This window comes from Streptomyces sp. NPDC046887, from assembly GCF_040644755.1.
Classification (GTDB): domain Bacteria; phylum Actinomycetota; class Actinomycetes; order Streptomycetales; family Streptomycetaceae; genus Streptomyces; species Streptomyces lichenis.
On the sequence record NZ_JBEYXH010000007.1, the window covers coordinates 1 to 230,686 of the forward strand.

The following is a 230,686-nucleotide window of genomic DNA, read 5'->3' on the forward strand; positions in this document are numbered from 1 at the left end:
CTCTTCCTCACCCCGCCCCCCCCCCCGGCACCCCCGCGGCCCGGCGCCCCCCGTGCGCCGGGCCGAGCCGCGTCCGGCCCCGGACGCCCGCGAACGCCCCGCCCCCGGACACACGGAAGCCCCCGGATCCGCGTCCGGCCCCAGGACGCCGGAAATCCCCCGTCCCCCCACGACCCATGGACCCCGGGCCGCGCGCCACCGCCGCGCCACGGCCCCCGAAGCCGCTGGAGTCACCATGCACACCACCGAAGCCACCCACGCTCCCGAGGACACCGTCGCCACTCCCGCCTCACGCGTCACCCCCACCCCGACCCTGCCCGCCCTCCCCTCCCTCCCCGCCGCCTTCGAGGCCGCCGCCGCGCAGGCCGGTGACCGGACCGCCGTGGAGTTCGGCGCCTCCTCGCTGACCTACCGCGAGCTGGACGCCGCCGCCAACCGGCTGGCCCGCCGGCTGCGCCAGGAGGGCGTGGCCACCGGCGACCGGGTGGGTGTGCAGCTGTCCCGCTCGCTGGAGCTGTACACCGTCCTGCTGGCCGTGCTGAAGGCCGGCGCGGTGCTGGTGCCGCTCAACCCGGCCCACCCGGTCGGCATCCGCCGGGAGATCGTCCGCGCGGCCGGGCTGCCGCTGACCCTGCGGGACGTGGCCGCCGGGCTGGGCTCGCTCACCGTGGAGCGGGACGTGCACGAGCTGATCGCCGACAGCGCCGAGCTGGACGACGGCCCGCTGGAGCCGGTGGACCCGGAGTCCACCGCGTACATCCTGTTCACCTCGGGCTCCACCGGGCAGCCCAAGGGGGTGCGCATCCCGCACCGGGCGATCTCCCGGGTGGCCGAGCACAACGGCGAGGCCGAGGTGCGCGCCGACGACGCCTTCCTCCAGCTCGCCCCGTACTCCTTCGCCGCCTCCACCACCGAGGTCTGGCTGAGCCTGCTGCACGGGGCGCGGGTGGTGGCCGCTCCCCCGCAGCTGCCCTCGCTGCCCGAGCTGGCCCGGATCATCACCGAACGCGAGGTCACCTTCCTCAATCTGCCGTGCGGGCTGTTCAACCTGCTGGTGGACGGCCACCCGGAGGCGCTGGCCGGGGTCCGCACGGTGATCGTCAGCGGTGACTTCCCCTCCCCGCCGCATCTGGCCAAGGCGCTGGAGGCGGTCGGCGGGACCGTCTTCAACGCCTACGGCTGCACCGAGAACTCGGCGCTCACCGCCGTCCACCCGCTGACCCAGGACGACATCCGCCGCCAGGTCTTCCCGGTCGGCCGGCCGCTGCCCGGGGTGGGGCTGCACGTCCTGGACGAGGAGCTGGCCCCGAGCGCCCCGGGCGAGATCGGCGAGCTGTGCATCGCCGGCGCCGGCGTGGCCCTCGGCTACCTCGACCAGCCGGAGCTGACCGCCGAGAAGTTCCCCGAGGTGGACGGGGTGCGGCTGCTGCGCACCGGGGACATGGCCCGCCGGACCGCCGACGGCGAGGTGGTGCTCGCCGGGCGGGCCGACCAGATGGTGAAGATCCGGGGCTACCGGGTGGAGCTGCGCGAGGTCGAACTCGCGGCCGAGAAGACCGGGTTGGTGGAGCGGGCGGTGGTCCGCGCGGTGAACGCCCAGGACCAGCTGAGGGAGCTGGTGCTGTTCTGCACCACCGCCGACGGACGGCCGCCCGGCACCGAGGAGCTGCTGTCCGAGCTGCGCGGGGTGCTGCCCGACTACATGCTGCCGGCCCGGGTGCACCACCTCTCCGAACTGCCGCTCAACCACAACGGCAAGCTGGACCGGATGGCGCTGGAGGAGCCGCGCGCCACCCTGGTCGAGCCGGCCGCGGGTGCGGCCCGCGCCGAGGCGGAGGACCCGGTGGCCTCCACCATCACCACCCTGCTGGCCGGGGCGACCGGCCGGGAACGGCTCGGCGCCGCCGACTCCTTCGTGCTCTCCGGCGCCAACTCGCTCCAGCTGATCCAGCTGGCCGCGAGCCTCCAGGAGGTGATGGGCGTGGATGTGCGCGCCGAGGACGTCTTCCGGCACGGCACCGCCCAGGCCCTGGCCGACCACATCCGCTCCCTCCGGGAGAACGGCACGGCCACGGGCCCCAAGACGGGCACGGAGACAGCCGCGACAGACGCGATACGCGAGAAGGGCACGGAGGTGACCGCTCATGACTGACCCCCTGCTGACCGTCGTCCTGGACCGCTGGCGGACCACCGCCGGCGACCCCGGGGCGGGCCCCGACGCACCCCTCACCGCCGCCCACGGCGAGGCCCTGGCCGCCGATCTGAGCGCCCTGCTGGGCCTGCCGGTCGCCGCCGAGGACATCGCCGGGTGCGGTACGCCGAGGGAGCTGGCGGAGCTGCTGCGCGAGCGCCGCTCGGGGACGCGTACGCCTGCCCCCGCGCAGGACCCCGTGAGCGACGAGGCCACCGCGGGCCAGGCCGGTATCTGGTACGCCTGCGAGTACGGCGACCCCACCGCGTACAACTCCCCGGTGCTGCTGCGGCTGCCCGGGGCGGTGGACCCGGAGGCGCTGCGGCGGGCGCTCACCGGGGTGGTGGCCCGGCACGAGAGCCTGCGCACCACCTTCGCCATGGAAGAGGCAGCGGAGGGCGCACGGCTGGTCCAGCACATCGCGGACAACCCCCGCTTCGGCTTCGCCACCGCCAAGGCCGCCGACGAGGACGAACTGACCAAGCTGGCGGCCGAGTTCGCCACCACCCGGTTCGATCTGCGGGCGGGCCCGCTGCTGGATGTGCTCGTCGTGTCCACCGGCTCCGGTCCGGACTCCGGCACCGCGCTGCTGGTCAACGTCCACCACGCGGTCTTCGACGGCTTCTCCTGGTCGGTGCTGCTGACCGAGTGGCTGGCCGCCTACCGGCTGCTGGCGGAGGGCCGGGAGGTTCCGGAGTCCCCCGCACCCACCCAGTTCCGCGAGGCGGTGGCCGCCCGGTCCCGCAGCGAGGAGCAGGAGCGGGCCTCGCTGGCCTACTGGACGGAGCATCTGGCCGACGCCCCGCCGCCGTTGGAGCTGACGCCCGACCGGCCGCGCAGCACCGGACCGGCCCGCACCGCCCGTACCGTACGCACGGTGCTGGACGGGTCCGAGGCCGACCGGCTGCGGGAGGCGGCGGCCGCCGGAGGGGTGACCCCGCTGGTGGTGCTGCTCACCGCGTACGCCCTGCTGCTGCACCGGCAGACCGGGCGGCGGGACCTGACCGTGGGCCTGCCGGTGTCGCTGCGCGACCGCGCGGCCGACCAGGCGGCGATCGGCCATCTGGTCAACACCGTGGTGCTGCGGCACCGGATCGGGCCCGAGGCCACCGGCCGGGAGCTGCTGGCGGCCACCCGGGACGAGGTGCTGGGCGCGATGCGCCACAAGGACACCGCGTTCGAGGACGTGGTGCGGGCGCTGGGCGCGGGCCGGGACGCGGGGCGCTCCCCGCTGTTCCAGACCATGGTGACGCTGATGCCCAAGGAGCGCCGGCTGCTCGGGTCCGAGGGCGCGGAGGCGTGGCACCACGTCAGCGGCGCGCCCAAGTACGACCTGGCGCTGATCGTCGAGGAGGGCGAACGGGAGCTGGGGCTGACCTTCGAGTACGACCCGGCCGTCTTCCGCCCGGGGACGGTGGAGCGGGTGGCCGCCCGGTTCCGCACCCTGCTGGCGGAGCTCACCGCCCGGCCGGACGCACCCGTCGCCGAGCTGGCCTGGGTGCCGGAGGAGGAGCTGTCCGAGCTGGCCGGGGTGTGGCACGGGGCGCCCGACGAGCGGGCGGCCCGGACCACGGTCACCGCGCTGTTCGAGGAACGGGCCGCGCGGGACCCGGAGGCCCCCGCCGTCGAGACCGTGGACGGCACGGTGCTGTCGTACGGGGAGCTGAACGCCGCCGCCAACCGGCTGGCCCGGGCGCTGGCCGCGCGGGGCGCGGGCCCGGGCACCCGGGTCGCGGTGCGGCTGGAGCGCGGCCCGGAAGCGGTCACCGCGCTGCTGGCGGTGCTCAAGGCGGGCGCCTCGGTCGTCCCGCTGGACCCGTCCTATCCGGCCGAGCGGACCGCCCTGGTGCTGGCCGACGCCCGCCCCGGGCTGCTGCTGGTCCCCGGCGACCAGGAGCTCGACGTACCGTCCGGCATCGAGCGCTTCGACCCGGCCGCCGAGAAGCGGGCGGTGGCCGGGCTGCCGGACGGCGATCTGCCGCACCGCCGCTCCCCCGGTGACGAGATGTACGTGGTGTACACCTCGGGCTCCACCGGCCGCCCCAAGGGCGTGGTGATCAACGATCTGACCCTCACCAACGTGGCCTACCAGCAAGCCGAGTTGTCCGGCCCGCACGCGGGCGCCTCGATGCTCCAGTACATGTCACTCGCCTTCGACGTCTCCTTCGAGGAGATCTTCGGCGCGCTGTGCGCCGGGGCGCCGCTGGTGCTGACCGACGAGGAGACGCGGACCGATCTGCACCGGCTGGCGCACCAGCTGCGCGAGCGCCGGGTGGCGCGGGTCTTCCTGCCGTACGCGGCCCTCCAGGAGCTGGCCTCGGTGGCGGTCCACGGCGGTATCGAGCTGCCGGACCTCAAGGAGGTGTACACCACCGGTGAGCAGCTGGTGGTCACCCCGCAGCTGCGCGAGTTCTTCGGCCGGCTGACGGACGCGGCGCTGGTCAACGCCTACGGCCCCTCGGAGGCCCATCTCTGCACCGCCTACCGGCTCCCGCCGGACCCGGCCGGCTGGCCGGAGCGCCCGCCCATCGGGCACACCGTGGGCGGAGTGCGGGCCTATGTGCTGGACGGCGACGGGCGGCCGGTGCCCTTCGGGGTGCCGGGCGAGCTGTATGTGGGCGGCCCGGTGCTCTCGCCGGGCTATCTCCATCTGCCCGAGCAGACCGAAGCCCGCTTCCTGCCCGATCCGTACACCGAAGAACCGGAGGGCCGCTTCTACCGCACCGGCGATCTGGTGCGCTGCGACCCGGACGAGGGCTTCACCCACCTCGGCCGGGCCGACGAGCAGATCAAGATCCGGGGCTACCGGATCGAGCCGGCCGAGGTGGAGGCCGCCCTGAACACCCTGCCGGGGGTGAGCGCCTCCGCGGTGGTGGCGGCCGAGTACGGACCCGGCGACCGCCGCCTGGTCGCCTTCCTCCGTACCGAAGAGACGGTCGACGAGCCGGAGTTGCGCCGGGCGCTGGCGCGGTCGCTCCCCGGCTATCTCGTTCCGTCCCGGTTCGCGGCCGTGCGGCGGCTGCCGCTCGGGCCGACCGGCAAGGTGGACCGGGCCGCACTGGCCGCCCGGGCCGCCGAGCTGCCTCCGCCCGTCCAGGACACCACCGAGTCACGGGAGTTGACCGAGACCGAGCAGAGCGTGGCAGCCATCTGGACCGAACTGCTGGACGGCTCGGCGGTCGGCCCGGACGACGACTTCTTCGCCCTGGGCGGCCACTCGCTGCTGGCGGTGCGGCTGCGCCAGCGGCTCCAGGAGGCGTACGGGACCGAGCTGCCGCTCAGCGCCCTGCTGGCCACCCCCACGGTCGCCGGTATGGCGGCCCGGGTGGAGGCGGCACTCAGCGGCGAGACCGTGGCCGACACCGGCCCCGACCTCTGGGCCGACACCCGGCTGCCGGACACCGTGGACCCGTCCCGGGCCGAGCGGCACGCCGACCCCGCCACCGCCGCCTCCGTGCTGCTCACCGGGGTCACCGGTTTCCTCGGCGTCTATCTGCTCCGCTCGTTGCTGGCGGACGGCCGCACCGTGCACTGCCTGGTGCGGGCTTCCTCCGCCGAGGAGGGCATGCAGCGGCTGCGGGAGAACGCCCGCCGCTACCGGGCCGACGACGGGCTCGACCTCAGCCGGGTAAGGGTGGTGGCAGGCGACCTGGCCGAGGAGCGGTTCGGGCTCGCCCCGGACGCGTACCGGGAGCTGGCCGGCTCGGTCGAGGCGGTGTACCACGCGGCGGCGCACATCAACTTCGCCGCCCCGTACGCCTCGGTGAAGCCGACCAATGTGGACGGCTTCGTCCGGGTCGCCGAGTTCTGCGCCGACACCGTGGTCAAGCCGCTCCATCTGATGTCCACGCTCGCGGTCTTCTCGCCCGAGGGCCCCTCCGACATCGACGAGGAGACGGTGCCGGAGACGCCCGAGCGGCTGGGCATCGGCTACGCGCAGAGCAAGTGGGTCGCCGAGCGGCTGGCGCTGGCGGCCCGGGAGCGCGGACTGCCGGTCACCGTGCACCGGATCGGGCGGATCGGCCCGGCCACCGGCACGGGGGCGATCCGCACCGATGACTTCTTCTGGCTCCAGGTGAAGAGCTTCCTGAAGCTGGGGATCGCCCCGGAGCGGCCGGGCCCGCCGGTGGATCTGCTGCCGGCGGACCTGGTGGCCGACGCGGTGGTGCTGCTGTCCCGCGCCGAGGCGGCGGCCAACGGCACCACCCATGTCTTCCATCCGGTCGGCATGGACTGGGAGACGGTCTTCGGGGCGCTGGCCTCCCTGGGCGCCCGGCCCCGTCCGGTGTCCGCCGAGGAGTGGCTGACGGCCCTGGAGTCAGGTCCGGCCGACTCCACCGACGCGGCCGGGAGCGGTGACCGCTCGCTGGCGAGCCTGGTGCCGCTGTTCCGGGAGGGCGTCATGGAGCTGGGCGACCACCGCTACGGCAACGAGTCCACCGTACGGCTGCTCAAGGAGCTGGGGCTGGAACTGCCGCCCGCCGACCCGTCCTGGATCACCGCGATGGTCCGCTACTTCGAGGAGACCGGACAGCTCGCCGCGGCGACGCACACCACGTGAGGAACCCGTCAGGAACGTCAGAAAGATCCGGACCGATCAGGACCGATCAGGCCGTCAGGACCCGTCAGGCAATCCGAGGAAGGACTCATCGTGTCAGAAGCCAGGCACCGCGTCAGGGCGGTCATCGTGGGAGCGGGCCCGGTGGGCTGCCTTCTCGCCATCGAGCTGCGCCGCCGGAACTTCGATGTCGAGATGCACGAGAAGCAGTCCGCCGAGGGGGCGGCCACCATCGGCACCGGCCGCTCCTTCAACCTGACCCTCACCCACCGGGGCACCAGCGCGCTCGACCCCGGACTGCGCCGCCGGATCTACGAGGTGGGGCAGATCCTGCGCAGCCGGGTGGTGCACCACCGGGACGGCTCGCTCACCCGGCAGCCGTACGGGGTCAACGGCGACCATCATCTGCTGTCGGTGCCGCGCGCCTCGCTCCAGGAGATCCTGCTGGAGAAGGCGCTGGAGGCCGGGGCGACCGTGCACTTCGGCCACGCCTGTGTGGCGGCCGACGCGCACCGTGCCGAGGCGGTGTTCGTCACCACCGACGGCGAGGTGTGCCGGGCGAGCGGGGACATCCTGATCGGCTGCGACGGCGCCAACAGCGCCCTGCGCCACGAACTGTCCAAGTCCGGGGCGCGGATGCAGATCCACCAGGAGTACATCCCGCACGGGCACGTGGAGTTGACCATGCGGGAGGAGACCTCCCGGCGGCTCAGCCCGGACGGGATGCATCTGTGGCCGCGCGGCGACCACTTCCTCCAGGCCCAGCCGAACCGGGACGGCTCCGCCACCACCACCCTGTTCATGCCGGTGGACAACCGGGGCAGCGAGCTGCGGTTCCGGTCCTTCGCCTGCCGCGGCGCGGTGCGGCAGCACTTCAGCCGGGAGTACCCGGACGTCGCGACTGCCCTGCCCCGGGCCACCGAGGAGGGCTGGGACGCGCGCCCCGCGCTGCTGAAGGTGGTGCGCTGCGCCCCGTACCACTACGGCCGGGCGGTGCTGGTCGGCGATGCCGCGCACACCATCGTCCCGTTCTACGGGCAGGGCATCAACTGCTCCTTCGAGGACGCCGAGGTGCTGTGCGGGCTGCTCGACCGGCATCTGGGCTTCCAGGGCGACCGGCACGCGGCGATCCAGGACGCGGTGGCGGACTTCAGCCGGCTGCGGGTGGGGCCGGGGCAGGCCATCGCGGACCTTTCCATGGCCAACCTGGAGGAGCTGAGCGCCCATATCGACGACGAGCTGTTCCATCTGCGCAAGGGGCTGGAGCGCCGGCTGCACCAGCGCTATCCGCGCGACTTCACCCAGCAGTACCAGCTGGTCGCCTTCACCCGTACCCCCTATGACGAGATCGTCCGGCGCGCCAAGCGGGACCGGCGGGTGCTGGACCTGCTGTGCGAGCGGTTCGACCCGAGGACGCAGGGGGACGAGATCATCGCCTCCTACCCGGAGTTCGCCCGCCGGCTGGGGATGCCGGTCCGTCAGGAGCCGGCGATGTCCTCCGGCCGCTCCGGCTCGCCGTCGCGACGAGGGGAGCTGTGATGACCGACCCGGCCCAGGCCCCCGGCCTTCTTCCGGACGACCATGCCTTCGGGGCCGTGGCCCCCGCCCCCGAGGGTGAACTCGACCCCCGCTACAGCGATCCGGCCGCCCGGGCCGCCCCCTGGGAGGAGACCCGGCGGCTGCTGGCCGAGGCCGAGCTGTACTGGATCGCCAGCATCCGCCCGGGCGCGGCGGAATCCGCACCGGGATCACCGGGGCCGCATGTGACGCCGGTGGCGGGCGCCTGGCACGAGGGGGCGCTCTGGTTCGTCTCGCTGCCGAGCGAACGCAAGGTGCTCAATCTGGTGGACAACCCCCGGTGCGCGCTGCTGACCGGGACCAACCGGATCTTCGACGGTACGGATGTGGTCCTGGAGGGGCGCGCGGTACGGGTGGTGGAGAAGGACCGGCTCGACGCGGCCGCCGAGGTGTTCCGGCACAAGTACGGGCCGCCCTGGGACTACGTGGTCGAGGACGGCACGCTCAGCGGCTCGGTCGGCCGGGCCTGGGCCTTCTCGGTGGCGCCGGAGAGGGTGTTCGCCTTCAGTAAGAACCCGATGGCCCAGACTCGTTGGCGTTTCGCACCCTGACCAGCCGGGGACGCCGTAAGGCCAGCGGATCGCCGCCGGCCCCCGCCGGGCGGGTCGGGCCGAGGGTCCCGGTGTCGGAGACGGCGGTGTCCTCCTCCGGCACCGGGACGCCGAACCGGAAGCCGACCCCGCGGATGGTGATGATCCACTCGCTGTTGCCGAGCTTGCCGCGCAGGCTGCTCACATGGGTGTCGATGGTCCGGCTGGCCTGGGCACTGATCCGGTGGCTGGCCGGGTAGTCCCAGACGTCGGACATCAACTCCTGCCGCTGGAATATCCGTTCGGGCTCCTGCGCCAGCTTGTGCAGCAGGTCGAACTCCTTGCGGGTGAGGGAGATGGCACGCCCGCCCAGACGCGCCTCCCGCCGCGGGGTGTCGATGACCAGCGGGCCGAACTCCAGGGCGGCGTCGTCCTCCTGCCCGGTCGGCTCGGCGCGGCGGCCCGGCCCGGTGCGCCGCATCACCGCCTTGATCCGGGCCACCAGCTCACGGGCCCGGTAGGGGATCTCCACGCAGTCGTCGCAGCCGGCCTCCAGCAGCAGCACCCGGTCCACCTCGGCGTCGGCGGCGGTGAAGCCGATGATCGGCAGATCGCTCTCCCGCCGTATCGCCTGGCAGAGGGAGACCCCGTCGAGGTCGGGCAGGTTGGTGTCCAGAAGCAGCAGGTCGCACTCCTGGTAGGACTCCAGTACGTCCCTGCCGCGCGGGGCGCTCCAGGCGTCGAAGCCATGGCGCCGCATGTCCTGTTTCAGTGCCTCGGTCGAGGGGCAGTCGGAGGCCACCAGGATGCGTGGTCTGGAGTGGCCGAAGCCACCCCGCTGCACCGGAGTGACCAGCGTGGGCTCGGTTTCTGCGGTGAGTCTGCGGATATTCCCGTCCTCGACAGACACAACAAGTCTCCCTGTCCGTGAAGTCCTGCTGTCATGCGGATGTGGCCGAATCGTGCTGCGCAACCGCCTTCCCCGATTCCACCGCGCCATGCGCCGCTGAATTACGGATCATCCCTGCCGAATACACATGTAAGCGGCACCGTTTCCGGTCACGGCCCGGAGATCATATTCCGCTTACCGTCCGGGGCGGTTCGCCCTCTCAGACCCATGGAGAAAGGAGTGTGCCGTGCCCACCCGCATCCTTGTCACCGGAGGCGCCGGCTTCATCGGATCGCACTACGTCAGGACGGTGCTGGCTGCCGACAGTGAGGCGGCCGTCACCGTGCTCGACCGCCTCACCTACGCGGCCAACCCGGCCAACCTCGCCTCGGTGCGCGACCATCCGGGATTCCGCTTCATCGAGGCGGACATCTGCGACCCGCACGCGGTGGACCGCGCGGTCGCCGAGGCGGACGAGATCGTGCACTTCGCGGCGGAGACCCATGTGGACCGGTCGATCGCCGGCGGGGCGGAGTTCGTCCGCACCAACGTCCTCGGCACCCAGGTGCTGCTGGAGGCCGCCGTACGGCACGGGGTGGAGCGCTTCGTCCACGTTTCGACCGACGAGGTCTACGGCTCCATCGCCCAGGGCTCCTGGTCCGAGTCCTTCCCGCTGCGGCCCAGCTCGCCCTACTCGGCGTCGAAGGCCTCCAGCGATCTGCTGGCGCTCAGTTACCACACCACCCATGGACTGGATGTCAGCATCACCCGCTGCTGCAACAATTACGGACCCTGCCAATTCCCCGAGAAAATCATCCCGCTATTCACCACCCGTTTGTTGAACGGGGAATCAGTTCCGCTTTACGGGACGGGGGAGAACACCCGGGAGTGGATTCATGTGGACGACCATGTGGCCGCGCTGGAGCGGGTGCGGCTGTCCGGCCGCCCGGGGCGCGCGTACAACATCGGCAGCGGGGTCGAGCTGACCAACCGGGAGCTGGTCGGGCTGCTGCTGGAGCAGTGCGGCCGGGGCTGGGACGCGGTGGAGGAGGTCACCGACCGCCTGGGCCACGATCTGCGCTACTCGGTCGAGACCACCCGTATCCGGAAGGAGTTGGGCTGGGAGCCGGTCCGCGACTTCCGTACCGCTCTGGCCGAGACCGTCGACTGGTACCGGGTACACGAGGACTGGTGGCCCTGGGAGCCGGCCCCGACGCCGCTCTCCCGGACCCCGGCCGCCTGACCCGGGTCGTACCCCAACCCACGGAGCGCTGATGACATCCGCATCCACCCCCGAGCCGGACGCCACCGGCCCCGACGACGCCACCGAGTCCGGTGGACCGCGCGCCGGAGCCAGGGAGTGGCTGGGACTCGCCGTCCTGGCCTTACCCGCCATGCTGATCGTGATGGACATGACGGTGCTGCACCTGGCCGTCCCCCATCTCAGCGCGGACCTCGGCCCCACCGGCAACGAACTGCTCTGGATCACCGACATCTACGGCTTCCTGGTGGCCGGCTTCCTGATCACCATGGGCAATCTGGGTGACCGGATCGGCCGGCGGAAGCTGCTGCTGGCCGGCGCCGGCGCCTTCGCCGCGGCCTCCGTACTGGCCGCCTACTCCAGCAGCCCCGAGACCCTGATCACCGCCCGTGCCCTGCTGGGCCTGGCCGGGGCGACCCTGATGCCGTCCACCCTGTCGCTGCTCCGGGTGATGTTCCTGGACGAACGGCAGCGGACCATCGCCATCTCCGCCTGGATGATGTGCTTCACCGTGGGCGCCTCGATCGGCCCGCTGGTCGGCGGGGTGGTCCTGGAGCACTACTGGTGGGGCTCGGTCTTCCTCATCGGGGTGCCGGTGATGGTGCTGCTGCTGGTCCTCGGACCGGTGCTGCTGCCCGAGTACAAGTCCCCGTCGGCCGGGAAACTGGACCTGGCCAGCTCGGTGCTCTCGCTGGCCGCGGTGCTGCCGGTGGTGTACGGGATCAAGCAGCTCACCCGGGACGGTCTGGGCGTGCTCCCGGTGCTGGCCCTGCTGGTCGGCATCGCCGCGGGCGCGGTCTTCCTGCGCCGCCAGCGCACCCTGGAGGACCCGTTCATCGACCTGGAGCTGTTCCACGAGACGCGCTTCCGGGTCTCGCTCGGCGCCCTGGCCACCCTGTCGTTCGTGATGTTCGGCATCAACCTGTTCATCGTGCAGTCCCTCCAGCTGGTGCACGGGCTCTCCCCACTGGAGGCGGGCCTGTGGAGCCTGCCCGGCAGCCTGGGCGGCGTGGTCGGCGCGACCGCCGCCATCGCTGCGCTGCGCTGGGTGCGCCCGGCGTATGTGATGGCCGCCGTGCTGGCCGTCGCCGCGCTCGGCGCCCTGCTGGTCGCCCTGGCCGGACGGGACTTCGCGCTGCTGGTGACGGGGCTGGCCGTGATGTCCACCGGCATCGCCCCGGCGCTCAACCTGGGCACCGACATGGTGGTCGGCTCCGCTCCCCCGGAGCGGGCGGGCGCCGCCTCCGCGGTCTCCGAGACCAGCAACGAGTTCGGCGGCGCGCTGGGCCTGGCCGTACTGGGCAGCATCGGCACCGCCGTGTACCGGTCCGGAGTCGAGGAGAACGCCCCCGCCGACCTGCCCGCCTCGGCCGCCGAACCGGCCCAGGACACCCTGGCCAAGGCGCTCTCCGCGGCCGAGGAGCTGCGCGGGGCCATGGCCGACCGCCTGGTGGACACCGCCCGGGAGGCCTTCACCAGCGGACTGACCGTCATCGCCCTGGTCGCCGCCCTGCTGGTCGCGGTCTCCGCGGTGCTGGTCGGCACCATGCTGCGACACGTCCGCCCCAACGAGGACCAGGACGGCACGGAGGACGAGCGCAAGGAAGCCCCCGAGCGCACCGACGCCGCCACCCGAGCCGGCTGACCGCGCCCTTCCCGTACCGACAACGATCGCGGCCGCCCCCGGTCCCTCGCCGGGCCCGGAGGCGGCCGCCCCCGCACCCGCCCGACCCTCCCCCGTACCGCCCCCGAAAGGAGACCTGGAGACCATGCCACGCCGCCTGTTCACCTCGGAGTCCGTGACCGAGGGCCACCCCGACAAGATCGCTGACCAGATCAGCGACACCATCCTGGACGCCCTGCTGAGGGAGGACCCCACCTCGCGGGTCGCCGTGGAGACCCTGATCACCACCGGCCTGGTGCACGTCGCCGGCGAGGTGACGACCAAGGCCTACGCCGACATCGCCACCCTGGTGCGGGGCAAGATCCTGGAGATCGGCTACGACACCTCCAAGAAGGGCTTCGACGGCGCCTCCTGCGGCGTTTCGGTCTCCATCGGCGCCCAGTCCCCCGACATCGCCCAGGGCGTGGACACCGCCTACGAGAAGCGCGTCGAGGGCGACCAGGACGAGCTGGACAAGCAGGGCGCCGGCGACCAGGGGCTGATGTTCGGCTACGCCTCGGACGAGACCCCCGCGCTGATACCGCTCCCCATCCACCTCGCCCACCGGCTCTCCCACCGGCTCACCGAGGTCCGCAAGAACGGCACCGTCCCCTACCTCCGCCCGGACGGCAAGACCCAGGTCACCATCGAGTACGACGGCGACAAGGCCGTCCGCCTGGACACCGTCGTCGTCTCCTCCCAGCACGCCTCCGACATCGACCTGGACTCCCTACTGGCCCCCGACATCCGCGAGTTCGTCGTGGAGCACGTCCTCGGCCAGCTGCTGGAGGACGGCATCAAGCTGGAGACCGAGGGCTACCGGCTGCTGGTCAATCCCACCGGGCGGTTCGAGATCGGCGGCCCGATGGGCGACGCCGGGCTGACCGGCCGGAAGATCATCATCGACACCTACGGCGGGATGGCCCGCCACGGCGGTGGCGCCTTCTCCGGCAAGGACCCGTCCAAGGTGGACCGCTCGGCCGCCTACGCCATGCGCTGGGTCGCCAAGAACGTGGTGGCCGCCGGTCTCGCCTCGCGCTGCGAGGTCCAGGTCGCCTACGCCATCGGCAAGGCCGAGCCGGTCGGCCTCTTCGTGGAGACCTTCGGCACCGAGAAGACCGACGTCTCCCGGATCGAGCAGGCCATCACCGAGGTCTTCGACCTGCGCCCGGCCGCGATCATCCGCGACCTGGACCTGCTGCGGCCCATCTACGCCCACACCGCCGCGTACGGCCACTTCGGCCGCGAGCACCCCGACTTCACCTGGGAGCGCACCGACCGCGTAGCCGCCTTGCGCACCGCCGCCGGCCTGTAGACCCGCCAGCCGGGAACAACCCACACACCCACCCACACCGACCGAGAAGAGGTACCCCATTGAACGCGGGCAGGCCGCAACTGGCCGGAACCTTCGGCGCCGTCTCCTCCACCCACTGGCTTCCCTCCGCCGCCGCCATGTCGGTCCTGGAGCAGGGCGGCAACGCCTTCGACGCGGTCGCCGCCGCCGGCTTCGTACTCCAGGTGGTGGAACCGCACTACAACGGCCTCGGCGGGGACGTGCCGATCGTCTCCTACCAGGCCTCCACCGGCCGGGTGCAGGTGGTGTGCGGTCAGGGTCCCACGCCCCGGGGCGCCACCATCGAGGCCATCACCGGACTGGGTCTGGACCAGGTCCCGGGCTCCGGGCTGCTGCCGGCCGTGGTGCCCGGGGCGTTCGGTGCCTGGATGCGGCTGCTCGCCGAGCACGGCACGCTCCCGCTCGACCGGATCCTCGAACACGCCATCGGCTACGCGGAGCACGGCTTCCCGCTGCTGACCAGCACCGCCGACGCCATCGAGGTGCTCGCCCCGCTCTTCGCCTCCGAGTGGACCGAGTCCGCCCGGGTGTATCTGCCGAACGGGCGTCCGCCCGCCGCCGGTTCGCGGTTCCGCAACCCGGCCCTGGCCGGCACCTACCAGCGGCTGCTACGGGAGGCCCAGGCCGCCGGCGGTGACCGCGAGGCCCAGATCGCCGCCGCCGAGCGGGCGTTCTACCAGGGCTTCGTCGCCGAGGCGGTGGACGCCTTCGTGCCCCGCACCGAGGTCCTGGACTCCACCGGCCGCCGCCACAAGGGCCTGCTGACCGGGCAGGACATGGCCGACTGGCGGGCCACCGTGGAGGACTCCGTCTCCCTCACCTACCGGGGTTACGAGGTCCACAAGCCCGGCATCTGGTCCCAGAGCCCGGTCTTCCTCCAGCAACTCGCCCTGCTGGAGGGCTTCGACCTGCGGCGGATGGGCCTGGACAGCGCCGAGTACGTGCACACCGTGGCCGAGTGCGCCAAGCTCGCCTTCGCCGACCGCGAGGCCTGGTACGGCGACCCCGACCACGCCGACATCCCGCTGACCACCCTGCTCAGCCCCGCGTACACCGCCGAACGCCGCGCCCTCCTCGAAGCGAAGGCGGCCGGCACCCTGCGCCCCGGCTCCCCGGACGGCCGCACCCCGCACATCCCCGCCCAGGTGGCTCAGGAGCCGACCGAGGCGCTGGAGCACTGGGAGCGGCAGATCCGCAACGGACTGCCCACCGTGGTCAAGGCCACCGCCGCACGGAACGACACCTGCACCGTGGTGGTCGCCGACCGGTTCGGCAACATGGTGGCGGCGGTGCCCAGCGGCGGCTGGCTCAAGTCCAGCCCCGTCGTCCCCGGCACCGGCATCTCCCTGGGCACCCGGGCCCAGACCATGACCCTGGAGCCGGGCCACCCCAACTCCTTCGGCCCCGGCCGCCGTCCGCGCACCACGCTCAGCCCGAGCCTGGTCCTCAAGGACGGCCGCCCGGTGCTGGCCTTCGGCACCCCCGGCGGTGACCGCCAGGACCAGTGGACCCTGGGCTTCTTCCTCGCGGCGACCGACTTCGGCCATGACCTCCAGACCGCGACGGAGACCCTGGCCTTCCACACCGACCACTTCGCCTCCTCGTTCACCCCGCACGAGTCCCGCCCGAGGACCCTGGTGGTGGAGGAGACCGTGGACCCGGAGGTGGTGGAGGAGCTGCGCACCCGCGGCCACGAGGTCGAGCTGGCCCCCGCGAACACCCTCGGCAAGGTGTGCGCCGTCGGCCACGACCCCGACCAGGACCTGCTGCTGGCCGCCGCCAGCCCCCGAGGCCGCCAGACCTACGCCATAGCCCGCTGACCCGCCCCGCCCCCGTCCGCCCAAGGCGGAGGAACGACGGAGGGAGGACCCGGACCGTCACGTCCGGACCCTCCCTCCGTTCCCCTCCATCCCGGCCGGGGGCCGCCCGGGCCGGGGCCGCCAGGACTTTGCGGTCCCAGCCCAGGACCCCTCAGTCCCCAGCCCAGGACCCCTCAGTCCCGGTGGCCGAAGACCCCCTGCCCCGGGGTCAGCACCCCGTCCGGGTCGTAACGGCGCTTGGCCGCGCGCAGCTTCGGCCAGGCGTCGCCGAAGTGGGCGCGCCAGTCCCGGGCGGTCATCGGCACCGAGCCGATCGGGTACAGCGTCCCGCCGTACTCGTCCCGGGTGCGGGCGTACAGCCGCTCGTTGCGGGCCAGCATCTCCGCCACGTACCCGGGGTCCACATCCGGGCCCTCGGCGACCGTGTTGATGTCGATGACGAACATCCATGGCGAGGCGCCGGCCTCCGGGACCCGGGGCAGCGGGCGGCCCTTCTCGGAGCGCCGCTGCGGATAGAGCAGCCCGGCGCCCAACGGCCCGATGTCCTTCGGGGTGAGCGTCTTCAGCACGTCCCCGAGGTAGCGCTCCACGGTCTCACCGGGCAGCCAGACGTCGAACCAGGGCTTGACCAGCCGGTCCCAGCCCTGAGTGGCGCGCACCTCGTCGATCAGGGTGTCGATCGAGAAGACGTATTCCAGGTACCCGGTGTCCTGGATCTCCGGGGTGGCCGACACCCCGGCGAGCAGCGGGCCGTCCTTCGGTGGGGCGGCGGGCTCATGGAAGACGGTGGCGTGGATGGTGTACGTCGGTGAGGTGCCGGAGCTGGTGAACTCCGCGTATACATGGTCGATGCCGGAACGCTCGATAAGGGTGCGCAGATCGCGGAAGAAGCGCGCGTTGTCGTCGTAGCCGAGCAGATAGGTGCGGGCGCGTTCCTTGGCCGGAATGAGGTCGAGGACCGCCTTGGTGATGATCCCGCACTGGCCGAGCCCGCCCAGTACCGCGTCGAACAGGTCGCTCCTGCGGCGGCGGGAGCAGCGCACCACCTCTCCCGTGCCGGTGACGACCTCCAGTTCGCGGACATGGTCCACCTGGAGCCCGGAGTCCAGGCCGCCGACGATGCCGCCGATGCCCCCGACGGAGAGGGTGCCGCCCACGGTGAGCTGGGTGTAGCCGGTGAGCACCGGCGGGGTGCGCCGCGGGGTGCGCGCGAAGGCGGCCTTGGCCAGCTCCATCCAGTGGATGCCGGCGTCCACCTCGGCGCGGTCGGCGGTGAGTGAGTGGATGCGCCGCAGTGAGCGCATCTCGATGACCAGCCCGTCGGCGAGGCCCTGCCCGTAGGTGGTGTGGGCCTGTCCGCGCGGGGCGACCGGGACGCGGTGCTCGCGGCAGAAGCGCACCATCCGGGACACATCCCGCACCGAGCCCGGGCGGAGCACCGCGCGCGGCCGCTGGTGGACGATGTTGCCCAGGTCGGTGGTGACCGCGTCGCGGGAGGCCGCGTCGAGCGCCAACTCGCCGTCCAGCTCGGGCACTCGGGTGAACGACGACCGTCCGGGGCGGGCCGCCGCCTCGGCCCGGGTGACCCAGCCGCCGCCGAGCGGGTCGAAGCCCACCACGACCGCGGCGGCCCCGGCTCCGGCGCCGGTGAGAAAGGCACGGCGCCCGATCATCCCGCCACCCCCCTGGTACCCGTCGTCCCTGCGTACGTGCTGGGCATTGGCCGGCTCCTCTCCCCGCGTCAACGGTGGCGCGATCCCGTCGCTCTCACGCGTCCGCGCTCTGGACGTGCTCTCGTCGTAATCCCGACCGTAATGAGCCCCCAACGCCCATACAATGCAGCCAGTTTCAGATCCCCGTAAGCCCTGTCAGGGTTTCTTCAACCCCACCGGTCACCCGGGACCTCAGCGCAGGCTGAGCCAGTGCGGGTCGGGCACCACGGTGAGCACCGCCGAGACGACCACGACCGCCGCCAGCGCCACCAGTTCGGTGCGGGCCGGGGCGGCGGCGCCGTCCGGGTCGCGGTGGCGGCGCAGCCGGCGGTGGGCGGCCAGGGCGTAGGCGCTGACCACGGCCATCAGCAGCAGCTTGGCCATCAGCACCCGGCCGTAGGCGGTGGAGAACACCACATCGGCGGGGAGCCTGCGCAGGGTGGAGCAGAGGCCGGTGGCGGCCAGCGCCGCGTACAGCCAGCCGGCGAGCCGGGCGTACCGGGCGAACATCCGCCGTCCGCCGCCGTCCGGGCGCAGCCGCAGGGTGCGCACTACGTGGAGCAGTCCGCCCACCCAGAGCGAGGCGGCGGTCAGATGGACGACGGTGAGCGCGGCCCCGTACTCGGGGGTGTACGCCTCGGGGTGGGCGCGCCAGGCCTCGGTGACGACCACCAAGGCCAGCGGCGCCACCGCCCAGGCGGGTCGACGCGGTCCGGCAGCGGCGGCGGCCAGGGCGAAGCCGTTGGCGGTGGCGAGCAGCAGCCCGCCCTCCCGTGTGCTGTACGCGGCGGTGAGGTCGAGGCGGCTGACCTGGGCCAGTACCGCGATCTGGCCGAAGCAGGCGGCGGCGCCGAGGAGCGCGGCCCATCGCCCCCAGGGGCGCGGCAGTGGCCCGGGACCGGCGATCCTGGCCCCCGCGAGTTCGCCGAGGTGGACGGCTAGCGCGACGAAGACGGCGGCCCGCAGCAGGGTGGTGGCGCCGCCACCGGGGATGCTCAGCTCACCGGTGCCGTACCCGGCGAGGGCCGCCCCACCGTAGGCGAGGGCGGCCGCCGCGAGCAGGGCGCCGAGGGCCGGCGCCATCCGGGCGCCCCGCCTGCGCTCCGGCCGCCGCCGGGTGTGGGCGGCGTGCCGGGGCCGGGCGGGCGCTGACAAAGCGGTCAGGCCTGGCCGGACTTGTTGAGGTGCGCCCAGAACTCGTCAAAGCTGAGCTGGCCGTCCTTGTTGCCGTCCCGGGTGTTGATGACGGCCTGGGCGACCGTCTCGGTGACGTTGAAGTCGCCGAGCTGGGCCATGACGCTCTTGTACTCGGCGGCCGTGATGTAGCCGTCGCCGTCCACGTCGTACCGCTCGAACGCCCTGCGGGCCGCCTCGATGTCCGCCACTGGGTCCACCCCTTCTTGGTGCCTGACTGATGACGGTCAGATTATCGGCCCTCCCCCACGCCCCACGCCGGGCCCCACCCACCGCCTCTGCCATCGAGGATTCAAACCCTCACCCCCATACTTATTCACACATTACAAGGTCAGTGACTGACCTCACCTGCGATCCACTTACCATTCGTCCCATTTAACCCTCTATTAACCCCTACGCCGCTTGGCAACCAGGGCGCCCCTCTGCCATAGTCGGAGCCACGACCCCCTCTGACCCGGGCCAGGTCGATGACGTACGTGGAAACACCCCTCATGTCCACGACGTACCACGCAGAAGCCCCCGCGGCGCCGCACTCCGGCGCGACGGGGGCTTCTGGGGTTTCTTCTCATGCCGGTACGGGCGAACGGCTCAGCGGTCGAGGCCGCCGCCCCCTGACCGCCCCTGGTCGCCCACCCGCATCTCGAACCAGGTGGTCTTGCCGCGCGGCAGCAGGTCCACGCCCCAGCGGTCGGAGAGCTTGTCCACCAGGAACAGCCCCCGGCCACTGATGTCCATCTCCCGCACCGGGAGCAGGCAGGGCAGCCCGCGCGAAGGGTCGCGGACCTCCACCCTGATCGAGCCCCGGCGGCGGTGCATCCGCAGCCCGAAGACCCGGGCGCCGGTGTGGCGCACCGCGTTGCCGACAAGTTCGGAGACGAGCAGCACCGCGTGCTCGGTGGTCTGCGCGCCCAGCGACCACTCGCAGAACACCGCGTGCTGGGCCAGCAGCCGGGCGGTGCGCGCCGACTCGGGCAGGGACGGCAGCTCCACCTCGGCGTCCGCCGGGCTGCCGAAGGCCTCGACCGCCGCGAGCGCCGCCTCATCGTCGGCGGCCGGCACCCACTGGGCGGCGGTCACCCCGCCACTCCGCCGTGGTTGCCGCTCCGCGCCCTCCAGCCCCGCCATGCCCCCCATCATGGCCGCCCGCCCGGCACCACGGGGCCGTTCCACCGGATTGGGCGGCCGCCGCCACCGGCCCCCCAGCACCCCCGCCCCGGCCGACCACCCCACCTCCCCCCCTCCCCGCCACCCCCTGACCTGCGACAACTCCCAGCAGCCCGGCGCGACTCGCCTGTACGGGCGGGCGGCCGACCCCCGGCAGCCTTAAGCCCCCGTTAAGGCGCCAAACCACCCGCACGGATGACGCCCACCATCCACCGACTCCGGCAACAACCGCTACATCACACGAACTTGGCCTTACCCGGCCCCTCCTCCACAAAGCTCCGCATCCCGATCTCGCGGTCCTCGGTGGCGAACAGCCCGGCGAACCAGTTGCGTTCGATGGTGAGCCCGGTGTCGATGTCCGTCTCCAGCCCGGCGTCCACGGCCTCCTTGGCCGCGCGGAGCGCGATCGCCGGCCCCTTGGCCAGCTTCGCCGCCCAGGCGTGCGCCTGCTCGTACACCTCGCCCGCCGGCACCACCCGGTCCACCAGCCCGATCGACAGGGCCTCCTCGGCCCTCACCTGGCGGCCGGTGAAGATCAGGTCCTTGGCGCGGGAGGGGCCGACGAGCCGGGCGAGGCGCTGGGTGCCGCCCGCGCCGGGGATGAGCCCGAGCAGGATCTCCGGCTGCCCCAGCTTGGCGTTGTCGGCGGCGATCCGAATGTCCGCGCAGAGGGCCAGCTCGCAGCCGCCGCCGAGCGCGTAGCCGGTGACGGCCGCCACGACGGGCTTGGGGATACGGGCGACGGCGGTGAAGGAGTCCTGGAGCGCCTTGGCCCGCAGCACCATGGCCGCGTGGTCCATGTTCTGCATCTCCTTGATGTCCGCCCCGGCCGCGAACACCTTCTCCCCGCCGTAGATCACCACGGCCCGCACATCGTCCCGCCGACCCGCCTCCTCGGCGAGCTCCTTCAGCCGGTCCTGGGTCGCCACATCGAGCGCGTTCATCGGCGGACGGTCCAGTCGGAGGGTGCCGACACCTTCGGAGACTTCAAGCGTTGCGGTCATACCCGGCAGATTAGCCCCCGGGTTAGCCGGCGTTAACAGCGCCACCAGACCACACGGAGGTGCCAGTCATGGCAGCGACGACCCTGACGCCCTACGAGATCATCGAGGAGCTTCCGACCGACCGGGAGTTCCGGACCTTCACGGACGGTCTGCGTGAGCGGCTGCTCCAAGCGGCCGAGGACCTGAACCTGGCGCCCGTCCAGGAGTTCGTCCAGCGGTACAGCGACCTGGTCACCGCGCGGCCGGACACCGGAAAGGCCCACTGAGGCGCCCCCGCCCCCTCCGCACACGCCACGGGCCCGGTGCCGTCTCACACGGCACCGGGCCCGCCCGTACAACTCCCCACAGCCGTACGACTCCGTACAGCCGGCGGCTGCTACGCCTTCCACTCCGCCCAGGGCATGTTCCAGCCGTTCAGGCCGTTGTCCGGGGCGATCTCCTTGTCCTTGGAGTTCTTCACGATGATCACGTCACCGATCAGCGAGTTGTCGTAGAACCACGCGGACGGCATCCCCGAGTCCCCGCCGCCCCGGACGTCCCGCAGCCCGACGCAGCCGTGGCTGACGTTGGAGGAGCCGAAGGTGTCGGCCGACGCCCAGTAGTTGCCGTGCACGAAGGTGCCCGACTGGGACAGCCGCATGGCGTGCGGCACGTCCTTGATGTCGTACTCGCCCCCGAAGCCCACGGTGGCGCCGTTCATCCGGGTCACCTTGTACTTCTCGCTGATCACCATCTGGCCGTTGTAGGTAGTGGTGGAGGGCGCGCCCGCGGTGATCGGGACGTTCTTCAGCAGCTTGCCGTCCCGGACCACCTTCATGGTGTGGGCGCCGGCGTCCACGGTGGAGACCTGGCTGCGGCCGATGGTGAAGCGGATGGTCTTGGCCTGCTCGCCGTAGACCCCGGGGCGTCCCTCGACGCCGTCCAGGTCCAGCCGGACCGTCACCTTGGTGCCGGCGGCCCAGTACTTCTCCGGCCGGAAGTCGAGCCGGTCGTTGTCGAACCAGTGGCCCTCGATCGGCACCGACGGCTCGGCGGTCACCTTGATCGCCTTCTCGACCGCGGCCGGGTCGGTGATCCCCCGGTTGAACTTGATCGACACCGGCATGCCGACGCCGACCGTGGAGCCGTCCTCGGGCGTGTAGGTCCCGATGAAGGTGTTCTGCGGCACCAGCGTGGTGAAGACGGTGTCCTTGGCGGACTCCCGCCCGGACTCGTCCTTGGCGACCGCGTGCACCTTGTACTTGGTGGACGCCGCCAGATGCCGTACGGGGGTCCAGCTGGCGCCGTCCCCGGCGAGCTTCCCCTCGACCTTGTTGCCCTTGGAGTCGGCGACCTCGACCTCGGTCAGCTTCCCCTGCTCGGCGGTGACCTTCAGTGCCCCGCTGGTGGCGACGGACTCGGCACCGTCCTTCGGCGCCACGGTGACCACGGCCTCGGAGGGACCGTCGGCCACCTGCCCCGCCTGGCCCTTCCCCTTACCGCCCTCCCCGCCGGTCCCGGCGCCGGAGTCCGAACCCCCGCACGCCGTCACCAGCAGCAGCAACGCCCCCAGCAGCACCGCGAGCAGACCTCTGCCCGCACGCCCCGCACCCGCCCCGGCCGACACACCGGATATCGGCGACCCGTTCACTTCGGTGTTCTCCCCTCGCACGGCCCGATTTCCCAGGGCCCGCACTCCCCCCGCGCTCAGAATTGCGCGCTCGGCGATAGATAATCACACCGGGAGCGACGCGAAGAGTGCACGCATGTCACCGTTCAGTCCCAAATGTGTCCGCGCCGAGCGGAGATCATGCGCAGAGGCCGTGCAGGCGCGCCGAAACGGCCGTCACCGCAGGCCGACACGGGGGCGCGAGGGCCGCCCCAGGGACCCCGCCACCGGGGGCGACCCCCAAGGGCACCCACGCCCCCGCACCCCCGTCACAACGCGCCCAACGCACTCACACCACCGAGCACCCGACACATCCCCACGCACCCCCACCACGCCACCCAGCGCACCCCACCACGCCACCGGGCGCCTCCACCGCCCCCCTCACTCCTCACCCCACCGCCGACCCCGCCCTCCACTTCCCCCAGTCCAGATTCCAGCCGTTCAACCCGTTCCCCGGATCGACCGTCCGATCCGCCGAGTTGACCACCTCCACCACATCCCCGACCAGCGTGCGGTCGAAGAACCAGCCGCCCGGGGCCTCGGCGCTGCCGCCCTTCACATCCCGCAGCCCCACACAGCCGTGGCTCACGTTCGAGGAGCCGAACACATCCGGCTGCGCCCAGTAGTTGCCGTGCAGAAAGGTGCCCGAGTCGGTGAGCCGCATCGCGTGCGGCACATCCGGGATGTCGTACTCGCCCTTGCCGTCCGCTTTGGTGAAACCGACCGTCGCCCCGTTCATCCGGGTCACCTCGTACATCTCGGTGACCACCATCTTCCCGTTGTACGTGGTGCTCTTCGCCGCCCCCGCGGTGATCGGCACGGTGGCGAGCAGTTCGCCGTCCCGCCGCACCTCCATGGTGTGCGCCCTGGCGTCCACCCGGGAGACCTGGTGGCGGCCCACCGTGAACGCGATCCGCTTGTCCTGGATGCCGTACACCCCCGGCGCCCCCTCGACGTCCCGCAGCCGGACGTCCACCGAGACCTTCGTCCCGGGCCGCCAGTACTCCCGGGGCCGGATGTCCAGCCGGTCGTTGCCGAACCAGTGCCCGGCCGTCTCCACCGCCGGGTCGGCGCTCACCCGGATGGCCCGCTCCACGGCCGCCCGGTCGCGGACCGGATGGCTGAAGGAGAAGGACACGATCATGCCGGTGCCGACGGTCGAGCGGTGCTCGGGCTTCCCGTAGCCGATGAAGCGGTGCTCGGGCACGGCGGTGGTGAACGAGGTGTGCCGGGCCGAGCGGCGCCCGTGCCCGTCCAGGGCCACCGCCTCCACCCGGTACGTGGCCGAGGTGGCCAGCCGGGTGCCGCGCGCCGGCAGCCAGCGCAGCCCGTCCTCGCTGACCGAGCCGGCCACCGGCTCCACCCGGGCGTCGGCCACCTTCACCACCCGCACCCGCTCCAGGCGCCCGCTGGGCACCCGTACCTCCAGCCGGTCGTCCGGGGCGACACCGGTGGCCCGGTCGGCGGGAACCACCCGGATGGCGTCATCCGGCGCCCGCCCCTTGGCCCCGCCGGCCCCCAGGTCCCAGCCGCCGCCGGTGGTGCAACCGGCCAGTGCCACGGCGGCGACCAGCAGCCACGCCCTCGTCACCCTCGTCCACAGTCGTCTCATGCCCGCCCAACGACGACCATCGGGCACGGGAAACGTGACCCGAGGGGATGTTGAGCCGCCCCGCCGCCCGGGAATGAACAGAGAGCAAACCCCGACCGGCGGGGTCGTACGTGGAGCACACCGCACGAACAACAACCGGAACACCGGAACAGGCGGGTGCGGGAGGCGCGGCAGGGACGCCGCGCCTCTCGCGCACGCCCGGCCCGGACGAGCCGCGGGAGGCCGGCAGGTGTCGAGCGCAGCCGAACAGCAGGCAGTGCAGCGTGCGGGAGCAGGGCCCGCCCCCGCGGCGGCGCGGCTCCTGGGACCGGACGCGACCGCGGTGGACGTGACCGCGGCCCGGACCGGCGCCCCGCCGACCCCGGTGTGGCCCGGGGCCCCCACCCCCCTCGGCGCCCGCTTCCGGGCCGGCCCGCGCGGCACCGAGGGCACCAACTTCGCCCTCTGGGCCGGGGGCGCGGAGGCCGTCGAACTGTGCCTGTTCGCCCCGGACGGCACCGAGACCCGGCTGCCGCTGACCGAGCTGACCCACCAGATCTGGCACGGCTTCGTGCCCGGGGTGCGGCCCGGACAGCGGTACGGCTACCGGGTGCACGGCCGCTGGGACCCATGGACCGGGGCCCGCTGGAACCCGGCGAAGCTGCTGCTCGACCCGTACGCGCGAGCGGTGGACGGCGACTTCCGACTGCCGCCGGAGGTGTACGGACACGTCCGCGACTGGCCCGACCAGCCGGTGGCGGACACCGTACGCGACACCCGGGACTCCGCCCCGTACGTCCCCAAGGGCGTCGTCGTCCACGATGACGACGACTGGTCCGACGACCGGCGGCCGAAGACCCCTTGGGCCGACTCGGTCATCTACGAGCTGCACGTCCGCGGCTTCACCATGCGCCACCCCGGCATCCCCGAGCACCTCCGCGGCACCTACGCGGGCCTGGCCCACCCCGCCGCCATCGACCACCTCACCGCCCTCGGCGTGACCGCCGTCGAACTGCTCCCGGTGCACCAGTTCGCCCACGAGGACCACCTCCTTCGCCGAGGCCTGCGCAACCACTGGGGCTACAACTCCATCGGCTACTTCGCCCCGCACGCCGCCTACAGCGCCTCCGGGACCACCGGCGGGCAGGTCGGCGAGTTCAAGCGGATGGTGAAGGCCCTGCACGCGGCCGGGATCGAGGTCATCCTCGACGTGGTCTACAACCACACCGCCGAGGCTGGTGAGCTGGGCCCGATGCTCTCACTGCGCGGCATCGACAACCGCGGCTACTACCGTCTCCAGGGCGACGCCCGGCGCTACGCCGACTACACCGGCTGCGGCAACACCCTGCACGTTGTCCAGCCGCACGTGCTGCGCCTGATCACCGACTCGCTCCGCTACTGGGTGACCGAGATGGGCGTGGACGGCTTCCGCTTCGACCTCGCCGCGGCCCTCGCCCGCTCCATGCACGACGTCGACATGCTCTCCCCCTTCCTCGCCGTCATCGCCCAGGACCCGGTACTCCGCCGTGTGAAACTCATTGCCGAACCCTGGGACGTCGGCAGCGGCGGTTACCAGGTCGGCGCCTTCCCTCCGCTCTGGGCCGAGTGGAACGACCGCTACCGGGACGCGGTACGGGACTTCTGGCGCGGTGCGCTGCCCGACGTACGCGACCTGGGCTACCGGCTCTCCGGCTCCAGCGACCTGTACGCCTGGGGCGGCCGACGCCCGTACGCCTCGGTCAACTTCGTCACCGCGCACGACGGTTTCACCCTGCGCGACCTGGTCTCCTACGAGCAGAAGCACAACGAGGCCAACGGCGAGGGCAACCGGGACGGCACCGACGACAACCGCTCCTGGAACTGCGGCACCGAGGGCGAGACCGACGACCCCGCCATCAACACCCTCCGCAACCGCCAGATCCGCAACCACCTCACCACCCTCCTGCTCTCCACCGGCGTCCCGATGCTCGTCGCCGGCGACGAGATGGGCCGCACCCAGAACGGCAACAACAACGCCTACTGCCAGGACAACGAGATCGGCTGGCTGGACTGGTCCCTCCCCGACGACCCCGGCCGCCGCGCCCTCCTCGACCTCACCACCCGCCTCCTGGCCCTCCGCCACGCCCACCCCGTACTCCGCCGCCGCGTCCACTTCTCCGGCCGCCCGCAGGCGGTCGACGGCCTACGGGACCTGGCCTGGTTCACCCCGCACGGCACCGAGATGACCGACGCCGACTGGTGGGCACCCACCGCCACCCTTGCCATGTACCTCTCCGGCCGCGACATCCCCGGCCGCGACGCCACCGGCGAACCCATCACCGACGACAGCTTCCTCGCCATCCTCCACGCCGGCGCCGACCCCGCCCCTTTCCACCTCCCCGGCACCCCCTGGGCCCGCTCCTACGAGCTGGTCGTCGACACCTCCGCCGAAGACCAGTCCACCGCCCCCGCCACCCTCCACCCCGCCGACCACTCCCTCACCGCCCCACCCCGCTCGGTCCTCCTATTGAGGGTGCGCGGCTGACCTGCCAGCCGCTGGTGATCTCCCTCGTCACGGTCTGCCGCCGACGAAGCCCTTGGTGCCGGGCCAGGTGTCCGGCTCGGGGCCGGCACCAAGGGGAGCCGGCGCTGCTGGCTGAGGCGCTGGGTGGCGGCGTCGATGGCGAGCAGGGCGGTGCCGTGGTGGTCGGCGGTGGTAAAGGACACCTTGCCGTCGTCGGACCGGACAGCCTGGCCGCCGCCGCCCGGTCGGCCACCTCCAACCGACCGAGCGCGCCCCCGGTAGCGGCACAAACGTCAGGCGGCGGCCCAGTCCACCTTCACATAGCGAAAACCTTTGACACCGGCCTCGTCCAAGGCCTCTTTGACAGCGCCGCCCACAAAAACCATCGTGATACCGCCGGGAACGCGGAACACTCGAGAAGCGAGCGCTTCATGCATATCGCGACGGAAGGCGGGAAAACGCAACGCATCGTATGTTTCATAGATGTCGATGACAGAGGCCTCCCGGACTACGACATCCAATACGCTCGACGCCTGCACGACATAGACGGGCTCACCGTCGAGCACACCTGTGGAAATCACGTTGAGGTCAGAGGCGGAACAGCCGGCAAGCGCCCGATATGCTCGTTCGTTGCACACCCAGTCCAGCATCTGCGGGTACCAGAAGACGTCCGGCCTTACTGCACCCTCACCTGACTCCCACGTAAAAGGAACAGTCTGACCCGTCGATGGGTACGGCGTGTTCCAGTCGTGGTCACTGGCGGCTTTGGGGAAGAGTGACTCATCGCCGTCCAGGCAGCCGAATTCGTCGACGTCGAGTTCAACCAGGTAGGCGTTCACTGCTTTCCGTACCTTTCCCACCTTGCGTACTGGTCAACGGCTGAAAGCTCCGTCTTGAGCTGGGACATGAAGTCGACTACGGCCTGCTTTCCACCTCGCGCATCCGCAGCCAGAATTTCGGAGTTGATGTAGGCGTAATACGAATGCACGAACGTACCCCGATGCCCCTGGTGACTCATCCATACACCATTCTCGGCTGAGTCTATATCGATCCCGTGCTTCTTGAGGACATTCCACGCCTGCGTAACCTTCTTGCAGCCGCAAGGGACGATGTGGTGCGCCTGGGCATCAACACCGGCAGGCTTCGCCTCGCCGCCGTTTGTCAGGTTCTTTCCGAGCTTGGTGCTGTTGCAGTTATGGACAAGGACTGGGGCCGAATCCGCCAGCACATAGTACGTGTGCAGGTCCGCGACGGTCAGGTTGTGGACGGTGGCCGGCCGCTTCTCGCGGTCGATTCTCGCGATCCGCACCTCCTTGCCGTCGGGGGTGCGCAGCTCCTCGCCCACGACGAGGTCCTCGGCTTCAACCCACGCGCTGGTGTCGGGCAACCAGAAACGGTGCTTGTCCGTCGCGGTGAGCTTGGCCGTCTTACCGCCGGGGAGGGCGAGGGTGAGAGTGACCAGCACCTTCAGCCCCTCGCTGGTGATCTCCCTCGTCACGGTCTTGACCGACGTCTCACCGGTCACCGGGTCGGTGGCGACCACCTGGTCGCCGATGCGGACGTCCTCGATGGGCTTGGTGGTGCCGTCCGCCATCAGGACTTCGGTGCCGGGGACGAAGCTGCTGCACGCCTTGATGACCTTGGCGCCCTTGAGCACACGGGCCCATGGCAGGTCGAGGGCCGCAGTACCGCACGCACTGGCGCTCTCACCGGTCAGGCAGTTCTTCCACGCGTCGAAGTCCGGGACGACGAGCGAGATGGCGATCCCGGTCACCATGCGGTCGAACGCGCTCGGCGCGTAGTCGATGATGCCCAGCGCCTTGGCGGCATCGCAGAATGACTTGGTCTTCCCGCCGGAGTCGAGCTCGCATACTCCCTCTGCCCAGAATTCGAGCCGCCTCTCCTCCGCCACCTGCACGTACTGGTAGTTCAGGACGTCGGCGGACGGCACGGGAATGCCCTCGATCTCGATCACACCGTTCTTCTGTGTGACGTTGATCGTCTTCGCAGGCGAGGCCGGCGACTTCTTGATGGTCCCGCCGCCGCTGCTCCCCCCGCCGCTCGTGCTGTAGATGGGCTTCGGGCCGCCCTTGCCGCCGCCCGTGCTGTAGCAGTGGGAGGTGGTGCAGCCGGGACCGTGCTCCGGTGTCCAGACCGAGTCGGGGTTGCCCACGCTGCACCCGTCGCAGAACAGACCCGACGGGTCGGCGAAGGTGAGCGGGTTGTTGTTGGCGTAGGCGTAGCCGTTGATCTGCTGCGGGTCGGTCACGTCCATGATCGGGTCGACCGACAGGAAGCGGCCCGTCGCCGAGTCGTAGGAGCGGGCGCCCAGTTGGGTCAGGCCCGTGGAGGCGTCCTCGGTGCCGCCGACGAAGCCCTTGGTGCCGGGCCAGGTGTCCGGCTCGGGACCGCGGGTGCCGCCGAAGGGGAGCCGGCGCTGCTGGCTGAGGCGCTGGGTGGCGGCGTCGATGGCGAGCAGGGCGGTGCCGTGGTGGTCGGCGGTGGTGAAGGACACCTTGCCGTCGTCGGACTGAACGGCCTGGTGGCCGCCGCCGAGAGGGATGTACCGGGTCGCCTTGGGGGTGGTGGTCCCCTTGGCGACCGTGATCTCGGTCGAGCCGAGGTAGAGCGTGGTGTCGGTCGGGGTGCGGGCGATCAGCCGGTTGCCGTCCGCGTCGTAGAGGTAGGCGGTGATCTTGGGTGATCCGCCCTCGACCGGCTCGGTGACCTTGGTGAGACGGCCTTCGGCGTCCCAGTCGAGGTCCTGCGAGACGCCGTCGCCCAGAGTGCGGGTGTCGGTGTTGCCGATGGCGTCGTAGGTGAAGGTGTCGCCGGCGACGGCGCCGGGGCCGGTGCGGGTGACCGACTTCAGGGCGTGCGGACGGACCGCGGTCGCGCCCGGCGCCGGGTAGGCGTAGGTGCTGGTGATGTTCTTGGTGGTGTCACCGGTGACATCGTGCTGGATCTCGGAGGTGCGGTTGCCGGTCTTGTCGTAGCCGTAGGACGTCCAGTAGGGGGCCGGACCGCCGAGGACCGAGGCGCTGGGGGTGCCGGCGCAAGTGGTGGTGGGCTGGGCCCACGCCTTCGTCAGCCGGCGCAGGTGGTCATAGGTGAAGCACTGGGTGTCCGTACCGGAGCGTGAGGTGTCCGAGACGGACAGGACGTTGCCCGCCTCGTCGTAGCGGAAGGTGGAGGCCTGGTCGACGCCCGGGACGTCCTGGCGGTCGATCCGGGAGTGTGCCAGGCGCTGGGTGCCGCCCTCGTACTCGTTGGTTACCCAGGCCTTCTTGCCGCCCGCGTTGGAGAGTTCGTGCTGGAGCGGCTTTCCGGTCAGGCTGTACGTCGTCGTGGCCCTGATGCCCTCGCGGCCGTCCACCGTGATGGGCCTGAGCGTGGCGTCCTCGTAGCCGAAGGCCACCGAGGAGCCCGGCAGCGCGCCGGCCTTGGGCAGGCCGATGCTGCCGATCAGGCCGGATTCCTTGTAGTCGGCGGTCGACAGGTACGTCCCGGCGAGGCCTTCGTTGCCGGGGGCCGCCGGAATGGTGACGGAGGTGCGCAGCGGACGGTAGAGCCGGTCGTAGGCCACCACCTTGGAGACGTAGGCCTTGCCGTCGTCCGTGTAGCGGGCGGACTCGGCCAGTTGGCCCTTGGCGCCGCTGATCGTGTCGTAGGTCCACTTGGCCCGCAGAGCGCCCGTCGCCGTCCCGGAGCGGAGCTCCGTCCTGCGGCCGAGGCCGTCGTAGACGTAGGCGAGCGTGGTGTTGCGTGCGTCGGTGGTGGAGGTGAGCCGGGCGCGGTCGTCGTAGGTGTACGTGACGGTGCCCTTGTCCGGGTCCTTGGACTGCTTGGGCTGGCCGAGCAGGTCGTACTCGTAGCTCCACTCGTTGCCCGCGGGATCGGTGACCTTGGACACCGCGCCGGCCTGGGTGAAGGAGTACCGGGTGGTGTCGTACGGGGAGTCGGCGGTGCGCTGGTGGTGCTGGCGCAGTTCGGTGGTCTGGCCGCGGGCGTCGGTGAGGGTGGTGGTGGCGATGCCGCCCTGCGGCGGGATGGTCGTGGTGCGGTCGCCGCCGTAGAGGGTGCGGGTGGTGTTGAGGACCTGCCCGCCGTCGCCGTTGCCGAAGATCTGCCGGTGCTCGGTCTGCCGGCCGAGGCCGTCGTAGGCGTAGCGGTTCTGGGTCTCGACGCCGAGTGCGTCCTCCGGCTTGAGGAGGGTGGTGGAGGGCTTGACGGCGGCGTAGTAGGGGAGGAACTCCTTCGCCGTCAGGCCGCGCTCGTCGTAGAAGGTGTCGGTCAGCAGGCTTCCGCCGTTGGGGCCGGGGCTCTGGGTCTGCCGGGGACGGAGGAAGCCGTCGTAGAGGGTGTACGAGGCGACCTGGGCGCCGTTGTTGCCCAGGGTCCGGGTACCGACGACGATCGGCCGGCCCTCGGTGATGTGGTAGCTGAACTCGTAGGTGGGGACGTCGCCGGTGAGACGGTCGGCGAGCCACACCTTGGTGGAGCGGCCGAGGGCGTCGTAGGCGCGGTTGACGGTCTTGCCGTTGGTGTCGGTCTCGCTCAGCGGGACGCCGCGCAGCGGGTCCCTCGTCGTGGTCACGCTCTGGACGGTGGTGCTGTCCCCGGCCTTCACCGGAGGTGTGGTCACCTTGGCCGAGGCGGGGAAGCCGGTGGCGGGCGTGAACGCCGTGGTGGTGACGCGGCCGTCGGCGCGCGCCGTCCGGGTCACCGTCCCGGACTTGACGGTGACGGTGCCGCTGAGGTCGGTGGAGGTGAGCTTGCGGCCGTAGCCGTCGTAGGTGGCGGAGCCCTCGGTGTAGGTGGCCGTGGTGCCGTCATGCGCCTTCAGCGCCGCGGTCGCGGTGGCGTCGCCCTTCGTCGGCGCGGCGTCGTACGCCCGGCCGTCGTAGGCGGTGCGGACATCGGAGATGACGTCCTTGGGGCGTTCGACGGTGGCCGCGCAGGCCTTGGCGACGGCCTCCACCCTGGCGGGCAGGACGAGGAGGGCGCTGGACGCCGGGTAGGACGTACGGGTGCACTTGTCGTCGGTCGTGGTGGCGTCGTCGCCGCGGTCGTCGATCTGGGTGATGCGCCCCGCGAGAGTGTCGAAAGTGCTGGACGTGGTGGTCGTCCGCCACTTCTGGCCGACGCCGTCGTCCAGCGAGGTCCAGCCGCGGGTCTGGGCGATACCGCTGAGGTTGGCGGTCACGGTGCCCCAGGTGCGGACCTTCTTCGCGGTCTCGTGGTGCCAGGGGCGGCTCACGGTCTTGGACAGCACCCGGCCGCCGGGACCGGAGTACTGCACGCTCTTGTAGGTGAACCCGGCGGCCGAGTCGTGGTCGGTGATCGGGTCGCCCTCACCGGATCCGAGCGTGACGCTGACGGACTTGGTGCCGCCGGAGGGCTCCTTGCGGTCGCCGTCCATGCCGCGCAGGAAGTAGGTGTCGGCCTGGGACCGCATGGCGGAGTCTCCGCCCTGACCGCCCGTCCTGACCCGGACGTGGCCGTAACCGCGCCACTGCGACCAGGTCTTGGACTTCTCCTCCGTCAGCCCGTCATCGTCGTCGTAGTGCCAGGCCGCGCCGTCCAGGTAGTCGTACGCGGTGACCTGGTCGGGGGCTCGTCCGGTGCGGTCGGTCTGGGTGACGGAGGAGGTGACGTACTTGTTGAACCAGTGCAGGTCGGGGTCGTCGCTGGAGCTGCCGCCGATGTACTGCGGGAAGCAGCGGGTGGTGTTGGTCTGCGGGGTCGGCAGGGCGGCGGAGTCGCACACCGGTGAGGAGTAGCCGACGTCGATCTGCCCACCCGCCTCGTCGACGACGCCGGCGAGGCGCTCCTTGTTGAAGGGCGCGTAGCCGTCACCGATGCGGTCGAGCCGGTTGGCGCGCTGGACGTAGCCGAAGGTGGTCTTCGGCAGGGTGATCGCCGGTGTGCCGGTGTGCCCCGTGCGCTCCACGGACGTCAGCAGCAACTGGTAGTCGGTGTCGGACGTGCCCCATCTGTGGTTCAGCTTCCATGAGTCGACGTTGGTGTAGGCGTCGTCCTTCAGCACCTGGGTGGCCACCGAGGTCAGGCGCTGCCGGGTGAAGAAGACCGGGGCCAGTCGGCCCTGGTCGCAGGTGGCGCCGGCGTCGCAGTTCAGGTCCCAGGGGGTGTCGTACCAGTTGCGGGCGTTCTTGGTGATGTCGGTGCAGTTGGTGCCGGCGTCCGGCAGGCACCGCTCACTGCCGGTGAAGTCGACCTTGGCAAGGGCCTTCGCGGAGTACACGCTGGTGGAGCGCAGCCCGTACTCGATGCGGTCGAGGAAACCGCCGCGTACGTAGCGGGTGTTGGCCTTCTCGTCGAGGTTGCGGCCGTAGGAGTTCATCTCCTTGTCGTAGTAGTAGGCGATCGCGTTGCCGTGCGGGTCGAGGACGTAGTCCAGGTTCCAGCGCCAGCCCTGCTGGCACCAGGAGGCGGCGAACGTGGAGGCGTGGCACGGCTCGCCCGAGTCGTCGCCGAAGACGGGGGCGGTCCAGGTGGAGTCGGTGGTCTCCTTGCCCTCCGTCCAGCCCGGCAGCCGGTGGTAGCCGAAGTGGTACTGGAACCCGTCGGGGGTGGTGACCTTCCAGTACTCGTCGTTGCGGGCACCGTTGGCGCGCACGTCAGAGGTGGAGCCCTCCACGCGCTGGACCTTGGTGCCGTCGTCCTCACGCAGCCGGAAGGTGTCGGCTCCGGTCGGGACCAGTTCGCCGCCCTTGCCGTTGAAGGAGATGAACGCGTTGTCGTAGGCCCAGCACAGGTCACCCGGCTTGCCCCCGTCGGGGCGCTCGACCCCGTCGTCGGTGCACGACTTGTAGCGTCGCTCGATGAATCCGGGCGACAGGTCGAAGCCGTCACCCACCCATGAGCCCTGGTTGTTGCTGTTGCCGGTGCGTCCGTCCAGCGAACCGGACGAGTACGACAGGCCGACGCTCGGGGTCAGCCCGCCCGGGACGTCGGGCACGCCCATCGCGTACGACCAGGAGAAGTCGCCCGTGTTCAGGCTGGTGCTCCATTGGGCCGACGGCGAGAGCGGGGTCGCCTTGTAGTCCCCGCCCATGCTCGCGTCGTCGGCGACGGCGGCGAGGACGGTGGGACGGGAGGCCTGCAGCGCGACGCGAGGTGCGGTGAGGGTGCGCCCTTCCGTGTCGTTGACCGTCTCGACCGGCTTCGCCGAGCGGCAGGCCGCCTTCTCGGGTGTCGAGAGGGCACAGGACGGCAGCTCGACCAGCCTCAGGCGCTTGGCGTAGTCGCCACCGAAGGCCCCGGCGAAGGCGGAGTAGTCGAGAGACGTGCGGACAGAGCTCTTCGGCTTGTCCGACCGGACGGACTCCAGGGTGAACAGCGGGCCGTCCGCGCCCGCCCGACGGGCCGCCTCCCGGTCGAGCAGCCGGGCCCGGACCGAGTCCGGGGCTTCGGCTCCGCCGACGGCGATGGGCAGCTTCCCGGCCCGCATCACGGACCGGGCACCGTCCGGCGGGGTGACGGTCGCCGTGCCGGCCGCCGGCCAGGCGGCCCGCGGGGCCTCCAGCGGGACCCGGGGTCCGTGCACGGACGTACGTGCAGCCGCCGCGACGGGTACGACGGCAACCGGCTTCTCCGACGCGGGCAGTCCGGGGCGGCCGGTGCCGCGGTCGACCGCCATCGAGGCGGGCTGGGCCACGGCTTGCAGCAGGGTGCCGACCATCACCGCAGCCGAAGCCAGCGCTGTCCGGCGGCGCAGGGCACGGACTCGCGTCCGCCTTCCAGCGTTCATCCTCATCCTTTGTCGTGCGAGTCCGTCAGGGGTGTGCCGTCGACCGGCGACGGTTGCCCTGGGCCGTCGGACCGGCCCTGGACATCGGCGCCAGGGCCGGCGCGAAGGTGATCAGTCGTTGCCGGGGACAGTGGTCGGGGCATCCGGGACGCCGGCCGCGAGATGCGCGATGCCGTTCTCGCCGAGCGCGCCCTGGAAGGCCCAGACGTCCGATACGGAGCCCGACCAGTGCTCGCTCCCGATGGCCGAGCCGGCCTTGTTGCGGCCGATCTGGAGGCTGTGGACGGCCTTGAAGGTGATGACGTTCTCGGCTCGGGAGGCACGCTCCTCGCAGGCGGCGGCGTCCGCCTTGCCGTCGCCGTCGGCGTCGACGCAGGCCACTTCCTCCAACTCGCCGTTGACGTAGAGCCGCAGGTCGCGGGCGAAGCCGTCGTACACCAGGGCGAGGTGGGTCCACTCCTCGGGACCGTGGAACTGCCCGTTGTCGATCTGTGCGCCGGTGGAGGACGCCAGGTCCCCCTGAAGGGTGTTGATACGCCAACGGCCGCCGTCGGTCTCCGGGGTGGCGCTGGGCAGGTACCTCACCTCGAAGGCGTTCCTGTTGGTGCCCGGCGCGCTGATCAGGACGGCCGGCCGGGTCGGCACCGCCGCGGCCTGCGCGAAGGCCGCGACCGTGAAGCTGCCGGAGGTGTCGACGGGAACGGTGCCGGTAGCGGTGGCGGCGTAGTCGTCGACGCCGTCGAGGTCCAGGCCGCCGTCCACCCAGCCGGAGCCGAGCTTGGCCCCGTTGTGCAGCCCCAGACTCGCACCGGTGGCGGAGGCGTCCGGGGTGGTCGACGGGGAGCCCGAGGCCGTCGTGAACATCCAGCGCGCCTTGACGAGGGGGCGCTGCCGGAACAGCTGCTGCACCTCCTCCGTGGACACCGGCCGGTCGTACAGGCGTACGTCGTCGATCTGGCCGGGGAAGTACTGGATGAGGCGGCCGCCGTCGATGCTCAGCGCACCCACCTGGACCCGGCCGCCGGCGTACCAGGGAGCGGTCTGGGCGACGGTGCCCGCCTTGGCGCCGTTGACGTAGAGGGTGAGGGTCTCCTCCACCGCGTCATGGACGCCGACCAGATGCACCCACTCCCCCACCCGTGCGCTGGTGCCCTCGGGTTGCAGCGCCCGGATCTGGGTGGCGTTGGCGACATCGCCCGAGTACTGGGTGAAGCCCCAGCGGTTGGAGGTCTTGGAGTAGTAGAGCTCGAAGCCGGGCCGGTTGGCGCCGAGTTGCGCCACGACCGTGGCCGCCTGGGTCGGGACGCGGTCGAGCCGGGCCCAGGCCGAGGTGGTGAAGGAGCGCTGGGTGTCGGCGTGCGGGGCCGTGGTGTGGGCGTAGTCGCCGTCACCGTCGAGCTTCAGTGCCTTGCCCGCGGCGCCGGGAGTGCCGAGCTGTGCGTCGCCGGCGAGCTTCAGTGGCTGGGCGTCGGCACGGCCGACCACTTCGGCGGCACCGGCCGGCTCGTCCATCGGGAAGACCGCGCGGGCGGTCCGCCCGTTGCCCATCGGCTCCAGGCGGTGCAGCTGGCCGACCTCGGTGGCGCTCACGGGCTTGTCGAAGATCCGCAGTTCGTCGATGGTGCCGGGGAAGTGGTTGGTCACCTGGCCGTTGAGGTTGGCCGCACCGATCTGGAGGCCGCGGCGGGCGTCCCAGGCAGTGGTGTACGGCGTGGATCCGGCCAGCGCCCCGTTGACGTACAGCAGCAGCTGCTTGTCACCGCCGCTGTAGACGCCCACCAGATGCGTCCAGGTGTTCGCGCCCACGCCGCCTGCCTGAGGTGCCATCGCCCGGACGATGGGGGCGTTGGGGGTGTCGGCGGCGTACTGGTTGAAGACCCACCGGTTGTAGCCGAGGGAGTAGTACAGCTCGAATCCCGGGGAGTGGTTGCCCGGCTGCGCGGCGACCACCGCGGCGTCGGTGGGCATCTTGTCGAGCTTGACCCAGGCGGAGACGCTGAAGCCGTTGGCGGTGTTGACGGTCGGGATGTCGGTGGCGGCGTATCCGTTGATGCCGTTCACATGGAGCGCTGCCCCCTGCTTGCCCGCCGCTCCGGTGGTGGCGCCGCCGTACAGCGTGGCGGGACGCGATCCGGACGAGCCTTCGGCCTGTACGGCGCCGGCGCCCTCGTTCAGCTCCCAGACGGCGCGCTCCGGTTGCCCCGCCTTCACGCGGAAGCGGTAGGTGCGGATCTCACCGGCGTTCCCGGCCTGGTCGAAGGCCCGGGCGGTGACGAAGCTCAGTCCGGGCTTGGCCGGCAGCAGCCGGAGGGTCTTCGCGGCGCCCGCGGACGTCGTGAGCGAGTTCTGGGATGTCGGATCGCCGTTGATCCCGTACCAGTACCTGGTGACGTCGCCGTCGGCGGCCTTGAGGGTGAAGGTGCCGTACTTGCCGACCCCGTCGTGCCAGGGGTCGTCCGGGTTCTCGGGGTCGGAGGCCGGATAGTCCCCGGAGGAGATGGCGGGTGCTCTCGGCACCGTCGAGTCGTAGCTGAAGTAGCAGCCGGTCGAACTGCCCGAGGACGACCAGGGCGAATGCTGGGCCCCGTCGTAGCTGCGGACGAACCAGCTGACCTGCTTGCTCTGCGGCACGGAGGACGGCAGGTTGATGGCGAAGTCGGAACCCGACTTCTTGTAGGAGGTCCGGGCCGGCTTCCAGCGGGTGATCATTCCCTTGCCGTCACCGGTGTCCCACTGGGCTTCGAACTCCACCGCGACGGTGTCGCCGTCGGGATCGGTGACGTCATTGGCGTAGATCTTCCCCAGGGTGCGCACACGCGCCGCGTCCGCCGGCTTCTTGCAGGTCCCGCCGTACTCCATCGTGAGCTGGGACATCTTGATCTGCCTCGGGGCCTGGTTGTACTTCACCCGCAGATACGCCTTGTCCGAGAACCGCTTCCAGGCGTAGCCGTCCGACTCGCTGGCCGCCCGCAGCCCGAACGTCATCGTCGACAGCTTGCTGTTGGCGGCCGACTGCACGGCCGCCTTGATGTCGAATTCGGCGTCCCTGGCGGCGCAACCCGTGAAGCCGTAGGCGAACGGTACGGACGCCAGCTCCTTCACCCAGAAGCCGGAGGCGTTCTGGCTGTTCCAGGTGGTGGACGAGGAGATGCCCTTGGTCTGCCACAGCTCCACCGAGCGGGCGGAGCACGAGGCGGACCAGGTGTTACGCACCACGAACTCCGCCGACAGGATCGACTTGCCCGCGAAGGCCGAGACCGGGATCTGGTAGAAGAGGCGCTTGGTGTCGTGCGGGGCGCAGTAGGACCAGTCGCAGTACCCCAGCCCGGCGTCCGGGTCGCCGTTGAACTTCCACTGCGGCGAGGACGCCCAGTACTTGGACGCCATGGTCCAGGCGGTGTTGCGCGGAGCGGACACCTGAGGGTCGATGTAGACCGGGTAGGTGGTGTCGCTCCCTCGCAGGATGTCGGCGTCCGGCCTGAGCACCAGCTCCTTCTGCCCGGCCGGCACTTCCACACCGACCGGGGCGAGCTTGCCCGACTCCCCCGCTCCCGGCTCGCCGTCGAGGTCCGACGCCGCCGCAGGCGCCTTGGCCGCCGCGCCCTTGCCGGCCTGCTTCGGTCCTGTGGCGGCGCCACCCGAACCGGGGCTGGAGTCCCACATCAGCGGCTTCGGAGCCTCGAACACCGTTCCCTGCGCGCCGATGTCGACCGCTCGCAGGCCGCCCTGCTCCGTCACCTGGACGTCCAGTTTCTCCGCGGACAGCTTCAGCCGGAGTTCGGCCAGCTCGGGGCTCGCCGCGGCCTGGGCCGTCTTCACCACCAGGAGTTGGGTGTAGCCGTCCTCCTGAGCGGTCATCCGCAGGTCCACGTCCGGGAGTACGGAGGCGTACGTGGCCACGGGACCGTCAAGCCGCGGCTTGGGGAGCGGCGCGGGCCAGGACAGGCTCAGCACCCGGCCGGCGCGTTCCATGCGCACCAGCGGCGCATCCGCTCCGCCACCGGAGAACTCCAGCTCCACCGTTGACGCCACCGGAGAGACGGTTCCCTCCGGCAAGGTGGTCAGATCGGTGTCGACACGCCTCCAGGCGCCGTCGACACGCGTCCACACGGGGCGAAGGTGCTCACGAGCCTCCAGCTCACCGTCCGGTGTCGCGAAGACCTCACGGGTTTGGCCGCGCAGGGCCGTGATCTCGACCGGCTTGCCCGTGCGCACCGCCTCGGCCCGCGCCGCCGCCTCGGAAGGATCCGCGGGAGTGGTCGCCGATCGGAGGCCGGAGGCCGAGGTCGTCGTGGTCGCAGGCGTCGCGTGACCGGTGGCAGCCGGTGCGGCCCCGAGGAGCAGGGACACACCCAGCAGCACTCCGGCAGCTCGGTTTCGACTCCGGCACCGAGTCCGCATCTCCGCCACACCCCGTTCACGAACGATCCACAGTCGCCTCACAGGAACAACAACCAACACGCTGAGGGAGGGAAGTTCAACGGAGAGCAAACGGACATGTGCGCATCAATGACAGAAGCCTCCTGTGATGATCACCACACCCCACAGGCCTTTGCCGACTCGTCAGATGCCCGGCTTCCCCCGCTCCGGGGGACCTTCCGATGACTTCGGGCCCGGCCCCCCGCCCCGGCCGAAAACCACATGAGGCCTGTCAGTCGCAAACCGTAGGCTCGGTGCTGATGGCCACCTCACACTCCCCCACCGCGCCCAAGACCGCCAAGCGGTCCGCCGTCCGTTCACTGCTGCGGCTGTGGCCGTATCTCCGCCCGGTGCGGGCGCGGATCGGCATCGCGGCGGTGGTCGCGGTGGCGGCCTCGCTGCTCAGCCTGGTCATTCCGCTGGTGCTCAAGTGGCTGGTGGACGGGCCGGTGGCGGACGGGGATCCGGGCGGGGTCTGGCTGGGCGCGCTGGCGGTGCTGGTGCTGGGCATCGCCGAGGCGCTGCTGTTCGGGTTGCGCCGATGGCTGGTGGCCCGGCCGCTGGCGGCGGTCGAGGCGTCGATGCGGGGTGCGCTGTACGCGCGGTTGCAGCGGCTGCCGATCGCGTTCCACGACCGCTGGGCGTCGGGGCAGTTGCTGTCCCGGGCGACCACCGATCTCGCGCTGATCCGGCTGTTCTTCGCCTTCCCCATGACGTTCCTGTTCGTCAACGGGGTGACGATCCTGATCGGTTGCGTCCTGCTGCTGGCGCAGGACTGGGTGCTGGGTGTGGTGGTGCTGCTGCCGGCGGTGCCGCTGGTCATCGCCTCGTCGATGTTCGAGACCCGGTACTCGACGGTGGCGCGCCGGGCGCAGGACCAGGTGGGCGATCTGACCACGCTGGTGGAGGAGAGCGTCCTCGGCATCCGGGTGATCAAGGGCTTCGGCCGCCACCGCAGCCAGGCCGAGACGTTCCGGGCGCTGGCCGGGCGGCTGCGGGGGACGGAGCTGCGCAAGGCCAGGCTGCTGGCCTGGATCTGGACGATCATCACTTTGATCCCCGAGCTGGCGATCGGCGCGGCCCTGGTGCTGGGCTCGCTGCGGGTGGCCGACGGCGGGCTGTCGGCCGGCACCCTGGTGGCGTTCCTGTCCCTCGCCCTGGCACTGCGCTGGCCGGTGGAGTCGATGGGCTTCCTGCTGGCGATCAGTCAGGACACGGCGACCGCGGCGGACCGCTTCTTCGAGGTGATGGACGAGCCGGAGGAGGACGCCGGGGACGCGGCGGCCAAGGCCCGGGCGGCCGAGGGAGGAAGGACGGACGGCGGCGGGCTGCGGTTCGACAACGTCGTCTTCCGCTATCCGGACGCCCCGGCGGACGCCCCACCGGTGCTGGCCGGAGTCGATCTGCACATCCGGCCGGGCGAGACCATGGCGCTGGTCGGGGCGACCGGCTCGGGCAAGACCACGCTGACCGCGCTGGTGCCCCGGCTGCACGAGGTGTCCGGCGGGCGGGTGCTGCTGGACGGCGAGGACATCACCGCGATGGACCGGGAGCGGCTGCGCTCCCTGGTGGCGGTGGCCTTCGAGGAGCCCACGCTCTTCTCGGCGACCGTCGCGGAGAACGTGCTGATGGGCGCGGGCGAGGACGCGGGCGAGGTGGAGTTGCGGCGGGCGCTGGAGGTGGCGCAGGCCGGTTTCGTCCACGATCTGCCGCAGGGTGCCGCGACCGAGGTCGGTGAGCAGGGGCTGAGCCTGTCGGGCGGTCAGCGGCAGCGCCTCGCGCTGGCCCGGGCGGTGGTGGGCAAGCCGTCCTTCCTGGTGCTGGACGATCCGCTGTCGGCGCTGGACGTGCACACCGAGGCGCTGGTGGAGGCCGCGCTGCGGGAGGTGCTGCGGGACACCACCGCGCTGGTGGTGGCGCACCGCCCGTCCACCGTGCTGCTGGCCGACCGCGTGGCGCTGCTCTCCGGCGGCCGGATCACGGCGGTCGGCACCCACCAGGAGCTGCTGCGGGAGAGCGTGGAGTACGCCTGGCTGATGTCGGGCGCGGAGTCGGCGGACGCGGCCGAGGCCGCCGGCGGGGTGCGGACGGAGGGCGTGCGATGACGGATACGACGACGGGGCCGGGGCCGGGTACGGATACGGGTGCGGGCGCCGGGGTGGTGGACGAGCAAGTGGTCCGGCCGGCCGACCCCGCCCAGGCCCAGACCCCCGGTGACGACTTCGACCGAGACGAGCTGCCCGTGGCCAAGGGGGCGACCGGCCGGCTGCTGCGGTCGCTGCTGGCCCCGCGCCGCCGCTGGGTGGCGCTGTCCGCGCTGCTCCTGCTGATTCAGCAGGGCGCGGTGCAGGCGGGGCCACTGCTGGTGGCGTACGCCATCGACCGGGCCGTACCGGCGCTGCGGGCCGACGACAGCGGGCCGCTGGTGCTGGTGGCGGTCGGCTTCGCGCTCTGCGCGGTGGCGGGCGCCGGGTTCCACTACGCCTTCATCCGGGCCGCCGCCCGGGTCAGCCAGGATGTACTGCTGGACCTGCGCGGGCGGATCTTCCGGCACGCCCAGGCGCTGAGCGTGGACTTCCACGAGCGCTACACCTCCGGGCGGCTGATCTCCCGCTCGACCGCGGACGTGGAGTCGCTGCGCGAGCTGCTGGCCGAAGGACTCCAGGAACTCCTGGGCGTGGTCCTGTCGTTCGCCTATATCTCGGCCATGCTGCTCTGGCTGGACCTGGGGATCGGCGCGGTCGCGGTGGCCTCCTTCATCCCGCTGTATCTGCTGGTGCAGCTGTACCGGCGGCGGGCCGAGGTGGCGTTCAGCGCCCGCTCGACGGCGATCGCCTCGGTCATCGTGCGGCTGGCGGAGACGGTCAACGGGATCCGGCCGGTGAAGGCGTTCCGCCGGGAGCGCGCCGACCAGGAGCGCTTCGGACGGCTGAACCAGGGCCATGAGCGGCGCAACGGGGACGCCATCCTGGAGATGGCCCGCTATGTGGTCGGTTCCCGGCTGACCGCCAACACCGCGGTGGCCGGGATGGTGCTGTGGGGCGCCTGGCGGGTCGCGGACGGCACCCTGGCGCTCGGGGTGCTGGCGGCGGCGGTGCTCTACATCCGCCGGCTGTACGACCCGATCGACCGGCTGGGGATGTTCCTCAACTCCTGGGAGTCGGCGGCGGCCTCGCTGGCCAAGATCGCCGGCCTGCTGGCCCAGACGCCCTCCGTGCCGGAGCCTGCCTCGCCGCGCGAGTTGCCGCCCCTCCCGGCCGAGGCCCCCGGCCGCGAGATCGTCTTCGAGGCCGCCAGCTTCGCGTACCGCACCGGCGGGGAGGTGCTGCCCCGCTTCGGTCTGACCGTCCCGGCCGGCCAGACGGTGGCCGTGGTCGGCTCCACCGGTGCCGGCAAGTCCACGCTGGCGAAGCTGCTGGCCCGCTTCTACGACCCGTCCGGCGGGCGGGTGCTGCTGGACGGCGTGGACCTGCGGGACCTGTCGGTGCCCGAACTGCGGCGCGGGGTGGTGATGGTGACCCAGGAGGCGTTCCTGTTCTCCGGCACGGTCGCCGAGAACATCGCCATCGGCCGGCCCGACGCCACCCGCGAGGAGATCGAACGGGCCGCCAAGGCCATCGGCGCGCACGACTTCATCGTCTCCCTCCCGGACGGCTACGACACCGACGTACGCAAACGGGGCGGCCGCATCTCCGCAGGCCAGCGCCAACTGGTCGCCTTCGCCCGGGCCCTGCTCGCCGACCCCGGGGTGCTGATCCTGGACGAGGCGACCAGCTCCCTGGACATCCCCGGCGAGCGGGCGGTGCAGCGGGCCATGAACACCGTGCTGCACGGCCGCACCGCCCTGGTGATCGCCCACCGCCTCTCCACCGTGGAGATCGCCGACCGGGTGCTGGTGATGGAGCACGGCCGCATCGTCGAGGACGGCTCCCCCGCCGACCTCATTGCCGCCGCCGACGGCCGCTTCGCCGGGCTGCACCGCGCCTGGCGGGAGAGCGTGGTGGGCTGACGCGGTGCCGTGAGGGCTCAGGCGGCGTCGGTGTAGGCGGGGAGCTGCCAGTCGCCGCCGCGGTCCTCCCTCGACATGCGCGCGAACAGGTCGGGGATGCGCAGGAAGCAGGCCAGCGCGGTGACGTCCTGGAACGCGGCGATGGCGTGCTTGTTCATCGGCATGCCCATCCGCAGGACGCGCGGGTTCACCCCGCCCTGGATCTCGTCGACGAACGGGCGCAGAACGCGCTCGTAGTTCGCCAGCGCGGCCGGCAGGTCGCCCGGGCTGCGGTTGATCTCCCCGGCCAGGACGTAGGCGCCCACCAGGCCGCCGGAGATCCCCATGCCGCTGTAGGGGGAGGCGCAGTGCGCGGCGTCCCCGGCCAGGACCACCCGGCCCGTGGACCAGCTGTCGATGCGCACCTGGGCGATCTCCTGGGAGTAGAAGAACGGGCTGTCCTCCATGCCCTCGACGAACCGCTCGGTCTGCCAGCCGGCGTCCCGGAACCGCTCGGCCCAGAACTTCTGCTGCTGCTCGATCGGAGCGCGATGGATCGCGGAGGCTTCCGCCGACTCCTCGCGCATGACGAAGTACACCTGCGTCTCGGTGGAATTGTGGCTGCGCCGCATGATCTGCCGGCCACCCGGGACCATGCAGGTGTCGCGGATGTCGGTGTCGGAGGCGATGCGCGGCACGAACCAGTACGCCATGTGGATGCCCACCCGCCAGAACGGGTCGACGCCCTCGGGCAGCAGCGCCCGGCGGGTGCGCGAGCCCTGCCCGTCGGCGCCGATCAACAGGTCGCACTCGCCCGAGGTCCCGTCCGAGAAGTGCGCGGTGACCGTGTCGGAGTGCTGGTCGAAGCCATCGACGCTCTTGCCGAAGACGTATTCGGCGTCGCCCTTCGTCGCCTCGTGCAGGATGCGCACCAGGTCACCGCGCATGATCTCGTACTCCGAGGTCAGCGTCTGACGGCCCTTGCCGGAGGTGTTGGCCATGATCGTCGCCTTCGGCCTCCCGCGGGAGTCGACGAACGCCACCCCGGCCTCGTCCACCAGGTGACCGCGCACCTCCTGAAGCAGCCCCATCCGCTTCACCGCGTCGATGCCCTGCCCGCGCAGGTCCACCTGCGCCCCTGAGGCGCGCAGCACCGGGAACCGCTCGACGACCGTCACCGCGTGACCGCCGCGGGTGAGCCAGAAGGCCAGCGCCTGCCCCGCGACGCCACCGCCGGCCACCAGGATCCGCAGCGGCCGCTTCGCGATCTTGTTCGCCATGATCTCCGACCCCAAAATCTATCGGCGATTGATTCCTTTCCACGATCTTCTATCACCGATAGATTGTCAATGTGACCAAGATGAACCGCGAGACCGTCGTCACCGAGGCCCTGGACCTGCTGGACGACGTGGGCCTGGAGTCCGTCAGCACTCGGCGGCTGGCCAGACGCCTGGGGGTGGAGCAGCCGTCGCTCTACTACCACTTCAGGACCAAGAAGGACCTGCTGGCCGCGATGGCTGAGGCGGCCATGGCCCCGCACGCCCACGCGCCGTTGCCGCAACCCGAGGACGACTGGCGCACCTGGTTCCTGGACAACTCCCGCAGCTTCCGCCAGACCCTGCTGCTGCGCCGCGACGGCGCCCGCCTGCACGCCGGCAGCACCCCGATCGGCGACCTGGACCGCATCCGCCGCAAGATGGCCTTCCTGGTCTCCTCCGGCGTGCCCGAGCAGCAGGCGCAGATGGCGATGCTGGCCGCCGGCCGCTTCACCATCGGCTGCGTGCTGGAGGAGCAGGCCGACGCGGACACACCGGACGCCGACCACCTGCCGGACGACGTTCCCGCGCTCGATCACGAGGCGGCGTTCGAGGCGGGCCTCGCACTCATCCTCGGCGGCCTGGACCAGCACACCGCCCGATGCGGCGCCGCAGCCGTGCGCTGACCACCACCCGGCCGCGCCGGGAGGCCTGGGCGATTGGAGGCCGCCCGGAACGTGTACTTCCGGGTGCGGGATCCGGCCAGCTGTGGGGGTGCGGAACGATCACCTCCGAGGGGGTGTGGTAGCGGGCGGGGAAGGCGGTCGGTGCGGCGGAGGGGCCTGGAGTGACGGGTGACGTGGTGTCGGGGCCGGGCGGGCGGCCACACCGCTGAAACGTTCGCTTAACGAACACGAGGCTGCGGGCAACGGACGACTTTTGGCCAAGTTCTTGACGCGCTCCTGACAGGGATGGTCGACGGCTGCCACTCTTTCGCCGTTCCACGCACCACCCGTTCGACCCGCGTTCGCCTGTTCGTCCACGGGTCGTCGAACGGGTCCGCTCCGCCCGGGCCGGCCACCCCAGCCGCGCTCGGTAACCCCCCTCGCACGAAGGAGTCCGCGTGAGACCCACGCCAAGCCGTCGCGCCACCGCGACGGGCGCTCTGATCGCCGCCGCGGCCATGCTCGCCGTCGGTGTCCAGACCGGATCCGCCACCGCCGAGGCGCCCCAGGCCGCGCCGAAGGCACAGGTCGCCGGCAACGCCGACCCGGGCGCGCTGCCCGCCGTCCTCTCGCCGGCCCAGCGCGCCGCGCTGCTCAAGGCCGCCGACGCCGGCAAGGCGGAGACGGCCAAGGAGCTGAAGCTCGGAGCCCAGGAGAAGCTGGTGGTCCGGGACGTGGTCCAGGACCGCGACGGCACCACCCACACCCGCTACGAGCGGACCTACGCCGGGCTCCCGGTGCTCGGTGGCGACCTGGTCGTCAGCGAGACCAAGGCCGGCCGCACCGAGGGCGTCTCCAAGGCGTCCCGGGCCGAGCTGAAGAACGTCGACACCACCGCGGACATCGCCCCGGCGGCCGCCGAGAAGCAGGCCGTGGGCGCCGCCAAGGCGGAGGGCTCCAAGGCCAAGGAGGCCACCCAGGCCCCGCGCAAGGTGGTCTGGCTGGCCCAGGGCAAGCCGGTGCTGGCGTACGAGACCGTGGTCGGTGGCCTCCAGCACGACGGCACCCCGAACGAGCTGCACGTGGTCACCGACGCGGCCACCGGCGCCAAGCTGTTCGAGTGGCAGGGCGTGCACGAGGGCACCGGCAACACCCAGTACAGCGGCCAGGTCACCCTGGGGACGAGCGGCAGCGGCTCCTCGTTCAACCTGACCGACACCGGGCGCGGCAACCACAAGACGTACAACCTCAACCGGGGCACCTCCGGCACCGGGACGCTGTTCTCCGGCCCGGACGACGTCTGGGGCGACGGCACCCCGCAGAACGCGGAGACCGCCGGCGCGGACGCCCACTACGGTGCGGCCGTCACCTGGGACTACTACAAGAACGTGCACGGCCGCTCCGGCATCCGCGGTGACGGCGTCGGCGCGTACTCCCGGGTCCACTACGGCAACAACTACGTCAACGCGTTCTGGCAGGACAGCTGCTTCTGCATGACGTACGGCGACGGCTCGGGCAACACCAAGCCGCTGACCTCGATCGACGTGGCCGCGCACGAGATGACGCACGGCGTCACCTCGGTCACCGCCAAGCTGGTCTACAGCGGCGAGTCCGGCGGCCTCAACGAGGCGACCTCGGACATCTTCGCCGCCGCGGTCGAGTTCAACGCCAACAACGCCCAGGACAAGGGCGACTACCTGGTCGGCGAGAAGATCGACATCCGCGGCAACGGCACCCCGCTGCGCTACATGGACAAGCCGAGCAAGGACGGCTCGTCCAAGGACGCCTGGTACTCGGGCATCGGCAACATCGACGTCCACTACTCCTCCGGCCCGGCGAACCACTGGTTCTACCTGCTCTCCGAGGGCAGCGGCGCCAAGACCATCAACGGCGTCAACTACGACTCGCCGACCTCCGACGGCCTGCCCGTCACCGGCATCGGCCGCGACAAGGCGGCGCTGATCTGGTACAAGGCGCTGACCACCAAGTTCAACTCCACCACCAACTACGCGGGCGCCCGTACCGGCACCGTCGCGGTCGCCACCGAGCTGTACGGCGCGGGCAGCGCCGAGGTGAAGGCCGTGGAGAGCGCCTGGGCCGGCATCGCGGTCGGCGGCCGCCCCGGCGGCGGCGACCCGGGCGGCAAGGTCTTCGAGAACTCCGCGGACGTGTCCATCCCGGACAACGGCGCGGCGGTCACCTCGGCGGTCAACGTCACCGGCATCGCGGGCAACGCGCCCGCCGCCCTCAAGGTGGACGTGGACATCGTCCACACCTGGCGCGGTGACCTGGTCGTGGACCTGGTGGCGCCGGACGGCTCGGTCTACAACCTGAAGCCGTACAGCTCCTCCGACTCGGCGGACAACGTGAAGGCCACCTACACGGTGAACGCCTCCAGCGAGGTCGCCAACGGCTCCTGGAAGCTCCGCGTCCAGGACAAGGCCGCGCAGGACACCGGCTACATCAACAACTTCAAGCTGACTTTCCCGTAAGCCGTACGGGAACGGATGCCAAGCGAGCCGCCCGGGGACCTGGTCCCCGGGCGGCTCGCCCGTTTCCACGACGGATCGCGTCAGCGCATCAGCACGCCCGCGCCCTCCCCGGTCGCCTCGGTCGGCAGGGCGACCAGGCCGAGGTCGGCGCCCGCGGGCAGCAGGCGGTGGGTGGGCAGTATCCGGACGGTGTAGCCGAACGGGCCGGTACGGTCCAGGGTGAGCGGGCCCTCGTAGACCCAGCGGCCCTGCTGGTCGGGGCCGCCGGCCGGCTTCAGCGGGACGCTCTGGGCGTCGGCCAGCCGGTCGCTGGTGTCGACCCGGCCGGCGACCGCCTGCACCTCCACGTCCTCGGGGGTCAGCACCCCGAGCGCGACCCGGACCCGGAGGTTCAGCACCGCGCCCAGCTCGGCCACCCCGGACGCCTCGTCCACCTCGACATGGTCCACCGCGACCTGCGGCCAGGCGGTGCGCACCCGGGTCTTCCAGGCGGCCAGTTCGGCGGCTCCGGGGACGTCCAGCGCACGGTGGGCGTGCGCGGCCGGGGCGTACAGCTTCTCCACGTACTCCCGTACCATCCGCCCCGCGAGCACCTTCGGCCCCAGGTCGGCGAGGGTGTGGCGGACCATCTCGATCCACCGCTCGGGCAGCCCGTCGGCGTCCCGGTCGTAGAAGCGGGGCGCCACCCGCTGCTCGATCAGCTCGTAGAGGGCGCCTGCCTCCAGGTCGTCCCGGCGGTCCTCGTCCAGCCCGTGGCCGTCGGCGGTGGGGATGGCCCAGCCGAAGTCGGGCTGGAACCACTCGTCCCACCAGCCGTCCAGCACCGAGAGGTTGAGGCAGCCGTTGAGCGCGGCCTTCATCCCGGAGGTGCCGCAGGCCTCCAGCGGGCGCAGCGGGTTGTTCAGCCAGACGTCGCAGCCCGGGTAGAGCTTCTGCGCCATGCCCATGCCGTAGTCGGGCAGGAAGACGATCCGGTGGCGCACCCTCGGGTCGTCGGAGAAGCGGACCAGCTCGCGGACCAGCCGCTTGCCGCCGTCGTCGGCGGGGTGGGCCTTGCCGGCGACCACGATCTGCACCGGGCGGTCGGGGTCCAGGAGGAGCCGGGTGAGGCGCTCGCGGTCGCGCAGCATCAGGGTGAGCCGCTTGTAGGAGGGGACGCGGCGGGCGAAGCCGATGGTGAGCACGTCGGGGTCGAGCACCCCGTCGATCCAGCCGAGTTCGGCGGAGCCGGCGCCGCGTTCGCGCCAGGAGGCGCGCAGCCGGGTGCGGACCTCGGCGACCAGCTGCGCGCGCAGGTCGCGGCGCAGCTCCCAGATGTCGGCGCCGGGGATGTCGGTGACCGAGTCCCAGCGCAGCGAGCCGCCGACGCTCAGGGCCTCCTCGGCGCGTTCGGCGCCGATCTGCCGGGCGCCGAGCGCCCGCACCTCGGGCGCCACCCAGGTGGGGGCGTGCACGCCGTTGGTGATGGAGGTGATGGGCACCTCCTCGGGGTCGAATCCGGGCCAGAGGCCGGCGAACATCTCCCGGCTGACCGCGCCGTGCAGGGTGGAGACGCCGTTGGCGCGCTGGGCCAGCCGCAGGCCCATCACGGCCATGTTGAAGACGTTGGGGTCGCCGCCGGGGTAGGTCTCGCGGCCGAGGGAGAGGATCCGGTCGGTGTCGACGGCGGGCAGTTCGGCGCCCTCGCCGAAGTGCCGGGCGACCAGATGGCGGTCGAAGCGGTCGATTCCGGCCGGGACCGGGGTGTGGGTGGTGAAGACGGTGCCGGCCCGCACCGCCTCCAGCGCGGCGTCGAACTCGGTTCCGTCCTGCTGGAGTTCGCGGATGCGTTCGAGGCCGAGGAAGCCGGCGTGGCCCTCGTTGGTGTGGAACACCTCGGGGGCGGCGTGACCGGTGAGGGCGCAGTACGCCCGTACGGCCCGGACACCTCCTATCCCCAGCAGCATCTCCTGCAGAAGCCGGTGCTCGCTGCCGCCGCCGTAGAGGCGGTCGGTGACGTCCCGCTCGTTGGGGCCGTTCTCCTCCACGTCGGAGTCGAGCATCAGCAGCGGGACCCGGCCGACCCGGGCGACCCAGATATGGGCGTACAGGCTGCGTCCGCCGGGCAGCGCGAGGTGGACCCGGACGGGGGTATCGTCGGGCTGCCGGAGCAGGGTGACGGGCAGCTCGTTGGGGTCGAGCAGCGGGTAGTGCTCCTGCTGCCAGCCGTCCCGGGAGAGGGACTGGCGGAAGTAGCCGTGGCGGTAGAGCAGGCCGACGCCGATCAGCGGGACGCCGAGGTCGGAGGCGGACTTGAGGTGGTCGCCGGCGAGGATGCCGAGGCCGCCGGAGTACTGCGGCAGTGCGGCGGTGACGCCGAACTCGGGCGAGAAGTAGGCGATGGCCGCGGGCAGCTCGGCCGCCTCGCCGCCGCCGGAGGACTGCCGCTGGTACCAGCGGTCGCCGCTCAGGTAGTCGTCGAGGTCGGCGGAGGCGGCGGTGAGCCGGGCCAGGAACTGCTCGTCGCGGGCGAGTTCGGTGAGCCGCCCGGCCGGGACGGAGCCGAGCACCCGGACCGGGTCGCCGCCGGCGGCGCGCCAGCCGTCCGGATCGACGGACCGGAACAGCTCGCGGGTCTCGGGGTGCCAGGACCAGCGCAGGTTGCGTGCGAGGTCGCTGAGCGGTCGGAGGGGTTCGGGGAGGACGGGGCGCACGGTGAATCGACGGATTGCCTTCACGTGTTCCACCTTCGCAGGACAGGTACGGATCCGGGTGGACGCACCACGCTGTGCGTCCGCCTTCACCCCCCGCACGGTAGTCGGCGGTGGTCCGCCGGGGCCACGGCGCACTGGGCGGCACGCGCCCGCCGAATGACGGGGCGGCAGGTGGACGCCCTGCCGGGCCGCGGTCGCGGCGGTGCGGACACGTACAGCCGAGGGGCGCGACCACCGGCGGATCCGGCGGCTGACGGCGTGTCGGCCACCGGGCGGGGACGGTGGCCGGTTCCGTACGGGCCGGTCGGGTGGACCGCCACCGGGTCGGTCGTGCGCACGCCGTCCGGCAGGGAGCATCTCCGGTAGCCCCGCCGCTCACCTGAACGCCACTGGACACACCCGAGCGCGAACCGGTGGGTGAACTCCACCCGAACGGGGCTGGTTATCGCCCCTCCGTATCAGCCAAAAGAGTTAACAAATCACCGTGTTGAACATCCGGAAGGTATGGGAAGGCTCAACCGGTACCCGCCCACCCGAGTGAACGCGGCCGGGGGCACCCCTGCCGGCGACGTCCCCCTTGTCAACGGAGCGGCTACAAAGAGCGCTACCCCGCAAGCAACCACCAGGTGATGCCGTGAACCCGCAGATCGGTCGCATTCCCGTCCTCGACGTCTCCCCGCTGGTCGACTGCGGGAGAAGGCCCGCCAAGGCGGTGGCGGGCGAGACCTTCCAGATCACCGCCACCGTGTTCCGTGAAGGGCACGACGAGGTGGCCGCCAATGTCGTCCTGACCGACCCCTCGGGGCGGCCGGGCCCGTTCACCCCGATGCGCGAGCTGGCGCCGGGCACCGACAGATGGGGTGCCGAGGTCACCCCGGACGGCGAGGGGCGGTGGACCTACGCGGTGGAGGCGTGGAGCGATCCGCTCGCCACCTGGCGCCACCACGCCGCCATCAAGGTCCCGGCCGGGATCGACACCGAGCTGGTGCTGACCGAGGGCGCCGCGCTGCACGAGCGGGCCGCCGAGGGCGTACCGAAGAGCGAGGGCCGGGAGGCCGTGCTCGCCGTGGTGGACGCCCTGCGGGACGCCCGGCTGGCACCGAGGGAGCGGCTGGCGGCCGCGTACGCGCCGGAGGCGGTGGCGGCGCTCGCCGCCCACCCGCTGCGCGAACTGGTCACCTCTTCGCGCCCGTTGCCGCTCCAGGTGGAGCGGGAGCGGGCGCTTTTCGGTTCCTGGTACGAGTTCTTCCCGCGCTCCGAGGGGGCCCGCGAGCAGGACGGGCGGCTGGTTTCGGGCAACTTCCGCACCGCCGCCGAGCGGCTGCCCGCGGTGGCCGCGATGGGCTTCGACGTGGTCTATCTGCCGCCCATCCACCCCATCGGCAGCAGCCACCGCAAGGGCCGCAACAACACCCTCACCCCGGGCCCGGACGACCCGGGGGTGCCGTGGGCGATCGGCTCGGCGGAGGGCGGCCATGACGCCGTCCACCCGGAGCTGGGCACCATCGAGGACTTTGACGCCTTCGTGGCCCGGGCCCGGGAGCTGCGCCTGGAGGTGGCGCTGGACTTCGCGCTCCAGTGCTCCCCGGACCACCCCTGGGTGGCCAAGCGGCCCGCCTGGTTCCACCACCGGGCGGACGGCTCCATCGCGTACGCGGAGAACCCGCCGAAGAAGTACCAGGACATCTACCCCATCGCCTTCGACCAGGACCTGCGCGGCATCGTCCGGGAGACGCTGCGGGTGCTGCGGTACTGGATGGCGCACGGGGTGCGGATCTTCCGGGTGGACAACCCGCACACCAAGCCGGTGGTCTTCTGGGAGAAGGTCATCGCGGCGGTGAACAAGAGCGACCCGGACGTGATCTTCCTGGCCGAGGCGTTCACCCGGCCCGCGATGATGCGGACCCTGGCGGCGGTCGGCTTCCAGCAGTCGTACACCTACTTCACCTGGCGCAACAGCAAGCAGGAGCTCACCGAGTACCTGACCGAGCTGTCCCGGGAGACGGCCGCCTATATGCGGCCCAACTTCTTCGTGAACACGCCCGACATCCTCCCGGGCTACCTCCAGCACGGCGGGCGCAACGCCTTCATGGTGCGCGCGGTGCTGGCCGCCACGATGTCCCCGACCTGGGGCATGTACGCCGGCTACGAGCTGTGCGAGAACACGCCGCTGAAGCAGGGCGGTGAGGAGTACCTCGACTCGGAGAAGTACGAGATCAAGGTGCGGGACTGGGAGGCGGCCGAGCGCGAGGGGCGCACCATCACCCCGCTGGTCACCGACCTCAACCGGATCCGCCGGCGCAACGCCGCGCTGCGGCAGCTGCGTTCGGTCCACTTCCACCACGCCGACAACGACGCCGTCATCGCGTTCAGCAAGCGTTCGGGCTCGAACATTGTTCTGACGGTCGTCAACCTCGACCCGCGCCATACCCAGGAGGCGACGGTGTCGTTGGACATGCCGGAGCTCGGCCTCGACTGGCACGAGTCCGTGCCGGTGCGCGACGAGCTCACCGGCGAGACCTATCACTGGGGCAGGGCCAACTACGTGCGCCTAGAGCCGGGCGTCACGCCCGCGCACGTGCTCGTCCTGCGACCGTCCCCGCCGATCGGAGGGTCACCCACATCATGATCGTCAACGAGCCCGTCCACGACACCTTCGAGGACACGCCCGCCAAGGACCGGGATCCCGACTGGTTCAAGCGCGCCGTCTTCTACGAGGTACTGGTCCGCTCCTTCCAGGACAGCAACGGCGACGGCGTCGGCGACCTGAAGGGGATCACCGCCAAACTGGACTATCTGCAATGGCTCGGGGTCGACTGCCTCTGGCTGCCGCCGTTCTTCAAGTCCCCGCTACGAGACGGCGGTTACGACGTCTCCGACTACACCTCGGTGCTTCCCGAGTTCGGCGACCTGGCCGACTTCGTGGAGTTCGTGGACGCCGCCCACCAACGCGGCATGCGGGTGATCATCGACTTCGTGATGAACCACACCAGCGACCAGCACCCGTGGTTCCAGGAGTCGCGCAACAACCCCGAGGGCCCCTACGGCGACTACTACGTCTGGGCCGACGACGACAAGCAGTACCAGGACGCGCGGATCATCTTCGTCGACACCGAGACGTCCAACTGGACCTTCGACCCGGTGCGCAAGCAGTACTACTGGCACCGGTTCTTCTCCCACCAGCCGGACCTCAACTACGAGAACCCGGCCGTGCAGGCGGAGATCATGTCCGCGCTGCGGTTCTGGCTGGACCTGGGCATCGACGGCTTCCGGCTGGACGCGGTGCCGTACCTGTACCAGGTGGAGGGCACCAACTGCGAGAACCTCCCGGCCACCCACACCTTCCTCAAGCAGGTCCGCAAGGAGATCGACGCGGCCTACCCGGACACCGTGCTGCTGGCCGAGGCCAACCAGTGGCCGGAGGACGTCGTCGACTACTTCGGCGACTTCGCCTCCGGCGGCGACGAGTGCCATATGGCGTTCCACTTCCCGGTGATGCCGCGCATCTTCATGGCGGTCCGCCGGGAGTCCCGCTACCCGGTCTCCGAGATCCTGGCCAAGACCCCGGCGATCCCGGCGGGCTGCCAGTGGGGCATCTTCCTGCGCAACCACGACGAGCTGACCCTGGAGATGGTCACCGACGAGGAGCGCGACTACATGTACGCGGAGTACGCCAAGGATCCGCGGATGCGCGCCAACATCGGCATCCGGCGGCGCCTGGCGCCCCTCCTCGACAACGACCGCAACCAGATCGAGCTCTTCACCGCGCTGCTGCTGTCCCTGCCCGGCTCGCCCGTCCTGTACTACGGCGACGAGATCGGGATGGGTGACAACATCTGGCTCGGCGACCGGGACGCGGTGCGCACCCCGATGCAGTGGACCCCGGACCGGAACGCGGGCTTCTCCTCCTGCGACCCGGGCCGGCTCTATCTGCCGACGATCATGGACCCGGTCTTCGGCTACCAGGTGACCAATGTGGAGGCCTCCATGGCCTCCCCGTCGTCGCTGCTGCACTGGACGCGCCGGATGATCGAGATCCGCAAGCAGAACCCGGCCTTCGGCCTCGGCTCGTACAACGAGCTGCCGTCGTCCAACCCGGCCGTCCTCGCCTTCCTCCGGGAGTACGGCGACGACCTGGTGATGTGCGTCCACAACTTCTCGCGCTTCCCCCAGCCCACCGAGCTGGACCTGAGCGAGTTCAACGGGATGCACCCGGTGGAGCTGATCGGCGGGGTGCGCTTCCCGGCCATCGGCGAGCTGCCGTATCTGCTCACCCTGGCGGGCCACGGCTTCTACTGGTTCCGGCTGCGCAAGGACACCGTGAAGAAGACCGCCACCGGCCGGAAGGTCACCGGGGCCGGGGCGGCGCTGCCGCCGGGCCCGGTGCCGCCGACCCCGGGTGTCCCGCCGGTCGGGGCGGCCCCGGGCGCCGCCGCCTCCCCGGGCGCGGCCCCGGCGGCGGCCACCCAGCGGCCCCCAGGCCCCTCGGGTTCCCCCGGCTCCCCCGGCTCCCCCGATGAGGCGGTCACCCCGCTGCGCAAGCCGGCGTAGCCCGTTCGGCCGAGCCCGGTGCCCCTTCCGGAGGGGAGTGGCACCGGGCCGTCAACTCGGCGCCTACCGCCACCCGATGGGGGTAGGAGGAGGGCGGGGCGTACGCACGCAGGGCCCCCGGCTCGCTTTCCTGCATACGTCGATTCGGGTCTATCTGGACTGTCCCCCGCCCGACACGTCCCGCACATCCGGACAGCAATCGCCGCATTCCGGGACACTCGGCACGTTCTGTGCATTTCGTAGTGCCCGGGGAAAGGACGCGCTGCCATGTCGGAGACCGCATCCACCGCCCGGGCCCCGGTCGCCCTGCTCCCCTCCCTCGTCCCGCTGCTCCATGAGTGGCTGCCGCGCCAGCGCTGGTTCGCCGGCAAGGGGCGGCCGGTGACCGGCTTCCAGCTGGTGTCGGCGACCGAGCTGCTGCCGGTCGACACCGCCGGACCCGGCCTGGTGCATCTGCTGGTACGGGTACAGCAGCCGGGGCCGTCCGGCGGCGCCCAGGGCGACTGCTACCAGCTGCTGCTGGGCGTACGCACCCAGCTGCCGCCGGCGCTCGCGCACGCCCGGATCGGGCCGGTCGCGGACGGGCCGCTGGCCGGGCGGATGGTGTACGAGGGGCTGAGCGATCCGCGCCTCGCGGCCCTGCTGATGGAACGATTGCGCACCCCCGGCCCGCTGGGTCCGCTGCGGTTCGCCCGCACCGCCGCCATCCCCGACGGACTCGCCCCCCGGGTGCTGGACGCCGAGCAGTCCAACTCCTCGCTGGTGTACGGCGACACCTACATTCTGAAGGTGTTCCGCCGGGTCTGGGCGGGCGCCAACCCGGATCTGGAGCTGCCGCTGGCGCTGGCCCGGGCCGGCTGCGGACGGGTGCCGGCGCCGGTCGCCTGGTACGAGACGGGGGGCGGCGGCCGGGGCGGCGAGGCCAGCACCCTGGGCGTCCTCCAGCCCTTCCTGCGCGGCTCCCAGGACGGCTGGAAGCTGGCGCTGGACGCGCTCGCCTCGGGCCGGGAGTTCACCGAGGAGGCCCATGCGCTGGGCCGGGCCACCGCCGAGGTGCACACCGCGCTGGCCGCCGCGCTGCCCACGGTCGCCCTCGGCCGCCCGGCCACCGAGCACCTGGTGGAGGGGATGAACCGCCGGCTGGACGCGGCGGCCCAGGCGGTGCCCGCGCTGATGCCGTACGTGCCCGGGCTGCGGGCCGCCTTCGACGCGGTCGGCGACTGCACCGAGGACGACCTCGCCTGCCGGGCCCAGCGCGTCCACGGCGACCTCCACCTGGGGCAGGCCCTGCGCTCCCCGGACGGCCAGTGGTCGGTGATCGACTTCGAGGGGGAGCCCGCGAAGCCGCTCGCCGAACGGCGCCGCGAGCAGCCGCCGGTACGGGACGTGGCCGGGATGCTGCGCTCCTTCGACTATGCGGCCGCCTCGCACTCCGCTGCGAAACCCGAGTGGGCCGAGCGGTGCCGGGACGCCTACTGCTCCGGCTACGCGGAGGCCTCCGGCTCCGATCCCAGGTCCGCACCGGCGCTGCTGCGGGCCTATGAGACGGACAAGGCGGTGTACGAGGTGCTGTACGAGGCACGGCACCGCCCCGACTGGCTGCCGGTGCCGATGGCGGCGATCCGCCGGCTGGCCGGGCAGACCGCCCACCCCTGACCGGCCGCACCCGCACCCCTGCGAACCGAGCATCCACGAATGAGAAGACGCCCCTGAAGGAGGCACTTCCCCGTGACCCCCCGTCGCCCCACCCGCAATCCCGCTCCCCCGGCCGAGCAGCCCGCCAAGGGCGCCGAGGCCGCGCCGCCCCGGTCGGCGCCGGCCAAGCAGCCGCCCGCCAAGGGGCCGGTGGCGTCGGACGCGAAGGCCCCGCTGCCCCAGTCCGCGCCACTGACCGCGCCGCCCGCCCAGGCCCCGCCCCAGCCCCGTAGCAGCGCCGAGTCCACCGCCCCGGCGCCCCGGCTCGACGGCGCCGACCGGGGGCGGCTGCTGGCCGGCGAGCACCATGACCCGCACGGGGTGCTCGGCGCCCACCCGGTGTCCGGCGGGCTCGCGGTGCGGGTGCTGCGCCCGCACGCGGTGGGCGTGGCCGTGGTGGCGGACGGCCGCCGCACCGAGCTGCACGACGAGGGCGACGGCCTGTTCTCGGCGGTGCTGCCGGACCTCACCTCCGTACCCGAATATCGGCTGCACATCGCGTACCCGGACGGGCAGACGGTCGAGGCCGACGACCCGTACCGCTTCCTGCCGGCCCTCGGCGAGCTGGACCTTCATCTGATCGGGGAGGGCCGGCACGAGGAGCTGTGGAAGGCGCTGGGCGCCGAGCCGATGGTCCACCAGGGCGTGGCCGGCACCCGGTTCACCGTCTGGGCGCCCAACGCGCGGGGCGTGCGCCTGGTCGGCGCCTTCAACTACTGGGACGGGGCGAGCGGGCTGCCGCTGCGCTCGCTGGGCTCCACCGGGGTGTGGGAGCTGTTCGTGCCCGGCCTGGGCGAGGGCGAGCTGTACAAGTTCGAGGTGGTCGGCCCGGATGGCGGCCGCTCGCTGCGCGCCGACCCGATGGCCCGGCGCACCCAGTGCCCCCCGGAGACCGCCTCCATCGTCACCGCCTCGCACTACAGCTGGCAGGACGAGGAGTGGATGGCGCACCGCGGCGACCGCCCCGTCCACCAGGCCCCGTTCTCGGTCTACGAGCTCCATCTGCCGTCCTGGCGACCCGGGTTGACCTACCGCGAGCTGGCCGAGGAGCTGCCCGCGTACGTCAAGCGGCTGGGCTTCACCCATGTCGAGCTGATGCCGGTCTCCGAGCACCCCTTCACCCCGTCCTGGGGCTACCAGGTCACCTCCTACTACGCGCCCACGGCCCGGCTGGGCTCCCCGGACGACTTCCGCTTCCTGGTGGACGCCCTGCACCGGGCGGGCATCGGGGTGATCGTGGACTGGGTGCCCGCGCACTTCCCCAAGGACGACTGGGCGCTGGCACGGTTCGACGGCACCCCGCTCTACGAGCACCCCGACCCGCGCCGAGCCGAGCACCCCGACTGGGGGACGCTGGAGTTCGACTACGGCCGTACCGAGGTGCGCAACTTCCTGGTCGCCAACGCGGTCTACTGGTGCCAGGAGTTCCACATCGACGGGCTGCGGGTGGACGCGGTCGCCTCCATGCTCTACCTGGACTACTCGCGCGAGGCCGGCGAGTGGCTGCCCAACGAGCACGGCGGCCGGGAGAACTACGACGCGGTCGGCTTCCTCCAGGAGATGAACGCCACCGTCTACCGCCGCTGCCCCGGTGTGGTCACCATCGCCGAGGAGTCCACCGCCTGGGAGGGCGTGACCCGTCCCACCGACTCCGGCGGCCTGGGCTTCGGCCTGAAGTGGAACATGGGCTGGATGCACGACTCCCTGGTCTACGTCTCCAAGGAGCCGGTGCACCGCAAGCACCACCACAACGAGATGACCTTCTCGATGGTGTACGCCTACAGCGAGAACTACGTGCTGCCGATCTCGCACGACGAGGTGGTGCACGGCAAGAGCTCGCTGGTCACCAAGATGCCGGGCGACTGGTGGCAGCGGCGCGCCAACCAGCGCGCCTACCTGGGCTATATGTGGGCTCACCCCGGCAAGCAACTGCTGTTCATGGGCCAGGAGTTCGCCCAGGGCGCCGAATGGTCCGAGGCGCACGGCCCCGAGTGGTTCCTCACCTCCGACGACTACCACTCGGCCGGCGACCACCGCGGGATGCAGGCCCTGGTGGCCGAACTGAACCGCGTCTACGCGGCCACCCCGCCGCTCTGGGAGCGGGACACCGACCCGCGCGGCTTCCAGTGGTCGCTGGGCGACGGCGCCGAGGACAACGTCTTCGCCTTCCTGCGGTACGACACCCAGGGCGCCCCGCTGCTGGCGGTCAGCAACTTCTGCCCGGTGGTGCGCGAGGAGTTCCGGCTCTGGGTGCCGGAGGACGCGGCCGCGCAGTGGGTGGAGGTACTCAACACCGACGAGGAGCGGTTCGGCGGCAGCGGGGTGCGCAACCCGGAGCCGGTGAAGACCGAGGGCGACGGCATCCGGCTGACGCTCCCGCCGCTGGCGACGGTGTGGCTGCGGCCGGCGTGAGCTGACGGCCCCGGCGAAGGGGGGCGGTGGCCGGCGAGACCGGTCACCGCCCCCCTTTTCCCTGGTCAGAACTGTTGTCAGTGGGTGGCTCTAGCGTTTTCCCCATGAGCCGATCCGTACAGGCATTCGCCTACGCACGCCCTTCCGCCCTGGTCGCCGGGGCCGGCCGTACCGCCCTGGGCCTGGAGACCGCGGGCGGGCTGACACCGGTCGGCGCGGAGGCCCATCCCAGCTTCTTCACCGGGTTCCTGACCTCGCCCCAGGTGGCCGCCAAGGGGCTGCTTGCCGTGGCCGACGTGGCCGCGGCCCGCTACTACCAGCGCACCCTGCGGGCCTCGCTGGACCCGGTGGTCACCGGCAACGGCGACCGGCTGCGCTTCGAGTCCTTCTCCGGCTGCTGCGGGGTGTACGCCCGGCTGGACGTGCTGCGGGAGGGGCTGGACGGCGCCGACACCGGCCATGGCACGACCAATGTGGACGTCAACAACCCGCTGCGGGAGGCGCTGTCCAGGCTGGCCGGGGACGAGCCGATGCATCTGCGGGTCGGCCCGGACGAGCTGGCGGTCACCACGCTGGACGGCCCGGTGGTGGAGAAGAAGGTGCCGCTGCCCGACCGCTGGCTGCGCGGGTTCGCCGAGTCCCAGGTGGTCTCGGCCGGCTTCGACCTGCGCGCCGAGCTGAGCGCCGCCGAGGCGGTGCGCTTCCTGCGCTCGCTGCCGCGCTCCGGTTCCGGTACGGGGCGGGGCCCGATGTGGGTCGTCCCGGCCGGCCGCACCCTGCGCCCCGCCACCCGGCCCGCCCCCGGCGCGGTCTGCCTGCCCGGCCCGGAGCGGCTGGTGGCGCTCCAGCGGGTGCTGCGGCACGCCACCGCGCTGCGGGTGTACGGGCCGCCGACCGGCGGGGCCGACGGGGCGGGCGTCTCCAGCGCCTGGGAGGTGGCGCTGCCCGGGATGCGGCTCACCCTGACCCTGTCGCCGGACCCGGCGCGCGGCTTCTCCGGCGAAGGCGGGGTGCTGGAGGCGCTGGCCACCGACGAGGCGGCCGGGGACGCGGAGCTGATCTCGGTGCTGCTGGCCTGGGAGCCCCGGATCGACCCGGCCGAGCTGGCCGAGCAGTCCGGGCTGAGCACGGCCCGGGTGCGCGCCGCGCTGACCCGCCTCGGCACGGCCGGCCGGGTCGGCTACGACATCGCCGACGCCGCCTACTTCCACCGCGAGCTGCCCTACGACTCCGGGCGGGCCGAGCGCCACAACCCCCGGCTGGTGAACGCCCGCGCCCTGCTCGCCGAGGGTGCGGTGGCGCTGGGCCCCGACGGTGTCGCCCAGGTGCGCTCCGGTGAACTGCGCTACCAGGTCCGCGAGTCGGCGGGCGGGGTGCTGAGCTGCACCTGCCCCTGGTGGGCCGACTACCGGGGCCGGCGCGGCCCCTGCAAGCACGCCCTCGCCGTCCGCCTCGCCCGCCGGGCCGCCGATCCCGTCAGCACCACCCATTCCCCCTCCGGAGCCACCCGATGAGCCAGACCACCGAGACGACCACCTCACCGGGGGCGATCGGCTATGTCATCGACGCCATCCGGGCCGGCCGCCATGCCTCCATCGACTCCCTGGTCGCCCGTCTCTCCCCGGATGGGCGCCGTGAGCTGGCCGGTGAACTGCCCGCTCTCCGCAAGGAGCTGCGCGACCTGTCCTGGAACGACTGGGAGCGGCGCGACGGGATGCGTGTCGCGCTGCTGCTGGCCGGTGCCGGGTGCCACACCGGCGCCGCGACCGCCGCCTCCTGGCTGGGCTCCCGGGTGCTACGGAACTGGGACGGTCTGCCCACCGAGCGGCTGCTCGCCGTCCTCGCCGACCGCGACCCGGCCTGGCTGGGCGATGTCGCCCACCGACTGGCGGCCAGGACGAGCACCGCCGAAGAGGACTACCCGCTGATCCGCGCCCTGGTCCGGCTGGCCGGCTGCCCCCTGCCGACCAGCAGCGACGGCTTCGTCCACGGCTGGGCTCGGGACATGGTCATGCTCGGTTCCGACAGCCACCGCCCCCGGATCAAGCGGCTCAGTGAGGCGCTGCGCGCGGACCCGGCCACGCCGGAGCTGGTGGCGCGGCTGTTCGAGACGGTGGAACCGGCCGACGTGCTGATCAGCTTCGGCGACCCGGAGCGGCACGAGCACTGGCCGGCGGTGCTGGCCCGGCTCGCCGCCGACGGCACCCTGGACCGGTCCATGCTGGTCCAGGGTGCCGTCTCCCGGCTGCTGCGCGGCGGCCGCCCGCAGCACCTGCGGGTCTTCACCGCCCTGCTGCGCACGCTGGACCTCACCGCGGAGGAGGAGCGGGAGCACACCGCCGACTGGATCGCCCTGGCCGCCGACGGGCCCTCCCCGCTGGCGGCCGACGCCCAGCAGGTGCTCGGGCGGCTGTGGCAGTCCGGGAAACTGCCCGCCGAACGGCTGGCGGAGCTGGCGGAGGCGGTGCTGTTCCGCCCGGAGAAGAAGCTGGTCCGCGCCCAACTGGTGCTCCTGGGCAAGGCGCTGCGCCGCGACCCGGAGGCCCGGCAGGTGCTGCTTCCCGCCACCGCCGCCGCCTTCGGCCACCAGGACACCGCCCTCCAGGAGCGCGCGCTGGCCCTGGCCACCCGGTACCTCCGCCCCGAGGACATCGCTCTGCGGGAGGAGCTGGCCGGGCAGGCGGAGCTGCTGAGCCCGACCCACCAGCCGGCCGCCGCCGCGCTCTTCGGCACCGGGCCGGAGGGAGGTGCCGCCGATGAGGTCCCCTACGAGGAGGTCCTGCCACCCGCCCCGGTGGCCCGCCGACTGCCGCCCGCGCCGGACACGGTCGCCGAGACGGTGGAGCTGGTGGTGGCGCTGGTACGGGCCGGGCAGCCGGACGCCGCCGAGTTCGAGACCGCCCTCGCCGGACTGGTCCGGCACGCCCACCGCGACCGCCAGGCGCTCGCCGAGGGCCTGGAGGGTGTGCTCGCCGACGGCTGGCGCTGGGAGACCGGCACACACGGCATGGTGGACATCGAGCGGCTGGACTGGCTGGAGGTGGTGGCCGCGGCGGTGCTCGGCCGACTGCGGACGACGGACCTGGTGGACCGGCCCCAGCCACGCAGCCACCGGCGCGGGGGCTGTGCGCACGAGGCGCGGGAGCAGGTGCTGCGGGCCCGGGTGTACGAGGTGGCGCACCGCGTGCTGACCCGCCCGCTGCCCTTCCTGCTGGCCACGCCGACCTGGCAGACCGGGACCATCGACCCGAAGGAGCTGGTCGAGCGGCTCGCCGCCTACGGCCGCCAGGGCCTGGAGCCCGCCCCCGCCGACCTCGCCCAGGCCCTGCTGCGGGTCCGCCGCGACCCGGCCACCGCGCCCTCGGCGGCGGCCCTCGGCAGCCCGGCCGGGAGACGGCTGGCGGAGTGGCTGGCCTCCCCTGCCGACCGGGCCGACCGGCTGACCCGCCGGATCGCGGAACCGGCGGGGGACGACGTCCGCCCATGGAACCGCGCCCGCGAAGGTGTCCGTCGGCTGGTGGTGGAGATCGGCGGATGGCTGGCCCCGCAGCATGAGTTCCCCCGGGAGTTCCACGCGCTCGCCCGCCCCCGGAGTGGCACCACCCAGCGCTGCTGGCACTGGGGCCGACTGGACGGCATACACCGGGCGATGCTCCCGGAGGACCGGGAGACCCAGGCCGCCTGGGCCCTTCCCGAGGTGACGGCCTGCGCCACCGCCGACGAGTCGGGCGGCTGCGCCGTACTGCCCTCACTGGCCGAGCTCGGCGGCGAGGCCGGCCCGGTGCTGCATCTGGCCGTCGCCACCGGCCTGGGCGCCCGGCACACCGAGGACCGGCTGGCGGCGGTGGACGCGCTGCTGGTGCTGGCCGCCCGGGGGGACCTGGACACCGACCGGATCGGCCGGGACCTCGCCGAACTGCTGGGCCTCGGCACGGTCAAGCCCACCCGACTGGCCGACGCGGCCCGTACGGCGGCGGCAACCGGCGCGTACGCCACCACCTGGGCGGTGCTGGCCCCCGCGCTGCCCGCCCTGCTGGCGGACGCGGGCACCGGTCCGGCCCCGCGCGGTGCGGGCGAGCTACTGGCCGTGGCCGCCGACTGCGTCGAACGGTGCGGTGCCACCGGGCCGTACACGGAGAGGCCGTACGAGGAGAGGCCGTACCCGGAGGGGCTGGACGCGGCGGCGGACCGCAGGGGCTCCTCGCAGTACGCCAGCCAGGCCCGCCGACTGCGCGCGGCGCTGGGTGGGGCGGGGTGAGCATCGGTCGGTGGCCGACATCCGGCCCCGTCAGCCGGCGGCCGCGCGGATGACGCCGAGGCGCTGGGTGGCTCGGGTCAGGGCCACATAGAGGTCGTTGACGCCGTGCGGCCCGGCGGTGGCGATGGCGTCGGGGTCGCAGACCAGTACGGTGTCGAACTCCAGCCCCTTGACCTGGCGGGGTTCCAGCACCACCACCGTCCGGGTCAGGTCGGGGGCGGCGCCGTGGGCGGCTTCCGGGAGCGCGGCGGTCAGGGCGGGGACGCGGGCCGCCGGGGCGATCACGGCGAGCCGGCCCTCGGCGGGCAGGTCCCGGCGTACGGCGGCCGCGGTGTCGGCCACCGGGTCGTCGGAGACCGTCTCCCAGGGCGGCACCCCGGTGGAGCGGACCGAGCGGGGCGGGGTGAAGTCCGGGTCCTGGGCGCGCCGCAGCTCCGCGGCGACGGCCATGATCTCGGCGGGGGTGCGGTAGTTGACGCCGAGCACCACATGTTCGTAGCGGTCGCCCACGTAGGGCTCCAGGATGTCCTGCCAGGACCCGCAGCCTGCCGCGTCGCCGGTCTGGGCCGGGTCGCCGACCAGGGTCATCGAGCGGGTGGGGATGCGCCGCATCAGCAGCCGCCAGGCCATCGCGGACAGCTCCTGCGCCTCGTCCACGATGACATGGCCGAAGGCCCAGGTGCGGTCGGCGGCGGCCCGTTCGGCGGCGCTGCGGTGGTCCTCCTCCTCGTGGCGCTCGGCGAACCGCTCGGCGTCGATGACGTCATGGGCGGAGAGCACCTCGGACTCCTCGTCCTCGAACTCGTAGGTCCGCGAGGCGTAGGAGACGTCCAGCACGCCCTGCGCGTAGGCGATCCGCTCGGTGCGGGCACGTTCGGCGGCGGCCCGGGCGGCCGAGTCGTCCTCGCCAAGGAGCTCAGCCGCCTCGTCCAGGAGCGGGACGTCGGCCTCGGTCCACGGCCCCCCGGCCGGGCCGGTCCCCGCCTCCCTGCGTACGAACTCGGCCTCGCCGCCCGGCAGATACCGTTCGGGCTCGGCCAGGAAGGCAGCCACCAGGTCCTGCGCGGTGAGGCTCGGCCACAGCTCCTCGATGGCGGCGTGCACCTCCCGGCTGGCGGCGACCTCCTTGCCGATCTGGGCGATGTCGGAGGCGTCCAGCAGGTTGGGCCCACCGTAGGGGTCGGCGCCCAGCCGCTCGGTCAGCTGCGCGGTGAGGGCGTCGATGATCCGGGTGGCGAACCGGGGCCGGGCCAGGTTGTGCGGCAGCCCGGTGGCCCGGGCGTCCCAGCGCGCGTCCTCGGCCATGTTCCGGTCGAGCAGCAGGGTGCCGTAGTCCTCGTGGTCGATCTCCAGGGGATCGCTGGTGGCGGGCACCGTCTGGTGGTCGCGCAGCACCTGGCGCAGCACCTCGGCCATCCCGGCCCGCCCCTTGATCTCGGCGGCCTCCGGGGTGTCGGCGGCGGTGACCGCCACCCCCGGGAACAGCTCGCCCAGGGTGGCCAGTAGCACCCCGGTCTCACCGAGCGCGGGCAGCACCTCGCCGATATAGCCGAGGAACGCCGGGTTGGGGCCGACGATCAGCACGGCGCGCTTGGCCAGCTGCTCCCGGTGGGCGTAGAGCAGATAGGCGGCGCGGTGCAGCGCGACGGCGGTCTTGCCGGTGCCGGGGCCGCCCTCCACGACCAGCACCCCCTGGTGCGGGGCGCGGATGATCCGGTCCTGCTCGGCCTGGATGGTCTGCACGATGTCGGTCATCCGGCCGGTCCGGGCGGCGCCGAGCGCGGCCAGCAGTACGGCGTCGGCGTCCGGGTTCTCATGGCCGGTGCGGGTGGGGTCGCCGAGGTCGAGCAGTTCGTCGTGGAGGGCGGTGACCTCGCGGCCCCGGGTGGTGAGGTGGCGCCGGCGGCGCAGCCCCATCGGGTGGTACCCGGTGGCCAGGTAGAACGGCCGGGCCACCTCGGCGCGCCAGTCGATGACCAGCGGGGTGCGCTCGGCGTCGTCCTCCCGGATACCGACCCGCCCGATGTGGTGGTCCCGCCCGTCGCGGAACTCCAGCCGCCCGAAGCACAGCCCGTGCTCACCGGCCTCGTATCCGGCGAGCAGCGCGGACTGCTCGGCGACCAGCACGTCCCGCTCCTGCCGCGCCTGGAAGCTGCTGCCACCGGCCTTGAGGGCCGCCTTCAGCGCGGCGGCGGCCTGCTCGCGGAGCCGGTCCAGCCGCGCGTACAGCCCGTCGGTGAACGCCTGCTCCGCCCGCAGCTCGGCCTCTCCCGCCCTGGCCGCCGTCCCGGCCGTCTCCGACTGCCGCATCCCCGACTGCCGCATGTCCGACTGCCGCATCTCCGGCTCCTGCGCTTGCGTTGACAATCCCACTCCCGGCGCGGTATGGTCCATGAACTGAACTTCCGTGTGCGGCTTTGTCATGCCTGCACGCACCTGCACACGAACCATGAAGCTTACGCGAAGGGGAGCCCTCGCCGCCACCGCGGCAGGGCTCCCCTTCGTCATGCCACGTCGGCGCCGCCGAGTGGACCGGTCACAAGTTCTTGGCGCTGTACGGGGGGAGGACCGCGTGGGCGGCCCGGTGCTCCTGGAGCACGACCACGGCGTCCGGGCTCGCGTTCCGGGCGACCGCGCGGGCGATCGACTGCCGGCGTTCGGCGCAGGAGGCACAGTCCGGCTCCCAGCCGGGCAGCAACTCCTCGTGTGCCACGGCCATATGGCGGATCATGGCGATCATGGAACCGACCTGGCTGTCCATCGGGTCGTAGTCCACGCCCTTCTCGCCGGTGAAGTGCATCTCCCACATCATGTCGGTGATGCGCTTCATCCGCCCGTACAACCGGACGCAGTCCTCGCAGTCGAACATCCAGGCCGGCGGCAGCGGCCACTGAAGGCGCGGATCGGGCCGGTCCTCCTGCTCATCGCTCATGCGGCGGACGGTACCGCCGCGACGGCCGGAGCATCGGAGGGTTCACCGAACTTTGGGGGAGGAAGCGGGCCGTTGTCGGCTACACCTCCGGTTCGTCGGTGATGTCCAGCCGCAGGCCGCGCGACTCGGCGATGCGCAGGACGTCCGCGAGGCATTCGCCCAGCCGGATTCCGGCGTAACGCACCTGGCTGTACGGGGACATCAGGTCCTCCAGCACCGCCTTGGACCAGGCCATCACCTCGGCGCTCCGGTCCAGTTGGGCGGCCTCCATCTCGTCGGCCAGGCACCAGAGCCGACTGGCCCGGTCATCGGTCACCAGGTAGGCGGGTTTGCCTGCGGGCGACACCCACGGCAGCAGCCGGGCCACGGAGGGAGTCCGGGGAGCCTCGTTCACCTCCTCACCGCCGCCGTCGCTTCGAGGGGAGAGGGGCTCTGCGGCGTGAAGCAGACGACCTTGCCGAGGGGCCCCAGGGCGTCCACCGTGTAGCCGGGCGCCAGCAGTTCCAGCAGGGCCAGGCCCCGGCCGCCCTCCGCGAGCGGGGAGGCGGCCCTGCGTTCCGGCAGCGAAGGCGACTCGTCCCAGACCTCGATACGGAGGCCGGGCGAGAAGAGCCGCACCCGGAAGGTCCCACTGTCGGTGTGTGTCACGGCGTTGGTCGCCACCTCGCTGACCAGCAGCTCGCAGGTCTGGAACAGCTCGGCCAGCAGCGCGGCATACGTTCCGCGCACCCACCGCCGGGCCTCGCTCACCGACTTGGGGACACTGGTGAAGGCCGCCTCGGCCAACAACCCCTCGTCGCCGTTTCCATGCTCGTGGACTTTCATGACGCCTCCCATGTGCGGGCGCGGCAGAGCCCCGCACGTGATCACTCAGCGTGCCGCACACCGATCGGTGCGTGATGGTGAGTGTGGTGCGAGGGCTAGTGCGATCGCAAGCCGTTCGCTCTAATTACCCCCGAAGGGGTTCTCCACAGGCGCCCGGGTTGTCAGTTGCGGGGAGTAGGCTTCCGGTTACTCAACAACGGGGAGGGAGGCCGCTCATGGCGGTCAACACCGCGGCCATCGTCGCCCGGCGCCGGTTCGCCGACGCCTTGAAGGCCGTCCGCGCCGCCGCGCGCACGGAGACCGGGGCCAGGGTCAAGCAGAGTGATGTGGCAGCGGCACTGGGCCGGTCCACCATCGACCGCTACTCCCGGATGGAGCGCGGAGCCACACTCCCCGATCAGGAGGAGTGGACGGCCATCGCCACGGTGCTGAACATGGACCTGGAGACCAGGGTCCGGCTGGAGACCATGCTGCGCGAGGCCCAGTCCATCGAGAGCGCCTGGTGGCGTGAGTACGAGGATGAGTTCGCGGAGTCGCTGCTGGAGTTCGTGGCGTACGAGGACGCGGCCGCGCGGATCACGGCGTGTGCGGGCAACGTACTGCCCGGCATCGTGCAGACCCGGCCGTATGCGGAGGCGGTCACGCTCAATCTCGACCGAGCGGTGCTGTCGCCGATGCAGATGGACCGCTCGGCCCAGCTCCGTGAGCAGCGGCGCGGGATCTTCGAGAAGAGCAGTCCGCCCACGGTGGAGGTCATCGTCGGTGAGGCGGCGCTCCGTCAGGAGGTGGGCGGTCGGGAGGTCATGGCAGGTCAGCTGGACTCACTGGCCGAGGACGCGGTGAGCGGCCGGATCGCACTGCGGGTCATCCCGTTCAGCGCTACCGCTACGTTGGCCTACATGCTTACGCTGCTGGAGTTCAGCGGTGCGGGTGAGAAGCCGATCGTCGCCTTTGACGCGATGACCGGTATGACCTTCCGCAAGCAGGCTCGGGAGGTGCGGGAGTTGCGTGCCTATATCGAGTCGCTGCGCGGGCTCGCCCTGCCACCGCTGGCTTCGCTGGAACTGTCGAGACGAGCAAGGAAAGAGCTGTCGCGTGGATAAGCGGGAAGCCAAGCAGGCGCTGAGGGCCCAGAGCCTGGCCGGTGCCGTCTGGACCAAGTCGGAGCTGTCCGGCGGGACAGGTCAGGACTGCCTGGAGGTGACCAAGGTCGCGGGCGGCTGGGTGCTGCGGGACTCCTTCAGCCCGGAGGACAGGATCTGGCTCACGGACTCGGAGTACGAGGCGTTCTGCGGCGGGGTCCGGGCCGGGCAGCCCGGGCTGGTGCCGGGGGTCTGAGCCGCGAGGGCTGAGAGATCCGCGTACGGCCCGCTTCTCCCGCTGGTGCGGAGGAGGCGGGCCGTTGTCGGCTATACCTCCGGTTCGTCGGCGAGGCGGAGCAGCCAGCGGGCAGCGTCCGGGGCGCCGGTAGCGGCCTCGGCGGGGAAGAGGCGGCCAAAGGAGTGGGCGCGGTGCAGGGGGGCCAGGCGCCAGGCGAGGGTGGCGGCGCGGCGGAGGTCGGGGGCGGGGAGGTGAGGGGAGGTCCACGGTTCGAGGTAGGCGTCGCGCAGTCGGGGGAGGGCGGCGGGGCCGTGGAGTTGGGCGGCGCGGCGGAGCGGGACCAGGAGGCAGCCGAAGGGGTGGGAGACGACGGCGTCGCCCCAGTCGAAGAAGGTGAAGTGGGGCGGGGCCCCGGGGGTGGCGCGGTGGAAGAGCTGGCCGTCGTGGAGGTCGGTGTGGTCCAGGGTGTCGGGTACGCCCGCTGCGGCCAGCTCCTCGGTCCAGTCGACGAGTTGGGGGCGGAGTGCGCGTAGCCGTCGGCGGTCCTCGGGGAGGAGGGCCGGGTTGGCGGCGACCAGCCGGTCGAAGACGGTGGGGAGTTCGCGGGTGCGGGCGCTGGGGACGCCGAGGGTGAGGAGGGAGTCGGCGTACGGGACGAGGGCGCGCTGGGTCTCGGCGTACTGGTGCAGTAGCTCCTCCCAGGCGGCGAGGGGGACAGGGCCGCGGGCCAGGACGTCCCGGAACAGGTCGCCGCCGGGCGGCAGCAGGGACCAGCCGCGCTCGGCGTCCACGGCGAGCGGGGTCAGGACATGGTCGGGGATCCGGCGGGCGAGGGCGGCGGTCAGCGGGCCCTCGAAGCGGCTGCCGGGCGGATTGGCCTTGAACCAGCGGGGTTCGCCATCCCGCACGGGCAGGCGGAGGAGGACGGACCAGGGGCGGAGCCGGATGCGGTCCGGGCCGGGGGTGCGCAGGCCGTGGGCCGCGAGGCCGGTGGTGATCCAGTCGAGGGCGTCGGCCCGCCAGTCGGGGTCCTCCCAGGGGGTGACCGCGTCCGGGTAGCCGGTCCGGTCGACGGTGGCCGTCTTCGTGCTGTCCATGGCGCCATCCCAGCACCGCGGGCCCCGGGACGTCATACCGTTTTCCCGGGGCCCGCGGAGGGGTGCGTACGGAGGCGTGGTCAGACGCCAGCCGGTTCGCGGGGGTGCTCGGTGTTCTGCTCGGGCGCGGGGGTGGCGTCCGGGCGGGGGCGGCGGGGCAGCAGCAGCGCCACCAGGAGGGTGCCCGCGCCGAGGACGATCGCGCCGACCAGGCTGGTGTGGGCGACCGCGTCGGAGAAGGCGGCGGTGACGGCATCGGCCATCTGGCGCGCCCCGTCGGAGAGTTGCGCGGCCTGCGCCTTGAGCTGGGCGGCCTGCTCGGGGTGGGCGGCGGCCTGCTGGAGCAGGGCCTGGGCCTTGTCGCCGACGCCCTGGGCGACCGCATAGCCGGCGCCGACCGAGTCCTGGGCGGTGTCCAGGGCGGAGGCGGGCAGCCCGCTGCCACCGGCGGCGTCGGACAGCTTGTCGGAGTAGGAGGAGGCGAGGACGGAGCCGAGTACGGCGATGCCGAGCGAGCCGCCCAGCTCCAGGGAGGTGTCGTTGACCGCGCCGCCGACGCCGAGTTCGGACTCGGGGAAGGCGCCCATGATGGCGTCGGTGCAGGGCGAGAGGGCCAGTCCAATGGCGGCGCCGAGGATGATCAGCGGGGCGACCAAGTCCCCGTACCCGCTGCCCGCGTCCACCCGGGTCAGCAGCGCCAGCGCCAGCGTGCCCAGCGCCATGCCCGCGGTGACCGTCACCTTCATGCCGAGGCGGGGGGTGAGGTAGCCGGTGAGCGCGGAGCCGACGAAGACGGCGCCGGCCAGCGGGAGCATGCGAATGCCGGTGTCCAGCGGGTCGTAGCCCAGGACGAACTGGAGGTGCTGGGTCAGGTAGTAGAAGGCGCCGAAGACGGCGAGGAAGAAGAGCGCCACGGCCAGGTTGGACCCGGCGAAGGCCCGGTTCGCGAACCGGCGCACATCCAGCAGCGGGCGCGGGTGGCGCAGCTCCCACAGGGTGAAGGCGAGCAGGGCGACGCCCGCGACGACCGCCGAGGTGACGGCCTTGGCGTCCCAGCCGAAGTGCGGTCCCTGGATGATCGCGTAGACCAGCGCACCCGCCCAGACCACGGAGAGCAGCCCGCCGACGTAGTCGATGCGGCCGTGCCGGGCGGCCTTGGACGGCGGTACGAGGGTGAGGGCGCCGACGAGGGCGAGCGCGGCCACCGGCACGTTGATCAGGAAGGTGGAGGCCCAGCCGTGGTTCTCCAGCAAAGCCCCGGCGACCAGCGGCCCGGCGGCGATGGCCAGCCCCGCGGTGGCGGTCCACAGCACGATCGCCCGGGCGCGTTCGGCGCGCGGGAAGGTGGCGGCGAGCAGGGAGAGCGTGGCCGGCATGATCATCGCGGCCCCGACGCCCATCGCGGCCCGGGCGGCGACCACCCCGGAGGAGGAGTCGGTGAGCGAGCCCGCCACCGAGGCGGCGCCGAAGACGACCAGGCCCAGGACGAGCGCGCCGCGCCGGCTGTACTTGTCGCCGATCGCGCCGAGCAGCAGCATCAGCGCCGCGTACGGGACGGTGTAGCCGTCGATGACCCACTGGAGATCGGAGCTGGTCAGCCCGAGGTCCCGGGTCATGTCGGGGGCGGCGACGGTGAGGGCGGTGTTCGCCATCACGATGATCAGCAGGCTCAGGCAGAGCACACCCAGCGCCCACCAGCGCTGGGGGTAGGGCCGGGAATCGGACTCCACCGGCTGGTTCCTGATGAGGCGCATGGCCTGGACATCCTCCGTTTCGCTTCCCATGCGGCTGTTTGCACATGGGTGTGTAAATGCACAGCACTGTGCAAGTTACGTGACTGCACAGCGATGTGCAAAACGGGGTGCAGAATGAGGGGGTGACTTCTTCGGATGTGACTCCGGCGCCCCCCTCCCCCGGCGTGCCCTCCGGCAGGGCGGATGCCAATCGGCGCCGTATCGAGCAGGTCGCCCTCGCCGAGCTGCTGCGCGACCCGGACGTCTCCATGGACCAGATCGCCCGGGCCGCCGGGGTGGTCCGGCGTACCGTCTACGGGCACTTCCCCAGCCGCGAGGCGCTGATCGCCGCCCTGGTGGACAGCGCGGTGGAGTCGGTCGCCCAGGCACACGCGGCCGGGCGGGACGGGGTGGACGACCCGGCGGAGGCGGTCGCCCGGGCCACCCTGAACGCCTGGCGGGTCGCCGACCGCTACCGGCTGCTGGTCGCCCTCGCGCAGCGGAGCGTCACCATGGAGGGGATCAGGCAGCGGCTCGCCCCGGTCCGGCGCAGTTGCGCGGATCTGCTGCAACGGGGACTGGACGAGGGGGTGTTCAGCTCCCCGCTGCCCGCGGCGGCGCTCGCCTACGTCCATGAGCAGGTGCTGTTCGGGCTGATGGAGGCGGTCAACGCGGGCACCCTGCCGCCCGGCAAGGCCGGCCGATCGGCGGCGGTGACGGTACTGATCTCGGCGGGTGTTCCGCCGGAGCGGGCCACCGAGCTGGTGGCGGGGCTCGCGGAGTGAGACGGCGACGGCCCTGAGGCGTGCGCCCGGATGTCGGTTCCGGAGCCGGAACAGGCGTGAGCGGCCGCGCGGGAGGGGGGATCCCGCGCGGCCGCGTATGGGGGGCGGGGCCGTCACCCGGAGGGGCGTCGGCCGGAGGGGCGTCGGCCGCCCGGAGGACCGTGGCCGTGGCGGCCGTAACCCTCGGGGCCGTACCCCCGCGAGGCGGTGTCAGACCTTGGCCGGCTCCCGGCGGTCGGGGGCGCCGCCCTCGTCGTCGGTGGCGGGGGCCGCGTCCGCGTCATCACGGGGCGTGTCGCCGTGGTCGTCCACCAAAGTGCGCTCGTCGAAGGGCACCCGGCCGGCCAGCACCTCGGCGGCGCGCTCCTTGTCGATCTCCTTGGTCCAGGTGCCGACCAGCACCGTGGCGACCGCGTTGCCCGCGAAGTTGGTCAGCGCGCGGGCCTCGCTCATGAAGCGGTCGATGCCCACGATCAGACCCACCCCGTCCACCAGGCCCGGCTTGTGCGACTGGAGGCCGCCGGCCAGGGTGGCGAGCCCGGCGCCGGTGACGCCCGCAGCACCCTTGGAGGCGATGATCATGAAGACCAGCAGCGAGATCTGCTCGCCGACCGAGAGCGGGTCGCCCATCGCCTCGGCCACGAAGAGCGAGGCCATGGTCAGATAGATCGCGGTGCCGTCCAGGTTGAAGGAGTAGCCGGTCGGGACGGTGATGCCGACCACGGGCTTGCTGACGCCCATGTGCTCCATCTTGGCGATCAGCCGGGGCAGCGCCGACTCGGACGAGGAGGTGGAGAGGATCAGCAGGAACTCGCGCCCCAGGTACTTCAGCAGCGCGACGATGTTGATGCCCGCCACCAGCCGCAGCAGGGTGCCGAGCACCAGGAAGATGAAGATCGCGCAGGTGGCATAGAAGCCGATCATGATGATGGCCAACGACTTCAGGGCGTCCACCCCGGTCTCCCCGACCACCGCCGCGATCGCGCCGAACGCGCCCACCGGCGCGGCCCACATGATCATCGCCAGGATGCGGAAGACCAGCCGCTGGATGTGCCCGATGCCGCGCAGCACCGGCTCGCCGGAGCGGCCCATCGCCTGGAGCGCGAAGCCCGCGAGCAGCGCGACCAGCAGGGTCTGGAGCACCTCGCCCTCGGTGAACGCGGAGACGATCGTCTTGGGGATGACCCCGAGCAGGAAGTCGACCGTGCCCTCGCTGGCACCGGCGGCCTGCTGCTCGCCGACCTTCGCGGCCTCGTCGGTCAGCTTCAGGCTGGCGCCCGGCTCCAGCAGGTTGCCCACCACCAGACCGATGGCCAGCGCCACCGTGGACATGACCATGAAGTAGCCGAGGGCCAGCCCGCCGACCGCGCCGACCTTGGCGGCCTTGCGGACCGAGCCGACGCCCAGCACGATCGTGCAGAAGATGATCGGCGAGATCATCATCTTGATCAGGTTCACAAAGCCGGTGCCCAGCGGCTTGAGCTCCACCGCCACCCCGGGGGCGAGGAAGCCTACGGCGATGCCGAGGACGACCGCCGCGATGACGGCCAGATAGAGATAGTGGGTACGGTCTCGTCGTGCGGCCACTGCGTCCTCCTACGGATGAGTCGCTCCACGTCCCGGTGGATCGATCCCGGAGACCATCTCTCACCTTGTGTCGCCGGTCACCCTTGCGTACGTTTCGTTCACGCCGCCCGTACTCTCCCTCTCTCCCGTTTGCGCTATGCACCTCTCCCTTCGCCCCCGCCGCCGAGGCGCCGGCCGCCGGCCGCCGCGCAGCCTGGCCGGCCAGCTGTTCGCCATGCAGGTGGTGCTGGTGGCCGCGATCGTCGCGGGCTGCGCGGTCTTCGCGTACCTCACCGATCGCGGGCAGGCCGAGGAGACCGCGCGCCGCCAGGCGACCGCCACCGCGACCGCCGTGGCCCGCTCCCCGGCCGTGGTGGCGGCGATCCGCTCCGGCGAGCCGACCGCCGCGCTCCAGCGGTACGCGGTGTCGCTGACCGGGCAGGAGGGGGTCGACTTCGTGACGATCATGTCGCCGGACGGCATCCGCTGGACGCACCCGGACCCCGCGCAGATCGGTCGCCCGTATCTCGGTCATATCGAGCGGGCGCGGCAGGGGCGGACGTACTCGGAGACCTACCCCGGCACCCTCGGCCCCTCGGTGCGGACCGTGGTCCCGGTGTACGACGGCCAGGGGGTGGTGGGCCTGGTCAGTGCGGGCATCACCATCGAGCGGATCAGCGCGCAGATCCGGGGCCAGCTGACCGCGCTGCTCGGGATGGCGGGCGCCGCCCTCGCGCTCGGCGGCCTCGGCACGTATGTCATCAACGCCCGGCTGCGGCGGCACACCCATGGGATGAACGCGGGCGAGCTGAGCCGGATGCACGACTACCACGAGGCCGCGCTGCACGCGGTGCGCGAGGGGCTGGTGATGCTGGACGGCCAGCGCCGGATCGCGCTGGTCAACGACGGGGCACGGGAGCTGCTGGGGCTGGCCGGGCGGGAGGTGGTGGGGGCCCGGGTGGACGAGCTGGGGCTGCCGGCCTCGCTCACCGGGGCGCTGCTGAGCGGCGGGCCGCGGGTGGACGAGCTGCATCTGACCGCCGACCGGCTGCTGGTGGTCTCCACCCGCCCGGTGGTCGGCGGTGAGCGGCGCGGCACGGTGGTGACGCTGCGGGACCACACCGAGTTGCAGGCGCTCTCCGGGGAGCTGGACTCGGAGCGCGGCTTCACCCAGGCGCTGCGCTCGCAGGCGCACGAGGCGGCGAACCGGCTGCACACCGTGGTCTCGCTGATCGAGTTGGGCCGGGTGGCGGAGGCGGTGGAGTTCGCCACGGCGGAGCTGGAGCTGGCCCAGGCGCTCACCGACCGGGTGGTGGACGCGGTCGGCGAGCCGGTGCTCGCGGCGCTGCTGCTGGGCAAGGCGGCGGAGGCCAACGAGCGGGGCGTGGAGTTCGTACTGACCGAGGACAGCCGCATCGACGACGGCGTACTGCCGCCGACGCTGCCGTCCCGGGACCTGGTGACCATCCTGGGCAATCTGATCGACAACGCGCTGGAGGCGGCGGGGCGCTCCGAGGCGGGCTCCCGGGTGACGGTGACCGCCCGCGCCGACGCGGACGAGCTGCTGCTGAGCGTCGCCGACACCGGCCCGGGCATCGGCCCCGGCGACCGGGACGCGGTCTTCGAACGCGGCTGGTCCACCCGGGGCGCCGGCCGCGGCCTCGGCCTCGCCCTGGTCCGCCAGGCGGTGCACCGCGGCGGCGGCACCATCGACCTCGGCACGGACACCGGTACGGGGCCGGGCTCCGACTCCGGTACGCGTACGGGTACGGGCTCCGGCGCGCGGTTCACCGTACGGCTGCCGCTGCGCACCCCCGAGGCGGCCTCCGCCCCGAACGCCCCGTCCCCGGAGGCCCGCCCATGACCGGCAACCAGGGGCCAGGGCCCATCCGGGTGCTGGTGGTCGAGGACGACCCGGTGGCCGCCGACGCGCACGCGCTGTACGCCGGTCGGGTGCCGGGCTTCTCGGTCGTCGGCACCGCCCACTCGCGGGCCGCCGCGGCCCGGCTGCTGGAGCGGACCCCCGTCGATCTGATCCTGCTGGACCTCTACCTGCCCGACGGCCATGGGCTGCACCTGCTCCGCTCGCTGCGGGCGGCCGGGCACCACGCCGATGTCATCGCCGTCACCTCGGCCCGCGATCTCTCCGTGGTCCGGGAAGGCGTCTCGCTCGGAGTGGTCCAGTACGTGCTGAAACCCTTCACCTTCGCCACCCTGCGGGACCGGCTGGTGCGGTACGCCGAGTTCCGGGCGGCCGCCGGGGAGGCCTCCGGCCAGGAGGAGGTGGACCGGGCGCTCGCCGCCCTGCGCACCCCGCAGCCGGCCGCCCTGCCCAAGGGCCTGAGCGCCCCGACCCTCACCGCGGTGACCGGCGCCCTGCGCGCCTCGGACACCGGTATGACCGCCGCCGAGGCCGGCACCGCCGTCGGCATCTCCCGCATCACGGCCCGCCGCTATCTGGAGCACCTGGTCGACACCGGCCGCGCCGACCGCAACCCCCAGTACGGCCAGGTGGGTCGACCGGAATTCCAGTACCGCTGGGTCAGCGGGACGGCGGGGCGCTGACGCGCACCCGCTCACCTTGTACCTCCGCTTTAGCCCTCCCTTTAGCCCTCCCTTTAACCTTCCCTGCGGTAGGCTGAATGTTGGAAAGTGAGAAAGTCTCGACGTAGGAGGTACCGTATGACTACTACCACCTACCACGCCAACGTGCGCGAGAAGGGCCAGTTGACGTTGCCCGCAGGCGTACGCGAGGCGCTGGGGGTCTCCCCGGGCGACGAGCTGGAGTTCACCGTTCGTGACGGCGTGGTGGAGGTCCACGGCCTGACCAAGATCCGCGCCGACCAGAAGTGGTTCTGGTCGGAGGCATGGCTGGAGGGCGAGCGCGAGGCGACCGCGGACATCGCAGCCGGGCGCACCACCCTCCACGAGGACGCGGACGACATGTTCGCGCACCTCGACAAGGAGAGCTGACCCCGAGCACCTGGAGGCCCTGTTGCCGACCTTCGCAACGACCGCCCGGTTCGAGCGTGACTTCAAGAGGCTGTCCGCACAGGAGAAGGAACGCTTCAAGGAGACCATCCGGACCAAGTTCGTTCCGGATATGACGACTGGGCGGTTTCGACCTGGCCTCCGGGTCAAGCCGGTGCAGGGCGTCAGACTCCCCGCCGGCGAGCATCCCGTCATGGAGATGACCTGGGCGCCCGACGGACGGGCCACCTGGCAGTTCGGTAAGGAACTGCGTGAGGGTGAGCCGCACGTCATCTGGCGCCGGGTCGGTGGGCACGAGATCTTCGATCCCGGCCCCGCCTGACGGGACGGAGCCCGGCATCCCTCTCGGATGGCGGGCTTCGCGCATCCGCGACCACACCGGCCGCAACGGGCCCTCCTTTCAGCGTGCGCGCTGGTTCGAACGAGCCGGTAAATTACCGACAGGTAGGCTCCAGGTGGGGCGTTCTGGACGTTCCTACGACTTCTGGCCTTGGGTGAACACACCGTAGCCAGCTGTCACGGTGCGCTTCTACCGTGTGCGCGTGCACCCCTCCCCACCTTCACCACCGTTCAACGCCCTCGCCGCGCGTCGGCTGCGCGAGGCGCTGGGTATGGCTCCCGCTCATGTGGCGTACGGGCTCCGCGCGCAGTACGGCCTCGGTGTCGCTCCCGAGACCGTGATCGCCTGGGAGCGCGGCCACGCCTCGCCCGACGCCCGTGAACTCAGCGCCCTCGCCGGGGTGCTGTGGTGTTCACCGGGTGAGCTGCTGGCCGCCGCGACCACCCTGCGGGAGCACCGGATCGCCCGCGCGGTCGCCCCCGCGGACCTGGCGCGCCGGCTGGGCATGGAGCTCAAGGCGTACCTCCGGGTGGAGGAGACCGGCCGCTGGCGCGGCACCGAACGCCAGACCGCCGCGCTCGCCGAGGCGCTCTCGCTCGGACCGCGCGAGCTGCTGGAGGCCACCGGCCGCTCCGAGGAGCTGTCCGACCTGCTGCGCAGTGCGGCGACCACCCGCTGGCAGGCCTATGTGAAGCCGATCGCGAAGCTGCTGCCGATCCCCCGCCACCGGCTGGAGGAGGTGCTCCAGCGGCTGCACGCCGACTACCAGGCGCGCATGGTGTCGACCAACAGCTGGGGTTCGGACGTGACCGGTGGCAGCGGCGGCGAGGCCGGCCGCGAGTATCTGGCCCGGGTGGTGGACCACTTCTGGGAGCACGCCCGGATGTGACCTGGGGAGGGGCGTGGACGGCACCGGGCTCTCCGGGGGCACCGGGTGCCCGGCCGCGTCCCCCAGGACGTACAGCACCACGGTGGTGACGGCTATCAGCAGCGCGACCACGGCCAGCACCGGTATCAGCACGGTGTCCCACCGCCCGGGCTCCGGGGGGATCCCGGGCACCCGGTCCTCGTCGTCGTCCGGCGGCTGGGGTGCGATGTCGGAGAGGTCCCAGGTGACCGGCCCCGGTCGATCCTCCGGAAGGGGCTCCTCCTGGTCGCCGAAGGCCGCGGCGGAGGGGTGGCCTCGACCGGGCTCCTCGGCCTCGGGGCCGTGCCCGGGGCCGCACCCGTCCGCTCGTCCACCGGCCATCCGTCCGCCCCCTCAGCCTCCGCCCCGTCCGGCACAGCCTGCGACCGGGACAGGCCGCGCTCAAGAGGGGAACACGCCGATTCGGCCACCGGGAACGGGCCGGTCACCGCCTTGCGGACACCCGGAGCGGGGCCCCTGGCCTACGGCGCGTGGGCAGCCCACGTGCCGTACGGCCGCGAGCACGGCCGGCGTGAAAGGCCCCGCAAGCCCCGCAGCCCGCAAGCACGCGGACGCGCACAGCCCACCTCGACCAGCCACGGGCCGGAAGCCGGGCCCGGCCGGTCCCGCCCCGGCGGACCCGCGGTCCACCGCGAAAGGCCCCGCGATGCGCGTGACCTCGCCCCCGCCGTGCCCGCGCGAACCCCGCCCCCGCCGTGCCCGCGCGACCCCTCAGAAAACCGACTCGGCCTCGTACATCCGGTCCTCCGGCACCGTCTTCAGCCGGGTCACCGCGTGCGCCAGCGGGGCCATGACCACGTCCGTGCCGCGCAGTGCCGTCATCTTGCCGAACTCGCCCCGGTGCGCCGCCTCCACGGCGTGCCAGCCGAAGCGGGTGGCGAGGACGCGGTCGTACGCGGTGGGGGTGCCGCCGCGCTGGACGTGGCCGAGGATCACCGGGCGGGCCTCCTTGCCGAGGCGCCGCTCCAGCTCCTTGGCCAGCCGGTTGCCGATGCCCTGGAAGCGCTCGTGGCCGAACTGGTCGATGGCGCCCTTCTCGTACTCCATCGAGCCGCTGGCCGGGTGCGCGCCCTCGGCGACGCAGATGACCGCGAACTTCTTGCCGCGGGAGAAGCGCTCCTCCACCATTTTGACCAGGTCGTCCACCTGAAAGGGCCGCTCGGGCAGGCAGATGCCGTGCGCTCCGCCCGCCATCCCGGACTCCAGGGCGATCCACCCGGCGTGCCGCCCCATGACCTCGACGACCATGACCCGCTGGTGGGACTCGGCGGTGGTCTTGAGACGGTCTATGGCCTCGGTGGCCACCATCACCGCCGTGTCGAAGCCGAAGGTCCGATCGGTGGCGGAGATGTCGTTGTCGATGGTCTTCGGCACCCCGACGACCGGCATCCCGGCCTCCGAGAGCATCCGGGCGGCGGTCAGCGTGCCCTCGCCGCCGATCGGGATCAGCACATCGATCCCGTACCGCCTCTGCAGCTCGTCGCAGTTCTCCGCGGCCTCCCGCAGCCGGGTCCGCTCCAGCCGGGCGGAGCCGAGGATGGTGCCGCCGCGCACCAGGATGCCGCTGACCGCGTCGAGGTCCAGCGGCCGGTAGTGGCCGTCCAGCAGCCCCTTGAAACCGTCCTCGAAGCCGATGACCTCGTCGCCGTGGCCGGTCATGGCGCGATGCACGACCGACCGGATCACCGCGTTCAGACCGGGGCAGTCGCCGCCTGCCGTGAGGACTCCGATGCGCATCGTGCGTCTCTCCCGCTCGGTAGGGATCGGTGGGGATGGTCACTGGGGATCAGTGGGAACCAGTGGAAATCACTGAAACCAGTGGGAAATACAGGGCTCGGGGGCGCGTACGGGCTCGGTTCGGGGAACGTACGGGCCTTCCCGAATTGTCCCACGGCGGGCGGGCGCACCGTGCCCCCGGACCCCCGTGTCCGGCCGCCCGGCGGGGTCCCGGCGACCGCCCTGGCCAGGGCGCGCCCTACTCAGCGTCAGGGGTATTGTCAAGGGGGTATTTGCCCTCCGAAGTCTCCGAACGGCGTCCTTCTGAGACCCCCGGTATCCGGGTACCCGGGTACCCGGGTCCGCCGGAGCGCTTCGGGGAGCGCATCGAGAGACGCGACGGGAGAGCTTGCGTGGCGCGCAGCGTGTACGTGACCGGGATCGACCGCGGGGACGGCCGCCAGGTCGTGGAGCTGGGAGTCATGGAGCTCCTGACCCGCCAAGTGGACCGGGTGGGGGTGTTCCGGCCGCTGGTGCACGACGGGCCGGACCGGCTGTTCGACCTGCTGCGGGTGCGCTACCGGCTGTCCCAGGACCCGGCCACCGTCTACGGGATGGACTACCACGAGGCCACCGCGCTCCAGGCCGAGAAGGGCATCGACGAGCTGGTGTCCACGCTGGTGGAGCGGTTCCACCGGGTGGCGCGGGAGTACGAGGTGGTGCTGGTCCTCGGCACCGACTTCGCCGCCACCCAGCTGCCCGAGGAGCTGGCGCTCAACGCCCGGCTGGCCAACGAGTTCGGCGCCACCGTGATAGCCGTGGTCGGCGGCAAGGGGCAGAGCGCGGAGTCGGTGCGGGCCGAGACCCGCAACGCCTTCCGGGCGTACGAGAGCCTGGGCTGCGACGTCATCGCCATGGTCGCCAACCGGGTGGCCGCGACCGACCGGGCCGCGATCGCCGAGCGGCTGGAGTCGCAGCTGCCGGTGCCCAGCTACGTACTGCCGGACGAGCCCGCGCTCTCCGCGCCGACCGTCTCGCAGATCGCCCACCATCTGGGCGCCGAGGTCGTGCTCGGCGACGACTCGGGGCTGGCCCGGGACGCGCTGCACTTCGTCTTCGGCGGCGCGATGCTGCCGAACTTCCTCAACGCGCTGACCCCCGGCTGCCTGGTGGTCACCCCCGGCGACCGGGCCGATCTGGTGGTGGGGGCGCTCGCCGCGCACTCGGCCGGTACGCCGCCGATCGCGGGGGTGCTGCTCACCCTGGACGAGCGGCCGCCCGCCGAGGTGCTGACGTTGGCCGCGCGGCTGGCGCCGGGCACCCCGGTGCTGTCGGTGAGCGGCACCAGCTTCCCGACCGCCGCCGAGCTGTTCTCGCTGGAGGGCAAGCTGAACGCGGCCACCCCGCGCAAGGCGGAGACCGCGCTCGGGCTGTTCGAACGACACGTGGACACCGGGGCGCTGCTGAAACGGTTCTCGGTGGCCAGCAGCGGCCGGGTGACCCCGATGATGTTCGAGCACACCCTGCTGGAGCAGGCCCGGGCGGACCGACGCCGGGTGGTGCTGCCCGAGGGCACCGAGGAGCGGGTGCTGCGCGCGGCCGACGTCCTGGTGCGCCGGGCGGTGTGCGATCTGACCCTGCTCGGCCCGGTGGAGGCCGTCCGCAAGAAGGCCGCGGACCTCGGTATCGACCTGGGCCCCACCCAGATCATCGACCCGGCCACCTCCGAGCTGCGCCAGCGCTTCGCCGAGCGGTACGCGGAGCTGCGCGCCCACCGCGGGGTCTCGGTGGAGCTGGCATACGACGTGGTCTCGGACGTCAACTACTTCGGCACCCTGATGGTGCAGGAGGGGCTGGCCGACGGGATGGTGTCGGGCTCGGTGCACTCCACGGCGGCCACCATCCGCCCCGCCTTCGAGATCATCAAGACCAAGCCGGGGGCCTCGATTGTCTCCTCGGTCTTCTTCATGTGCCTGGCCGACGAGGTGCTGGTGTACGGCGACTGCGCGGTCAACCCGGACCCCAACGCCGAGCAGCTGGCCGACATCGCGGTGCAGTCGGCGGCGACCGCGGCGCGCTTCGGGGTGGAGCCGCGGATCGCGATGCTCTCGTACTCCACCGGCACCTCCGGCACCGGCGCGGACGTGGACAAGGTGCGCGAGGCGACCGAGCTGGTGCGCGCCGCCCACCCGGAGCTGCGGATCGAGGGCCCGATCCAGTACGACGCGGCGGTGGAGCCCTCGGTGGCGGCGACCAAGCTGCCGGAATCGGAGGTGGCCGGCCGGGCCACGGTGCTGATCTTCCCGGACCTCAACACCGGCAACAACACCTACAAGGCCGTGCAGCGTTCGGCCGGGGCGGTGGCGGTCGGCCCGGTCCTCCAGGGTCTGCGCAAGCCGGTCAACGACCTCTCGCGGGGCGCGCTGGTGAGCGACATCGTCAACACGGTCGCCATCACCGCGATCCAGTCCCAGGGCGCCTCATGAACGCGCCCGCCGAACCCGGAACTCCCACCCCCGTACCAGAAGGCCACCCCACCGTGACTGACTCCCCCTCCCCCACCCGGGTGCTCGTCCTCAACTCCGGCTCCTCCTCGCTGAAGTACCAGCTGCTCGACATGGGCGACGGCACCCGGCTGGCGGCCGGACTGGTGGAGCGGATCGGCGAAGCCTCCTCCCGGATCGCGCACACCCCGCTGGGGCCGGACGCCGGGGAGAGGCGGGAGCGCACCGCGGAGGTCGCCGACCACGACGCGGCGCTGAAGGCGGTCGCCGAGGAGCTGTCGGCGGACGGGGTGGGCCTGGACTCCCCCGAGCTGGCGGCGATCGGCCACCGGGTGGTGCACGGCGGGCTGAAGTTCTCCGAGCCGACCGTGGTCACCGACGAGGTGCTGGCCGAGATCGAGCGGCTGGTGCCGGTGGCGCCGCTGCACAACCCGGCGAACATCACCGGCATCCGTACGGCGATGGCGCTGCGGCCGGACCTGCCGCAGGTGGCGGTCTTCGACACCGCCTTCCACACCACGATGCCGGAGTACGCGGCCCGGTACGCGATCGACACCGAGACCGCGGACGCGCACCGGATCCGGCGCTACGGCTTCCACGGCACCTCACACGCGTATGTCTCGGCCCGTACCGCGAAGCTGCTGAACCGGGACCCGGCCGAGGTCAATGTGATCGTGCTGCACCTGGGCAACGGCGCCTCGGCGTCGGCGGTGGCGGGCGGCCGGTGCGTGGACACCTCGATGGGGCTGACCCCGCTGGAGGGGCTGGTGATGGGCACCCGCTCCGGTGACCTGGACCCGGCGGTCGTCTTCCACCTGGAGCGCAACGCAGGAATGTCGAACGACGAGATCGACGCCCTGCTGAACAAGAAGAGCGGCCTGGTGGGGCTCTGCGGCGACAACGACATGCGGGAGATCCGGCGGCGGATCGACGAGGGCGACGAGCGGGCGCGGCTCGCTTTCGACGTCTACATCCACCGGCTGAAGAAGTACATCGGCGCCTACTACGCGGTGCTGGGGCGGGTGGACGCGGTGGTGTTCACCGCCGGGGTCGGGGAGAACGCGGCCGAGGTGCGGGCGGCCGCGGTGGAGGGCCTGGCGGAGCTGGGGCTGGCGGTGGACGCGGGGCTGAACGCGGTGCGCTCGGGCGAGCCGCGGCTGATCTCCCCGGAGTACGCGCGGGTCGCGGTGGCCGTGGTGCCGACCGACGAGGAGCTGGAGATCGCCCGGCAGAGCTACGCCCTGGTGCGGGACACAGACGCCCGGCCCGGCGGGGAGTGAGTTCCCCGGCACCACAGGGAGTGAGTTCCCCGGGCGGCGGACAGCAGCATCAGCAGAACCGGATAAAGGGAATAGAGCACGCGTGGGCACGGGTGAGCGACCTCACGCCCATTTGTACATTCCGCTAGACGGAATATTCCGCGCTGAAACAAACCGATAGGATCCGCCTTATGCGCCGTTCCAAAATCGTCTGCACACTGGGCCCCGCCGTCGACTCGTACGAGCAGCTGAAAGCGCTCATCGAGGCCGGTATGAACGTGGCCCGCTTCAACATGAGCCACGGATCCCACGCTGAGCACGAGGAGCGGTACCACCGCGTCCGGCAGGCCGCCGAGGACACCGGCCGCGCCGTGGGCGTGCTGGCCGACCTCCAGGGTCCGAAGATCCGCCTGGAGACCTTCGCCGAGGGCCCGGTCGAGCTGGTGCGCGGTGACGAGTTCACCATCACCACCGAGGACGTCCCCGGCGACAAGTCGGTCTGCGGCACCACGTACAAGGGTCTGCCGGGGGACGTCTCCAAGGGCGACCAGGTGCTGATCAACGACGGCAACGTCGAGCTGCGGGTGGTCGAGGTCGAGGGCCCGCGGGTGAAGACGATCGTCGTGGAGGGCGGCGTCGTCTCCGACCACAAGGGCATCAACCTGCCCGGCGCGGCGGTGAACGTCCCGGCGCTGTCCGAGAAGGACGTGGAGGACCTGCGGTTCGCCCTGCGGATGGGCTGCGACCTGGTCGCCCTCTCCTTCGTCCGGGACGCCGGTGACGTCAAGGACGTGCACAAGGTGATGGACGAGGAGGGCCGCCGGGTCCCGGTCATCGCCAAGGTGGAGAAGCCGCAGGCCGTCGAGAACATGGCGGATGTGGTCATGGCCTTCGACGGGGTGATGGTGGCCCGCGGCGACCTGGCGGTGGAGTACCCGCTGGAGAAGGTCCCGATGGTGCAGAAGCGGCTGATCGAGCTGTGCCGCCGCAACGCCAAGCCGGTGATCGTGGCGACCCAGATGATGGAGTCGATGATCACCAACTCCCGGCCGACCCGCGCCGAGGCCTCCGACGTCGCCAACGCCATCCTGGACGGCGCCGACGCGGTGATGCTCTCCGCCGAGTCCTCGGTGGGCGCCTATCCGATCGAGACCGTCAAGACGATGTCCAAGATCGTCTCCGCGGCCGAGGAGGAGCTGCTCTCCAAGGGCCTCCAGCCCCTGGTCCCCGGCAAGAAGCCGCGCACCCAGGGCGGCTCGGTCGCCCGCGCCGCCGCCGAGATCGCCGACTTCCTGGACGGCAAGGCACTGATCGCCTTCACCAAGTCCGGCGACACCGCCCGCCGCCTCTCCCGCTACCGCGCGGGCCAGCCGATCCTGGCCTTCACCACCGAGGAGGCCACCCGCAACCAGCTCGCCCTGAGCTGGGGCGTGGAGTCCTTCGTCGTCCCCCACGTCGACAACACCGACGCCATGGTCGACCTGGTCGACGCCGAGCTGCTCAAGCTCCAGCGCTACAACCAGGGCGACACCATGGTCATCACCGCCGGCTCGCCCCCCGGCGTCCCCGGCACCACCAACATGGTGCGGGTGCACCACCTGGGCGGCGAGAAGCAGGCCTGACCTCTTGCAGTGATGGGGTGGTGCCCCGGTCCGGTACGACCTCGCGTACGGGACCGGGGCACCGGTGTGTCCGGAGACGGCGGCCGGCCTGCCCCTGCCGGAAACACCGGCCGTACGATCAGGGGCGAACACGTTCACATCGCCGCGGGGAGGCAGAAGGCCGATGGCGGATGCCGACACGCCTGGTCTCCCGTGCGTCCCGGGCCTGCGGCAGGCCCTCCAGGACCTGGCCCGGGAGCTCGGCACGCCCCTCCCGCCCGGTCCGGACGACAGCCATGCCCCCTGGGAGGTGTACCGCGCCGCGCTCCGCTCGGAGACGGCCCGGCCCCTCCTGCCGGCCGCCGTCCGGGCGGAACCGGACGGCGCCCTCGCCTCGGGGGTCGTCGGCGAGGTGCTGGAGCTACTTCCGCGCCCCGAACGGGACACCTGGGTGGCCGCGCTGCCGCCCGCGGTACGCGCCTTCAGCGAGCGCCGGGCCCGTGAACTGGCCATTCTGGACGACCTCCGCGCCGAGGCTCCGGCGCTGGTGCCCGAGGTGACCGACTGGAGCGACTGGCTCCAGCTGCGCGCCGCCATCGAGGTACGGCACCCCGGGGTGCTGAACGCCCTCGCCGACTCGGGCCGCACCAAGCGGATCCGGCGCACCGCCCGGGAGTCGCTGGGCTGACGCCGACGGCGGCGGCCCGGCCGATGGCTAGTCGGCCTGAAGGGCCCGGGTGATCCGGCCGAAGTCCTCCAGCAGCGCGTCCAGCCGGCCCGGCGGGAGCGCGGCGACCATCCGGCTCTCGATCGCGTACACATCGGCCTGCGCAGCCCGCAGCCGCCGCACCCCCTCCTCGGTGAGGGTGGTGGGCCGCGAGCGACCGGTGGTGGCCGCGTCCGGCCGGGTAAGCAGCCCTTCGCCCTGCAACCCGCGCAGGACGACGTTCATGGACTGCCGGGTGACGAAGGTGGCCCGGGCCAGCTCCGAGTTGGACAGACCCGGTCGGGCGGCCAGCACCTCCAGACAGGAGTACTGGGGCACGGTCAGGCCGTGCTCGCGCAGCGCGGTGTCCATGGCGCCGCGCAGCGCGGCATGCGCCTGCTTGAGCCGGTAGCCCACGTGTTCGAGGACATCGGCGGCCGGGTGGGGCGGTTCGACGTGCGGAGCATCTCGCATGTCCATATTTTGACACCCCGAACGACTGGCCGTACCGTCGGAGATGTCAAAACCCTGACATGCCTGCCCCGCATATCCGAGGAGGGACCTTTCATGTCCATCGCTATCGACGGCCCCGACTTCATCGCCTTGCAGGTCCGCGACCTTGAGGCCGCCGCCGAGTTCTGCGAGAAGCACCTCGGCCTCCGGCGCACCCCGGCCTCCCCGCCCGGCGCGGTCGTCTTCGACACCAAGCCCTGCCCCTTCGCGGTACGCGAGCCGCTGCCCGGAACCGACCTGGACGCGGGCCGCCCCGGCCTCGGCGTCGCCCTCTGGTTCTCCACCCCCGACGCCGCCGCCCTGCACGACCAGCTCACCGCGGCCGGGATCAAAATCCTCACCCCCGTCAACGACGGCCCGTTCGGCCCCTTCTTCTCCTTCGAGGGCCCCGAGGGCTACGTCCTGACCGCGCACGGAGCCTGACCTGGCGGGCGGGTAGGCGCCGGAGGCCTTGCGCCTTGCCGGCGATACGACGGTGCCCCGGTCCCGTACACCACGTGTACGGGACCGGGGCACCGGTGTCTGCGCTCGCGGCGGCCGGCTATCCGGGCGCCGCGCGCGGATCAGCGCTCGGGCAGGCGCGTGAGGTGCTCTACGACGTGCACCACGAACTCCCCGTAACCGAAGCGCTCGCCCAACTCGACCCAGCGATCGTAGGACTCGGTGGTCGCGGGTACCCAGTACTCGTTCAAGGCGCGGAGGAACAGACGGAAGCCCACGTCCGGGCTCACATCGACGATGCACTGCTCCAGTGCCCCGACCAGGTCAGGCAGCCAGCCCTCATCGCCTCTCTCCGTGACGCCCTGCCAGAGACGGTCCTGAGCGTCACGCAGTTCGGCCAGCACCTGGGGCAGCAGTTCGCCTGGCGGCGAGGGGAACCTTTCCGCGCTCAGAATCTTGGCATCGGCCGTCCCACACCCAACGCAGACGTCCACGATCTGCCGCATCCAGCGACGTCCGTCGATCGACCAGCGCCCGAGTACATGCGCACAACCGGTCGCTCCCTGCCAGAGTTGGCCGAGCGCGTCAGCGGAAAGTGGGGATGCCCACAGCCGCACGGCGTCATCAGCGATGTGGGCCCCGGACCTGCCTCCGTGGCCGACGACTGCGGCGCGAACGACGTCCGTCGGAGAGACGTACTCCACCGTCCAGGTGGAGTCGAACCACGTGGACAGGCCGCTGATTCCGAAGTCGAACTCACGACTTCGATCGCTCATAGCCTGCCCTCCGGAAAGGCGGTGAAGACAACAAACCCCAACTTATGCCCGGGCGCCTTCTTCAGTACAATGCTGTACTGATTCGCCGTAGCGTACTCCTCGATCGATCCATCAGGCCGTTTCTTGTAGGCACGCCCCAGCGAGTTGCGCGCTCCAAAGGTACCCTTGATCGCCGGAAATTTGTCCCCGATAACACCATTGGTCAGCCATCGATTGAGCCTTCTCCTGTTGGCGGCCGCGTTGGCCCCGGAGAAGAAGTCGGCAAGCCCGTAGTCGACCACCTGTGACGCGGTCTCCTTGTCCACCCAGACCGTATTGATTCCCTTCTCCTGCGCGAATGCCCGCGCCTCATCCGGTGTGGGATTGACATGGTCCCTCAGGGTGTGCGCGCCCTCCAGACCCTCGTCCCCCAGCAGGTCGAAGCAGTTGTGGACCAGGTAGTCTCCAGCACGGTCCCCGACAGTGCGGACGTGGAACGTATGGATCCTTTCGACGCTGAGGTCGTAAACGGTCGTCGGGCTCTCGGCTCGTCTCGTCGTCAGGGCGGTCACCAGACTCCAACCCTCGCCCCTGCCACGCAACCGATCACCGATGCGAAGGTCCGAAGCGACGGTCCAGCCACGGCCGTCCGCGTACAGCCAGTGGCCCGGCGTGGTCGTGAGACGTGCGGCACCGTCGAGGGTCACTTCGAGAAGGTCCCGAGCATCGTGCCGATAGGTGTTGATGACCTTCTCCGCACTGGACCGCCCCGACTCAGGGTCGGTCGACAGAACGGTGTCCCCCGGGCGGATACCAGCAATCGATTCGTGCGAACCGTCAGCCCTGCCACGACAAGGCTGCCCAGCAGCGCCGTCGCAGTGGCGACAACGACGGCGGCTTCTACTCCCTACGGCCGCCGGGTCTGGGGCGACACCGTCTCCACCATGCTTTCGTGCGCACTTCTCCACCTGTCTGTCACGTCAATGGGAGACGTCGGGGTGCAAGCACGAGAGGTAGGGAGGGATCGGCTGTTCAACCAACCTCGCGCGATAGTAGGCATTAGCGTCCTCATATCGCGCCGAGATGCCGGTAGCCACCGGCCGTTCGGAGCATGCATCCCGCGCAAACTCCTCGGCTCCCCCGAAGTCATCGTGATGATTTCATGCAGTTTGCGACTCTAGAAGGCCCACTCGCGCCATTCGTCGCGGATCGGACGACTCCGTTAGGGAGGCCACCCAGATTCCTCCTGCTGCTGGACGCGCGCGACATACCTAGGCCTCCCCGGCTGTTGGCGAGGAGGCCTAGGTCTACGGAATCCGAGATGCGAACGATCCGTCAGCCGTCGACGTAGTTCCGCAGCCCCGGCACGGTGAGATTGCCGCCGAACTGGCCGGCCTGGACGACCTCGACGTCGGTGAAGATGGCCAGGGGGACGTTGAGCGGGGGCGGGGTCTCGGGGCTGAAGGTGACCGGGATCAGCCCGAAGAGGTTGCCCTTCAGCTTCTCCGTGTACATCGTCACCGTGCCGCCGTCGATGGTGGAGGTCTCGCCTGGCGTGGACTTCACATGGCCGGTGTGCCCCTCGGAGTGGACCGTGAGCTGGTGCAGGTCCTTGATGCCCACGTAGTCGGCGGTGAACTTCAGCACCTTCTTGATCTTGCCGCTGTAGGTCTTGACCTCCACGATGCCGTGGTAGTCGAGGCCGGTGAGAGTGAGCTTCGTACTCTCCAGACGCCAGGGGTCGTCCGGCAGCAGCGGGATGCCCGGCTCCAGCTCGGCGGCGGCCAGGGCCTCCGGGTCGGCGGTCGGGCAGGGGAAGCGCGGCTTGGCGCCGTCGGGTATGTCCTCGTCCTTCGTGGGGTCGAGTCCCTTGGCACCCTCGGGCAGTTCCTCGGTCTCGGCGCCGGCCTTCTCGGCGGCGTCCTTGATCGCCTGCTTGGTCTTGTCGGCGGCCGTGTCCTCCTCGTCGCCCTTGTCCTTCGGGGCGTCCTTCGAGGGCTTCTCGGCCGGCTTCTCCTCGGACTTGCCCTCAGGCTTCTCCGCAGGCTTGTCCTTGGACTTGTCCGCGGGTTTCTCGCTCGGCTTGGTGGAGGACTCCGAGGGCGAGGGGGTGCCGCTCGACGGGGTCTCCGTCGGCTCGGCCTTGTCCTTGCCGCCGATGCCGCCGAAGAGGTCCTCCAGGGCATTGCCCACGCCCAGCGGGTCCAACGGGTGGCGGGACTCCGACTCGGTGGGCTTGGGGGACGGGGCCTTGTCGGGCTCGGTCGCGCTCTGCTCGCCCCTGCCGTCGGGCTCCTTCGCCGACCCGTCCGCGGAGGGGCTCTCGGCGGGGGCGGGCTTCTCGTCGGCCTCACCGGGCTTGGCGGTGTCCTCCGTGGGCTTCTCCGCCGCGCTCTCGCTCTCCGAGGGCTCGGGTGAGGGAGAGGCGGTGTCCGAGGGTGACTCGGAGGGCTTGGGCGACTCGGACGCGGGCGGCGACGGGGACTCGGACGCCTCCGGTTCGTCGGAGCGGGTCACACAGGGGCCCGGCGCGAAGGGGATGTCCTTGTCGTCGGCCATCGCCAGCTTGGGCGTGAGGCCGAACCCCACGAGTACGGCGGTGGGCATCGCCGCCAGGGCCATCGCCTTGCCGGCCGGCGCCTGGAGCTTGCTCAGCAGCGACTTCCGCGGAGCCGCGTGGCGCGGCCCCCTTCTCGTCGCGGGCTGATTCTCGTCACCCCGCACTGTTCCTCCCGCCATGGGCGTCGGTGGTGTTGGTGGAGGCGGCCACGGCCGACAGCTCGTCGTCGGTGCGGGGCCGCTCGGCTGCCGCGTCGTCGTCATCGGACAGCGGCTCGCCTGCGGGCAGTTCCTCCGCCGGTACGCCCGGCGCCCAGGAAACGGACAGGGCTCCGCCGATCAGCGAGAAGAGGAAGCCGATCAGGAATCCGCCGATGTTGGACATCGGTAGGGACACCAGGCCCAGGATGATCGCCGCGATGCCCGCGAACACACGGGTGTTGGGCTGGAACCACATGGTCAGACCCAAGGTGATCAGCAGCACGCCGATGATCAGCGAACCCGCCCCCGCCGTGGTCTGCATGGCGAGGGTGATGTTCCCGAGCCGCATGTCGGCGTAGGGGAGGTAGGCGATCGGCACTCCGCCGAACATGGTGAACAGCCCGCCCCAGAACGGCCGGTTGCCCCGCCACGCACGGAAGCGCAGCCGCCAGTGGGTGAATCCGCGGGAACCAGTGGACTCGGCGCTCATGGAAAACAGCTCCCTGGAAGCGGTGGTGCAGAAAGAGGGTGAGCGAAGCCCGGGCGGGCGGGACGCACGGGGATCCGGCGCCCCACCCACTCGGTCGCTACTAGTCGACGAAGCACTCCTTGCCCTCGCCGCTGCCGCGGAGGAGCTTCAGGGAGAGGTCCGGGAGCTTGAAGGAGGCGGCCGTGGTGGCCCACGCCTTCTGCTCCACGTTGCTCAGCGTCGCCTTCTTGGCCTGCTGGGCGAACCCGAAGGGGTTGGCCTTGGTACCGGGCTGGATACCCGGCTTCTTCGTCTTGCCCGCGGCCACACCGATGTCGATGTTGTCGAACTTGGCGTCGGCCTTGAGGTCCGAGACATCCAGGTAGATGTCGTCGGCGACGACCTTGTCCCTGCCGGTGCCGGCCGTCAGGCGCAGGGTGATGGTGCCGACCAGCGGCACGTTGGGCGTGACCACCGACTGGCACATGTTGGAGATCGTGGCGTGCGTGAAGCCCGACACGGCCACCGGTGCGGCGAAGTCCTCACCCTTCAGGTTCTTGCCCTCGGCATAGCTGCCGTACTGGACGAAGTCATCGCCCACCAGCGAGTCCGCCTTGACCTTGAACTCCTGGCCGGAGATGGCGAACGACGCCGCCAGCGCTCCCTGGGCCAGGCCGATGCCCACCGCGGCCGCGGCGGCCACGCTCGGCACCATCACCACGGCGAACCGCTTCCATCTGGTCCCACCGCGAACCTGGGACTTCATAGGATTCCTCCTTCTCGGACGTACATCTCCGGAAGGGGCGTCAGGCCCCGTCCATCAGATGGGAGAAGTGCTACGTCCTCGGGAAGGAGAGCGCCGTACGGGCAGGCGCGACGTGCGTCCGAACCACCGGCGATCACCCCCGAGCGACAACCACTGGCCGCGCGTCGACGCGGCCCTGGGGTGGACAGGCCCTGCCGGCTGGGCAGGAACCCCCCTGTCCGCGGCCGGCGCTGTGATCGCCGGCCGGCTCGGTGGGGACCCTCGTCCGACCGGCGCGGCTGGTTTGCCGGGCTGGTGCGGAATCGGACCGAGCGTGGCCGATCGTGGTCCATTCGCCGCCCCGGCACAAGGGGTTCGTTACTGGCTAGTAACGGCCAGATAACCGGGCCGCGACAGACCGATGTCGACCGGACACACAGGGTGTTACCGACCGGTTCGGCGAAGAAGGAAATGTAGGGAGAAAGCCGGACATTAACGCGGCGTTCATTTACTGCAAGTAACAGCGGCCGCGATTACCAAGTTTTGGTAAAGCGCGGCCGCGATTTGTCACTGTGTCGCCAAAACGCTCAGCGGGCGGGCCGCCGATCGCGCGTCCGGCGAGTGTCCCGCCGGGCGCCCGGTAAACCAGGCGCTCACCCCGAGGCGCGCCGGGCGCTCACCGAGACGAGGCCCCAGGCGCCCCAGGCGCTCATCCCGAGCCCCGAGACGACGGTCGCCCGGCTCGGCTCGGTCAGAAGAGCACCCGGGCGAGGGCGCCGCGGGCCTTGACCACGCGCGGGTCGTCGGCGCCGACGACCTCGAACAGCTCCAGCAGCCGCAGCCGGGCCGTGTTGCGGTCGTCGCCCGCGGTCCGGCGCACGGTCTCCACCAGGCGGCCGAAGGCGTCCTCCACATGCCCGCCGACCAGGTCCAGGTCGGCCGCCTCCAGCTGGGCGCGGACGTCGGACGGGTTGTCGGCGGCGGCCTTGCGCACCGCCTGGGCGTCCAGTCCGCCCACCCGGCCCAGCAGCTCGGCCTGGGCGAGGCCGAGGGTGGCCTCGGAGTTGGTCGGGTCGTCGACCAGCACGTTCTTGTACGCCTGGACGGCACCGGCGAAGTCGCCCGCGTCCAGCGCCTGGACCGCCGCCTCCAGCAGGGCGTCGTACGGGCCGGCCGGCTGGACCGGGGCGGCCGGCTGCTCGCCGGGCACCGCCTCGCCGTCCACCGCGATACCGGTGAGGCCGAAGCGCTCCTCGGCGACCTGCACCAGCTGGTCCAGGGTCTGGCGGATCTGGGCCTCCGGCGCCGCTCCCTGGAAGAGCGGCAGCGCCTGCCCGGCGACCACCGCGAACACGGCGGGGATGCCCTGGACGCCGAACTGCTGCATCAGCAGCTGGTTGGCGTCGACGTCGATCTTGGCCAGCACGAAGCGGCCGTTGTACTCGGTGGCGAGCCGCTCCAGCACCGGGCTGAGCTGCTTGCAGGGCTGGCACCACTCGGCCCAGAAGTCGATGACGACGGGTACCTCGGTGGAGCGCTGGAGGACGTCGCGCTCGAAGCCGGCCTCGTCGACGTCGATCACCAGGGCGGAGGGCGAGACCGCCGGCGTACCGCCCTGCCGGGCGGCATCGGTGCGGGCCTGCTCGGCCTTGGCCTTGGCCTCTCCGGCCGCCTTCACCGCGGCGAGGTCGACAACACCGCTCATGGACATGTTCCTAGGCTGCATGGGTACATCCTCCCCCCTTCGCGCGCGTAACCGGTAAGCCGCAGCCGGTGGGCCGCGACCGTTGGCCACCGCGCTCGCGGGACCGGCGCGGTGCCCCGCCCCGGTCCCGTACTCCCCCGGCCGCCCGCCCACCGCGCTCCCCGCCGGTTCGCGGGGCCGCGCGGGCCTCGGACGGCCCGGTGACATCGTTTACTTGTCGCTGGTCCGGGGTCCCCACCCCGGACCGTGCACCGGGGTCCCCACCCCGGATGCCGGGGCTCAACGGCCCCGGTCTTGCTGTGGTTGTCGCGGGAAGCCTTCGGAAGGCTTTCGCTACGGGTCGTAGCGTAACCGGAGGGGAGGAGGCGCGGCACGGGAGGGGGCCGTGAACTGGCTCACAGCCGCACCCCCGCCGATGTTGCGGGCACGTGAACGGGAACACATCTACGCGTCGGTAACACCGGACGTACTGGCCGGTATGGTCGGGCGTCATGTGCAGCACCCTCTCCGGCGGCGGCCGGGCCCCCCGTACCGGCGGCCGTCCCCGCAGCGCCCGGGCCGACGCGGCCATCCTGGAGGCGACCAGGGCGGCGCTGGTCGAACTGGGCTGGTCCAAGCTGACCATGGGGGACGTGGCCACCCGGGCGGGCGTCGCCAAGACCACCCTCTACCGGCGCTGGGCGGGCAAGAACGAGCTGGTGGTGGACGCGGTCGCGGTGCTCTTCGACGAGCTGGAGCTACCGGACCTCGGCAGCCTCGCGGCCGATATCGAGGGCGTGGTGCGGCAGTTCGCCGCGCTGCTGGAGCGGCCGGAGACCAAGACGGCGCTGATGGCGGTGATCGCGGAGTCCACCCGGGACGAGCCGCTGCGCGAGCGGATCCGGGAGTCGATCGTGGCCCGGCAGAAGCGGCTGGTGCTGGAGGGGCGGCGGCGGGCGCAGACCCGCGGCGAGCTGCCGGCCGGCGCGGGCCCGGCCGCCGGCACCGACGACCTGATCTTCGATGTGATCGCGGGCGCCGTGGTGCACCGCGCCCTGGTGAGCGCCGAACCGGTGGACGCCCAGTGGGTACGGCGGTTCACCGCGCTGCTGCTGGGGGGCCTGGCGGCGGCGGCCGACGAGACCGGCTGAGGACCGGTTGCCACCGGGCGGCGCTGCCCGGGGTACGGCCGAAGGCGCGGCGGAAGACCTCGATGAACGGGGTGGGTATCGCGGTGTGCGCGCTCGGCGGCTCGTACGGCTGGACCCTGGCGTTCGTCGCGGTGTCCGGGGGTCGGGGTGGCCGCCTACCACCCGGAGTCGGCCCGGGTGGCCCGGGCGGCGAGCGGGGGCGGCCACCGGGCGATGGGGTGGTTCTCGCTGGGCGGCAATCTCGGCTTCGCGGTGGCCCCATTGCCGGCGGCGGCGGTGGTCCGGGGCGGCGGTCTCGCGCTCGCCCCGCTGCCGGTCGTGCCCGCGCTGGTGGGCGGTGCGCTGGCCGACCGCTGGGGGCGGGTGGCCGCGGCGCTCTGGCCGACGCCACCTCGCTGCGGACGGCGCTGGCGCCGCTGGTGCTGATGCCGCTGCTGGCCTGGCTGTTCTTCCGCACCCTGCCGGAGCCGGTCGCCGAGGCCGCCGCTTCCCCGACGGTGGCCTCGGCCCGCCCCCGGGGCGTGACCCGGGGGCTGCGGGCATCGGCTCAGACCTGGTAGCGGTCCGGGGCGAAGAGGCGGAGGTGCTCGGCCACCCATTCGCTGGTGTGCTTCAGGCCCTCCTCCAGGGAGACTTCGGGGCGCCAGCCGGCCCATTCCCGGGCCCGGCGGTTGTCGGAGAGCAGGCGCTCGACCTCGCTGCCGGAGGGGCGCAGCCGTTCGCGGTCGGTGGTGATCTCGACGCCGTCCCGGCCGGAGGCCTCGATCAGCCGCCGGGCCAGGTCGCCGATGGCGATCTCCTGACCGCTGCCCAGGTTGACCACCTGGCCCAGCGCCCGGTCGCAGCCGGCCAGGGCGAGGAAGCCGCGCGCGGTGTCGGCGGCGTAGGTGAAGTCCCGGGTGGGGGTGAGCGAGCCGAGGCGCAGTTCCCTTACGCCCGCGTGGAGTTGGGCCAGGATGGCGGGGATGACCGCGCGGGCGGACTGGCGGGGGCCGTAGGTGTTGAACGGCCGGACGACCGTCACCGGCAGTTCGAAGGCGTGCCAGTGGGAGAGCGCCATCATATCGGCGCCGATCTTGGAGGCGGAGTACGGGGACTGCGGCTGGAGCGGGTGGTCCTCGCTGATCGGGGCGGTCCGGGCGGTGCCGTAGACCTCGCTGGTGGAGGTGTGCACCAGGCGGCGTACGCCGTGGCGGCGGCAGGCCTCGGCGATGTTCTCGGTGCCGTTGACATTGGTCTGGACGTACGCGCCGGGCGAGTCGTAGCTGTACGGGATGCCGATCAGCGCGGCCAGGTGGAAGACCGTGTCGCAGTCGGCGACCGCGTCCATCACCCGCCCGGGGTCGCGCACGTCCCCGGCGATCAGCTCGATGTCGCCGAGCAGATGGGCCAGGTTGCCCTTCTCCCCGTACGGCTTGTAGTGGGCGAACGCCCTTACCCGCGCGCCGCGTTCGAGGAGCTGGTCGACCAGGGTGGAGCCGATGAAGCCCTCGGCGCCGGTGACCAGCACGGTGCGGCCGGTCCAGTCCATAACGGGGTTCAGTTCCATGAGGCGTACTCCTTCAGCAGCGGGACGGTGGGGGCGGCGAGGCGCATGACGTGCTCGGCGAGCAGGTCGGCGGCGCGGGCGTGCGGGCCGGGTTCGGCGGCGCCGCTCATCGCGGCGAGCCGGGCCGGGTCGGCGAGCAGGGGCTCGACCAGGGCGGCGAGCCGGTCGGCGGTGGTCTCGGCGTCGGGCAGCAGCAGCCCGGCACCGGCGTCGGTGAGCACCCGGGCGTTGTGGGTCTGGTGGTCGCCGGGGGCGTGCGGGTACGGCACCAGCACGGCCGGTACGCCGGTGGTGGCGAGTTCGGCGACGGTGGCCGAGCCGGCCCGGCAGACCACCAGGTCGGCGGCGGCGTAGGCGAGGTCCATCCGGTCCAGATAGGGCACCGCGCGGGCGGTCGGGTGGCCGTGCAGCGCGGTCCGGGCGGCGGGCAGCGCGGCCGGGCCGGTCTTGATGAGCAGATGGAGGCCGTCCCGGTCGCGCCAGCGGTCGGCGAGGCCGAGAGCGGCCTCGGTGAGCCGGGCCGCGCCCAGGCTGCCGCCGTTGACCAGGACCAGCCGGGCACCCTGGGGCACGCCCAGGGCGGCCCGGGCGGCGGGGCGCAGCGCGGCCCGGTCCAGACCGGCCAGGGCGGCGGCGATCGGCATCCCGGTGGTGATGGCGCCGGGCAGGTGCCCGGTGTCGAAGGCGACCGCGATATGCGGGGTGAGCCGGGCGGCGAACCGGTTGGCCCGGCCGGGCACCGCGTTGGACTCGTGGATGAGGCTGGGCAGTCCGGCCATCCGGGCGCCGAGGATGACCGGGGCGCTGGGGTAGCCGCCCATGCCGACGGCGATCTGGGCGCCCTGTTCGCGCAGGACCGCCCGGGCCTGGGCGCCGGACTTCAGCAGCGCGGCGGGCAGCAGATAGCGGCGGGCGCCGAGCGCCGGGTCGAAGGGGATCATGTCGACGGTGTGCAGCCGGTAGCCGGCGGCGGGTATCAGCTCGCCCTCCAGTCCGCGCCGGGTGCCGACGAAGGAGACGACCGCCTCCGGCACGGCGCGGCGCAGGGCGTCGGCGAGGGCGAGCCCGGGATAGATGTGGCCGCCGGTGCCGCCGGCACCGATGACCACGGACAGTGGTGTGCGCATGGCACGCAACGGTGGCGGGGTGTCCTAAGAGGGTTCTAAGAGGTTCGGGAAGGCCGTTGCGGCAGGGTGGGGCCCATGAGCGTGGTGAGCAGGGTGCTGGTCGTGGACGACGAGCCGGAGGTGCGGGCGGCCGTCGAGGACGGGCTGACCGTGGAGGGGTACGAGGTGCGGGGCGCCGCCGACGGGCTGGCGGCGCTCTCCGAGGTGGCGGCCTGGCAGCCGGACGCCATCGTGCTGGATGTGCTGATGCCGGTGCTGGACGGGCTGGCGGTGTGCCGGCGGCTGCGGGCGCTCGGGGACCGCACGCCGGTGATCGTGCTGACCGCGCTGGACGCGGTGAGCGAGCGGGTGGACGGCCTGGACGCGGGCGCGGACGACTATCTGGTGAAGCCCTTCGCGCTGGACGAGCTGGCGGCCCGGCTGCGGGCGCTGCTGCGGCGTACCGCGGTGGAGGGAGTGGAGGGCGCGGAGGGCGGTCCGCTGGGGTACGGGGACCTGGTGGTCGATCCGGTGAGCCGTACCGGGCGGCGGGCGGGGCGGCCGCTGGAGTTCAGCCGGACGGAGTTCGCGCTGCTGGAGCTGCTGCTGCTCCATCCGGGGCAAGTGCTGCCACGGGAGCTGATCCTGGAACGGGTCTGGGGCCGGGACTTCGGCCCGGAGTCCAACTCGCTGGCGGTGTACGTCGGTTATCTGCGGCGCAAGCTGGAGGCGGGCGGCGAGCCGCGCCTCGTCAACACCGTGCACGGGGTCGGCTACCGGCTGGGGGCGGCGTGAGCGCGCGGCGGCGGCTGGGGGCGCGGTGGCGGAGGCGGCGGCCGGTGCGGACCCGGCTGGCGGTGGCGGCGAGCGCGGCCGTGGCACTGGTCGCGGTCGGGATGTGCCTGGCCGCCTTCGCCGTCATCCGCTACGAGCTGGCGCACCAACTGGAGCTGAACCTCACCCAGTCGGCGACCCGGATCGTGCAGAGCGAGCGGGACGCGGAGCCGGGCGTACTGGCCGGGGAGTGCCGCTTCCTGGCGGCGCCGGCCTGCGCCCAGGTGGTGCCGGCGGACCCGGCGGACGATCCGGCCGAGCCGTATCTGCTGCTGGTGGACGGCCCGGTGCGCCAGGTGGCGGCCGGGCAGCGGGCCCCGTACTACCGGCAGACGGTCCTCCAGGGCCACCCGGTACGGATGCTGACCACCCCGCTGCGGCGCGGCGAGGCGCTCCAGGTGGCACTGCGCTCGGACACCGTGGAGCGCGGGGTGCGGCAGGCCGCGGTGTTGCTCACCGGGGTGGGCGCGGTCGGGGTGGCGGTGGCCGCCGGGGCCGGGTTCTGGGTGTCACGTACGGGGCTGGCGCCGGTGGCGCGGCTGACCGCGGCGGCCGAGCGGATCGCGGCGACCCGGGACGCCCGGCACCGGATCGAGCTGCCGCCCGGGCCACCCGGCCGCGAGGACGAGGTGACCCGGCTGGCCGGGGCGTTCAACAGCATGCTGGGCGAGCTGGAGGAGTCGGTGGCGGTACGGCGCCGGCTGGTGGCGGACGCCTCACATGAGCTGCGCACCCCGCTGACGGCGTTGCGGACCAACGCCGAACTGCTGGCCAAGGGCGACCGGTTGACCCCGGCCCAGCGGGAGCGGGCCTCGGCGGCGCTGGGCCGTCAGCTGCGGGAGGTGACCGGGCTGGTGGGCGATCTGATCGAGCTGGCCCGGGACGAGGAGCCCCGGCCGCTGCTGGAGGAGGTGCGTCCGGCGGCGCTGCTGGAGCACTCGGTGGCGGCGGCCCGGGCGCACTGGCCGGAGACCGGCTTCGAGCTGCGGGTGGACGAGGAGGCGGCGACGCTGGTGCTGCCGGGGGTGCCCGCCCGGCTGACCCGGCTGCTGACCAATCTGCTCGACAACGCGGCGAAGTTCGGCCCCCGGCTGCCGGGCCCGCCGGTGGAGGTGGAGTTCACGGGGCGGATGGTGGCGGTACGGGACCACGGCCCAGGGATCACCCCGGAGGATCTGCCCCATGTCTTCGACCGCTTCTACCGGGCCGGTTCGGCGCGGGCGCTGCCCGGGTCCGGGCTGGGCCTGGCGATGGCCCGGCAGATCGCCCGGGCCCATGGGGCGGAGCTGACCGCCGCCAACGCGCCCGGCGGCGGCGCGGTCTTCCGGCTGCTCTTCACCGAGCCGGAAAGGGGACCGGGGGCGGAGGGTTCGGAGTAGGGGGAGAGGGGGCCGCGGTCAGCCGTCGACCAGGACGGTGACCCCGATCGCGCCGACCGGGACCCCCTCCTCGGGCCCGAGCGCCGTCTGCTCGATCACCAGGTGCGCCGTGTCTCCGGCGGCGGCGGTGTCCGGGACGTCGACCACGGCCTGGAAGGCACGTCGCTCACCGGCTTCGAGCGTGGTCTGGAGGGCGGTGACCGCTTCCTCCCCGCTGACCAGGTCGATGATCCGGAGGGCTTCCTCGGGGAGGGGGAGCGTCCCTTCGAGGTGGCGTGCCGGGCCCAGGCTCACGGCGTACCGCTGGTGGCCTCGGTCCGCCACCTCGAAGGGGACGACGAGGCGCCGGCCCGCCACGGCCTTGACGATCTGCACGTTCTGCTGGCCGCAGTGCCGGTCCGTGGCGGCGTTGTGCGACCCGGGGGCCAGATCGAGCGGCGTGGTGACCTCCACGAAGAAGCAGAAGTGCTCCGGGGTGGCCAGGCCCAGCCGGGCGAAGTGGTCCGCGGGTACGAAGTCGGGGACGGGTGGGGACTCGGCCGCCGGGTCGGTGCCCGCGCGCAGGTAGAAGGTGCTCGATCCGACCGGCGCGGGCAGCCATGCGGTGGCCGGACTGGTGCAGTAGAAGCGGGCGGTGACCAGGCAGCTGAGCGCGCCGAGGTTCTTCACCAGCACGGAGAGGCTCAGCGGCTCGCCGGGGTCCAGCGGACTGCTGGGGTCGTAGGGCTGATGGTCGATGAGGATGCCGGGGCACCGGTAGTACACCGCACCCGGGACGGACAGCGGCCTCGACCCGTCGTCGGCCGGCCCGTACGGGACCACCAGGTAGGGCCCGTCCAGGACCTCCGGCGGTTTCTGGCCCTGCGGCATGGTGAGCTCCTTCGCTGGTGGGTTCCGCGGCTCCGACGGGCTCAGACGACCTCGTCGTAGCCCAGGGTCTCGATCGGCCCGCCGGGCGCCGCGCGCCAGCAGGGGTGCGCGTAGCCGCGGTCCGCGTCGGCGTCCAGGTTGACGTCGTGGGCTCCGGGCGCCGGGTCGTCCTGGTGGCGCAGCCACACCTCGGCGGCGAACTGGCCGGTGGTGACCGGGCCGGCGTGCGGGTTCCCGGTCAGCATCGACTCCGGGGTGTCCATGACGAGGTAGTCCTCGGACGGTTGCTCGATGTCGGCGTGCGGCGGCCAGGCCAGGTAGTGGTAGGGGTGGCCGTCGACCCAGCTGCCGGGTACCGCCGTGAACGGCCGGGTCTTGTGGTCGGGGGCGGTGGTCAGCCTCGCGAAGACCGCGTCGTCCACGTCCAGTTCGTCCGGGTAGAGCAGGCCGATGCGCTTGTAGGCCTCGGTCAGGCGGGACGCCGCCTCCCACAGTCCGGTGTGGGCGTGGTAGGCGTAGGCGACGGCCTTGCAGCTGTTCTCGCTCTCCAGGAAGTTGGTGAGGGCCTCCTGCGAGGTCTGGGGGTTCTCGCCCGACTCGTCGTCGTCCGAGACCGCCAGGTAGATGACGATCCCGATGATCGTGATGCAGAGGATCACCAGGCCCAGGCTGGAGCAGCCGTTGTCGCTGACCTCCCCCGTGACGACGGGCGGCGGCTGCGGGTAGTCCCCGGGGTCTCCCATTCCGCTGTCGCCCACCGTGCCGATCTCGGTCTGGGGGTCCGACAGCACCCCCGCCGATCCTCCGTCTCCGCTCTGGATGCGCACCAGCAGGTCCGCCTGGATGTCGGCGGGCAGCGGGAGCCGGTCGAAGGCGTCCAGCAGTTCGAGGTGGCGCAGCAGCCGGGTGTGGGCGGCGGAGAGGTCGGGCGGTACGGCCGGGCCGCCGGCCCCGGCCGGGAAGGCCTCCGCCAGGGCGGTGCGGATCTGGGTGCGGACGGCGGCCGGCAGCGCGGCGGGGTCGGCGCCGAGGGCCAGTGCCTGGCGCAGTCCGGAGAAGTCGGGCCAGATCACCGGGTCGTGCGTGCTGTGGCGCAGTCGGCCGCCTGTGGCGTAGCGGACCAGCCGGTCGCGCATCGGATGGTTGCGGCGGGGCCCGCCGACCACCGAGCCGAGGTAGCTGCTGCCGACGCAGTTGGCGGCGTAGCCCACCAGGGCGCCGAAGGAGAGCGCGCGTGCCCGGTCGGATCCGTCACCGGCGGCGGCCAGTGCGCGGACGAGGGCGTCGGTGCGGCGGGCGGTGTGCACGTCCCGCCACAGCCAGGCGTCGACGGGCTCGTTCCGGGCGGCCCCGTGCGGGGGGATGTGGGCGAAAGGCGGCATCGCCCTCGCCCGTAGGGCCTTGATCCGGTCGACCTGCCCGGTCAGCGAGGTGTGCAGGTCCTTCATGTCGTCGACGAGGTCCCGGTACTCGGCCGTGGTGGCGGTGCCGGGCGACTTCACCATGGCCTCGAACCGGCTGCGGAAGGTCTCGATCCGCGACAGGGTCGCGGCGGCCAGGGCGTGGAGTTCCGCGCCCTCTTCGAGGAGTTCGTGCTCCCGGTCCGCGCCCTCCGCGCGCTCCATCAGGTGGTCGAGGAGGCTTCCCAGCAGCGCGTACCCCGGTTCGGCCGCCACCGCGTTCCTGACCTGCTCCCAGGCGTCGGCATGGCCCGTTCCGGGGACGACCTGGTCCAGGGTCTCGGTCGCGGACCGCAGCGAGAGCACATGGGCGCAGTAGTCGATCATGCGGAGGTCCAATCGTGCGCACGGAGCGGCCGGGCGTGGCAGGCCGCTGGCATATCCCCAGCGTGTCGCCGCACCGGAGCCACCGGCCAGTCGGAGTCCGCCGAACGGGTCCGACCGGCACGACCGGGCCGAACGGGCGGTGGACGGGCCGGTGGCGGACCGCTCACAGGGCCCGGTGCATGACGTGCAGCCCCACATACCCCTCACTCGGGTGGTGGAAGGCCTCGGGCACGGTGCCGACGATCCGGAAGCCGAGCCGCTCATAGAGCCGTACCGCATGGGTGTTGGTGGCGGCGACCGCGTTGAACTGCATCCCCCGGTATCCGGCCGCGCGCGCCCAGTCGAGGCTGTACTCCACCAGCGCCCGTCCCACGCCCCGGCCCCCGTACGCGGGGTCGACCATATAGCTGGCGGAGGCGATATGGCTGCCCGGTCCCGACTGGTTGCGGTTCATCTTGGCGGTGCCGACGACGGTGCCGGTGCCCTCCTCCACGGCGACCACCGTGCGGTCCGGCGCCGGCAGCAGCCACCAGCCGCTCGCCACCTCCCGATCGAGGTCCACCGGGAAGGTGAAGGTGTCCCCGGCAGCGGTGATCTTCCGGAAGAACGGCCAGATCGCCGCCCAGTCACCGGGCTCGGCCTCGCGAATGGTGATGTGCTCCATCCGGCCATCATGTCGGGCCTTGACCTGGACTTCACTTGAGTTTCCACCGGTCGCCGACCCGCCGTAGCCCGGTGGTACGGGGACGGGGCCGCCGTAGACGATCACGGCGGCCCCGTCCCCGTACCCGTAACCGGCCTCAGAACCCCGGCGGCTCGGTGTAGACGCCCCACTCGTCGCGCAGCGCGTCGCAGATCTCGCCGAGGGTGGCCTCGGCCCGTACCGCCTCCAGCATGGGGCCGATCATGTTGGAGCCGTCCCGGGCGGCGGCCAGCATGGCGTCCAGCGAGGCGCGCACCCGGGCGTCGTCGCGGTGGGTGCGGCGCTCGGCGAGGGCGCGCACCTGCTCGCGCTCCACCTCGTGGCTGACCCGCAGGATCTCCAGGTCGCCGGTGACCGAGCCGGTGTGGGCGTTGACGCCGACGACCCGCTTGTCGCCCTTCTCCAGGGACTGCTGGTAGCGGAAGGCGGACTCGGCGATCTCGCCGGTGAACCAGCCGTCCTCGATACCGCGCAGGATGCCGGAGGTGATCGGCCCGATGGGGTGCCTGCCGTCCGGGTGGGCGCGCAGTCCGCGCTCGCGGATCTGCTCGAAGATCTTCTCGGCGTCCGCCTCGATACGGTCGGTGAGCTGCTCCACGTACCAGGCGCCGCCCAGCGGGTCGGCCACATTGGCGACGCCGGTCTCCTCCATCAGCACCTGCTGGGTGCGCAGGGCGATCTCGGCGGCCTGCTCGCTGGGCAGCGCCAGGGTCTCGTCCAGGGCGTTGGTGTGCAGCGAGTTGGTGCCGCCGAGCACGGCCGCCAGCGCCTCCACCGCGGTGCGCACCACGTTGTTGTACGGCTGCTGCGCGGTGAGCGAGACACCCGCGGTCTGGGTGTGGAACCGCAGCCAGAGCGACTTGTCGCTCTTCGCCCCGTACACCTCCCGCATCCAGCGGGCCCAGATCCGGCGGGCCGCGCGGAACTTGGCGATCTCCTCGAAGAAGTCCAGGTGCGCGTCGAAGAAGAAGGACAGCCCGGGGGCGAACACGTCCACGTCCAGGCCCCGGGAGAGGCCCAGCTCCACATAGCCGAAGCCGTCGGCGAGGGTGTACGCCAGCTCCTGCGCGGCCGTCGCCCCGGCCTCGCGGATGTGGTAACCGGAGACCGAGAGCGGCTTGTACGCGGGGATGCCGGCCGCGCAGTGCTCCATCAGGTCGCCGATCAGCCGCAGATGGGGCTCGGGCTGGAAGAGCCACTCCTTCTGGGCGATGTACTCCTTGAAGATGTCCGTCTGGAGGGTGCCGTTGAGCACGCCCGGGTCCACGCCCTGGCGCTCGGCGGCGACCAGGTACATGCAGAAGACGGGCACGGCCGGACCGGAGATGGTCATCGAGGTGGTGACGTCCCCGAGCGGGATGTCCCGGAAGAGGACCTCCATGTCGGCGGCGGAGTCGATGGCCACCCCGCAGTGGCCGACCTCGCCCAGCGAGCGCGGGTCGTCGGAGTCGCGGCCCATCAGCGTCGGCATGTCGAAGGCGACCGAGAGCCCGCCGCCGCCGTTGCGGAGGATCATCTTGTACCGCTCGTTGGTCTGCTCGGCGTTGCCGAAGCCGGCGAACTGGCGGATGGTCCAGGTGCGGCCGCGGTAGCCGGTCGGGTGCAGGCCGCGGGTGAAGGGGTACTCACCGGGCCAGCCGATCCGCTCGAAGCCCTCGTAGGTGTCTCCGGGCCGGGGCCCGTAGACCGGCTCCACGGGGTCACCGGAGAGCGTGGTGAAGTCGGCGTCGCGCTTGCGGGCGGCGTCATAGCGGGCCTGCCAGCGTCGGCGGCCGTCCTCGATGGCGTCAGCGTCCATACCCATGAATTTACTAGGACGTCCTAGTAAATGTCGATGGGAAAGCGCCGCGAGCCGCGCCCGCGACGCTACAGAAGTCCCTGACCTGCGGTTACGCCTTGGCCGCTGCGACCGGATCGGCCGCCAGATGAGCGCGCGCCTCCCGGGTCACCTTCGGCTCCACGAAGAACGAGGCGACCGGGATGCAGCCGGCGGCCAGCACCCACAGCAGCCGGCCGAACGGCCACTTCAGCTTGGACCCGAGGTCGAAGGCGAAGACCACGTAGATGATGAAGAGCACACCGTGGATCTGCGAGATCAGCATGGTGTCGCCGACCTTGAACCCGTACTTCAGGATGATCGCGACGGTGAACACCAGCAGCCACACGGCGGTGACGTACGCCATCACCCGGTAGCGGGTCAGCACGTTCTCTTTCATGGCCACGAGCGTAACCGCCCGTTCCGGGCGATCTTCCGCCGCCCCCGGGACCCAAAAGGGATCTTCTACTCGTCCTTGAAGTCCTGCGCGGCCACCCGCAGCGGCCGCAGCAGGGCGAAGATCTCGCCGCACTCCTCGGAGTCGTACGCGCCCAGGCCGAAGTCCATCGCCATCAGGTCCCCGGTCGCCGCCTCGACCACCTCGCGCCCCTTCTCGGTGATGGAGGCCAGGGTGCCGCGCCCGTCGTTGGGGTTGGGCCGCTTGTCGACCAGGCCGGAGCGGACCAGCCGGTCCACGGTGTTGGTCACCGAGGTCGGGTGCACCATCAGCCGCTCGCCGATCTTGGACATCGGCAGCTCGCCCGCCTTGGAGAAGGTGAGCAGCACCAGCGCCTCGTAACGGGCGAAGGTCAGCCCGTACGGCTTGACCACCGCGTCCACCTCGGCCAGCAGGATCTGGTGCGCCCGCATGATCGAGGTGATCGCGGCCATCGCGGGCACCGGCCCCCAGCGGCGCTGCCAGAGTTCGTCGGCGCGGGCGATGGGGTCGAACGGGAGACTGAGCGACTTGGGCACGCCCCGACCTTACCCACTGGTCATATGCCGGTCAGCCCTGTCTCGCGGATCGGTCCCCGCCCTCAGCGAGACGGCCGCTCCGGCGCCGGCACCTTGACCCACTTCGCTACCGAGGGCCGCCCCTCGCCGTCCACCGCGAAGAGCATGTACCAGCCGGGCGGCACCAGGGTCGGGTCCTTCGGGGCGCGGACGGTGAGGGTGCCCGGGCCCCGGCTCAGGGTGAGCGCCACCGAGCGCTGCTCGACGTCGGTGGTGTGGGTGACCGCGCTGGGCCGCATCAGCCGCGCCGAGACGATCCGGCGGGCGTCCTTGCTGCGGAAGGTGGCGGTGTACGTCTCCGGGTCCAGCCCCTTCGGCCCCGCGCCCAGCACCGGCCGGTGTCCACCACCCCTCCCCAGCAGATAGGGCGGGGTGTAGATCTCCACCCGCTGCTCGAAGGTGCCCAGCCTGGTGTTGTCCTTGTCGCCGAAGAGCGGGTCGGAGCCGAAGTTGGCGATCCGCCCGTCCGGCAGCAGCAGGGCCTCGGAGTGGTAGTTGCGGCCCACGGTCGGGGCCGCGGCCTCCCGGAAGGCGTCCTTGCGGGGCAGATAGAACTGCGCCTTGAGGAGGTCGCTGCCGCCGCGCCCCCGGTACTGCCGGGAGCCGCCGGTGGTGAAGACGGTGTCGTCGGGCAGCAGCACACTGCTGAGGTAGCGGGTGCCCTGCGGCAGCCGCGCCCCGGGCCGGAAGGCCGGCGCCTTCGGCGTACCGGATCCCTTGGCCGCCACCGTCCCGAGGTCGATCACGGCGGTACGGGGGGTGGACAGCTCCGACTCGCCGACCCCGCCGCCGCCCAGCACCATCAGCTTCTGGTCCTGCACCGGTGGCAGGATCACCGAGGAGGAGGTCTCCAGCTGGTCGGGGTCCTCGATGCCCCGCACCGGCTGGAAGCGGTTGGCCTTCAAGTCCCACAGCCCCGGGACGCGGCCCTTCTCGGCGGGGCCGTAGCCCGCGTTGGAGCCGGTGTAGAAAAGCTTGCCGCCCTGGGTGAGGAAGAGGGCGGGGTAGGTCGGGAAGTAGTGGAACGGCCCCTTGCTCCACTCCTTGGTCCTCGGGTCGTAGATCTCGTTGTCGCCGGGGACAACGTCGCCCACGTCGTTGAGCCCGGAGACCGCGAGCACCCGCCCGTCCTCCAGCGTCACCAGGGTCGGGTACCAGCGGGCGTCCTTCATCGGGGCGACCGGGACGTAGCGCTCGGCGAGCGGGTCGAACTCGTAGGCCGCCCGGATCCCCTGGAAGTCCTGCTTCTCGGCGCTGATCCGCTGGGCGATGCCGTAGACATTGCGGGCGTCGGCGCCCTTCAGCCCGACCACCTTGTACTGCGCGGCCTGGGTGGTCAGCGCCTCGGGCCCGTCCTCGCGGGCCTCCACGAAGACCCGGGCCTCGGCCGCGGTCACCTTGGTCCCCCAGGGCTTCATCCCGCCGCCGGAGAAGTAGGTGACCTTGAACTCGCGCTTGGCCTTGGGCACGGTGACGGCGGTGGTGGTGACGTACTCGACGCCGGTCGGCGAGCGGAAGACGGTGCCCTTCTTCAAGGTGACCGCCCGGTCCGGGCTCTCGTTCTTCACCCGCATCCCGCCGCCGGCCTTTTTCACGGCCCCGTCCAGCACCTCGTAGCGGGCGGTGCCGCCGGCCACCAGCAGCCGGCCGTCGGGGAGCTGGCTGTGGCCCGCGCAGAAGAAGTCCTCGGGGGTGGGGATCTTCTTGAAGCTGTTCCTCACCGGGTCCCAGAGCACGGTGTCGAAGCTGCCGGCGTCGAACTTGGCCTGGCTGTTGCCCGATCCGGCGATCAGCAGCACCTTGCCGGTGTGCAGCAGGGCCGCGTGGATGGCGTTCAGCCGGTACTCCCCCGGCACGTGAAGCCGCTGCCAGGAGCCGTAGCGGGCCTGGTAGGCGGGCTGGGCGATCTTGTAGGCGTGGTACTTGGCCCGGGCGAAGGAGAGCGCGGCCGGTGCGTTGAGCCCGGCGAGCAGCAGCAGCGCCAGGCCGCCCAGCAGCGTCCTGCGCAGGTCCCGCTTCCTCCGCCCCGGCCGCGCGGGCGGGCTGCCGTCCGCCATGGGTCAGCTCCCCCCGGTGGTCGTGGCCAGCGCCGCCGCCTCGGGCTCCGGGGCGGGCTCTTCGGTACGGCTACGGGACCGCGCGGCCGTACGGGACCGGGTACGGGCCCCAGATGCCGCCCGGGCGGCCTCCCACCCCCACACCGCGCACGGGGCGAGGCAGACCGCCAGGGCGAGCACCGCCCAGGTGCGCATCGCGGCATGGGTGTGGTCCAGATACACCGAGGCGGCGAGCGAGCCCGCCAGCACCGCCGCCCACGCGAGATGCACCCGGAAGGTGGCCGGCCGGTCGGGGCTGGCCGCGCCGCCCTTGGGGGTGACCACGAAGCGGCTGGGGCGGCGCAGCACCGCGTCGACCAGCGAGCGGGCGTAGATCGGGGCGGAGAGCGCCGACATCACCATCCCGGCCAGCCCGCCCGAGCCCTCCGGTTCGTGCGGGGAGACATTGTGGCGGCGGTTCCACAGGTACAGCCCGATCTGCAGGGCGGCGGCGTCGCTGTAGAGCATCAGCCACACCGAGGTGGAGACCTGGGTGCCGGAGGCGCCGAGGCAGAGGAACAGCACGCAGCTGAGCACTCCGAGGAACCAGTTGACGGCCGTCATCGGGTAGTAGACGAGCATCAGCGTGTAGTTGAGCAGCCGGCCGGGCGGCATCCGGCCGAAGCCGCCCGCGTACTGCCGCAGCACGGTCTCGTACGTACCGCGCGACCAGCGCAGCTGCTGGGTGAAGAAGTCCGTCCAGGAGGCCGGTCCCTCGCCGACCGCGAGCACGTCCGGGGTGTAGACCGAGGTCCAGTGCCGTCCGGTCGCCGGGTTCCGGCGCCGGTGCAGTTCGAAGCCGGTGGCCATGTCCTCGGTGATCGAGTCGTACAGCCCGCCGATCTGCCGGACGGCGGCGATCCGCACCACGTTGTTGGTGCCGACGAACATGGGCGCCCGGTAGCGGTTGCCGGCCCGCTGGATCAGGGCGTGGAAGAGGAACTGCTGCGACTCGGCTGCCTTGGTGACCGGCCCGTCGTAGTTCCCGTACACCTGCGGGCCGACGACGAAGGCCACGTCCGGGTCGCGGAAGTAGCCGAGCATCCGCTCCAGGAAGGCGGGCAGCGGTACATGGTCGGTGTCGACGGAGGCGAAGACGTCGTACGCCTCACCGTGGGCGGCGATCCAGGCGTTGTAGTTGCCGTGCTTGGTGCGGGCCTTGTGCGCGCCCCTCGCCCGGTTCCAGGCGGGGACGGCGGCCCGGGTGAAGTGGCGGACGCCCAGCTCCGCGCAGAGCGCCCGGGCCCCGGGGTCGTCGCCCTCGTCCAGCAGCCAGACGTCCAGCGGCCCGGTGTGCCGCACCCGCCGCGCGCCCTCCAGGGTGGCCCGGACCATGGCGAGCGGCTCCTTCCCCGGAACGTACGTGGTGAGGAAGGCGACCCGCAGCCCCGGCTCGGCCACCACCGGCACCGGGTCCCGGGCGACCATCGTGGCGTGCGCGATGGACACCACGTTGACCAGCATGAACGTACAGATCAGCCCGATCGACACCAGCATCACCGCGTCCAGCCGGACCAACCAGGCCTCGCCGCCCTCCCGCCGCGTCCAGTGGCTCGGCCACACCAGATAGGCGAGCAGCACGGCGGAGAGCGCCGGGGCGGAGCACATCAGCAGGACGGCCCGTATTCGGTGCGGCTCCTTCGACAGCAGACTGCGGTAGCCGACCCGGTAGGGCGCCGCCGGGTCGGGTTCGGTCAGAGGGCCCGCGAGACGGCTGTAGGTGTCGTAGTCGTAGCCCTCCGGCCGCACGGGCGCCTCCTGCTGGGTGAGCGGGTGGTCACCCTCCACGAAACGCGAGGCGGCGGGGTGTGTCGACCGGGATGCGTCCAAGCGGGGGGCACCACGGCCGACGGCCCCCGTCCCCTCACAGGAGGGACCGGGGGCCGTCGAACCAACGGACGCCTCACGCGCCCAGGTGCCGCTCCACCGTCTCGACCTTCGCCGTGAGCCCGTCCGTGACACCGGGGCGGATGTCGGCCTTCAGGACCAGGGAGACCCGGGGGGCGCGGGCCTCGACCGCCGCGACCGCCCGCCGCACCACGTCCATGACCTCGTCCCACTCACCCTCCACCGAGGTGAACATGGCGTCGGTGCGGTTCGGCAGCCCGGACTCGCGGACCACCCGGACGGCGTCGGCGACATACTCGCCGACCTCCTCGCCGACGCCGAGCGGGGTGACGGAGAAGGCGACGATCATCCGGTCTTCACCGTGCCCTCGCGGCGGGCGCGGGAGGCGATGACGGCGTCCTGGGCCTCGCGCTTGAGGCGGCGCTCGGCGTAGAAGCCGCCGAACGGCAGCACGGAGAGGACGAAGTAGAGCGCCGCGGTCTTGAGGTCCCACTTGGTGCGGTTCCAGGCGTCCAGCCAGAACAGCACATACAGCACGAACAGCACCCCGTGGATCATGCCCATGACCGGTACGGCGTTGAACTCCGTCGTGCGCTTGAGCACCGAGCAGACGAGCAGCAGCAGGAAGGAGACGGCCTCCGGGGCGGAGACGAGCCGGAGTCGATGGAGGGAGGCGGCGGTCTTGATGTCCACGGTGAGGCACCTTCGACGTCGGAACGGGCAAAGGAAGCACCCATGCGCCACAACCGATCTTGTGAATCGGCGCACAAGCGTCCGGCCCATTGTGGCAGCCCCCTTTGCCCTCCCTTGACCGGGGTCCCGGCCACCGCCGTCGCTCGCCCCGCCCGCCCCTGTTCGTGCCCGGGATCTCCGGTTAACGTCCTCCCGTGGCAATGTTCCGACTGCAAGGCAGCAGAGTGCTCGCCGTCGACCTGACCGGGGACACCGTCAAGGCCAAGAACGGCTCGATGGTGGCCTACGAGGGCCGGATGGCGTTCAAGAAGACCACCGGTGGCGGCGAGGGGCTGCGCGGCATGGTCACCCGCCGGCTGACCGGCGAGCAGATGGAGGTCATGGAGGTGTCCGGCCAGGGCACCTGCTTCTTCGCCGACCGCGCCTCCGAGATCAACCTGGTCAGCCTGCGCGGCGAGAAGATGTACGTGGAGGCCAGCAATCTGCTGTGCACCGACGGCGGGGTGCGCACCGGGACCAGCTTCACCGGGCTGCGCGGCGGGGCCAGCGGCAACGGCCTGTTCACCACCACCCTGGAGGGCACCGGCCAGGCGGCGATCATGTCGGACGGCCCGGCGGTGGTGCTCCGGGTGACCCCGCAGTACCCGCTCTCGGTGGACCCCGGGGCGTACGTCGCCCACCAGGGCAACCTCCGGCAGTCCTTCCAGTCGGGTGTGACCTTCCGCACCCTGCTCGGCGAGGGCGGCGGCGAGGCGTTCCAGATCCGCTTCGAGGGCGACGGACTGGTCTACGTCCAGCCCAGCGAGCGCAACACCGTCGGAGGGGACGTCTGATGCCGTTCCGCGAGATCAACTCCAAGATGGTCGAGGCGGTCGTCTCGCCCGGGCAGCGGCTGTTCAGTCAGCGCGGGGCGATGCTCGCCTACCGCGGCGAGGTCTCCTTCACCCCGAACCTGGCCGGCGGCCAGGGCGGGCTGATGTCGATGATCGGCCGCCGGGCAGCGGGCGAGGACACCCCGCTGATGACCGTGGAGGGCAGCGGCACCGTCCTCTTCGGCCACGGCGGCCACCATGTCCAGGTCATCGAGCTGACCGGGGACACCCTCTATGTGGAGGCGGACCGGCTGCTCGCCTTCGACGGCACCCTGCGCCAGGGCACCGTCTTCCTGGGCTCGCAGGGCGGGGTGATGGGCATGGTCCGCGGCCAGGTGTCCGGGCAGGGGCTGTTCACCACCTCCCTCCAGGGACAGGGCGCGGTCGCGGTGATGGCGCACGGCGGGGTGATCCGGCTGCCGATCACCCCGGACCGCCCGGTGCATGTGGACCCGCAGGCCTATGTCGCGCACCACGGCGACGTACGGAACAAGCTCTCCACCGCGCTGGGCTGGCGGGACATGGTGGGGCGCGGCTCGGGTGAGGCGTTCCAGCTGGAGCTGAGCGGCAACGGTGCGGTGTACGTCCAGGCGTCGGAGGAGAAGCTGTGAGCACGCCCGCGATGTGGGACCCGATGACGCTGCCGACCGACGACAACGTCAACCCGTACACCTTCTGCGTGGAGCTCAAGGGCTCCCAGTGGTTCCTGCAGAAGGGCAAGATGATCGCCTACTACGGGTCGATCGAGTTCAACGGCCTGGGCCACGGCCGCCTCGACCGCCTGCTCCGCACCAGCTTCCACTCACCCCTCCACGCGAGCGACTGGGTGGTGGCCGAGGGCAGCGGCAAGATGCTGCTGGCGGACCGCGCCTTCGACGTCAACAGCTTCGATCTGGACGAGGGCAATCTGACCATCCGGGCCGGCAACCTCCTCGCGTACCAGCCGACCCTCGCGCTGAAGCAGTCCATCGTCCCCGGCTTCCTCACCCTCATCGGCACCGGGAAGTTCGTGGCCGCCTCCAACGGCCCGGTGGTCTTCATGGAGCCGCCGCTGCGGGTGGATCCCCAGGCCCTCGTCGGCTGGGCCGACTGCCCCTCCCCCTGCCACCACTACGACCACGGCTATATGACCGGGATCATGGGCGGTGTACGGGCGCTGACCGGGCTGGGCGGGGCGTCCGGCGAGGAGCACCAGTTCGACTTCACCGGCGCCGGCACCGTACTGCTCCAGTCCACCGAGCAGCTGATGCCCGAGCTGGCGACCGGAGCCACCCCGCACGAGGCCGGCGTCCCCGGCGCGCACCCGGGGCACGGATCCGGCCACGGCCAGCAGTCCATGCCGCGCCTTCCCGGCCAGCTGGGGGACCTCCAGCGTCGCTTCGGCCTGTGAACGGTAGTCTGCGGAGGGTGACGCCCTCGAACGCCTGCGCCCTTATCCAGGCACCGAGGACGGGTTCGACGTCACCGACCGCACCGCCCCGCCCCATTGTTCACTATTCAACTTCTTAGGTAGAATCCATCCATGGAGACCGAGACGGCAACCCCCTGGCTGACCGACGCCGAGCAGTGCGCCTGGCGCACCTATCTGGACGTGGGCAGGCTGCTGAACTACCAACTGGAGAGGGACCTCCAGCCGTTCGGGCTGACCATCAACGACTACGAGATCCTGGTCAACCTCTCCGAGGCGCCCGACCGGCGCCTGCGGATGAGCGACCTCGCCTCCGCCACCCTCCAGTCCAAGAGCCGCCTCTCCCACCAGATCACCCGGATGGAGAACGCGGGCCTGGTCCGCCGGGAGAACTGCGAGTCCGACCGGCGCGGGCTCTACGCCGTCCTCACCGACCCGGGCATGGAGACCATGCGCAAGGTCGCCCCGCACCATGTCGAGTCGGTCCGCAGCCACCTCATCGACCGACTCACCCCCGAGGACCTGGACCACCTCCACCAGTCGCTCAAGCCCATCGCCGAGCGCCTGCGCGGACTGCGCGGCAAGCCGTAGCCGACCACCGCACCGCGGAGCCGGCCACCGACGTCCGGCTCCGCTGCTTTCGGCCATCATCCGCCGATCCGCCGAACACAAGTAACTGACGGGTAGTCAGCTACCCGGGCCCGGCTCTATCGTCATGCTCCGCATTGTCGTGCACCCGACAGTCGAGAGGATTTCGTATGAGCCCAGCCCCCTCGCTCCCTCGCCGGTCAGCGACCGGCCGCACCGGCATCCTGCTGCTCGCCATGACGCTGCTGTGGACCCTTGTGCAGATCGGTGCGGCGGCGCCCCGGGCCGCCGCCGCGGTCCCCGGCTACACCCCGTTGACGTTCAACATGCAGGGAGCCAACAGCGACAACCAGGGAAAGTGGACGGCAGTAGGGGCCCTGAGCGCCGGAAACGGCAACCACCTCGCCCACAACGTCGTCTCCCTGCAGGAAGCGGGCCCGGAGGGTTCCCTGCCCGGCACATGGCAAAGGACCCTCTCCCGCACCATCGGCACCCGGACCTACGAGGTCAGGGAGCACCTGTGGCGCGTCGGCAGCCAAAGCCGCGGCATGAACGTATGGCTCTACTGGATGAACACGGACGCGGGTGGGAGCCGGGTGAACCTGGCGATGGTCACCCACCGGCAAGCCGACGAGATCCTGATCGTCCCGCCGCAGCCGTTGCAAGGGAGCGGCAACCTGGGACCGAGGCCGGCGTTCGGCGTCGCGCTCGACGAGCACACCGCCTACTGGACGATGCACGCCAGCTCCAACGGGGACAACACCTCCAACGACGCGCCCGCCCTCCTCAGGGCGATCGACGCGGAATCCACCCTGCGCGGCTACCAATGGGCCGTGGGAGGCGATTTCAACCGCGAGCCGAGCCTGCTGACCCCGCACATTCCGGCCGGCTACCGCGTCGTGTCGTCCGGCCGGGCCACTCAGCAATCACACCGTGAGCTCGACTACATGGTCACCAACTACCCCAGCCTGCCGGCCACCTGGGGCGGCCGGGTCATTCCCGGCGGGATGTCCGACCACTTTCCCGTGGAGTTCGGCGACCGATTCGCCGCAGCGGCGGAGAACCCGATCTACGGCCCGTCCGGCCCCGACGCCTGCCTGACCTCGATGGGGCGCGGGAATGGAGGGGAGACCACGCCCTGCTCCGGCAAGCAGCAGGAGAACTGGACTCTGGACGTCAACGACCGACTGATCACCACGCACGACGGCACACAACTCTGCCTTGACATCGACCAGCGCGACACCGATGCCGGAACCCCCGTCATCACCTACACCTGCAACTCCCGCTGGAACCAGCAGTGGCTGATCCGCATGGACGGAACCATCTACAACCCCGGCTCGAAACGCTGCCTGGACTACGAATGGGACCTCACCATCCAGGACTGCGACGGACGTGCGAGCCAGCAGTGGGCAGTGCCGTGGGCGGGTCAGATCGTGAGTGGAAACGGGCTGTGCGCCGGCGATCCCTCCGACACCTCAGCGCCCTCGAACGGGGAAAACGTCCCCGCCTGGCTGTGCGACCCGACCGGCGCACGCCAGTTGTGGGTCCACGGAAAGGGCAACACGCTGATCAACCAGGGTTACTGCGTGGACGCGAAGAAGCCGTACCCGGGAGAGAAGGTGATCATGTACAACTGCAACGACACCGCGAAGGAGTACTGGCTGCCGCTCCCCGGCGGGATCCTCTACAACACCAACTCCGGGCTCTGCCTGTCCGCCGCCGCCCCTGAGCTCATCGTCGAGACGTGCGCCCCCTCCCACTACCCGCCTCATGAGTGGACCATCCCGAGCTGACAGCCGCCCGGCTAGACCGCCGGCAACCGCAGCTCGAACCGCGCGCCGCCCGAGGGGGACCGGGCGGCGCGCAGGGTCCCGCCGTGCCGGGCGGCCACGTCCCGGGCGATCGCCAGCCCCAGACCCGCCCCACCTTCGTCCCGGCTGCGCGCGTCGTCCAGCCGCACAAACCGCTCGAAGATCCGCTCCCGCTCCCCCTCCGGCACCCCGGCCCCGTCATCCGCGACCGCCAGCAGCACCTCACCGCCGTCCCGCCGGACCTCCACCGCGACCTCCCCCTCCGCATGCCGCTGCGCGTTGTCCAGCAGATTCCCCAGCACCCGCACCAACTGCGCCCGCGACCCGCTGACCTCCGCCTCCCCCTCCGCCGCCACCCGCACCGGCACCCGGTCCCCCGACCGCTGCGCCACCTCCGCCCGTACCAGCGCCGCCAGATGCACCCGCGCCTGCCCCGGCCGCTCCCCCGCGTCCAGCCGCGCCAGCAGCAGCAGATCCGCGGCCAGCCCTTGCAGCCGTACGGTGTCCTCCACCGCCCCCGGCAGGTCCAGCAGCGCCGGATGGGCCGCCCCCACCTCCAACTGCGTCCGCAGCGAGGCGATCGGGCTCCGCAACTCATGCGACGCGTCCGCCACGAACCGCCGCTGCCGCTCCACCGAGGCCTCCAGCGCCGCCAGCGTCTCGTTGGTCGTCCGCGCCAGCCGCGCCACCTCGTCATGCGTCCCCGGCTCCGGCACCCGCCGCGACAGATCCGCCGACGCCGTGACCGCCGCCATCTCCCGCCGGATCCCCTCCACCGGCGCCAGCGCCCGCCGGGTCACCAGCCAGGTCGTCCCCGCCACCACCAGCAGCAGCGCGGGCAGCGCCGCCAGCATCGCCGTACGCACCCCCGACACCGCCGCCGCCTGCACCGCCGACCCCGCGTACACGGTGGCCTCCCGGCCGTCCCCCGCCTTGGCCTCCACCGCCGCGAACCGATAAGCCTCCCGCTCCCCCTCCACCGTCACTTCCCCCGTGGAATACCGGACATCCTCCGAAACCCCACCACCCCCATCCCCATCCCCCTCCTCCACCGGTCCCGCCGGCACCACCCGCACCGACCGGCTCCCCGCCCCCTCGATCGCCTCGATGCCCTCCCCCAGCGCCACCACCCGGCCGTCCGACACCACCTGCACCGGATGCTCCTCCGCCTCGTCCGGCAGATCCAGCTCCCCGAACGGCGTCCCCGCCGCCACCTGCACGGCCACCGACCGCGCCGTCACATTGGCCTGCAACTCCGCCTGACTCGCCAGGCTCCCCCGCAGCACCGCCAGCAGCGCCACCCCCGCCACCGCCAACGCCAGCGCCACCACCAACGTCGCCCCCAGCGACGTCCTGGCCCGAACCGACCGCAGCAGTCTCACCGCTCCCCCACCCGATACCCCGCCCCGCGCACCGTCCGAATAATCCCCGCCCCCAACTTCCGCCTCAACGCGCTCACATACACCTCCACGATGTTCGGGTCCCCCTCGTAAGCGAAGTCCCAGACATGCTCCAGAATCTCCCCCTTGGACACCACCTCGCCCCGCCGCACCACCAACTGCTCCAACACCGCGAACTCCTTGGCCGTCAGCCCGACCTCCTCCTCCCCCAGCCGCACCCGCCGCGCCGCGGTGTCCACCGTCAGCTCCCCCGCCGTCAGCACCGGCGACGCCGCCCGCCCCCTCCTCCGCAGCAGCGCCCGCACCCGCGCCAGCAGCACCACATAGCTGAACGGCTTGGTCAGATAGTCGTCCGCCCCGGTATCCAGCCCCTCGGCCTCGTCGTACTCCCCGTCCTTCGCGGTCAGCATCAGGATCGGCACATCGTTCCCGGCCGCCCGCAGCGCCCCGCACACCCGGTAGCCGTTCATCCCCGGCAGCATGATGTCCAGCACCACCAGGTCGTACGGCTCACTCCCGGCCCGGTGCAGCCCCTCCAGCCCGTCGTGCACCACATCCACCGCGAACCCCTCGGCCCGCAACCCCGCCGCCAACGACAGGGCCAGCCGCTTCTCGTCCTCCACGATCAACAGACGCATGGGTAATAGGTTCCCAAATAGAACCTGAAGCGCCCTTCAGCCGCCTTCAGCCTGCGTTCAGCACCCACGTCGCACGGTGGATCCGTACCTGGAAAGCACCACCCTCACGGAGGTCCACCCCATGAAGCGCAACCTCGTCATCGCCACGGTCACCGCCGCCCTCCTCGCCGGCGGCACCGCCAGTGCCCTGGCCGTCCAGGGGTCGGCGAAGACCGAGCAGACGGCCCCCTCCACCCCCAAGGTGAGCGCCGAGCAGGCCCTCAAGGCCGTAGCCGACCGCGGCCAGGTGGTCTCCCTCGACCTGGACGACGACCACGGCAAGCAGGCCTGGGACGTCGAGCTGGTCAAGGACGGCAAGACCCAGGACTGGACCGTAGACGCGACCACGGCCAAGGCCACCCAGGACAAGGCCGACGCGGCCGACCACGACGACGACGCGGACGACGCCAACGACAACGACTGAGGCCATACGGACCCGAGCCCCGCGCCCCGTATCACCCGCCGGGCAGTACCGCCCGGCGGGTACGGGCCCTGGGCCCGGGAGACCAGCCGCCATGAAGGTGGCAGGCGCCCCACCGGTCGGCCCGGGCCCTCAGACTCACAGGGCAGGACACATGCCCGGAGGCCGTACGGGGTCGGTGCCCAGCGGGCCGTATCATCCGCCGGGCGGTGACGTCCGACAGGTGCGGGCCCCCGGCCCGGGAGACTGGCTCGCCGCGAAGGTGGCAGGCGCCCCGCCAGACGGACAGGCCCATCTAAGACGGTGCGGGCCACCGGCCTGGCAGGGCCCGTGCGGGCGGTGGCGTCCGACCGATGCGGGCCGTCGGCCCGGAGGCCATCAGCCACGGCGAAACGGGTCAGTCGGCCGCCGGTCGGGTGGGGGTACGCAGGGTCGCGCGCGCAGCCGCCGAGCGTAATGTGGCGGTCGCCTGAGCGTCGAACGGTGAGCGCGAGCGGCGAGCACGTGAGCCCGGAGTGCCCACGCCCCCACCCACCGCACCGCAGAACCGACCGCCGGACCTGCGAAAGGCCACCGAACCGCAACACGCACAGACCCACCCGCGTCAGCGAAGCCACCGGGCAGCGGCCCGGACACCGGCGGCGCAAGCCGCCCACGCGGAAGCGAACCCACCGGCCCGGCGGCCGGACACCGGCCCGCACCGGCGCAAAGGGGGGCCCGGGGGGCGGAGCCCCCCGGAACTACGAACCCGTGAGACCCGACACCAGCGTGTCCGCCGCCGCGTAAGGATCCAACTCCCCCGCCACGATCCGCTCCGCCAGCGCCGACAACCGCTGATCCCCCCGCAGGTCCTCGATCCGCGACCGCAGCGCGGTGACCGCGATGGTCTCCACCTCGCGGGCCGCCCGCGCACGGCGACGCGCGGCGAGGACCGAGCGCTCCTCCATCCAGGCCCGGTGCTTCTCCAGGGCTTCGACCACCTCGTCCACGCCCTCCCCCCGCGCCGCCACCGTCTTGACGATGGGCGGCCGCCAGTCCCCCGGCGCCCGCGCCTCGCCCAGGCCGAGCATGTGGTTCAGCTCCCGGGCCGTCGCATCGGCTCCGTCCCGGTCGGCCTTGTTGACGACATACACGTCACCGATCTCCAGGATGCCCGCCTTGGCCGCCTGGATGCCGTCGCCCATGCCGGGGGCCAGCAGCACCACCGAGGTGTCGGCCTGAGAGGCGATCTCGACCTCCGACTGGCCGACCCCGACCGTCTCCACCAGCACCACATCGCACCCCGCCGCGTCCAGGACCCGGATCGCCTGGGGGGCCGCCCAGGCGAGGCCGCCGAGGTGGCCGCGGGTGGCCATGGAGCGGATGTAGACGCCCGGGTCGGAGGCATGGTCCGACATCCGGACCCGGTCCCCGAGCAGCGCACCGCCGCTGAACGGGGAGGACGGGTCGACGGCGAGCACGCCGACCCGCCGCCCCATCCGGCGGTACGCCGAGACCAGCGCCGAGGTGGTGGTGGACTTGCCGACGCCGGGCGAACCGGTGAGCCCGACGACGTAGGCATTGCCCGCCAGGGGCGCCAGCGCGGCCATGACCTCCCGCAGGTGCGGGGAGGCGCCCTCCACCAGGGAGATGAGCCGGGCCACGGCCCGCGGCCGGCCCTCTCGTGCCTGGGCGACCAACTGGGGGACGTCCACCATGTGCGTACCGCTCCTTACCTGAAGAACGTCCGCGGGCTACTTGGCCGGGACGCGGACGATGAGCGCGTCACCCTGACCGCCGCCACCGCAGAGCGCCGCCGCCCCGGTGCCGCCGCCGCGCCGCTGGAGCTCCAGGGCGAGGTGGAGCACGATCCGGGCGCCGGACATCCCGATGGGGTGGCCCAGCGCGATCGCGCCGCCGTTGACGTTGACCTTGTCGGTGGTGATGCCGAGGTCCTTCATGGACTGCACGGCCACCGCCGCGAACGCCTCGTTGATCTCGATGAGGTCCAGGTCCTCGACGCCGATGCCCTCCTTCGACACCGCGTGCCGGATCGCGTTGGACGGCTGGGACTGGAGGGAGTTGTCCGGGCCGGCCACGTTCCCGTGCGCCCCGATCTCGGCGAGCCACTCCAGCCCCAGCTCCTCGGCCTTCGCCTTGCTCATCACGACGACCGCCGCGGCCCCGTCGGAGATCTGCGAGGAGGTGCCGGCGGTGATGGTGCCGTCCTTGGTGAAGGCGGGGCGCAGCTTGCCCAGGGACTCGGCGGTGGTGTCGCCGCGGATGCCCTCGTCCTTGGCGAAGAGGACCGGGTCGCCCTTGCGCTGGGGGATCTCCACGGGCGCGATCTCCGCGTCGAAGACGCCGTTCTTCTGGGCGGCGGCGGCGCGCTGGTGGGAGAGCGCCGCGATCTCGTCCTGCTCGGGGCGCTGGATGCCCAGGCGGGTGTTGTGCTTCTCGGTGGACTCGCCCATCGCGATGTTCTCGAAGGCGTCGGTGAGGCCGTCGTGCGCCATGGCGTCGAGCATCTGGATGGCGCCGTACTTGTGGCCCTCGCGGGACCCGGGGAGCAGGTGGGGCGCGTTGGTCATGGACTCCTGGCCGCCGGCCACCACGATGTCGAACTCGCCGGCGCGGATCAGCTGGTCGGCCAGGGCGATGGCGTCCAGGCCGGAGAGGCAGACCTTGTTGATGGTGAGCGCCGGGACGTTCATCGGGATGCCGGCCTTGACGGCGGCCTGGCGGGCGGGGATCTGGCCCGCGCCGGCCTGGAGGACCTGGCCCATGATCACGTACTGCACCTGCTCGCCGGTGACACCGGCCCGGTCGAGCGCGGCCTTGATGGCGAAGCCGCCGAGGTCGGCGCCGGAGAAGGACTTCAGCGAGCCGAGGAGGCGGCCCATGGGCGTACGGGCGCCCGCGACGATGACGGAGGTGGTACCGGTCGTTCCAGACATGGGCGGGACCCCTTGGGGTGTGAAGTGAACGAGGGTTTACTGCCAATGTACTGAGCGGTACGCGCCCGGGTCATCGCCCCGTCGGTGTGACGGCGCGCACGTTGCGTAACCATGTCGGGGGCGCTGCACTGGGTGCCATGCTGACGCGAATCGACCACATCGGGATCGCCTGCCGGGACCTCGACGCCACCGTCGAGTTCTACCGTGCCACCTACGGCTTCGAGGTGTTCCACACCGAGGTCAACGAGGAGCAGGGGGTCCGCGAGGCCATGCTCCGGATCAACGGTACGGACGACGGCGGGGCGTCCTACCTCCAGCTGCTGGAGCCGACCCGGGAGGACTCCGCGGTGGGCAAGTGGCTCGCCAAGAACGGCGAGGGGGTGCACCACATCGCCTTCGGCACCGCGGACGTGGACGGGGACGCGGAGGCCATCCGGGGCAAGGGCGTGCGGGTGCTGTACGAGGAGCCGCGGATCGGCTCGATGGGCTCGCGGATCACCTTCCTGCACCCGAAGGACTGCCACGGGGTGCTGACCGAGCTGGTCACCTCGGCGGACAAGTCCCTGGAACACTGACCTCCACCGGGCCGCCCGAAGGGCAAGCACCGGGCCGTCGGCGCGGCCTCCGGAGGACCAAGAGCACTGACCCGCCGATTCCCGGCCCGGTAGAGTGGGCTGCTCCGGGCCGGGGCCGGATCGGGGCCGTGCCATGTCTCCGTAAGCGATCTGACACCATTTCCCCGGGGGACCGTTCGCGGGCGGACGGTGCCCGTGTCAAGCCAGTTGCGACCAGGGGACGGATGGGACCGCGCAGTGCGGGGCTACGAACGCGCAGAGAGCCACCGGGCTGACGACCACCTTTCGCGGTTCGAGGCCGAGATGGACCGGCTGAAGACCGAGCGGGAGAAGGCCGTCCAGCACGCCGAGGACCTCGGTTACCAGGTCGAGGTGCTGCGGGCCAAGCTGCACGAGGCGCGGCGCACCATCGCCTCCCGGCCGTCATACGACAGCGCCGACATGGGCTACCAGGCCGAGCAGTTGCTCCGTAACGCGCAGGCGCAGGCGGAGCAGCTGCGGGCCGACGCGGAGCGTGAGCTGCGCGAGGCCCGGGCGCAGACGCAGCGCATCCTCCAGGAGCACGCCGAGCACCAGGCGCGGCTCCAGGCGGAGTTGCACACCGAGGCGGTGCAGCGCCGGCAGCAGCTGGACCAGGAGCTGGCCGAGCGCCGGCAGACCGTCGAGGCGCACGTCAACGAGAACGTGGCCTGGGCGGAGCAGCTGCGGGCCCGGACCGAGGCGCAGGCCCGCCGGCTGATGGACGAGTCCCGGGCGGAGGCCGAGCAGTCGCTGGGCGCGGCCCGGAGCGAGGCCGTGCGGCTGGCGGAGGAGGCCCGTCAGCGGCTGGGCGCGGAGGCCGAGACGGCCCGCGCCGAGGCCGAGGCCATTCTGCTGCGGGCCCGCCGGGACGCGGAGCGGCTGCTGAACGCGGCGTCCACGCAGGCCCAGGAGGCCACCAGCCACGCCGAGCAGCTGCGCAGCGCCACCACCGCGGAGTCCACCGAGGCCCGGGCGAAGGCCGCCGAGCTGGCCCGGGGCGCCGAGCAGCGGATGAGCGAGGCGGAGGAGAAGCTGCGCGAGGCCCGCGCCGAGGCCGAGAAGCTGGTCGCGGAGGCGAAGGACGCCGCGGCCAAGCGGCTGGCCAGCGCCGAATCGGCGAACGAGCAGCGCACCCGTACCGCCAAGTCGGAGATCGCCCGGCTGGTCGGTGAGGCGACCAAGGAGGCCGAGGCCCTCAAGGCGGAGGCCGAGCAGGCGCTCGCGGACGCCCGGGAGGCGGCCGAGAAGCAGGTCGCGGAGGCCTCGGAGAAGGCCCGTACCGCGGCGGCGGAGGATTCCGCGGCCCAGCTGGCGAAGGCGGCCCGGTCGGCCGAGGAGATCCTGTCGAAGGCGTCCCAGGACGCCCAGGAGACCACCCGCAAGGCGTCCGAGGAGGCGGAGCGGGTACGCCGGGAGGCGGAGGCCGAGGCGGACCGGCTGCGCGGCGAGGCGCATGACACCGCCGAGCAGCTGAAGGGCGCCGCGAAGGACGACACCAAGGAGTACCGCGCCAAGACCGTCGAGCTCCAGGAGGAGGCGCGGCGGCTGCGCGGGGAGGCCGAGCAGCTGCGGGCGGACGCCATCGCCGAGGGCGAGCGGATCCGCGGTGAGGCGCGGCGCGAGGCGTTGCAGCAGATCGAGGAGGCGGCGAAGACCGCCGAGGAGCTGCTGGCCAAGGCGAAGGCGGACGCGGACGAGACGCGGACGGCGGCGACCACCGAGGGCGAGCGGGTCCGCGCGGAGGCGATCGAGCGGGCGACCGGGCTGCGCCGGCAGTCCGAGGAGACGCTGGAGCGCACCCGGGAGGAGGCCGACCGGCTGCGTGCCGAGGCCGAGGAGCAGGCCGAGTCGGTGCGCACCGCCGCCGAGGAGGCGGCGGCCGCGCTGCGCGAGGAGACCGAGCGCGGTATCACCGCCCGGCAGGAGGAGGCGGCGGCCGAGCTGGCCCGGCTGCACTCCGAGGCCGAGGCGCGCCTTGAGGCTGCCGAGGAGGCGCTGTCCGAGGCCCGGTCGGAGGGCGAGCGGCTGCGCCGGGAGGCGTCCGAGGAGGCCGAACGGCTGCGCGCCGAGGCGGCCGAGCGGATGCGGGCGCTGGGCGAGCAGGCCGAGCAGGACGCGGAGCGGCTGCGCACCGAGGCGGCGGCGGAGGCGTCGGCGTCCCGTGCCGAGGCGGAGGGCGTGGCGGTTCGGCTGCGTTCGGAGGCCGCGACGGAGGCGGAGCGGCTGCGCACCGAGGCGCAGGAGACCGCGGACCGGGTGCGCGCGGAGGCGCAGTCGGCGGCCGAGCGGGTGACCGCGGAGGCGGCCGAGGAGCTGGCGGCAGCCCGCGAGGAGGCGAACCGGCGGCGCCGGGAGGCCGAGGAGACCCTCGGTTCGGCGCGTGCCGAGGCCGACCAGGAGCGGGAGCGGGCCCGGGAGCAGAGCGAGGAGCTGCTGGCCTCGGCGCGCAACCGGGTCGAGGAGGCGCAGGCCGAGGCGCTGCGGCTGGTGGAGGAGGCGGACCGGCGGGCCACCGAGCTGGTGGCGGCGGCCGAGGCGACCGCCCAGTCGGTGCGGGACGCGGTGGCCGGGCTGCACGAGCAGGCCGAGGAGGAGATCACCGGGCTACGCTCGGCGGCCGAGCACGCGGCGGAGCGCACCCGCGGGGAGGCGCAGGAGGAGGCGGACCGGGTCCGGTCGGACGCCTATGCGGAGCGGGAGCGGGCCGCGGAGGACGCGGCGGGGCTGCGCGAGCGGTCCCGTGCGGAGTCGGAGGCGGCCCGGGAGCTGGCCGAGCGGACGCTGTCCGAGGCGGTCGCCGAGTCGGACCGGCTGAAGTCGGACACCGCGGAGTACGCGCAGCGGATGCGAACCGAGGCCTCGGACGCGGTGGCCTCGGCGGAGCAGGACGCCTCGCGGACCCGGGCGGACGCCCGGGAGGACGCCAACCGGATCCGTTCGGAGGCGGCGGAGCAGGCGGACCGGCTGGTCGGCGAGGCGCGCGCGGAGGCCGAGCGGCTGACGACCGGGGCCGCCGAGGCGCTGGCCGCGGCCGAGCAGGACGCGGCCCGGCTGCGCACGGAGGCCGAGCAGGTCAAGGCGGAGGGCGAGCGGCAGGCCGAGGAGTTGCGGGCGGCCGCCCGTACCGAGGGCGAGCGGGTGCTCGACGAGGCCCGCCAGGCCGCGGACAAGCGGCGCGCGGACGCCGCCGCGCAGGCCGACCAGCTGGTGGCCGAGGCCAGTGGCGAGGCGGAGCGGCTGGGCGAGCGGTCCACCGAGCAGGCCGAGCGGCTGGTGGCGGACGCCACCGCGGAGGCGGAGCGGCTGCGGACCGAGGCGGCGGCGGACGCGGAGCGGGTACGGGGTGAGGCGGCCGGCGAGGCGGAGCGGCTGCGTGCCGAGGCGGCCGAGACGGTCGGCTCCGCGCAGCAGGCGGCGGAGCGGATCCGTACCGAGTCCCAGCGGCTGCGCGCCGAGGCGGAGAGCGCGGCCGAGCAGTTGCGCGCCGAGGCCCGCGCGGAGGCGGACCGCCAGGTGGACGAGGCCCGTGAGGCCGCGGCCAAGCGCCGTTCGGACGCGGCCGAGCAGGCCGACCAACTGGTGGCCAAGGCCCAGGAGGAGGCGCTGCGCGCCACCGCGGAGGCCGAGTCGCAGGCCGACACCATGGTGGGCGCGGCCCGCACGGAGGCCGAGCGGATCGTCGCCGAGGCCACCGTGGAAGGCAACTCGCTGGTGGAGAAGGCCCGTACGGACGCCGACGAGCTGCTGGTCGGGGCGCGCGGGGACGCGACCGCCATAAGGGAGCGGACCGAGGAGACGCGCCGCCGGGTGGAGGCGGAGATCGAGGAGCTGCACGAGCGGGCCCGCCGGGAGTCGGCCGAGCAGATGAGGTCGGCGGGCGAGCGGGTCGACAAGCTGGTGAAGGCGGCGACCGAGCAGCGCGCCGAGGCCGAGGAGAAGGCCAAGACCCTGCTGTCGGACGCCGATTCGGAGGCGAGCCGGGTGCGGATCGCGGCCGTGAAGAAGGCCGAGGGACTGCTGAAGGAGGCCGAGCAGAAGAAGGCCGGGCTGTCCCGCGAGGCGGAGAAGATCAAGGCGGACGCCGAGGAGGAGGCCGAGAAGCTGCTCGCCGACGCCCGGCGCGAGGTGGAGGTCCTGGGGAGGCGCCGTGAGGACATCCAGTCCGAGATCTCCCGGGTACAGGACGTGCTGGAGGCTTTGGAGTCGTTCGAGTCACCGGGTGCCGGGGGCGGCCGGGATGACAAGGACGGCGGGGTGAAGGCCGGCGCGACGGCGGGGACTACCCGTTCGGGTGGCAAGTCAATCGAGGAGTAAGCCACTCAAAAGGCTGGACATTCTCCGGATTGAAACGGCATCCGCTCGAAGACACGCCGTCGGGGAGCCTAGGATTCCCCCTAACACCTCAACACCTCACCGGTCTCTTTCGACAGGAACCCCATGAGCGACACATCCTCCCCCTTCGGCTTCGAGCTCGTGCGGCGTGGGTACGACCGCGGTCAGGTGGATGACCGCATTACCAAACTCGTCGCCGACCGTGACAGTGCTCTGGCGCGAATCACCTCTCTGGAAAAGCGCATCGAGGAGCTCCATCTCGAAACGCAGAACGCCCAGGCCCAGGTCAGCGACGCCGAGCCGTCGTACGCCGGTCTCGGCGCCCGCGTGGAGAAGATCCTCCGGCTGGCCGAGGAGGAGGCGAAGGACCTGCGTGAGGAGGCCCGCCGCGCCGCCGAGCAGCACCGCGAGCTCGCCGAGTCGGCGGCCCAGCAGGTGCGCAACGACGCCGAGTCGTTCGCCGCGGACCGCAAGGCGAAGGCCGAGGACGAGGGCGTCCGGATCGTCGAGAAGGCCCAGGGCGAGGCCAACACGCTGCGCTCCGAGGCGCAGAAGGACGCGCAGTCCAAGCGCGAGGAGGCGGACGCCCTCTTCGAGGAGACCCGCGCCAAGGCCGCCCAGGCCGCCGCGGACTTCGAGACCAACCTGGCCAAGCGCCGCGAGCAGTCGGAGCGGGACCTGGCGTCCCGTCAGGCCAAGGCGGAGAAGCGGCTCGCGGAGATCGAGCACCGCGCCGAGCAGCTGCGCCTGGAGGCGGAGAAGCTGCGCACCGACGCCGAGCGCCGGGCCCGCCAGACGGTGGAGACCGCGCAGCGCCAGGCCGAGGACATCGTGGCCGACGCCAACGCCAAGGCGGACCGGATCCGCAGCGAGTCGGAGCGCGAGCTGGCGGCGCTGACCAACCGCCGCGACTCGATCAACGCCCAGCTGACCAACGTCCGCGAGATGCTGGCCACGCTGACCGGCGCGGCGGTCGCCGCGGCCGGCTCCCCGGCGGACGACGAGCCGGTCTCCCGCGGGGTCCCGGCCCAGCAGACCCGCTGACACCCACCGGTCGTACTCGTAGCACCGGTAGCGGCCCGTACGCGGCCGGGGACGACACCCGTCGTCCCCGGCCGCGCCGCGTTTCCGGGGATTGGCGCATGGGACCCCCGTATCCGCCCGGGGCGCGGGATAATCAGGCCATGATCGAGCTAGCGGGGCTTACCAAACGGTTCGGTACGAAGACGGCGGTGGACCATCTCTCCTTCCAGGTCCGCCCCGGGGTGGTGACCGGGTTCCTGGGGCCCAACGGGGCCGGGAAGTCCACCACCATGCGGATGATGCTCGGCCTGGACCATCCGACCAGCGGGACGGTGCGGATCGACGGGAAGCACTACCGGGAGCTGGCGGAGCCGCTGCGGAACATCGGCGCGCTGCTGGAGGCGCGGTCGATGCATCCGGGGCGCAGCGCGTACAACAACCTGCTCTGCCTGGCGCAGTCCAACCGCATTCCGGAACGCCGGGTCGGCGAGGTGCTGGACCTGGTGGGACTGGGCGCGGTGGCGAAGCGGAAGCCCAAGGGCTTCTCCATGGGGATGGGGCAGCGGCTCGGCATCGCCGCGGCACTGCTCGGTGATCCCCGGGTGCTGCTGTTCGACGAACCCGTCAATGGTCTGGACCCGGAGGGAATTCACTGGGTCCGCAATCTGATGAAGGCGCTGGCCGCCGAAGGCCGGACGATCTTCGTTTCCAGCCATCTGATGAGCGAAATGGCACTGACCGCTGATCATCTCATCGTGATCGGGCAGGGCAAGCTGCTCGCGGACACCTCGATGGCGGAATTCATCCACCAGAACTCCCGCAGTTATGTGCGGTTGCGTTCACCGGAGCCGGTACGGCTGCGGGAGGCGCTGACCGCCGGCGGGCTGGCGGTCGCCGAGGGCCCGGACGGGGTCCTGGAGGTGGACGGGGCGAGCACCGAGCAGGTCGGCGACCTGGCCGGTGCCCAGGGGATCACCCTGCACGAGCTGAGCGCCCAGCGGGCGTCGCTGGAGGAGGCGTTCATGCAGATGACGGCGGGCGCGGTCGAGTACCACGCCCATGACGGTTCCGCCGCCGGGCAGGCCGCCGACGGGGCCGACCCCCGCGGCCCGCGCTGGTCGAAGGAGGGCTGAGCGATGGCTTCGGCGACCGCGGTCCTCCGCTCGGAGTGGACCAAGATCCGGACGGTGTCCTCGACGGTGTGGACGCTGGCGAGCGCGCTGCTGGTCACGGTGGGGGTGAGCGCGGGGCTGTGCGCGCTGTCCAACGCCACCTTCGACGACCTGCCCGAGCCCGAGCGGCTGACCTTCGACCCGGTGCTGATCAGCTTCGCGGGGCTGACGCTCGGGCAGCTGGCGATGGTGGTGTTCGGGGTGCTGGTGGTCGGCACCGAGTACAGCTCGGGCATGATCCGCAGCTCGCTGGCGGCCGTACCGCGGCGGGCCTCCTTCCTGTTCAGCAAGATCGCCGTGGCGGGGGTGCTGGCCTTCGTGGTCGGGCTGGCCACCAGCTTCCTCTCCTTCTTCCTGGGACAGGCGCTGCTGGGCGAGCACTCCACCTCGATCGGCGAGGAGAACGTGCTGCGCGCGGTGGTCGGCGGCGGGCTCTACATGGGGCTGATCGCGCTGTTCTCGATGGGCGTGACCGCGATGCTGCGCTCGACCGTGCTGTCGCTGGGCATCCTCGTCCCGTTCTTCTTCCTGGTGTCCCAGATCCTGGCCGCGGTGCCCAAGGCGAAGGAGGTCGCCCGGTACTTCCCGGACCAGGCCGGCAGCAAGATCCTCCAGACCGTCCCCAACGCGATGAACAGCGACCCCGCCCCGTACGGCCCATGGGCGGGGCTGGGGATCATGGTGCTCTGGGTGGCGGTCGCGCTGCTCGGCGGCTATCTGGTGCTGAACAAGCGGGACGCGTAGCCGGGACTGCCCCTGGCTAGCAGGCGGCAGTACGGCGGCGGGCGGGGCGGAGGCCCTGTCCGCCGCCGACGTCGTGGGGCCCGCCGTACGGGCCCGTGGTGCCGGTCCGTCGCGGGGGCCCGGTATACGGGCTTGGCCGGAACCGTCAACGGCTCGATAGTCTCTTACCTCTTACGGGGGCCATGGGTGCTTGTGCCGCAGGGGCCCGAGGACCGCGACCTGTTCGATGGGGCTGGAGAATGATCGAGGCAGTCGGCCTGACCAAGCGCTACGGCGCCAAGACGGCCGTGTACAACCTTTCCTTCCAGGTGAGGCCGGGTACGGTGACCGGCTTCCTGGGGCCGAACGGCTCCGGCAAATCCACGACCATGCGCATGATCCTGGGGCTCGACCAGCCCACTTCCGGCCATGTGACGATCGGCGGCCACCCCTATCGGAAGCTGCCGAACGCCCCCCGCCAGGTGGGCGCGCTGCTGGACGCCAAGGCGGTGCACGGCGGGCGCAGCGCCCGCAGCCATCTGCTGTCCCTGGCGCAGCTGGCCGGCATCCCGGCCCGCCGGGTGGACGAGGTGCTGGGCGTGGTGGGCCTGCAGAGCGTGGCCAAGCGGCGCTCCAATGGCTTCTCGCTGGGCATGGGGCAGCGCCTCGGCATCGCCGCCGCGCTGCTCGGCGACCCGCAGGTGCTGCTCTTCGACGAGCCGGTCAACGGGCTGGACCCGGAGGGCATCCTCTGGGTCCGCAACCTGATGAAGGCGCTGGCCGCCGAGGGCCGCACGGTCTTCGTCTCCTCGCATCTGATGAGCGAGATGGCGCTGACCGCCGAGCACCTGATCGTGATCGGCCGCGGCCAGCTGATGGCCGACATGAGCGTGAAGCAGTTCATCTCGGCGAACTCCGCGGACTTCGCCCGGGTGCGCACCCCCGACACCGAGCCCACCCAGCGGGAGAAGCTGGTCACGGTGCTCGCCGAGGCCGGCGGCCAGGTGCTGTCCGAGCCGGACGGGGCGCTGCGGATCACCGGGCTGCCGCTGCCGAGGATCAGCGACCTGGCGCACGGCGCGGACGTACGACTGTGGGAGCTCTCCCCGCACCAGGCCTCGCTGGAGGAGGCCTACATGCGCCTGACGCAGGGCGCGGTGGACTACCGCTCCACGGACGACCAGAAGGCCGGGCTGATGCAGCAGCCGCCGCCCGGCTATCTGCCGCCCCAGCCGCAGCCGGTGGTCCCGGAGGTGCCCCAGCAGGGCTGGTACGCCCCGCCGCCGCCCGGACAGAACCCGTACGCCGGCGGGCAGAACCCGTACGCGGGCGCCCCGGGCGGGCCGGCCCCGCAGCCGCCCGCGGGCCCGCCGTCCGCCCCCGCGCCGGGCGCACCGGTGGCCGGCGGTCCGGCGCCCGTGCCGGGACCGGCCGCACCGGCGGACGCCCCGCCCGTACCGCAGGCTCCGCCCGTGCCGCCCGCCGCCCCCGCAGACCTGAGCAAGAACGAGGACCCCCGATGAGCGCCGCGTACCCGCCCTCGCAGCAGCAGTACACCTCCCCCATCCCGGTCCGCCGGGCGCACCTCGGGGACGCGCTGGCCTCCGAGTGGACCAAGATCCGCTCGGTGCGCTCCACCCTGTGGACGCTCGGCGTCATGGTCGTGCTGATGCTGGCGGTGGGGCTGCTCATCGCCTGGGCGGTCTCCAGCGTGGACACCGCCAGTGACCAGGCCGCGACCGGCGGGGAGCCGGTGTTCATCCTCGGCATCTACGGGGTGCTGCTCGGCTCGCTCTGCGTGGTGACGCTCGGCGTGCTGACCATCGCCTCGGAGTACGGCACCGGGATGATCCGCACCACCCTGACCGCCTGCCCGAGCCGGGGCCGGGTGCTCACCGCCAAGGCCGTGGTGTTCTTCCTGCTGGTCTTCACGGTGACCACGACCACCGCCACGCTGGTCGCCGCCGTCCAAGTCGGCATGATCAACGGCCCGGAGCCCACCGGTGAGCAGTGGCTGCGCGCCACCGTCGGCGCCGGGCTGTTCGTGGCCACGCTCGGACTGCTGGCGCTGGGCGTCGGGGCGCTGGTGCGGCACTCGGCCGGCGCGATCACCATCATGATCGGGGTCATCCTGCTGCCGCTGGTGGCGGGGCTCTTCATGATGGGCACCGAGTCCCTGCGGGGCGTGCAGGAGTTCCTGTTCAAGTACGCCATCCCGAGCCTGCTGATCGGCTTCTACAGCGAGTCCGGGCTGATCGACGGCGGACCGCACGGCTGGACGCCGCTGGGCATCCTCGCCGGGCTGACCGCGGTGGTGCTGGGCGGCGCGTATCTGACGCTGAGCAAGCGGGACGTGTAACCGGGTTCCTCTCCGGAGCGGGCGGGGGCGGGTGCCGGGGCCTACGCGGTCACGGGGCCACGCGGTTACGGGGCCGCGCCGGGCGCGAGTACGATGATCCGACCGTACGGATGGGGGTGTCCGCGCGGACCCAGCGGCGGCCCGGCGGTCGCGCCCGGCACGGGCCGCGCCCCGCCGCCGTACCGTCCCCGGACCGCTTCCCCGGACAGCCCGCGAGCCAAGGAGACCCGCCCCGATGCATGCCCGCCGCCGGACGCCCACCTGGGCCTGGGTCTCGGTACTCACGGCGGCTGCCCTGGTGGTCGTGGCCGTGCTCGCCGTCCAGGCGCGCGGCAAGGTCCCCGAGGGCGGCGTCGCCTCGGCCAAGCCGGCCTCCTCCCCCTCCGCCTCCCCGGGCGGCTCACCCGCTCCCCGCCCCACCCCGAAGCAGGACGCCCTGCCGGACGGTTCCGGCGAGGGCCGGCGGGTGGTGTACTCGCTCGGCCAGCGGCGGGTCTGGCTGGTCAGCGAGAACGAGCTGCCGCTGCGCAGCTTCACCGTCTGGCCGGGCAGCGTCGCCCCGGCCGAGGGCGACCACAAGGTCTCCACCCGCCGCGCCTCCGGGAACGGCTCCGACGGGGTGCCCGTGGAGCATGTCGTCTACTTCGCCAACACCGAGGGCGTCTGGGTGGCCTTCTCGCACGCCGCGGACGGCGCCTCACCCACCTCCTCGCCCGAGGTGCGCGGCGGCGCGGTGCGGACCGGGTCGTCCGACGGCGAGGCGCTGTGGGAGTTCGCCGCCACCGGTACGCCGGTACGGGTCGTCGGCTGAGCCCGTCCGCCCCGCCTGGCCTGTCCCCCCCCACCCGCGCCTGTCTCCCCGCCTCAGTGGCGCGGGGCGTTCCTGGACCGCTGCACCCGGCTGGTGCGGCGGTCCTTGGCGTTCCAGCAGGCCTGGTGCCAGTGCCGGCGGTCGTCCACCCCGCCGTACTCCGGCCAGGCCACCACATGCGGTACGCCCGAGGGGATCTCCTGGTCGCAGCCCGGGCAGCGGTAGCGCTTGCCGGTCGCCCCGGCGCCCGCGACATGGCGGACCGCCCACTCCTCGCCCTGCCAGGACTCGGTGCGCTGGAACCCGCCGTAACGGTCCCCCGGCTCGGCGGCGTCGGCGTTCGACTGGTCGCCGCCTCGGGGGCGGTTGCGGCGCGGGGACACGTCGGGCACCTCTCTCACAGCGCGTACGGACCGTTCCCCCAGCCTAAGGGCCGGGCGGGGGACGATCCGCCCGTTCGTCAACCGGTGCCCGGAGGAATCGTTTTGCCCTCTTGTCCTGACAAGAGCTGATCGCACCAGCGCTCATCCCACCACCGGACTGATCCAACAACCCACTGATCCAACAAAAGTTGCCGGCGGCCCGTTGCCTTTGGCACGTGTCGGCCGTTGGTCCGATACGGGGAGCCGCGTCGGCCGGTCAAGGAGGCAGTTGGCGATGCGCGTGGGGACTTTCGTACTGGCGGCCCAGTTTCCCGGCCAGGGGCAGGGCGAGACGCTGCACCGGGCGGTGCGGTCCGCCGAGGTGGCCGAGGAGGCGGGGCTGGACTCGGTCTGGCTGGCCGAGCACCACTTCGTGCCGTACGGGGTGTGCCCCTCCGCGGTCACGCTCGCCGCACTGCTGCTCGGGCGGACCCGCCGGATCGGGGTGGGCACGGCGGTGAGCGTGCTGCCGACGGCGCATCCAGTGGCCCTGGCCGAGCAGGCCGCGCTGCTCCATCTGACCTCCGGCGGCCGGTTCACGCTCGGGGTGGGGCGCGGCGGGCCCTGGGTGGACCTGGAGGTCTTCGGCGCCGGTCTGGACGCCTACGAGCAGGGCTTCCCCGAGTCGCTGGACCTGCTGCTGCGCTGGCTGCGCGAGCCGCGGGTGTCCGCCGACGGTCCCCGTTACCGCTTCCGCGAGGTCGCCGTGGTCCCCCGCCCGGACGAACTGCTGGACCCGTCGGGGCGGACCGCGTCCGCCGGGCCGGAGGCGATCGTGGCCTGCACCTCACCGGCGTCCGTACGGCTGGCCGCCGAGCGCGGGCTGCCGATGCTGCTGGGGATGCACTGCGGCGACGAGGACAAGGCCGCCATGACCGCGCTCTGGCGGCAGGAGGCGCTGGCCGCCGGGCACGGCCCCGAGGAGGTGGCGCGGACCGCCGCCCGCCATGTGTCGGCGGGCGTGGCCCAGCTGGCCGACCGCACCCAGGACGCGGCGGAGACGCTGCTGAAGGCGCTGCCCGGCTGGCTGAAGCAGGGCCTGGACGCGCATGTCACGATCGACGGGCGGCAGCGGGCCATGCGCGACCCGGTGGCGTACACCGAGCTGCTGTGCCGGCTGCACCCGGTGGGCACCCCGGAGCTGGCGGCCGACCGGCTGTCGGCGACCGCCGAGCGGACCGGCGTCACCCGGTTCGCGCTGCTGGTGGAGGGCTCCGGAGACCTGGCGGCCACCGAGGAGAACGTACGGCGGCTGGGCGCCGAGGTACTGCCCCGGCTCGGCTGACCGAGGCCGGGGCGGGGCCGGGGTGGGGCCGGGGCCCGCACCACTCCGCGTTCGGGGCGCGGGCCGCACCGCCGTCAGCCGCCCGTACCGCCGGCCACCGCCCGTACCGCCTCCGTCCGCCCGTACCGCCGGCGTCCGCCCGTCTCAGCGGCGACCGCCCTCACTCCGGCACCGCGCCCTCGCTCCGGCACCGTCCTCGCCCCGCCCGGCGAGTACGGCACCGGCTGTGCGGCGCCCCGGTCGGTGGCCACCGCGCTCGGGCCGGCGTCCCGGCCTTGGTGACCGCGTGGACCGGGCGCGGCGCCCGGTGCCCGCCCCGTGGCGCGGGGCGGCGGCACGGTAGGTCAGCAGTCGCGCAGTTCCGGGGACTGGTTCAGCAGCTGGCCCCGTATCGACGTGAAGCGGGCCAGCCGCTCGTCGGCCGAGGAGTCCAGCGGGAACACCGCGACGCGGTGGCAGTTCTGGAAGGCCAGCCGCACACCGAAGTGCCGTTGCAGCGCCCCCCGGATCGCATCACTCGCCAGCGCGCGCAGCAGCTGGCCGCGCGCCTGCTCGTCCGGCGGAGGCGTCTGGTTGTCGGCGAACGCACCGCCGTCCACCTTCAGCTGGGCCACCAGGTTGCTGATCATCTGCCAGGCGAAGGGCAGGGAGGTCCGGACGCAGTCGACGAAAGCGGCTTCGTCGACCTCGCCTCGCTCGGCCTGTTCCAACAGCGCCGGTGAGACGTCGAGCGACATGGGTTCTCCTCTCGGACCCCTGGGACGGGGGTCTTACGGGCAGGGAAGAAGGCACCCGCCGTTACACGCAGCGTGTACGCGCGGCAACCTCCTGTCTCCACGGTAAGCGCGCTGTCCGGACCGCACCAGGCGAACGGGGCCACAACCGGCCACGGAGGAAGGGGATTTCAGGGCCGAATCGCGCATGGCCAGGTCCGTCGAGTAGCGTTGCCGACCATGCGTCTCGTCATTGCCCGCTGCTCCGTGGACTACGCGGGCCGGCTCACCGCCCACCTGCCCTCCGCACCCCGTCTGATCCTGGTCAAGGCGGACGGCAGCGTGTCGATCCATGCCGACGACCGGGCGTACAAACCGCTCAACTGGATGTCGCCGCCGTGCACCCTCAAGGAGGGCGACGGCAGTGTGTGGACGGTCGTCAACAAGGCGGGCGAGAAACTGATCATCACGATGGAGGAGATCCTCCACGACTCCTCGCACGAACTGGGCGTCGATCCCGGGCTGGTGAAGGACGGCGTGGAAGCGCACCTCCAGGAACTGCTCGCCGACAGGATCGAGACACTGGGCGACGGTTACACGCTGATCCGCCGCGAGTACCCCACCGCCATCGGGCCGGTGGACATCCTCTGCCGGGACGGCGGCGGCGCCACCGTGGCGGTGGAGATCAAGCGGCGCGGCGAGATCGACGGCGTGGAGCAGCTGACCCGCTATCTGGAGCTGCTCAACCGCGACCCGCACCTCGCGCCGGTCCGGGGCGTGTTCGCCGCGCAGGAGATCAAGCCGCAGGCCCGGGTGCTGGCGACGGACCGCGGCATCGGCTGCGTGGTGCTGGACTACGACGGGCTGCGCGGCATCGAGGACGACAAGCTCAAGCTCTTCTAGTACCCACGGGCATGAGTACGGCCCCGGGGCGCCGCGTTGGCGCGTCCCGGGGCCGTAGCCGTCTTCTCGGGGCCCTCCTGCGGGCCCGTTGCCGTCTCTCGGGCCCGTCGGGCCCGTAACCGTCCCTCGGACCCTCAGGTCCCCGCAGTCGGCCCTAGTCGGCCGAGGCGCTGCCGCCCGCGCCGCCGGCCGCCTGGGAGCCTCCGGCGTCGCCGGAGCCGCCGGAGGAGGAGCCCGCGCCGCCCTGGGCGCCGCCCACCGGGTCGGTGCCACCGGTCGGGTCGGTGCCCCCGGTGGGGTCCGTACCGCCGGTCGGGTCGGTGCCTCCGGTCGGGTCCGTGCCTCCGGTGGGGTCCGTGCCCCCGGTCGGATCGGTACCGCCGGTGGGGTCCGTGCCCCCGGTCGGGTCGGTGCCGCCCGTGGGGTCGGTGCCGCCGGTCGGGTCGGTGCCGCCCGTGGGGTCGGTGCCGCCGGTCGGGTCGGTGCCACCGGTGGGGTCCGTACCGCCGGTGGGGCCGCTGGTGGTCGGGCCGGGGCTGCCGGTGGACGGGTCGGTGCCGTCCGGGGAGCTGGGCTTGTCCGACGGGGTGGGCGACTCGGTCGTGCCGTCGTCCTCGCCGGGCCCGGAGGTCGCCCCGGAACCGCCCGAACCGCCCGAGGTGGCGGCGCCTCCGCCGGTGGTGCCGGGCAGTCGGCCGCCCGGGTCGCGGGTCGAGCCCTCGGCGGGCTCGTCGGTGCCCGGGCCGCCGTCGCCGGTGTCCCTGGGGGTGGACCGCTCGGTGATGACCTGCCCGGGGTCCCCCTTGCCGTTGCCGGAGGTGGCGCCCAGGGTGACCACCGTGCCGAGGACGGCGACCAGCAGGGCGCCGGCGCCGACCGCGGCCAGATTGCGCCGGGCGCCGCTCAGCAGGGTGCGCCGCACCCGGGAGCCGCGGCCGGCCGGGCCGGACACCATGGTGGGGGCGCTCACCGACCAGCCGGGCGAGATGGCGGCCGACCGGCTCGCGGGCAGACCGAGCGGTGTGCCGACCGGGGTGTCGTACCCGGGCGCCGGACCCGGCGGCGGGGTCTTGGAGAGCCCCGGCAGATACGGCAGTCCGGTCGCGGCCGGTACGCCGCCGGCCGGTGAGGCCGGGCCCTCCTGGCGGGGCGGGACCAGCGCGAGCGGCGCGGGCTCCTCGCCGGGGCGGGCGCGTTCGCAGTCGGCGACCAGGGCGAGGGCGCGCCGGCCGGCCACCGCGCCGCGCTTGTCGGCGAGCGCCCCGCGCATGGAGGTGGACGCCTCCAGCTCGGCGCGGGCCCGGTCCAGATTGCCGGCGCAGAGCGCGATGATCCCCAACTCATGGTGGATGTAAGCCTCTTCGGCGACCTCACCGGCGATCCGGGCGGCCTCGGAGCCGGCTCGCAGGGCACGCTCCCAGGCGCCCCAGTGCAGGGCCGCGGCGAAGGCGGGCGCGGCACTGCGGGCGAGCAGCACCACCGAACTGGCGTGCCCGGCCTCGGTGCTCGGCAGCAGCGCGGTCATCGCGGCGAGTACGGAGTCGGCCTCGGCGGCGACGCGCTCGGGGCTGACCGAGGGGTGGCCAGTCCACCAGGCGTAGTGCTGGGCGGCGCTGTGCGCGCGGGCGTCGGCGCCCTCGCCGTAGCCGTCGGCGGTGAGCTGGGTGAGCACCCCGGCGGCCAGCCGGTAGCGGGGGCCGGCCGGGCTGAGCAGTCCGCAGCGCAGCAGTTCGCCGAGCGCGGCGTCCGCATGGGTGTCACCGACCAGCGCGGGCAGATGCGCGGGGTGCGGCACCTCGCCGCCGAGCGCGACGGCGAAGCGCAGGGTCTCCCGGGCGGCCCCGCTCAGCCGGGAGGCGAGCAGCGGGGCGGGGGCGGCGCCGTCGCCGAGCGAGGGCAGCGGAGCCGCGTGGGTGTCGGCGAAGACATCGTCCTCGTCGTACTGGGCGAGCGCGTCATCGGGGTCGGCGGTCGCGGGGCTGAGGTCGTCGCGCTGCCGCAGCAGGGCGGCGGCCTGGACGAACCGCAGCGGCAACCCCTCGGACTCGAACCAGAGGTCGCCGGTCCAGTTGGCCTCGTCCTCGGTGAGCGGCCGGTCCACGGCGCGCCGGACCAGCTCCACGGCGGCGTCCCGGTCAAGGCCGGGCAGCGGCACCTCGTCCACCCAGGCGCCCTCGGAGGGCTGCACGGTGCCGGTGAGCGCGGCGCACAGGAAGACGCTCTCGGGTACGGCGTCCAGCAGCTCGTCCAGCGCGGCGCCGCCGAACTCCAGGTCGTCCACGACGATGACGGCGTCCAGCCCGGTGAGGGCGGCGGTCAGCCCCTCGCGGTCGGGGCGGTGCCCGGGGGCGTGCAGCACGGCCGCGTGCAGCTCGTACAGCACCTCGGCGGGGGTGCGGCCCACTCCACTGAGCCGGATGACGCCGTCCTCGGCGAGCTCGGCGCAGTCGGCGGCCACCGCGTCGAGCAGCGCGGTGCGCCCGGAGCCGGCCGGGCCGGTGACCAGGGCGGAGCGGTCGCGGGCGAGCAGCCGCAGCAGCCGTTCCCGCTCCTCCTCGCGGCGCAGCAGGGGCAACGGCGCGGCGGCGGGGCTGGCGGGCACCGGCGGGCCGCCGGCGCGGGTGTGCTCGGCACGCTCCTCGGTGGTGCGGCGGCGCGCCTCCTCGGGCTTCCGGCCGGGCGGGCAGTGCTCTATCTCGCTGCCGTCCACCGGGTTGACGGTGAGCAGGAAGCCGCCGGAGACCAGCTGGGTGGTGCGGACCCGGCCGACCACCGAACCGGCCGCGGCGAGCGGGGAGGGGGCGGCCGCCTCGTCCCGCGGTTCGGGGGCGGGGGCGGGGCGGTCATCGGCCCCGACGGGGCTGCCGGACGCACCGCCGTCGGCGTCCCGGGAGGCGCCGGGCGCCCCGGCGGCGAAGCCGTCGAACGAGCCGACCGCACCGACGGTGCCGTCGACGGATGTCTGGGGGTCGCGGATGCCGCCGGAAGCGGCGTCGCTGGCGTCGGTGCCGAAGTCGTCGTCCGGTCGCCGGTCGATCGGGTCCAAGGTGCAAGCCCCCATGTAGCGCGGTGCGTCGTCAGCCCATCCCGGCCTTCCCGCACGCCCGCTGCCGCTTCCGGTCCGGTGCCCGCGCTGGTTCTCGTTTTGATGGGCGGGCGTCAAATCCGCACCCTAGACGTTAACCCGATGTGATTGAAGAGCCGGGGTGCCCCCGTGCCCACAACGTCACCGTCTTGTGAGCCGGAAGCGGTACGGGCCGGGGCCGCGCGCCGCCGCCGGGGCCGTCCGGCGAACCCCGCCCCCGCGCCGCCGCCGGGTCAGACCCGGGGCAGCGAGTCGGCGGCGAGGCCGCCCTCGATGGCGAGGATGCGGTGCAGCCGGGTGGCCACCAGCAGCCGCTGCATCTGCGGGGGTACGCCGCGCAGCACCAGCCGGCGGCCGCAGCGTCCGGCCCGCCGGTGGGCGCCCATGATGACGCCGAGGCCGGTGGCGTCCCAGGAGTCGAGTCCGGTCAGGTCGAGCACCAGGTCGCCGGCTCCGTCGTCGACGGCCGAGTGCAGGACCGTACGGGCGTCCGCCGCGCTGCGTACGTCGAGGCGGCCCCCGACGACCAGTTCGGCGTGGTCGCCCCTGATGTGCATATGCGCTCCCGGTGAGTGCTGCGTCTGCGTCGTCACGTTTCCGCCGTCATCCCTGCGCTGTTGTCCGCCCGCCGCCGTGCCGGCGTGCGCCCGACGGGCCGGTGGAACGGCGGGATCGGCGTCATCTCTTCGTGTCCTCGTGGTCCTGTCTTTCTATGCACCAACTGACTGTCCGACAGGCACAGTCGTTGCGCCTTGTAAGCGAACCGATACCGAATTCACCCGAGGGGGTGATGGACGGGCGCTCCGCACCGGAGGAAACCGCCGGGAATCGCCGGGAACCACCGAAACGGTCAGGAACCGTGGCGACGGCCCCCGGCCGGTGTGCGCGCCCGGACCCGCCCGGCGCGCACGGTGCCGGTACGCGCTCAGTGCTTGTAGAAGCCCTGCCCGCTCTTGCGGCCGATGTCACCGGCGTCCACCATCCGGCGCATCAGCTCCGGCGGGGCGAACTTCTCGTCCTGGGACTCGGTGTAGATGTTGCCGGTGGCGTGCAGCAGGATGTCCACACCGGTCAGGTCGGCGGTGGCCAGCGGCCCCATGGCGTGGCCGAAGCCCAGCTTGCAGGCGGTGTCGATGTCCTCGGCGGTGGCCACGCCCGACTCGTAGAGCTTCGCCGCCTCGACGACCAGCGCGGAGATCAGCCGGGTGGTGACGAAGCCGGCCACATCGCGGTTGACCACGATGCAGGTCTTGCCCACGGACTCGGCGAACTCGCGGGCGGTGGCGAGGGTTTCGTCGCTGGTCTTGTAGCCGCGGACCAGTTCGCAGAGCTGCATCATCGGCACCGGCGAGAAGAAGTGGGTGCCGACCACGCGGTCCGGGCGCTCGGTCACCGCCGCGATCTTGGTGATCGGGATGGCGGAGGTGTTGGAGGCGAGGACGGCCTCCTCGCGGACGATCTTGTCGAGGGTGCGGAAGATCTCGTGCTTGACCTCCAGCTTCTCGAAGACCGCCTCCACCACCAGGTCGGCGTCGGCGGCCGCGTCCAGGTCGGTGGTGGTGGTGATACGGGCCAGGGCGGCCTCGGCGTCGGCGGCGTCCAGCTTGCCCTTGGCCACGAACCGGTCGTAGGACGCCTTGATGCCGTCGGTCCCGCGGGTCAGCGCGGCGTCGGTGACATCGCGCAGCACCACGTCCCAGCCCGCCTGGGCGGAGACCTGCGCGATTCCGGAGCCCATGAGTCCGGCACCGATGACGGCGAGCTTCCTGGCCACGTTTCTTCCCCTTAACGCCCGTTTGCTTGTCTGCTTCTACGTGCTCTACCTGCTCTCCGGCGGAGGCTATCGGGCCCGGGCGGGCCTGTGGCGGCGAAGAGATACGCGTCACGTCTCATCTGACGGACATCACACCGTGACGGTGCGTCATGACCGTTTCAGGGGCGCCGTACCGCGTATCCGAGCACCCTCGGGGCGAGCAGTTCCTCGATCTCGTCCAGCAGGACGAGGGCGTCCCGGGAGACCTCGGCGGGGTCGCGGCGCTCCAGCATCCGGGCGGAGATCCAGCCCATGACGGTGGTCTGCACCCAGTGCAGCTGGCCCGCGACCAGTTCGGGCAGCAGCGGGCCGTCCTCCTCGGCGGCCTCCGCGCGCACCGCCCGGACCAGGGCGTCCAGGCTCTCTTCCCTGATCCCGCCGAGCCGGGCGCGCAGGGTAGGGGCCTCGCTGACCACCTTCATGAAGTCGGCGTAGCCGGCGAACAACCCGACGGCCGGTGAGCAGCCCTCCACGGCCTCGCGCAGCTCCCGCAGCAGGGCCTGGGCGGCGGACTCCCCGGCGCGCCGGCCGCGCACCCAGCGGGCGGGCCGGTCGACGGTGTCCTCGGTCCGGTCCAGGAAGAGGTCCTCCTTGGCCGGGAAGTAGTTGTAGACGGTGTTGACCGAGACATCGGCGACCCGGGCGATCTCCCCGATGGTCACCGCGTCGAAGCCCCGCTGGAGGAACAGCAGGGTGGCCGTGTCGGAGATGTGCTGCCTGGTCTGCCGCTTCTTGCGCTCCCTCAGTCCCTCGGTCGCCGCCATGGCCTTCCGCTCCCTCGCCCGTCCTCGCCCGTCCGTCCGCTCCACCACCGCCCTCATCGTATCTTCCTGGCCTCACCCAAAAAATAGAGTCATTGCAAATTTAAAGCGACTCTGCTTCTCTACCGCCATGCCCATCATCGAGACAGCCGGCCTGGCCCACACCTTCGCCACCCCCGGCGGCCCCGTGCCGGCCGTGCGCTCCATCGACCTCACCGTCCGCCCGGGCGAGATCCTGGGCTTCCTCGGCCCCAACGGCGCGGGCAAGACCACCACCCTGCGGATGCTCACCACGCTTCTCGCGCCGACCGGCGGCACCGCCACCGTGGCCGGCCGCGATCTGCTGCGGGATCCGGCCGGGGTACGGGAGCGGATCGGCTACGTGGCCCAGAGCGGCGGGCTCGACCCGGCGCTGACCGTCCGCGAAGAGCTGACCACCCAGGGCAGGCTGTACCGCCTGCCCAAGGCCGAGGCGGCCGCCCGCGCCGAGGAGCTGGCCGCCGAACTCGGCCTCACCGCACTGCTGGAGCGCCCCTGCGCGGCGCTCTCCGGCGGGCAGCGGCGGCGGCTGGACATCGCCATGGCGCTCCCGCACCGGCCCCAGGTGCTCTTCCTGGACGAGCCCACCACCGGGCTCGACCCCGGCAGCCGGGCCGACCTGTGGGAGCTGGTGCGGCGGCTGCGCGACGAGCACGGCACCACGGTGGTGCTGACCACCCACTACCTGGACGAGGCGGACGCGCTCGCCGACCGGCTGGTGGTGATCGACCACGGCCGGGTGGTCGCGGAGGGTGCGCCGATCGTCCTCAAGGAGCGGTACGCCGGTTCCGCGGCCGCCTCGCTCCAGGACGCCTTCCTCGCCCTCACCGGCCGCCGCCCCGCCCCGGCCGCCCCCACCCCCGCCACCGTCTGACCGCCCGCCCCCCTTTCGGAGGTTCTCCGTGCTGCTGCACGACACCGCACTGGTCTTCTCGCGCTACGCCCGCCAGACCCTGCGCTCACGGTTCCAGACGCTCTTCGGCGTGCTGATGCCTCTGCTCTACCTCCTCTTCTTCGGGCCGCTGCTCACCGGTCTGCCGCTGGGCGGGGCGGGCGACTCCTGGCAGGTGCTGGTCCCCGGACTGCTGCTCCAACTGGCGCTCTTCGGGGCTTCGTTCGCCGGATTCGCGATCATCGTGGAGAAGAGCACCGGGGTGGTGGAGCGGATGCGGGTGACCCCGGTCAGCCGGCTCGCCCTGCTGCTGGGGCGGGTGCTGCGGGACGGGGCGGTCTTCGTCCTCCAGGCGGTGCTGCTGGTGCTGGTGGCGGTCGCGATGGGGCTGCGCGCACCACTGGCCGGCGTACTGATCGGCTTCGCCTTCACCGGGGTGCTCACGGTGGCCCTGGCCTCCCTCTCGTACGCGCTGGCGCTGCGGGTGGCCACGCCGCACGAGTTCGGCCCGGTGGTCAACGCCACGACCATGCCGCTGATGCTGCTCTCCGGGCTGATGCTGCCGATGGCGCTGGCGCCCGGCTGGCTGGACCTGCTCTCCCGGCTGACACCGCTGCGGTACCTGGTGGACGCGATGCGCGCCGCGTACGTCGGGGACTACACCGGTCCCGCGATGCTCTGGGGCCTGCTGGCCGCCGCCGCGCTCACGATCGCCGGGCTGACCATCGGCACCCGGGTCTTCCGCCGGGCGGCTCGATAGCCGGGCGGCTCAGTAGGCTGGCCGCATGGTCAATCTGACGCGCATCTACACCCGTACCGGCGATAAGGGCACCACGGCGCTCGGTGACATGAGCCGCACCGCCAAGACCGACCGGCGGATCGCCGCGTACGCCGACGCCAACGAGGCCAACGCGGCGATCGGCACCGCCATCGCCCTGGGCGCCCTGGCCGAGGACGTGGTCAAGGTCCTGGTCCGGGTGCAGAACGACCTGTTCGACGTGGGCGCGGACCTGTCGACGCCGGTGGTGGAGAACCCGCAGTACCCGCCGCTGCGGGTGGAGCAGTCCTACGTCGACAAGCTGGAGGCGGACTGCGACCGCTATCTGGAGGAGCTGGAGAAGCTGCGCTCCTTCATCCTCCCCGGCGGCACCCCGGGCGCGGCCCTGCTGCACCAGGCCTGCACCGTGGTCCGCCGCGCCGAGCGCTCCACCTGGGCCGCGTTGGAGGAGCACGGCGACTCGATGAACGCCCTCACCGCCACCTACCTCAACCGCCTCTCCGACCTCCTCTTCATCCTCGCCCGCACCGCCAACAAGGAGGTCGGGGACGTCCTCTGGGTCCCGGGCGGCGAACGCTGAGGTACGCCGGCGGGGCGGCGGCCTGAGCGGAGAGGCGCGCCGGGCTACCGGCGCCGAGGTACACGGCCGGGCGCGGCCCCCGTACCGCTCTCCGCAACGGCCCCCGGCCGTCACCGCAGCCGGGCGTCCACCGGCTCCGGCTCGGGCTTCGGTTCCCGGGCCGGGGCCTTTCTGGGCCAGAGGGCGTAGGAGAGGGCGATCAGGCCGTGGATGCCGGCTGCCCGCCAGGCGGTGTGCATCCAGCTGTACAGGGAGGTCGTGCGGGCGGGGTCGTCCACGTAGAGGATGGCCAGCCAGAGCAGGGCGGTGGCGACCGCCGCCGCGGTGAGGGTGCCGAGCCAGACGCGGCCCTCGTGGGCGGCGCGGGCCAGGCCGTAGCGGGGCGGGCCGGGCGGCTTGGGGGCGCCGGCGAAGCGGTGGGCGGCGTGGCCGTCGAGCCACTTCACGGTGCGGTGGCCATGGCCCGCGGTGTAGCCGATGTAGAGCGCGGCGATGCCGTGCTTGGCGCTGGGGTCGGCCCCGTTCTTCAGGTCCACCGCGGTCGCCACCAGCAGCACCACCTCCAGCAGCGGTTCGCAGAGCAGCAGCGCGGCGCCGGTGCGGGGCATCCGCAGCAGGTAGCGAGCGCCGAGCCCGGCGGCCAGCAGCACCCAGAAGCCGACCTCGCAGACGATGATGAGGGTGACGATCACGGCGGGTCTCCTTTCCCGGTTCCTCCAGCCTGGCGGGGCGGTGCGGCCGGATCGTCGTCGGCGGTGAGGAGATCGCACTGCATCCTTCGACGGAGGGGGGTGGGGTGGCGGCTCGGCCGGGGCGGGGACGCCGGGGCGGGTGGGCGGCGTGTTGGATGGGGGTGTGAGAGTTTCCCCGGGGGGCCTGCGGCTGCTGCCACCCCGTCCGCACCGCGACGATGTGCTGCTGGGCGGCGGCGGGCTGGCGGTCGGGCTGCTGCTGTGGTCCCTGGGGCTGTACTCCGGCGGCCCCACCGAGTACCGGCCGCTGACGGCCGGGTGGCTGGTGCTGGTGCCGCTGGTGGCGATGTCCGCGCTGGCACTGGTACGGCGCAGCCGGCCGCGGTTCGCCCTGGCCGGCGGCACGCTCGCGGTGGTCCTGGACGCCTGCACCCGGGGCAATCTGGCCACCGTCATCCTCTTCGCCGACCTGGTGTACGCGGCCGTGGTGTACGGGCCGCCGGCCACCGCGCGCCGGCTGCCGGTCTCCATGGCGATGGTCGCCGCCGCCCTGACCATCGGCTATGTGGCCTGGTACCAGCAGGCCCTGGCGCTGCTGGCGGGGCTGGTCACCGCGCTGATCACCTTCGTCCCGGCGATCAGCGGGGCGGTGGTGCGCAACCATCGGGAGGCCGCCGAGGCGGCGCGGCTGCGGGCCGAGCAGACCGCGCTGCTGGCCGAGATGGACCGGGTCCAGGCGGTCACCGCCGAACGGGCCCGGATGGCCCGGGAGCTGCACGATGTGGTGGCCGGCCATCTCTCCGCGATCGCCATCCACTCCACCGCCGCCCAGTCGCTGGACGACGAGCGCACCACCCGGGAGGCGCTCGGGGTGATCCGGGAGAACAGCGTGGCGGGGCTGGCGGAGATGCGCCGGCTGATCGGTCTGCTGCGGGACGGCGGCGGGGAGGGCGAGCAGCCCGCGGCGGCGCCCACGCTGGCCGGGCTGGAGGCGCTGGTGCGGCAGGCCGGGGCGAACGGGGCGGCGGGCGGTCTGACCATACGGCTGGACCATCAGCCGGTGCCGGGGCTGCGGCTGCCCGCGCCGGTGGAGCTGGCCGCGTACCGCATCGTCCAGGAGTCGCTGACCAACGCCCTCAAGCACGCCGGGCCCGGGGAGGTGGTGGTCTCGCTGGCCGCCTCGGACCGGGGGCTGGTGGTGGAGGTGGTCAGCCCGCGCGGGGAGCGGCCGGGGCCGCGCGCGCCGGGGTCGGGCGCCGGGCTGATCGGGATGCGCGAGCGGGTCGCGCTGCTGGACGGGGTGTTCGAGGCGGGCCCGGTGGAGGATCCGGGGAGCGGGTCGGAGACGTGGCGGGTACGGGCGGAGCTGCCCGTCGCCGAGGAGGACAGGGAGCCGGAGGCGTGAGTACGGAGGAGTGGGGCGCGGGCCCCCGGGACGTGGAGGCGGCGCCGGTGCGGGTGCTGGTGGCCGAGGACCAGAGCGCGGTACGGGCCGGGCTGGTGCTGATCCTGCGCAGCGCCCCGGACATCGAGGTGGCCGGGGAGGCGGGGGACGGCGAGGAGGCGGTCCGGCTGGCCCGGGAGCTGCGGCCCGACCTGGTGCTGATGGATGTGCAGATGCCCCGGCTGGACGGGGTGTCGGCGACCCGGCAGGTGGTGGCCGAGGGGCTGGCGGATGTGCTGGTGCTGACCACCTTCGACCTGGATGAGTATGTCTTCGGGGCGCTGCGCGCGGGGGCGGCGGGCTTTCTGCTGAAGAACGCGGACGCCCGGGACCTGCTGGAGGCGGTACGGACGGTGGCGCGCGGCGAAGGCCTGATCGCCCCGGCCGTGACCCGCCGGCTGATCGCGGAGTTCGCCGCGCCGAGCCGGCCGCCGCGCGGGGGGACGGGCACCGATCCGGCGGTGCTGGAGGCGCTGACCCGGCGGGAGCGGGAGGTGCTGTCCTGCCTCGGCGAGGGGCTGTCCAACGCGGAGATCGCCGTACGCCTGGAGATGGCGGAGGCCACGGTGAAGACCCATGTGAGCCGGCTGCTGGCCAAGCTGGAGCTGCGCAGCAGGGTGCAAGCGGCGGTGCTGGCCCAGGAGTTGGGTGTCTGACCGAGGACCCCTCGGGCACCGCTCCCCGTACCGTCCGGGCGCCCCTTCCCGTACCGTCCGGACACCCTTCCCGGGACCCCCCCGGGCACCCCTCCCCCGGCCGTTCGGGCACCCTTCCCCGGTCCATCCGGGCACCTCTACTTTGGTCTGGACCTATTGACGATTGGTCCAGACCTTCCTACGCTCACGGCGCGCACTCCCACCACGGACCACGGACCCCCACCCTGTCCGTCCGCATCTTGAGGAGCACCGTTGAGCACTCAAGCACGACCGCGCACCAGCAGATTCCGGGCCAGAGCCACGGCCGGACTCACCGCGCTGCTGCTCCCGCTGGCCGCCATGGTCGGCCTCGCCTCCCCCGCCCAGGCCGCCACCTCGGCCACCGCCACCTTCACCAAGACCTCCGACTGGGGCTCCGGCTTCGGCGGCTCCTGGACGGTGAAGAACACCGGCACTACCACGCTGTCCTCCTGGACCGTCGAGTGGGACTTCCCGGCCGGCACCAAGGTCACCTCCGCCTGGGACGCCACCGTCACCAACAGCGGCAACCACTGGACCGCCAAGAACGTCGGCTGGAACGGGACCGTCGCCCCGGGCGCCTCCGTCTCCTTCGGCTTCAACGGCTCCGGCCCCGGCTCCCCGACCGGCTGCAAGCTGAACGGCGGCTCCTGCGACGGCGGGCCCCAGGTCCCCGGCGACAACCCGCCCAGCGCCCCCGGCGCCCTTTCCGCCTCAGCGATCACCGACACCTCGGTGAAGCTCAGTTGGGGCGCGGCCACCGACGACAACGGCGTCAAGAACTACGACGTGCTGCGCGACGGGGCCAAGGTCGCCACGGTCACCGGGCTGACGTACACCGACAGCGGGCTCACCGCCGGCACCGACTACTCGTACGCCGTCCAGGCCCGTGACTCCAAGGACCAGACCGGCCCGGTCGGCGCCTCCGTCAAGGTCCGCACCACCGGCGGCGGCACCGACCCCGGCCCGGGCCCCGGCTCCAAGATCAACCTGGGCTACTTCACCAACTGGGGCGTCTACGGGCGCAATTACCACGTCAAGAACCTGGTGACCTCCGGCTCCGCGCAGAAGATCACCCACATCAACTACGCCTTCGGCAACGTGCAGAACGGCAAGTGCACCATCGGTGACGGCTTCGCCGACTACGAGAAGGCGTACACCGCCGACCAGTCGGTGGACGGCAAGGCCGACACCTGGGACCAGCCGCTGCGCGGCAGCTTCAACCAGCTGCGCAAGCTGAAGGCCCAGTACCCGCACATCAAGGTGCTGTGGTCGTTCGGCGGCTGGACCTGGTCCGGCGGCTTCGGCCAGGCCGCGCAGAACCCGGCCGCCTTCGCCCAGTCCTGCTACGACCTGGTGGAGGACCCGCGCTGGGCCGATGTCTTCGACGGCATCGACCTGGACTGGGAGTACCCCAACGCCTGCGGTCTGACCTGCGACACCAGCGGCCCGGCCGCCTTCAAGAACATGATGCAGGCCATGCGCGCCAAGTTCGGCGCCAACAACCTGGTCACCGCGGCCGTCACGGCCGACGGCACCGACGGCGGCAAGATCGACGCGGCCGACTACGGCGGCGCCGCGCAGTATCTCGACTGGTACAACGTGATGACCTACGACTTCTTCGGCGCCTGGGCGGCCAAGGGCCCGACGGCCCCGCACTCGCCGCTGACCTCGTACCCGGGCATCCCGCAGCAGGGCTTCACCTCCGCCGACGCGATCGCCAAGTTCAAGTCGAAGGGCGTGCCCGCGTCCAAGCTGCTGCTCGGCATCGGCTTCTACGGCCGCGGCTGGACCGGCGTCACCCAGAAGGAGCCGGGCGGCACCGCCACCGGACCGGCGGCCGGCACCTATGAGCAGGGCATCGAGGACTACAAGGTCCTCAAGGCCTCCTGCCCGGCCAACGGCACCATCGCCGGTACCGCGTACGCGCACTGCGGCACCAACTGGTGGAGCTACGACACCCCGGCGACCGTCACCTCCAAGATGGCCTGGGCCAAGAACCAGGGCCTGGGCGGCGCGTTCTTCTGGGAGTTCAGCGGTGACACCGCCAACGGCGAGCTGGTCTCCGCGATCAGCGGCGGCCTGAAGTGACCGTGAGCGCCTGACGGACCCGGCGGTCCGGGGCGGGGGCAGTCCCCGTCACGGGCCGCCTTCCGGCGTACGCGCGGTGTCGCTCCCCCACGACGGCCCCCACCTGCACGGGCGGCCGTCGCCCGCGCCGACGCCAACGCGGCCGCACCCGAGACGGGTGCGGCCGCGCCAACATCAATAACTATGCAACATTGACCCTCTGGCCGGGCGGCGCCGCCTCCAGCCAGGCGAGGAAGCCGGTGAGGGCGTCCTCGCTCATCGCCAGCTCCACATGGTGGCCGTGGTGCAGACAGCCCAGCACCACCGAGTCCGACAGCAGCGCCAGCTCCTCCTCGCCCTCCGGCATCCGGCGGGCCAGCACCTCGATGCCGGAGCGCTCCAGCGTCCGGCGCGGACGGGGGGCGTAGGAGAAGATCCGGAACCAGGCCACCCGGTCGCCGCCGTAGCGGGCCACGCCGTACACCCAGCCCTTACCGGAGGGCGCGGTGCCCGGCGGCAGCCCCTCCGCCTCGGGCACCTGCCAGCGCAGACTGCAGTCGAAGGTGCCGCCGGAGCGCTGGATCAGCCGCCTGCGCAGTCCGAAGACGAAGAGCCCGATCACCACCAGTGCGACGACCAGGGCGCTCACCAGCAGAACGAGGGACATCTCCACCGACCTCCTCGCTCACATCTCGTAGCGGACCGCGTTACACCTGCATACAACCTGCGTACACCTGCATCGACCTCAGCCGCGGTGCGGTCCGGATGATTCCAGACCGCACCGCGGCTGAGGGCACAACCAGTCGGTGACGGGGCTAGTGCGCCGACACCGCGCGCAGCCGGACGTCGGCGCGCCGCTCGGCGGCGGCGTCCGAGTCGGACTTGGCGCGCTCCAGCGCACGCTCGGCGCGCTGGGTGTCGATCTCGTCCGCCAGCTCCGCGATCTCGGCGAGCAGCGAGAGCTTGTTGTCGGCGAACGAGAGGAAACCGCCGTGGACGGCGGCGACGACGGTCCCGCCGTCACTCGTACGGATGGTCACCGGGCCCGACTCCAGCACACCCAGCAGCGGCTGGTGGCCGGGCATGACGCCGATGTCGCCGGAGGTGGTGCGCGCGATGACCAGGGTGGCCTCGCCGGACCAGACACTCCGGTCCGCGGCGACCAGCTCGACGTGCAGCTCAGCGGCCAAGGGTGGCTCCTCGGGTCTCCACCCGGCCGTCCGGCCGGGTGTCATTCGTCAGTCTAGTGGGGCGCCGGACGCCTGCGGCGCCGGGCTCCGGGTGAAGCGGGGTCGAGCGGGGTCGAACAGGGGGGCCGGGAGTGGACGAGGGGGGCGGGGCGAGCCCCGCCCCCCTCGTGTCACGGCTGGAGCCTCTTACGAGACGCCGAGCTCCTTGGCGTTCTTCTTGAGGTCCTCAAGACCACCGCACATGAAGAAGGCCTGCTCGGGGAAGTGGTCGTACTCGCCGTCGCAGATCGCGTTGAACGCGGCGATCGACTCGTCCAGCGGCACGTCCGAGCCGTCCACACCGGTGAACTGCTTGGCGGCGTGGGTGTTCTGGGACAGGAAGCGCTCCACCCGGCGGGCACGGTGGACGACGAGCTTGTCCTCCTCGCCGAGCTCGTCGATACCGAGGATCGCGATGATGTCCTGGAGGTCCTTGTACTTCTGCAGGATCCCCTTGACGCGGCTGGCCGCGGCGTAGTGGTCCTGCGTGATGTAACGCGGGTCCAGGATCCGGGACGTGGAGTCCAGCGGGTCCACGGCCGGGTAGATGCCCTTCTCCGAGATCGGACGGGAGAGCACCGTCGTCGCGTCGAGGTGGGCGAAGGTGGTGGCCGGGGCCGGGTCGGTCAGGTCGTCGGCGGGGACGTAGATCGCCTGCATCGAGGTGATCGAGTGACCGCGGGTCGAGGTGATGCGCTCCTGCAGGAGGCCCATCTCGTCCGCCAGGTTCGGCTGGTAGCCCACCGCGGACGGCATGCGGCCGAGCAGGGTGGACACCTCGGAACCGGCCTGGGTGAACCGGAAGATGTTGTCGATGAAGAAGAGCACGTCCTGCTTCTGCACATCGCGGAAGTACTCCGCCATGGTCAGACCGGCCAGGGCGACCCGCAGACGGGTGCCCGGGGGCTCGTCCATCTGGCCGAAGACCAGCGCGGTCTTGTCGAGAACGCCGGCCTCCTCCATCTCCACCATGAGGTCGTTGCCCTCACGGGTGCGCTCACCGACGCCCGCGAAGACCGACACACCGTCGTGCAGCTTCGCCACACGCACGATCATTTCCTGGATCAGCACGGTCTTGCCGACGCCGGCGCCACCGAAGAGGCCGATCTTTCCACCCTTGACGTACGGGGTGAGGAGGTCGACGACCTTCAGACCGGTCTCGAACATCTCGGTCTTCGACTCAAGCTGGTCGAAGGCCGGGGCCTTGCGGTGGATCGCCCAGCGCTCGGCGGACGCGACCGTGGAGGCCTCGTCGTTGAGCACCTCGCCCAGGGTGTTGAACACCCGGCCCTTGGTGACGTCACCGACGGGCACGGTGATGCCGGTGCCGGTGTCGCGCACCGCGGCCTGGCGGACCAGGCCGTCGGTGGGCTGCATGGAGATGGTGCGGACCAGGCCGTCACCCAGGTGCTGGGCGACCTCCAGGGTCAGCGTCTTGGTCGCGCCGGGGGTCGCCGGGTCCGGGACCTCGACCTTCAGCGCGTTGTAGATCTCCGGCATCGCGTCGACGGGGAACTCCACGTCGACGACCGGGCCGATGACCCGGGCGACGCGGCCCGTGGCGGCGGCCGTCTCAACTGTCGTCGTCATTACCTGTCACTCCCCGCGGCGTCGGCGAGGGCTGCGGAGCCACCGACGATCTCGCTGATTTCCTGGGTGATTTCGGCCTGGCGGGCCGCGTTGGCGAGCCGGGAGAGGTCGTTGACCAGCTCTCCGGCGTTGTCCGTCGCCGACTTCATCGCACGGCGCCGGGCGGCGTGCTCGGAAGCGGCGGCCTGGAGCAGGGCGTTGTAGATGCGGCTCTCGACGTACCGCGGCAGCAGGGCGTCCAGGACGTCCTCGGCCGACGGCTCGAACTCGAACAGCGGAAGGATCTCGCCCTTGGAGCCGGACTCCTCCGCCTTCTCGTCGATGCTGAGCGGCAGCATCCGGTTCTGCACGGGCGTCTGCGTCATCATCGAGACGAACTCGGTGAAGACGATGTGGAGCTCGTCCACGCCGCCCTCGGCCGTGTCCTTGACCACGGCCTCGATGAGCGGCGCGGCGACCCGCTTGGCGTCCGCGTAGTCCGGGCGGTCGGTGAAGCCGGTCCACGAGTCCGCGATCTTGCGCTCGCGGAAGCCGTAGTAGGCGACACCCTTGCGGCCGACGATGTAGGTGTCGACCTCCTTGCCCTCACCGCGCAGCCGCTCGGACAGCTGGTCCGCGGCCTTGATGGCGTTGGCCGAGTAGCCGCCCGCCAGACCGCGGTCGCTCGTCAGGAGCAGCACCGCGGCCCGGGCCGGGTTGTCCTTCTCGGTGGTCAGCGGGTGCGTGGTGTTCGACCCGGTGGCCACCGCCGTGACCGCGCGGGTGAGCTCGGTCGCGTACGGCGTGGAGGCCGCCACCTTGCGCTGCGCCTTGACGATGCGCGAGGCGGAGATCATCTCCATCGCCTTGGTGATCTTCTTGGTCGCCGTGATGGACTTGATACGACGCTTGTAGACCCGGAGCTGCGCTCCCATGAGTCAGGTCCCTTCCGTCGTCACTTCGAGACGTTGGCGGCGGCCGGGGCGTCCTCGGCCAGCAGCTTTCCGTCCGAGGTCTCGAACTGCTTCTTGAAGCCGGCGATGGCGTCGGACACCGAGGTCAGGGTGTCGTCGGACATCTTGCCGCCCTCGCGGATCGAGTCCATCAGGCCCTTGTGGTCGCGGTGCAGGTGCTCCAGCAGCTCGGACTCGAAGCGGCGGATGTCGTTGACCGGGACGTCGTCCATCCGGCCGGTGGTGCCGGCCCACACCGAGACGACCTGGTTCTCGGTCGGCATCGGCTGGTACTGGGCCTGCTTCAGCAGCTCGACCATGCGCTTGCCGCGCTCCAGCGAGGCCTTCGAGGCCGCGTCCAGATCGGAACCGAAGGCGGCGAACGCCTCCAGCTCACGGAACTGGGCGAGGTCCACGCGGAGCCGGCCGGAGACCTGCTTCATGGCCTTGTGCTGGGCGGAGCCACCGACGCGGGAGACCGAGATACCGACGTTCAGGGCCGGGCGCTGGCCGGCGTTGAACAGGTCGGACTCCAGGAAGCACTGGCCGTCGGTGATGGAGATGACGTTGGTCGGGATGAACGCCGAGACGTCGTTGGCCTTGGTCTCGACGATCGGCAGACCGGTCATCGACCCCTTGCCCATGTCGTCGGAGAGCTTGGCGCAGCGCTCCAGCAGACGGGAGTGCAGGTAGAAGACGTCACCCGGGTACGCCTCGCGGCCCGGCGGGCGGCGCAGCAGCAGGGAGACGGCGCGGTAGGCGTCGGCCTGCTTCGACAGGTCGTCGAAGACGATCAGGACGTGCTTGCCCTGGTACATCCAGTGCTGGCCGATGGCCGAACCGGTGTACGGCGCCAGGTACTTGAAGCCGGCCGGGTCGGACGCCGGGGCGGCGACGATGGTGGTGTACTCCAGCGCGCCGGCGTCCTCCAGGGCACCGCGCACGGAGGCGATGGTGGAGCCCTTCTGGCCGATGGCGACGTAGATGCAGCGGACCTGCTTCTCCGGGTCGCCCGAGCGCCAGTTGTCGCGCTGGTTGATGATCGTGTCGACGGCGAGGGCGGTCTTGCCGGTCTGCCGGTCGCCGATGATCAGCTGGCGCTGACCGCGGCCGATCGGGGTCATGGCGTCGACGGCCTTGTAGCCGGTCTCCATCGGCTCGTGCACCGACTTGCGCTGCATGACCGTGGGGGCCTGCAGTTCGAGGGCGCGGCGGCCCTCGGTCGCGATCTCGCCGAGGCCGTCGATCGGGTTGCCGAGCGGGTCGACGACGCGACCCAGGTAGCCCTCGCCGACGGCGACGGACAGGACCTCGCCGGTGCGGGTGACCGACTGGCCCTCCTCGATGCCGCTGAACTCACCGAGGACGATGGCACCGATCTCGCGCTCCTCAAGGTTGAGGGCGAGGCCGAGGGTGCCGTCCTCGAACTTCAGCAGCTCGTTCGCCATGGCGGAGGGCAGGCCCTCCACCTTCGCGATGCCGTCGCCGGCCAGGCTGACCGTTCCGACCTCCTCGCGCGAGGCCGCGTCCGGCTTGTACGACTGGACGAAGTTCTCCAGTGCGTCCCGGATCTCCTCCGGCCGGATCGTGAGCTCCGCCATCTGGGTTCCCTGCTCTCCTTGTTGGGCCCGAAGTCTTCATGGGGGTCTGGGGCTGTGCTGCCCGGTGCGGCTGGCGCCGCGGGCCCCCAGAGCTTCTGCATCCTGTGCACGGCCCAACCGGGCCGTCGGTACTGCTTCGGTACTGCTTGCTTCTGTACGCGTTGCTTGTGTGCGGCCGGCGTCAGCCGGCCAGGCGCCGTTCCGCCTCGCCGAGGCGGCTGGCGACGCTGCCGTCGATCAGCTCGTCGCCCACCCGCACCTGGATCCCGCCGAGGACCGTGGGGTCCACGTCGAGGTTGAGGTGCATGTGGCGGCCGTACAGCGTGGCCAGGGCGGCGCCGAGGCGCTGCTTCTGCCCGTCGCTGAGCGGCACCGCCGAGGTGACGACCGCGACCATCCGGTCCCGCCGGGCGGCGGCGAGCTTGGACAGGGACTCCAGTCCCGCTTCCAGGCTACGTCCCCGCGGCGCGGTGACCAGACGGGCGACCAGCCGCTCGGTGACCGGGTTGGCCCGGCCGCCCAGCAGACCGCGGACCAGCCCGGACTTGGCGGAGGCGGTGGCGGCCTTGTCGGTCAGCGCGGAGCGCAGCTCCTTGTTCGCGCCGACGATCCGGCCGAACCGGAACAGCTCGTCCTCCACGTCGTCCAGGGCGCCGGCCCGCTGCGCCGCGGTGAGGTCGGCGGTGTTCGCCAGCTCCTCGACCGCGTCGACCAGGTCGCGGGACTGCGACCAGCGGGCGCGGACCATGCCGGAGACCAGGTCGACGGTCTCGCCGCCCACCTGACCGCCGAGCAGCCGTCCGGCCAGCACGGCCTTGGCCTCGCCGGGCTGCGCCGGGTCGGTGAGGACCCGGCGCAGCGAGACCTCGCGGTCGAGCAGCGCGGTGACGGCGGCCAGTTCGCCCGCGACCTTCGCCGCGTCGACCGACGCGGAGTCGGTCAGCGCGTCGAGACGCTCGCGTGCGGCGACCAGTGCCTCGCGGCTCGCTCCGTTCATCGGGCGGCCTCGGCCTTCTCCTCAAGCTCGTCGAGGAAACGGTCGATGGTGCGGCTCTGGCGGGCGTGGTCCTCCAGGGACTCGCCGACCAGCTTGCCGGCCAGGTCGGTGGCGAGCTTGCCCACGTCCTGACGGAGCGAGGTGGCCGCGGACTTGCGGTCCGCCGCGATCTGGGTGTGGCCGGCGGCGATGATCTCCTCGCGCTGGCGCTGACCCTCCGCGCGCATCTCGGCGATGATCGCGGTGCCCTGCTCGGTGGCCTCCTGGCGCAACCGGGCGGCCTCGTGGCGGGCCTCGGCGAGCTGGGCCTTGTACTGCTCCAGAACGCTCTCGGCCTCGGTCTTGGCGGCCTCGGCCTTCTCCATGCCGCCTTCGATCGCCTCGCGGCGCTCTTCCAGAACCTTGTTGATGTTCGGGAGGAGCTTCTTGGCGAGGACGCCGAAGACGATCACGAAGGCGATCAGGCCGACGACAAGCTCGGGAATCGGCGGGAGGAGGGGGTTCTGGACCTCCTCGGCCGCCAGCTGAACCAGGTGGCTCATGTCACTGCCTTTCGTCGAAAGGGGAAGATCCGACGAACTGGATTAGTCGACCGGGTAGACGAACGGCATGACCAGACCGATGAGGGCGAGCGCCTCACAGAGCACGAAGCCCAGGATCTGGTTCGAGCGGATCAGGCCGGCCGCCTCGGGCTGACGGGCCAGGGCCTGGGTGCCGTTGCCGAAGATGATGCCGACGCCGACGCCGGGGCCGATGGCCGCGAGGCCGTAGCCGATCGAGCCGAGGTTGCCGTAGAGGTTGACGGCGGCGAGGGTGTCGAGAGCAGACATGCCGTTTCTTCCTTCTCTTTTCACGGACCGGTGGTGGTTGGCCACCGGACGACAGGGGTGGAGCCGGGGGTCCCCTGGACGGAGGTCCTTGGTGGGGGTCCCCCCTGGACGAAGTCCTTGGGGGCCTGCGGCCTCAGTGGTGCTCGGCGAGAGCGCCCTGGATGTAGTTGCAGGCCAGCAGGACGAAGACATAGGCCTGAAGCGCCTGGATGAACAGCTCGAAGACCGTCATCAGGATCACCATCACGAACGAGACGCCGGCGTAGGCGATGCCGATGCCGTTGAGCAGGTACCAGCTGGCGATGGTGAAGATCAGCAGCAGGACGTGCCCGGCGAACATGTTGGCGAAGAGCCGCACCGCGTGGGTGAAGGGCCGGATCAGCAGGTTCGAGAAGAGCTCGATCGCCATGACCGCGGGGAGCACCGGGCCGAGCGACTTGTCGTAGCCGGCGATGTTCTTCCAGCCGCCGACGAAGCCGTGGCGCTTGAAGGTCAGGCTGACCCACATGATGTAGACGATCGCGGCCAGTCCGGCCGGGAAGGCGATGACGGAGGTCACCGGGAACTGGGCGACCGGGATGATCGACCAGATGTTCATGATCCAGATGAAGAAGAACATCGAGACCATGATCGGGACGTACTTCTCGCCCTCGCGCTTGCCGAGGGTCTCGTAGACGACGCCGCGGCGGATGAAGTCGTAACCCGCCTCACCGACCATCTGGAGCTTGCCGGGGATCAGCTTCGGCTTGTTGAACGCCGCCCAGAAGAAGCCCACGACGACCAGCGTGCTCATCAGCGCCAGGAGCATCGGCTTGTTGAAGTCGATACCGCCGACGGTGAACAGCGGCTCGAAGACAAAGGAGTGCAGGCCGGGGGCCGGAAAGCCGCATCCGTCGAAGATGTGGCAGTCGACCTCGAAGGCGAGCACCTGCGTCGGGTCAGCACTCACCGCGGGCTCCTTCAGCATGGCGCATGGGTACGGCAACCTCGTTGTGTCGGCGCGGCGCACGGCCGCTGTTCGGCACTGGACTGGTGTTACGGATGTGGGGGCGGCGGTCAGGCATCGTGCCTCGCGCTGGAACAGGCGTCAGCTCGGATGCCCGCGTCCGCAGTGCCGCAGTTGGCACCGGACGATAGCAGTTCATCGAACGCGCCTTTATCCCGGCCCTACCCCGCACGGTGACGGCCCCGCCCCTCGGTCTTCCGGAAGGTCACGAGGCGGTGGTCCGCTCGCTCTGACGGCTCGATTCCGGTTCGACGTAGAGGGTCTTGGCCTTCATGTGCGCGACCGTCTGCGCGCCGATCCAGGTGAGGGTGGTCGCGATCAGGGAGAAGGCGAAGGCCCGCGGGTGGAACAGCGTGGTGTTCTTGAAGACGGCGAGAAAGACGAAGAGCAGCAGGATCTGCGTGGTGTAGAGCAGCAGCCCCATCGCCTGGAAGAGGTGGGGCAGCTTCTTGGCGGTCCGCTGGAGCACCAGCAGCCCGCCGGCCATGAACAGAACCGTCACCACGGTCGCGACAACGCCGCCGATCGCCCCCTTGCCGCCGGCGACCACACCGCTCACGACGGCGGCGATCGCGCCGACGCCGATGGTGGGGAGGGCTGCGGACAGAAGGGTGCGTGCGTCGTTGGACGGCATGGCGGCATCTCCGCTTGCTTGGTGGGGGCAGGGTGTCGTCATGGACGAGCGTAGGCCCGGTCCGAGGCGTGTCTCGGGGCTGAGGAACCGTCGCACTACGGTCCTTCGGCTCTGTCGCCGGGTCTCGTGAACGGTATCACAAACTATTTGAATAGGTCTTTACCCATAAGGTGTGCTTACTCTCACACATGAGAGTGACCCCGCGCGTGTGTGCACGACAGGGCCGCACTTTGTCTGGTAATGGACCCTGATACGCGGTTTCGTCAGCCTCGCGTTCCGGCCTTCCGCCTTTCGTGCGTACCGGAGAGGGCGCTCAGCGCGGTCGCCCCGCTGACCCCGGCGGGCACCGGCTCGCGCTCCTCGCCGCCGTCCTCCGGCGCCTGGTAGGCGTACGGAGGCAGTGCGTCGGCTTCGGTGGCCGTCGGCTGGTGGCGCCGGCGGCGGTAGCGCGGCGGTACGAAGGACTCCGCCCAGCGCGGGGCGCGCGGGGTGAAGCGCGGCAGGAGCAGCAGCACCAGCCCGATGGCGCTCAGCGCCACGATCGCCAGCACGATCCACATGGACGCCGAGTGGACCGAGTACGACAGCGTCCCGAAGGCGATCAGCGCCGACCAGAAGTACATGATCAGCACCGAGCGGCTGTGCGAGTGGCCGATCTCCAGCAGCCGGTGGTGCAGATGGCCCCGGTCGGCCGCGAACGGCGACTGCCCGTTCCAGGTGCGGCGCACGATCGCCAGCACCAGGTCGGCCATCGGGATCGCGATGATGGTCAGCGGCAGCAGCAGCGGGATGAAGACCGGCAGCGCCGCGTGGGTGGCCTCCCGGGTCGAACCCTCGAAGATCTTCAGGGTGTCCGGGTCCACCTGGCCGGTGATCGAGATCGCCGAGGCGGCCAGGATCAGCCCGATCAGCATCGAGCCGGAGTCGCCCATGAAGATCCGCGCCGGGTGCATGTTGTGCGGCAGGAAGCCCACGCACATGCCCATCAGGATGGCCGCGAACATCGTCGCCGGGGCGGCCGCCTCGATGCCGTAGCTGTACCAGAGGCGGTAGGCGTACAGGAAGAACGCGCAGGCCGCGATGCACACCATCCCCGAGGCCAGCCCGTCCAGGCCGTCCACGAAGTTCACCGCGTTGATGGTGATCACCACCAGCGCCACCGTCAGCAGGGTGCCCTGCCACTGGGTCAGCGCCACCGTGCCGATACCCGGGATGGGCAGCCACAGGATGGTGAGGCCCTGCATCACCATGACGCCCGCGGCGATCATCTGGCCGCCCAGTTTGATCAGCGCGTCGATCTCGAACTTGTCGTCCAGCACCCCGATCAGCCAGATCAGCGCGGCACCCGAGAGCAGCGCCCGGGGCTCGTTGGACAGCTCGAAGACACTGCTGAGGTTCGCCAGGTGGTCGGCGGTCAGCAGCCCCGCGCACAGCCCGAAGAACATCGCGATTCCGCCGAGCCTCGGCGTCGGCTCGCGGTGCACGTCCCGGGCTCGGATCTCCGGCATCGCGCCGACCGCGATGGCGAACTTCCGCACCGGACCGGTCAGCAGATAGGTCACCGCGGCCGTGACGCAGAGCGTCAGCAGATAATCACGCACGGGCTGCCCCACAAGTCTCGCCGGCCATCTCAGCCCCACACCCTAGCCCCGCCGCCCCACAAGCAAGGACACCCAGGTAGGGCGGACGGTTGCGGCACCGGCCCGGCACCGCGCCGAAAGCCCCCGCGGCTACGGCGGGAACGCCTCCGCGTACGGGTCCGCGCGCGTCCCGGGAAAACGCGGGAAGGCCGCCGCCAGCTCCCGTACCCGGCCGCGCAGCCGCTCCGCCTCCTCCGGGTGCGGGCCCTCGGCCAGCGCCAGGGCGCACAGCTCGGCGATATGGTCCATCTCCCCCGGGCCCATGCCCTGGGTGGTGACCGCGGCGGTGCCCAGCCGCAGCCCGCGCCGCCCGTCCCCGTACGGCAGCGCGCAGCTGTCCAGCACGATCCCGGCCGCCGCCAGCCGGGCCTTGGCCGCCCGCCCGTCCAGCCCCAGCGGCGCGGGGTCGGCGACGATCAGATGGGTGTCCGTGCCTCCGGTGACGATCCCAGCGCCCCGCTCGGCGAGCGCTCCGGCCAGCGCCCGGGCGTTCATCACCACCCGCCCGGTGTACTCGGCGAAGTCCGGCTCCGCCGCCTCCCCGAAGGCCACCGCCTTCGCCGCGATGGTGTGCATCTGGGCGCCGCTCTGGGTGAACGGGAACACCGCCCGGTCGATCCGCTCGGCCAGCTCCGCGCCGCACAGCAGCATCCCGCCGCGCGGACCGCGCAGCACCTTGTGGGTGGTGGCGCACACCACGTCCGCGTACGGCACCGGGCTGGGCGCCGCCCCGCCCGCCACCAGCCCGATCGGATGGGCGGCGTCGGCGATCAGACAGGCGCCGCACTCGTCGGCGATCTCCCGGAACGCCGCGTAGTCGAGGTGGCGCGGATAGCTGATCGACCCGCAGACGATGGCCCGCGGCCGCACCCGGCGGGCCAGCTCCCGAAGCTCGTCGTAGTCGATCAGTCCGGTGGCCGGATCGGTGCGGTAGGCGGTGAAGTCGAAGCAGCGGCCGGAGAGGTTGGCCGGTGAGCCATGGGTGAGGTGCCCGCCGTACGCGAGGCCGAGGGCCAGTACCGCGTCCCCGGGCCGCAGCAGCGCCGCGTACGCCGCCAGCACGGCCGAGGAGCCGGAGTGCGGTTGGACGTTGGCGTGCTCGGCGCCGAACAGGGCGCAGGCGCGGCGTACCGCGATCCGCTCGGCCTGGTCGGCCGCCTCGCAGCCGCCGTGGTGCCGGGCGTCCGGGTAGCCCTCGGCGTACTTGTTCGCCAGCGGTGAGGCGAGCGCGGCCAGCACGGCGGGGGAGGTGAAGTTCTCGGCGGCGACCAGTTGCAGGCCCTCCGCCTGCCGTCGCTCCTCGGCCGCGAGCACGGCCGCCAGCTCGGGGTCCTGGCGGCCCAGGGCGCCCGCCGAGGGCCCGTACCCCGGCTCGCGGGGCGCTCGGGGCCCCGCGGTGCCCGGCTGGGCGGTGGCGCCCGCGTCGGCGGCGGCGGTCGGCATGGTGGCTCCAGGCGGCTGTGCGTGGCCCGTATGCCCAATGTAGGCCGGGGGCGCGGCGGCGGCGCGCTGGAACAGAGGAGGCGGGGCGGCTCAGTGCCGGGTGGGTACGCCGGTGAGCGCGGTGACCACCGGGTCCAGGGCCTGGTTGATCTCGTCGCCGACCGAGCGGAAGTAGGTGATCGGCGCCCCGTAGGGGTCGTTGACCTCGTCCGCCTCGGCGCTCGGCGCCAGCAGCCAGCCGCGCAGCGCGGCGGCGGCCCGTACCAGCGCCCGGGCCCGCTCGACCATGCCCTCCTGCCGGGGGTCCGGCAGGGTCGCCGGGTCTATCGCCCGTACCAGCCGGGTGAACTCCTTCAGCGTGAAGGTGCGCAGCCCCGCCGAGTGGCCCATGGAGATCACCTGCGCCCGGTGGTCGCGGGTGGCGGTGAGCACCAGGTCGGCGCGGATGACGTGCTCGTCCAGCAGTTCGCGGCCGGTGAAGCCGCTGGCGTCGGCGCCGAAGTCGGCGAGCACCGCCTCGGCGTTGGCCTCCATCGGGGCGCCCTCGTGGCCCCAGGTGCCGGCGCTCTCCACGATCAGCCCGCCCACGGTGTCCCCGGCGGGGCTCCCGAGCCGGTGGACGAGGGCATGGCGGGTCAGCCGCTCGGTGATCGGCGAGCGGCAGACGTTGCCGGTGCTGACGTGGAGGATGCGGAACACTTCGGTGCCTATGCCACGCCCCTCAGGGGCGGTCAACTGGCCACCTCAAGGTCGGGTACCACCTTGCGCAGCTCGTCGGCGTCGATGGCGCCGGCCCGCAGCAGCACCGGGTGCTCCCCGGTGACGTCCACGATGGAGGACGGCACGATGCCGGGCGTCGGCCCGCCGTCCAGGTACACCGACACCGCGTCGCCCAGCATGTTCTGGGCGGCGTCGCAGTCCTCCGGGGAGGGGTGGCCGGTCAGGTTGGCCGAGGAGACCGCCATCGGGCCGACCTCGGTGAGCAGTTCGATGGCCACCGGGTGCAGCGGCATCCGGATGGCGACGGTGCCGCGGGTGTCGCCCAGGTCCCACTGGAGGGACGGCTGGTGCCGGGCGACCAGGGTCAGCGCGCCCGGCCAGAAGGCGTCCACCAGCTCCCACGCCTGCTCGGAGAAGTCGGTGACCAGGCCGTGCAGGGTGTTCGGCGAGCCGATGAGCACCGGGGTGGGCATGGAGCGGCCCCGCCCCTTGGCCGCCAGCAGGTCCGCCACGGCCTCCGAGCTGAAGGCGTCCGCGCCGATGCCGTACACCGTGTCGGTGGGCAGCACCACGAGCTCCCCGCGGCGCACGGCGGACGCGGCCTCGCGCAGACCGGTCGTACGGTCCGTCGCGTCGTTGGTGTCGTAACGCCGTGCCATCAGCGGTGCCTGCTTTCTGTGGTCACTCGGTACGTCACGGCGTCGCCTTCCGGGCCGTGGCGAAGCGGGGGCGGTTGTTGAGGTCGGGGTGGTCGGCGGCGTCGGACCAGCCGGCGCCCTCGTGGAAGATCCAGGGGACCTGGCCGCCCTGGGTGTCGGCGTGCTCGATGACGACCAGGCCGCCGGGGCGCAGCAGCCGGTGCGCGGTGCGCTCGATGCCGCGGATGGTGTCCAGGCCGTCCTCGCCGGAGAAGAGCGCCATCTGCGGGTCGTGGTCGCGGGCCTCGGGAGCGACGTACTCCCACTCGGTGAGCGGGATGTACGGCGGGTTGGAGATCACCAGGTCGACCTGACCGTCGAGTTCGGGCAGCGCGCTGAGCGCGTCTCCCTGGTGGACGGTGACCCGGGACCCCTCGGCGTTCTTCCGGGTCCACACCAGGGCGTCCTCGGACAGCTCCACCGCGTGCACCCGGGAGCGCGGCACCTCCTGGGCCATGGCCAGCGCGATGGCGCCCGAGCCGGAGCACAGGTCCACGATCAGCGGTTCGACCACGTCCATGGCGCGGACCGCGTCTATCGCCCAGCCGACGACCGACTCGGTCTCCGGGCGGGGCACGAAGACGCCGGGGCCGACCTGGAGCTCCAGATAGCGGAAGAAGGCGCGGCCGGTGATGTGCTGGAGCGGTTCGCGGGCCTCCCGGCGGGCGATCGCCTCCCAGTAGCGGGCGTCGAAGTCGCCGTCCTTGACCAGGTGCAGTTCGCCCCGCTTGACGCCGTGCACGAAGGAGGCCAGCTCCTCGGCGTCGAAGCGCGGCGAGGGCACGCCGGCGTCCGCCAGCCGCTGGGTGGCCTGGGCCACCTCGGCAAGCAGCAGGCTGCGGGGGCCTGGGGTGCGCCCCCCGGTGTGTGGCTGCACGCTGGTCCTCCGGATGGACTTCTCGGCGCGGGCGGGTGCGGGTCCGGTGCGCCGTCTTGCGGGAGCGGGCGTTACGCGGCGGCAAGCTTCGCGGCGGAGTCCGCGTCGACGCAGGCCTGGATCACGGCGGCGAGCTCGCCGTCGAGGACCTGGTCGAGGTTGTACGCCTTGAAGCCGACGCGGTGGTCGGAGATGCGGTTCTCCGGGAAGTTGTAGGTGCGGATCTTCTCGGAGCGGTCCACGGTGCGGACCTGGCTGCGCCGGGCGTCGGCGGCGTTGCGCTCGGCCTCCTCCTGGGCGGCGGCCAGCAGCCGGGAGCGCAGGATGCGCAGGGCCTGCTCCTTGTTCTGGAGCTGGCTCTTCTCGTTCTGGCAGGAGGCGACCACACCGGTGGGCAGGTGGGTGATGCGCACCGCGGAGTCGGTGGTGTTGACCGACTGCCCGCCGGGCCCGGACGAGCGGTAGACGTCGATCCGCAGGTCGTTGGGGTTGATCTCGACGTCGATCTCCTCGGCCTCGGGCGTGACCAGCACACCGGCGGCGGAGGTGTGGATACGGCCCTGGGACTCGGTGGCGGGCACCCGCTGCACGCGGTGCACCCCGCCCTCGTACTTCAGCCGCGCCCAGACGCCCTGCCCCGGCTCCTGCGACCCGCGGGCCTTCACGGCCACCTGGACGTCCTTGTAGCCGCCGAGCTCGGACTCGGTGGAGTCGATGATCTCGGTCTTCCAGCCCACGCGCTCGGCGTACCGCAGATACATCCGGAGCAGGTCCCCGGCGAACAGGGCGGACTCGTCGCCGCCGGCGCCGGCCTTGATCTCCAGGATGACGTCCTTGTCGTCGCTGGGGTCGCGCGGGACCAGCAGCAGCCGCAGCCGGTCGGTGAGCTCCTCGCGCTGCTTCTCCAGCTCCTTGACCTCGGCGGCGAAGTCCGGGTCGTCGGCGGCGAGTTCCTTGGCGGTGGCGATGTCGTCACCGGTCCCCCGCCAGGCGCGGTACGCGGCGACGATCGGCGTCAGCTCGGCGTAGCGCTTGTTCAGCGTACGGGCGCGCCCCTGGTCGGCGTGGACCGCGGGGTCGGCGAGCGTCTTCTCAAGGTCGGCGTGTTCGCCGATGAGGTCCTCGACCGCCTCGAACATTCGGGGGCTCCTGGGGGGTGTACGCGGTGGGGGCTGCGGGCGCTGGTTCCGGCCCCGCCGACGGGCTGCTGCGAGACGGCAAACGCCGGTTCCCGCCACCCCTGCCCGGGGCGGCCGGGAACCGGCGCTGTGACGGGCTACTTCGTGCCGGAAGCGGCCTTCTTGCCGAAGCGGGCCTCGAAGCGGGCCACACGGCCACCGGTGTCGAGGATCTTCTGCTTGCCCGTGTAGAACGGGTGGCACTCGGAGCAGACCTCGGCACGGATGGTGCCGTTGCCGATGGTGCTCCGGGTGGTGAACGACGCGCCGCAGGTGCAGCTGACCTGGGTCTCGACGTACTCGGGGTGGATGTCGCGCTTCAAGGTGTCTCCTAGGTTCGGGAGGGCGCCGGGTCGCAGGACGCGGGATGCGGGTGCGTGAACCGGAGCCGACGTACCAGTCTGCCAGGACCGGCCGTATCTCCCAAAACCGGGGTGGGGGCCGATCTATTCCGGGCCGCGAGCCGAGGCGGAAACCGGGCCGTGAGAGGGCGGGAGACCGGGCCGCGGCCGGGGCGGAAGCCGGGCCGAGAGCGGCGGCGGAAACCGGCCGCGGACGGAGGCGGCGGCCGGGCGCGGGGGCCTGGGCCGCAGGCCGGGCGCGGGACCTCGGCCGCAGCCGGGCCGCGAGCGGGGGAAACGGGCCGCGGCCCGAGGCGCCGGCTGGGCCGTAAGCGGGGGCGGCAGCCGGGCCGCGGACGGAGGCGGCAGCCGGGCCGCGGGCCGGGGCGTACGCAAAGCCGACGGGCCGTGGCCGGAGGCCCCGGCCGGGCCGCACACGCGGCCGGCGGTCCGTAGCGGGGCGCGGGCTCCGGGCCGCCCCCGCCGGTCTCCGTCCCTACTTCAGCACGCCGTCGGCCTGCCCCGTCGCGGCGTCCTTGGTGGCGGAGGCGGGGATGGGCTTGTCCTTGCGCAGGGCGTCCCACACCTGGCGGCTCTGCTTCTCCAGCGGCACCACGCGGTTGGGGTCGCTGGGGTCGTACTGCACCGGCAGGGTGACCATCTTGACGTCGTCGGCGCCCAGCCCGCGCAGTCCCCCGGCGAAGTCGGCCAGCTCCTTGACGGTGTTCAGCTCGGAGTCCGGGGTGATCGTCTTGGTGGCGGTGTCGGCGAGGTCCCACAGCTTCTTGGGGTTGCTGAACACCCCGACCGAGGTGGCCTGCTCGATGAAGGCCTTCATAAAGGCCTGCTGGAGCTGGATGCGGCCCAGGTCGCTGCCGTCGCCGACGCTCTTGCGGGTGCGGACCAGGCCGAGGGACTGCTCGCCGTCCAGGGTGTGGGTGCCGGCCGCCAGGTCCAGATGGCTCTTCTCGTCCTTGATCGGCTTGGTGGTGGTGACCTCCACCCCGCCCAGGTCGTCGATCAGCTTCTTGAAGCCGGTGAAGTCGACCTGGATGAAGTGGTCCATGCGGATGCCGGACATCTGCTCCACGGTCTTCACCGCGCAGGCGGGCCCGCCGGCCTCGAAGGCGGTGTTGAACATGGCGTGCCGCTGCCCGGACGCGGTGGAGCCGTCGGCGGCCGTGCAGTCGGGGCGCTGGACGATGGTGTCGCGGGGGACGGAGACCACGCTGGCCTTCTTGTGGCCCTCGTAGAGGTGGACGATCATCGCGGTGTCGGAGCGGGCCGCGCCCTCGTCCTTGCCGTAGTCGCCGTTGGCCCCGGCCCGGGAGTCGGAGCCCAGGACGAGGATGTCCATGGAGCCGTTGTCCACGTTCTGCGGGCGGTTGTCGCCGTTGAGCGCGGCGTTGATGTCCACGCTGTCGATGTTGCCGTTGAGTGTGTAGTACGCGTAGCCGAGGCCGCAGCCGCCGACCAGGACCACACCAGCGGCCGACCAGGCGGTGACGCGGGCCGCCCGGCGCCCCTTGCCCAGCGGCCGGCGGCGGCGTCCGGTGGCGCGTATGCGGCTGCTCTTGCCCTTGTCGGCCATGCTCTCCCCAGTCCTTGCTGATCCCGCTACCCCCCGGCCGGGACAAGCGGACGCTGTCCGGCTTGTCAGACGGGTAAGCGGCCCTCAGGGTTGCACGGGCTCATAAGAGGCTCTGAAGAACGCGCGGCGCCCACCGGGTGAGCCCCGATGGGCGCGATATGCGGCATGAGCTGCGGTTTCACCCGCTGAGAGGCGCCTGCGACACGTCGGCCGGCGATCGGTGGAGGTGGCGCATGTCGCACCTCGACCGCCCTCAGCCAGGCCCGCGCCTACGTCTTCAGCCGGATCGAGAAGGAGCACCGCAGCGACTGCTTGTATGTCTCCCCGCCCTGCCGGTAGTGGTACCGGCAGCTTGTGCCGTTCTTCTCGACCTTGCCGGTGACCTTCAGCTTGGCCATGTAGACGTAGTCACTGAGCTTGCGGGCCTTGACCGTGAACCCCTGGGAGTGGTCCTTTATCTGATCGAACTCCGGATTCCCTGGATCACCGTCCCGCAGAAGCAGGGGAATCCCCTCGGTGTCGTTCAGGTCGAACGCACCATAGCGGACGACTTCCAACCCCTCGGGAAGATCGGATATCTCAGCACCGACCACCTGAAGATCCTTGCCCGAGGCATTGGAAGGGAGGGGAAGGGCGAACCAGAAGGCATCCCCCTTCTCGGCGAATGAGTAACCGACGGTTCCGTTGGACTGATTTCCTCCGTCGAGGGCCACCCCCTCCCTCTCCTTCGACAGCGGGACGGAGCAGCCGAAGGAAAGGAGGCACATCAGCACCGAAAGGGCTACGACTCTCTCAGTTCGAGTAGATGACACCCATGTGAGCACCGGGAGGCGCACTGTTACCCCAGATGTAGTGTTTCCTGGCGGTACGACCACCAGCCCTGATGAGCTGCTTATGATTTCCGTCATACTGCACCGAGCCACCAAGGGAGACTCCGAATACTTCGGCTGCGCCAGAGTATTTTACGCTCTTGCCGACATCAAGTCCCCACGTGGACATAGGAATAAGGTAAGCCCGGTATTTCGGGTTGGACTTCGCGTAGCGCAGCGGTCCGTCCAGCTGCCTTGCATCCTTACCGAACACGCCAGGCGACCCTCCGGCCGGCACCTTGAATTTTGAGGGCCGAATCTCGTAGTAGGGATCGTTCATTTCGATCCCACCACACTTGCGGACTTTCCTGATCTTGTTGTACTCGATCGGGACCTTCCACTGCTTTGCAAAGTAAGGTCCGCGCCAACTGAATCCGGAGACGCCAGCGGCACTAGACCCGATGGAAGTCGATCCGCTTACCTTCCAGGCACTTCCCGACATACTGAGGCCGACATCGACAGTGTTCGACAGCTTGGAGGTGTACTCGACGTATCCTGCGGCATCCCAGTAGGAATGCGATTCGCCGGAGATCGTGTAGGAGATCTGGCGCGAGACGACCCTCGATTCCATCCAACAGGTGTCAGCGCGTGGCGTTACCTGCTGATTCCTGATATCGACACCGTCGACCACATAAGGGTTGTAGCTCGCAGCAGAGGAAGTGCGGTCGCTCTGCCAACGAGGGGCTTGCTGCGACTCCGCATCGTACTGAGGTGCCGCCGCAACGCGTGCCGCGTGCGTGCTCTTCACTTCCTGCGCGGTCGGATCGCCGACCGTGCCGCCGCCCTGGCCAATCGGCAGCAGTTCCGCAGCGGGGGTTGGCTCTTCGCTCGCAGCGGATGCGAACGCGGTTCGCGCGCCGGTGCGGGGACTCTTCGGCGCAGCGGTCATGTTGCTGGCACCGATGAGCGTGACACCTGTCTCCGTTGTCGCGACGGTAGTGGCCGTCACGTTGAGGGCGCCGCCGTTGCCGTCTACCACCGCCTGCACCTCGGTCGGCAGTTTCGCGGGCAGGGTCAGCGACCACTCGCCGTCTGCGTCAGTCGTCGCGGTCCCCAGATCCGGAAGATCGGTGGAGGATCCGTCCGCCGGCAAGAGGTCTGCGGCTTCGACGACCACCTGCATGCCTGTGGCCGGGTTCCCGTTGGGTAGAAGGAACCTGCCCGAGACGACCTCGGGACCGGCTTCCTGCACGGGCTGCGCCGGACGGTCCGGGACAGAAGGTACTCCGGCATCCTCCACTGGCGCACCGAAGTAGGGCTTCTCGTCTCCGGCGCTGGAGAGACAGCGCGCCGCGCCGGCGAGGACGGTACCGCTCAGCCCGACAGCGACGTCTTCGTTCACGAGCGCGGCGGGAGATCCAGCGTACTTTCGTACCGCTCCCTCGGCAGTCTTCACATAGAAGACCCCGGGCGCAGGACTCCAGGCGTCAGCCGCGTCCGTCAAACCCTTGATGACGACGGCACCGACGACTTGGGGGCCCAATACTATCTTGTTCAGGGACGCCTGGTATTTCCACGAACGTATTTCGCCATCCCGCAACCCGTAGATCTCATCGCCGGCGGACCAAATGGACTGGGACCTCCGAAGCTCCACCAGCGCCGCGTCATCTGCTGGAAGTTGAGCAAGCCGCGACATCCGCGCCGAGGTGCGTGTCCCGTCCGGAAACTGCTCGACGTACACATTCAGATTGCCGGCCTCGTCAAAATTGACGACTCTGCCGTCTGCATCCACCCATATGCGAGTGTCCGCTCGCCAATTTTGCCCGGCCCGCTTCTCGTAAACATATTCGAGACTGAGTAGCGAGCCTCCCTTATCCGTCTGATCCTGGTAGGAAGTCAGCGAGCCTCCCAGCCAGCCATTGGTCACAAAAAGGCGGGTACCTCCACCCGAGAACAGACGCTGGCCGCGACTGAGAGTGGCGGTTTTCTCGGCATTGAAAAGATGCCCACTGCCAGACGGGTCCCAGTCCACATACCTTGTGATAGTGGAGCCATGAATTCCCTCTTGAGCAACAAGGTAGGTCGGCACAGCCGAAGGACACGACGCTGCAGCTGCGAGAGCAGTGTCGGACAGATCCGTGCTGCTCACATGATCGGCCGGCAGCAGCAGGCCGACAGTCAGCGACAGGCTGCATGCAGTGGCAGCCATGCCGGGTCTCCGAAACAGGGCTGTCGTTCTTATCATGTCAATTTCCCCCCGGAAATCAGGGCATCCTCATAACGCCCTGCCCTGATCAGATCATTGCGGCTCACCGAGCACAACCGAAATCGAGCACTGTTGAGCACAATCTGAGGTTCATGGTCAGAGCTGCCGGGGGTCCGGTGCCCGCCTTCATCACGGGCGCTCCGGGACGGGCCACCGCCCACTGCGGAAGGCAGTGGGCGGTGGGGGCGGGGTGGTGCGTTCTCAGCCGAACAGGTTGTACGCCTGCCAGCCGCTGCCGAAGGCGAGACGGGCGTTGAAGCCGCCGTTGCCCTTGCCGGGGTAGAGCCAGAGCTTGCCGGCGGTGTCGCGGGCGAGCACGTCGGCGTGGCCGTCGCTGTTGACGTCGCCGGTGGTGACCAGGGCGTTCATGCTGCCGAAGGCGCCGACCAGCACGGGCGCCGCCCACGGCTTGGCGGCGACACCGGTGCCCTTGTACAGGTAGGTCTTGCCGTCGCTCTTGCGGGCGAAGATGTCGGCCTTGCCGTCGGCGGTGAAGTCGCCGTGGCCGCGCACCATCGTGAAGGCGCCCCAGCCGGAGCCGACGCTCACCGGCGCGGCGAAGCCGCCGTCGCCCTTGCCGGGGTAGATCCGCATGATGCCGGCGGAGTCGACCGCGATCATGTCCGGCATCTCGTCGCCGGTGACGTCACCGGGGGCGAGGATCTGCTTGTGCTTGCTCCAGCCCCTGGCGACCAGCTTCTGCTGCCCCTCGTCGTCGTCCCAGCCGATGTGTTGCCAGTACACGTCGCCGCCGGCGGTCCGGTACAGCAGGTCCTGGATGCCGTCGCGGTCCAGGTCGGTCTGGAGGAGCAGGGTGAAGCCGTCGAAGCCGCCGAGGTTTTTGACGCGGGTCAGACCGGTGACCTTGGAGTGCCAACTGAACAGCGACTTGTCCGAGGTGCGGCGGGTCAGCAGGTCAGCCGCGTGGTCCCCGCTCCAGTTGGTGTCGTCGACCCGGGACTGGATCGGCGCGGAGTACGTGGTGGCCTTGGCGTAGACCCCGAACTTGCCCTTGGCCGAGCAGTCCTGGTCGCCCCAGGAGACGATGCCGGCGAGCTTGCCGCCGACGACCAGCGGACCGCCGGAGTCTCCGTTGCAGGTGGTCTCCGAGGTGGCGTCGGACCCGGTGGGCGCGGCTCCGGCGCACAGCATGTGCCCCTTGATGAAGCCATCCGGGTACGCCGCCGCGCACGAGGCGTCGGAGACGATGTCGGCGTCGGCGACCTTCAGCTTCGGCGAGCCGCTGTCGAGGACGGTGGAGCTGGTGCGGCCCCAGCCGTACACCTTGCCGTCGCGGCCGGCCTGGTAGAGCGCGGAGTCGGTCGGCTGCGCCAGCGGCAGGATCTTCACGTTGCTCGGCACCGGGCGGTCCAGCGTGAGCACGGCGACGTCGTTGTCGAGCGAGTAGTCGTCGTGCAGCGGGTGGTGCCACTGACGGTAGGCGCCGATCGCCGTGCCCCCGTTCAGGCCGGTGGTCTGGCCGGGGCTGGGCGGAGTCGCGAGCGTCCGGTCGGTGCCGACCACGACCACGCCCTTGTCGGACCACTTGACGCCCTTGACGCAGTGCGCCGCGGTGGCGATCTTCGTCGGGGCGATGACCGCGCCGCCGCAGAAGTAGCTGTCGCCCGCACCGTCCTCGAAGTAGAGCTGCGCCATCCACGGGGCCGCGGAGATGGTGGTGGTCGAACCACCGATGATGCGGGCGCTCGGCTTGCCCTCGCCGCCGTCGGTGTTCTCCGCCGCGTCGCGGGCGGCGGCGTCCGGCTGCCGTACGAGCGAGCGCTGGTTCTTCGCACCGGCCTTCAGCATCTTGGCCAGCCGGGCGCTCAGCTCCTGCTGGGAGACCGGCGCGGGCTTCGACGGGCCGGCGCTGAGCTGCGGCGTCACGCTGGCCTCGGCGGAGTTGGAACCGGAGACGACGATGCCGGCCCCGATCAGTGCGGCGACGGCGGCGACGGCCGGCAGCGCGAGGCGCAGACGACGCTTGTGCCGGCCACCGCGGGTGCGTATCTGCACTCGGTAGTCCTTCGGTAGGCCCGGCAGGGCACGGCGCCCCGCCGGAGAACGTCTCTCGGACGGCGGGGCACGGCAAGCGTTGCGGGCAGCGCGGCTCGCGGGTCCCTCGGACCCTGCCGTCGCTGCGCAGTGGAAATCCCCCCACCCGATCAGCTGATGATACGCGGACCGACCGGCCGTCTGACAGCGGGTTCACAGGCTCGGGGCGCAGACGGGACCGCCCCGTCACCTCGGGATGACGGGGCGGTCCGGTGTCGCGGACGGACGGGCTGCGTCAGTCGTTGTTGCCGTTGCCGGCCGACGGGGTCGTCTTCTGGATCTGCATCAGGAACTCGCCGTTCGACTTGTGCTGCTTCATCTTGTCCAGCAGCAGCTCGACGGCCTGCTGCTGGTCCAGGGCGTGCAGCACCCGGCGGAGCTTCCAGACGATGGCCAGCTCGTCGCTGCCGAGCAGGATCTCCTCCTTGCGGGTGCCGGAGGCGTCCACGTCGACGGCCGGGAAGATGCGCTTGTCGGCGAGCTTCCGGTCGAGCTTGAGCTCCATGTTGCCGGTGCCCTTGAACTCCTCGAAGATCACCTCGTCCATCCGGGAGCCGGTGTCGACCAGCGCGGTGGCCAGGATGGTCAGCGAGCCGCCGTCCTCGATGTTCCGCGCGGCACCGAAGAACCGCTTCGGCGGGTAGAGCGCGGTGGAGTCCACACCACCGGACAGGATGCGGCCGGAGGCGGGCGCCGCGAGGTTGTACGCACGGCCCAGGCGGGTGATGGAGTCCAGCAGGACGACCACGTCGTGGCCCAGCTCCACCAGGCGCTTGGCGCGCTCGATGGCCAGCTCGGCGACGGTGGTGTGGTCCTCGGCCGGGCGGTCGAAGGTCGAGGAGATGACCTCGCCCTTGACCGACCGCTGCATGTCGGTGACCTCTTCCGGACGCTCGTCGACCAGGACGACCATCAGGTGGCACTCGGGGTTGTTGCGGGTGATCGCGTTGGCGACCGCCTGCATGATCATGGTCTTGCCGGTCTTCGGCGGGGCCACGATCAGACCGCGCTGGCCCTTGCCGATCGGCGACACCAGGTCGATGATCCGCGTGGTCAGCACGCCCGGGTCGGTCTCCAGACGGAGCCGGTCCTGCGGGTAGAGCGGGGTCAGCTTGTTGAACTCCGGGCGCCCGCGGCCGGATTCGGCGGCCATGCCGTTGGCGGAGTCCAGGCGCACCAGCGCGTTGAACTTCTCGCGGCGCTCGCCCTCCTTGGGCTGGCGCACCGCGCCGGTGACGTGGTCGCCCTTGCGCAGCCCGTTCTTGCGGACCTGGGCCAGGGAGACGTACACGTCGTTGGGGCCCGGCAGGTAGCCGGAGGTCCGGATGAACGCGTAGTTGTCGAGGATGTCGAGGATGCCGGCGACCGGGATCAGCACATCGTCGTCGGAGACCTGCGGCTCGGCGCCGAACTCGTCGCGCCCGCGGCGGCCGCGGCGGTCGCGGTACCGGCCGCGGCGCCCACGGCGGCCGCCCTCGTCGTCGAAGTCGTCCTGCGGACCGGACTGGCCGCCCTGCTGGCTGCCCTGGCGCTGCTGGCGCTGGCCACCACCGCCGCCACCCTGCTGGTCGTCGCCCTTGCCGCGGCCCTGGCGGTCCTGGCGGTCGCGCTGCCGGTCCTGACGGTCCTGGCGGTCACGCTGACGGTCGCGCTGGCGGTCCCGGCGGGACCCCTCGGCGCCGCCGTCCTGCTGCTCCTTGGCGCCGGGCTCGCCCTGGACCTCGGTCCGGGCCTCCGCGCGCACCTCGGTGCGGGTGTCGCCCTCGGGGGCGCCGGCCGGCGCGGTGGCACGGCGGCGGCGGCGCTCGCCCGCGGGCTGCTCCTCGGTCTGCTCGGCCGGGGCGGCGGCCTTGGCGGCGCCCTGCCCGGAGGGCTGGCCGGGGATCTCGATCTGCTGCTGGGCGGCGGCCTGCTCGGCGGCCTTGCCGGCCTGGGCCTCGCCCTTGGCGGCCTTCGCGGCGGCCTTGGCGGGCTTGTCCTCGCCCTTGGCGGCCTTGGCCTCCTCGCCCTCACCGGTGCGGGTACGGGAGGTGGCGCGCCGCTTGGGCTTGATCTCGGCGCCGGCCGCGGCGTCGGCGGCCTTCGGCGCGGAGGCGCCGCCGGAGGCCTGCGCCTCCTTGATGACCTCGATCAGCTGGCTCTTGCGCATCCGCGCGGTGCCCCTGATGCCGAGGCCCGACGCGACCTGCTGCAGCTCGGCCAGGACCATGCCCTCAAGGCCGGTGCCGGAGCGGCGGCGCCGTGAGGTGGTGCCAGTGGCAGCACCTTCGGCGGGCGCGGCGTTGTCGACGGTGGAGTCGGCAGTCACGCCCATCAGATCGGTGGTGTCGCTCACGAAGGGTCCTTCCCTGGAGCGGACGTCGGCCTTCTGGCTCGGCGACCGGTTGTGCTGTCCGACGGCGGTCCTCGATGGATGGACCGTGTCGGGGCGGTGGTCCCGCCGGGTACGGCGGAGGGAGATGACGTGCTGTCCGGCCCGAGGCCCCCTGCTCGGCCCTCTGCTCGGGATGAGCGAGGGGTGTCGCGCGCCGGTTCCGGAGCGTGCTCAAACTGCTCAGGCAGGCTGCACAGGCAGTGGAGGAGGCTCCCGGAAGAATGGTGGTCCCGGAAGGGGACACTCAGCACCGCGCCATGAAGGCAGCGGGTGCAGACTTGAGGTTAACACTACCGGCTCCAACAAACATTCCCCCTCTCCCACACCGGCAACCGTGCTCCTACGGGGCCAGCGGCAGCACACACGCCCCGGTAGCGTCGAGGGCCAGCCGGGTGGCCGCCCACTCCTCGCCCGCGAAGCGCGAGACCTTGTCGGCGGTGCCCTCGTCGGCCAGCGCCAGCACGGTGGGGCCGGCGCCGGAGACCACCGCGGGCACGCCCTCGGCGCGCAGCCGGTGGACCAGTTCGAGGCTCTGCGGCATCGCCGGGGCCCGGTACTCCTGGTGGAGCCGGTCCTCGGTGGCGGCCAGCAGCAGCTCGGGGCGCCGGGTCAGGGCCTCGACCAGCAGCGCGGCACGGCCCGCGTTGACCGCGGCGTCGACATGCGGCACGGTGCGCGGCAGCAGGCCGCGGGCGGTCTCGGTGAGCACCGGCTTCCCGGGGACGAAAACCACCGGAACGACGGAATCCGCCGGGTCCATCCTGATCGCGCGGGCGGAGCCGCCGTCCATCCAGGCCAGGGTGAAGCCGCCGAGCAGACAGGCGGCGACGTTGTCGGGGTGGCCCTCGATCTCGGTGGCGAGTTCCAGCAGCGCCGCGTCGTCGAGCTTGGCGTCACCGCCTATCGTCACCGCGCGGGCGGCGACGATACCGGCGCAGATCGCGGCGGAGGAGGAGCCGAGGCCCCGGCCGTGCGGGATGCGGTTGGCGCAGACGACCTCCAGGCCGCGCGGCTGTCCGCCGAGCAGGTCGAAGGCGGTGCGCAGGGAGCGTACGAGCAGATGGCTCTCGTCGCGCGGGAGCGTCTCGGCGCCCTCTCCGGCGATGTCGACATGCAGCCCGGAGTCGGCGACCCGGACGACCACGTCGTCGTAGAGCCCCAGCGACAGGCCGAGGGCGTCGAAGCCCGGGCCGAGATTGGCGCTGGTGGCGGGAACGCGCACCCGGACGGCGGCGGCGCGGAACGCGGGACCGGCCATCGGTCGGTGACTCTCCTTGGGGATCTGGCGGCAGTGCGGCAGGGGTTTCGTCGGGGCCCGGCGGAGCCCCTGCGTCGGCCGGTTGCGGCGGGACGGCGACCGCACCGCGGCATATCCGGCGGGACGGGTTCGGTACAGACTATCGAAGGAAGGTTCTGCGGCGACATAGGGCGCACGGGAGGCGCACGATGCGTGTCGCGCCCGCCCCGTGCTTCCCGTCCCGGACCGCCGTTTCCCGCCATCCGAAGGGTGCGGCGCGGGTGCGCGATCGCGCACCCGGGGGTGCGCCGGATGGCGAGATCCGTACGGTACGGGGGCGGCTACGGGGACCCGGCCCCGTACCCCCGCAGGCATACGGGGGTACGGGGCGCGGGCCCCACGGCGTACGTGGCCGGGAGCGCGGGCCCTACGGCGTACGTGGCCGGGAACGGGCCCCACGGCGTACGAGTCCGGGGCCGCGGGCCCTACGGCGTACGAGCCCGGGAACGGACCCCGTAGGCGTACGAGGCCGGGTAGCGGTCCCGTCGGGCGGTACGGGCCCGGGGGCGGGCGGCGGGCGCGGGGTGCCGTCCCCCGGCCTCCCGACCGCCCCAGCCCTCTGCCGCCCAGCCCTCCGCGGACCGGGCCCGCTACTCCCGCTAGACCAGCCCGAGCTTCTCCGCCGCCGCCGTGGCGTCGATCGGGACGGTGACCGGCTGGGGGGCGCCGGCGACGGCCCAGTCGGGGTCCTTCAGCCCGTTGCCGGTGACCGTGCAGACGATCTTCTGGCCCGGGTCGACCTTGCCCTGCTCGGCGGCCTTCAGCAGACCGGCGACCGAGGCGGCCGAGGCGGGCTCCACGAAGACGCCCTCCTGGGAGGCCAACAGCCGGTAGGCGCGCAGGATCTCACGGTCCGTCACCTCGTCGATGAAGCCGCCCGACTCGTCCCTCGCGGCCAGCGCGTAGCTCCAGGAGGCCGGGTTGCCGATCCGGATCGCGGTGGCGATGGTGGACGGGTCCTTGACCACCTCGCCGCGCACCAGCGGCGCCGAACCGGAGGCCTGGAAGCCCCACATACGCGGGGTGCGGGAGGAGACGCCGTCGGCGGCGTACTCCTTGTACCCCTTCCAGTACGCGGTGATGTTGCCCGCGTTGCCGACCGGCAGGACATGGATGTCGGGGGCGTCGCCGAGCATGTCCACGATCTCGAAGGCCGCGGTCTTCTGGCCCTCGATACGGACCGGGTTGACCGAATTGACCAGCGCCACCGGGTAGTTGTCGGAGAGCGCGCGGGCCAGCGTCAGGCAGTCGTCGAAGTTGCCGTCCACCTGGAGGATCTTGGCGCCGTGCACCAGCGCCTGGCCCATCTTGCCGAGCGCGATCTTGCCCTGTGGCACGAGCACCGCCGACACCATCCCGGCACGCACCGCGTACGCGGCCGCCGAGGCCGAGGTGTTGCCCGTAGAGGCGCAGATGACGGCCTGCGCGCCCTCCTCCTTGGCCCGCGTGATCGCCATGGTCATGCCGCGGTCCTTGAAGGAGCCGGTGGGGTTGGCGCCCTCGACCTTCAGATGCACCTCGCAGCCCGTGCGCTCGGAGAGCACCTGCGCGGGTACGAGCGGCGTGCCGCCCTCGCGGAGGGTGACGACCGGTGTCGTGTCGGTGACCGGCAGCCGGTCCCGGTACTCCTCGATGATTCCGCGCCACTGGTGGGTCATTGCTGGTTACTCTCCTTCAACCCGCATGATGCTGGCGACACCGCGCACGGTGTCGAGCTTGCGCAGCGCCTCGACCGTCCCCGCGAGGGCGGCGTCGGGCGCGCGGTGGGTGACGACGACGAGGGAGGCCTCGCCGCCCTCGCGTCCCTCGGCGGTGGCACCGTCGGCACCGCCGCTGTCCCGCCCCTGCTGGCGGAGCGTGTCAATGGACACCCCGTGCTCGGCGAAGACGGTCGCGACCTGGGCGAGCACGCCCGGCCGGTCCTCCACGTCGAGGCTGATGTGGTACCGGGTGACGACCTCGCCCATGGAGCTGACCGGCAGCGCGGCGTAGGCGGACTCGCCGGGCCCGGTCGCCCCGTTGACCAGGTTGCGGCAGACCGCGACCAGGTCGCCGAGCACCGCCGAGGCCGTCGGCGAGCCGCCCGCCCCGGGCCCGTAGAACATCAGCTGCCCGGCCGCGTCGGCCTCCACGAACACCGCGTTGTAGGCGCCGCGCACCGAGGCCAGCGGGTGGCTGAGCGGGATCATCGCCGGGTGGACGCGGGCGGTGACCGAGCCTCCGTCGGCGGCCCGCTCGCAGATGGCGAGCAGCTTGATGGTGCAGCCCATCCGCTTCGCCGAGGCGAAGTCCGCGGCCGTCACCTCCGTCATGCCCTCCCGGTAGACGTTGTCCAGCCGCACCCGGGTGTGGAAGGCGATCCCGGCCAGGATGGCCGCCTTGGCCGCGGCGTCAAAGCCCTCGACGTCCGCCGTCGGGTCGGCCTCGGCGTACCCGAGGGCGGTGGCCTCGTCCAGCGCCTCGCTGTACCCGGCGCCCGAGCCGTCCATCTTGTCCAGGATGAAGTTGGTGGTGCCGTTGACGATGCCGAGGACCCGGTTGACCTTGTCCCCGGCGAGCGACTCGCGCAGCGGCCGGATCAGCGGAATGGCACCCGCCACCGCCGCCTCGTAGTAGAGATCCCGCCCGGCCGCCTCCGCCGCGGCGTGCAGCGCGGCCCCGTCCTCCGCGAGCAGCGCCTTGTTGGCCGACACCACCGAGGCCCCGTGCTCGAAGGCGGCGGTGATCAACCCCCGAGCCGGCTCGACGCCCCCGATGACCTCCACCACCACATCGATGTCCCCGCGTTTGACCAGCGCGGTGGCGTCGGTGGTGATCAGCTCCGCGGGGACGCCCGCGCGGACCTTGGAGGGGCGGCGGACGGCGACCCCGGCCAGTTCGACCGGGGCCCCGATTCGGGCGGCGAGGTCGTCGGCGTGCGTCGTCATGATGCGCGCCACCTCTGAGCCGACCACTCCACAGCCCAGCAGCGCCACCTTCAGCGGACGCGTACGCATCATCCGACACCCTTCACTTCTTCACTACGTCAGCGGCCTGTCCCGGCCCATTACAGCGGCATCCAGTCTCACTCACCGGACGTGCATTTCCCCCCTACGTCCGGATTATGAGACGTATCTTTCATCACTCGGCCATTGCGCCGTGAAGCTCTTCCTCACCCCACATCAAGACGGAGCAAATCCTCCTCCGTCTCCCGCCGTACGATCACCCGCGCCTCCCCGTCCTTGACGGCGACGACCGGCGGCCGCAACGCATGGTTGTAGTTGCTGGCCATCGACCGGCAGTACGCCCCGGTGGCGGCGACGGCGATCAGGTCCCCGGGCGCCAGGTCGGCGGGCAGGAAGGCGTCCCGTACGACGATGTCACCGCTCTCGCAGTGCTTGCCGACCACCCGGCTGAGCATCGGCGCGGCCTCCGAGGTCCGCGACACCAGCGCGACGGTGTACTCCGCGTCGTACAGCGCGGTGCGGATGTTGTCCGACATCCCGCCGTCCACGCTGACATACGTACGCAGCCCCTCCAGCGGCTTGACGGTCCCCACCTCGTACAGCGTGAACGCCGTCGGGCCCACGATCGCCCGCCCCGGCTCCACCGAGATCCGCGGCGTCCGCAGCCCCGCGCTCTCACATTCCCGGGTGACGATCTCCCTGAGCGCCTTGGCGATCTCCTGCGGCTCGCGCGGATCATCGTCCGCGGTGTAGGCGATCCCCAGCCCACCCCCCAGATCGATCTCCGGCAACTCCACCCCGTGCTCATCCCGGATCTGCCCCAGCAACTGCACCACCCGCCGCGCGGACACCTCAAAACCCGCCATGTCGAAAATCTGCGAGCCGATGTGCGAGTGAATCCCAATGAGCTCCAGCCCGTCCAGGGTCAGTGCCCGCCGCACCGCCTCCGCGGCCTGCCCACCCGCCAGCGCCAACCCGAACTTCTGGTCCTCGTGCGCCGTCGCGATGAACTCATGCGTATGCGCCTCGACCCCCACCGTCACCCGGATCTGCACCCGCTGCCGAACCCCCAACCCCTGCGCCACATGCGCGACCCTGGCAATCTCCTGGAACGAGTCCAGCACGATCCGCCCGACCCCCGCGCGCACCGCCCGCTCGATCTCCCGCACGCTCTTGTTGTTGCCGTGCAGCGCGATCCGCTCGGCCGGCATCCCCGCGGCGAGCGCGGTGGCCAACTCCCCCTCCGAGCAGACATCCAGGTTGAGCCCCTCCTCGTACAGCCACCGCACCACGGCCCGGGACAGAAACGCCTTCCCCGCGTAGAACACGTCAGCGTCCGCCCCGAACGCCGCCACCCACCCCCGGCACCGCTCCCGGAAGTCGTCCTCATCCAGGAAGTACCCCGGCGTCCCGAACTCCTCCGCGAGCCGGGTCACCGGAACCCCACCCACCTCCACCACCCCGTCGGCGTCGCGCCGAACAGTCCGAGCCCAGACCTTCCCCTCCAACTGGTTGAGATCAGCAGGCGGCGCCGAGTAGTGCCCCTCAGGCAGAACGTCCCCGTGGCGGGGCCCGGCGGGATGTGCGGAACGGCTCATATCACTCTCACTACGGTCACAGGTGACCCCACGGTCACAGGTGGTCAGGTGCGCTCACGCCGAGCAGGGCCAGGCCGCCGGCCAGCACCGTCCCGGCAGCCTCGGCAAGGGCGAGCCGGGAGCGGTGGGCGGCCGAGGGTTTCTCCTCTCCCATGGGCAGCACCCCGTGCTGGAAGTCCAGCAGCGCATCCGCCACCGCCTCCAGCGCCCGAGCCACCCGATCCGGCGCCCGCAACCGCGCGGCCGCCTCCAGCACCCCCGGATACTCCACGATCAACCCACCCAGCCGAGAGGCGCCGAGGTCGTCCCCGCACTCCCCGGCGAACCCCCACTCCCCCGCGTTCCGCACCAGCGCCCGGGCCCGGGCATGCGCATACCGCACCAAGAACAAGCCATTGCCCTCCCCCTGTACGAGCAGAGGTGGTCCATCCAGCACCCGGTCCCCCGCCGCCGGCCGCAACAGCGCCCACTGGCACGCATCCCTGCCCAACCCCCTCGGGTCATAGTGCGCACCCCGCACCACCACCGAGACGTCCTCCCCCTCCCGCACCCTCACATCCGCCCCCTGCGCGACCAGCAGCCCCCGCACCGCCTCCGCATACACCCCCTCCCGCACCCCACCCCCACACACCAGCTCGACGCGCTGTCCCCGCATCCCCTCCCCAAACCCATACCGCGCCCCCCGCACCCCCACCTCACGCACCGCCGCCGCAACCCCGCCCCCCACACCCCTCTCGCATGTGAAATTCAAGAACCCCGGCCCGGTGACATCCACTCGCCCGATCCCCGGCTCACCCCTCAGCGCGGCCGACAGCACCTCCGCCACCGCCAGCGGCGCCATCCCGGCCTCCCGCGCCAGCCGCAGCGCCGCATTGGTCGCCCAGTCCCCGCACCCGCCGGCCCGCGGCCGCTCCACCACCACCCGCTCCGGCACCGCGACCCCCCGCGGCAACGCACCCTCGTCCACCGCGCGACGCACAGCGCGCAGCACGGTCACAGAGAGATCGGCGGGGGTCACAACTCCAGCCTAGGGGAGGAGGCGGCCCACCATGGAACGGGTTTCGCCATCCGGTCACCCACCCAGTTGACCAGCGGGAACACTCCCTCCGCTCAGCCGTGCGGCCCGCCCCCGGCACCGCCACCCGTCCAGGGCTGCCCGCCTCCGTGGCTGCCCTCCAGCGGCGGCTCCGGCTGCCGGTTCACCAGCCGCCGGACCAGCGCCACCAGCTCCTCCGGATCGAACGGCTTCGCCAGGTACGCGTCGATACCGACCTCCCCGACCGCCTCCCACTCCGCCTCCCCCGGCGTGCAGGCACTGACGATCGCCACCGGAAGGTGCCGCGTCCGAGGGTCGTCCCGCAGCATCCGCGCGGTCCGCAACCCGTCGAGCCCCGGCATCACGACATCGAGCGTGATGGCGTCCGGCCGCACCTCGTGCACCACCGCCAGGCACTCGGCACCATCGGCCGCGGTCACGACCTCGAAGCCCTCCAGCTCAAGGTTGACCCTGATCAACTGCCGGATGACCCTGTTGTCGTCCACGACGAGCACCCGGCCGGACACGCCTGACACAACTCGAGAGTAGGACCCGCCCCACCCCTGCGTCCCGGTTTTCCCCACTTCCACCCCCACCAGTCACCTCGCCCCACACCCCCGGCCACCCCCACCCCAGCCCTCCCCCACGCCCGGAAATACCTGTTCACAGGCACCCCTTCGGAGCTGGTAGTGTTCTACCCGTCGCCGAGCAACACGGCGAACGCCCCCGTAGCTCAGGGGATAGAGCAACGGCCTCCGGAGCCGTGTGCGCAGGTTCGAATCCTGCCGGGGGCACTCCAGCTCAGCCAGCGTGGTCAGTCCACCGGCTTGCTGAAGTGCCGAAGACGAAGGGCCGGACTCAGTTCCACTGAGTCCGGCCCTTCGTCGTTGTGCGCATGGGCCCCGCGTGGAGGGTGTGCAGGCTGCGCGTCAGCCGGACACATCGCTGATCACCTGTCGTGCCTGCTTGTGGAACTGCTCGCGTGTCCCGTCCAGCCCACTGACATCCGGACGCCTCGTGAGGTTGGGCAACGCTTCAGCAGTGCCTGCCCTGCTGCCTCCTTCGCTCAGTCCGCCCCGTGAAGTAGCGAGGATCCAGGCCGCTGCGGCCGAGCCGATGAGAACAGCTCCGGCAGACATCGCTGCCGTGCCTGACCCACTGGCTGTCCTGCACCACCGTGGTGGCCACATCGCCTGCCGTGGTCGTCGTCTGCGGGCCACTGCAACCAGCTATGACCACCAGAAGCTCCAACAGCTTCAGCCAGCTCGCCACTTGTCGCATGATCGGCAGATTGGTGCGGGCTGCAGCCCGCGTTCACCCGGGGGTCTGCCCACCCAATCGTTGTTGCGATGACTTGCGGCGGGTTGCGGGCTCGGCGTGCAACCTCGGCGACCGGAACTCCGGCGTTCAACCAGTTCGTGATGCTGGCCTGCCTCAGGTCGTACGACTGGCGAACGAGCGGCGAGGCGGCCCGGTCGGGCGGGAGCGTGAACGCCCGGGCGTCCTGCCAGTCCCTCCGGTAGCTGGAGGTACCCCGTACGGCGCCTAGCTCGTTGGCGAAGAGCCTGCCGCCCTGAGCCGCGCCGAACTCCTCGATGTACTCACGAAGCATCGCCACCAGCAACGGTGGGATGGGTACCTGGCCGAGTCCGACGCCCTCCTCATCGGCGCCGGCACGATGCGGTTCCGACAACCCTCGGCTGTTGGTGAACAGCAAGGAGCGATGCGCGGCACGGGTGGCCGCAGGAAAAACCTGCCTATCCCTGGAAGGTCACCATCTCCGCGAGCGGGGACCTGGAGTCCGACCTCAAGTTCTGACACCACGGCGGAGACAAGCTCGCCTACACGACAGATGCGGGCGAGGAGAAGCTCCGCACGCGGCTGGCGGGGCTGGCAGACGTGGTCTGCACAGGCCGACCTTCGACTTCGGTGCTCTGCTGGACGACCACGGAACCCGCGGCTTAGAACGGCTGATGGTGGAGGACGGCGGACAGCTCCACACCGCTTCCCTGTCGCAGGGCGTGGCCAACGAGATCCACCTCGCCATCGCGTCTCTGGTCGTCGGCGGCCCAAGCCCCCCCGCTTCCTGAACCCACGTACTCCGGCAGCTCCACCCGCCGAATGCGCCTCGCCGAGGCCAGCACCATCGGCGACACGGTACTTCTCCGCTACCTGCCCGAGCAGGAAGGCTCTCAATGACACACGCCGATGATGTGACGAGGGCGCCTTCTCCGTCGGCGCCATCATCGCGGGCGCCGACGGCGAGGAGCTCGCCCACGGCTGCTCCCCTGAAACGGACGCCCACACCGAGGAGTCAGCCTTCGCCAACCTCCCGGCGGACGACGCCCGCTTGGCCAGCGCCACGCTCTACAGCACGCTGGGACCCTGTTTGGAGTGCAAGCCCTACCCCCTCACCTGCACCCAGCTGATCCTCCGATCCCCCTCCGCCGTGTGGTCATCGCCTGTCGTGGAGACCCTGCGAGCCAATGGCACCACGGTGGTGGAACTCGCCGAGCTAACCTGCCGGGCCCAGGCTGCGCACTCTCCTCTCCCGATGTGACCCGCCGTCCCACAAGGCCGTCGATGCTCGGCCTGGAACAGGCGACCAGCGATCGAGCAGCAGTCGCACCTGCTCGTCCGCAGGGCACGGGGGCCGACTCCGGGCTCACTGTCCATACCTTGTAGGCAAAGTCTCAGTTCCGGCCACCTTGATGACTATGTGTCGCTAGCCTGGGGGGTCTAGCCATCCTGGACAGACAGAGAGTCGGTGTAGAGAACATGGCTCCCGAGATCATCACTACAGCGCTTGGCGCGCTCGGAAAAGTCGTGGCGGACCCGGTCAAGGATTCAGCGATGCGGCGCACCGCTGTAATCAAGATACTAAAGAGGCTTCACCTCGACCCAAATCAGCCACCCAAAGATTTTGAAAGCCTATACGCCTACGCGCTAATCGAAGAACTCAACGGCCAGCCCCCGGCTGTGCTTCGACTCTTCGAAGATCAATACGTGCAGCGCTCCTTTAGGCGTTCGTTTGACGCCGACGACTGGTCCACGGTTCGGAATGAAGTTGAACTAGCCATCCAAAGGAATCGCGAGACTCTCGAGTTCGGCCATTTCGGGGCAGATGTCGAGCAGACTCTAGTCAATTTCATTACGAAGTTTCAGGAATTGGTCAATCGTAGTCGCGACCCTCACTCGACACGACTTGAGAATAAAGTGGACGCGATCCTGAAGGAAGTCACGAAGACCCGAAAGGCCGAAGAGGCTCACCGACTCGTCGAAAATCCCGAGCGCGCCTGCGCAACTCCCGCCGAACGCCTTAGGGACGACGCACGAATTTGGTTTGGAGCCGTTGGCTACACCCTGGAGCAGGAGTGGGCGCCAAGTGACGACTCCGCAGCACTCCTGGTGAACGTACCAACACGACGCCCAGGTCGATTCGACCGGGTCGTGGTCCTTTGCGTGGATGGAGAGCTTGGGCTTCATCACCTGGATCTCCTGGACAGTCTCATCGCAGGCAACAACGCGGCGGAGGGTTGGGGCGTTGCGCAGCTTCGAATTAGCGAAGCCTCCCGCCGCAGGGCTGCAGACTCAGACGACAGATTTTCATGCTTCTCATTCGATGAGCTTATCGACCTGGAAGTCAACTTCGAGCCATACATAGACTGGCTACAAAGCGAAGTTGAAAAGCGCATGATCAATACGCGATATGTGCCACTTTCCTGCCGCAAGGATGAGATCAACCCGGCGAACGGCGAACCAGTAGATGTAAGCAATTACCACTGGCAGAGCGGCGGACTTGACCGATACGTTCAAACCTGGCTTACCGATCCCACCAAGAAACATCTGTCAGTACTGGGCGAGTTCGGGATGGGTAAGTCATGGTTTAGCATGCACTTCGCCAGCAAGTTGGCGGAAGCATGGAAAGATGCAAAGTCACGCGGTCTCCCACGCCCCCGCATCCCCCTTGTAATACCCCTCCGCGACTACGCAAAGCAGACGTCCGTTTCAGGGCTGCTCTCGGAATTTTTCTTCAACAAACATAAGATCGGGCTCCGCAGTTACGACGTATTCCGCGTACTGAATCGAATGGGGCGATTGCTGCTAATCTTTGACGGGTTCGACGAGATGGCCTCGCGGATCGACCGTAACACTATGGTGGCCAATTTTTGGGAGCTGGCCAAAGCTGTCGAACCGGGGGCGAAGGTTCTTCTTAGCAGCAGGACAGAGCATTTTCCCGAAGCCAAAGAGGCTCGCGATCTGCTCGAGGCCAGAGTTCCGCATCCTCGACCGGGAATCCATCGGACGGCCCTACCTTCGAGATTGTTGAGCTCGTCCCTTTCGATGACGCCCAGATCGAGAAGATGCTTGGGCATCTCCTCGGTCCCGAAAAGGTAGAGTCCGTCATGTCTCATGAGCACGTACGAGACCTGATGCGTAGGCCCGTCATGTCTGAGCTGGTTATCGACGCACTGCCTGAGATTGAAAGCGGAGCACCTGTCGATCTAACGCGGATCTACCTCTACGCCATCAGACGAAAGATGGACCGCGATGTAACCTCAAACCGGACTTTTACGTCACTCGCAGACAAGCTGTTGTTCCTCAGTGAGATCTCATGGGAAATGCTGAGAACGAACCAGCTCACGCTCAATTATCGCGAATTCCCTGACAAGTTGCGGGCTTGCTTCGGTTCAGTCGTCGAGAGGGCTAAAGATCTCGACTACTGGGAACAGGACATGCGTAACCAGGGGATGCTGGTTCGCAACGCTGAAGGAGACTACGGCCCATCACATAAGTCCCTGCTGGAGTTCCTTACCGCCTACAAGTATGCAGCAGAACTGGGGCTGCTTGCTGGAGACTTCTTGGGGATCATTCCGCGATCAGGCAATCCGGATAAAGAATCCTATTCTTGGTCGGGATATTTTTCCCAACGGCGCGCTGACGGCTCCTTGCCTGACATCAACCAGATTGAGCCGGAGTCTGGTAGTGCACTGGCAGAAAATTTTGGCACGGACGAATTTAATCCAGTTGTTCACGACTTTCTAAGCAGTATGATTCAAGAGCACCCAAATTACGAGGAGATCCTTGTCCGCCACATGCAATCTACTCGCGACCTGCTTAACCCGCGGGCTCTTGGCGGGAACTGCGCCAACCTGCTCGGATACTCGGGCGGAAGCCTCGATGGTAGGAACCTGAAAGGCATTGATCTGACCGGATTTCGCAGAGGGGGAATCCATCTGCCAAAAATTTCATTCCGCGGCTCGGACCTCCAGGGGGCAATCCTCAAAGAAGTCGACCTCGGGGAAATTGATAAGCGAGATACAGACTTCACTAATACGACACTGAAGGGTAGTAGATTTCTGGTAAGCGCTAGGCGTATCACGCAAGTCATCGATCACTCAGATGGTGCCATCAGTGCGTGCCTGATAGATCCTTTCGGTCATGGCGACGGGTTCAAAGCTTCAGTCCTGCGATGGCCTGACGGGAATCTTACGTCTGAACCTGTAAGTATCCAGTTGGCGAATGGAGGAGATCCCTTGTTCGCCTGGTGGCGTTCTGGCATTTTCACCGGTCCATTGGGAAGGTGGTGGGGGTATTCTGATGGAGAAAAAACATTCATCGTCTCCAATGCCACACAGGAGGTAATTCGAGAGTTTGAGGAGCCTGTGAATAGCGCCATGATGTGGGGCGACAAGGAGGTGCTTGTAGCCAGCCGTAACCGAGGCGGATTAAACTGGACAATCTTGGACGCTGAAACGGGTGAAACTCTCGCTACCCCCGGAAGGGTAGGAGAGAATGATGCTTTGTCGTTCTCCTACTTCCAGTCGGACTCCGCTCTGCGCGTGTGGGCGAAATCTACGCATCGGACCAAGATCTTCGAGTATTCCACGAGTCGACCTGAATGGTCGCAGGTCGACGAATTGGATGTCGGCGTCGAATCTTCTCTTTCCGCCGAAGACTTCTTCCCGAAAATCTTGGATGGCGGAGAGGTGATCTACACTTCAGGTCGGACTGGCGAACTCCTAAGCTTTCCCAAGACTGATCTTGAATCGGTAATGCCAAGACTCTCCGACTGTAGCCACATTGCTTTCGATGAAGGGGACGACCTGGCTGCCCTAGTCCAGAGCTCTACCATTTCACTGTGGCGTACACGTCCAGGCAAATGGGAGCAGCTTTGGTCTGTCGAGCTCTGTGCCGAGTCGTGGGTAGCCCAAATTTCGCAGCAAAAATCTCTACTCCTCGTGATTTCCGAGTCCGGCGAGATTTTGACATACTCTTTGCTCGATGGAGAGCTGATTTCCGTCCGATCATTCAATCGACACCTGTTCGGGGCCAAGATTTCGCGAGCCTCTGGCCTGAGCGAAGCTGAAGTTACTAGCGCGCAGCGATCTGGAGTGATTGTGGTAGCCAATTAGGCTCCCTGCATAGACTGTGCCTCCCGCATAGTTCAAGGCCACTTCCGCGTGAGCGACATGTGAACCCGTTGCCGACAGGGCTCGTTCCCCAGTTCCGCCGGTCAAGGGTGCGTGACGCCCACTGGAGCCACGTTCTCCGGAGCCGCGTGCGCAGGTTCGAATCCTGCCGGGGGCACTTCACAAGAAGTGCCAGAGACCCCGACATCAGCGGAAGCCCTGAGGTCGGGGTCTTCGCGTGTGCGCCCCCGTGTGCCGCCTGGAGCGTACAAAGGTGGAGCAAGCTCGGCGAGTGGTCACTGCGGGCGATGCAGCGCGCGGTCTGCGCTCACGGACGAGGGCGTGTGGCGACGGAAGTTCAGCCGGCGGAGGTACCGGCGATGGTGACCGCGTCGGCGCCGGCCAGATGTGTCCGGTTGTCCTGCCATATCGACAGGGTGGACGCCGGGGCGGACATCGTGCTCGGGGCGCCGCCGTCTCCCCCAGCGGCAAAGGTGACGCCAAAGGACACCCGGCGACCACCACCCCAGGCGACGGACAGCATGGCGGTGCGCTGTGACGAGCGGCGCCCGGCGGGCGCCAGGAGCGAAGGGGGCGCGGTCGGCGGGCCTTGGGTGGGATCACGGCAGAGGACTCCTGAGGTACGGACCCGTTCGAGACTGATCTGGCCGTTTCGGGCTCATCGCGGACCGATGTCCGTGTTCGGCAGGCGCAGGCCGCACCGGCCCATCGTCAGCGCAGGGTGCTCGAAGGGGCAGTGGTCGCTGCCGAGCACAGAGCACCTCTGTGCCACCTGTCGATGTGCGGTCAGGTTGGAGCGCAGCACTGGTCCAGTCTGGTAGAAGCCGTTGTGCCCGGCAGTCGCCGCCTGCTCAGCCTTCCGCAACTTCCTCTTGGTCGCCATGGCGACGGCGTGCTCGTTCGGCGATCCCGCCGACGAGTTTGTCCTTGACCGAACCGGCCCGTCCCAGGGACTCGTTGCCAAGACTTCGCGCGACCCCGACGCCCTTCGCCCCCCTTTCAAGGACCTTGTCCCTCACCTCCGCCGCAGCGGCTGTCCATCGCCTTGTGTCCGACGACCGGCGACCGGACTCGATACCGAGCCGTACGTGGAAGTCCTGGACGCCTGCCACGACCTGGTTGCTCGACCGGACCACGGCCGGGGATTTGGTCGGGTGCAGCAGTACCTTGGCGTTGGCCTCGTCGGCGGCCGCGTTCATCCGGGCCACCAGCCGCTCGGTGCTTCGCGAGATGAGATCCAGCCGCTTCTGCCGGGCGATCCGAATCCCGCCACGGTGCCGGTCCAGCTCCTCCGGAGCGGCGTCCAGCACCCGGTCGAGTTCGAGCACGGCTATCGCGTCCTGCAGGTGGAAGCAACGAGCCAGGACGGCGAGCCACTGCCACGCTTGGGACCCGGCTTCCTCCGCCGCCGCGGCGAGTTCACCGATCTTGGCCTTGCGCTCCATCTTCTCCGCGAGCGCGTCGAGCCGCCGGAGCGCGTACACCTGGGCCCTCGCGATCGTCTGCGGCGTGGCCTGCACCTTGGACCAGGTGATGTCGGAGACCCGGCCCACCTCATCCCGGATGCTCATGGCCTCCTCGATCACGAACTCCGCACCAACCATCTTGGACAAGGCGTCGTCCTCCTGGGCCCGGAGCACGTCGTCGACCTTCTCGTCGATCGTGGCGAGATAGTCGGTGATCTCGTCCATGGCCTGCTGCATCGCGAGCTGCGCCATGACCGCCGCGACATTGGCCAGCTGTGCCGGACTGCCCTTGAGGGGGCCCGCCCCCTTCGTGCACTCGACGAATCCCTTGATCTGGCTCTTGTCGCCCTTCAGCACACCCGTGCTCAGGCCCGTCGTGGCGCTTTCCCTCAGCCCGAACTCGTCGATGCGCCGCGCGGACTCCTCGGTCAGCTTCACCCAGCGACCTGAGCCGGCGGCCATATCGGAATCTGCCTGCGCGGCGCCGGCCGCGTTGCCGGGGGCGGAACGGAACCGTCGCCGGCCAAGGCCCCGCGACGGAAGCCCTTCCGAGACAAGGAAGCGTTCGACGGTGGGCGGGGAGCCGACGACCGCCAGGCTTTCGCCGTCCCTGATCAACTGGATCTCGTCATCCATGGTCATTCCTTCGAGACGTGGATTGGCAGCGGTCAGTCGACGTCGGGGGTGTGGGGTGGGCCGAAGTGGCGGGAGACCTCTTCGATGGTGAAGCGGGCGCGCAGTTTGCAGGCGGAGTTCTGGTTGGCGAAGAAGCCGGGGCGCCAGAGGGCTGCCTCGCGGGGGGCGGATCGCTCCCAGGTGACGGGGACGACCCATTCGCGGCGGTCCTCGGGGGCGGAGGCTTCGGTGGGTTGGCGGTAGACGCCCTCCAGGGGGAGGTCGAGCATGCGGCGCGGCTCTCCGTCCACGGTGAGGACGGCGTCCTCGAAGGGCTGCGGCTCGCCGGAGACGGTGCCGATGCCTACGTATCCGGCCTTGGGGATGTGGGTGAGCACACGTGCCCCGAGGGGCAGGGAGCGGAGGGTGCGGGAGAACCACTCGCCGCCGCCGGCGGAGACGAAGCCGAAGCGGCGGGCGTCCTCCCAGCAGCGGCTGCCGGGGTCGTCGCCGAAGGAGACGTACCAGTCGGTCCCGTTCCAGGGCTCCTGCTTGCCGCGGGCCTTGGGGTCGGTTGACGGCGCCACCGCGGCCTCCGCCTCGTCGATCAGCCAGGTGCGGGCGAGATAGGCGCGTCCCTCGTCCTCGAAGTAGCGGAAGAAGAGAACGTTCACGGGTACCTGGAAGCCGTTCGCCAGGTAGGTGACGATCCGCTCCGTCGCCGCGTCCATCTCACCGGCGACCACCGTGAGATGGTGGGCCGCGTTCAGTACGTCCGGCGGGCTGCCGCCGAAGCGCAGGGCGAAGGCCTCGTCCAGCTGGGGCAGGCCGCGGCGGCTCGCGTAGGTGGCGTAGATGTCACGGACGTCCTCGTTGGTGAGCCCCTGCGCCCAGGAGCCGTAGTCGAGGACCTGGGCCACCACGGCACGGGGAGTGCGGTCCCGCTTGAGCTCCAGGACGTGCAGGGCGCCTTCCGCGTCCAGGGCGAGAAGGTCGACGAACTTGCCGTGCAGGGTGGGCACTTGGCGGCCGATGAGGAGGAGCCGGTCGCCCAGGATGTCCGGGTCGGCCTCGATGAGCTCTTCCAGCCGGCTCTCGGAGGGCATCGGCCGGGTGACGACCCTGGTCGGCTTGTCGTCCACCCGCCACAGCCCGAACTCCAGCGGCATGCGTCTCCCCTTCCCGGATGCCGCCTGCCGATGACCGGGGGGCGGCGGGCGGGTCGGGGCTCAGTATGCCGCCGGAGCCATAGCTACGTCTTGGTGAGTTCGGCGGCGCCGAAGGAGACGTCGAAGCGGTCACACCAGATGGTGACGCTGGTGAAGTCGGCGGGGTCGGTGCCGGTGGGGAGGGGGTAGTTCTGGTCGCCCTTGTTGCCCTTGAGCTTGCCGAGGCTGAGGTGCTTGCCGTCGTCGAAGACGAACCAGCCGGCCCGGCCCTCCTTTACCGGGGCGTCGGTGAGCCAGACGCGGAGGTCGGGGCCGCTGCTGGTGTCCAGGCCCTCCAGACGTACGACGTGTGAACCGTCGCCGAGGCGGACGAGCTTGGCGGTGCCGGAGGTGGTGTGCTCGTGGCTGATGAGGTCGCCGGTTGCCAGGGTTTGGGGAGGGGTGGGGGTGGAGGTGGAGCCGGGGGTGGTGGGGGCGGCGGCCGCCGGGAGGGCTTCGTGGAGGGTCTCGTCCTGCCACAGCTTCCAGGGCTGGAACCAGTACATCCCGAGGCCGGCGGCGGCGAGGGCCACCACCAGCGCCGTGATGGCCCATGGCCTGCTCGGTATCTTGCGCATGCGGTCCCCCTTGAGGCTGCTGATCGTTGTGAGTGGGCAACGTGGGAGGGGGTGGGAAGGTGCCCGAAGGCGCGGCCCCGTGGAGGCGTGCAAGGGGCGGGTTAGGGTGGCGGGATGAGGGGGACCGAGAGCGTGTTGCGTGCGGTCAGCGACCTGCATGTGTCGTATGCGGACAACCGGGCGATCGTGGAGAAGCTGGAGCCCGGGTCACCGGGTGACTGGCTGATCGTGGCGGGGGACGTCGGGGAGCGGTTCGAGGACATCGAGTGGGTGCTCGGGCTGCTGCGGGACCGGTTCGAGCAGGTGGTGTGGGCGCCTGGGAACCATGAGTTGTGGACGGTGGAGAAGAAAGACGAGGGGAAGGGGGACCCGCTGGCGCTGCGGGGGGTGGCGCGGTATGAGGCGCTGGTGGAGATGTGCCGGCGGCTGGGGGTGCTGACGCCGGAGGACCCGTACCCGGTGTGGACCGGCGCGGGAGGGCCGGTGCGGATCGCGCCGCTGTTCACGCTGTACGACTACTCCTGGCTGGCGCCGGGGACGTCGACGGTGGAGGAGTCTCTGGCGTTCGCCCATGAGACGGGTGTGGTGTGCACGGACGAGTTCTATCTGCACCCGGATCCGTATGCGTCGCGGGCGGAGTGGTGTGCGGCGCGGGTGGCGGAGAGCGAGCGGCGGCTGGCGGAGGTGGCGGGTGATCTGCCGCTGGTGCTGGTCAACCACTGGCCGCTGGTGCGGGAACCGACCAGGATCATGACGTACCAGGAGTTCGCGCAGTGGTGCGGGACGGAGCGGACGGCTGACTGGCACACCCGGTTCGGGGTGGAGGCGGTGGTCTACGGCCATCTGCACATCCCCCGGCGCACGGTGTACGACGGGGTGCGGTTCGAGGAGGTGTCGCTCGGCTATCCGCGCGAGTGGCGCCGGTTCGGGCTGCGGGAGGACCTGGCGCGGCAGATCGTGCCGGCGCGGGACGTACCGGACGAGGTCGCGGGGAGGGTGGGGGCGTGATCGAGGAGCTGCTGCCGCCGGGTGTGGTGAGTGTGCACACCTTCGGGGACCGGCTGGAGACGCCGCTGTTCCCGGAGGAGGAGGCGGTGATCGCGCGGGCCGTCGCCAAGCGGCGGGTCGAGTTCACCACGGTGCGCGCCTGTGCGCGGGAGGCCCTGGCGAAGCTCGGGTACCCGCCGGCGCCGCTGCTGCCCGGCGAGCGGGGGGCGCCCGGCTGGCCGGACGGTGTCGTGGGCAGCATGACGCACTGCGCGGGTTACCGCGCCGCCACGGTGGCGCGGAGCGGTGAGGTGGCGGCGCTGGGTATCGACGCGGAGCCGGACGCACCCGTACCGGAGGGCGTGCTGGAGGCCATCGCCCGCCCGGAGGACCTGGCGGCCATGGCCGCCCTGCCGACGGGCGGGCCGGCCTGGGACCGGGTGCTGTTCAGCGCCAAGGAGTCCGTGTACAAGGCGTGGTTCCCGCTGGCCCGACGGTTCCTGGACTTCCAGGAGGCCTCGGTGGCGATCCTGGCGGACGGCACCTTCGAGGCGCGGATCCTGGTGCCGGGACCGGAGCTGCTGGGCCGGCCGCTGACCAGGTTCTCCGGGCGGTGGATGGCGAAGGACGGACTGGTACTGACGGCCATCGCGGTGGAGGGGTAGGGCTGCCCCGCCGGGCGGTGGAGCAGGGGCAGCTTGTCAGGGGGTGGTCGAGGCGGCCGCCAGGTGGCGGGAGAGTTCGTCCACGCTTTGGAAGGTGGCGCCCAGCAGGGAGACGTGCTTCCAGCGCAGGATGGAGTCGGCGTCGATCAGGAAGACCGCCCGGCGGAGGCCGATGCCGGGGGCGGTGATGCCGAAGGAGCGGGCCACCGTGCGGTCGGGGTCGGCGAGCAGGGGCATGCGCAGGCCGTGTCGGCGGGCGAAGGATTCGTGGCTGTCCACACCTTGCGGGCTGATGCCCCAGACCTGCGCCCCGAGGTCGGTGAACGCCTCCAGGCCGGAGGAGTAGGAGCACAACTGCCGGGTGCAGACGGCGGTGTCGTCCCCGGGATAGAAGGCGAGCACCAGCAAAGTGCCCTGCTCGGCGGAGAGGGTGTAGTCGCGGCGCTGGAAGTCGCCGTCGGCGAGGACCCCGCCGGGGAGGGTGAAGTCCGGTACGGGGGAGCCGACTTCGGGGGACTTGGGCATGGGGGTCTCCATTCGCGAAGCGCCGAGCGCGGGGGCGCACTGGGCGGCCGGTACGGGCGTAGGGCGTAGGGCGTAGGGGACCAGTGTGCGGTTCCCGTGGCGGTGCGCCGGTAGGGGGCCGGTACGAGGGGCGGGTCGCGAAGGATTCGGAGCCGGGGGCGGGGCGGATGGGGCGGGCTGGGGAGCGGGTGGTTCGCCGGGGTCAGGAGGCGCGCTTGCGGCCGGACTTGGCGGCGGTCGACTTGGACGGGGAGGCGGACTCGGACTTGGCGGCGGTCTTCTTGGCGGTGGTCTTGGCCGCCGACTTCTTGGCGGTGGACTTGGCGGCGGGGGCCGCCTTCTTGGTTGCTGTCTTGGCGGTCGAGCCGTTGCCGGAGGCCGACTTGGGTTCTTTGGACTTGGCGGGGGTCTTCTTGGCGCGGGAGGGGGTGGCGGGCTTCTGCGGCTCGCGGGAGGGGAGTTCGGTGACCGAGCCGCCTTCCTGGGTACCTTCGTCCTCGCCGCGGGCCTCGCGGGCCGCCCGTACGCTGCTCTCCAGGGCGGCCATCAGGTCGATGACCTGGCCACCGCGCTCGCCCTTGGGGGCGGGGGCGGGCTCTTCGACGCCCTCGGCCTTGGCGGCGATCATCTGCTCGACCGCCTCCCGGTAGTCGTCGTGCAGTGAGTCGAGGTCCACCTCGCCGAGGGTGTTCATCAGCGCGTCGGCGAGGTCGAGCTCGGCGTCGCGCACCGTGACGTCGGTCTCCGGGGCGACGCCCTCGGGGCGGCGGATCTCGTCCGGCCAGAGCAGCCCGTGCATCACGATCACCTCGTCCACGACCCGCAGCATGCCCAGCCGCTCCCGCCCGCGCAGGGCGAACTTGGCGATGGCCACGCGGTCGCTGCGCTTGAGCGCCTCGCGCAGCAGGGTGTACGGCTTGGCCGCCGGCACCCCGTTGGCGGAGAGGTAGTAGGCGGTGTCCATCTGCATGGGGTCGATCTCGGAGGCCGCCACGAAGGAGACGATCTCGATGGTCTTGGCGGTGGGCAGCGGCAGGGCGGCCAGGTCCTCGTCGGTGATCGGGATCATGGTGCCGTCGGCTTCCTCGTACGCCTTGCCGATCTCCGCCGAGGCCACCTCCTCGCCGTCCAGCTCGCACACCTTGCGGTAGCGGATGCGGCCGCCGTCCTCGACGTGCACCTGGCGGAAGGAGATGGAGCGGTTCTCGGTGGCGTTCACCAGCTTGATGGGGATGCTGACCAGGCCGAACGAGATCGCGCCGTTCCAGATGGATCGCACTTTCATCCCTTTCGGGTGGGGGATGGTTTGTACGGTTTTATGGGATTCTCATCTTATGACGCCGATCACGGAGGTGGAGGGGCGGCGGCTGGCCCTCAGCAACCTCGACAAGGTCATCCATCCGGCCACCGGGACGACCAAGGGCGAGCTGCTGCACTACTACGCCACCGCCGCGCCCCATCTCCTCCCCCATCTCCGGGACCGGCCGCTCTCCTTCCTGCGCTATCCGGACGGCCCGGACGGGCAGCTGTTCTTCACCAAGAACCCTCCGCCCGGCACACCCGACTGGGTGAGGGTCGCCCCGGTGCCCCGTTCCGACGACCCCGGCGCCCACCAGGTGCTGGTCGAGGACCTGCCCTCGTTGATGTGGGCGGCCAACCTGGTGGCCGAGCTGCACACCCCGCAGTGGCGGGCCGCCGCCCCCGCGATCGCCGACCGGCTGGTGCTGGACCTGGACCCGGGCTCACCGGCGACCGTGGTGGACTGCTGCCGGGTCGCCCGGTGGCTGCGGGAGCGGCTCGCGGCCGACGGGCTGGAGGCGTACGCCAAGACCTCCGGCGCCAAGGGCATGCATCTGTACGCGGCGCTGGAGCCGGCGCCCTCGGAGCGGGTCTCCGCCTACGCACGGCTGCTGGCGAGGGAGGCGGAGGCGGCCCTGCCGGGCGAGGTCGTCCACCGGATGGCCAAGGCGCTGCGGCCCGGCAAGGTCTTCGTGGACCACAGCCAGAACGCCGCCGCCAAGACCACAGCCGCCCCCTACACCCTGCGGGCCCGCCGATTGCCGGCCGTCTCGGCGCCGGTGACCTGGGAGGAGGTCGACGCCTGCCGGGACGCCGAGCGCCTGGTGTTCCTGCCCGCCGATCTGCCGGCGCGGTTCGAGCGGTACGGGGATCTGCTGGCCCCGCTCCTCGACCCGGAGCGCGCGGGACGGCTGCCGTGAGGGGGCTCGGGCCCCTGACGCCGCCGGTGCGGGTCGCGCTGGCCGAGACGGTGGGCGTGCTGCCGCGCGAGCGGGGACTGGCGTACGAACCGAAGTTCGACGGGCATCGGATGGTGGTGTTCCGGATGGGCGGGCAGGGAGGTGTGGTGCTGCAGGCTCGGTCGGGGCGGATCGTGACCGGTGCGTTCCCGGATCTGGCGGAGGCGGCCGGGCGGCTGCCGGAGGGGACGGTGCTGGACGGGGAGGTGGTGGTGTGGCGGGAGGGGAGGATCGACTTCGCCGCCGTGCAGGGCCGGGCCGCCGCGACTCCAGGGCGGGCGCCGCGCCTCGCCGAGCGGCTGCCGGCCTCGTACGCCGCCTTCGATCTGCTGGGGGTGGGCGGGGAGGATCTGCGGGGGATGCGGTACTCGGTGCGGCGGGAGGGGCTGGTGCGGCTGCTGGGGGAACTGGGGCCACCGCTCCAGCCGGTACCGATGACCACCGACCCGGAACTGGCCGCCACCTGGTTCGAGACACTGCCGGGGATCGGGGTGGAGGGGCTGGTCGTCAAGCGGCTGGACCAGCCGTACCGGCCGGGCGTACGGGCCTGGCGCAAGCTGCGGCACACCGACACCCGGGAGGCGGCGGTGGTCGGCTTCACCGGGCCCGCCGAGCGCCCGGTCTCGCTGGTGGTGGTGCTGCCGGACGACGACACTCCGGTGGTGAGCAGTCCCCTGCCGCCCGCGCTACGGGCCGGGGCGGGCGCGGTGCTGCGCCGGCGGCCGGCCGGCGGGGAGGCCACCGCGATGGCAGTGGGGCTCGGCGATGTGGCGTACCGCGAGGTGGAACCGGGGCTGCTGGCGGAGGTGGCGACGGGCACCACCCGGCACACCGTGACCACCGTACTGCGGCTGCGGGGGCCCGAGGGGGACCCGCTTGGGCGCGGGCCCGGGGGTTGAAGGGGGCGGGTGGGGGTGGTTTTCGGCCAGCTGCGGCACCCCGTGCCGACTCGCGGAAAAGCCGTTGAAAGGTGTCCGATTGCCGGGGCATCGGTCTCGGGCTTGTGGTGCACTATTGCCCCCAAGTGCAGGGCTGGCGGGGAGGGATGGCATGTTCAGGGGGATCGAGGAGGTCGACTGGGCCTCGTTGAGTCATGCCTACGGACCGGCGGACGACGTACCCGGGCTGCTGCGCGGGCTCGCGTCGGTCGACCCGGGGGAGCGTGAGGCGGCGCTCGACGCCATGTACGGGGCCGTCCACCACCAGGGTGATGTGTACGACTCCACGCTCGCCTGCATCCCGTTCCTGCTGGAGCTGGTGGCGGACCCGGCGGTACGGGACCGGGGCTGCGTGGTGGAGCTGCTGGCCAGCGTCGGCGGCATCGACCTGGACGGCGACGACGAGATGGCCGCGCTCGACCCGGAGGACGAGGGGTTCGAGGACGCGGCGAACTACGCCATGGCCTCGGCCGCCGTCGCCGCCGGCGCGGAGGTGTTCGTGGGGCTGCTCGGGGACCGGGACCCCGAGGTGCGGCTGGCCGTGCCGGGGGCGCTGGCCTCGATGCACGGCGACCCGGCCCGGGTGCTGGGCCTGCTGCGGGAGCGGCTGACCACGGAGCCGGAGACCGAGGTGCGGCTCGCGCTGGTCGAGGCGATCGGGCGGCTGGCGCTGCGGTACGCCTCCCTGCGGGACGAGATCACCGACTGGCTGGGCTGGCTCATGGGTGCCGCCCAGGACCCGGCGGTCCGGCTGGCCGCGCTGACCCGGCTGGCCCGCTGCGCCCCGGCCCGGCTGCCGGGGGATGTGGTTGCCCGGGTCACCGAGCTGCTCGCCGCCTTGCGGGAGGCGCCCGCGGCGGGATCGCCGGCGCAGGGGGCACAGGGATCGTCCGCGCCGGGATCGCAGCTTTCGCCCGCGGCGGAGCCGTCCGCCGGCGCGCGGTACGGCGGATACGGGCAGCCTGAGGGGCTGGATTTCGCCATCTGGGCGCGGTCCGCCTGGGGCGTGCCACCGGAGGCGCTGGGCGGACCCTTCGACGCCCTGCCCGGGGAGGTCTACGGGCCGGGGGCGGATGGGTCGGAGGTCTACGGGCCGGGGGCCGACGGGGCCGCCGAGCCGGCGCCGATCCTGCTGGGGCAGGCGCGGCCCTCGCGGGAGGGGTCCCGGGCCGCTGAGCGGGGCGAACGGGGCACGGCCTGGGCGGACGATCTGCTCCGTACCCTGCATGGCGCCCTGAACGACCGGGTCGCCGACCGCACCGCCCTGGTGACCGTGCAGCTGCGCAGTCCCGACCGGGGCCGGCGCGCGGACGCCGTCTGGGTCTGCGGCGAGCTGCTACGCGTGTGGCGCGGTTCGTACGACGAGGTGGTGGCCCTGATCGGGGCGCAGCTCGCGGAGGCGGACCCCTGGCTGGCGCGGGCCGCCGCGGTCCGGCTGGAGGAGCTGTTCGCGCTGGCCCGTCCGGCGTCCGACGCGCTGGCGGAGGCGGCTGCCATGGCCACCGCCCCGTGGGCGGCCGAGCAGGACGACGGCCTGGGTACGGGCGGCCATGCCCTGCTGGCGCTCGCCCGGGCCGGGGACGCCCGGGCGGTGCCGGGGCTGGCCCGGGCGCTGGGGCATCCGGAGCCGGACGGGCGGCTGCTGCGCGCCATCCCCCGGCTGGGCGGGGCGGCGGCCCCGCTGGTGCCGGCGCTGCGGCGCAGGCTGGCCCGGCTGCCGCTGGACGGCAGGCTCGCGGAGACGGCGGAGCCGCTGCTCGCGGCGCTGGCCCGGGTGGGCGGGGCCGAGGCCCTGCCGGAGGTGCTGCGGATGCTGCACGGCGCCCCGGCGGCGCAGCGGGACCGGATGGTGGAGCGGGCGCTGCTGACGCTGGCCGCGATCGGCGCGGAGGCGCGCGGGGCGGCCGCCGGGGAGTTGCGGACCCTGCTGGCGCACGGCACCCCGGCGGTGGCGGCCGCGGCGGCCCGGGCGCTGTGGGCGGTGGAGGCGGACACGGACACCGCGGTGCCGGGGCTGCGCGCGCTGCTGCGGTACCCGGAGGCCGGGCACCGGCGGCGGGCGGCGCAGGTGGCGGGCGCGATGGGCCCCGCCGCCGGGGCGACCGCCGCCGAGCTGCGCAGCTGCATGATGGCGCCGGTCGCGTCGCTGCGGGTGGACGCGGCGGCAGCGCTGTGGGCGGTGACGGGCAGCGCGGAGGAGTCGCTGCCGGTGCTGGTGGCCGCCTGGAAGGAGAACCGTCACGTCAGGCCGGCCGTGGCGCGCTGCCTGGCCGAGCGGGGCCCGGTCCCGGCGGAGGCGGCCGCGCTGCTACGGGCCGAGCTGGCCCGGCCGCGCCGGCACAACGCCGCCGAGCAGGTGGCCGGACAGCACGCCGGGCACCAGGACATCCACCGGGACGAGGAGCTGCTGGCCCTCTGCCGGCGGGCGCTGGGCCATGGCAGGGAGCATGGGGGGGAACGACTCGCCTGACGGGGACGTTGGAGAGGTCGGGAACGACAGCAGCGAGAGCGGAGAGGGAGGTGCCGGGTGCTCGTCCTCTTCGGTACCAAGGCGTATCTGCGGCAACTGGCCGTGCTGAGCCTGGTGTGCGGCAACTGCGGCGCCCAGGTGGCGCATCCGCTGCGCAAGCGGACCACCAAGTTCACCCTGTTCTTCGTACCGCTGTTCCGGGTCTCCACCTCCTACCGCACCCAGTGCACGGCCTGCGGTGCGGAGCGCAAGCTCGACTCCGGGCAGGCGGAGCGGCTGCTCGCCGGGGCGGTCTGACGGCCTCTGGGGCGGCGGCGGTCGCCTCGCCCGGACAGGCGGGTGATCCGCTCCGGGCGAACGGGGTCCGCTGTCGGCGAAGTCCGCTGGGGGCGGGGGCCGGGTGGGTGCTTGGCTGGCTCCATGGATGCCATGGAGATGCTGGTTCTGGGTGGAACGGCCTGGCTGGGGCGGGAGTTGTCCCGGCAGGCGGTGGCGCGGGGCCATCGGGTGACCTGCCTGGCCCGTGGGGAGAGCGGGGAGATCGCCGAGGGTGCGGAGCTGGTGGTCGCGGACCGGCGGGACCCGGCCGCGTACGCGCCGCTACTGGACCGCGACTGGGACGCGGTGATCGAGGTGTCCTGGCAGCCCGGTTTCGTCCGGGAGGCGCTGGACGCGCTCGGCGGCCGGACCCGGCACTGGACGTATGTGTCGTCCGTCAGCGCGTATGCCTCGCACGCGGTCGTGGGCGCCGACGAGTCGGCGGCGCTGCTCGACCCGACGGACCGTGCCGAGGTGGCCCGGGAGAGCTACGGCGAGGCCAAGGTCGCCTGTGAGCAGGCGTCCACCGCGGCGGTCGGCGACCGGCTGCTGATCGCCCGGGCGGGGCTGATCGGCGGACCGGGCGACCACACCGGGCGCACCGGCTACTGGGCGGCCCGGGCCGCGCGCGACCCGCACGGGCCGATGCTGGTCCCGGCCACCCCCGACGTGCCGACCCAGGCCGTGGACGTACGGGACCTGGCGGCCTGGCTGCTGGACGCCGCAACGGCCGGGACCACCGGCACCTTCGACGCGGTGGGCCCGGTCGTGCCGTTCGGGGAGTGGGTCGAGCTGTCCCGGGCCGCCGGGGGCCACACCGGCCCGGTGGTGGGCGCCGGGCGGGACTGGCTGCTGGAGCAAGGGGTGGAGCAGTTCATGGGTGAGGAGTCGCTGGCCATGTGGGCGGTCATGCCGGGGTGGGAGGGCTTCTCGGCGCGCGGCGGCACCGCGGCCCGGGCCGCCGGGCTGCGGAACCGCCCGGTGGCGGAGCTGCTGGCCGACACCCTGGAGTGGGAGCGCGCCGAGGGCCTGGACCGCCCCCGCCGCGCCGGTCTCAGCGCCGAGCGGGAGCGGGAGCTGCTGGACGCGTATCGGGCCGTCGGCCCGGAGGACCGGGGACACTGAGCCGGGAGACGGGCCAGGGGCGGCGGCCGGGTGCCCGGCGGCCGCGGGCTCTGGGGCCAGAAGACGGCCAGGGGCGGCAGCCGGGGCACCAGAGGGCGTCCCGGAGACGGGGTCGGGCACGGCGGCCGGGCGCAGGGGGCAGGAGATGGCCGGGGGCGGCGGCCCGGGCACCAGAGGGCGTCCCGGAGACGGTCGGGCACGGCGGCCGGGCGCAGGGGCCAGAAGACGGCCGGGCACGGCGGCCGGGCGCAGGGGCCAGGAGACGGCCGGGGGCGGCGGCCGGGCGGGGCACCTGCCGGCAGACGGCCGGGCGCAGGCGGCCGGGAGACGGTCGGGCGGCTCCGGTCAGGCGCGGTGACCGGCTGTGGACAAAAGGCACCTAACCTCCACATGAGGTTCCCGCGCCATAAGGTGGGCGGCGGATCAGATCATCCGCCCCGCCGTCCCCACCGGAAGGGGTCGCCAGCACGAGGAGCACCGCGCACGTGAGCCGCCGCCCGCCGCCAACGGCCACTCCGCCCCGCTCCCGTAGGACGCGTACGGCGGTCCGGGCCGCTGTTCTGCTGTCGGCGGCGGTCCTCACCGGGTGCGGTGACGCGGGCGGGCTGGAGAGCGCCGGGCCGACACCCACGGCCGCCGGGCCGGTGCGGCTCTGGCCGGACCTGCCGCCGGTCACCGCTCCCCCGTACGACTACGGCGAGGGCGAGACCGAGCGGGTCCCGGGCATCCGGCTGCCGAGCGGGGACGTGCGCACGGCGGATCCGGTGGCGGTGGTCCAGGCGGAGCTGAAGGCCGATCCGAACCAGTTCCGGGGCGAGGACGGGGTCTACCGGACGACCGTCCGCCGAATCCGCGAGTGCCGCGAGCGCCCGGCGCAGTGCCCGGTGCTGCGGCCGTACTACCGGGACCTGACCGGGGACGGGCGGGACGAGCTGATCGTCGCCGTCGAGATGGAGGAGCAGCAGACCGGGCTGCGGGTCTATATGCCGGAGCGCGGCGGGCTGAACCGGATCCTGTCGGACGAGGACCAGGTGGTGGGCGTGCAGATCGCCGGGCGGAACCTGGTGGTCCGGGCGGTCTCGGCGGGCATCCCCGGCTACGAGTACCGGACCACCTGGACCTGGGAGGCCCGCCAGCGGGCGATGCTCCCGGCGAGCGACGAGATCGTACGGGTCCGGCCGGCCCCGTCCCGTAGCGCCAAGCCGTCCCGCTCCCCGTCGCCGTCCCGTAGCGGCACCCCGTCCGGCTCTCCGTCCGGCTCTCCGTCGGCAGAGGCCTCCCCCTCCGGGGCGCGGTGATGCGGGTGCCCCGGCTGCCGGCCTGGACGGCGACGCTCACCTGGAAGGCGGCCGCCTTCATCACCGTGATGTGCTGTGCGCTCGCGGCGATGCTGGGCGCGCTGGTGCACGCCTCGGTGACCCGGCAGACCGTGGACACGGCCCGGGAGAAGGCGCTGGGCAGGCTGGAGGACGTCACCCGGGCCTATGAGGCGGGCGACCCGCTGCCCTCGTACGCGGGGGTGGACCCGGCCGGGTTGCCGCCCTCGCTGCGGAAGCTGGCCGCCGGTGGTGAGCGCGGCACGGTGGTGGCCGACCACGACGGCCGTCCGACCATGTGGGCCGCCGGACCGGCGGACGGCCGGGCGCTCGGGGTCCGGCTGGACTACTCGCAGAGCGCGGGCACCATCAGCGGGCTGGACCAGGCGATCGTCGGCTCCTCGGTGCTGGCCATCGGGGCCACCCTGGTGCTCGGCGCCTTCGCGGTGACCCGGGTGACCCGGCGGCTGCATCTGACGGCGCAGGTGGCGCGGCGGATCAGCCGGGGCGATCTGGACGCCCGGGTGGGCGATCCGCGCGGCGGGGACCCGTCCCGTCGGAAGGACGAGGTGGCGACGGTCTCCGGGGCGCTGGACACCATGGCCTCCAGCCTCCAGGGCAAGCTGCAGACCGAGCAGCGGTTCACCGCGGATGTGGCGCATGAGCTGCGCACTCCGCTGACCGGGCTGTGGGCCGCCGCCGAGCTGCTGCCCGAGGGGCGGCCCGCGGAGCTGGTACGGGACCGGGTGCGGGCGATGCGCGCGCTGACCGAGGACCTGCTGGAGATCTCCCGGCTGGACACCGGCTCGGAGCAACTGGACGCGGAGGTGTGCGCGCTGGGTCCGCTGGCCGAGCGCGCGGTACGGGCCGCGGGTGACGGGGACGTCCGGGTGCGGGTGGTGCGGGACGCCCGGGTGGAGACGGACCGGCGGCGACTGGAGCGGGTGCTCGGCAACCTGATCGCCAACGCCCGCAAGCACGGCCGGCCGCCGGTGGTGGTCGTGGTGAACGGGCCGGTGGTGACGGTACGGGACCACGGACCGGGCTTTCCGGCGTATCTGCTGGAGCACGGCCCGCAGCGCTTCCGCACCGAGAGCGGCAGCAAGGGGCACGGGCTGGGTCTGACCATCGCGGCGGGCCAGTCGGCGGTCATCGGCGCGGAGCTGTCCTTCGCCAACGCGCCGAGCGGCGGCGCGGTCGCCCGGCTGACCCTCCGCGAGCTGACCGACTGACTCACAGGGGGGGCGATGGTCAGTCGTCCGCCGGGGGGATCAGCTCCAGGGCGTGCAGGGCCGCGCCGAAGGCCGCCGGATCGCCCACGGACAGCGCGGTGTCGGCGAACTTGATGGCATGGTCGTCGCCGTGCGCCGCCGCCCGGGCCAGCAGCTCCCCGGCGTCGGCCGGGGTCCGGGGAGCGGCCAGGGCCCGGGGAACGGCCGGGGTGTAGGCGGCGGTCACCGCGGCGGAGGCGCTCCAGGCCGCCGCCAGCGAGGCCGGCCACAGCTCCCGGGGCAGCGCGGGCAGGGTGCGCAGTACGGCGTTGGGCGCGGTGGCGGCGTGGACCAGCATCACCGGTTCGCCGTGGCCGTGGGTGCCGTAGCGGTGCGTCGCGGCGGCGACCAGTTCGGTGAGCCGCGCCCGCGCCTGCTCCGGGCCGTCGGCGGCGGGCGCCTGGGGCAGCCCGGTCAGCTGGTCCAGCCGGCCGGTGATGCCGCCCTCCTGGTGCGGGACGGGCCGTACGGCGTCCAGGGCGGCCGGGATCCCGGCGGGGGCCGGCCATTCGGTGAGCGGGGGCAGCGGCTGGTGGCGGGCCGCCCAGTAGCCGAGGGCGTGGGCGAGCTCCCCGGTACGGGGCCCGGTCTCCTCGCCGCCGAGCAAGGCGTGCACGGCGTGGCCGGTGCGGATGACCGGGTGGGTGGCGCCGGCCGCGATGCCGGGCAGCAGCCGCAGCCACCACTCGGTGAGCACCTCGCGCCAGGGCCGCTCGGCGATCTCACAGCGGAAGTGGTCGGTCCAGTCGGTGATCCGGGCGGGGTCGCCCAGCGCCTCCCGCCAGTTCTCCGGGGTGACCTCCTCAGTGCGGGCGGGCATCTCGTGCAGCCTGCGCTGGTAGTGGTCCAGCCAGCGGTGCACCCGCCGCGACTGCCCGCCCCGTACCAGCGCCTCCACCACCATCGGCCCGTGGTTGCTCAGCCACCCCTGGAACTCCGGCCCGGTGCGGTGCAGCCGCTCCAGCGCCTCGTCCAGGGTGCCGCTGGTGTCCTCGGTGGTCGTCATCGTCGCCTCGCGGTCCTGGTGGGTGGGCGTTCCGGACGCTGCCCATCCTGCGCCGGATGGCCGGTGCCCGACGTCGGGCCGGGGGACCAGCGATGCCGGGACCTTGGACCGAGGGCCCCGGATGGAGAGTCCTGGATGAAGAATCCGGGGACCCTGGGGACCCTGGGGACCCGGGGGCCGGGGGCCGGCTGCCGTATGCCCCGTCGCCCCACCCCAAAGGTGCCGCATACCGGACATATCATCCCCCTCTTGCTAGGTTCCCGGCATGACCGCCATCGCACCGACCGGCCACGGCGACGCCACCGGCCCCGGCGGGACGCGCGGGGTGCGCGGGGGCCGGGGGGTGGAGCTGTGCCTACTCGTCGGCGCCGTGCTGATCGCCGTCTACGGCTATGTCGCCGTCGGCCTCGCCCGGGACGGGGTGGTGCCGCCGGATGCCGCCCGGTACGGGGCGGGGCTGGGGCTGCTCGCGCTGCTCGCGCATCTCACCGTACGGCTGTGCGCCCGGTACGCCGACCCGCTGCTGCTGCCGATCGCCGTACTGCTCAACGGGCTGGGCCTGGTCCTGATCTACCGTCTGGACCTGGAGACCCCGGCCGACCGGGCGGCGCCCACCCAGCTGGTGTGGTCCACCCTGGGGGTGGCGCTGTTCATCGGCGTGGTGGCGGCGCTGCGCGACCATCGCGCCCTCCAGCGGTACGCGTATGTGTGCGGTGCGGCGGCGCTGCTGCTGCTCGCCGTGCCGATCCTCTTCCCCGAGGTGAACGGGGCCAGGATCTGGATCAGGGTCGGGTCGCTCTCCTTCCAGCCGGGCGAGTTCGCCAAGGTGCTGCTGGCGGTGTTCTTCGCCGCCTATCTCGCCGCCAACCGGGACGCGCTGGCCGCCCGGGGCCATCGCGGCCACCGCGACCTAAACGCGCTGCCCGGGGGCGACGGCGGACCGCTGGGGCGGATGCGGCTGCCGGCCGGCCGGGTGCTCGGGCCGGTGGTGACGATCTGGCTGGTGAGTGTGGGGGTGCTGGTGCTGGAGCGGGACCTCGGCACCTCGCTGCTGTTCTTCGGGATGTTCGTGATCGTGCTGTACGCGGCGACCGGGCGGGCGAGCTGGGTGGCCGTGGGCCTGCTGCTCGCCTCGGCGGGGGCGTTCGCCGTCGGCAGCACGGAACCGCATGTGCACGGCCGGGTGGAGGACTGGCTGCATCCCTTCGCCTCCATCGAGGCGGGGCAGGGGCCGGGCCAACTGGCCCAGTCGCTCTTCGCGTTCGCCGCCGGGGGGATGCTGGGCACCGGGCTGGGCCGGGGCGACTCGGTGCTGATCGGCTTCGCCGCCAAGTCCGACTTCATCCTGGCCACCGCCGGGGAGGAGCTGGGGCTGGTCGGGCTGACCGCGCTGTTCCTGCTCTACGCGCTGTTCGTGGCCCGCGGCTACCGCACCGCGCTCGCCCTGCGGGACCCGTTCGGGCGGCTGCTGGCCACCGGGCTCGCCACGGTGCCCGCGCTCCAGGTGTTCGTGATCGCGGGCGGGGTGATGGGGCTGATCCCGCTGACCGGGATGGCGATGCCGTTCCTGGCGCAGGGCGGTTCGTCGGTGGTGACCAACTGGATCATCGTGGCGCTGCTGGTCCGGGTCAGCGACTCGGCCCGCGCCCCGGACCCGCCGCCCACCCTGACCGGCGCCCCCGCCGCCGCCGTGGGTCGTGCGGAGGCCCGCCGGTGATCCCCTGTATCCGCCGGGCCGCCGGTCTCTGCCTGCTGCTGCTCGCCGCGCTGCTGGTCAACGCCGTCCGGGTGCAGCTGGTCGAGGCACCGGTGCTGGACAAGAACCCCGCCAACCGGCGGCCCGCGCTGGCCCGTTACGCCGAGCCGCGCGGGAACATCCTGGTCGGCGGGCGGCCGGTGACCGGCTCCCGGGACTCCGGGGGGCGGCTGCGCCATGAGCGGACCTACACCGACGGACCGCTCTACGCCCCGGTCACCGGCTACTCCTCGCAGACCTACGGCACCACCCTGCTGGAGCACACCGAGGACACCGTGCTGGCCGGGACCAGCGCCATGCTGACCGCGCTGCCGCTCTGGCGGGAGTTCAGCCGCACCCGCGCGCCCGGCGGGAACGTCGAGACCACCATCGAGGAACCGCTGCAACGACTCGCCTTCGAGGGCCTGCGGGGCAAGCGCGGGGCGGTCGCCGCCCTGGAGCCCTCCAGCGGGCGGATCCTCGCCCTGGTCTCCAGCCCCTCCTACGACCCGTCCGCGCTCTCCGGTACGGGGAGGGGGGCTACCGGGGCGTGGGCCCGGCTCAACGCCCGGACCGACCAGCCGATGCTCAACCGGGCGCTGCGGCAGACCTATCCGCCCGGCTCCACCTTCAAGCTGGTGACGGCCGCGGCGGCGCTGGAGTCCGGGGTGGTCGAGGACCCGGACGGCCCGACGGATGCCCCGGAACCGTATCTGCTGCCCGGCACCCGCACCCGGCTGCCGAACGAGGCGACCGGCTGCGGCAGGGCCTCACTGGCGTACGCGATCCGCTGGTCCTGCAACACGGTGATGGCCCATCTCGGGGTGGAGGTGGGGCTGTCCGGGATGCTGGAGGCGGCGGGGCGGTTCGGCTTCAACGACGGCTCGCTGCGGGTGCCCTCGGCGGTGGCCCGGTCCCACTTCGACCGTGACTTGACGGTGGACCGGCTGGCGCTGTCGTCCATCGGGCAGTACGACACCCGGGCCACCCCGCTCCAGATGGCGATGGTGGCCGCGGCGGTCGCCAACGAGGGCGAGATCGCCCACCCGTACCTGGTGGAGCGGACCACCACGGCCGACGGCGACACCGTACGGCGGCAGCTGCGCACCTCCTACCGGCGGGCCATGCGCCCGACGACCGCGCGGGTGCTCCAGCGGCTGACGGTGGAGGCGGTGGAGCGCGGCTCCGGCCGCCGGGCGGCCATCCCCGGGGCGATCGTCGGCGGCAAGACCGGCACCGCCCAGCACGGTATGGACAACATCGGCACCCCGTACGCCTGGTTCATCGGCTGGGCGAAGGACCCGGACGAGGTGCGCCCGGCGGTGGCGGTCGCGGTGGTGGTGGAGGACGCGGCGGCCAAGCGCCAGGACATCAGCGGCGGCGGCAGCGCGGCGCCGATCGCCCGCGCGGTGATGGCGGCGGCGCTACGGGGGCGGTGACGCGGGGGCGGCTCTCGCTTCAGCGGTACGCAGCCGATCGGGGCCGCCGCCGCCCGCGACCGGGGCGACTCAGCCGATCGGGGCGCGGGTCTCGGTGCGGATCTTCAGGGTGTCCTTGGCGGCCTGGGGCAGGTCGAAGTCGCCCGCCTTGCTGTCCAGCCGGGCGGTGTCCATGAAGGCCACGCCCGCCACGGTGTTCTCGTCGCCCCAGGCGCACATGGGGAACAGCACACGCTGGCCGGCCTCGGCCCCGGCGGCGGAGAGCACCGCGCACTCGACGGTGGTGTCCGCACCGGCCGGGGTGACGTCCTGGGCGGGCTGCTCCACTCGGGCGTTCTCCGCGGTGGCCGCGCCCCGCAGCACCGAGCCGCGCTCCTGGTCCGGCCGCTTGACCTGCCCGTAGAAGCCGGAGAGGACCACCACCTTGCCGCCGCTCGCGCCCTGCGCCGTGTACTGCCCGATGGCCGCGCCGTCGGCCCGGGCGTTCGACGTGGACTCCTGGGTCAGCTTCGAGCCCTCGGTCTTGCTCATGTCCTGGAGCAGGGTGTACTCGCCGTCCAGCAGGGTCTTGGGCACGGTCAGCTTGTACTCGGCGGCCGGGAAGGCGTTCGAGGAACCGCCGCCGGACGAGCCGCCGCGGGAGGAGTCACGGGAGGAGTCACGGCCGGTGCTGCCGCCGTCGGAGGAGCCGCGCTTGGCCGAGTCGCCGCCGTCGGCCCCGCTCACGATCATCTTCACGCCGTAGCCGAGGCAGCCGAGCAGCACCAGCCCGCCGATGACCAGCAGGGCCACCATCCCGCCCCGCTTCCGCCGCGGCGGCGGCCCCATCGGCCCACCCGGCCCGCCGTACGGCCCGCCTCCCGGGTACTGCTGCGGCACCCCGCCGTAGGGCCCCGGCGCCGGCGGCTGCCCGTACGGCCCGGGAGCCGGCTGCTGCCCGTAGGGCCCCGGCTGCCCGTAGGGCCCGGGCTGGGGCTGCCCACCGGCGTACGGGCCGTAGGGGCCGCTCGGCTGATGGGGCGGTTGGTCGGAGGGCTGGTGGGGCGGAGGCGGCGGCATGCTCATGCCGGTCAGACTATGTGACCGGACGGACGGCGATGACGGCCATGGGCGGTGATGGTCGGCCGGGTGGGCCGAGGCGGCTACGGCTGTGACGAGGAGGGCGGTTCGGCCGGGACGGCACCGGGGCGCGAGCGCGGGGCCAGGGCGCCGCTGCCGACCGGGCACGTCCCGTACGAGGAAGTCCCGCACAAGGCATTGACGGGCTTGCTGACAGGCAGTCTCATAAGAGGTGACCACCGGTAACTCCACCGATCCCACCCGACCCGCCGCGAGGTGCACACGTCATGACCGCCGTGACCGAACAGGACATCCGCCTGCTCAGCGACGCGCTCGGGCCGCTCCGGGACCGGGAGCAGGTGGCGGCCCGGCTGCTGGAGGCGTCCGCTAAGCACTCCTTCGACCCCGACAAGGAGCTCGACTGGGACTCGCCGCCCGAGCCGGGCAAGTGGTTCTGGCCGCCGGAGCTGCTCTCCCTCTACGACACCCCGCTGTGGCGGCGGATGTCCGAGGAGCAGCGGATGGACCTGGCCCGGCACGAGGCCGCCTCGCTCGCCTCGCTGGGCATCTGGTTCGAGATCATCCTGATGCAGCTGCTGGTCCGTCATATCTACGACAAGTCGGTCACCAGCAACCATGTCCGCTACGCGCTCACCGAGATCGCCGACGAGTGCCGGCACTCGATGATGTTCGCCCGCATGATCCAGAAGGGCGAGGCCCCGGCGTACCAGGTGCCCCGGGTCTACCACAACCTCGCCCGCTTCCTGAAGACCGTCTCCACCACCCCGGGTTCGTTCGCCGCGACCCTGCTCGGCGAGGAGATCCTCGACTGGATGCAGCGGCTCACCTTCCCCGACGAGCGGGTCCAGCAGATCGTGCGCGGGGTGACCCGTATCCATGTGGTGGAGGAGGCCCGGCACGTCCGCTACGCCCGCGAGGAGCTGCGCCGCCAGATGGTCACCGCCCCGCGCTGGGAGCAGGAGCTGACCAGGCTGAGCTGCGGAAACGCCGCCAAGGTGTTCTCCGTCTGCTTCGTCAACCCGCAGGTGTACGAGAACGTGGGCCTGGACCGCCGCGAGGCCGTCGCCCAGGTGCGGGCCAGCGGCCACCGGCGGGAGGTCATGCAGTCCGGCGCCAAGCGGCTGACCGACTTCTTCGACGACATCGGGGTGCTGCGCGGCCCGGGACGCGCGATGTGGCGCCGCTCCGGGCTGCTGGCCTGAAGCGGGGGGGCGGACCGGGTGCGTACGGCCTTCGCCCGCCGGTCCGGGGCGGGCCGGGGTTACGCTGCGGACATGACCAGTGCCGCCACCCCCGCGTACCGACGGCTCAGTGTCGAGGAGCGCCGTCGGCAGCTGCTCGGGGTGGCGCTGTCCCTCTTCGCCCACCAGGCGCCCGAGGACGTCTCGCTGGATGTGGTCGCCGAGGCGGCCGGGGTGTCCCGGCCGCTGGTGTACCGCTACTTCCCCGGTGGCAAGCAGGAGTTGTACGAGGCGGCGCTCCGCTCGGCCGCCGACGAGCTGGAGCTGTGCTTCGCCGAACCGCCCGCCGGGCCGCCCACCGAGCGGCTGACCCGGGTGCTGGACCGCTATCTGGCCTTCGTGGACCAGCATGACGCGGGGTTCAGCGCGCTGCTGCGGGGCGGCAGCGTGGCCGAGACCTCCCGGACCACCGCGATCGTGGACGAGGTGCGCCGGGCCGCCGCCGAGCAGATCCTCTTCCACCTGGGCATGCACTCCCCCGGGCCCCGGCTGCGGATGATGGTGCGCACCTGGATAGCGGCGGTGGAGGCGACCTCGCTGATCTGGCTGGACGAGGGCAAGCGCCCGGCCGCCGGGGAGCTGCGCGGCTGGCTGGTGGACCATCTGGTGGCGCTGCTCACCGCGACGGCCGCCACCGACCCGGAGACGGCCACGGCGGTCGCCGCGCTGCTCGCCCAGGAGTCGGCGGACGGCCCGGTCGGCACCCTGGCCCGCCGGGTGCTCCCGGTCGTGGCCGACGGGGCCCATCTGCTCTGACGGCGGCGGCCCCGGCTGACGACGACGGGGGCCGGGCCTGCGGTGACACCGGGCGACGGCGGCTGTGACACTGGACGGGTGCGTAGCGAGAACACCCCCTTCACCGGCGGCCCGCTGGACGGCGAGGTGCTGCCGGTACTGACCGGCCCCACCGGCCACCCGCCGGCCTGGTACCAGGTCCCCGTCCCGGCCGAGGACGGCGGCCCGCCCACCGTGTACGCCTACCGCCGGGTCGCCGCCGGCCACACCAGGCGGCTCGGTCTGCGGCGCGGCTGGAAGTACGAGTACGCCCCCGAGGGCCGCCCGCCACGCGAGATCCGCTGGCCCTGGTCGAAGCCGAGGCGGCAGGCATGACCGCACCGCTCGACCCGCTGGACCATGCGCTCGTGCAGGCCGCCGCGGAGGTGGCACGCACCCGCTGCCGGGGCGACGAGCACACCATGGCCGCCGCGGCCCGCGCCCGGGACGGCCGGGTCGTCACGGCGGTGAACGCCTACCACTTCACCGGTGGCCCCTGCGCGGAGCTGGTGGTGATCGGCGCGGCCGCCGCCCAGGGCGCGTACGAGCTGGACACGATCGTCGCCGTGGGCGACCGGGACCGGGGAGTGGTCCCACCGTGCGGCCGGTGCCGTCAGGTGCTGCTCGACTACTTCCCGGGTCTGAGGGTCATCGTCGGGGCGGGCGATCGGGTCCGGGCGGTGCCGGTGGCGGAGCTGCTGCCGGAGAGCTACGTCTGGGCCGATCATCAGCTCGATGCCGAGTGAAGGGGCCGTCGGCTGGGCGATGACGGCGAGCGCCCGGACGGGTGGCCGTGGTGGGCCGGGTGGCGTAGTCGAGCGCTAGTCATATGATCTGCCGCCGCCTGGTCACGCACCATCCGTGCGGAGGTGACGTGATGTCAGGAAGGCTTCTGCGGACGGTCTGCGCCCTCGCGCTGGCGGCCACCCTGCCGACCGCCCCGTCGGCGGTGGCGACGCCGGCGCCCGACCCGGAACCCGTTCCCTCGTGGACGGCGGAGGGGGGCGGGGCCCCCGAGATGGCGCCGGGGTCGGTGGCCGAGGAAGCGCCCGAGGGGGCCGCTGGGATGGCACCCGAGGAGGCGCCCGGGGCGGTGGCCCAGCTGGCGCCGGGGTCGGTGGCCGGGATGCTGGGGCGGTTGCGGACGCTGTACCAGCAGGCGGAGGAGGCCACCGAGGCGTACAACGCCGCCGAGGAGGAGCTGAAGGCCCTCGGCACCCGTACCGACGAGCTGACCGGCGATCTGACCCGGACCCGGGAGGCGCTGGCGCGCGGACGGGCCGAGGCGGGGCGGCTGGCCCGGGCGCAGTACCAGGGGCGTACCGCGCTGCCGGCCGCGCTGCGGCTGCTGTTCGCCCGCGATCCCGACCGCGCGCTGACCGAGAACCATGTGGTGCGGCGTGCCGCGCGGGAGCGGGCCGCGCTGGTGGCGCGGCTGGCCGAGGGCGAGAAGCGGGCCGGGGCGCTGGCCACCGCCTCCCGTACCGCCCTGGACCGGGAGCGGACCCTCGCCGCCCGGCGCAAGCAGGCCAGGGACGGGGTCACCGTCCGGCTGCGGGAGGTCGAGCGGATGCTGGCCGGGCTGTCGGCCGAGCAGGTGGACGGGCTGGCGGCGCTGGAGGCGGCGCAGACGGCGGGCGCCCAGCGGGCCCTGGTCGACGCGGGTGAGCTGGACCCGGACAGCGGGGCCGCGCCCTCCGCGCTCGGCTCGCGGGCGGTGGCGTACGCGGCCGGGCAGATCGGCAAGCCGTACCTCTGGGGCGCCGAGGGCCCCGGCTCCTTCGACTGCTCCGGGCTGACCTCCCAGGCCTGGGCGTCGGCCGGGCGGGCCATCCCGCGCACCAGCCAGGAGCAGTGGCGCACCCTGCCCCGGGTGCCGCTGCGCTCGCTGCGCCCCGGTGACCTGGTCGTCTACTTCCCCAAGGCCACCCATGTGGCGCTCTACCTGGGCGACGGCAAGGTCATCCAGGCGCCGAGGCCCGGCGGCCGGGTCAAGGTCTCGCCGCTGGCCGCGAACCCGCTGCTCGGCGCCGTACGCCCGGATCCGGCCGACCGCCCGCTGACCGGCTACACCCCGCCGGAGCTGCCTGCCGGGGCGGCGGCGGGCTCCGACGAGGGGTACGACACGGAGGGTGGGCCCGCCTGAGGCCGCGAGCGCCCGCGCGCTGCCGTCAGCCGGCGGCCGCGACCGAGCCGAGGTAGGCCTCGGCCTTCGCCGGCTCGTAGAAGAACTCCTCGAAGTCGGCCGGATCGTTGAAGCCGTTGGCGAACCGGTCGGCCACGGGCGGGAGCTGGCCGGCGGCGCCGATCAGGTTCCGTACGTGCTCGGGCGGGGCGGCCAGCATGGCGTTGGTCCACTTGGTGACATGCCGCGCGGTGTCCCAGTACCGGTCGAAGGTGGACCGCATCCACGCCTCGTCGAAGGGCGCGTCACCGTGCTCGACGATGGACTCCAGATAGGAGGCGGCGCACTTGGCGGCCGAGTTGGAGCCCTGGCCGGTGATCGGGTCGTTGGCGACCACCACGTCCGCGACGCCCAGCACCAGCCCGCCGCCGGGCAGGTGCCCCACCGGCTTGCGCACCGTGGGCGCGTAGCGGCCGGCCAGGGTGGCACCGGCGTCGGTCAGTTCGACCTTGGTGGCGCGGGCGTACTCCCAGGGGGTGTACCGCTCCATCAGCTCCAGGGTGAGCGCCAGATGCTCGGAGGGGTCCCTGACCCCCTGGAAGACATCCAGCGGGCCGCCCGGCAGCCCCTCCCAGAACAGGATGTCCGCGCGGCCGCTGATGGTGAACGTCGGCATCACGAACAGCTCGCCCACGCCCGGCACCAGATTGCAGCGGACCGCGTCGAACTCGGGGTGCTCGGGGCGCGGGCCCAGCCCGTGCACATAGGCCACCGCGAGGGCGCGCTGCGGTTCGGCGTACGGGGAGCGGTCGGCGTCCCGCTCGAACAGCGAGACCAGCTCGCCCTTTCCGGCCGAGACCAGCACCAGGTCGTAGGTGCGGGCGAAGTAGTCCAGGTCGGAGACGGCCGCCCCGTGCACGACGAGCTGCCCGCCGCGCTGGGCGAACACCTCCATCCAGCCGGCCATCTTCACCCGCTGGTCGACGGACTGGGCGTAGCCGTCGAGTCGGCCGACCCAGTCCACCGCCCTGCTCGCGTCGGGGGCGGCGACCGAGACGCCGAGGCCCTCGATCCGGGGCGCCTCGGACTCCCAGAAGTTCAGTCCGAGGTCGCGCTCGTGCTGGAGGGCGGTGTGGAACATGCACTGCGTGGACATGACCCGGCCGGACCGGATCTCGTCGGCGGTGCGGTTGGACATCAGGGTGACCTCGTACCCCCGCGACTGGAGGCCGAGGGCGAGTTGGAGCCCGGACTGCCCGGCTCCGACGACGAGTATCTTCCGCATCGCGGTCTGGTCTCTTTCTCTACGAAAACGTACGGGGCGAGTGCTACTCGGGGGTGGTCTCCAGCGCCCGGGCGACCAGCGCGAGCAGCGCCTCGACCACGGTGACCTTCCGCCGGGCGTCCATGACGACCACCGGCACCTCGGGCGGCACGGTCAGCGCCTCGCGGACGTCCTCGGCCTCGAACAGCTCGCTGCCCTCGAAGTGGTTGACGGCCACCACATACGGCAGCCCGCAGCTCTCGAAGTAGTCGAGGGCGGGGAAGGAATCGGTGAGCCGGCGGGTGTCGGCCAGCACCACCGCGCCGATCGCACCGCGCACCAGGTCGTCCCACATGAACCAGAACCGCTGCTGCCCCGGCGTACCGAAGAGGTAGAGCACCAGGTCGTCGTCGAGGGTGATCCGGCCGAAGTCCATCGCCACCGTGGTGGTGGTCTTGCCGGGCACCCCGGTGAGGTCGTCGGTCTCCTCGCTCGCCCGGGTCATCAGCGCCTCGGTCTGCAGCGGGGTGATCTCGGAGACGGAGCCCACGAAGGTGGTCTTGCCGACTCCGAAGCCGCCCGCGACCACGACCTTGGTGGCCACCGGCGCACGGGTGTGGTCGAGCTGCCAGGGCTGCACCCCGTCGTCGGGGGCAAGATCGGGGCCGGAGTCGGGGCCGGAATCGGAATCGGGGTCGGCGCCGGGGGCCGTGCCCGGCCCGGGGCGGTCCAGCGGCTGTATCTCAGAGACGGCGGAGGCCACTCAGCACCCTTTCCAGCAGCGCGCGATCGGGGCGGCCGGCGCCGTGGCCGGTGCCGTACACGCGGATCCTTCCCTGGTCGGCGAGGTCGCTGAGGAGGACCCGGACCACGCCCAGGGGCATCCTCAGCCGCGCCGAGATCTCGGCCACCGTGCGCATTCGGCGGCACAGCTCCACGATGGCCCGGGTCTCCGGCATGCCCCGGGCGGGGGCGGTCCGGCCGTCGGCCACCTGGGTCGCGTTGGTCGCGTTCGCCGGTTCCAGCGCGGCGACCAGGGTCTCCACCAGCAGGACATGGCCGAAGCGGGTGCGGCCGCCGGTGAGCGAGTACGGGCGCACCCGCGCGGGCCGCCGGTCCCCGCCGCGTACCGGCAGCCGTCCGGCGCCCGCGAAGGCCGCACCGATCGCGCCGACGGCGGTCACCGGGCCTCCCCCAGCGAGGCCGGCGACTGCGCCTGCGCCGATCCCGGTGATTCCGGGGACTCCAACGACTTGCGCAGCTCGCCCCGGACTTCGGGGGTGAGGACGTGTCCGGCCCGGCCGACGAAGAGGGCCATGTGGTACGCGACCACGCTCATGTCGCAGTCGGGGGTGGCGTGCACCCCGAGCAGCGAGCCGTCGCTGATCGACATGACGAAGACGCTGCCCTCCTCCATGGCGACCATGGTCTGCTTGACCGCCCCGCCGTCCATCAGCTTGGCGGCGCCGATGGTGAGGCTGGCGATCCCGGAGACGATGGTGGCCAGGTCCGCGGTGGAGCCGCGCGGCCCGGCGGCGTCCCGGGAGGGCAGCGGGCCGTCCGGCTCCTGCCCGGGCCCGGGCCTGGTGGGCGCCTGGGCGCGTCCGGTGAGGGGCCGGTCGCCGCCGGGGTCCGGCACCGGGTCGGAGGAGAGCAGCAGCAGGCCGTCGGAGGAGACCACGGCGACCGAACGGACCCCCGGCACCTCCTCGACCAGGTTGCCGAGCAGCCATTGGAGGTTTCTCGCCTCACGGCTCGGCCCGAACACGGCCGTTCCTGTCCCTGTGCTGGTGCCGGTCGTCGCAGTCAACCGCGTGCCTCCTCGACTGTGTCCCCCGTGTCCTCGGTGTGTACGGTCCACTCACGTGCCGCCGGGGCGGCCTGGCCGGCCACCGCTTCGGTGCCGCGCTCCCCCGCGATCTCGGCCTCCGCGTCCCGCCGCCCGTCCCTGGCGCCCTGCTGGAACCCGCCCAGCCGACGCCGCAGCGCCTCGGCGTCCACCCCGCCGGCCCGCCCGGCGGGCGGTGCGGACTGCGGTACGGCGCGGGGCGTCCGCTTGGGCAGCCCCTTGTCGGTGACCCGCTCCCACTTCGGCTCACGCGGTCGGTGGTGCTCGTCCTCGTCCGCCGGGTCGACGGCGGGCGTTTCCTCGCTCGCGGCGGCGGCCTGGGGGGCCTCGTCCGCCCGGGCGTGGGCCTCGTCCGGTGCCCCGGTGGCGGGCCGGGGCAGCCGGACCTGGAGGGTCGTCTCGGGCTGGGTGGTGTCGTGGGGTGCGGCAACGGCCTCGGGGACATCGGCGGCCCCCTCTGTGACCGACGCCTCGGCCGTCTCGCCGACCTCGTTGGCCTCCGACGTCTCGGCCGACTGGTCGTCGGCGGCCGACTCCTCTGCGGCGCCGCGCGCCTCGTGCCCGCCGACGACTCCCGGTGCGCCGGCCTCCGGGCGGGGCCGGGCCCCCGGCAGGGTGTGGGAGTTGGCCTCGGCGACCGAGCCGGGCTGTGCCAGCGCGGGGCCGGAGAGGTCGGCGGGGACGGACGGCGGCAGTTCGGCGGGCGGGGCCTCGGCGAGCAGGGTGGGCGGCAGCACGGTGACCGCGGTGAGCCCGCCCTGCTGCTGGGCGCGCAGCTCCACCCGTACGCCGTGCCGGGCCGCGAGCAGCGCGGTGACCCGCATCCCCAGCCCCGTACCGGAGTCGCCGTCCGGGTCCGCGGCGATCTCGGTGGGCGTCGCCGGGTCGGCCAGGCAGGCGTTCAGCTCGGCGAGCCGCTCCGGGGGGACCCCTATGCCGGTGTCCTCCACGGAGAGCATGACCTCGCCGCTCTCCAGCAGCCAGCCGGAGAGCTGGACCTTGGCGTCCGGCGGCGAGAACGAGGTGGCGTTCTCCAGCAGTTCGGCGAGCAGATGGCTGAGGTCGTCGGCGGCGAATCCGGCCACATGGGCGTGCGGCGGCAGGGACTGGAGGACCACCCGCTCGTACCGCTCGATCTCGCTGACCGCGGCCCGGGCCACGTCGACCAGCGGCACCGGGCCCTGGTGGGCGTGGTGGTGCTCATGGCCGGCCAGGACCAGCAGGTTCTCGCTGTGCCGCCGCATGACGGTGGCGAGGTGGTCGAGCCGGAAGAGGGTGGCGAGCCGGTCCGGATCCTGCTCGCGCTCCTCCAGCTTCTCGATGACGCCGAGTTGGCGCTCGACCAGGCCGAGGGTGCGCAGGGAGAGGTTGACGAAGGTGTGCTCGGCGGTGTCCCGCAGCCGGGCCAGCTCCGCGGTGAGCGCGGCCAGTTCGGCGGTGTGCTCGGCGGCCTCGGCGCGGTGCGCGGCCAGTTCGGCGGCGAGCGCGTCCCGCTCGCGCTCGGCGGCCTCGGCCCGCTTGCGGGCGGCCCGGGCGGCCCCGTCCCGTACCTCCGGAGCCGGGGCGGCGGCGGGCGCCGGGGCGGCGGCGGGGGCGGCCGAGGCCCGGTCGGCGAGGACGGCGAGCTTGCCGTGCAGGGTGTTGATCGACCGTACGACCTGCGCGAACTCGTCGTTGCGGCCGGTGAAGCGGACCGGCTCCTCGGTCTGCGGGGCGGGCGCCTCGGCGAGCCGGGCGGCGCCCCGGCGGAGGACCGAGAGCGGCCGGGTGAGACTGCGGGCGACGGCGGTGGAGATGGCGATGGCGAGCAGCAGCAGCGCGCCGAGGACACCGACCCGGAGCTCCAGGCCGGTGACGTCGTCGTCCCGCAGCCGCTCCATCCGGGCGATCTCGTCGGTGGCGAGCGCGGACTCCACCCCGCGCATCTGCTCGATCCGCGCGGTGAGGGAGGCGGCCAGGCCCTCGGGGTCGGTGCCCTGCTCGGACTCGCTCAGCTCGGGGCGGTCGGTGAGCCGGGCCAGGGCGTCCTCGGCGGCCTTGACCTCGGGGCCGGTGACGGTGGCGGAGAGCGAGTCGCGGGCGGCGGCGGGGGCGGTCTGCCCGAAGTCGCCGAGCGCGGCCTGTTCGCGGACCCGGGACTGCTGGGCGGCGGCGGTGAGTTCGTTCCTGGTGCGTTCGGCGGTCTCGTCGGCCGGGTCGGGCACCGGGACGAAGGTGCCGGTGCCCGGGTCGTAGACGGTGCGCCCGCCGTTCTTCCCGCCGTCACCGCCGGGGACGGCGAGCGCGGCGAGCAGCAGGCCGCGGGTGGCGGAGGCCTGGTCGGTGGCCTGGCCCAGTTCGGTGAGCGCGCGGGCGCCGGAGCCGGCCTCGGCGGCGCGGGCCGGGACGCGGTCGGCCAGTTCGGTGGAGAGCGTCAGCAGCCGGCCGACGACCTTGGTGTACGCGCGGTGGGCGGCCATGGCGGTGTCGGTGCCGGTGCGGGCGGTGCGCCGGATGTCCGGCACCCCGGCCAGTTCGCGGCGCAGCTCGGCCGGGGCGGCCGCGCGGATCTCGGCGATCTGCCGGTCCACGCGGGCGCTGAGGGCCGAGTCCACAGCGGTGCGCTTGGTACCCCCCGTCTCACCCTCGGGGGTCTTGCCGCGCCCCGCGGCGACATACGCCGTCATGTCGTCGCGCTCGTCGGCGAGGGAGTGGGCGAGGGTGACCGCCTGCCGGTTCAGCTCGGCCCGGGTGACCAGGCGCTGGGAGTCGTTGAGGTCCTGGGAGGCGGTGAGCAGCATGGGGGCGCCGGCGGCGAGGACGGTGAGGCCGGTGAGGGCGACGCCGATGACGAGCCGGCTCCGTACGCGCTTGCGGCGGCCGCCCGGTGCGTGGGGGTCGCCGGGGGTCTCACTGCGCTTCTGCACCGATGCTCGCATTCCTGGAATTCGTCCGCACAACTCGTCCGCAACAACTCGTTCGCACAGCTCATCCGCCCATGAGGTGGCCTGCCCCTACGGTCGTCCGGCCATGGGGCAGAAGGTGACGGCCGGTCATTCCCGGGCGTCCCACCTCTGGTACGGCTTCAGACCTTGGCAGCGCGGGCGCGGGGGGAGGCACGCGTCAGCCACTTGGCCACCTGAACGAGTGAACAACACTCCGGAGTTGGCGAACAACTCGGGGCGGTGCCCGGCGCGCGGGCGGCCGCGCACGCGGGTTGAAGGTCCGCGCGGCCTTTGGCAGGATGCCCGCCCGCAACCCGGCCGGTGACCGGCCGGTAGCCCCTCTCCACCCCGCTGACCTGCCGATACCCCCACCCGGCGGCGGCCGTGGCCCGCTGCGGCAGACTGCCCGTATGCACGCTGAACTCTCCTCGGCCCCGGCCGCCCCGGAACGCCCCAACGAGGACTGGGTGTCGGTGGCGGCGCCCGCGTCCGGCCACGGGGGTGCGCTGGTGCTGCTGGACGGGGTCACACCGCCGCTGGACGACGACGGCTGCACGCACTCGGTCCCCTGGTTCACCGCCCGGCTGGGCGGCGCGCTGACCGAACTGTGCGCCGCGCGCGAGGATCTGACCCTGCCCGAGATCCTGGCCGAGGCCATCCGCCGAACCGCCGACGCCCACCGCGCCACCTGTGACCTTTCTCACGTTCGTACGCCCCAGGCAACCGTGGTCGTGGCCCGCTGGGACGCGCTGGAGGTGGAGTACCTGGTACTGGCCGACTCGGTGCTGCTGCTCCGCTCGCCCGAGGGCGCGGTGCGGGCGGTGCTGGACGACCGGCTGGCCCGGCTGCCGGCTTCGGCGCTGGTCTCGCACGCGGTGGTCGACTCGACGGTACGCAACCGGGAGGGCGGCTTCTTCACCGCCGCCGCGGACCCCTCGGTGGCGGCCCGCGCGGTCACCGGGACCGTGCCGCGCGCTCAGGTCGCGGCCCTGGGCGCGCTGTCCGACGGGGCCTCCCGCTGGACGGAGGTCTTCGGCGCGGGCGGCTGGGCCGACTGCCTGGAGCTCCTGCGCACCGAGGGCACCCGCGCCCTGATCGCCCGGGTCCGCGCCCTGGAGGAGGCCCAGGACGCCCCGGTCCTCGGCAAGCGGCACGACGACGCCACGGCGGCGTATGTGGAGTGGTGAGCGGATCCTGTCGCCGGGCGTTCAGCCGGCGCTCCGGCCCTTCTCCGCGCGCTCTGTGCCCACCGCGGCCTCGTGAGCCGCGAGTTCCTCGGGGGTGCCGGCGAAGGCGGGACCGCAGTCCGCCGGCAGACGGTCCAGCACCATGGCGACGGCCTGCGGCGCCGTGGCGGCCGGCCCCACCACCTGGGTGCGGAGCGGCCCGGCAACGAGGTAGACGTCCCCATTCGGCATCACGTACGGGATGTCCCAGGTCCACCCCCATCCGGTGCAGCGGCTGAAGTGGAGCTCTCCCATCCCCGTCCAGGGAAACAGCTGCCGCAGCCGGGGCTCCGCGTAGGCCGCCTCCAGCAGTTCGGGGCGTACGCGCCCGTCGTCCCGTACCGCCTGCCAACCTGCTTCGACCGCGGCCTCGCACGCTGCGTCCCTGTCCATGACAGGATCCTCGCGCACCCCGGCCGTTCGGGCGGCCGCGCCCCGGCCTCAGTCCTCCGCGCCCGCGTTCAGCTGGTGCAGCAGCCGGGCCAGTTCGGCTACTTCGGTGCGGTCCCAGCCGGCGAGCTTGCGCATATAGCGGGCGCGGCGGGCCTCGCGGACGCGGTGGAAGCGGGTGCGGCCCTCGTCGGTGAGCCGGACCAGGGAGGCGCGGCCGTCGGCCGGGTCCGGGTCGCGGGCGACCAGGCCCAGGTCCTCCAAGGCGCGGAGTTGGCGGCTCATGGTGGCCTTGCCGACGCCGAAGTACGCGGCGAGGGCGGTGGCGCGCTGGGTGCCGGCGTCGGCGAGCCGGACCAGCAGCCCGTAGGCGGCCGGTTCCAGGTCGGGATGGACCTCGCGGGCCATCTCGCCGGACGAGGCCCGGGCCCGCCGCAGGAAGACCGCGAGCTCCCGCTCCAGCGCCAGAAACTCCTGCTCCTCCGCCGGGACCGGCGGCTCCCCGCCCGTCGCCGTACCCCGCCCCGTACCGCTCTGCTGCACCTCAGCACCCTTCGCGCGCTCCCGGCCCGCCGGACGTCCCCGCCACGGGCGGCCGTCCCCGCAGCGCGCCCAGTATTTCGCAGGCGCGGGCACTCGGCGTCCGCTCTCCCGAGAGCGCGAAAGGGATTCGGTCAGCCGGGCAGCGCGACGGTGAGGTCCACCTCGACCAACTGCCCCTCGAAGCCGAGCTGGGCGACCCCGAGCAGCGTGCTCGCGCTGGTGAAGGCGCCGCCGATCACCGAGCTGGTGAACCGCTCCCAGGTCTGCCCGAGTACGTCCTGCCGCGGGCTGCACACATAGATCACCGACCGCACCACGTCCTCCGGCCGCGCCCCGACCGCCTCCAGCGCCCTGAGCGCGTTCGCCGCCACCTGGTCGATCTGCGCCTCGATCCCGCCCGGCACGACCCCGTCCTCGGCGATCGGGCACTGCCCGGCCAGATAGGCGGTCCGCCCCGCCTCCACGACGGTGACATGGTGGTAGCCGGGTGTCCCGTGCAGGGCCTCGGGGTTGAGCCGGGTGATCCGTTCGCCGGGTGTCGTCATGCCCCGAGTCTGCCGCCCGGGCCCGCTTGGGCGCACCTGCTTTGCCGCGGGAGGGCCGTCGGCCGAAGATGTCGGCACCGTCGGCGCGGTGCCCGACCCGGGAGGAGACCCATGGACAGCGGCTGGGTGAGCAGGTCGATGCCGTACCTCGTGCCCAGGACGGCGGGCCAGGGGGACGCCTGGGGCGCGGAGGCGGCGGCCCGGGGCGGCAGGGGCGGACAGCGGATCGTGTTCGCGCACGTACTACCCCGTGGCCATCGCGCGCGGCACCGCGCTGGCCGGCACCGCGAAGATCAAGGGCGGGGCGGTGACGCTGCTGGCGGGCCTCGGGCACCGCGGGGTGCGGGTCGTGGAGGACGTGACGGCGCGGTTGGCGGACGAGGAGGAGCGGAAGGTGCTGGAGCTGCCGCCGCACCGGCCCGTACTCCGGCTGAGCCGGCTGACGCTCGACGCGGAGGACCGGCCCGTACAGGCGGATCTGATGACCATGCCCGCGCACCTCCAGCGGCTGCGCTACGAGATCAGGATCGAGTCCAGCGGGGAGATGTGAGGCGTAGCCCCCGGACACGTGCCTGACCCCCGGCGCCGTCCGCCGGGGGTCAGGGGTCGGGGGTGGTGCGGAGGGGTCAGCCGCAGGTGCCGGCGGGGCGGGGGCGGGTGGTGAGGGTGGTCCAGCCGGTGGTGCCGTCGAGCCAGACGACCTGGGTGCCGGAGACCGCGGCCGGGGAGACCTGCTCACCGCGGTTGCAGGAGACACGCTCCTTGCGGGAGCCGTCGGTGGTGAACTGCCAGTTCTTCGGCAGGGTCTCGTTGCGCCAGGTGGTGTCCGGGACGGTCGCGTTGACGGTGACCGCGGTCTCGGAGACCGTGAGGTCGGAGGCGATCAGCGCGGCCGGCTTGCCCTCGGCGGAGATGTCGTAGGCACCGGTGCCGTCCAGGTTGGCGCGGCGGATGCCGGTCTGGCCCTCGTCGTTGACGTTGGCCTCGGTGAGCCAGAAGACATGGCTGCCGTTGATGCCGGTCTGGCCCAGGGACTCCGGCTCGTCGAGCTGCTCGGTGAGGGTGGTGCGGCCGGTGGAGAGGTCGAGCACCTCCACCCCGAGGCGGTAGGCGCCGGTGGTGGCGTCCGGGTAGAGCTTGGCGTAGGCGATCCGGCCGTTGCGGACGGACGGAAGGGCGGTGAGGATCTCGTCGCTGTTGCCGTCGACGGCGGTGGGCCGGGGGTCGCCGGGGCGCAGGTACTGGACGTGCCGGTCGAAGAGGCCCAGGGTCTCGAAGACGACGGTGCCCTTGTCGACGCGGAGGCCGGAGACATCCGAGCTGGTGGAGGAGTAGAGCTTCTTGACGGGGCCGCCGGCCAGGGGGCGGGAGAGGATGTCCAGGCCGTCGGGGCCGTACGCGGTCCAGACGACGGTGGTGCCGTCGGTGGCCGGGTTGACGTGGTAGCGCCCGTCGTTGGGGCTGAGCAGCTTGGGCGCGCCCCTGCCGTCGGCGCGGCCGGCGTAGACGGAGTACGGCTCGGTGCCGTCGTCGTTGGACTTGGCCGCCGTCCACCAGCCGCCGCCTGCCTGCACGGAGGAGCCGATGGTGTTCAGCCGGCCGAACAGCTCGTCGGAGTCGACACCGAGGGCCAGCTCCCAGTCGTCGATGATGCCGTGGGCGTTGAAGGAGCGCTTGACGACCGCCAGTTGCTTGGCATTCGCGCCTACCTCCTTGGCGGCGGCGAGGACGGCGTTGCGGCCGTCGGTGAAGCCGTCCAGCGGGGTGAGGTAGGAGGTCAGGGCCTTGTAGACGATGCGGTCGGCGAGTTCGGCGCCGAGGTCCTGGCGCAGGTCCCACAGCGCGCCGGAGAAGATGGTGGAGTTGAGGTGCACCCCGCCGTTGTCGGTGGAGAAGGTGACACCGAGGAAGTTCTTGGACGTGGTGGCGCCGTCGTTGAGGTCGCGCAGCGCGCAGGCGCGCGGGCCGCCGGTGCGGCACAGGTCCTCGCCGATCAGGCCCGCGTCCGGGTGGTCCATCGGCGTCCCGGAGCGGTCCACGTCGATGGCGTTGCCCAGGTAGTCGGCGATCGCCTCGTTGAGGGCGCCGGACTGGCCCGCGTACACCAGGTTCGCGGTGTTCTCGACCACGCCGTGGGTCATCTCGTGGCCGACCACGTCCAGGTCGGCGGAGAGCGGGCGGTAGGTCTCGTCGCCGGAGCCGTACACCATCTTGGTGCCGTCCCAGAAGGCGTTGACATAGGGCATGCCCCAGTCGGTCACGCCCACCAGCGAGTTGACGGCGCCGCCTCGGCCGTCCAGGCCGTCCCGGCCGTGCCGCTGCTTGTAGTAGTCGTAGACCTGCCCGGCCGCCCAGTGGGCGTCCACCGCACCGGACTCGGTGGCGTCCTTGCCGAACTCGGCGGTGGGGGACGAGTACTCCTTGAGCCCGGCCGGCCAGGTGCCCATCACCTCGGCGACGTCCTTGTCCCGGGCGTCCCAGGTGGTGAGCGCGTTCTTGCTGCCGGCCGCCATCCGGGCGTCGTCGGCCAGCAGGAAGCGGCCGTCCGCCGGGCGGACCTCCAGCGGGACGCGGGTGCCGTCCAGGCGGGTGCCGGAGCCGGCGGCGGCGGATGGGGCGGCCTTGTCGGCGCCCTTCGGCGCGGGGTCGGCGGCGGTGCGCTCGGGGGCCAGGGTCTTGATGCCGCTGAAGCTGAGCAGCGGGTAGCCGGCCCGGGCGTCGACATAGACCTGCTGGATGACCGGGGCGCCGGTCACCGGGTGGGAGCCGCGCACGGTGACGTGGTACGCGAGGACGCCCGCGCCGCGCGGGACGACCACCAGGCCGGCCGCGTCGCCGCGCAGCGGCTGCGGCTCGTCCTTCTTGACCCGATTGGGCGCGTCGGTGCGGGCCAGTTTGGCGCCGCCGAGCCGCTCCAGGGTGGAGGTGACCGCGCGGCGCACCGCGGTGGACTCGTCCACGGCGGGCTTCACCCCGGCGGTGAGGCCGGTGAAGTACTTGCCGGAGGTACCGGTGACGACCCGCTTGCCGCCCGCGTTCTCCATCCGGACCACGTACTGGCCGCCGAGCACCGGCACCCCGCGGTGCTTCTGCTGGAGCCGTACGGTCTCCTCCGCGCCCTGCTTGAGGGTCTGCACGGGGGCGAGATCGCGCCCAGGTTCGGCGATCTTGTAGCGGTCCTCCTCGGCGGCGAGGTGGGCCTTGGCCGCGTCCGCCGCACCGGCCTTGGCGTCCACCGCCTCGCGGATCCCCTCGACCAGGGCGGGTGTCTCGGTCCGCGCCCCGGGGATGACGTCGATGGCCTCGGTGGGCGGCTCCACCTCCGCGGTCGGGGTCGCCGCCCCGGCTCCCGGAGCCGCCGTGATCAGCAGGCCCGCGGCGGCCAGCAGCGCCGCCGCCCTGGCCCCCGCCCGTATCGTCCGTGTCCCGCTCGCCGCCGTGTGCGTACTGGGTCTGCGCACAGTTCGTACCCCTCCCACGTGCTGGTCAGCCGTTCAGGTGGTCATGGCCATGCAAGCCGCGCAGTGCACGGGCGGCAACGGTGCGTGAGGGGTGAGAAGTGGACACGCACACTTGTGTGGCTGTGAAGGCGCCGTGAGAATCCCCCGCATGATCCAGGGAGAACTGACCACTCTCGGCCTGGGCCGGACCGAGGAACGCGCCTACGCGGCACTGCTGCGCCATCGGGCGGACGGGGCCGAGGAGTTGGCGCGGCGGCTGGGGCTGCCGCGCCGGCGGCTGGACGCGGCGCTGGACCGGCTCGTACGGCACGGCTTCGCCAGCCCTCCGGACGGGGAGGGCACCGACGGCCTGCCCCGGCCCGCCCAACCGGCCGCCATCCGCTCGCTGATCCACCGCCGCCAGGCCGAACTGCATCTGCGGTCGGCTGAGTTGGAGCGGCTGCGGATGGCGGCCGAACGGCTCGAACCACCGGACGCGGGGACGGGCGGGGAGGTGGAGACGGTGAGCGGCCGGGCGGCGGTCGCCGAGTGGACGGCCCGGCTGCTGGCGGGGGCGCGGCAGGAGGTGGCGCTGCTGGACCGCGTCCCGTACGCCCTACGGGAGCTGCCGGAGGTGGGGCCGGGGGTGGGGGTACGGGCGGTGCTGGCCGGGCCCCGGCCGGTCACCGGTTCGCCCGACTCGCCGTCTGACGGTGCTCCGGCCGCTTCGGGGGTCTCCGGGCCGGGGGCCGGTACGCCCGGGCCGGTTGACGGCCACGGGGCCTCCTCCGCGCTGTCCGGGCCGGGGGTGCGGACGGCGGCCGAGGTGCCGGTGCGGCTGCTGATCGTGGACCGCCGTACCGCCCTGCTGCCCCCGGCCCATCCGGAGGACCCGGCGGCCGGGGCGCTGCTGGTGCGGGACGGTCCGCTCCGGGCGGCGCTGCTCGGGCTGTTCGACACGGCGTGGGAGCGGGCCGCGCCACCGGACCCGGCCCCGGGCGACGGTGCGCTGACCGGCCCGGAACGGGAGCTGCTGGCGCTGCTGGCGGCGGGGCTGAAGGACGAGGCGATCGCCCGCCGGCTGGGTGTCCATGTGCACACCGCCCGCCGCCGGATCAGCCGCCTGCTGGAGTGCCTGGACGCCCGCACCCGGTTCCAGGCGGGGGCGCGGGCGTCGGTGCGGGGGTGGTTGGAGGCTTAGGCCGAGCTGAGGCGGCGCACACCTGCGTGCGCGGCAGATCTGGGGCCTACTCGTCCAGGCCGCTCACGGCTGAAGCAGACGAACCCACGGCGCCAGGCGACCTCGATCGATAAGCTGACTAGTGGCGCCTGGTCGAAGCTCGAGGAGCCAGATCGACACGGAGGACGGATGCTGACACGGCTTGAGGTTAACGGCTTCAAGAACCTACTGGATCTGAGTATTGATTTCGGCCCTTTCACCTGCATCGCCGGGGAAAACGGAACCGGAAAATCCAACGTGTTTGACGCAGTACAGTTCCTCTCCCTCCTCGCCGACCGATCCCTCATGGATGCAGCCAAAGAGGTTCGCGATGTCCTAGGGGAAAGCCATGGAGATCCTCGCGACCTTTTCTGGAAGGGGTACGAGCGGGGCGAGCACCGTATGAGCTTCGCCGCAGAGATGATCGTCCCAGACCGCATCGAAGATGCTTTCGGGCGCGCCACCATGGCCACCACCACCTTTCTGCGCTATGAGCTGGAGATCGGATACAAGGAACCGTCCGGACTTGATCGGTTCGGCCGGATCGCGCTTCTTCGAGAGGAACTCAGGCCCGTCACCAAGGCCACAGCCAGACAACGCCTCAAATTTGCACACAGCGCGACCAAATTCCGAGATGTCGTCGTTCGCGGCTACCGCAGCGGAATTCCGTACATCTCGACCGAGATAGACGATCGTTCAGGCGAGGCGCTGGTCAGGATCCATCAGGACGGCAAGAGCCGCGCGCAAACGAAAGCCGCTTCAGCGTCCAGGGCGCCTGCAACCGTGGTCTCCACCATCACTTCCAGTGATGATCCGACCATTCTGACCGCACGTAGGGAGATGGAGTCATGGAGGCGTCTCGCTCTTGAGCCGTCGGCATTGCGAAGTGCGGACCTATTCACGGATACTCAGCGGATGGGCGTCAACGGCGCCCATCTGCCCGCGACTCTCTATCGCGTGGCGCACACTGATCCCAACGGAGATCCCGACCAGGTGTATGCCCGAGTTGCGGGACGCCTGTCGGACCTGAGTGGCATCCGCATCACCGATCTCAAGGTGGACCAAGACGAAGTCCGCCAACTGTTGACGGTGCAGGTCGAGGAGACGACCGGCATGCTGCTGCCGGCACGTAGCCTTTCTGAAGGGACATTGCGCTTCCTTGCTCTGTGCGTCCTCCTTGAAGACACGACCGTCGGCGGGATGGTCTGCATGGAGGAACCGGAAAACGGCATCCATCCTGCCAGCCTCCCGGCGATGGTCGACTTGCTGCGCGACCTCGCCATTGACCCGACTGCTCGGCCGGACGCAGACAACCCGTTTCGGCAGGTGCTCATCAACACTCATTCACCGGGAGTGGTTCAACTCGTCCATCCGGATGACCTGCTCTTCGCGGATACCGCATTGCACCGAACAGAGCACGGAAACACCGCCCGCGGGCTCCGCCTGCGCCCCCTTGCTGACACGTGGCGTGCGGAGAAGGGACGTCGCGACTACGTAACCAAGGCAGACATTCTCCCCTATCTGACCACTCCTCCGGGCGCGCAGGTCACGCTGGACTGGGAGGTGGCGTGACCTTCCGCATCCTCTTTACAGGGGAGGGGTCCAGCGACAATGGTCTCGTTCCGCATATCGAGTTTGTGGCTGCCAAGTGCGGGGTGCCCGTGGCCGTTACTTCGCCCGACTTCGGCCGACTCAACCACGCCAAGGCACATGCAGTCCGGGACAAACTCCGCGCTGTGCAAGGGTTCGGTGGGGACTACGACCTCGTGATCGTGCATCGCGACGCTGACAGAGGTCCAGCAGAAGAGAGACGCCTGGAGATCGCCGAAGCCATGGCGCAAGAATGGCCCGGCCAAAATCACATCGCCGTTGTTCCCGTCAGAGCCCTGGAGGCATGGCTGCTGCTCGACGAGTCGGCGATCCGCCAGGTCGCCGAGAACCCGAATGGCCGTGCACGTCTTGTCTTGCCCAGGGGTATCACCGCTGAACAGATCAAAGATCCGAAGGCGGCACTGCGGACTGCACTCGCCACTGCCAACGGCTCGACAGGTCGACGACTGGAAAAGTTTCGACAGCGGTTTCCACACCACCGCCATAAGCTCTTGCAGCGTCTCGATCCCGGAGGGCCGGTGACACAACTCTCATCGTGGAGAGAATTTATCGAGGACCTTCAGAAGGCTCTCACGACCCGGTAGAAGGGATAAGTAGCGCTGTTCCTGGACGCCCGCACCCGGTTCCAGGCGGGGGCGCGGGCGTCGGTGCGGGGGTGGTTGGAGGCCTAGCGCTACGAGCGGAGGGCGGCGGCCTTGTCGCGGGCCGGGGCCTCCTGGGGCGGGACCGAGGGGCGGGCGGTGGCCTCGGGAGAGGGTTCCTGGTGGTCCCGTCGCCCGGGCCGGACCAGGGCGAGGACCAGCAGGCCGCCGAGCGCCGCCGCGGCGGCCGAGAGCAGGAAGACCTGGTCCAGGCCGGAGGCGAAGGCCCGGTGCACCAGCTCGCGGGCGGCCGGCTGGGCGCTGCCCGGGACGGCGGCCACCAGGTGCTGGGCCTGGCCCCCGGCCAGCGCGGCGGCGGCCTCCTTCGGGTCGGGCACGTTCCCGGCACCGGCCAGCACCCGGTCGGCGCGGCCGGTGAAGACGGCGCCCAGCACCGCGATGGCCAGGGTCATCCCGAGCTGGCGGAAGGTGTTGACGGCGCCGCCCGCCATCCCGGCCCGGCGCGGCTCCACCGTGGCGGTGGCCGCCGAGACCAGTACGGGGGTGGCCAGGCCCACGCCGATACCGGTCACCACCAGCCCGGCCACCAGGGAGCCGCGCCCGGCGTCGGTGTCCATCCCGGCCCGGAGCAGCAGCATCCCGGCGGCCACCGCGAGCAGCCCGCCACCGATCGGCAGCCGGGGGGCCAGCCGCTGGATGTGCCGTCCGGCCACGGCGGCCACCAGGAACGAGGCCGCGGCCAGCGGGGTGAGGGCCAGACCGGCGGCGATGGGGCCGAGCTCCAGGACGGACTGGAGCCAGATGGAGACCAGCACCAGGCAGCCGAACGCCCCGCCCTGGAGCAGCAGCGCGCCGCCCATCAGCCCGGCGAAGGACGGCCGCCGCAGCAGCGCCAGGTCGAGCATCGGGGTGCGGCCGCGCCGCTCAGCCCGCAGTTCGACGGCGGTGAAGACGGCGAGGGCGACGGCGGCGGCCGTGAAGGCGGCCAGCACCTCCGGGGAGGTCCAGCCGGCATCGCCGCCGCGGATCAGGGCGTAGGTGAGGGAGCCCGCGGCCACGGTGAAGGTGGCCGCGCCCGCCACGTCCACCCGAGGGCGGGCGGTGGGCCCGGCCGGGACCGTCGGGGCCGGGATGACGCGCAGGGTCAGGGCGATGGCGGCGGCCGCGATCGGCAGGTTGACCAGGAAGATCGACGGCCAGCCGAAGTGCTCGGTGAGCAGTCCGCCGAGCAGCGGCCCGGCGGCGGCCGCAGCCCCGTTGGCGGCGCCCCACACCCCGAACGCGGTGCCCCGGTCGCGGCCCTGGTAGGAGCCGACCAGCAGGGCCGCCGAGGTGGCGAACATGGCGGCACCGCCGGCGCCCTGCACCACCCGGGCGGCGATCAGCAGCTCCACGTTGGGCGCCAGACCGCAGGCCAGCGAGGCGACGGCGAAGACCCCGAGCCCGTAGAGGTAGAGCCGGCGGTGGCCGAAGCGGTCGGCCAGCGAGCCGGAGGCCAGCAGCAGGGCGGCGAGCGCCAGCGCGTATCCGTCGATCACCCACTGGAGGGCGGAGAAGGAGGCGTCCAGTTCGGCGGAGACGGCCGGCAGGGCCACGTTCACGATGGTGACGTCCACCAGCAGGATGAAGGCGCCCAGGCAGACGGCCACCAGGGGCCACCACTTGCGCATGTCGAGAATCTCCGTTCACTCGCGTTTCGGGTAGGCCGGGCGGCGGTTCCGGCCCCGTTCGCGAGTCTGGGCGGAGAGCACGGCCGCCCCGCAGTCAAGAGGCGGGCGGTGCGCGAAATCGACAATGATGGGCACCATGGCGACGTATCTCGACATGGAGGAGACCCCTCGGCCCGTTCTGGCCGAGGCGGACCGGGCGCTGGTCCAGGCGCTCCAGCTCAACGGGCGGGCCTCCTTCCGCGAGCTGGGGCAGGTGCTGGGCGTCTCCGACCAGACGGTGGCCCGGCAGCTGACCCGGCTCCGCTCCGCCGGGACGGTGCGGCTGCTCGGGCTGACCGATCCGCTGCGGCTCGGCGAGACGCCCTGGTTCGTCCGGGTACGGTGCACCCCGGACGCGGCCGACTCCATCGGCCGGGCGCTGGCCCGCCGCACCGACACCACCTGGGTCAACCTGATGGCGGGCGGCACCGAGATCAGCTGCTCGGTGCGCACCCCGGACACCGGCCGGGGCGACGCGCTGCTGCTCCAGCGGCTGCCGCACACCCCGAGGGTGGTGGATGTGACCGCGCACTGCCTGCTGCACATCTTCTTCGGCCAGAACCTCAGCACGATCACCAAGACCGGTCCGCTCCGGCCCGAGCAGGCCGCCGCGCTGGCCCCGCAGCCCAGTCGGCAGCCGGGCGGGGACACCGATCCGGCCGATGCCGTGCGGCTGGACCAGGGCGACCGGCTGATGCTGGATCTGCTGGCCCGGGACGGCCGGGCCCCGACCGGCGAACTCGCCCAGGCCACCGGCTGGTCGCCGTCGACCGTGCGCCGCCGGATGGCCGAGCTGGTGGCCGAGGGGGTGCTGTACTTCGACGTCGACTACCACCCGGACGTACTGCACCGCTCGTTCAGGGCCGCGCTCTGGCTGGAGGTGGACCCGGCCCAGCTGGCCGCCGCGGGTGCGGCCCTGGCCGCCCACCCGGAGATCTCCTTCGCGGCGGCGGTCACCGGGGCGGCCAATCTGTACGCCGCCGTCGACGTGGCCAGCGTCCAGGTCTTCTACCGCTATGTCACCGAGTCGGTGGCGGCGCTGCCCGGGCTGCGGCACACGGTCACCACCCCGATCCACCGCACCCTCAAGGGCGCCGGACCCTACCGCTGAGCGGCACGGGTGGAGACGCGAGACGGCCCCGCCGCACCCGTACGGGGTACGGCGGGGTCCGCTGTCGAGACCGACCGGGGTCAGGCGGCCACCGGCACCTCCGGCTCCGTGTCTCCGGATCCGTCCTCGGATCCGGATCCGTCCTCGGATCCGGATCCGTCCTCGGATCCGGCCGTCGCCGGGGCGAGGGCCAGCTCCAGCACCTGGCGGACGTCGGTGACCGGGTGGACCTCCAGCGTGTCCAGGATCTCGGCCGGGACGTCGTCCAGGTCGGCCTCGTTCCGCTTGGGGATCACCACGGTGGTGATGCCCGCGCGGTGCGCGGCGAGCAGCTTCTGCTTCACCCCGCCGATCGGCAGCACCCGCCCGGTCAGGGACACCTCCCCGGTCATCGCCACATCGGTGCGCACCAGCCGCCCGGACAGCAGCGAGGCGAGCGCCGTGGTCATGGTGACGCCCGCGCTGGGGCCGTCCTTGGGCACCGCCCCGGCCGGGAAGTGGATGTGCACGCCCCGGTCCTTCAGCCCGGTGACCGGGAGTTCCAGTTCGGCGCCGTGCGAGCGGAGGAAGCTCAGCGCGATCTGCGCGGACTCCTTCATCACGTCGCCGAGCTGGCCGGTGAGGGTCAGTCCGGCCGCCCCGGTCTCCGGGTCGGCGAGCGAGGCCTCCACGAAGAGGACGTCGCCGCCGGCGCCGGTGACCGCGAGGCCGGTGGCCACCCCGGGCACGGCAGTGCGGCGCTCGGCCGGGTCCTGGGCGGACTCCGGTACGTGGTGGGGGCGCCCCACCAGTCCGCGCAGGTCGCCGTCGGTGACGGTGAACGGCAGCTTCCGCTCGCCCAGTTCGCTCTGCGCGGCGATCTTGCGCAGCAGCCGGGCGAGGGAGCGTTCCAGGTTCCGTACGCCGGCCTCGCGGGTGTACTCCCCGGCCAGCTTGCGCAGCGCGCCCTCGTCCAGGGCGACCTCGCCGTCGGCCAGTCCGGCCCGCTCCAGCTGGCGGGGCAGCAGGTGGTCGCGGGCGATGACGACCTTCTCGTCCTCGGTGTAGCCGTCCAGCCGGACCAGCTCCATCCGGTCCAGCAGCGCCTCGGGGATGGCCTCCAGGACGTTGGCGGTGGCGAGGAACACCACGTCGCTGAGGTCGAGTTCGACCTCCAGGTAGTGGTCGCGGAAGGTGTGGTTCTGGGCCGGGTCGAGCACTTCGAGCAGGGCGGCCGCCGGGTCGCCCCGGAAGTCGGAGCCGACCTTGTCGATCTCGTCCAGCAGCACCACCGGGTTCATCGAACCGGCCTCCTTGACGGCCCGCACGATCCGGCCGGGCAGCGCGCCGACGTAGGTGCGCCGGTGGCCGCGGATCTCCGCCTCGTCCCGTACACCGCCGAGGGCGACCCGGACGAACTCGCGGCCCATGGCGTGCGCCACCGACTGCCCGAGGGAGGTCTTGCCGACCCCGGGCGGGCCGACCAGCGCGAGGACCGCGCCGCCGCGCCGTCCGCCGACCACCCCGAGGCCTCGGTCGGCGCGCCGCTTGCGGACGGCCAGGTACTCGGTGATGCGCTCCTTCACGTCGTCCAGACCGGCGTGCTCAGCGTCCAGTACGGCGCGGGCGCCGCGGATGTCGTAGCGGTCCTCGGAGCGCTCGTTCCACGGCAGCTCCAGGACGGTGTCCAGCCAGGTGCGGATCCAGGAGCCCTCCGGGGACTGGTCGCTGGACCGCTCCAGCTTCTCGACCTCCTTGAGCGCGGCCTCGCGGACCTTCTCCGGCAGGTCGGCGGCCTCCACCCGGGCCCGGTAGTCGTCGCTCTCCTCGCCCTCGCCGTCCTCGCCGTTGAGCTCGCGCAGCTCCTTGCGTACGGCGTCCAGCTGGCGGCGCAGCAGGAACTCGCGCTGCTGCTTGTCGACGCCCTCCTGGACGTCCTTGGCGATGGACTCGGCCACGTCCTGCTCGGCCAGGTGCTCGCGCAGCTGCTCGGTGGCGAGCCTCAGCCGGGCGACCGGGTCCTCGGTCTCCAGCAGGGCGATCTTCTGCTCGATGGTGAGGAACGGGGAGTAGCCGGAGTTGTCGGCGAGCGCGGAGACCCCGTCAATCTGCTGGACGCGGTCCACCACCTGCCAGGCGCCGCGCTTGCGCAGCCAGCTGGTGGCCAGCGCCTTGTACTCCTTGACCAGCTCGGCCACCGCGCCCGGCACCTCGGAGACGGTCTCCTCGATCCGGGTGCCCTCCACCCACAGCGCGGCGCCCGGCCCGGTGGTCCCCGCGCCGATCCGCACCCGGCCGCGCCCGCGCACCAGCGCCCCGGGGTCGCCGTCGGAGAGCCGGCCCACCTGTTCGAC

General features: G+C 72.0%; 177 protein-coding genes, 1 tRNA gene and 5 pseudogenes (1 of these 183 cut by a window edge). 86 read left to right on the forward strand and 97 right to left on the reverse strand.

Annotated features, from left to right (window positions below; genetic code table 11):
- Positions 1-235 precede the first annotated feature (235 nt).
- The 4 genes from ABZ945_RS09580 to ABZ945_RS09595 all read left to right on the forward strand — a co-directional run bounded on the left by ABZ945_RS09580 (position 236) and on the right by ABZ945_RS09595 (position 8,878).
- Entirely contained in the window at positions 236-2,152 is a 1,917-nt protein-coding gene (locus tag ABZ945_RS09580; RefSeq protein WP_361266410.1) for a non-ribosomal peptide synthetase, read from the forward strand.
- Positions 2,145-6,752 carry an amino acid adenylation domain-containing protein gene (locus ABZ945_RS09585; protein ID WP_361266412.1) on the forward strand — a complete coding sequence of 1,536 codons (4,608 nt, stop codon included), beginning with the start codon at positions 2,145-2,147 and terminating at the stop codon, positions 6,750-6,752. The genes ABZ945_RS09580 and ABZ945_RS09585 overlap by 8 nt, the downstream gene beginning before the upstream one ends.
- Positions 6,753-6,842: 90 nt before the next feature.
- Positions 6,843-8,288 (forward strand): NAD(P)/FAD-dependent oxidoreductase, encoded by a 1,446-nt coding sequence (locus ABZ945_RS09590; RefSeq protein ID WP_361266414.1) that lies wholly within the window; start codon positions 6,843-6,845, stop codon positions 8,286-8,288.
- A complete protein-coding gene (locus ABZ945_RS09595) occupies positions 8,288-8,878 on the forward strand; it encodes a pyridoxamine 5'-phosphate oxidase family protein (protein WP_361266416.1) in 591 nt (196 codons plus the stop codon). Before ABZ945_RS09590 ends, ABZ945_RS09595 begins: the two co-directional genes overlap by 1 nt.
- Here the strand turns inward: ABZ945_RS09595 and ABZ945_RS09600 are convergent.
- Complete coding sequence (locus ABZ945_RS09600) at positions 8,832-9,767, reverse strand: response regulator transcription factor (RefSeq protein WP_361266418.1); 936 nt, start codon at positions 9,765-9,767, stop codon at positions 8,832-8,834. The genes ABZ945_RS09595 and ABZ945_RS09600 overlap by 47 nt on opposite strands.
- A gap of 226 nt (positions 9,768-9,993) precedes the next feature.
- On the opposite strand from ABZ945_RS09600, the gene rfbB reads away from it, so the two are divergent.
- From rfbB to ABZ945_RS09620, 4 genes are all read left to right on the forward strand, one after another.
- On the forward strand, positions 9,994-10,989 hold the full coding sequence (gene rfbB, locus ABZ945_RS09605; protein WP_361266420.1) for a dTDP-glucose 4,6-dehydratase: 996 nt from the start codon (positions 9,994-9,996) through the stop codon (positions 10,987-10,989).
- 31 nt (positions 10,990-11,020) lie between these two features.
- A complete protein-coding gene (locus tag ABZ945_RS09610) occupies positions 11,021-12,652 on the forward strand; it encodes an MFS transporter (protein ID WP_361266422.1) in 1,632 nt (543 codons plus the stop codon).
- Between the two features lie 124 nt (positions 12,653-12,776).
- Entirely contained in the window at positions 12,777-13,985 is a 1,209-nt protein-coding gene (gene metK / locus ABZ945_RS09615; protein WP_361266424.1) for a methionine adenosyltransferase, read from the forward strand.
- A gap of 59 nt (positions 13,986-14,044) precedes the next feature.
- Positions 14,045-15,844, forward strand: a complete 1,800-nt coding sequence (locus tag ABZ945_RS09620; protein ID WP_361266426.1) for a gamma-glutamyltransferase family protein — start codon at positions 14,045-14,047, stop codon at positions 15,842-15,844.
- 173 nt (positions 15,845-16,017) lie between these two features.
- Here the strand turns inward: ABZ945_RS09620 and ABZ945_RS09625 are convergent, their stop codons facing one another.
- The 5 genes from ABZ945_RS09625 to ABZ945_RS09645 form a co-directional block, all read right to left on the reverse strand.
- A complete protein-coding gene (locus tag ABZ945_RS09625; RefSeq protein WP_361266428.1) occupies positions 16,018-17,517 on the reverse strand; it encodes an FAD-binding protein in 1,500 nt (499 codons plus the stop codon).
- Positions 17,518-17,748: 231 nt separating this feature from the next.
- The gene (locus ABZ945_RS09630) at positions 17,749-18,639 is read right to left on the reverse strand and encodes a CopD family protein (RefSeq protein WP_361266430.1); all 891 of its coding nucleotides are present in this window, start codon (positions 18,637-18,639) and stop codon (positions 17,749-17,751) included.
- A 77-nt stretch (positions 18,640-18,716) separates the two neighbouring features.
- The gene (locus ABZ945_RS09635) at positions 18,717-18,941 is read right to left on the reverse strand and encodes an EF-hand domain-containing protein (protein WP_361266432.1); all 225 of its coding nucleotides are present in this window, start codon (positions 18,939-18,941) and stop codon (positions 18,717-18,719) included.
- A 397-nt stretch (positions 18,942-19,338) separates the two neighbouring features.
- Positions 19,339-19,875 carry an ATP-binding protein gene (locus tag ABZ945_RS09640; protein WP_361266435.1) on the reverse strand — a complete coding sequence of 179 codons (537 nt, stop codon included), beginning with the start codon at positions 19,873-19,875 and terminating at the stop codon, positions 19,339-19,341.
- Positions 19,876-20,150: 275 nt separating this feature from the next.
- Complete coding sequence (locus ABZ945_RS09645) at positions 20,151-20,918, reverse strand: enoyl-CoA hydratase-related protein (protein ID WP_361266437.1); 768 nt, start codon at positions 20,916-20,918, stop codon at positions 20,151-20,153.
- A gap of 68 nt (positions 20,919-20,986) precedes the next feature.
- On the opposite strand from ABZ945_RS09645, the gene ABZ945_RS09650 reads away from it, so the two are divergent.
- Positions 20,987-21,184 carry a hypothetical protein gene (locus ABZ945_RS09650; protein ID WP_361266439.1) on the forward strand — a complete coding sequence of 66 codons (198 nt, stop codon included), beginning with the start codon at positions 20,987-20,989 and terminating at the stop codon, positions 21,182-21,184.
- A 110-nt stretch (positions 21,185-21,294) separates the two neighbouring features.
- Here ABZ945_RS09650 and ABZ945_RS09655 read toward each other — a convergent pair whose 3' ends face one another.
- Complete coding sequence (locus ABZ945_RS09655; protein WP_361266441.1) at positions 21,295-22,548, reverse strand: Ig-like domain-containing protein; 1,254 nt, start codon at positions 22,546-22,548, stop codon at positions 21,295-21,297.
- A gap of 406 nt (positions 22,549-22,954) precedes the next feature.
- On the reverse strand, positions 22,955-24,178 hold the full coding sequence (locus ABZ945_RS09660) for an Ig-like domain-containing protein (protein ID WP_361266443.1): 1,224 nt from the start codon (positions 24,176-24,178) through the stop codon (positions 22,955-22,957).
- 229 nt (positions 24,179-24,407) lie between these two features.
- Between ABZ945_RS09660 and glgX the strand changes: the two genes are divergently transcribed.
- Complete coding sequence (gene glgX, locus ABZ945_RS09665; protein WP_361266445.1) at positions 24,408-26,681, forward strand: glycogen debranching protein GlgX; 2,274 nt, start codon at positions 24,408-24,410, stop codon at positions 26,679-26,681.
- 272 nt (positions 26,682-26,953) lie between these two features.
- Here glgX and ABZ945_RS09670 read toward each other — a convergent pair whose 3' ends face one another.
- The 3 genes from ABZ945_RS09670 to ABZ945_RS09680 all read right to left on the reverse strand — a co-directional run bounded on the left by ABZ945_RS09670 (position 26,954) and on the right by ABZ945_RS09680 (position 38,835).
- Positions 26,954-27,499, reverse strand: a complete 546-nt coding sequence (locus ABZ945_RS09670; protein ID WP_361266447.1) for a hypothetical protein — start codon at positions 27,497-27,499, stop codon at positions 26,954-26,956.
- A complete protein-coding gene (locus ABZ945_RS09675) occupies positions 27,496-34,365 on the reverse strand; it encodes a polymorphic toxin-type HINT domain-containing protein (RefSeq protein WP_361266449.1) in 6,870 nt (2,289 codons plus the stop codon). Before ABZ945_RS09675 ends, ABZ945_RS09670 begins: the two co-directional genes overlap by 4 nt.
- A 180-nt stretch (positions 34,366-34,545) precedes the next feature.
- The gene (locus ABZ945_RS09680; protein ID WP_361266451.1) at positions 34,546-38,835 is read right to left on the reverse strand and encodes a LamG-like jellyroll fold domain-containing protein; all 4,290 of its coding nucleotides are present in this window, start codon (positions 38,833-38,835) and stop codon (positions 34,546-34,548) included.
- A gap of 278 nt (positions 38,836-39,113) precedes the next feature.
- On the opposite strand from ABZ945_RS09680, the gene ABZ945_RS09685 reads away from it, so the two are divergent.
- Together ABZ945_RS09685 and ABZ945_RS09690 are read left to right on the forward strand one after the other, a co-directional pair.
- Positions 39,114-40,958: an ABC transporter ATP-binding protein gene (locus tag ABZ945_RS09685; RefSeq protein ID WP_361266453.1), complete on the forward strand. Its 1,845-nt coding sequence runs from the start codon at positions 39,114-39,116 to the stop codon at positions 40,956-40,958.
- On the forward strand, positions 40,955-42,862 hold the full coding sequence (locus ABZ945_RS09690; RefSeq protein ID WP_361266455.1) for an ABC transporter ATP-binding protein: 1,908 nt from the start codon (positions 40,955-40,957) through the stop codon (positions 42,860-42,862). The genes ABZ945_RS09685 and ABZ945_RS09690 overlap by 4 nt, the downstream gene beginning before the upstream one ends.
- 17 nt (positions 42,863-42,879) lie before the next feature.
- Here ABZ945_RS09690 and ABZ945_RS09695 read toward each other — a convergent pair whose 3' ends face one another.
- Positions 42,880-44,121, reverse strand: a complete 1,242-nt coding sequence (locus tag ABZ945_RS09695) for an FAD-dependent monooxygenase (protein WP_361266457.1) — start codon at positions 44,119-44,121, stop codon at positions 42,880-42,882.
- Positions 44,122-44,201: 80 nt separating this feature from the next.
- On the opposite strand from ABZ945_RS09695, the gene ABZ945_RS09700 reads away from it, so the two are divergent.
- Positions 44,202-44,783, forward strand: coding sequence for a TetR/AcrR family transcriptional regulator C-terminal domain-containing protein (locus tag ABZ945_RS09700; protein WP_361266749.1), 582 nt, complete (start codon positions 44,202-44,204; stop codon positions 44,781-44,783).
- Between the two features lie 437 nt (positions 44,784-45,220).
- Complete coding sequence (locus ABZ945_RS09705; RefSeq protein ID WP_361266459.1) at positions 45,221-47,254, forward strand: M4 family metallopeptidase; 2,034 nt, start codon at positions 45,221-45,223, stop codon at positions 47,252-47,254.
- An 80-nt stretch (positions 47,255-47,334) separates the two neighbouring features.
- On the opposite strand, the gene ABZ945_RS09710 is transcribed toward ABZ945_RS09705, so the two are convergent.
- Complete coding sequence (locus ABZ945_RS09710) at positions 47,335-49,971, reverse strand: glycosyltransferase family 1 protein (RefSeq protein WP_361266461.1); 2,637 nt, start codon at positions 49,969-49,971, stop codon at positions 47,335-47,337.
- Positions 49,972-50,581: 610 nt separating this feature from the next.
- On the opposite strand from ABZ945_RS09710, the gene ABZ945_RS09715 reads away from it, so the two are divergent.
- The 6 genes and pseudogenes from ABZ945_RS09715 (at position 50,582) to ABZ945_RS09740 (ending at position 62,863) form a co-directional block, all read left to right on the forward strand.
- Entirely contained in the window at positions 50,582-52,576 is a 1,995-nt protein-coding gene (locus ABZ945_RS09715) for an alpha-1,4-glucan--maltose-1-phosphate maltosyltransferase (protein WP_361266463.1), read from the forward strand.
- Positions 52,573-54,264 (forward strand): annotated as a pseudogene (treS, locus tag ABZ945_RS09720) (maltose alpha-D-glucosyltransferase); the annotation flags it as partial. The gene ABZ945_RS09715 and the pseudogene treS, both read left to right, overlap by 4 nt.
- A 501-nt stretch (positions 54,265-54,765) precedes the next feature.
- A complete protein-coding gene (locus tag ABZ945_RS09725; RefSeq protein ID WP_361266465.1) occupies positions 54,766-56,154 on the forward strand; it encodes a maltokinase in 1,389 nt (462 codons plus the stop codon).
- A 72-nt stretch (positions 56,155-56,226) separates the two neighbouring features.
- On the forward strand, positions 56,227-58,605 hold the full coding sequence (glgB, locus tag ABZ945_RS09730; protein ID WP_361266467.1) for a 1,4-alpha-glucan branching enzyme: 2,379 nt from the start codon (positions 56,227-56,229) through the stop codon (positions 58,603-58,605).
- Between the two features lie 104 nt (positions 58,606-58,709).
- Positions 58,710-60,119 carry an SWIM zinc finger family protein gene (locus ABZ945_RS09735; RefSeq protein ID WP_361266469.1) on the forward strand — a complete coding sequence of 470 codons (1,410 nt, stop codon included), beginning with the start codon at positions 58,710-58,712 and terminating at the stop codon, positions 60,117-60,119.
- Positions 60,116-62,863, forward strand: a complete 2,748-nt coding sequence (locus ABZ945_RS09740; protein ID WP_361266471.1) for a DUF6493 family protein — start codon at positions 60,116-60,118, stop codon at positions 62,861-62,863. Before ABZ945_RS09735 ends, ABZ945_RS09740 begins: the two co-directional genes overlap by 4 nt.
- Before the next feature lie 30 nt (positions 62,864-62,893).
- Here the strand turns inward: ABZ945_RS09740 and ABZ945_RS09745 are convergent, their stop codons facing one another.
- The 4 genes from ABZ945_RS09745 to ABZ945_RS09760 all read right to left on the reverse strand — a co-directional run bounded on the left by ABZ945_RS09745 (position 62,894) and on the right by ABZ945_RS09760 (position 66,620).
- A complete protein-coding gene (locus ABZ945_RS09745; protein ID WP_361266751.1) occupies positions 62,894-65,173 on the reverse strand; it encodes a UvrD-helicase domain-containing protein in 2,280 nt (759 codons plus the stop codon).
- Between the two features lie 226 nt (positions 65,174-65,399).
- The gene (locus ABZ945_RS09750) at positions 65,400-65,795 is read right to left on the reverse strand and encodes a hypothetical protein (protein WP_361266473.1); all 396 of its coding nucleotides are present in this window, start codon (positions 65,793-65,795) and stop codon (positions 65,400-65,402) included.
- Positions 65,796-65,874: 79 nt separating this feature from the next.
- Positions 65,875-66,189 carry a hypothetical protein gene (locus ABZ945_RS09755; RefSeq protein WP_361266475.1) on the reverse strand — a complete coding sequence of 105 codons (315 nt, stop codon included), beginning with the start codon at positions 66,187-66,189 and terminating at the stop codon, positions 65,875-65,877.
- Positions 66,186-66,620, reverse strand: coding sequence for an ATP-binding protein (locus ABZ945_RS09760; protein WP_361266477.1), 435 nt, complete (start codon positions 66,618-66,620; stop codon positions 66,186-66,188). The genes ABZ945_RS09755 and ABZ945_RS09760 overlap by 4 nt, the downstream gene beginning before the upstream one ends.
- A 215-nt stretch (positions 66,621-66,835) precedes the next feature.
- On the opposite strand from ABZ945_RS09760, the gene ABZ945_RS09765 reads away from it, so the two are divergent.
- Together ABZ945_RS09765 and ABZ945_RS09770 are read left to right on the forward strand one after the other, a co-directional pair.
- Positions 66,836-67,723: a helix-turn-helix transcriptional regulator gene (locus tag ABZ945_RS09765; protein ID WP_361266479.1), complete on the forward strand. Its 888-nt coding sequence runs from the start codon at positions 66,836-66,838 to the stop codon at positions 67,721-67,723.
- Positions 67,716-67,958 (forward strand): DUF397 domain-containing protein, encoded by a 243-nt coding sequence (locus tag ABZ945_RS09770; RefSeq protein ID WP_361266481.1) that lies wholly within the window; start codon positions 67,716-67,718, stop codon positions 67,956-67,958. The genes ABZ945_RS09765 and ABZ945_RS09770 overlap by 8 nt, the downstream gene beginning before the upstream one ends.
- A 71-nt stretch (positions 67,959-68,029) precedes the next feature.
- Here the strand turns inward: ABZ945_RS09770 and ABZ945_RS09775 are convergent, their stop codons facing one another.
- Positions 68,030-69,037, reverse strand: coding sequence for an aminoglycoside phosphotransferase family protein (locus tag ABZ945_RS09775; RefSeq protein ID WP_361266483.1), 1,008 nt, complete (start codon positions 69,035-69,037; stop codon positions 68,030-68,032).
- 80 nt (positions 69,038-69,117) lie between these two features.
- Positions 69,118-70,791 (reverse strand): MFS transporter, encoded by a 1,674-nt coding sequence (locus ABZ945_RS09780; RefSeq protein ID WP_361266485.1) that lies wholly within the window; start codon positions 70,789-70,791, stop codon positions 69,118-69,120.
- Positions 70,792-70,913: 122 nt separating this feature from the next.
- Between ABZ945_RS09780 and ABZ945_RS09785 the strand changes: the two genes are divergently transcribed.
- Positions 70,914-71,555, forward strand: a complete 642-nt coding sequence (locus ABZ945_RS09785) for a TetR/AcrR family transcriptional regulator (RefSeq protein WP_361266487.1) — start codon at positions 70,914-70,916, stop codon at positions 71,553-71,555.
- 210 nt (positions 71,556-71,765) lie between these two features.
- On the opposite strand, the gene ABZ945_RS09790 is transcribed toward ABZ945_RS09785, so the two are convergent.
- Positions 71,766-73,142 carry a cation:dicarboxylase symporter family transporter gene (locus tag ABZ945_RS09790; RefSeq protein WP_361266489.1) on the reverse strand — a complete coding sequence of 459 codons (1,377 nt, stop codon included), beginning with the start codon at positions 73,140-73,142 and terminating at the stop codon, positions 71,766-71,768.
- A gap of 136 nt (positions 73,143-73,278) precedes the next feature.
- Here ABZ945_RS09790 and ABZ945_RS09795 point away from each other — a divergent pair, with 136 nt between their 5' ends.
- The 5 genes from ABZ945_RS09795 (at position 73,279) to ABZ945_RS09815 (ending at position 77,341) form a co-directional block, all read left to right on the forward strand.
- Positions 73,279-74,985 (forward strand): sensor histidine kinase, encoded by a 1,707-nt coding sequence (locus tag ABZ945_RS09795; RefSeq protein ID WP_361266491.1) that lies wholly within the window; start codon positions 73,279-73,281, stop codon positions 74,983-74,985.
- Positions 74,982-75,686, forward strand: a complete 705-nt coding sequence (locus ABZ945_RS09800) for a response regulator (RefSeq protein ID WP_361266493.1) — start codon at positions 74,982-74,984, stop codon at positions 75,684-75,686. Before ABZ945_RS09795 ends, ABZ945_RS09800 begins: the two co-directional genes overlap by 4 nt.
- Before the next feature lie 117 nt (positions 75,687-75,803).
- Positions 75,804-76,094: an AbrB/MazE/SpoVT family DNA-binding domain-containing protein gene (locus ABZ945_RS09805; RefSeq protein WP_361266495.1), complete on the forward strand. Its 291-nt coding sequence runs from the start codon at positions 75,804-75,806 to the stop codon at positions 76,092-76,094.
- 22 nt (positions 76,095-76,116) lie between these two features.
- Entirely contained in the window at positions 76,117-76,434 is a 318-nt protein-coding gene (locus tag ABZ945_RS09810) for a hypothetical protein (protein WP_361266497.1), read from the forward strand.
- Positions 76,435-76,654: 220 nt separating this feature from the next.
- Positions 76,655-77,341: a helix-turn-helix transcriptional regulator gene (locus tag ABZ945_RS09815; RefSeq protein ID WP_361266499.1), complete on the forward strand. Its 687-nt coding sequence runs from the start codon at positions 76,655-76,657 to the stop codon at positions 77,339-77,341.
- 750 nt (positions 77,342-78,091) lie between these two features.
- Here ABZ945_RS09815 and ABZ945_RS09820 read toward each other — a convergent pair.
- Positions 78,092-79,117 (reverse strand): ATP-dependent 6-phosphofructokinase, encoded by a 1,026-nt coding sequence (locus tag ABZ945_RS09820; protein WP_361266501.1) that lies wholly within the window; start codon positions 79,115-79,117, stop codon positions 78,092-78,094.
- A 392-nt stretch (positions 79,118-79,509) separates the two neighbouring features.
- Here ABZ945_RS09820 and pta point away from each other — a divergent pair, with 392 nt between their 5' ends.
- From pta to ABZ945_RS09840, 4 genes are all read left to right on the forward strand, one after another.
- Positions 79,510-81,582 carry a phosphate acetyltransferase gene (gene pta, locus ABZ945_RS09825; RefSeq protein WP_361266503.1) on the forward strand — a complete coding sequence of 691 codons (2,073 nt, stop codon included), beginning with the start codon at positions 79,510-79,512 and terminating at the stop codon, positions 81,580-81,582.
- A gap of 53 nt (positions 81,583-81,635) precedes the next feature.
- Positions 81,636-82,880, forward strand: coding sequence for an acetate kinase (locus ABZ945_RS09830; RefSeq protein WP_361266505.1), 1,245 nt, complete (start codon positions 81,636-81,638; stop codon positions 82,878-82,880).
- A 170-nt stretch (positions 82,881-83,050) separates the two neighbouring features.
- On the forward strand, positions 83,051-84,481 hold the full coding sequence (gene pyk / locus ABZ945_RS09835; protein WP_361266507.1) for a pyruvate kinase: 1,431 nt from the start codon (positions 83,051-83,053) through the stop codon (positions 84,479-84,481).
- A gap of 163 nt (positions 84,482-84,644) precedes the next feature.
- A complete protein-coding gene (locus ABZ945_RS09840; protein ID WP_361266509.1) occupies positions 84,645-85,148 on the forward strand; it encodes a hypothetical protein in 504 nt (167 codons plus the stop codon).
- A gap of 27 nt (positions 85,149-85,175) precedes the next feature.
- Here the strand turns inward: ABZ945_RS09840 and ABZ945_RS09845 are convergent, their stop codons facing one another.
- Entirely contained in the window at positions 85,176-85,640 is a 465-nt protein-coding gene (locus ABZ945_RS09845; protein WP_361266511.1) for a MarR family transcriptional regulator, read from the reverse strand.
- Between the two features lie 93 nt (positions 85,641-85,733).
- Between ABZ945_RS09845 and ABZ945_RS09850 the strand changes: the two genes are divergently transcribed.
- Positions 85,734-86,102: a VOC family protein gene (locus ABZ945_RS09850; protein ID WP_361266513.1), complete on the forward strand. Its 369-nt coding sequence runs from the start codon at positions 85,734-85,736 to the stop codon at positions 86,100-86,102.
- Positions 86,103-86,242: 140 nt separating this feature from the next.
- Here the strand turns inward: ABZ945_RS09850 and ABZ945_RS09855 are convergent, their stop codons facing one another.
- The 6 genes from ABZ945_RS09855 to ABZ945_RS09880 form a co-directional block, all read right to left on the reverse strand.
- Positions 86,243-86,896: a hypothetical protein gene (locus tag ABZ945_RS09855; RefSeq protein ID WP_361266515.1), complete on the reverse strand. Its 654-nt coding sequence runs from the start codon at positions 86,894-86,896 to the stop codon at positions 86,243-86,245.
- Complete coding sequence (locus ABZ945_RS09860) at positions 86,893-87,843, reverse strand: polymorphic toxin-type HINT domain-containing protein (protein WP_361266517.1); 951 nt, start codon at positions 87,841-87,843, stop codon at positions 86,893-86,895. Before ABZ945_RS09860 ends, ABZ945_RS09855 begins: the two co-directional genes overlap by 4 nt.
- 367 nt (positions 87,844-88,210) lie before the next feature.
- Entirely contained in the window at positions 88,211-89,614 is a 1,404-nt protein-coding gene (locus ABZ945_RS09865; RefSeq protein ID WP_361266519.1) for a hypothetical protein, read from the reverse strand.
- Positions 89,589-90,125, reverse strand: a complete 537-nt coding sequence (locus ABZ945_RS09870; protein WP_361266521.1) for a DUF6114 domain-containing protein — start codon at positions 90,123-90,125, stop codon at positions 89,589-89,591. The genes ABZ945_RS09865 and ABZ945_RS09870 overlap by 26 nt, the downstream gene beginning before the upstream one ends.
- Before the next feature lie 100 nt (positions 90,126-90,225).
- Positions 90,226-90,870, reverse strand: a complete 645-nt coding sequence (locus tag ABZ945_RS09875; protein WP_361266523.1) for a DUF6230 family protein — start codon at positions 90,868-90,870, stop codon at positions 90,226-90,228.
- A 730-nt stretch (positions 90,871-91,600) separates the two neighbouring features.
- Positions 91,601-92,575 (reverse strand): tetratricopeptide repeat protein, encoded by a 975-nt coding sequence (locus tag ABZ945_RS09880; protein WP_361266525.1) that lies wholly within the window; start codon positions 92,573-92,575, stop codon positions 91,601-91,603.
- A gap of 470 nt (positions 92,576-93,045) precedes the next feature.
- Between ABZ945_RS09880 and ABZ945_RS09885 the strand changes: the two genes are divergently transcribed.
- Together ABZ945_RS09885 and ABZ945_RS09890 are read left to right on the forward strand one after the other, a co-directional pair.
- The gene (locus ABZ945_RS09885) at positions 93,046-93,684 is read left to right on the forward strand and encodes a TetR/AcrR family transcriptional regulator (RefSeq protein ID WP_361266527.1); all 639 of its coding nucleotides are present in this window, start codon (positions 93,046-93,048) and stop codon (positions 93,682-93,684) included.
- A gap of 20 nt (positions 93,685-93,704) precedes the next feature.
- Positions 93,705-94,244, forward strand: a pseudogene (locus ABZ945_RS09890) (hypothetical protein); the annotation flags it as partial.
- On the opposite strand, the gene ABZ945_RS09895 reads toward ABZ945_RS09890, so the two are convergent.
- Together ABZ945_RS09895 and ABZ945_RS09900 are read right to left on the reverse strand one after the other, a co-directional pair.
- Complete coding sequence (locus ABZ945_RS09895) at positions 94,232-95,233, reverse strand: GDP-mannose 4,6-dehydratase (RefSeq protein WP_361266529.1); 1,002 nt, start codon at positions 95,231-95,233, stop codon at positions 94,232-94,234. The pseudogene ABZ945_RS09890 and the gene ABZ945_RS09895 sit on opposite strands and share 13 nt — an antisense overlap.
- On the reverse strand, positions 95,224-96,360 hold the full coding sequence (locus tag ABZ945_RS09900) for a UDP-N-acetylglucosamine--N-acetylmuramyl-(pentapeptide) pyrophosphoryl-undecaprenol N-acetylglucosamine transferase (RefSeq protein ID WP_361266531.1): 1,137 nt from the start codon (positions 96,358-96,360) through the stop codon (positions 95,224-95,226). Before ABZ945_RS09900 ends, ABZ945_RS09895 begins: the two co-directional genes overlap by 10 nt.
- A gap of 75 nt (positions 96,361-96,435) precedes the next feature.
- On the opposite strand from ABZ945_RS09900, the gene ABZ945_RS09905 reads away from it, so the two are divergent.
- Together ABZ945_RS09905 and ABZ945_RS09910 are read left to right on the forward strand one after the other, a co-directional pair.
- On the forward strand, positions 96,436-97,134 hold the full coding sequence (locus tag ABZ945_RS09905) for a response regulator transcription factor (protein ID WP_361266533.1): 699 nt from the start codon (positions 96,436-96,438) through the stop codon (positions 97,132-97,134).
- Positions 97,131-98,552, forward strand: a complete 1,422-nt coding sequence (locus ABZ945_RS09910; protein WP_361266535.1) for a HAMP domain-containing sensor histidine kinase — start codon at positions 97,131-97,133, stop codon at positions 98,550-98,552. Before ABZ945_RS09905 ends, ABZ945_RS09910 begins: the two co-directional genes overlap by 4 nt.
- Before the next feature lie 18 nt (positions 98,553-98,570).
- On the opposite strand, the gene ABZ945_RS09915 is transcribed toward ABZ945_RS09910, so the two are convergent.
- From ABZ945_RS09915 to ABZ945_RS09960, 10 genes are all read right to left on the reverse strand, one after another.
- Positions 98,571-99,422, reverse strand: a complete 852-nt coding sequence (locus tag ABZ945_RS09915) for a hypothetical protein (RefSeq protein WP_361266537.1) — start codon at positions 99,420-99,422, stop codon at positions 98,571-98,573.
- A gap of 41 nt (positions 99,423-99,463) precedes the next feature.
- Positions 99,464-101,209, reverse strand: a complete 1,746-nt coding sequence (locus tag ABZ945_RS09920) for a hypothetical protein (protein ID WP_361266539.1) — start codon at positions 101,207-101,209, stop codon at positions 99,464-99,466.
- A gap of 163 nt (positions 101,210-101,372) precedes the next feature.
- The gene (locus tag ABZ945_RS09925) at positions 101,373-101,864 is read right to left on the reverse strand and encodes a GNAT family N-acetyltransferase (protein WP_361266753.1); all 492 of its coding nucleotides are present in this window, start codon (positions 101,862-101,864) and stop codon (positions 101,373-101,375) included.
- A 145-nt stretch (positions 101,865-102,009) separates the two neighbouring features.
- Complete coding sequence (locus ABZ945_RS09930) at positions 102,010-103,710, reverse strand: methylmalonyl-CoA mutase family protein (protein ID WP_361266541.1); 1,701 nt, start codon at positions 103,708-103,710, stop codon at positions 102,010-102,012.
- 91 nt (positions 103,711-103,801) lie between these two features.
- On the reverse strand, positions 103,802-104,128 hold the full coding sequence (locus ABZ945_RS09935; protein ID WP_361266543.1) for a DUF3817 domain-containing protein: 327 nt from the start codon (positions 104,126-104,128) through the stop codon (positions 103,802-103,804).
- A gap of 65 nt (positions 104,129-104,193) precedes the next feature.
- The gene (locus ABZ945_RS09940) at positions 104,194-104,703 is read right to left on the reverse strand and encodes a MarR family transcriptional regulator (RefSeq protein ID WP_361266545.1); all 510 of its coding nucleotides are present in this window, start codon (positions 104,701-104,703) and stop codon (positions 104,194-104,196) included.
- Positions 104,704-104,765: 62 nt separating this feature from the next.
- The gene (locus ABZ945_RS09945) at positions 104,766-106,799 is read right to left on the reverse strand and encodes a kelch motif-containing protein (protein WP_361266547.1); all 2,034 of its coding nucleotides are present in this window, start codon (positions 106,797-106,799) and stop codon (positions 104,766-104,768) included.
- Between the two features lie 3 nt (positions 106,800-106,802).
- A complete protein-coding gene (locus ABZ945_RS09950; RefSeq protein WP_361266755.1) occupies positions 106,803-108,587 on the reverse strand; it encodes a cellulose synthase catalytic subunit in 1,785 nt (594 codons plus the stop codon).
- 154 nt (positions 108,588-108,741) lie between these two features.
- Positions 108,742-109,035, reverse strand: a complete 294-nt coding sequence (locus ABZ945_RS09955; protein ID WP_361266549.1) for an MTH1187 family thiamine-binding protein — start codon at positions 109,033-109,035, stop codon at positions 108,742-108,744.
- Entirely contained in the window at positions 109,032-109,379 is a 348-nt protein-coding gene (locus tag ABZ945_RS09960; protein ID WP_361266553.1) for a DUF3817 domain-containing protein, read from the reverse strand. The genes ABZ945_RS09955 and ABZ945_RS09960 overlap by 4 nt, the downstream gene beginning before the upstream one ends.
- Before the next feature lie 200 nt (positions 109,380-109,579).
- Between ABZ945_RS09960 and ABZ945_RS09965 the strand changes: the two genes are divergently transcribed.
- The 5 genes from ABZ945_RS09965 to ABZ945_RS09985 all read left to right on the forward strand — a co-directional run bounded on the left by ABZ945_RS09965 (position 109,580) and on the right by ABZ945_RS09985 (position 114,040).
- The gene (locus ABZ945_RS09965; RefSeq protein WP_361266757.1) at positions 109,580-110,212 is read left to right on the forward strand and encodes an AIM24 family protein; all 633 of its coding nucleotides are present in this window, start codon (positions 109,580-109,582) and stop codon (positions 110,210-110,212) included.
- Positions 110,212-110,862 (forward strand): AIM24 family protein, encoded by a 651-nt coding sequence (locus ABZ945_RS09970; RefSeq protein ID WP_361266555.1) that lies wholly within the window; start codon positions 110,212-110,214, stop codon positions 110,860-110,862. Before ABZ945_RS09965 ends, ABZ945_RS09970 begins: the two co-directional genes overlap by 1 nt.
- Entirely contained in the window at positions 110,859-111,641 is a 783-nt protein-coding gene (locus tag ABZ945_RS09975) for an AIM24 family protein (RefSeq protein ID WP_361266557.1), read from the forward strand. The genes ABZ945_RS09970 and ABZ945_RS09975 overlap by 4 nt, the downstream gene beginning before the upstream one ends.
- A gap of 132 nt (positions 111,642-111,773) precedes the next feature.
- Positions 111,774-112,250 (forward strand): MarR family transcriptional regulator, encoded by a 477-nt coding sequence (locus tag ABZ945_RS09980; protein ID WP_361266559.1) that lies wholly within the window; start codon positions 111,774-111,776, stop codon positions 112,248-112,250.
- Between the two features lie 167 nt (positions 112,251-112,417).
- Positions 112,418-114,040: a ricin-type beta-trefoil lectin domain protein gene (locus ABZ945_RS09985; RefSeq protein WP_361266561.1), complete on the forward strand. Its 1,623-nt coding sequence runs from the start codon at positions 112,418-112,420 to the stop codon at positions 114,038-114,040.
- Between the two features lie 11 nt (positions 114,041-114,051).
- Here the strand turns inward: ABZ945_RS09985 and ABZ945_RS09990 are convergent, their stop codons facing one another.
- Positions 114,052-115,431 carry a HAMP domain-containing sensor histidine kinase gene (locus ABZ945_RS09990; RefSeq protein WP_361266759.1) on the reverse strand — a complete coding sequence of 460 codons (1,380 nt, stop codon included), beginning with the start codon at positions 115,429-115,431 and terminating at the stop codon, positions 114,052-114,054.
- A gap of 5 nt (positions 115,432-115,436) precedes the next feature.
- Entirely contained in the window at positions 115,437-116,096 is a 660-nt protein-coding gene (locus ABZ945_RS09995; protein ID WP_361266563.1) for a response regulator transcription factor, read from the reverse strand.
- Positions 116,097-116,217: 121 nt separating this feature from the next.
- On the opposite strand from ABZ945_RS09995, the gene ABZ945_RS10000 reads away from it, so the two are divergent.
- The gene (locus ABZ945_RS10000) at positions 116,218-116,559 is read left to right on the forward strand and encodes a PepSY domain-containing protein (protein ID WP_361266565.1); all 342 of its coding nucleotides are present in this window, start codon (positions 116,218-116,220) and stop codon (positions 116,557-116,559) included.
- 737 nt (positions 116,560-117,296) lie between these two features.
- Here ABZ945_RS10000 and meaB read toward each other — a convergent pair.
- Together meaB and ABZ945_RS10010 are read right to left on the reverse strand one after the other, a co-directional pair.
- Positions 117,297-118,253, reverse strand: coding sequence for a methylmalonyl Co-A mutase-associated GTPase MeaB (meaB, locus tag ABZ945_RS10005; protein WP_361266567.1), 957 nt, complete (start codon positions 118,251-118,253; stop codon positions 117,297-117,299).
- Between the two features lie 36 nt (positions 118,254-118,289).
- Positions 118,290-119,492 carry an acetyl-CoA C-acetyltransferase gene (locus ABZ945_RS10010; protein WP_361266569.1) on the reverse strand — a complete coding sequence of 401 codons (1,203 nt, stop codon included), beginning with the start codon at positions 119,490-119,492 and terminating at the stop codon, positions 118,290-118,292.
- Positions 119,493-119,629: 137 nt separating this feature from the next.
- Here ABZ945_RS10010 and mce point away from each other — a divergent pair, with 137 nt between their 5' ends.
- From mce to ABZ945_RS10050, 8 genes are all read left to right on the forward strand, one after another.
- Positions 119,630-120,067, forward strand: coding sequence for a methylmalonyl-CoA epimerase (gene mce, locus ABZ945_RS10015; RefSeq protein ID WP_361266571.1), 438 nt, complete (start codon positions 119,630-119,632; stop codon positions 120,065-120,067).
- Between the two features lie 237 nt (positions 120,068-120,304).
- A complete protein-coding gene (gene scy / locus ABZ945_RS10020) occupies positions 120,305-124,402 on the forward strand; it encodes a polarized growth protein Scy (protein WP_361266573.1) in 4,098 nt (1,365 codons plus the stop codon).
- Positions 124,403-124,525: 123 nt separating this feature from the next.
- Positions 124,526-125,464: a cellulose-binding protein gene (locus ABZ945_RS10025; RefSeq protein WP_248632706.1), complete on the forward strand. Its 939-nt coding sequence runs from the start codon at positions 124,526-124,528 to the stop codon at positions 125,462-125,464.
- Between the two features lie 140 nt (positions 125,465-125,604).
- Positions 125,605-126,576, forward strand: a complete 972-nt coding sequence (locus tag ABZ945_RS10030) for an ABC transporter ATP-binding protein (protein ID WP_361266576.1) — start codon at positions 125,605-125,607, stop codon at positions 126,574-126,576.
- A gap of 3 nt (positions 126,577-126,579) precedes the next feature.
- On the forward strand, positions 126,580-127,359 hold the full coding sequence (locus tag ABZ945_RS10035; RefSeq protein WP_361266578.1) for an ABC transporter permease: 780 nt from the start codon (positions 126,580-126,582) through the stop codon (positions 127,357-127,359).
- Positions 127,360-127,598: 239 nt separating this feature from the next.
- Entirely contained in the window at positions 127,599-128,861 is a 1,263-nt protein-coding gene (locus ABZ945_RS10040; RefSeq protein WP_361266580.1) for an ATP-binding cassette domain-containing protein, read from the forward strand.
- Positions 128,858-129,697: an ABC transporter permease subunit gene (locus ABZ945_RS10045; protein WP_361266582.1), complete on the forward strand. Its 840-nt coding sequence runs from the start codon at positions 128,858-128,860 to the stop codon at positions 129,695-129,697. Before ABZ945_RS10040 ends, ABZ945_RS10045 begins: the two co-directional genes overlap by 4 nt.
- Before the next feature lie 235 nt (positions 129,698-129,932).
- The gene (locus ABZ945_RS10050) at positions 129,933-130,508 is read left to right on the forward strand and encodes a hypothetical protein (RefSeq protein ID WP_361266584.1); all 576 of its coding nucleotides are present in this window, start codon (positions 129,933-129,935) and stop codon (positions 130,506-130,508) included.
- 53 nt (positions 130,509-130,561) lie between these two features.
- Here ABZ945_RS10050 and ABZ945_RS10055 read toward each other — a convergent pair whose 3' ends face one another.
- Positions 130,562-130,891 carry an ATP/GTP-binding protein gene (locus ABZ945_RS10055; protein ID WP_361266586.1) on the reverse strand — a complete coding sequence of 110 codons (330 nt, stop codon included), beginning with the start codon at positions 130,889-130,891 and terminating at the stop codon, positions 130,562-130,564.
- A gap of 274 nt (positions 130,892-131,165) precedes the next feature.
- Here ABZ945_RS10055 and ABZ945_RS10060 point away from each other — a divergent pair, with 274 nt between their 5' ends.
- Positions 131,166-132,215 (forward strand): LLM class flavin-dependent oxidoreductase, encoded by a 1,050-nt coding sequence (locus tag ABZ945_RS10060; RefSeq protein WP_361266588.1) that lies wholly within the window; start codon positions 131,166-131,168, stop codon positions 132,213-132,215.
- 344 nt (positions 132,216-132,559) lie between these two features.
- Here the strand turns inward: ABZ945_RS10060 and ABZ945_RS10065 are convergent, their stop codons facing one another.
- Complete coding sequence (locus ABZ945_RS10065; protein ID WP_361266590.1) at positions 132,560-132,952, reverse strand: SCO5389 family protein; 393 nt, start codon at positions 132,950-132,952, stop codon at positions 132,560-132,562.
- Between the two features lie 216 nt (positions 132,953-133,168).
- Between ABZ945_RS10065 and nucS the strand changes: the two genes are divergently transcribed.
- Positions 133,169-133,831: an endonuclease NucS gene (gene nucS / locus ABZ945_RS10070; protein WP_248632697.1), complete on the forward strand. Its 663-nt coding sequence runs from the start codon at positions 133,169-133,171 to the stop codon at positions 133,829-133,831.
- Positions 133,832-133,985: 154 nt separating this feature from the next.
- Here nucS and ABZ945_RS10075 read toward each other — a convergent pair whose 3' ends face one another.
- From ABZ945_RS10075 to ABZ945_RS10090, 4 genes are all read right to left on the reverse strand, one after another.
- Positions 133,986-136,877: an ATP-binding protein gene (locus ABZ945_RS10075; protein ID WP_361266592.1), complete on the reverse strand. Its 2,892-nt coding sequence runs from the start codon at positions 136,875-136,877 to the stop codon at positions 133,986-133,988.
- 272 nt (positions 136,878-137,149) lie between these two features.
- Complete coding sequence (locus ABZ945_RS10080) at positions 137,150-137,473, reverse strand: STAS domain-containing protein (RefSeq protein WP_361266761.1); 324 nt, start codon at positions 137,471-137,473, stop codon at positions 137,150-137,152.
- Positions 137,474-137,841: 368 nt separating this feature from the next.
- Complete coding sequence (locus ABZ945_RS10085; protein WP_361266594.1) at positions 137,842-138,690, reverse strand: 3-hydroxyacyl-CoA dehydrogenase family protein; 849 nt, start codon at positions 138,688-138,690, stop codon at positions 137,842-137,844.
- Positions 138,691-138,848: 158 nt separating this feature from the next.
- On the reverse strand, positions 138,849-139,493 hold the full coding sequence (locus ABZ945_RS10090; RefSeq protein WP_361266596.1) for a TetR/AcrR family transcriptional regulator: 645 nt from the start codon (positions 139,491-139,493) through the stop codon (positions 138,849-138,851).
- A 127-nt stretch (positions 139,494-139,620) separates the two neighbouring features.
- On the opposite strand from ABZ945_RS10090, the gene ABZ945_RS10095 reads away from it, so the two are divergent.
- Genes ABZ945_RS10095 through ABZ945_RS10105 form a run of 3 tightly spaced genes read left to right on the forward strand, consistent with a single transcriptional unit; the run spans position 139,621 to position 141,779 of the window.
- On the forward strand, positions 139,621-140,403 hold the full coding sequence (locus tag ABZ945_RS10095) for an ATP-binding cassette domain-containing protein (protein ID WP_361266598.1): 783 nt from the start codon (positions 139,621-139,623) through the stop codon (positions 140,401-140,403).
- A gap of 28 nt (positions 140,404-140,431) precedes the next feature.
- Positions 140,432-141,181, forward strand: coding sequence for an ABC transporter permease (locus ABZ945_RS10100; protein ID WP_361266600.1), 750 nt, complete (start codon positions 140,432-140,434; stop codon positions 141,179-141,181).
- A 25-nt stretch (positions 141,182-141,206) separates the two neighbouring features.
- Positions 141,207-141,779, forward strand: a complete 573-nt coding sequence (locus tag ABZ945_RS10105; protein WP_361266602.1) for a cob(I)yrinic acid a,c-diamide adenosyltransferase — start codon at positions 141,207-141,209, stop codon at positions 141,777-141,779.
- Positions 141,780-141,889: 110 nt separating this feature from the next.
- Here the strand turns inward: ABZ945_RS10105 and ABZ945_RS10110 are convergent, their stop codons facing one another.
- A complete protein-coding gene (locus ABZ945_RS10110) occupies positions 141,890-142,471 on the reverse strand; it encodes a hypothetical protein (protein ID WP_361266604.1) in 582 nt (193 codons plus the stop codon).
- 190 nt (positions 142,472-142,661) lie between these two features.
- On the opposite strand from ABZ945_RS10110, the gene ABZ945_RS10115 reads away from it, so the two are divergent.
- The 3 genes from ABZ945_RS10115 to ABZ945_RS10125 all read left to right on the forward strand — a co-directional run bounded on the left by ABZ945_RS10115 (position 142,662) and on the right by ABZ945_RS10125 (position 146,680).
- On the forward strand, positions 142,662-143,876 hold the full coding sequence (locus ABZ945_RS10115) for a histidine kinase (protein WP_361266763.1): 1,215 nt from the start codon (positions 142,662-142,664) through the stop codon (positions 143,874-143,876).
- 47 nt (positions 143,877-143,923) lie between these two features.
- On the forward strand, positions 143,924-144,571 hold the full coding sequence (locus tag ABZ945_RS10120) for a response regulator transcription factor (protein ID WP_361266765.1): 648 nt from the start codon (positions 143,924-143,926) through the stop codon (positions 144,569-144,571).
- A 339-nt stretch (positions 144,572-144,910) separates the two neighbouring features.
- Positions 144,911-146,680, forward strand: coding sequence for a glycoside hydrolase family 18 chitinase (locus ABZ945_RS10125; protein ID WP_361266767.1), 1,770 nt, complete (start codon positions 144,911-144,913; stop codon positions 146,678-146,680).
- A 181-nt stretch (positions 146,681-146,861) separates the two neighbouring features.
- Here ABZ945_RS10125 and ABZ945_RS10130 read toward each other — a convergent pair whose 3' ends face one another.
- From ABZ945_RS10130 to ABZ945_RS10265, 28 genes are all read right to left on the reverse strand, one after another.
- A complete protein-coding gene (locus tag ABZ945_RS10130) occupies positions 146,862-147,326 on the reverse strand; it encodes a DUF2550 domain-containing protein (protein ID WP_361266606.1) in 465 nt (154 codons plus the stop codon).
- 148 nt (positions 147,327-147,474) lie between these two features.
- Positions 147,475-147,849 carry a F0F1 ATP synthase subunit epsilon gene (locus ABZ945_RS10135; RefSeq protein ID WP_248632688.1) on the reverse strand — a complete coding sequence of 125 codons (375 nt, stop codon included), beginning with the start codon at positions 147,847-147,849 and terminating at the stop codon, positions 147,475-147,477.
- Between the two features lie 186 nt (positions 147,850-148,035).
- Complete coding sequence (atpD, locus tag ABZ945_RS10140) at positions 148,036-149,478, reverse strand: F0F1 ATP synthase subunit beta (protein WP_361266608.1); 1,443 nt, start codon at positions 149,476-149,478, stop codon at positions 148,036-148,038.
- Positions 149,478-150,392 carry a F0F1 ATP synthase subunit gamma gene (locus ABZ945_RS10145; RefSeq protein WP_248632686.1) on the reverse strand — a complete coding sequence of 305 codons (915 nt, stop codon included), beginning with the start codon at positions 150,390-150,392 and terminating at the stop codon, positions 149,478-149,480. The genes atpD and ABZ945_RS10145 overlap by 1 nt, the downstream gene beginning before the upstream one ends.
- 20 nt (positions 150,393-150,412) lie before the next feature.
- Positions 150,413-152,011, reverse strand: a complete 1,599-nt coding sequence (gene atpA / locus ABZ945_RS10150) for a F0F1 ATP synthase subunit alpha (protein WP_361266611.1) — start codon at positions 152,009-152,011, stop codon at positions 150,413-150,415.
- 181 nt (positions 152,012-152,192) lie between these two features.
- Complete coding sequence (locus tag ABZ945_RS10155) at positions 152,193-153,008, reverse strand: F0F1 ATP synthase subunit delta (RefSeq protein ID WP_361266613.1); 816 nt, start codon at positions 153,006-153,008, stop codon at positions 152,193-152,195.
- Positions 153,005-153,550, reverse strand: a complete 546-nt coding sequence (locus ABZ945_RS10160) for a F0F1 ATP synthase subunit B (RefSeq protein WP_361266615.1) — start codon at positions 153,548-153,550, stop codon at positions 153,005-153,007. The genes ABZ945_RS10155 and ABZ945_RS10160 overlap by 4 nt, the downstream gene beginning before the upstream one ends.
- A 42-nt stretch (positions 153,551-153,592) precedes the next feature.
- Complete coding sequence (gene atpE, locus ABZ945_RS10165) at positions 153,593-153,838, reverse strand: ATP synthase F0 subunit C (RefSeq protein WP_361266617.1); 246 nt, start codon at positions 153,836-153,838, stop codon at positions 153,593-153,595.
- A gap of 133 nt (positions 153,839-153,971) precedes the next feature.
- A complete protein-coding gene (atpB, locus tag ABZ945_RS10170) occupies positions 153,972-154,805 on the reverse strand; it encodes a F0F1 ATP synthase subunit A (protein ID WP_361266619.1) in 834 nt (277 codons plus the stop codon).
- Positions 154,806-155,049: 244 nt separating this feature from the next.
- Positions 155,050-155,478: a hypothetical protein gene (locus ABZ945_RS10175; protein WP_361266621.1), complete on the reverse strand. Its 429-nt coding sequence runs from the start codon at positions 155,476-155,478 to the stop codon at positions 155,050-155,052.
- A gap of 263 nt (positions 155,479-155,741) precedes the next feature.
- Positions 155,742-157,079, reverse strand: a complete 1,338-nt coding sequence (locus ABZ945_RS10180; RefSeq protein ID WP_361266623.1) for an MraY family glycosyltransferase — start codon at positions 157,077-157,079, stop codon at positions 155,742-155,744.
- 129 nt (positions 157,080-157,208) lie between these two features.
- Positions 157,209-158,561: a serine hydroxymethyltransferase gene (gene glyA / locus ABZ945_RS10185; RefSeq protein ID WP_361266625.1), complete on the reverse strand. Its 1,353-nt coding sequence runs from the start codon at positions 158,559-158,561 to the stop codon at positions 157,209-157,211.
- 90 nt (positions 158,562-158,651) lie between these two features.
- Positions 158,652-159,296, reverse strand: a complete 645-nt coding sequence (locus tag ABZ945_RS10190) for a protein-tyrosine-phosphatase (protein WP_361266627.1) — start codon at positions 159,294-159,296, stop codon at positions 158,652-158,654.
- Complete coding sequence (locus ABZ945_RS10195; protein ID WP_361266629.1) at positions 159,293-159,940, reverse strand: L-threonylcarbamoyladenylate synthase; 648 nt, start codon at positions 159,938-159,940, stop codon at positions 159,293-159,295. Before ABZ945_RS10195 ends, ABZ945_RS10190 begins: the two co-directional genes overlap by 4 nt.
- Positions 159,941-159,974: 34 nt before the next feature.
- On the reverse strand, positions 159,975-160,856 hold the full coding sequence (prmC, locus tag ABZ945_RS10200) for a peptide chain release factor N(5)-glutamine methyltransferase (RefSeq protein ID WP_361266631.1): 882 nt from the start codon (positions 160,854-160,856) through the stop codon (positions 159,975-159,977).
- A gap of 71 nt (positions 160,857-160,927) precedes the next feature.
- Positions 160,928-161,995, reverse strand: a complete 1,068-nt coding sequence (gene prfA, locus ABZ945_RS10205; protein ID WP_361266633.1) for a peptide chain release factor 1 — start codon at positions 161,993-161,995, stop codon at positions 160,928-160,930.
- Positions 161,996-162,132: 137 nt separating this feature from the next.
- Complete coding sequence (gene rpmE / locus ABZ945_RS10210; protein ID WP_248632673.1) at positions 162,133-162,357, reverse strand: 50S ribosomal protein L31; 225 nt, start codon at positions 162,355-162,357, stop codon at positions 162,133-162,135.
- Positions 162,358-162,871: 514 nt separating this feature from the next.
- Entirely contained in the window at positions 162,872-163,966 is a 1,095-nt protein-coding gene (locus ABZ945_RS10215) for an LCP family protein (protein WP_361266636.1), read from the reverse strand.
- Positions 163,967-164,235: 269 nt separating this feature from the next.
- Positions 164,236-164,679: a hypothetical protein gene (locus ABZ945_RS10220; protein WP_361266638.1), complete on the reverse strand. Its 444-nt coding sequence runs from the start codon at positions 164,677-164,679 to the stop codon at positions 164,236-164,238.
- A gap of 79 nt (positions 164,680-164,758) precedes the next feature.
- Positions 164,759-166,984, reverse strand: a complete 2,226-nt coding sequence (locus tag ABZ945_RS10225; RefSeq protein WP_361266640.1) for a hypothetical protein — start codon at positions 166,982-166,984, stop codon at positions 164,759-164,761.
- A 258-nt stretch (positions 166,985-167,242) separates the two neighbouring features.
- Positions 167,243-169,057 carry a trypsin-like serine protease gene (locus ABZ945_RS10230; RefSeq protein ID WP_361266642.1) on the reverse strand — a complete coding sequence of 605 codons (1,815 nt, stop codon included), beginning with the start codon at positions 169,055-169,057 and terminating at the stop codon, positions 167,243-167,245.
- Positions 169,058-169,331: 274 nt separating this feature from the next.
- Positions 169,332-171,431 carry a transcription termination factor Rho gene (rho, locus tag ABZ945_RS10235; protein WP_361266644.1) on the reverse strand — a complete coding sequence of 700 codons (2,100 nt, stop codon included), beginning with the start codon at positions 171,429-171,431 and terminating at the stop codon, positions 169,332-169,334.
- Positions 171,432-171,810: 379 nt separating this feature from the next.
- Positions 171,811-172,728, reverse strand: coding sequence for a homoserine kinase (thrB, locus tag ABZ945_RS10240; RefSeq protein ID WP_361266646.1), 918 nt, complete (start codon positions 172,726-172,728; stop codon positions 171,811-171,813).
- A 638-nt stretch (positions 172,729-173,366) separates the two neighbouring features.
- A complete protein-coding gene (gene thrC, locus ABZ945_RS10245) occupies positions 173,367-174,425 on the reverse strand; it encodes a threonine synthase (RefSeq protein ID WP_361266648.1) in 1,059 nt (352 codons plus the stop codon).
- 6 nt (positions 174,426-174,431) lie between these two features.
- The gene (locus tag ABZ945_RS10250; RefSeq protein ID WP_361266769.1) at positions 174,432-175,763 is read right to left on the reverse strand and encodes a homoserine dehydrogenase; all 1,332 of its coding nucleotides are present in this window, start codon (positions 175,761-175,763) and stop codon (positions 174,432-174,434) included.
- 155 nt (positions 175,764-175,918) lie between these two features.
- Positions 175,919-177,310 (reverse strand): diaminopimelate decarboxylase, encoded by a 1,392-nt coding sequence (gene lysA / locus ABZ945_RS10255; RefSeq protein WP_361266650.1) that lies wholly within the window; start codon positions 177,308-177,310, stop codon positions 175,919-175,921.
- A gap of 34 nt (positions 177,311-177,344) precedes the next feature.
- The gene (gene nrtL, locus ABZ945_RS10260; protein WP_361266652.1) at positions 177,345-178,328 is read right to left on the reverse strand and encodes an ArgS-related anticodon-binding protein NrtL; all 984 of its coding nucleotides are present in this window, start codon (positions 178,326-178,328) and stop codon (positions 177,345-177,347) included.
- 92 nt (positions 178,329-178,420) lie between these two features.
- The gene (locus tag ABZ945_RS10265; RefSeq protein ID WP_361266654.1) at positions 178,421-178,936 is read right to left on the reverse strand and encodes a response regulator; all 516 of its coding nucleotides are present in this window, start codon (positions 178,934-178,936) and stop codon (positions 178,421-178,423) included.
- Between the two features lie 132 nt (positions 178,937-179,068).
- Between ABZ945_RS10265 and ABZ945_RS10270 the strand changes: the two genes are divergently transcribed.
- The 5 genes and pseudogenes from ABZ945_RS10270 (at position 179,069) to ABZ945_RS10290 (ending at position 184,762) form a co-directional block, all read left to right on the forward strand.
- Positions 179,069-179,140, forward strand: a tRNA-Arg gene (locus ABZ945_RS10270).
- A 1,179-nt stretch (positions 179,141-180,319) separates the two neighbouring features.
- Complete coding sequence (locus tag ABZ945_RS10275) at positions 180,320-180,436, forward strand: hypothetical protein (protein WP_361266656.1); 117 nt, start codon at positions 180,320-180,322, stop codon at positions 180,434-180,436.
- A gap of 140 nt (positions 180,437-180,576) precedes the next feature.
- Positions 180,577-180,906, forward strand: a pseudogene (locus ABZ945_RS10280) (dCMP deaminase); the annotation flags it as partial.
- A 218-nt stretch (positions 180,907-181,124) separates the two neighbouring features.
- Positions 181,125-182,744, forward strand: coding sequence for an NACHT domain-containing protein (locus tag ABZ945_RS10285; RefSeq protein WP_361266658.1), 1,620 nt, complete (start codon positions 181,125-181,127; stop codon positions 182,742-182,744).
- A gap of 50 nt (positions 182,745-182,794) precedes the next feature.
- Complete coding sequence (locus tag ABZ945_RS10290) at positions 182,795-184,762, forward strand: pentapeptide repeat-containing protein (protein ID WP_361266660.1); 1,968 nt, start codon at positions 182,795-182,797, stop codon at positions 184,760-184,762.
- An 869-nt stretch (positions 184,763-185,631) separates the two neighbouring features.
- Here the strand turns inward: ABZ945_RS10290 and ABZ945_RS10295 are convergent.
- The 3 genes from ABZ945_RS10295 to ABZ945_RS10305 all read right to left on the reverse strand — a co-directional run bounded on the left by ABZ945_RS10295 (position 185,632) and on the right by ABZ945_RS10305 (position 188,647).
- A complete protein-coding gene (locus ABZ945_RS10295; protein WP_361266662.1) occupies positions 185,632-186,882 on the reverse strand; it encodes a hypothetical protein in 1,251 nt (416 codons plus the stop codon).
- 32 nt (positions 186,883-186,914) lie between these two features.
- Positions 186,915-188,030, reverse strand: a complete 1,116-nt coding sequence (locus ABZ945_RS10300; RefSeq protein WP_361266664.1) for a hypothetical protein — start codon at positions 188,028-188,030, stop codon at positions 186,915-186,917.
- An 83-nt stretch (positions 188,031-188,113) separates the two neighbouring features.
- Positions 188,114-188,647, reverse strand: a complete 534-nt coding sequence (locus ABZ945_RS10305; RefSeq protein ID WP_361266666.1) for a DM13 domain-containing protein — start codon at positions 188,645-188,647, stop codon at positions 188,114-188,116.
- Between the two features lie 114 nt (positions 188,648-188,761).
- On the opposite strand from ABZ945_RS10305, the gene ABZ945_RS10310 reads away from it, so the two are divergent.
- Together ABZ945_RS10310 and ABZ945_RS10315 are read left to right on the forward strand one after the other, a co-directional pair.
- A complete protein-coding gene (locus ABZ945_RS10310; RefSeq protein WP_361266668.1) occupies positions 188,762-189,655 on the forward strand; it encodes a metallophosphoesterase in 894 nt (297 codons plus the stop codon).
- On the forward strand, positions 189,652-190,299 hold the full coding sequence (locus ABZ945_RS10315) for a 4'-phosphopantetheinyl transferase superfamily protein (RefSeq protein ID WP_361266670.1): 648 nt from the start codon (positions 189,652-189,654) through the stop codon (positions 190,297-190,299). Before ABZ945_RS10310 ends, ABZ945_RS10315 begins: the two co-directional genes overlap by 4 nt.
- A gap of 36 nt (positions 190,300-190,335) precedes the next feature.
- Here ABZ945_RS10315 and ABZ945_RS10320 read toward each other — a convergent pair whose 3' ends face one another.
- Together ABZ945_RS10320 and ABZ945_RS10325 are read right to left on the reverse strand one after the other, a co-directional pair.
- Positions 190,336-190,824: a peroxiredoxin gene (locus ABZ945_RS10320; RefSeq protein ID WP_361266672.1), complete on the reverse strand. Its 489-nt coding sequence runs from the start codon at positions 190,822-190,824 to the stop codon at positions 190,336-190,338.
- A gap of 202 nt (positions 190,825-191,026) precedes the next feature.
- Positions 191,027-192,103 (reverse strand): Ku protein, encoded by a 1,077-nt coding sequence (locus ABZ945_RS10325; protein WP_361266674.1) that lies wholly within the window; start codon positions 192,101-192,103, stop codon positions 191,027-191,029.
- A 55-nt stretch (positions 192,104-192,158) separates the two neighbouring features.
- Between ABZ945_RS10325 and ligD the strand changes: the two genes are divergently transcribed.
- From ligD to ABZ945_RS10360, 7 genes are all read left to right on the forward strand, one after another.
- Positions 192,159-193,043: a non-homologous end-joining DNA ligase gene (ligD, locus tag ABZ945_RS10330; RefSeq protein ID WP_361266676.1), complete on the forward strand. Its 885-nt coding sequence runs from the start codon at positions 192,159-192,161 to the stop codon at positions 193,041-193,043.
- Positions 193,040-193,981: an ATP-dependent DNA ligase gene (locus tag ABZ945_RS10335; RefSeq protein WP_361266678.1), complete on the forward strand. Its 942-nt coding sequence runs from the start codon at positions 193,040-193,042 to the stop codon at positions 193,979-193,981. Before ligD ends, ABZ945_RS10335 begins: the two co-directional genes overlap by 4 nt.
- Positions 193,982-194,132: 151 nt before the next feature.
- Complete coding sequence (locus tag ABZ945_RS10340; RefSeq protein WP_361266680.1) at positions 194,133-196,490, forward strand: HEAT repeat domain-containing protein; 2,358 nt, start codon at positions 194,133-194,135, stop codon at positions 196,488-196,490.
- 57 nt (positions 196,491-196,547) lie between these two features.
- Entirely contained in the window at positions 196,548-196,787 is a 240-nt protein-coding gene (locus ABZ945_RS10345; RefSeq protein WP_361266682.1) for a zinc-ribbon domain-containing protein, read from the forward strand.
- A 132-nt stretch (positions 196,788-196,919) separates the two neighbouring features.
- A complete protein-coding gene (locus ABZ945_RS10350; RefSeq protein WP_361266684.1) occupies positions 196,920-197,933 on the forward strand; it encodes an NAD-dependent epimerase/dehydratase family protein in 1,014 nt (337 codons plus the stop codon).
- A 485-nt stretch (positions 197,934-198,418) separates the two neighbouring features.
- Positions 198,419-199,231 carry a hypothetical protein gene (locus ABZ945_RS10355; RefSeq protein ID WP_361266686.1) on the forward strand — a complete coding sequence of 271 codons (813 nt, stop codon included), beginning with the start codon at positions 198,419-198,421 and terminating at the stop codon, positions 199,229-199,231.
- Positions 199,231-200,481 (forward strand): HAMP domain-containing sensor histidine kinase, encoded by a 1,251-nt coding sequence (locus ABZ945_RS10360; RefSeq protein ID WP_361266688.1) that lies wholly within the window; start codon positions 199,231-199,233, stop codon positions 200,479-200,481. The genes ABZ945_RS10355 and ABZ945_RS10360 overlap by 1 nt, the downstream gene beginning before the upstream one ends.
- Positions 200,482-200,500: 19 nt before the next feature.
- Here ABZ945_RS10360 and ABZ945_RS10365 read toward each other — a convergent pair whose 3' ends face one another.
- Positions 200,501-201,526, reverse strand: coding sequence for a questin oxidase family protein (locus tag ABZ945_RS10365; protein WP_361266690.1), 1,026 nt, complete (start codon positions 201,524-201,526; stop codon positions 200,501-200,503).
- Between the two features lie 265 nt (positions 201,527-201,791).
- Here ABZ945_RS10365 and ABZ945_RS10370 point away from each other — a divergent pair, with 265 nt between their 5' ends.
- Together ABZ945_RS10370 and ABZ945_RS10375 are read left to right on the forward strand one after the other, a co-directional pair.
- On the forward strand, positions 201,792-203,243 hold the full coding sequence (locus ABZ945_RS10370) for an FtsW/RodA/SpoVE family cell cycle protein (protein WP_361266692.1): 1,452 nt from the start codon (positions 201,792-201,794) through the stop codon (positions 203,241-203,243).
- On the forward strand, positions 203,240-204,700 hold the full coding sequence (locus ABZ945_RS10375) for a penicillin-binding transpeptidase domain-containing protein (protein ID WP_361266694.1): 1,461 nt from the start codon (positions 203,240-203,242) through the stop codon (positions 204,698-204,700). Before ABZ945_RS10370 ends, ABZ945_RS10375 begins: the two co-directional genes overlap by 4 nt.
- A 69-nt stretch (positions 204,701-204,769) precedes the next feature.
- Here the strand turns inward: ABZ945_RS10375 and ABZ945_RS10380 are convergent, their stop codons facing one another.
- Positions 204,770-205,765 (reverse strand): hypothetical protein, encoded by a 996-nt coding sequence (locus tag ABZ945_RS10380; protein WP_361266696.1) that lies wholly within the window; start codon positions 205,763-205,765, stop codon positions 204,770-204,772.
- A gap of 281 nt (positions 205,766-206,046) precedes the next feature.
- Here ABZ945_RS10380 and ABZ945_RS10385 point away from each other — a divergent pair, with 281 nt between their 5' ends.
- From ABZ945_RS10385 to ABZ945_RS10405, 5 genes are all read left to right on the forward strand, one after another.
- Positions 206,047-206,982, forward strand: a complete 936-nt coding sequence (locus tag ABZ945_RS10385; protein ID WP_361266698.1) for a diiron oxygenase — start codon at positions 206,047-206,049, stop codon at positions 206,980-206,982.
- A gap of 72 nt (positions 206,983-207,054) precedes the next feature.
- Complete coding sequence (locus tag ABZ945_RS10390; protein WP_361266699.1) at positions 207,055-207,777, forward strand: TetR/AcrR family transcriptional regulator; 723 nt, start codon at positions 207,055-207,057, stop codon at positions 207,775-207,777.
- 78 nt (positions 207,778-207,855) lie between these two features.
- Positions 207,856-208,131 carry a hypothetical protein gene (locus ABZ945_RS10395; RefSeq protein WP_361266700.1) on the forward strand — a complete coding sequence of 92 codons (276 nt, stop codon included), beginning with the start codon at positions 207,856-207,858 and terminating at the stop codon, positions 208,129-208,131.
- On the forward strand, positions 208,128-208,541 hold the full coding sequence (locus tag ABZ945_RS10400; protein ID WP_361266702.1) for a cytidine deaminase: 414 nt from the start codon (positions 208,128-208,130) through the stop codon (positions 208,539-208,541). Before ABZ945_RS10395 ends, ABZ945_RS10400 begins: the two co-directional genes overlap by 4 nt.
- 131 nt (positions 208,542-208,672) lie before the next feature.
- Positions 208,673-209,941 carry a C40 family peptidase gene (locus ABZ945_RS10405; protein ID WP_361266704.1) on the forward strand — a complete coding sequence of 423 codons (1,269 nt, stop codon included), beginning with the start codon at positions 208,673-208,675 and terminating at the stop codon, positions 209,939-209,941.
- Between the two features lie 25 nt (positions 209,942-209,966).
- Here ABZ945_RS10405 and ABZ945_RS10410 read toward each other — a convergent pair whose 3' ends face one another.
- The 5 genes from ABZ945_RS10410 to ABZ945_RS10430 all read right to left on the reverse strand — a co-directional run bounded on the left by ABZ945_RS10410 (position 209,967) and on the right by ABZ945_RS10430 (position 215,951).
- The gene (locus ABZ945_RS10410; RefSeq protein ID WP_361266706.1) at positions 209,967-211,205 is read right to left on the reverse strand and encodes a styrene monooxygenase/indole monooxygenase family protein; all 1,239 of its coding nucleotides are present in this window, start codon (positions 211,203-211,205) and stop codon (positions 209,967-209,969) included.
- A gap of 43 nt (positions 211,206-211,248) precedes the next feature.
- Complete coding sequence (locus ABZ945_RS10415) at positions 211,249-211,824, reverse strand: ATP/GTP-binding protein (RefSeq protein ID WP_361266771.1); 576 nt, start codon at positions 211,822-211,824, stop codon at positions 211,249-211,251.
- Between the two features lie 103 nt (positions 211,825-211,927).
- Complete coding sequence (locus ABZ945_RS10420) at positions 211,928-212,368, reverse strand: DUF742 domain-containing protein (RefSeq protein WP_361266708.1); 441 nt, start codon at positions 212,366-212,368, stop codon at positions 211,928-211,930.
- Entirely contained in the window at positions 212,365-212,994 is a 630-nt protein-coding gene (locus ABZ945_RS10425; RefSeq protein WP_361266710.1) for a roadblock/LC7 domain-containing protein, read from the reverse strand. The genes ABZ945_RS10420 and ABZ945_RS10425 overlap by 4 nt, the downstream gene beginning before the upstream one ends.
- Positions 212,991-215,951 carry a nitrate- and nitrite sensing domain-containing protein gene (locus tag ABZ945_RS10430; protein ID WP_361266712.1) on the reverse strand — a complete coding sequence of 987 codons (2,961 nt, stop codon included), beginning with the start codon at positions 215,949-215,951 and terminating at the stop codon, positions 212,991-212,993. Before ABZ945_RS10430 ends, ABZ945_RS10425 begins: the two co-directional genes overlap by 4 nt.
- 416 nt (positions 215,952-216,367) lie before the next feature.
- Between ABZ945_RS10430 and ABZ945_RS10435 the strand changes: the two genes are divergently transcribed.
- On the forward strand, positions 216,368-217,144 hold the full coding sequence (locus ABZ945_RS10435) for a hypothetical protein (protein ID WP_361266713.1): 777 nt from the start codon (positions 216,368-216,370) through the stop codon (positions 217,142-217,144).
- Between the two features lie 21 nt (positions 217,145-217,165).
- Here ABZ945_RS10435 and ABZ945_RS10440 read toward each other — a convergent pair whose 3' ends face one another.
- From ABZ945_RS10440 to ABZ945_RS10450, 3 genes are all read right to left on the reverse strand, one after another.
- The gene (locus tag ABZ945_RS10440; RefSeq protein ID WP_361266715.1) at positions 217,166-217,576 is read right to left on the reverse strand and encodes a DUF6193 family natural product biosynthesis protein; all 411 of its coding nucleotides are present in this window, start codon (positions 217,574-217,576) and stop codon (positions 217,166-217,168) included.
- A 48-nt stretch (positions 217,577-217,624) separates the two neighbouring features.
- Positions 217,625-218,041 carry a MarR family transcriptional regulator gene (locus ABZ945_RS10445; RefSeq protein ID WP_361266773.1) on the reverse strand — a complete coding sequence of 139 codons (417 nt, stop codon included), beginning with the start codon at positions 218,039-218,041 and terminating at the stop codon, positions 217,625-217,627.
- A gap of 206 nt (positions 218,042-218,247) precedes the next feature.
- Complete coding sequence (locus ABZ945_RS10450; RefSeq protein WP_361266717.1) at positions 218,248-218,661, reverse strand: RidA family protein; 414 nt, start codon at positions 218,659-218,661, stop codon at positions 218,248-218,250.
- A gap of 111 nt (positions 218,662-218,772) precedes the next feature.
- Between ABZ945_RS10450 and ABZ945_RS10455 the strand changes: the two are divergent.
- Positions 218,773-219,211 (forward strand): annotated as a pseudogene (locus tag ABZ945_RS10455) (UTRA domain-containing protein).
- 76 nt (positions 219,212-219,287) lie between these two features.
- On the opposite strand, the gene ABZ945_RS10460 reads toward ABZ945_RS10455, so the two are convergent.
- Positions 219,288-222,077, reverse strand: a complete 2,790-nt coding sequence (locus ABZ945_RS10460) for a M4 family metallopeptidase (protein ID WP_361266775.1) — start codon at positions 222,075-222,077, stop codon at positions 219,288-219,290.
- A gap of 193 nt (positions 222,078-222,270) precedes the next feature.
- On the opposite strand from ABZ945_RS10460, the gene ABZ945_RS10465 reads away from it, so the two are divergent.
- The 3 genes from ABZ945_RS10465 (at position 222,271) to ABZ945_RS10475 (ending at position 225,515) form a co-directional block, all read left to right on the forward strand.
- A complete protein-coding gene (locus tag ABZ945_RS10465; protein ID WP_361266719.1) occupies positions 222,271-223,302 on the forward strand; it encodes a helix-turn-helix domain-containing protein in 1,032 nt (343 codons plus the stop codon).
- A gap of 168 nt (positions 223,303-223,470) precedes the next feature.
- The gene (locus ABZ945_RS10470) at positions 223,471-224,892 is read left to right on the forward strand and encodes an AAA family ATPase (RefSeq protein WP_361266721.1); all 1,422 of its coding nucleotides are present in this window, start codon (positions 223,471-223,473) and stop codon (positions 224,890-224,892) included.
- Positions 224,889-225,515, forward strand: coding sequence for a DUF4276 family protein (locus tag ABZ945_RS10475; RefSeq protein ID WP_361266723.1), 627 nt, complete (start codon positions 224,889-224,891; stop codon positions 225,513-225,515). The genes ABZ945_RS10470 and ABZ945_RS10475 overlap by 4 nt, the downstream gene beginning before the upstream one ends.
- Positions 225,516-225,604: 89 nt before the next feature.
- Here the strand turns inward: ABZ945_RS10475 and ABZ945_RS10480 are convergent, their stop codons facing one another.
- Positions 225,605-227,203 (reverse strand): MFS transporter, encoded by a 1,599-nt coding sequence (locus tag ABZ945_RS10480; RefSeq protein ID WP_361266725.1) that lies wholly within the window; start codon positions 227,201-227,203, stop codon positions 225,605-225,607.
- A 136-nt stretch (positions 227,204-227,339) separates the two neighbouring features.
- On the opposite strand from ABZ945_RS10480, the gene ABZ945_RS10485 reads away from it, so the two are divergent.
- Positions 227,340-228,353, forward strand: a complete 1,014-nt coding sequence (locus tag ABZ945_RS10485; RefSeq protein WP_361266727.1) for an Lrp/AsnC family transcriptional regulator — start codon at positions 227,340-227,342, stop codon at positions 228,351-228,353.
- Between the two features lie 176 nt (positions 228,354-228,529).
- Here the strand turns inward: ABZ945_RS10485 and lon are convergent.
- Positions 228,530-230,686, reverse strand: a pseudogene (gene lon, locus ABZ945_RS10490) (endopeptidase La) (its annotated part continues 240 nt past the right edge of the window); the annotation flags it as partial.

Bases quoted from the DNA above. Each gene is read 5' to 3' on its own strand.
- ABZ945_RS09995 (WP_361266563.1), bottom strand. From the start codon at position 116,096: ATGCGTCTGTTGATCGTGGAGGACGAGAAGCGGCTGGCCCTGTCGTTG.
- ABZ945_RS09625 (WP_361266428.1), bottom strand. From the start codon at position 17,517: ATGATCGGGCGCCGTGCCTTTCTCACCGGCGCCGGAGCCGGGGCCGCC.
- ABZ945_RS09650 (WP_361266439.1), top strand. From the start codon at position 20,987: ATGGCAGCGACGACCCTGACGCCCTACGAGATCATCGAGGAGCTTCCG.
- ABZ945_RS10440 (WP_361266715.1), bottom strand. From the start codon at position 217,576: ATGGACAGGGACGCAGCGTGCGAGGCCGCGGTCGAAGCAGGTTGGCAG.
- ABZ945_RS09930 (WP_361266541.1), bottom strand. From the start codon at position 103,710: ATGGACGCTGACGCCATCGAGGACGGCCGCCGACGCTGGCAGGCCCGC.
- ABZ945_RS09580 (WP_361266410.1), top strand. From the start codon at position 236: ATGCACACCACCGAAGCCACCCACGCTCCCGAGGACACCGTCGCCACT.
- ABZ945_RS10435 (WP_361266713.1), top strand. From the start codon at position 216,368: ATGCACGCTGAACTCTCCTCGGCCCCGGCCGCCCCGGAACGCCCCAAC.
- ABZ945_RS09865 (WP_361266519.1), bottom strand. From the start codon at position 89,614: ATGGCGGGAGGAACAGTGCGGGGTGACGAGAATCAGCCCGCGACGAGA.
- ABZ945_RS10320 (WP_361266672.1), bottom strand. From the start codon at position 190,824: ATGCCCAAGTCCCCCGAAGTCGGCTCCCCCGTACCGGACTTCACCCTC.
- ABZ945_RS09900 (WP_361266531.1), bottom strand. From the start codon at position 96,360: ATGCGCACACCACTGTCCGTGGTCATCGGTGCCGGCGGCACCGGCGGC.
- ABZ945_RS10160 (WP_361266615.1), bottom strand. From the start codon at position 153,550: ATGAGCCACCTGGTTCAGCTGGCGGCCGAGGAGGTCCAGAACCCCCTC.
- ABZ945_RS09675 (WP_361266449.1), bottom strand. From the start codon at position 34,365: ATGGTCGGCACCCTGCTGCAAGCCGTGGCCCAGCCCGCCTCGATGGCG.
- ABZ945_RS09660 (WP_361266443.1), bottom strand. From the start codon at position 24,178: ATGAGACGACTGTGGACGAGGGTGACGAGGGCGTGGCTGCTGGTCGCC.
- ABZ945_RS10215 (WP_361266636.1), bottom strand. From the start codon at position 163,966: ATGGCCGACAAGGGCAAGAGCAGCCGCATACGCGCCACCGGACGCCGC.
- ABZ945_RS10410 (WP_361266706.1), bottom strand. From the start codon at position 211,205: ATGCGGAAGATACTCGTCGTCGGAGCCGGGCAGTCCGGGCTCCAACTC.
- ABZ945_RS09870 (WP_361266521.1), bottom strand. From the start codon at position 90,125: ATGAGCGCCGAGTCCACTGGTTCCCGCGGATTCACCCACTGGCGGCTG.
- ABZ945_RS10290 (WP_361266660.1), top strand. From the start codon at position 182,795: ATGTCTGAGCTGGTTATCGACGCACTGCCTGAGATTGAAAGCGGAGCA.
- ABZ945_RS09920 (WP_361266539.1), bottom strand. From the start codon at position 101,209: ATGATCGACTACTGCGCCCATGTGCTCTCGCTGCGGTCCGCGACCGAG.
- ABZ945_RS09850 (WP_361266513.1), top strand. From the start codon at position 85,734: ATGTCCATCGCTATCGACGGCCCCGACTTCATCGCCTTGCAGGTCCGC.
- ABZ945_RS10060 (WP_361266588.1), top strand. From the start codon at position 131,166: ATGCGCGTGGGGACTTTCGTACTGGCGGCCCAGTTTCCCGGCCAGGGG.
- ABZ945_RS10380 (WP_361266696.1), bottom strand. From the start codon at position 205,765: ATGAGCATGCCGCCGCCTCCGCCCCACCAGCCCTCCGACCAACCGCCC.
- ABZ945_RS10250 (WP_361266769.1), bottom strand. From the start codon at position 175,763: ATGCGTACGCGTCCGCTGAAGGTGGCGCTGCTGGGCTGTGGAGTGGTC.
- ABZ945_RS09895 (WP_361266529.1), bottom strand. From the start codon at position 95,233: ATGGAACTGAACCCCGTTATGGACTGGACCGGCCGCACCGTGCTGGTC.
- ABZ945_RS09750 (WP_361266473.1), bottom strand. From the start codon at position 65,795: ATGAGCGATGAGCAGGAGGACCGGCCCGATCCGCGCCTTCAGTGGCCG.
- meaB (WP_361266567.1), bottom strand. From the start codon at position 118,253: ATGGTGGACGTCCCCCAGTTGGTCGCCCAGGCACGAGAGGGCCGGCCG.
- ABZ945_RS09630 (WP_361266430.1), bottom strand. From the start codon at position 18,639: ATGGCGCCGGCCCTCGGCGCCCTGCTCGCGGCGGCCGCCCTCGCCTAC.
- ABZ945_RS09840 (WP_361266509.1), top strand. From the start codon at position 84,645: ATGGCGGATGCCGACACGCCTGGTCTCCCGTGCGTCCCGGGCCTGCGG.
- ABZ945_RS10030 (WP_361266576.1), top strand. From the start codon at position 125,605: ATGATCGAGCTAGCGGGGCTTACCAAACGGTTCGGTACGAAGACGGCG.
- nucS (WP_248632697.1), top strand. From the start codon at position 133,169: ATGCGTCTCGTCATTGCCCGCTGCTCCGTGGACTACGCGGGCCGGCTC.
- ABZ945_RS10370 (WP_361266692.1), top strand. From the start codon at position 201,792: ATGACCGCCATCGCACCGACCGGCCACGGCGACGCCACCGGCCCCGGC.
- ABZ945_RS09855 (WP_361266515.1), bottom strand. From the start codon at position 86,896: ATGAGCGATCGAAGTCGTGAGTTCGACTTCGGAATCAGCGGCCTGTCC.
- ABZ945_RS09880 (WP_361266525.1), bottom strand. From the start codon at position 92,575: ATGCAGCCTAGGAACATGTCCATGAGCGGTGTTGTCGACCTCGCCGCG.
- ABZ945_RS09775 (WP_361266483.1), bottom strand. From the start codon at position 69,037: ATGGACAGCACGAAGACGGCCACCGTCGACCGGACCGGCTACCCGGAC.
- ABZ945_RS09985 (WP_361266561.1), top strand. From the start codon at position 112,418: ATGAGCCCAGCCCCCTCGCTCCCTCGCCGGTCAGCGACCGGCCGCACC.
- atpD (WP_361266608.1), bottom strand. From the start codon at position 149,478: ATGACGACGACAGTTGAGACGGCCGCCGCCACGGGCCGCGTCGCCCGG.
- ABZ945_RS09980 (WP_361266559.1), top strand. From the start codon at position 111,774: ATGGAGACCGAGACGGCAACCCCCTGGCTGACCGACGCCGAGCAGTGC.
- ABZ945_RS10035 (WP_361266578.1), top strand. From the start codon at position 126,580: ATGGCTTCGGCGACCGCGGTCCTCCGCTCGGAGTGGACCAAGATCCGG.
- ABZ945_RS10365 (WP_361266690.1), bottom strand. From the start codon at position 201,526: ATGACGACCACCGAGGACACCAGCGGCACCCTGGACGAGGCGCTGGAG.
- ABZ945_RS10400 (WP_361266702.1), top strand. From the start codon at position 208,128: ATGACCGCACCGCTCGACCCGCTGGACCATGCGCTCGTGCAGGCCGCC.
- ABZ945_RS10360 (WP_361266688.1), top strand. From the start codon at position 199,231: ATGCGGGTGCCCCGGCTGCCGGCCTGGACGGCGACGCTCACCTGGAAG.
- ABZ945_RS10090 (WP_361266596.1), bottom strand. From the start codon at position 139,493: ATGGCGGCGACCGAGGGACTGAGGGAGCGCAAGAAGCGGCAGACCAGG.
- glyA (WP_361266625.1), bottom strand. From the start codon at position 158,561: ATGCCGACCGCCGCCGCCGACGCGGGCGCCACCGCCCAGCCGGGCACC.
- pyk (WP_361266507.1), top strand. From the start codon at position 83,051: ATGCGCCGTTCCAAAATCGTCTGCACACTGGGCCCCGCCGTCGACTCG.
- ABZ945_RS10105 (WP_361266602.1), top strand. From the start codon at position 141,207: ATGGTCAATCTGACGCGCATCTACACCCGTACCGGCGATAAGGGCACC.
- ABZ945_RS10175 (WP_361266621.1), bottom strand. From the start codon at position 155,478: ATGCCGTCCAACGACGCACGCACCCTTCTGTCCGCAGCCCTCCCCACC.
- ABZ945_RS10225 (WP_361266640.1), bottom strand. From the start codon at position 166,984: ATGGCTGCCACTGCATGCAGCCTGTCGCTGACTGTCGGCCTGCTGCTG.
- ligD (WP_361266676.1), top strand. From the start codon at position 192,159: ATGACGCCGATCACGGAGGTGGAGGGGCGGCGGCTGGCCCTCAGCAAC.
- ABZ945_RS09820 (WP_361266501.1), bottom strand. From the start codon at position 79,117: ATGCGCATCGGAGTCCTCACGGCAGGCGGCGACTGCCCCGGTCTGAAC.
- ABZ945_RS09955 (WP_361266549.1), bottom strand. From the start codon at position 109,035: ATGATCGTCGCCTTCTCCGTCACCCCGCTCGGCGTCGGCGAGGAGGTC.
- ABZ945_RS10305 (WP_361266666.1), bottom strand. From the start codon at position 188,647: ATGCGCAAGATACCGAGCAGGCCATGGGCCATCACGGCGCTGGTGGTG.
- ABZ945_RS09795 (WP_361266491.1), top strand. From the start codon at position 73,279: ATGCACCTCTCCCTTCGCCCCCGCCGCCGAGGCGCCGGCCGCCGGCCG.
- mce (WP_361266571.1), top strand. From the start codon at position 119,630: ATGCTGACGCGAATCGACCACATCGGGATCGCCTGCCGGGACCTCGAC.
- metK (WP_361266424.1), top strand. From the start codon at position 12,777: ATGCCACGCCGCCTGTTCACCTCGGAGTCCGTGACCGAGGGCCACCCC.
- ABZ945_RS09875 (WP_361266523.1), bottom strand. From the start codon at position 90,870: ATGAAGTCCCAGGTTCGCGGTGGGACCAGATGGAAGCGGTTCGCCGTG.
- ABZ945_RS10065 (WP_361266590.1), bottom strand. From the start codon at position 132,952: ATGTCGCTCGACGTCTCACCGGCGCTGTTGGAACAGGCCGAGCGAGGC.
- atpE (WP_361266617.1), bottom strand. From the start codon at position 153,838: ATGTCTGCTCTCGACACCCTCGCCGCCGTCAACCTCTACGGCAACCTC.
- lysA (WP_361266650.1), bottom strand. From the start codon at position 177,310: ATGAGCCGTTCCGCACATCCCGCCGGGCCCCGCCACGGGGACGTTCTG.
- ABZ945_RS09965 (WP_361266757.1), top strand. From the start codon at position 109,580: ATGTTCCGACTGCAAGGCAGCAGAGTGCTCGCCGTCGACCTGACCGGG.
- ABZ945_RS10195 (WP_361266629.1), bottom strand. From the start codon at position 159,940: ATGGCACGGCGTTACGACACCAACGACGCGACGGACCGTACGACCGGT.
- ABZ945_RS09640 (WP_361266435.1), bottom strand. From the start codon at position 19,875: ATGGCGGGGCTGGAGGGCGCGGAGCGGCAACCACGGCGGAGTGGCGGG.
- ABZ945_RS09735 (WP_361266469.1), top strand. From the start codon at position 58,710: ATGAGCCGATCCGTACAGGCATTCGCCTACGCACGCCCTTCCGCCCTG.
- atpA (WP_361266611.1), bottom strand. From the start codon at position 152,011: ATGGCGGAGCTCACGATCCGGCCGGAGGAGATCCGGGACGCACTGGAG.
- ABZ945_RS09915 (WP_361266537.1), bottom strand. From the start codon at position 99,422: ATGCCGCAGGGCCAGAAACCGCCGGAGGTCCTGGACGGGCCCTACCTG.
- ABZ945_RS09945 (WP_361266547.1), bottom strand. From the start codon at position 106,799: ATGGCGGACGGCAGCCCGCCCGCGCGGCCGGGGCGGAGGAAGCGGGAC.
- ABZ945_RS10450 (WP_361266717.1), bottom strand. From the start codon at position 218,661: ATGACGACACCCGGCGAACGGATCACCCGGCTCAACCCCGAGGCCCTG.
- ABZ945_RS09645 (WP_361266437.1), bottom strand. From the start codon at position 20,918: ATGACCGCAACGCTTGAAGTCTCCGAAGGTGTCGGCACCCTCCGACTG.
- ABZ945_RS09700 (WP_361266749.1), top strand. From the start codon at position 44,202: ATGAACCGCGAGACCGTCGTCACCGAGGCCCTGGACCTGCTGGACGAC.
- ABZ945_RS09845 (WP_361266511.1), bottom strand. From the start codon at position 85,640: ATGCGAGATGCTCCGCACGTCGAACCGCCCCACCCGGCCGCCGATGTC.
- ABZ945_RS10470 (WP_361266721.1), top strand. From the start codon at position 223,471: ATGCTGACACGGCTTGAGGTTAACGGCTTCAAGAACCTACTGGATCTG.
- atpB (WP_361266619.1), bottom strand. From the start codon at position 154,805: ATGCTGAAGGAGCCCGCGGTGAGTGCTGACCCGACGCAGGTGCTCGCC.
- ABZ945_RS10430 (WP_361266712.1), bottom strand. From the start codon at position 215,951: ATGCGAGCATCGGTGCAGAAGCGCAGTGAGACCCCCGGCGACCCCCAC.
- prfA (WP_361266633.1), bottom strand. From the start codon at position 161,995: ATGTTCGAGGCGGTCGAGGACCTCATCGGCGAACACGCCGACCTTGAG.
- ABZ945_RS10125 (WP_361266767.1), top strand. From the start codon at position 144,911: ATGGTCGGCCTCGCCTCCCCCGCCCAGGCCGCCACCTCGGCCACCGCC.
- ABZ945_RS09935 (WP_361266543.1), bottom strand. From the start codon at position 104,128: ATGAAAGAGAACGTGCTGACCCGCTACCGGGTGATGGCGTACGTCACC.
- ABZ945_RS10295 (WP_361266662.1), bottom strand. From the start codon at position 186,882: ATGGATGACGAGATCCAGTTGATCAGGGACGGCGAAAGCCTGGCGGTC.
- ABZ945_RS09690 (WP_361266455.1), top strand. From the start codon at position 40,955: ATGACGGATACGACGACGGGGCCGGGGCCGGGTACGGATACGGGTGCG.
- ABZ945_RS10485 (WP_361266727.1), top strand. From the start codon at position 227,340: ATGGCGACGTATCTCGACATGGAGGAGACCCCTCGGCCCGTTCTGGCC.
- ABZ945_RS10045 (WP_361266582.1), top strand. From the start codon at position 128,858: ATGAGCGCCGCGTACCCGCCCTCGCAGCAGCAGTACACCTCCCCCATC.
- ABZ945_RS10390 (WP_361266699.1), top strand. From the start codon at position 207,055: ATGACCAGTGCCGCCACCCCCGCGTACCGACGGCTCAGTGTCGAGGAG.
- ABZ945_RS09695 (WP_361266457.1), bottom strand. From the start codon at position 44,121: ATGGCGAACAAGATCGCGAAGCGGCCGCTGCGGATCCTGGTGGCCGGC.
- ABZ945_RS09595 (WP_361266416.1), top strand. From the start codon at position 8,288: ATGACCGACCCGGCCCAGGCCCCCGGCCTTCTTCCGGACGACCATGCC.
- ABZ945_RS10385 (WP_361266698.1), top strand. From the start codon at position 206,047: ATGACCGCCGTGACCGAACAGGACATCCGCCTGCTCAGCGACGCGCTC.
- ABZ945_RS09585 (WP_361266412.1), top strand. From the start codon at position 2,145: ATGACTGACCCCCTGCTGACCGTCGTCCTGGACCGCTGGCGGACCACC.
- ABZ945_RS09680 (WP_361266451.1), bottom strand. From the start codon at position 38,835: ATGCGGACTCGGTGCCGGAGTCGAAACCGAGCTGCCGGAGTGCTGCTG.
- ABZ945_RS10000 (WP_361266565.1), top strand. From the start codon at position 116,218: ATGAAGCGCAACCTCGTCATCGCCACGGTCACCGCCGCCCTCCTCGCC.
- ABZ945_RS10025 (WP_248632706.1), top strand. From the start codon at position 124,526: ATGAGCGACACATCCTCCCCCTTCGGCTTCGAGCTCGTGCGGCGTGGG.
- thrC (WP_361266648.1), bottom strand. From the start codon at position 174,425: ATGACCCACCAGTGGCGCGGAATCATCGAGGAGTACCGGGACCGGCTG.
- ABZ945_RS10350 (WP_361266684.1), top strand. From the start codon at position 196,920: ATGGAGATGCTGGTTCTGGGTGGAACGGCCTGGCTGGGGCGGGAGTTG.
- ABZ945_RS09800 (WP_361266493.1), top strand. From the start codon at position 74,982: ATGACCGGCAACCAGGGGCCAGGGCCCATCCGGGTGCTGGTGGTCGAG.
- ABZ945_RS09805 (WP_361266495.1), top strand. From the start codon at position 75,804: ATGACTACTACCACCTACCACGCCAACGTGCGCGAGAAGGGCCAGTTG.
- ABZ945_RS10145 (WP_248632686.1), bottom strand. From the start codon at position 150,392: ATGGGAGCGCAGCTCCGGGTCTACAAGCGTCGTATCAAGTCCATCACG.
- ABZ945_RS10285 (WP_361266658.1), top strand. From the start codon at position 181,125: ATGGCTCCCGAGATCATCACTACAGCGCTTGGCGCGCTCGGAAAAGTC.
- ABZ945_RS10340 (WP_361266680.1), top strand. From the start codon at position 194,133: ATGTTCAGGGGGATCGAGGAGGTCGACTGGGCCTCGTTGAGTCATGCC.
- ABZ945_RS09905 (WP_361266533.1), top strand. From the start codon at position 96,436: ATGAGCGTGGTGAGCAGGGTGCTGGTCGTGGACGACGAGCCGGAGGTG.
- ABZ945_RS10130 (WP_361266606.1), bottom strand. From the start codon at position 147,326: ATGTCCCTCGTTCTGCTGGTGAGCGCCCTGGTCGTCGCACTGGTGGTG.
- thrB (WP_361266646.1), bottom strand. From the start codon at position 172,728: ATGGCCGGTCCCGCGTTCCGCGCCGCCGCCGTCCGGGTGCGCGTTCCC.
- ABZ945_RS09765 (WP_361266479.1), top strand. From the start codon at position 66,836: ATGGCGGTCAACACCGCGGCCATCGTCGCCCGGCGCCGGTTCGCCGAC.
- ABZ945_RS09610 (WP_361266422.1), top strand. From the start codon at position 11,021: ATGACATCCGCATCCACCCCCGAGCCGGACGCCACCGGCCCCGACGAC.
- ABZ945_RS10050 (WP_361266584.1), top strand. From the start codon at position 129,933: ATGCATGCCCGCCGCCGGACGCCCACCTGGGCCTGGGTCTCGGTACTC.
- ABZ945_RS10465 (WP_361266719.1), top strand. From the start codon at position 222,271: ATGATCCAGGGAGAACTGACCACTCTCGGCCTGGGCCGGACCGAGGAA.
- ABZ945_RS09970 (WP_361266555.1), top strand. From the start codon at position 110,212: ATGCCGTTCCGCGAGATCAACTCCAAGATGGTCGAGGCGGTCGTCTCG.
- ABZ945_RS10480 (WP_361266725.1), bottom strand. From the start codon at position 227,203: ATGCGCAAGTGGTGGCCCCTGGTGGCCGTCTGCCTGGGCGCCTTCATC.
- ABZ945_RS09740 (WP_361266471.1), top strand. From the start codon at position 60,116: ATGAGCCAGACCACCGAGACGACCACCTCACCGGGGGCGATCGGCTAT.
- ABZ945_RS09780 (WP_361266485.1), bottom strand. From the start codon at position 70,791: ATGCGCCTCATCAGGAACCAGCCGGTGGAGTCCGATTCCCGGCCCTAC.
- ABZ945_RS09745 (WP_361266751.1), bottom strand. From the start codon at position 65,173: ATGCGGCAGTCGGAGACGGCCGGGACGGCGGCCAGGGCGGGAGAGGCC.
- ABZ945_RS10010 (WP_361266569.1), bottom strand. From the start codon at position 119,492: ATGTCTGGAACGACCGGTACCACCTCCGTCATCGTCGCGGGCGCCCGT.
- ABZ945_RS09885 (WP_361266527.1), top strand. From the start codon at position 93,046: ATGTGCAGCACCCTCTCCGGCGGCGGCCGGGCCCCCCGTACCGGCGGC.
- ABZ945_RS10080 (WP_361266761.1), bottom strand. From the start codon at position 137,473: ATGCACATCAGGGGCGACCACGCCGAACTGGTCGTCGGGGGCCGCCTC.
- ABZ945_RS09685 (WP_361266453.1), top strand. From the start codon at position 39,114: ATGGCCACCTCACACTCCCCCACCGCGCCCAAGACCGCCAAGCGGTCC.
- ABZ945_RS10275 (WP_361266656.1), top strand. From the start codon at position 180,320: ATGGTGGAGGACGGCGGACAGCTCCACACCGCTTCCCTGTCGCAGGGC.
- ABZ945_RS10300 (WP_361266664.1), bottom strand. From the start codon at position 188,030: ATGCCGCTGGAGTTCGGGCTGTGGCGGGTGGACGACAAGCCGACCAGG.
- ABZ945_RS09725 (WP_361266465.1), top strand. From the start codon at position 54,766: ATGTCGGAGACCGCATCCACCGCCCGGGCCCCGGTCGCCCTGCTCCCC.
- ABZ945_RS09760 (WP_361266477.1), bottom strand. From the start codon at position 66,620: ATGAAAGTCCACGAGCATGGAAACGGCGACGAGGGGTTGTTGGCCGAG.
- ABZ945_RS10095 (WP_361266598.1), top strand. From the start codon at position 139,621: ATGCCCATCATCGAGACAGCCGGCCTGGCCCACACCTTCGCCACCCCC.
- ABZ945_RS10405 (WP_361266704.1), top strand. From the start codon at position 208,673: ATGTCAGGAAGGCTTCTGCGGACGGTCTGCGCCCTCGCGCTGGCGGCC.
- ABZ945_RS10310 (WP_361266668.1), top strand. From the start codon at position 188,762: ATGAGGGGGACCGAGAGCGTGTTGCGTGCGGTCAGCGACCTGCATGTG.
- ABZ945_RS10040 (WP_361266580.1), top strand. From the start codon at position 127,599: ATGATCGAGGCAGTCGGCCTGACCAAGCGCTACGGCGCCAAGACGGCC.
- ABZ945_RS10155 (WP_361266613.1), bottom strand. From the start codon at position 153,008: ATGAACGGAGCGAGCCGCGAGGCACTGGTCGCCGCACGCGAGCGTCTC.